The 229225-nt window shown below is 73.5% G+C and carries 198 protein-coding genes, 6 pseudogenes and 1 riboswitch (2 of these 205 only partly in view); of the genes and pseudogenes, 120 read left to right on the forward strand and 84 right to left on the reverse strand.

Annotated features, from left to right (window positions below):
* Nucleotides 1-873: the 5' portion of an ABC transporter substrate-binding protein gene (locus tag CP969_RS30380; RefSeq protein ID WP_016823970.1), read on the reverse strand. Its footprint begins 174 nt before the window's first position; the window shows 873 of its 1047 coding nt (coding positions 1-873); its start codon is at nt 871-873; its stop codon lies beyond the left edge, outside the window.
* 30 nt (nt 874-903) lie between these two features.
* Nucleotides 904-1085: riboswitch (cobalamin riboswitch) on the reverse strand.
* Nucleotides 1086-1232: 147 nt separating this feature from the next.
* On the opposite strand from CP969_RS30380, the gene CP969_RS30385 reads away from it, so the two are divergent.
* Nucleotides 1233-2219: a ferric reductase-like transmembrane domain-containing protein gene (locus CP969_RS30385; RefSeq protein ID WP_004981374.1), complete on the forward strand. Its 987-nt coding sequence runs from the start codon at nt 1233-1235 to the stop codon at nt 2217-2219.
* 131 nt (nt 2220-2350) lie between these two features.
* Here the strand turns inward: CP969_RS30385 and CP969_RS30390 are convergent, their stop codons facing one another.
* The 3 genes and pseudogenes from CP969_RS30390 to CP969_RS30395 all read right to left on the reverse strand — a co-directional run.
* Nucleotides 2351-2632 (reverse strand): hypothetical protein, encoded by a 282-nt coding sequence (locus tag CP969_RS30390; RefSeq protein WP_039830821.1) that lies wholly within the window; start codon nt 2630-2632, stop codon nt 2351-2353.
* 84 nt (nt 2633-2716) lie between these two features.
* Nucleotides 2717-2842, reverse strand: coding sequence for an RING finger protein (locus CP969_RS34320; protein ID WP_263407162.1), 126 nt, complete (start codon nt 2840-2842; stop codon nt 2717-2719).
* Nucleotides 2843-2990: 148 nt separating this feature from the next.
* A pseudogene (locus CP969_RS30395) lies at nt 2991-3173 on the reverse strand (NAD-binding protein); the annotation flags it as partial.
* A gap of 255 nt (nt 3174-3428) precedes the next feature.
* On the opposite strand from CP969_RS30395, the gene murJ reads away from it, so the two are divergent.
* The 3 genes from murJ to CP969_RS30410 all read left to right on the forward strand — a co-directional run bounded on the left by murJ (nt 3429) and on the right by CP969_RS30410 (nt 6631).
* Nucleotides 3429-5111, forward strand: a complete 1683-nt coding sequence (gene murJ, locus CP969_RS30400) for a murein biosynthesis integral membrane protein MurJ (RefSeq protein WP_026084759.1) — start codon at nt 3429-3431, stop codon at nt 5109-5111.
* Nucleotides 5112-5444: 333 nt separating this feature from the next.
* The gene (locus CP969_RS30405; protein WP_016823965.1) at nt 5445-6359 is read left to right on the forward strand and encodes a HipA family kinase; all 915 of its coding nucleotides are present in this window, start codon (nt 5445-5447) and stop codon (nt 6357-6359) included.
* Entirely contained in the window at nt 6356-6631 is a 276-nt protein-coding gene (locus tag CP969_RS30410) for an Rdx family protein (RefSeq protein WP_016823964.1), read from the forward strand. The genes CP969_RS30405 and CP969_RS30410 overlap by 4 nt, the downstream gene beginning before the upstream one ends.
* Nucleotides 6632-6643: 12 nt before the next feature.
* Here the strand turns inward: CP969_RS30410 and aceB are convergent, their stop codons facing one another.
* A complete protein-coding gene (aceB, locus tag CP969_RS30415; RefSeq protein ID WP_016823963.1) occupies nt 6644-8269 on the reverse strand; it encodes a malate synthase A in 1626 nt (541 codons plus the stop codon).
* A 206-nt stretch (nt 8270-8475) separates the two neighbouring features.
* On the reverse strand, nt 8476-9090 hold the full coding sequence (locus tag CP969_RS30420; RefSeq protein WP_016823962.1) for a nucleotidyltransferase family protein: 615 nt from the start codon (nt 9088-9090) through the stop codon (nt 8476-8478).
* Between the two features lie 204 nt (nt 9091-9294).
* Here CP969_RS30420 and CP969_RS30425 point away from each other — a divergent pair, with 204 nt between their 5' ends.
* Complete coding sequence (locus CP969_RS30425; RefSeq protein ID WP_039830671.1) at nt 9295-9609, forward strand: DUF5955 family protein; 315 nt, start codon at nt 9295-9297, stop codon at nt 9607-9609.
* A 103-nt stretch (nt 9610-9712) separates the two neighbouring features.
* Here the strand turns inward: CP969_RS30425 and CP969_RS30430 are convergent, their stop codons facing one another.
* A complete protein-coding gene (locus tag CP969_RS30430) occupies nt 9713-10507 on the reverse strand; it encodes an IclR family transcriptional regulator (protein ID WP_004981355.1) in 795 nt (264 codons plus the stop codon).
* 261 nt (nt 10508-10768) lie between these two features.
* Between CP969_RS30430 and allB the strand changes: the two genes are divergently transcribed.
* Together allB and alc are read left to right on the forward strand one after the other, a co-directional pair.
* Nucleotides 10769-12109 carry an allantoinase AllB gene (gene allB, locus CP969_RS30435; RefSeq protein ID WP_016823960.1) on the forward strand — a complete coding sequence of 447 codons (1341 nt, stop codon included), beginning with the start codon at nt 10769-10771 and terminating at the stop codon, nt 12107-12109.
* A 25-nt stretch (nt 12110-12134) separates the two neighbouring features.
* Nucleotides 12135-13274, forward strand: a complete 1140-nt coding sequence (alc, locus tag CP969_RS30440) for an allantoicase (protein ID WP_016823959.1) — start codon at nt 12135-12137, stop codon at nt 13272-13274.
* 70 nt (nt 13275-13344) lie between these two features.
* Here the strand turns inward: alc and CP969_RS30445 are convergent, their stop codons facing one another.
* On the reverse strand, nt 13345-14127 hold the full coding sequence (locus tag CP969_RS30445) for an SDR family NAD(P)-dependent oxidoreductase (protein WP_026084757.1): 783 nt from the start codon (nt 14125-14127) through the stop codon (nt 13345-13347).
* A gap of 141 nt (nt 14128-14268) precedes the next feature.
* Between CP969_RS30445 and CP969_RS30450 the strand changes: the two genes are divergently transcribed.
* From CP969_RS30450 to CP969_RS30465, 4 genes are all read left to right on the forward strand, one after another.
* On the forward strand, nt 14269-14895 hold the full coding sequence (locus CP969_RS30450; RefSeq protein WP_016823957.1) for a dihydrofolate reductase family protein: 627 nt from the start codon (nt 14269-14271) through the stop codon (nt 14893-14895).
* Nucleotides 14896-15234: 339 nt separating this feature from the next.
* Complete coding sequence (locus CP969_RS30455) at nt 15235-16521, forward strand: sensor histidine kinase (protein ID WP_016823956.1); 1287 nt, start codon at nt 15235-15237, stop codon at nt 16519-16521.
* A 93-nt stretch (nt 16522-16614) separates the two neighbouring features.
* A complete protein-coding gene (locus CP969_RS30460) occupies nt 16615-17289 on the forward strand; it encodes a response regulator (RefSeq protein ID WP_026084756.1) in 675 nt (224 codons plus the stop codon).
* 89 nt (nt 17290-17378) lie between these two features.
* Nucleotides 17379-17807, forward strand: a complete 429-nt coding sequence (locus CP969_RS30465) for a PaaI family thioesterase (RefSeq protein WP_016823954.1) — start codon at nt 17379-17381, stop codon at nt 17805-17807.
* An 81-nt stretch (nt 17808-17888) separates the two neighbouring features.
* On the opposite strand, the gene CP969_RS30470 is transcribed toward CP969_RS30465, so the two are convergent.
* Nucleotides 17889-18911: a Gfo/Idh/MocA family protein gene (locus CP969_RS30470; protein ID WP_016823953.1), complete on the reverse strand. Its 1023-nt coding sequence runs from the start codon at nt 18909-18911 to the stop codon at nt 17889-17891.
* 128 nt (nt 18912-19039) lie between these two features.
* Here CP969_RS30470 and CP969_RS30475 point away from each other — a divergent pair, with 128 nt between their 5' ends.
* The 8 genes from CP969_RS30475 to CP969_RS30510 all read left to right on the forward strand — a co-directional run bounded on the left by CP969_RS30475 (nt 19040) and on the right by CP969_RS30510 (nt 29833).
* On the forward strand, nt 19040-19777 hold the full coding sequence (locus CP969_RS30475) for a GntR family transcriptional regulator (protein ID WP_004981333.1): 738 nt from the start codon (nt 19040-19042) through the stop codon (nt 19775-19777).
* A gap of 201 nt (nt 19778-19978) precedes the next feature.
* Nucleotides 19979-20983, forward strand: coding sequence for a sugar ABC transporter substrate-binding protein (locus CP969_RS30480; RefSeq protein ID WP_026084755.1), 1005 nt, complete (start codon nt 19979-19981; stop codon nt 20981-20983).
* Complete coding sequence (locus CP969_RS30485) at nt 20980-22080, forward strand: ABC transporter permease (RefSeq protein WP_016823950.1); 1101 nt, start codon at nt 20980-20982, stop codon at nt 22078-22080. Before CP969_RS30480 ends, CP969_RS30485 begins: the two co-directional genes overlap by 4 nt.
* The gene (locus CP969_RS30490; RefSeq protein ID WP_004981326.1) at nt 22077-22868 is read left to right on the forward strand and encodes an ATP-binding cassette domain-containing protein; all 792 of its coding nucleotides are present in this window, start codon (nt 22077-22079) and stop codon (nt 22866-22868) included. Before CP969_RS30485 ends, CP969_RS30490 begins: the two co-directional genes overlap by 4 nt.
* A gap of 138 nt (nt 22869-23006) precedes the next feature.
* Complete coding sequence (locus tag CP969_RS30495; protein WP_016823949.1) at nt 23007-24158, forward strand: ROK family glucokinase; 1152 nt, start codon at nt 23007-23009, stop codon at nt 24156-24158.
* Nucleotides 24155-24736 (forward strand): hypothetical protein, encoded by a 582-nt coding sequence (locus CP969_RS30500; protein ID WP_016823948.1) that lies wholly within the window; start codon nt 24155-24157, stop codon nt 24734-24736. Before CP969_RS30495 ends, CP969_RS30500 begins: the two co-directional genes overlap by 4 nt.
* Nucleotides 24737-24866: 130 nt before the next feature.
* Nucleotides 24867-27782: a DEAD/DEAH box helicase gene (locus CP969_RS30505; RefSeq protein ID WP_016823947.1), complete on the forward strand. Its 2916-nt coding sequence runs from the start codon at nt 24867-24869 to the stop codon at nt 27780-27782.
* Nucleotides 27779-29833: an SWIM zinc finger family protein gene (locus CP969_RS30510; protein ID WP_150474987.1), complete on the forward strand. Its 2055-nt coding sequence runs from the start codon at nt 27779-27781 to the stop codon at nt 29831-29833. Before CP969_RS30505 ends, CP969_RS30510 begins: the two co-directional genes overlap by 4 nt.
* A gap of 31 nt (nt 29834-29864) precedes the next feature.
* On the opposite strand, the gene CP969_RS30515 is transcribed toward CP969_RS30510, so the two are convergent.
* The 8 genes from CP969_RS30515 to CP969_RS30550 all read right to left on the reverse strand — a co-directional run bounded on the left by CP969_RS30515 (nt 29865) and on the right by CP969_RS30550 (nt 37031).
* The gene (locus CP969_RS30515; RefSeq protein WP_016823945.1) at nt 29865-30701 is read right to left on the reverse strand and encodes an MBL fold metallo-hydrolase; all 837 of its coding nucleotides are present in this window, start codon (nt 30699-30701) and stop codon (nt 29865-29867) included.
* Nucleotides 30702-30766: 65 nt separating this feature from the next.
* Nucleotides 30767-31822, reverse strand: coding sequence for an urease accessory protein UreD (locus CP969_RS30520; RefSeq protein ID WP_223887128.1), 1056 nt, complete (start codon nt 31820-31822; stop codon nt 30767-30769).
* Nucleotides 31819-32514 (reverse strand): urease accessory protein UreG, encoded by a 696-nt coding sequence (gene ureG, locus CP969_RS30525; RefSeq protein ID WP_004981313.1) that lies wholly within the window; start codon nt 32512-32514, stop codon nt 31819-31821. Before ureG ends, CP969_RS30520 begins: the two co-directional genes overlap by 4 nt.
* Before the next feature lie 26 nt (nt 32515-32540).
* Complete coding sequence (locus CP969_RS30530; protein ID WP_004981309.1) at nt 32541-33215, reverse strand: urease accessory protein UreF; 675 nt, start codon at nt 33213-33215, stop codon at nt 32541-32543.
* 91 nt (nt 33216-33306) lie between these two features.
* Nucleotides 33307-35142, reverse strand: a complete 1836-nt coding sequence (locus CP969_RS30535; RefSeq protein WP_016823941.1) for an urease subunit alpha — start codon at nt 35140-35142, stop codon at nt 33307-33309.
* The gene (locus tag CP969_RS30540; RefSeq protein ID WP_016823940.1) at nt 35129-35785 is read right to left on the reverse strand and encodes an urease subunit gamma; all 657 of its coding nucleotides are present in this window, start codon (nt 35783-35785) and stop codon (nt 35129-35131) included. Before CP969_RS30540 ends, CP969_RS30535 begins: the two co-directional genes overlap by 14 nt.
* A gap of 306 nt (nt 35786-36091) precedes the next feature.
* Nucleotides 36092-36457 carry an ArsR/SmtB family transcription factor gene (locus CP969_RS30545; RefSeq protein ID WP_004981306.1) on the reverse strand — a complete coding sequence of 122 codons (366 nt, stop codon included), beginning with the start codon at nt 36455-36457 and terminating at the stop codon, nt 36092-36094.
* Nucleotides 36458-36656: 199 nt separating this feature from the next.
* On the reverse strand, nt 36657-37031 hold the full coding sequence (locus CP969_RS30550; RefSeq protein ID WP_016823939.1) for a hypothetical protein: 375 nt from the start codon (nt 37029-37031) through the stop codon (nt 36657-36659).
* 663 nt (nt 37032-37694) lie between these two features.
* On the opposite strand from CP969_RS30550, the gene pcaDC reads away from it, so the two are divergent.
* From pcaDC to CP969_RS34325, 5 genes are all read left to right on the forward strand, one after another.
* Nucleotides 37695-38990, forward strand: a complete 1296-nt coding sequence (pcaDC, locus tag CP969_RS30555; RefSeq protein WP_004981300.1) for a bifunctional 3-oxoadipate enol-lactonase/4-carboxymuconolactone decarboxylase PcaDC — start codon at nt 37695-37697, stop codon at nt 38988-38990.
* A 67-nt stretch (nt 38991-39057) separates the two neighbouring features.
* Nucleotides 39058-39690 carry an MBL fold metallo-hydrolase gene (locus tag CP969_RS30560; protein WP_004981299.1) on the forward strand — a complete coding sequence of 211 codons (633 nt, stop codon included), beginning with the start codon at nt 39058-39060 and terminating at the stop codon, nt 39688-39690.
* A 52-nt stretch (nt 39691-39742) separates the two neighbouring features.
* Nucleotides 39743-40522, forward strand: coding sequence for an exodeoxyribonuclease III (locus CP969_RS30565; RefSeq protein WP_004981297.1), 780 nt, complete (start codon nt 39743-39745; stop codon nt 40520-40522).
* Nucleotides 40523-40619: 97 nt separating this feature from the next.
* A complete protein-coding gene (locus CP969_RS30570; protein ID WP_004981295.1) occupies nt 40620-41027 on the forward strand; it encodes a DUF6278 family protein in 408 nt (135 codons plus the stop codon).
* Between the two features lie 139 nt (nt 41028-41166).
* Complete coding sequence (locus CP969_RS34325; protein WP_263407163.1) at nt 41167-41289, forward strand: hypothetical protein; 123 nt, start codon at nt 41167-41169, stop codon at nt 41287-41289.
* Between the two features lie 302 nt (nt 41290-41591).
* On the opposite strand, the gene CP969_RS30580 is transcribed toward CP969_RS34325, so the two are convergent.
* The gene (locus CP969_RS30580) at nt 41592-42350 is read right to left on the reverse strand and encodes a hypothetical protein (protein WP_026084751.1); all 759 of its coding nucleotides are present in this window, start codon (nt 42348-42350) and stop codon (nt 41592-41594) included.
* A gap of 153 nt (nt 42351-42503) precedes the next feature.
* On the opposite strand from CP969_RS30580, the gene ggt reads away from it, so the two are divergent.
* Nucleotides 42504-44315 (forward strand): gamma-glutamyltransferase, encoded by a 1812-nt coding sequence (gene ggt / locus CP969_RS30585; RefSeq protein ID WP_026084750.1) that lies wholly within the window; start codon nt 42504-42506, stop codon nt 44313-44315.
* 84 nt (nt 44316-44399) lie between these two features.
* On the opposite strand, the gene CP969_RS30590 is transcribed toward ggt, so the two are convergent.
* On the reverse strand, nt 44400-46928 hold the full coding sequence (locus tag CP969_RS30590) for an ATP-dependent Clp protease ATP-binding subunit (RefSeq protein ID WP_026084749.1): 2529 nt from the start codon (nt 46926-46928) through the stop codon (nt 44400-44402).
* Between the two features lie 180 nt (nt 46929-47108).
* The gene (gene map / locus CP969_RS30595) at nt 47109-47885 is read right to left on the reverse strand and encodes a type I methionyl aminopeptidase (protein WP_004981285.1); all 777 of its coding nucleotides are present in this window, start codon (nt 47883-47885) and stop codon (nt 47109-47111) included.
* Nucleotides 47886-47918: 33 nt separating this feature from the next.
* On the opposite strand from map, the gene CP969_RS30600 reads away from it, so the two are divergent.
* The 8 genes and pseudogenes from CP969_RS30600 to CP969_RS30630 all read left to right on the forward strand — a co-directional run.
* On the forward strand, nt 47919-48197 hold the full coding sequence (locus CP969_RS30600; RefSeq protein ID WP_026084748.1) for a helix-turn-helix domain-containing protein: 279 nt from the start codon (nt 47919-47921) through the stop codon (nt 48195-48197).
* A gap of 246 nt (nt 48198-48443) precedes the next feature.
* A complete protein-coding gene (locus tag CP969_RS30605) occupies nt 48444-49286 on the forward strand; it encodes a nitrilase-related carbon-nitrogen hydrolase (RefSeq protein ID WP_016823934.1) in 843 nt (280 codons plus the stop codon).
* Complete coding sequence (locus CP969_RS30610) at nt 49283-50569, forward strand: aspartate aminotransferase family protein (RefSeq protein ID WP_016823933.1); 1287 nt, start codon at nt 49283-49285, stop codon at nt 50567-50569. Before CP969_RS30605 ends, CP969_RS30610 begins: the two co-directional genes overlap by 4 nt.
* 33 nt (nt 50570-50602) lie before the next feature.
* Nucleotides 50603-50976 (forward strand): annotated as a pseudogene (locus CP969_RS30615) (acyltransferase); the annotation flags it as partial.
* A 31-nt stretch (nt 50977-51007) separates the two neighbouring features.
* Complete coding sequence (hydA, locus tag CP969_RS30620) at nt 51008-52411, forward strand: dihydropyrimidinase (protein WP_016823931.1); 1404 nt, start codon at nt 51008-51010, stop codon at nt 52409-52411.
* Between the two features lie 11 nt (nt 52412-52422).
* Nucleotides 52423-53424 (forward strand): TIGR03842 family LLM class F420-dependent oxidoreductase, encoded by a 1002-nt coding sequence (locus CP969_RS30625; RefSeq protein ID WP_016823930.1) that lies wholly within the window; start codon nt 52423-52425, stop codon nt 53422-53424.
* 27 nt (nt 53425-53451) lie between these two features.
* On the forward strand, nt 53452-53670 hold the full coding sequence (locus CP969_RS34700) for a hypothetical protein (RefSeq protein WP_026084747.1): 219 nt from the start codon (nt 53452-53454) through the stop codon (nt 53668-53670).
* Nucleotides 53661-54179, forward strand: a pseudogene (locus tag CP969_RS30630) (cytosine permease); the annotation flags it as partial. The gene CP969_RS34700 and the pseudogene CP969_RS30630, both read left to right, overlap by 10 nt.
* 12 nt (nt 54180-54191) lie before the next feature.
* On the opposite strand, the gene CP969_RS30635 reads toward CP969_RS30630, so the two are convergent.
* Nucleotides 54192-55067: a CAP domain-containing protein gene (locus tag CP969_RS30635; protein ID WP_026084745.1), complete on the reverse strand. Its 876-nt coding sequence runs from the start codon at nt 55065-55067 to the stop codon at nt 54192-54194.
* Between the two features lie 479 nt (nt 55068-55546).
* Nucleotides 55547-56215 carry a hypothetical protein gene (locus CP969_RS30640; protein WP_004981264.1) on the reverse strand — a complete coding sequence of 223 codons (669 nt, stop codon included), beginning with the start codon at nt 56213-56215 and terminating at the stop codon, nt 55547-55549.
* A gap of 297 nt (nt 56216-56512) precedes the next feature.
* On the opposite strand from CP969_RS30640, the pseudogene CP969_RS30645 reads away from it, so the two are divergent.
* Nucleotides 56513-57328 (forward strand): annotated as a pseudogene (locus CP969_RS30645) (alpha/beta hydrolase fold domain-containing protein); the annotation flags it as partial.
* A gap of 79 nt (nt 57329-57407) precedes the next feature.
* Here the strand turns inward: CP969_RS30645 and CP969_RS30650 are convergent.
* On the reverse strand, nt 57408-58880 hold the full coding sequence (locus tag CP969_RS30650) for an MFS transporter (RefSeq protein ID WP_016823928.1): 1473 nt from the start codon (nt 58878-58880) through the stop codon (nt 57408-57410).
* 55 nt (nt 58881-58935) lie between these two features.
* Between CP969_RS30650 and CP969_RS30655 the strand changes: the two genes are divergently transcribed.
* On the forward strand, nt 58936-59715 hold the full coding sequence (locus tag CP969_RS30655; protein WP_016823927.1) for a TetR/AcrR family transcriptional regulator: 780 nt from the start codon (nt 58936-58938) through the stop codon (nt 59713-59715).
* Between the two features lie 43 nt (nt 59716-59758).
* Nucleotides 59759-61891, forward strand: coding sequence for an SDR family NAD(P)-dependent oxidoreductase (locus CP969_RS30660; protein ID WP_150474988.1), 2133 nt, complete (start codon nt 59759-59761; stop codon nt 61889-61891).
* A gap of 108 nt (nt 61892-61999) precedes the next feature.
* On the opposite strand, the gene CP969_RS30665 is transcribed toward CP969_RS30660, so the two are convergent.
* The 6 genes from CP969_RS30665 to CP969_RS30690 all read right to left on the reverse strand — a co-directional run bounded on the left by CP969_RS30665 (nt 62000) and on the right by CP969_RS30690 (nt 69226).
* Nucleotides 62000-63064, reverse strand: a complete 1065-nt coding sequence (locus CP969_RS30665; protein ID WP_016823925.1) for a lipoate--protein ligase family protein — start codon at nt 63062-63064, stop codon at nt 62000-62002.
* Between the two features lie 136 nt (nt 63065-63200).
* Nucleotides 63201-63386, reverse strand: coding sequence for a hypothetical protein (locus CP969_RS30670; RefSeq protein ID WP_016823924.1), 186 nt, complete (start codon nt 63384-63386; stop codon nt 63201-63203).
* A 166-nt stretch (nt 63387-63552) separates the two neighbouring features.
* On the reverse strand, nt 63553-64605 hold the full coding sequence (locus tag CP969_RS30675; protein ID WP_016823923.1) for an oligopeptide/dipeptide ABC transporter ATP-binding protein: 1053 nt from the start codon (nt 64603-64605) through the stop codon (nt 63553-63555).
* Nucleotides 64602-66575 carry a dipeptide/oligopeptide/nickel ABC transporter permease/ATP-binding protein gene (locus tag CP969_RS30680; RefSeq protein WP_016823922.1) on the reverse strand — a complete coding sequence of 658 codons (1974 nt, stop codon included), beginning with the start codon at nt 66573-66575 and terminating at the stop codon, nt 64602-64604. Before CP969_RS30680 ends, CP969_RS30675 begins: the two co-directional genes overlap by 4 nt.
* Nucleotides 66575-67525, reverse strand: coding sequence for an ABC transporter permease (locus CP969_RS30685; RefSeq protein WP_016823921.1), 951 nt, complete (start codon nt 67523-67525; stop codon nt 66575-66577). The genes CP969_RS30680 and CP969_RS30685 overlap by 1 nt, the downstream gene beginning before the upstream one ends.
* Nucleotides 67526-67606: 81 nt before the next feature.
* Entirely contained in the window at nt 67607-69226 is a 1620-nt protein-coding gene (locus CP969_RS30690) for an ABC transporter substrate-binding protein (protein WP_050793733.1), read from the reverse strand.
* 118 nt (nt 69227-69344) lie between these two features.
* On the opposite strand from CP969_RS30690, the gene CP969_RS30695 reads away from it, so the two are divergent.
* The 7 genes from CP969_RS30695 to CP969_RS30725 all read left to right on the forward strand — a co-directional run bounded on the left by CP969_RS30695 (nt 69345) and on the right by CP969_RS30725 (nt 76997).
* Nucleotides 69345-70097, forward strand: a complete 753-nt coding sequence (locus CP969_RS30695; RefSeq protein WP_039830666.1) for a FadR/GntR family transcriptional regulator — start codon at nt 69345-69347, stop codon at nt 70095-70097.
* Nucleotides 70098-70357: 260 nt separating this feature from the next.
* A complete protein-coding gene (locus tag CP969_RS30700) occupies nt 70358-71380 on the forward strand; it encodes an acetylxylan esterase (protein WP_016823919.1) in 1023 nt (340 codons plus the stop codon).
* A gap of 25 nt (nt 71381-71405) precedes the next feature.
* The gene (locus tag CP969_RS30705) at nt 71406-72887 is read left to right on the forward strand and encodes an exo-alpha-sialidase (protein ID WP_016823918.1); all 1482 of its coding nucleotides are present in this window, start codon (nt 71406-71408) and stop codon (nt 72885-72887) included.
* Nucleotides 72888-72972: 85 nt separating this feature from the next.
* A complete protein-coding gene (locus CP969_RS30710; RefSeq protein ID WP_016823917.1) occupies nt 72973-73932 on the forward strand; it encodes a dihydrodipicolinate synthase family protein in 960 nt (319 codons plus the stop codon).
* Complete coding sequence (locus tag CP969_RS30715; RefSeq protein ID WP_016823916.1) at nt 73929-74912, forward strand: ROK family protein; 984 nt, start codon at nt 73929-73931, stop codon at nt 74910-74912. The genes CP969_RS30710 and CP969_RS30715 overlap by 4 nt, the downstream gene beginning before the upstream one ends.
* Nucleotides 74909-75583 (forward strand): N-acetylmannosamine-6-phosphate 2-epimerase, encoded by a 675-nt coding sequence (locus CP969_RS30720; RefSeq protein WP_016823915.1) that lies wholly within the window; start codon nt 74909-74911, stop codon nt 75581-75583. Before CP969_RS30715 ends, CP969_RS30720 begins: the two co-directional genes overlap by 4 nt.
* A 133-nt stretch (nt 75584-75716) precedes the next feature.
* On the forward strand, nt 75717-76997 hold the full coding sequence (locus CP969_RS30725; RefSeq protein WP_051044374.1) for an amidohydrolase: 1281 nt from the start codon (nt 75717-75719) through the stop codon (nt 76995-76997).
* Between the two features lie 91 nt (nt 76998-77088).
* On the opposite strand, the gene CP969_RS30730 is transcribed toward CP969_RS30725, so the two are convergent.
* A complete protein-coding gene (locus CP969_RS30730; RefSeq protein ID WP_016823913.1) occupies nt 77089-78525 on the reverse strand; it encodes an MFS transporter in 1437 nt (478 codons plus the stop codon).
* 300 nt (nt 78526-78825) lie between these two features.
* Here CP969_RS30730 and CP969_RS30735 point away from each other — a divergent pair, with 300 nt between their 5' ends.
* The 4 genes from CP969_RS30735 (at nt 78826) to CP969_RS30750 (ending at nt 83593) form a co-directional block, all read left to right on the forward strand.
* Entirely contained in the window at nt 78826-80652 is a 1827-nt protein-coding gene (locus CP969_RS30735) for a gamma-glutamyltransferase family protein (RefSeq protein WP_016823912.1), read from the forward strand.
* A 100-nt stretch (nt 80653-80752) separates the two neighbouring features.
* Nucleotides 80753-81598, forward strand: a complete 846-nt coding sequence (locus CP969_RS30740) for an inositol monophosphatase family protein (RefSeq protein ID WP_016823911.1) — start codon at nt 80753-80755, stop codon at nt 81596-81598.
* Nucleotides 81599-81674: 76 nt separating this feature from the next.
* Nucleotides 81675-83084 (forward strand): phytoene desaturase family protein, encoded by a 1410-nt coding sequence (locus tag CP969_RS30745; RefSeq protein ID WP_026084743.1) that lies wholly within the window; start codon nt 81675-81677, stop codon nt 83082-83084.
* Entirely contained in the window at nt 83081-83593 is a 513-nt protein-coding gene (locus CP969_RS30750; RefSeq protein WP_016823909.1) for an O-acetyl-ADP-ribose deacetylase, read from the forward strand. Before CP969_RS30745 ends, CP969_RS30750 begins: the two co-directional genes overlap by 4 nt.
* A gap of 56 nt (nt 83594-83649) precedes the next feature.
* Here CP969_RS30750 and CP969_RS30755 read toward each other — a convergent pair whose 3' ends face one another.
* The gene (locus tag CP969_RS30755; protein ID WP_026084742.1) at nt 83650-84330 is read right to left on the reverse strand and encodes an HAD family hydrolase; all 681 of its coding nucleotides are present in this window, start codon (nt 84328-84330) and stop codon (nt 83650-83652) included.
* Between the two features lie 567 nt (nt 84331-84897).
* Here CP969_RS30755 and CP969_RS30760 point away from each other — a divergent pair.
* The 3 genes from CP969_RS30760 to CP969_RS30770 all read left to right on the forward strand — a co-directional run bounded on the left by CP969_RS30760 (nt 84898) and on the right by CP969_RS30770 (nt 88192).
* Nucleotides 84898-85557 (forward strand): ScbR family autoregulator-binding transcription factor, encoded by a 660-nt coding sequence (locus CP969_RS30760; protein ID WP_279627242.1) that lies wholly within the window; start codon nt 84898-84900, stop codon nt 85555-85557.
* A 398-nt stretch (nt 85558-85955) separates the two neighbouring features.
* A complete protein-coding gene (locus CP969_RS30765; protein WP_039830664.1) occupies nt 85956-86804 on the forward strand; it encodes an SDR family oxidoreductase in 849 nt (282 codons plus the stop codon).
* A 263-nt stretch (nt 86805-87067) separates the two neighbouring features.
* Nucleotides 87068-88192, forward strand: a complete 1125-nt coding sequence (locus CP969_RS30770; RefSeq protein ID WP_026084741.1) for an SDR family NAD(P)-dependent oxidoreductase — start codon at nt 87068-87070, stop codon at nt 88190-88192.
* A gap of 69 nt (nt 88193-88261) precedes the next feature.
* On the opposite strand, the gene CP969_RS30775 is transcribed toward CP969_RS30770, so the two are convergent.
* From CP969_RS30775 to CP969_RS30785, 3 genes are read right to left on the reverse strand one after another with little or no spacing between them, the layout of a single operon-like run.
* On the reverse strand, nt 88262-89830 hold the full coding sequence (locus CP969_RS30775; RefSeq protein ID WP_016823904.1) for a glycosyltransferase: 1569 nt from the start codon (nt 89828-89830) through the stop codon (nt 88262-88264).
* 19 nt (nt 89831-89849) lie between these two features.
* Complete coding sequence (locus CP969_RS30780) at nt 89850-90665, reverse strand: glycosyltransferase family 2 protein (RefSeq protein ID WP_016823903.1); 816 nt, start codon at nt 90663-90665, stop codon at nt 89850-89852.
* 41 nt (nt 90666-90706) lie between these two features.
* Nucleotides 90707-91915, reverse strand: a complete 1209-nt coding sequence (locus CP969_RS30785; protein ID WP_004981201.1) for a hypothetical protein — start codon at nt 91913-91915, stop codon at nt 90707-90709.
* A gap of 454 nt (nt 91916-92369) precedes the next feature.
* On the opposite strand from CP969_RS30785, the gene CP969_RS30790 reads away from it, so the two are divergent.
* The 4 genes from CP969_RS30790 (at nt 92370) to CP969_RS30805 (ending at nt 95969) form a co-directional block, all read left to right on the forward strand.
* On the forward strand, nt 92370-93041 hold the full coding sequence (locus CP969_RS30790) for an ATP-binding cassette domain-containing protein (RefSeq protein ID WP_016823900.1): 672 nt from the start codon (nt 92370-92372) through the stop codon (nt 93039-93041).
* Nucleotides 93038-93718: a hypothetical protein gene (locus tag CP969_RS30795; protein WP_016823899.1), complete on the forward strand. Its 681-nt coding sequence runs from the start codon at nt 93038-93040 to the stop codon at nt 93716-93718. The genes CP969_RS30790 and CP969_RS30795 overlap by 4 nt, the downstream gene beginning before the upstream one ends.
* Before the next feature lie 578 nt (nt 93719-94296).
* Nucleotides 94297-95142, forward strand: a complete 846-nt coding sequence (locus CP969_RS30800; RefSeq protein WP_016823898.1) for a geranylgeranylglyceryl/heptaprenylglyceryl phosphate synthase — start codon at nt 94297-94299, stop codon at nt 95140-95142.
* Nucleotides 95139-95969 carry a hypothetical protein gene (locus CP969_RS30805; RefSeq protein ID WP_016823897.1) on the forward strand — a complete coding sequence of 277 codons (831 nt, stop codon included), beginning with the start codon at nt 95139-95141 and terminating at the stop codon, nt 95967-95969. Before CP969_RS30800 ends, CP969_RS30805 begins: the two co-directional genes overlap by 4 nt.
* A gap of 52 nt (nt 95970-96021) precedes the next feature.
* Here CP969_RS30805 and CP969_RS30810 read toward each other — a convergent pair whose 3' ends face one another.
* From CP969_RS30810 to CP969_RS30840, 7 genes are all read right to left on the reverse strand, one after another.
* Entirely contained in the window at nt 96022-97614 is a 1593-nt protein-coding gene (locus CP969_RS30810) for a carbamoyltransferase C-terminal domain-containing protein (RefSeq protein WP_004981190.1), read from the reverse strand.
* On the reverse strand, nt 97614-98780 hold the full coding sequence (locus CP969_RS30815; protein ID WP_020476671.1) for a hypothetical protein: 1167 nt from the start codon (nt 98778-98780) through the stop codon (nt 97614-97616). Before CP969_RS30815 ends, CP969_RS30810 begins: the two co-directional genes overlap by 1 nt.
* A gap of 106 nt (nt 98781-98886) precedes the next feature.
* Entirely contained in the window at nt 98887-100401 is a 1515-nt protein-coding gene (locus CP969_RS30820) for a B12-binding domain-containing radical SAM protein (protein ID WP_026084738.1), read from the reverse strand.
* Between the two features lie 69 nt (nt 100402-100470).
* Nucleotides 100471-102012 carry an asparagine synthase-related protein gene (locus CP969_RS30825; protein ID WP_016823893.1) on the reverse strand — a complete coding sequence of 514 codons (1542 nt, stop codon included), beginning with the start codon at nt 102010-102012 and terminating at the stop codon, nt 100471-100473.
* Nucleotides 102009-103217 (reverse strand): glycosyltransferase family protein, encoded by a 1209-nt coding sequence (locus tag CP969_RS30830; protein ID WP_004981182.1) that lies wholly within the window; start codon nt 103215-103217, stop codon nt 102009-102011. The genes CP969_RS30825 and CP969_RS30830 overlap by 4 nt, the downstream gene beginning before the upstream one ends.
* A 7-nt stretch (nt 103218-103224) precedes the next feature.
* Nucleotides 103225-105174: an asparagine synthase (glutamine-hydrolyzing) gene (asnB, locus tag CP969_RS30835; protein WP_016823892.1), complete on the reverse strand. Its 1950-nt coding sequence runs from the start codon at nt 105172-105174 to the stop codon at nt 103225-103227.
* Between the two features lie 5 nt (nt 105175-105179).
* On the reverse strand, nt 105180-106202 hold the full coding sequence (locus CP969_RS30840) for an NAD-dependent epimerase/dehydratase family protein (RefSeq protein ID WP_223887129.1): 1023 nt from the start codon (nt 106200-106202) through the stop codon (nt 105180-105182).
* Nucleotides 106203-106579: 377 nt separating this feature from the next.
* Between CP969_RS30840 and CP969_RS30845 the strand changes: the two genes are divergently transcribed.
* Both CP969_RS30845 and CP969_RS30850 read left to right on the forward strand, forming a co-directional pair.
* Nucleotides 106580-108319 (forward strand): ABC transporter ATP-binding protein, encoded by a 1740-nt coding sequence (locus CP969_RS30845; RefSeq protein ID WP_004981179.1) that lies wholly within the window; start codon nt 106580-106582, stop codon nt 108317-108319.
* A 44-nt stretch (nt 108320-108363) separates the two neighbouring features.
* Nucleotides 108364-110205 (forward strand): ATP-binding cassette domain-containing protein, encoded by a 1842-nt coding sequence (locus CP969_RS30850; protein WP_223887130.1) that lies wholly within the window; start codon nt 108364-108366, stop codon nt 110203-110205.
* A gap of 12 nt (nt 110206-110217) precedes the next feature.
* On the opposite strand, the gene hemA is transcribed toward CP969_RS30850, so the two are convergent.
* On the reverse strand, nt 110218-111414 hold the full coding sequence (gene hemA, locus CP969_RS30855; RefSeq protein WP_026084737.1) for a 5-aminolevulinate synthase: 1197 nt from the start codon (nt 111412-111414) through the stop codon (nt 110218-110220).
* A 384-nt stretch (nt 111415-111798) separates the two neighbouring features.
* Between hemA and CP969_RS34330 the strand changes: the two genes are divergently transcribed.
* A complete protein-coding gene (locus tag CP969_RS34330; RefSeq protein ID WP_016823887.1) occupies nt 111799-112302 on the forward strand; it encodes an AMP-binding enzyme in 504 nt (167 codons plus the stop codon).
* Between the two features lie 111 nt (nt 112303-112413).
* Here CP969_RS34330 and CP969_RS30865 read toward each other — a convergent pair whose 3' ends face one another.
* Nucleotides 112414-113865, reverse strand: coding sequence for a PucR family transcriptional regulator (locus tag CP969_RS30865; RefSeq protein ID WP_016823886.1), 1452 nt, complete (start codon nt 113863-113865; stop codon nt 112414-112416).
* Between the two features lie 105 nt (nt 113866-113970).
* On the opposite strand from CP969_RS30865, the gene CP969_RS30870 reads away from it, so the two are divergent.
* From CP969_RS30870 to CP969_RS30900, 7 genes are all read left to right on the forward strand, one after another.
* Nucleotides 113971-115506: a purine-cytosine permease family protein gene (locus tag CP969_RS30870; RefSeq protein ID WP_004981157.1), complete on the forward strand. Its 1536-nt coding sequence runs from the start codon at nt 113971-113973 to the stop codon at nt 115504-115506.
* A gap of 239 nt (nt 115507-115745) precedes the next feature.
* Nucleotides 115746-116930, forward strand: coding sequence for a 4-oxalomesaconate tautomerase (locus CP969_RS30875; protein ID WP_016823885.1), 1185 nt, complete (start codon nt 115746-115748; stop codon nt 116928-116930).
* Nucleotides 116927-117952 (forward strand): amidohydrolase family protein, encoded by a 1026-nt coding sequence (locus CP969_RS30880; protein WP_016823884.1) that lies wholly within the window; start codon nt 116927-116929, stop codon nt 117950-117952. The genes CP969_RS30875 and CP969_RS30880 overlap by 4 nt, the downstream gene beginning before the upstream one ends.
* Before the next feature lie 59 nt (nt 117953-118011).
* Nucleotides 118012-118695, forward strand: coding sequence for a 4-carboxy-4-hydroxy-2-oxoadipate aldolase/oxaloacetate decarboxylase (gene ligK / locus CP969_RS30885; protein ID WP_004981153.1), 684 nt, complete (start codon nt 118012-118014; stop codon nt 118693-118695).
* Nucleotides 118696-118713: 18 nt separating this feature from the next.
* The gene (locus CP969_RS30890) at nt 118714-119637 is read left to right on the forward strand and encodes an amidohydrolase family protein (protein WP_016823883.1); all 924 of its coding nucleotides are present in this window, start codon (nt 118714-118716) and stop codon (nt 119635-119637) included.
* A 58-nt stretch (nt 119638-119695) separates the two neighbouring features.
* The gene (locus CP969_RS30895) at nt 119696-121078 is read left to right on the forward strand and encodes an MFS transporter (RefSeq protein WP_004981148.1); all 1383 of its coding nucleotides are present in this window, start codon (nt 119696-119698) and stop codon (nt 121076-121078) included.
* A gap of 322 nt (nt 121079-121400) precedes the next feature.
* On the forward strand, nt 121401-125351 hold the full coding sequence (locus CP969_RS30900; RefSeq protein ID WP_016823882.1) for a glycoside hydrolase family 2 TIM barrel-domain containing protein: 3951 nt from the start codon (nt 121401-121403) through the stop codon (nt 125349-125351).
* 33 nt (nt 125352-125384) lie between these two features.
* Here CP969_RS30900 and CP969_RS30905 read toward each other — a convergent pair whose 3' ends face one another.
* Complete coding sequence (locus CP969_RS30905) at nt 125385-125747, reverse strand: ArsR/SmtB family transcription factor (protein WP_004981142.1); 363 nt, start codon at nt 125745-125747, stop codon at nt 125385-125387.
* Between the two features lie 67 nt (nt 125748-125814).
* Between CP969_RS30905 and CP969_RS30910 the strand changes: the two genes are divergently transcribed.
* From CP969_RS30910 to CP969_RS30920, 3 genes are read left to right on the forward strand one after another with little or no spacing between them, the layout of a single operon-like run.
* Nucleotides 125815-127734 (forward strand): heavy metal translocating P-type ATPase, encoded by a 1920-nt coding sequence (locus CP969_RS30910; protein ID WP_016823881.1) that lies wholly within the window; start codon nt 125815-125817, stop codon nt 127732-127734.
* 55 nt (nt 127735-127789) lie between these two features.
* Nucleotides 127790-129304, forward strand: coding sequence for an AlkA N-terminal domain-containing protein (locus CP969_RS30915; protein ID WP_016823880.1), 1515 nt, complete (start codon nt 127790-127792; stop codon nt 129302-129304).
* Between the two features lie 33 nt (nt 129305-129337).
* Nucleotides 129338-129820, forward strand: coding sequence for a methylated-DNA--[protein]-cysteine S-methyltransferase (locus CP969_RS30920; protein WP_016823879.1), 483 nt, complete (start codon nt 129338-129340; stop codon nt 129818-129820).
* A 99-nt stretch (nt 129821-129919) separates the two neighbouring features.
* On the opposite strand, the gene CP969_RS30925 is transcribed toward CP969_RS30920, so the two are convergent.
* From CP969_RS30925 to CP969_RS30935, 3 genes are all read right to left on the reverse strand, one after another.
* Complete coding sequence (locus CP969_RS30925; RefSeq protein ID WP_004981131.1) at nt 129920-130657, reverse strand: SIR2 family NAD-dependent protein deacylase; 738 nt, start codon at nt 130655-130657, stop codon at nt 129920-129922.
* A 72-nt stretch (nt 130658-130729) separates the two neighbouring features.
* Complete coding sequence (locus CP969_RS30930; protein WP_004981128.1) at nt 130730-131233, reverse strand: NUDIX domain-containing protein; 504 nt, start codon at nt 131231-131233, stop codon at nt 130730-130732.
* 125 nt (nt 131234-131358) lie between these two features.
* A complete protein-coding gene (locus CP969_RS30935; RefSeq protein ID WP_004981127.1) occupies nt 131359-132432 on the reverse strand; it encodes an ADP-ribosylglycohydrolase family protein in 1074 nt (357 codons plus the stop codon).
* A 168-nt stretch (nt 132433-132600) separates the two neighbouring features.
* Between CP969_RS30935 and CP969_RS30940 the strand changes: the two genes are divergently transcribed.
* Nucleotides 132601-133770 (forward strand): glycerate kinase, encoded by a 1170-nt coding sequence (locus CP969_RS30940; protein WP_078495322.1) that lies wholly within the window; start codon nt 132601-132603, stop codon nt 133768-133770.
* Nucleotides 133771-133877: 107 nt separating this feature from the next.
* Here CP969_RS30940 and pssA read toward each other — a convergent pair whose 3' ends face one another.
* From pssA to CP969_RS30985, 9 genes are all read right to left on the reverse strand, one after another.
* Nucleotides 133878-134696, reverse strand: coding sequence for a CDP-diacylglycerol--serine O-phosphatidyltransferase (pssA, locus tag CP969_RS30945; protein ID WP_016823876.1), 819 nt, complete (start codon nt 134694-134696; stop codon nt 133878-133880).
* 22 nt (nt 134697-134718) lie between these two features.
* Nucleotides 134719-135375 (reverse strand): phosphatidylserine decarboxylase, encoded by a 657-nt coding sequence (locus CP969_RS30950; RefSeq protein ID WP_004981122.1) that lies wholly within the window; start codon nt 135373-135375, stop codon nt 134719-134721.
* A gap of 171 nt (nt 135376-135546) precedes the next feature.
* The gene (locus CP969_RS30955) at nt 135547-136752 is read right to left on the reverse strand and encodes an acyl-CoA dehydrogenase family protein (protein ID WP_004981121.1); all 1206 of its coding nucleotides are present in this window, start codon (nt 136750-136752) and stop codon (nt 135547-135549) included.
* Nucleotides 136753-136754: 2 nt separating this feature from the next.
* Entirely contained in the window at nt 136755-137267 is a 513-nt protein-coding gene (locus CP969_RS30960; protein WP_026084736.1) for a MaoC family dehydratase, read from the reverse strand.
* Nucleotides 137268-137272: 5 nt separating this feature from the next.
* Complete coding sequence (locus CP969_RS30965) at nt 137273-138235, reverse strand: HpcH/HpaI aldolase/citrate lyase family protein (RefSeq protein ID WP_004981118.1); 963 nt, start codon at nt 138233-138235, stop codon at nt 137273-137275.
* A complete protein-coding gene (locus CP969_RS30970) occupies nt 138232-140259 on the reverse strand; it encodes a protein meaA (protein WP_004981115.1) in 2028 nt (675 codons plus the stop codon). Before CP969_RS30970 ends, CP969_RS30965 begins: the two co-directional genes overlap by 4 nt.
* 18 nt (nt 140260-140277) lie before the next feature.
* Nucleotides 140278-141615: a crotonyl-CoA carboxylase/reductase gene (gene ccrA, locus CP969_RS30975; RefSeq protein WP_004981113.1), complete on the reverse strand. Its 1338-nt coding sequence runs from the start codon at nt 141613-141615 to the stop codon at nt 140278-140280.
* A gap of 444 nt (nt 141616-142059) precedes the next feature.
* Complete coding sequence (locus CP969_RS30980; RefSeq protein ID WP_004981110.1) at nt 142060-142875, reverse strand: TetR family transcriptional regulator; 816 nt, start codon at nt 142873-142875, stop codon at nt 142060-142062.
* Between the two features lie 163 nt (nt 142876-143038).
* Entirely contained in the window at nt 143039-144844 is a 1806-nt protein-coding gene (locus tag CP969_RS30985; protein WP_016823868.1) for a 3-hydroxyacyl-CoA dehydrogenase family protein, read from the reverse strand.
* A 427-nt stretch (nt 144845-145271) separates the two neighbouring features.
* Between CP969_RS30985 and CP969_RS30990 the strand changes: the two genes are divergently transcribed.
* Nucleotides 145272-145877 (forward strand): adenylosuccinate lyase, encoded by a 606-nt coding sequence (locus tag CP969_RS30990; RefSeq protein ID WP_016823867.1) that lies wholly within the window; start codon nt 145272-145274, stop codon nt 145875-145877.
* A gap of 5 nt (nt 145878-145882) precedes the next feature.
* Here the strand turns inward: CP969_RS30990 and CP969_RS30995 are convergent, their stop codons facing one another.
* The 4 genes from CP969_RS30995 to CP969_RS31010 form a co-directional block, all read right to left on the reverse strand.
* The gene (locus CP969_RS30995; RefSeq protein ID WP_026084735.1) at nt 145883-146425 is read right to left on the reverse strand and encodes a GNAT family N-acetyltransferase; all 543 of its coding nucleotides are present in this window, start codon (nt 146423-146425) and stop codon (nt 145883-145885) included.
* 9 nt (nt 146426-146434) lie between these two features.
* Nucleotides 146435-146863 (reverse strand): RidA family protein, encoded by a 429-nt coding sequence (locus CP969_RS31000; protein WP_004981101.1) that lies wholly within the window; start codon nt 146861-146863, stop codon nt 146435-146437.
* 55 nt (nt 146864-146918) lie between these two features.
* Nucleotides 146919-148499 (reverse strand): alpha/beta hydrolase, encoded by a 1581-nt coding sequence (locus tag CP969_RS31005; protein ID WP_026084734.1) that lies wholly within the window; start codon nt 148497-148499, stop codon nt 146919-146921.
* A gap of 135 nt (nt 148500-148634) precedes the next feature.
* Nucleotides 148635-149672: an Rv2578c family radical SAM protein gene (locus CP969_RS31010; RefSeq protein WP_016823864.1), complete on the reverse strand. Its 1038-nt coding sequence runs from the start codon at nt 149670-149672 to the stop codon at nt 148635-148637.
* A 170-nt stretch (nt 149673-149842) separates the two neighbouring features.
* Between CP969_RS31010 and CP969_RS31015 the strand changes: the two genes are divergently transcribed.
* From CP969_RS31015 to CP969_RS31065, 11 genes and pseudogenes are all read left to right on the forward strand, one after another.
* The gene (locus CP969_RS31015) at nt 149843-150286 is read left to right on the forward strand and encodes an SRPBCC family protein (RefSeq protein WP_004981096.1); all 444 of its coding nucleotides are present in this window, start codon (nt 149843-149845) and stop codon (nt 150284-150286) included.
* Nucleotides 150287-150440: 154 nt separating this feature from the next.
* On the forward strand, nt 150441-152861 hold the full coding sequence (locus CP969_RS31020; protein WP_016823863.1) for an MFS transporter: 2421 nt from the start codon (nt 150441-150443) through the stop codon (nt 152859-152861).
* 206 nt (nt 152862-153067) lie between these two features.
* Nucleotides 153068-155531 (forward strand): annotated as a pseudogene (locus CP969_RS31025) (SpoIIE family protein phosphatase).
* Nucleotides 155532-155710: 179 nt separating this feature from the next.
* On the forward strand, nt 155711-156439 hold the full coding sequence (locus tag CP969_RS31030; protein WP_026084733.1) for a methyltransferase domain-containing protein: 729 nt from the start codon (nt 155711-155713) through the stop codon (nt 156437-156439).
* Between the two features lie 116 nt (nt 156440-156555).
* Nucleotides 156556-157389, forward strand: coding sequence for a M55 family metallopeptidase (locus CP969_RS31035; protein WP_016823862.1), 834 nt, complete (start codon nt 156556-156558; stop codon nt 157387-157389).
* Entirely contained in the window at nt 157382-158686 is a 1305-nt protein-coding gene (locus tag CP969_RS31040) for a M20/M25/M40 family metallo-hydrolase (protein ID WP_016823861.1), read from the forward strand. The genes CP969_RS31035 and CP969_RS31040 overlap by 8 nt, the downstream gene beginning before the upstream one ends.
* A 3-nt stretch (nt 158687-158689) precedes the next feature.
* Nucleotides 158690-160654 carry a prolyl oligopeptidase family serine peptidase gene (locus CP969_RS31045; protein ID WP_026084732.1) on the forward strand — a complete coding sequence of 655 codons (1965 nt, stop codon included), beginning with the start codon at nt 158690-158692 and terminating at the stop codon, nt 160652-160654.
* A complete protein-coding gene (locus CP969_RS31050) occupies nt 160651-161586 on the forward strand; it encodes a S66 peptidase family protein (protein ID WP_004981074.1) in 936 nt (311 codons plus the stop codon). Before CP969_RS31045 ends, CP969_RS31050 begins: the two co-directional genes overlap by 4 nt.
* Nucleotides 161587-161747: 161 nt before the next feature.
* Nucleotides 161748-162302, forward strand: a complete 555-nt coding sequence (locus CP969_RS31055) for a GNAT family N-acetyltransferase (RefSeq protein WP_004981071.1) — start codon at nt 161748-161750, stop codon at nt 162300-162302.
* An 88-nt stretch (nt 162303-162390) separates the two neighbouring features.
* Nucleotides 162391-163290, forward strand: a complete 900-nt coding sequence (locus CP969_RS31060) for an arginase family protein (RefSeq protein WP_016823859.1) — start codon at nt 162391-162393, stop codon at nt 163288-163290.
* A gap of 40 nt (nt 163291-163330) precedes the next feature.
* Nucleotides 163331-165298 carry a DUF5107 domain-containing protein gene (locus CP969_RS31065; protein ID WP_016823858.1) on the forward strand — a complete coding sequence of 656 codons (1968 nt, stop codon included), beginning with the start codon at nt 163331-163333 and terminating at the stop codon, nt 165296-165298.
* Nucleotides 165299-165334: 36 nt separating this feature from the next.
* Here CP969_RS31065 and CP969_RS31070 read toward each other — a convergent pair whose 3' ends face one another.
* Nucleotides 165335-165685, reverse strand: a complete 351-nt coding sequence (locus CP969_RS31070) for a VOC family protein (RefSeq protein ID WP_004981064.1) — start codon at nt 165683-165685, stop codon at nt 165335-165337.
* A gap of 110 nt (nt 165686-165795) precedes the next feature.
* Between CP969_RS31070 and CP969_RS31075 the strand changes: the two genes are divergently transcribed.
* The gene (locus tag CP969_RS31075; RefSeq protein WP_150474989.1) at nt 165796-166287 is read left to right on the forward strand and encodes a phage holin family protein; all 492 of its coding nucleotides are present in this window, start codon (nt 165796-165798) and stop codon (nt 166285-166287) included.
* A 120-nt stretch (nt 166288-166407) separates the two neighbouring features.
* On the opposite strand, the gene CP969_RS31080 is transcribed toward CP969_RS31075, so the two are convergent.
* Complete coding sequence (locus CP969_RS31080) at nt 166408-167370, reverse strand: LLM class F420-dependent oxidoreductase (RefSeq protein ID WP_016823857.1); 963 nt, start codon at nt 167368-167370, stop codon at nt 166408-166410.
* Nucleotides 167371-167488: 118 nt separating this feature from the next.
* Between CP969_RS31080 and CP969_RS31085 the strand changes: the two genes are divergently transcribed.
* The 13 genes from CP969_RS31085 (at nt 167489) to CP969_RS31145 (ending at nt 177276) form a co-directional block, all read left to right on the forward strand.
* Nucleotides 167489-169003 (forward strand): NAD(P)/FAD-dependent oxidoreductase, encoded by a 1515-nt coding sequence (locus CP969_RS31085; protein WP_026084731.1) that lies wholly within the window; start codon nt 167489-167491, stop codon nt 169001-169003.
* On the forward strand, nt 169000-170862 hold the full coding sequence (locus CP969_RS31090; RefSeq protein ID WP_016823855.1) for a transketolase: 1863 nt from the start codon (nt 169000-169002) through the stop codon (nt 170860-170862). Before CP969_RS31085 ends, CP969_RS31090 begins: the two co-directional genes overlap by 4 nt.
* Nucleotides 170859-171806, forward strand: a complete 948-nt coding sequence (gene ligD, locus CP969_RS31095) for a non-homologous end-joining DNA ligase (RefSeq protein ID WP_016823854.1) — start codon at nt 170859-170861, stop codon at nt 171804-171806. Before CP969_RS31090 ends, ligD begins: the two co-directional genes overlap by 4 nt.
* A gap of 114 nt (nt 171807-171920) precedes the next feature.
* Nucleotides 171921-172301, forward strand: coding sequence for a gas vesicle protein GvpO (locus CP969_RS31100; RefSeq protein WP_078495337.1), 381 nt, complete (start codon nt 171921-171923; stop codon nt 172299-172301).
* A gap of 52 nt (nt 172302-172353) precedes the next feature.
* Nucleotides 172354-172779: a gas vesicle structural protein GvpA gene (locus CP969_RS31105; RefSeq protein WP_004981046.1), complete on the forward strand. Its 426-nt coding sequence runs from the start codon at nt 172354-172356 to the stop codon at nt 172777-172779.
* The gene (locus CP969_RS31110) at nt 172776-173549 is read left to right on the forward strand and encodes a GvpL/GvpF family gas vesicle protein (RefSeq protein WP_004981044.1); all 774 of its coding nucleotides are present in this window, start codon (nt 172776-172778) and stop codon (nt 173547-173549) included. The genes CP969_RS31105 and CP969_RS31110 overlap by 4 nt, the downstream gene beginning before the upstream one ends.
* 4 nt (nt 173550-173553) lie before the next feature.
* The gene (locus tag CP969_RS31115) at nt 173554-173817 is read left to right on the forward strand and encodes a gas vesicle protein GvpG (RefSeq protein WP_016823852.1); all 264 of its coding nucleotides are present in this window, start codon (nt 173554-173556) and stop codon (nt 173815-173817) included.
* Nucleotides 173814-174428 (forward strand): hypothetical protein, encoded by a 615-nt coding sequence (locus CP969_RS31120; protein ID WP_016823851.1) that lies wholly within the window; start codon nt 173814-173816, stop codon nt 174426-174428. The genes CP969_RS31115 and CP969_RS31120 overlap by 4 nt, the downstream gene beginning before the upstream one ends.
* Nucleotides 174425-175621 (forward strand): SRPBCC family protein, encoded by a 1197-nt coding sequence (locus tag CP969_RS31125; RefSeq protein WP_016823850.1) that lies wholly within the window; start codon nt 174425-174427, stop codon nt 175619-175621. The genes CP969_RS31120 and CP969_RS31125 overlap by 4 nt, the downstream gene beginning before the upstream one ends.
* The gene (locus tag CP969_RS31130; protein WP_004981031.1) at nt 175618-175953 is read left to right on the forward strand and encodes a gas vesicle protein; all 336 of its coding nucleotides are present in this window, start codon (nt 175618-175620) and stop codon (nt 175951-175953) included. Before CP969_RS31125 ends, CP969_RS31130 begins: the two co-directional genes overlap by 4 nt.
* Nucleotides 175950-176726 carry a GvpL/GvpF family gas vesicle protein gene (locus tag CP969_RS31135; RefSeq protein WP_016823849.1) on the forward strand — a complete coding sequence of 259 codons (777 nt, stop codon included), beginning with the start codon at nt 175950-175952 and terminating at the stop codon, nt 176724-176726. Before CP969_RS31130 ends, CP969_RS31135 begins: the two co-directional genes overlap by 4 nt.
* Nucleotides 176723-176911, forward strand: coding sequence for a gas vesicle protein (locus CP969_RS31140; RefSeq protein WP_004981027.1), 189 nt, complete (start codon nt 176723-176725; stop codon nt 176909-176911). Before CP969_RS31135 ends, CP969_RS31140 begins: the two co-directional genes overlap by 4 nt.
* A 107-nt stretch (nt 176912-177018) precedes the next feature.
* Complete coding sequence (locus CP969_RS31145) at nt 177019-177276, forward strand: gas vesicle protein K (protein WP_026084730.1); 258 nt, start codon at nt 177019-177021, stop codon at nt 177274-177276.
* A gap of 46 nt (nt 177277-177322) precedes the next feature.
* Here the strand turns inward: CP969_RS31145 and CP969_RS31150 are convergent, their stop codons facing one another.
* Both CP969_RS31150 and CP969_RS31155 read right to left on the reverse strand, forming a co-directional pair.
* Nucleotides 177323-177493: a hypothetical protein gene (locus CP969_RS31150; RefSeq protein WP_004981024.1), complete on the reverse strand. Its 171-nt coding sequence runs from the start codon at nt 177491-177493 to the stop codon at nt 177323-177325.
* A 42-nt stretch (nt 177494-177535) separates the two neighbouring features.
* Nucleotides 177536-178357: a class I SAM-dependent methyltransferase gene (locus CP969_RS31155; RefSeq protein WP_004981022.1), complete on the reverse strand. Its 822-nt coding sequence runs from the start codon at nt 178355-178357 to the stop codon at nt 177536-177538.
* Nucleotides 178358-178546: 189 nt separating this feature from the next.
* On the opposite strand from CP969_RS31155, the gene CP969_RS31160 reads away from it, so the two are divergent.
* A complete protein-coding gene (locus CP969_RS31160) occupies nt 178547-180166 on the forward strand; it encodes an ABC-F family ATP-binding cassette domain-containing protein (RefSeq protein WP_016823847.1) in 1620 nt (539 codons plus the stop codon).
* Here CP969_RS31160 and CP969_RS31165 read toward each other — a convergent pair.
* Nucleotides 180111-180647: a helix-turn-helix transcriptional regulator gene (locus CP969_RS31165; RefSeq protein ID WP_016823846.1), complete on the reverse strand. Its 537-nt coding sequence runs from the start codon at nt 180645-180647 to the stop codon at nt 180111-180113. The two genes, CP969_RS31160 and CP969_RS31165, sit on opposite strands and share 56 nt — an antisense overlap.
* A gap of 171 nt (nt 180648-180818) precedes the next feature.
* On the opposite strand from CP969_RS31165, the gene CP969_RS31170 reads away from it, so the two are divergent.
* From CP969_RS31170 to CP969_RS31190, 5 genes are all read left to right on the forward strand, one after another.
* Entirely contained in the window at nt 180819-183251 is a 2433-nt protein-coding gene (locus CP969_RS31170) for an ATP-binding cassette domain-containing protein (protein ID WP_004981015.1), read from the forward strand.
* Nucleotides 183252-183394: 143 nt separating this feature from the next.
* On the forward strand, nt 183395-184204 hold the full coding sequence (locus CP969_RS31175; RefSeq protein WP_004981013.1) for a thioesterase family protein: 810 nt from the start codon (nt 183395-183397) through the stop codon (nt 184202-184204).
* 325 nt (nt 184205-184529) lie between these two features.
* The gene (locus CP969_RS31180) at nt 184530-184922 is read left to right on the forward strand and encodes a DUF2795 domain-containing protein (protein WP_004981011.1); all 393 of its coding nucleotides are present in this window, start codon (nt 184530-184532) and stop codon (nt 184920-184922) included.
* Nucleotides 184923-185014: 92 nt separating this feature from the next.
* On the forward strand, nt 185015-185440 hold the full coding sequence (locus CP969_RS31185; RefSeq protein WP_004981009.1) for a CBS domain-containing protein: 426 nt from the start codon (nt 185015-185017) through the stop codon (nt 185438-185440).
* Between the two features lie 19 nt (nt 185441-185459).
* Nucleotides 185460-186002, forward strand: coding sequence for a type 1 glutamine amidotransferase domain-containing protein (locus CP969_RS31190; protein WP_004981005.1), 543 nt, complete (start codon nt 185460-185462; stop codon nt 186000-186002).
* Nucleotides 186003-186194: 192 nt separating this feature from the next.
* Here the strand turns inward: CP969_RS31190 and CP969_RS31195 are convergent, their stop codons facing one another.
* Nucleotides 186195-186482, reverse strand: coding sequence for a DUF6158 family protein (locus tag CP969_RS31195; protein ID WP_004981001.1), 288 nt, complete (start codon nt 186480-186482; stop codon nt 186195-186197).
* Between the two features lie 62 nt (nt 186483-186544).
* Between CP969_RS31195 and CP969_RS31200 the strand changes: the two genes are divergently transcribed.
* From CP969_RS31200 to CP969_RS31220, 5 genes are all read left to right on the forward strand, one after another.
* The gene (locus CP969_RS31200) at nt 186545-187657 is read left to right on the forward strand and encodes a baeRF2 domain-containing protein (protein WP_016823845.1); all 1113 of its coding nucleotides are present in this window, start codon (nt 186545-186547) and stop codon (nt 187655-187657) included.
* A gap of 237 nt (nt 187658-187894) precedes the next feature.
* A complete protein-coding gene (locus CP969_RS31205; protein ID WP_016823844.1) occupies nt 187895-188698 on the forward strand; it encodes an RNA polymerase sigma factor SigF in 804 nt (267 codons plus the stop codon).
* 508 nt (nt 188699-189206) lie between these two features.
* On the forward strand, nt 189207-189611 hold the full coding sequence (locus CP969_RS31210) for a hypothetical protein (protein ID WP_144055232.1): 405 nt from the start codon (nt 189207-189209) through the stop codon (nt 189609-189611).
* 154 nt (nt 189612-189765) lie between these two features.
* Complete coding sequence (locus CP969_RS31215) at nt 189766-191013, forward strand: aminotransferase class I/II-fold pyridoxal phosphate-dependent enzyme (RefSeq protein WP_150474990.1); 1248 nt, start codon at nt 189766-189768, stop codon at nt 191011-191013.
* Nucleotides 191010-192125: an MBL fold metallo-hydrolase gene (locus tag CP969_RS31220; protein ID WP_016823842.1), complete on the forward strand. Its 1116-nt coding sequence runs from the start codon at nt 191010-191012 to the stop codon at nt 192123-192125. Before CP969_RS31215 ends, CP969_RS31220 begins: the two co-directional genes overlap by 4 nt.
* Before the next feature lie 11 nt (nt 192126-192136).
* Here CP969_RS31220 and CP969_RS31225 read toward each other — a convergent pair whose 3' ends face one another.
* Nucleotides 192137-192760, reverse strand: coding sequence for a DedA family protein (locus tag CP969_RS31225; RefSeq protein ID WP_039830808.1), 624 nt, complete (start codon nt 192758-192760; stop codon nt 192137-192139).
* Between the two features lie 47 nt (nt 192761-192807).
* Nucleotides 192808-193581: an MBL fold metallo-hydrolase gene (locus tag CP969_RS31230; RefSeq protein WP_026084727.1), complete on the reverse strand. Its 774-nt coding sequence runs from the start codon at nt 193579-193581 to the stop codon at nt 192808-192810.
* A gap of 83 nt (nt 193582-193664) precedes the next feature.
* Between CP969_RS31230 and CP969_RS31235 the strand changes: the two genes are divergently transcribed.
* The 5 genes from CP969_RS31235 (at nt 193665) to dnaK (ending at nt 199655) form a co-directional block, all read left to right on the forward strand.
* Entirely contained in the window at nt 193665-194066 is a 402-nt protein-coding gene (locus CP969_RS31235; RefSeq protein ID WP_004980989.1) for a hypothetical protein, read from the forward strand.
* Between the two features lie 88 nt (nt 194067-194154).
* On the forward strand, nt 194155-196236 hold the full coding sequence (locus CP969_RS31240; protein ID WP_078495318.1) for a phage holin family protein: 2082 nt from the start codon (nt 194155-194157) through the stop codon (nt 196234-196236).
* A 176-nt stretch (nt 196237-196412) separates the two neighbouring features.
* On the forward strand, nt 196413-196841 hold the full coding sequence (locus CP969_RS31245; RefSeq protein WP_004980986.1) for an OsmC family peroxiredoxin: 429 nt from the start codon (nt 196413-196415) through the stop codon (nt 196839-196841).
* Nucleotides 196842-196919: 78 nt separating this feature from the next.
* Nucleotides 196920-197690, forward strand: coding sequence for a glycerophosphodiester phosphodiesterase family protein (locus tag CP969_RS31250; protein ID WP_004980985.1), 771 nt, complete (start codon nt 196920-196922; stop codon nt 197688-197690).
* A gap of 93 nt (nt 197691-197783) precedes the next feature.
* Entirely contained in the window at nt 197784-199655 is a 1872-nt protein-coding gene (gene dnaK / locus CP969_RS31255) for a molecular chaperone DnaK (RefSeq protein ID WP_004980982.1), read from the forward strand.
* Nucleotides 199656-199718: 63 nt separating this feature from the next.
* Here the strand turns inward: dnaK and CP969_RS31260 are convergent, their stop codons facing one another.
* Nucleotides 199719-200534 carry an SAM-dependent methyltransferase gene (locus CP969_RS31260; RefSeq protein WP_016823838.1) on the reverse strand — a complete coding sequence of 272 codons (816 nt, stop codon included), beginning with the start codon at nt 200532-200534 and terminating at the stop codon, nt 199719-199721.
* 148 nt (nt 200535-200682) lie between these two features.
* Nucleotides 200683-201546, reverse strand: a complete 864-nt coding sequence (locus CP969_RS31265) for a helix-turn-helix domain-containing protein (RefSeq protein WP_004980977.1) — start codon at nt 201544-201546, stop codon at nt 200683-200685.
* Nucleotides 201547-201798: 252 nt separating this feature from the next.
* Here CP969_RS31265 and CP969_RS31270 point away from each other — a divergent pair, with 252 nt between their 5' ends.
* Nucleotides 201799-202224, forward strand: coding sequence for a hypothetical protein (locus CP969_RS31270; protein ID WP_004980976.1), 426 nt, complete (start codon nt 201799-201801; stop codon nt 202222-202224).
* Here the strand turns inward: CP969_RS31270 and CP969_RS31275 are convergent.
* Nucleotides 202206-203027 (reverse strand): helix-turn-helix domain-containing protein, encoded by an 822-nt coding sequence (locus tag CP969_RS31275; RefSeq protein WP_016823837.1) that lies wholly within the window; start codon nt 203025-203027, stop codon nt 202206-202208. The two genes, CP969_RS31270 and CP969_RS31275, sit on opposite strands and share 19 nt — an antisense overlap.
* A gap of 142 nt (nt 203028-203169) precedes the next feature.
* Between CP969_RS31275 and CP969_RS31280 the strand changes: the two genes are divergently transcribed.
* The 3 genes and pseudogenes from CP969_RS31280 to CP969_RS34050 form a co-directional block, all read left to right on the forward strand.
* Nucleotides 203170-203475 carry a 4a-hydroxytetrahydrobiopterin dehydratase gene (locus CP969_RS31280; protein WP_016823836.1) on the forward strand — a complete coding sequence of 102 codons (306 nt, stop codon included), beginning with the start codon at nt 203170-203172 and terminating at the stop codon, nt 203473-203475.
* 5 nt (nt 203476-203480) lie between these two features.
* Complete coding sequence (locus CP969_RS31285; protein ID WP_016823835.1) at nt 203481-204224, forward strand: class I SAM-dependent methyltransferase; 744 nt, start codon at nt 203481-203483, stop codon at nt 204222-204224.
* Nucleotides 204225-204238: 14 nt separating this feature from the next.
* A pseudogene (locus CP969_RS34050) lies at nt 204239-204439 on the forward strand (rhamnogalacturonan lyase family protein); the annotation flags it as partial.
* Here the strand turns inward: CP969_RS34050 and CP969_RS31295 are convergent.
* From CP969_RS31295 to CP969_RS34335, 5 genes are all read right to left on the reverse strand, one after another.
* Nucleotides 204429-205154 (reverse strand): Type 1 glutamine amidotransferase-like domain-containing protein, encoded by a 726-nt coding sequence (locus CP969_RS31295; RefSeq protein ID WP_016823834.1) that lies wholly within the window; start codon nt 205152-205154, stop codon nt 204429-204431. The pseudogene CP969_RS34050 and the gene CP969_RS31295 sit on opposite strands and share 11 nt — an antisense overlap.
* On the reverse strand, nt 205151-205720 hold the full coding sequence (locus CP969_RS31300; RefSeq protein ID WP_016823833.1) for a chloramphenicol phosphotransferase CPT family protein: 570 nt from the start codon (nt 205718-205720) through the stop codon (nt 205151-205153). The genes CP969_RS31295 and CP969_RS31300 overlap by 4 nt, the downstream gene beginning before the upstream one ends.
* 56 nt (nt 205721-205776) lie before the next feature.
* Nucleotides 205777-208458 carry a cellulose binding domain-containing protein gene (locus CP969_RS31305; protein WP_026084725.1) on the reverse strand — a complete coding sequence of 894 codons (2682 nt, stop codon included), beginning with the start codon at nt 208456-208458 and terminating at the stop codon, nt 205777-205779.
* 328 nt (nt 208459-208786) lie between these two features.
* Nucleotides 208787-211705: a glycoside hydrolase family 48 protein gene (locus CP969_RS31310; protein WP_026084724.1), complete on the reverse strand. Its 2919-nt coding sequence runs from the start codon at nt 211703-211705 to the stop codon at nt 208787-208789.
* Nucleotides 211706-211982: 277 nt separating this feature from the next.
* Nucleotides 211983-212117 carry a hypothetical protein gene (locus CP969_RS34335; RefSeq protein ID WP_016823830.1) on the reverse strand — a complete coding sequence of 45 codons (135 nt, stop codon included), beginning with the start codon at nt 212115-212117 and terminating at the stop codon, nt 211983-211985.
* 155 nt (nt 212118-212272) lie between these two features.
* On the opposite strand from CP969_RS34335, the gene CP969_RS31320 reads away from it, so the two are divergent.
* Both CP969_RS31320 and CP969_RS31325 read left to right on the forward strand, forming a co-directional pair.
* Nucleotides 212273-213994: a glycoside hydrolase family 6 protein gene (locus tag CP969_RS31320; protein ID WP_004980963.1), complete on the forward strand. Its 1722-nt coding sequence runs from the start codon at nt 212273-212275 to the stop codon at nt 213992-213994.
* Between the two features lie 186 nt (nt 213995-214180).
* Nucleotides 214181-215083 (forward strand): class I SAM-dependent methyltransferase, encoded by a 903-nt coding sequence (locus tag CP969_RS31325; protein ID WP_004980962.1) that lies wholly within the window; start codon nt 214181-214183, stop codon nt 215081-215083.
* An 87-nt stretch (nt 215084-215170) separates the two neighbouring features.
* Here CP969_RS31325 and CP969_RS31330 read toward each other — a convergent pair whose 3' ends face one another.
* Together CP969_RS31330 and CP969_RS31335 are read right to left on the reverse strand one after the other, a co-directional pair.
* The gene (locus tag CP969_RS31330; RefSeq protein ID WP_050793865.1) at nt 215171-215962 is read right to left on the reverse strand and encodes an aldo/keto reductase; all 792 of its coding nucleotides are present in this window, start codon (nt 215960-215962) and stop codon (nt 215171-215173) included.
* Between the two features lie 208 nt (nt 215963-216170).
* Nucleotides 216171-217052: a LysR substrate-binding domain-containing protein gene (locus CP969_RS31335; RefSeq protein WP_004980960.1), complete on the reverse strand. Its 882-nt coding sequence runs from the start codon at nt 217050-217052 to the stop codon at nt 216171-216173.
* A gap of 203 nt (nt 217053-217255) precedes the next feature.
* On the opposite strand from CP969_RS31335, the gene CP969_RS31340 reads away from it, so the two are divergent.
* Nucleotides 217256-218269 (forward strand): bile acid:sodium symporter family protein, encoded by a 1014-nt coding sequence (locus tag CP969_RS31340; protein WP_004980958.1) that lies wholly within the window; start codon nt 217256-217258, stop codon nt 218267-218269.
* On the opposite strand, the gene CP969_RS31345 is transcribed toward CP969_RS31340, so the two are convergent.
* The 6 genes from CP969_RS31345 to CP969_RS31370 all read right to left on the reverse strand — a co-directional run bounded on the left by CP969_RS31345 (nt 218205) and on the right by CP969_RS31370 (nt 226161).
* Nucleotides 218205-219440 (reverse strand): DUF4185 domain-containing protein, encoded by a 1236-nt coding sequence (locus tag CP969_RS31345; protein ID WP_016823828.1) that lies wholly within the window; start codon nt 219438-219440, stop codon nt 218205-218207. The two genes, CP969_RS31340 and CP969_RS31345, sit on opposite strands and share 65 nt — an antisense overlap.
* Nucleotides 219441-219723: 283 nt before the next feature.
* Nucleotides 219724-220572 carry a formate dehydrogenase accessory sulfurtransferase FdhD gene (gene fdhD, locus CP969_RS31350; protein ID WP_004980953.1) on the reverse strand — a complete coding sequence of 283 codons (849 nt, stop codon included), beginning with the start codon at nt 220570-220572 and terminating at the stop codon, nt 219724-219726.
* A gap of 14 nt (nt 220573-220586) precedes the next feature.
* On the reverse strand, nt 220587-221447 hold the full coding sequence (locus tag CP969_RS31355; protein WP_016823827.1) for a 2Fe-2S iron-sulfur cluster-binding protein: 861 nt from the start codon (nt 221445-221447) through the stop codon (nt 220587-220589).
* Complete coding sequence (locus CP969_RS31360) at nt 221444-223267, reverse strand: NAD(P)H-dependent oxidoreductase subunit E (protein ID WP_016823826.1); 1824 nt, start codon at nt 223265-223267, stop codon at nt 221444-221446. Before CP969_RS31360 ends, CP969_RS31355 begins: the two co-directional genes overlap by 4 nt.
* A gap of 6 nt (nt 223268-223273) precedes the next feature.
* Nucleotides 223274-225193 carry a molybdopterin oxidoreductase family protein gene (locus CP969_RS31365; RefSeq protein WP_016823825.1) on the reverse strand — a complete coding sequence of 640 codons (1920 nt, stop codon included), beginning with the start codon at nt 225191-225193 and terminating at the stop codon, nt 223274-223276.
* Complete coding sequence (locus tag CP969_RS31370) at nt 225190-226161, reverse strand: 2-dehydropantoate 2-reductase (protein WP_016823824.1); 972 nt, start codon at nt 226159-226161, stop codon at nt 225190-225192. Before CP969_RS31370 ends, CP969_RS31365 begins: the two co-directional genes overlap by 4 nt.
* 168 nt (nt 226162-226329) lie before the next feature.
* Between CP969_RS31370 and CP969_RS31375 the strand changes: the two genes are divergently transcribed.
* The 3 genes from CP969_RS31375 to CP969_RS31385 form a co-directional block, all read left to right on the forward strand.
* Nucleotides 226330-227814, forward strand: coding sequence for an OFA family MFS transporter (locus CP969_RS31375; RefSeq protein ID WP_223887132.1), 1485 nt, complete (start codon nt 226330-226332; stop codon nt 227812-227814).
* Nucleotides 227815-227926: 112 nt separating this feature from the next.
* The gene (locus CP969_RS31380) at nt 227927-228865 is read left to right on the forward strand and encodes a beta-ketoacyl-ACP synthase III (protein ID WP_004980938.1); all 939 of its coding nucleotides are present in this window, start codon (nt 227927-227929) and stop codon (nt 228863-228865) included.
* Nucleotides 228866-229086: 221 nt separating this feature from the next.
* Nucleotides 229087-229225, forward strand: the 5' end (the start) of a protein-coding gene (locus CP969_RS31385; RefSeq protein ID WP_004980937.1) for a GntR family transcriptional regulator. The gene runs 539 nt beyond the window's last position; the window shows 139 of its 678 coding nt (coding positions 1-139); the start codon lies at nt 229087-229089; its stop codon lies beyond the right edge, outside the window.

Below are 229225 nucleotides of genomic sequence, written 5' to 3' on the forward strand. Positions count from 1 at the left end.
CCCGGCACCGGCGTAGTCGTAGACGGCGATGACCTCCGGCTTGCGCGCGACGACCTGTTCCCAGGAGACGTCGCCGAAGACGTCGTCGAGGTCGGCGAAGACGTTCCTCCCGCCGGCCAGCCGGATCAGCTCGGTGCCCAGGCTCCTGCCGCCCGCGGTGAAGGCGGTCCTGTCGCCGCTGTCGTACACGAAGACGGACACACCGGGCTCGTCCTCGACGGCCGCGGCGGCCTCGCCGACCCGGCTTTTCAGATCGGCGACCAGTTCGTCCGCCCGGTCCGGTACGCCGAAGATCCGGCCGACGGTGCGGATCTCCTCGTAGGTGTCCTCCATCGTCACCCGCTTCCTGCCGCAGTACTCGCGGTTGAGGTGGGTGTCGATGCCAGCGTCGGCGAACGCCTTGCGGGAGCGGCCCTCCTTCTCGGCGAAGGCGCTGCCGTAGCCGCCGTAGACGAGATCCGGCTCGGCCTCCAGGACCGTCTCGAACGACGGTTCCCTCTTCGCCAGTTCCGGGACGGCCGCGTAGTCCTTCCTCAGCTCCGGCAGGACGGCCGAGTCCGGGAAGGCGGTGCCCACCATGCGGTCCTTCAGGCCCAGGGCGAGCATCAGCTCCGCCGGGTGCTGGTGGATGGTGACCACCCGCGACGGCGGCTTGTCGTACGTCGTCCGCACACCGCAGTTGTCGACGGTGAGGGGGAAGCCCTCGAGCGACGACGCCGCGGGCTCCGCGGACCGGGCGGTGTCCTGCGACGCGCCGCAACCGGCGGTCAGCAGCAGGACCGCCGACAGGGCGGCGGTCACGGCCGCGGCGCGCGGGGACCGGCGCCTGCGGGCAGGGGAGAACAGCGGGGGACGGGACGTGCCGTCGTACACGTGAAGCCTCCTGGGGAGTCCGCGCTCCTCGGAACGGGCCCGCGACAGGCCAGTCTCCTGACTCCCGGATCGACGTTCCCCCCGCCTTCCCGCGGCGCGCGCAGTGGCGTGTCGAGGGGGTGCACTCCCCGGTCACAGTGGCGGGACCGTGCCGGATTCGCACCGGCTTCCTGTCTCCCGTCGCGGTGATGACCAGGCGATAGTACGTTCCCCCGCGTCGTGGACGAAAGGGCGGGCTCCGGCCCGGCCGGCCGCTCTGGCCTGATCGGGACTCGGCAACTCCGATCCTCTCGACCACACTTGGTCCCCGGAACCCCACCCTCACCACATGCGGACGACCACTGCCGGGAGGCCACGGCATGCTTCCAGACGCGACGCCGGACGCGGACGGCACGACCGCCCCGCCCACACGCGAGCGGAGCCCCGTCGAACGCGTCACCCTGCGCGCCGACCTGCGGGCCGCGCTGCCCGACGCGACCGCGGCCGTCGTCCTCACGGCGGCCGTGTTCGTGTTCTTCTGGGCGCGCATGGAGTCGGGTGACTCGGCGACGGTCGCGGTCATGCCGTTCATGGACGACGCCGGCAGGTACTGGATGTACCTGCTCAGCCAGGCGTTCGGCTGGTCGGGGCTGCTGTGGGCCTGGGGCACGGTCATGCTCGGGCTGCTGCTGTCGGGGCCGCGCCCGAGCCGGCTGCCGGTCTCCCGGCACGTACTGGAGCGCTGGCACCGCACCACCAGTCTGACCACGATGGCGCTGATGTTCGCGCACGCGCTGATGTTCGCGGCCGAACTGGTCCGCTACGAGGCACAGTTGGCGTGGGCCGAGCGGCTGTGGGCCGGGTTCGCGGACACCTTCGTGCCCGGCTGGTACGACTCCGGGACCGGCCGGATCGCCATCCCGATCGGCCAGGGCGCCCTGTACCTGGCGATTCCCCTGGGGCTGCTGTTCTACGTCCGGCACCGCATCGGCGCGAACGCCTGGCGCCGGCTGCACCGCTTCGTGATCGTCGTGTACGTGTTGAGCGTGTGGCACACCCTGCTGTACGGCACCAACGTCTGGTACGGCGAGTGGCCGCGCACCGTGCTGTGGCTGCTGCAACTGCCGGTCGCCGTCCTGCTGCTGCTCCGGCTGCTGCGGCCGGCCCGCCGGGCGGAGCGGCTGGGCGCGCCGGGCCGGCGCGAGGGCGGGTCCCTGCCGGGCTGGGTCCTGCGGGCCGCGGGCCGGGTCGCCGCCGCGGCCGTGGTGGTCGGTCTCCTCGCCGTGGTGGCGTCCGGCCACGACGGCGGCCGCGACCGCCCCGCCGAGCCGCCCGCGAGCAGCCCGCACGCTCCCGAGTCGGGGTGAACCGCCCCGGCCGGGCCGGGACTTCCGGATCGCACCCCCGCCCGGCGGGCGACCGGGTCCGGCACTCCCGGCGCTCCCGGCGCACCGGTGGACGGCGACGGGCCCACCGGCCTCGTGGCCGCCTTCCGCGGTCACTCCTCGTCGGGGCGAACGACTTCGGGTAACGGATCCGTGACGGTCCCTGCCCGACGGGCCTCCTCCTCCGCTTCGGCCGCGTCGGCCCACCGGACTCCGTACCGCACGCACCAGACCGCCACCAGCGAACCCAGCATGGCGGGCAGGAACCACATGAGCTTCCACGGGCCGGCGAGCACCGCGGCCACCGCCGCCAGCACGTGCACGAGAAGGGCCAGGAAGTGGACCGCCGCCAGTTCGGCCCTCGTCCGGCCCGCGGCCCTCTGCCGTCTCGCCATCGAAACCGTGTGCTCCCCCCGCCTGTGCACGCGTACCGCGCCGCGCCTCGTGGGCGACCGCGGGCGTGGATCGGTCGCAAGTGATCAGATCACGCGAAGTGATGCCACGGGTGGAAAACATTCCGATCGCCGGCCGAAGGCCCGATGCGGGAGCAGGTTGCGGTGGGCGAGGAACGCCTCGGTCGCCGGGTCGGTGGCGTCGTCGCTCATCTCCCGTCCCTCTCCCGGTCCTTCCCCTCGTCCTTTTCCTCGTCCTTTTCCTCATCCCTTTCCTCGTCCTGCGCGGTCGGCCCCGACGGCCGACCGCGTCCGCGTGCGTCCACCGCAAGATCCTCGCAGCGCGCACCGGTCAGGCGGCCCGGTAGGCGACGACCGCGTCGTCGGACCCGCCCACCAACTGGTGCAGGCGCACCCGGTGGACGAAGTCCGGGCGCGGGTTGATCAGCGTCACGGTCACGTCGTCGCGCGGCCTCAGCCGGTTCGCGGCCATCACGCCCGCGTATCCGCCACCGATCACGACCACATGCGTGTTCCCGGTCATCACGCCTCCTCCGTTTCCAGGGGTTCGGCCTCAAGACACCGCGCCCTCGGCCCCTGTGACGGAATGTGAGCCGGATCACTTGACCGGAGCTCGGCCGGAACTCGGCCGGAGCTGTGACCGCATGGGTGCGCCACGAGGCGCGGGCCGGGGCGAAGCCCGACTCCGCCGTGCGCTCCTTCGGCCGGCTGAAAGCGAAGTCCCTTGATGGCGTGAGCGGATGGCGGCCGTGGAACCCTGAGGGCGTAGGTTGACGGCATGGTGGAGGGGGCGGACTCCGCGGCGCGGACCGTGCCGCAGGAGCAGCGGACAAGAGGGCGGCGCGCCGTCCGGCGGAGGAAGGGCAAGGGCGGGGTGGCCCGTTCGTCCTTGCTGATGGCCGTGGGCACGGTGATCTCCCGGGCGACGGGGCTGATCCGTCAGGTGCTGCAGGCCGCGGCGCTGGGCACGGGCTTGCTGGCCAGTACGTACAACACGGCGAACACGGTGCCGACGAGCCTGTACACACTGCTGATCGGCGGCGCGCTCAACGCCGTGCTGGTACCGCAGTTGGTGCGGGCCAGGACGACGCAGCCCGATGGCGGGCGCGCCTACGAACAGCGTCTGGTCACGCTCGTGGTGTGCGTGCTGGGCGCGGGGACGGCACTGGCGGTGTGGGCAGCGCCGCAGATCGTGGGCCTGTACATGCGGGACACCCCGGACAGCCACGAGGCGTTCGAACTGACGGTGACGTTCGCGCGGTTCCTGCTGCCCCAGATCTTCTTCTACGGGCTGTTCGGCATGTACGGGCAGGTGCTGAACGCACGCGAGAAGTTCGGCGCGATGATGTGGACCCCGGTTCTGAACAATGTCGTGCTGGTCGGCATGTTCGCCGTCTACCTGGGGCTGATGACGGTGCCCGACCGGGTGGAGGACATCACCGCCGACCAGGTGCGGTTGCTGGGGGTCGGGACGACGGCGGGCATCGCCGTGCAGGCTCTGGCGCTGATCCCGTTCGCGCGGGCGGCCGGCTTCCGGTTCCGGCCGCGGTTCGACTGGCGGGGCACCGGTCTGGGCAAGAGCGTCCACGCGGCGAAGTGGACGCTGCTGTTCGTGCTGGCCAACCAGGTCGCCCTGACGGTGGTCACGAACTACGCCAACGCCGCCGACCAGGAACTGCCACAGGCCGGCGCGGGCTACTCGGCCTACACCTACGCGCAGACCATCTGGATGCTCCCGCAGTCGATCGTGACGGTGTCCCTGGTGACGGCGCTGCTGCCGCGCATGAGCCGGGCCGTCGCCGAGGGGCGCATACCGGACCTGCGCGCGGACCTGGCCCGGGCGCTGCGGATCAGCGGTGTGGTCATCGTGCCCGCCGCCTTCCTCTTCCTCGCCCTGGGGCCCCACATCTCGTCGTTGCTGTTCGCCCACGGGGCGGCCGACGCCGCCTCGGCCCGTCCCCTGGGGTACATGCTGCAGGCCTTCGGTCTCGGGCTCGTCCCGTTCTCCGCCCAGTACCTGCTGCTGCGCGGCTTCTACGCCTTCGAGGACACCCGTACCCCGTTCCTCATGGCGGCCTGGATCGCGGGGGTGAACATCGTCCTGGCCACCGCCTGCCATCTGCTGCTGCCCGCCCGCTGGGCGGTGGTCGGCATGGCCGGGGCCTACACCCTCTCCTACCTGGCCGGTCTCGTGCTCACCGCGTACGTGCTGCGCGGAAGGCTCGGGGGCCGCATCGACGACGGGGGCCTGCGCCGCACCTACGGGAAGCTGTTCTGCGCCGCGGGGCCCGCCGCGGCACTGGGCTGGGCCGTAGCGCGTGCGTGCGCCGGACCGGGAAGCGGAACGTGGTCCACCGCCGTGGCGCTGACTGCCGGGGTGCTCACGACCCTCCTGGGGTACCTCCTTCTCGCCCGGCTGATGAGGGTCGACGAGCTGCGTCGCCTGCCGGGGGTGCGGTGAGGCCGGACCCGGCGTCCGGGCGCCGCGAGGACGCCGGCAGGACGGCTCGGGCATCCCCCCTCGGTCGTCACGCTCGGTTACTATGCTCTTTTCATGCCGGAGGCCGGAAGCAAGGGGCGTATCGTCTGGACGACGGGCCGCCGAGAAGACCGAGAAGACCGAGAAGACCGAGAAGACGGGGACACGGGGGCACGGGGAGACGGGCACGCCGGCCGGAACTCCCGGACGCTCCCCGGGGCCGATCCGGGACGTTTCCGGGTCGCACCGCGGCGGAGCCGGTCGTCGGAGCCGGTCGAAGGAAGGTAGGGCAAGCGACTTGTGGGGCCTGGGACGATGCTGAGAGAGGTCACCGCGACCCGCTACCTCACACCCCTGCGGTCCGGCGGGTCCGTGCCCGGGGTGTTCGAGGCCGACGACCTGGGCACCTACGTGGTGAAGTTCACCGGCTCCGCGCAGGGCCGCAAGGCGCTGGTCGCCGAGGTGATCGTCGGCGAGCTGGCCCGCGCCCTGGGCCTGCGCTTCCCCGAACTGGTCCTGGTGCACTTCGACCCGGCGGTCGCCGAGAGCGAGCCGCACCAGGAGGTACGGGAGCTGCACGCCTCCAGCGCCGGGATCAACCTCGGCATGGACTACCTGCCGGGTGCCCGCGACCTCATCCCCGAGGTCGCGCAGGTCTTCCCCGTCGATCCGCTGGAGGCGGGGCGGATCGTCTGGCTCGACGCGCTGACCGTGAACGTGGACCGGACCGTCCACAGCTCCAACCTGATGGTCTGGCCGACCCTGGGCGTCGCGCCCCCGCGCCTGTGGCTCATCGACCACGGGGCCGCGCTCCTCTTCCACCACCGCTGGGACGGCACCGATCCGCACAAGGCGTACGACTTCCGCCACCACGCCCTCGGCGGGTACGGCCCCGACGTCCGCGCCGCCGACGCCGAACTCGCCCCCCGGGTGACCGAGGAGCTGCTGCGGGCGGTCACCGCGGAGGTGCCCGACGCCTGGCTGGCCGAGGAGCCGGGCTTCGCCACGCCCGACGAGGCCCGGGAGGCGTACGTGAGGTACCTCCACGCGCGCGTGCGGGCCTCCGGGGACTGGCTGCCCACCGACTTCCCCAGCGCCGAGGAGCTCGCCGAGGAGAACGCCCGGCGCGCGGCGCGGACCCAGCGGGGCCGCCCGGACTGGCTCAAGCGTGTCCCGGACCTGCACGGCAAGCCCGCAGCGGAACAGGATTGGTCGGTGCACCTGGGATGACGGACGTACGGCGGGTGGAGATCGAGTACTGCACCCAGTGCCGCTGGCTGCCCCGGGCGGCCTGGCTGGCGCAGGAGCTGCTGACGACCTTCGAGGCGGAACTGACGGAACTGGCGCTGCGGCCCGGCACGGGCGGTGTCTTCGTCGTCCGGGTCGGCGACGAGGTCGTGTGGGACCGGCGCGAGCAGGGCTTCCCGGAGCCGACGGCCGTGAAGCGGGCCGTACGCGACCGAGTGGCCCCGGGGAAGTCCCTGGGCCACTCGGAGAAGTAGCGGGGCCGGGCCTCAGCCCTTGAGCTGCTCGTACGCCGGCAGGGTGAGGAAGTCGGCGTAGTCCTCGTCGAGGGCGACCTTCAGCAGCAGGTCGTGCGCCTGCTGCCAGGTGCCGGCCGCGAACGCCTCGTCGCCGATCTCGGCGCGGATGCCCGCCAGCTCCTCGGCGGCGATCGTGCGGACCAGGTCGGCGGTGACCCGCTCGCCGTTGTCGAGGACGACCCCGGCGTTGATCCACTGCCAGATCTGGGAGCGGGAGATCTCGGCGGTGGCCGCGTCCTCCATCAGGTTGAAGATGGCCACCGCGCCGAGCCCGCGCAGCCAGGCCTCGATGTAGCGGATGCCGACCTGGACGGCGTTGACCAGGCCCGCGTACGTCGGCCTGGCGTCGAGGGAGTCGACGGCGAGGAGGTCCTCCGCCTTGACGTCGACGTCCTCGCGCAGCCGGTCCTTCTGGTGGGGCCTGTCGCCGAGCACCCGGTCGAAGGACTCCATGGCGATCGGGACCAGGTCCGGGTGGGCCACCCAGGAGCCGTCGAAGCCGTCGTTCGCCTCGCGGTCCTTGTCGGCGCGGACCTTCTCGAAGGCCGTCCGGTTGACCTCCGGGTCCCGGCGGGAGGGGATGAACGCCGCCATGCCGCCGATCGCGTGCGCGCCGCGCTTGTGGCAGGTGCGCACCAGGAGTTCGGTGTACGCGCGCATGAACGGGGCCGTCATGGTGACCGCGTTGCGGTCGGGGAGGACGAACTTCGCCCCGCCGTCGCGGAAGTTCTTGACGATGGAGAACAGGTAGTCCCAGCGGCCGGCATTCAACCCGGAAGCGTGGTCGCGCAGTTCGTAGAGGATCTCCTCCATCTCGTACGCGGCCGTGATCGTCTCGATGAGGACGGTGGCGCGGACGGTGCCCCGGGGGATGCCCAGGTAGTCCTGCGCGAGGACGAACACCTCGTTCCAGAGGCGGGCCTCCAGGTGGGACTCGATCTTGGGGAGGTAGAAGTACGGGCCCTCGCCGAGGTCCAGCAGCCGCTTGGCGTTGTGGAAGAAGTACAGGCCGAAGTCGACCAGCGCGCCGGGCACCGGGGTGCCGTCCGGGTCGGTGAGGTGACGCTCGTCCAGGTGCCAGCCGCGCGGGCGCACGACGACCGTCGCCAGCTCCTCGGCCGGGCGCAGGGCGTAGGACTTGCCGGTCCCCGGATCGGTGAAGTCGATGTTCCGCGTGTGGGCGTCGATCAGGTTCAGCTGGCCGAGGACCACGTTCTCCCAGGTGGGCGCCGAGGCGTCCTCGAAGTCCGCGAGCCAGACCTTCGCGCCCGAGTTGAGGGCGTTGACGGTCATCCTGCGGTCGGTGGGGCCGGTGATCTCGACGCGGCGGTCGTTCAGGGCGTCGGGGGCCGGGGCCACCCGCCAGGAGTCGTCCGCGCGGACGGCGGCGGTCTCCGGGAGGAAGTCGAGGGTGCCGGTGCGGGCGATCTCGGCGCGGCGCTCCGCGCGGCGGGCCAGGAGCTCGTCACGCCGGGGGGTGAACCGGCGGTGCAGTTCGGCCACGAAGGCGAGTGCCGTGTCGGTGAGGACCTCGTCCTGCCGGGGCAGGGGCTCGGCGTCGACGATGGCCAGCGGGGACGGCGCTGGTGCGGACATCAGCTGTCACTTCCTTGGGCGTACGCGGCACCGGGTGCCGGCGGGTCCGGGACGGCGGTGGGCGCCCGACCGAGGGCCGGGCGTTTCTAACTGGTGGATAGTAGTTTCCTCATGGTGGAAGTTCAATGTTCTGTTGACGTCGGGGCGCTCCGGGGGGCGGGTGGGGTGGCGCTCGGTGCCGCCCCACCCGCGCGCTACCGGCCCGCTCACTCGAGGTGCGTCAGATCCGCCTCGGTGTCGATGTCGTACGCCTCGGCCACGTCCCCGCACTCGACGAGCGCGACGCGCTCCGCGTGCTCCCTCAGATAGGCGCGTGCCCCCCGGTCGCCGGTGGCAGTCGCGGCGATGCCGGCCCAGTGCGCGGAGCCGAACAGGACGGGGTGGCCGCGCACGCCGTCGTAGGCGGCCGCGGCGAGCGATTCCGGGGAGGTGTACGCGCCGAGGACCCGGGCGACGGCCCGTGCCCCGATGCCGGGCTGGTCGACCAGCGAGACCAGCGCGGCGCGCGCGCCGGTCCCGGACAGCGAGTCCAGTCCGGCCCGCAGGGAGGTGCCCATGCCCCGCTCCCACTCCGGGTTGTCGACGAGCACGCAGTCCGGCAGTGCGGCGCGGGCGCGCACCTCGTCCGCCCGCGCGCCGAGGACCACGTGCACACGGGCGCAGCCGCCCGCGCGCAGCGCCCGCACCGCGTGCTCCACGAGGGGTCGCCCCCGGTGGACGAGCAGCGCCTTCGGCCGTCCGCCCAGGCGCCGCCCGCCGCCCGCGGCCAGCAGCAGTCCCGCCACCGCCGGGGCGTCCCGGCCGGGATGGTGTGTCGTCATGCGTCCTGCATACCGCACCGGTCGGCGGGTGTCGGGGCGCCGTGCGGGACGAGCGCCCCGGGCCATGGCGTCACGCTCCGGAGCAAGTCGATGACGCAGCGGACTGGCGCGAGGGTGCCGGGGTGGCGTTTACTGGCCCGCACCGACCGGCGGGGGTGCTGGGCCGGGCGGGCAGGCGCACAACGACGTGCCAGGGGGTGGGCTGTGGTGCGGAGCGTGGAACAGAGGCGGACGCCCGGCGGTCGGGTGGACCCGCGGGTGGCGGAGCTGCGCTCCGCCGTCTCCCGGCTGCGTCGGCAACTCGCCGCGCACCCGGCGGAGTTCCCGGACCGGAGCATCGCGGAGGAGGAGCTGGCCGTGCTGGACTCCCTGGCCGCCGGCGGCAGCCCCGAGGTTCCCCGGCTGCGCCGCTCGCTGCTGCTGGTCGCGGGGGCGATCGGCTCGGTGAGCGCGCTGGGGCGGGGCGTGCGGGAGGTGCGGGACGCGGTGGAGCTGTTCGGGGAGCCACCGCGGGGCTGACGCACGGTCGCGCGGGTGCCCGGGGCGGCGGGGCTCCGGGGTGCCCGGGAGCACCCGGCCGGGGCGGGCCCCGGCTCACCGGAGCCGGGGGCCGCCCCGGCGGTCAGGCGCCCGACGCGGTGAGCGCTTCGGAGAGTTCCGCCGCGACCTGCTGGAGCACCGGCACGATCTTCTCGGTCGCCGCCTCCGTGACCCGCCCCGCGGGACCGGAGATGGAGATCGCCGCCGCCGTGGGGGAGTCCGGCACGGGCACCGCGAGGCAGCGGACGCCGATCTCCTGCTCGTTGTCGTCGACGGCGTAACCCAGGCGGCGCACGTCCTCCAGCGCCGCGAGGAAGTCCTCCGGGGCGGTGATGGTCCTCTCCGTCGCGGCGGGCATGCCGGTGCGGGCCAGCAGCGCCCGGACCTCCTCCGGCGGGAAGCCGGCCAGCAGGGCCTTGCCCACGCCGGTGGAGTGCGGCAGGACGCGCCGGCCGACCTCGGTGAACATCCGCATCGAGTGCTTGGACGGCACCTGCGCCACGTAGACGACCTCGTCCCCGTCGAGCAGCGCCATGTTCGCCGTCTCGCCGGTCTCCTCCACCAGACGGGCCAGGTGCGGGCGCGCCCAGGTGCCCAGCAGCCGGGAGGCGGACTCGCCGAGCCGGATCAGGCGCGGACCGAGCGCGTACCGGCGATTGGCCTGCTGCCGCACGTAACCGCAGGCCACGAGGGTGCGCATCAGGCGGTGGATGGTCGGCAGGGGCAGGCCGCTGCTCGCGGACAGCTCGCTCAGGCCGACCTCGCCGCCCGCGTCCGCCATCCGTTCGAGCAGATCGAAGGCGCGCTCGAGGGACTGCACGCCGCCACTGGCGGTGGACCGGGCGGAGTCGGTGGTGCTGGCGCTGGACGTCGGCACGGCGCGTTCCTTTCGGGGCTGGCGAGAAGGTCAGAAGCCTACCCGGCGGCCGGTCGACCGCCCGCTGGCACACGATTGCGTTCTGCCTTCCAAAACATTGTTTCCGCTTCGTGGAATCAACCAAGGCGTGGTCGGTGGTGCGGCCGTGCGGGGACGGACCCTTGACGGGGTGGGGGCGGGAGTGAAGACTCCTTCAACAGAACGTTGAACACCGCAGGTGGATGTCGAGGCCGGACCGGACGGAAGACCAGGAGGAACCGGGTGTCCGACGCCGAACTGGTACTGCGCTCGACCCGTGTCATCACCCCCGGGGGAACACGCGCCGCGTCCGTCGCGGTCGCCGACGGCACGATCACGGCCGTCCTGCCGTACGACGCGCCCGTCCCCGGAGCCGCCCGCCTGACGGATCTCGGCGACGACGTCCTGCTGCCGGGCCTGGTCGACACCCACGTCCACGTCAACGACCCCGGCCGCACGGAGTGGGAGGGCTTTCGGACCGCCACGCGCGCCGCGGCGGCCGGCGGCATCACCACGCTCGTCGACATGCCGCTCAACTCCCTCCCCCCGACCACCACGGTCGACCACCTGCGCACCAAGCGGCGGGCCGCCGCCGCCGAGGCGCACATCGACGTCGGCTTCTGGGGCGGCGTCCTGCCGGACAACGTCGAGGACCTGCACCCGCTGCACGAGGCCGGCGTCTTCGGCTTCAAGGCGTTCCTGTCGCCCTCCGGCGTGGAGGAGTTCCCGCACCTGGGACAGGAGGAACTGGCCCGCTCCCTCGCGGAGATCGCCGCCTTCGACGGGCTGCTGACCGTGCACGCCGAGGACCCGCACCGCCTCGCCGCCGCCCCGCGGGCCGCCGGCCCGAGGTACGCCGACTTCCTCGCCTCCCGCCCGCGCGAGGCCGAGCACACCGCCATCGCCCTCCTCCTCGAACAGGCGGAGCGGCTGGGCGCGCGGGTGCACGTGCTGCACCTCTCCTCCGGTGACGCACTGCCCCTGATCGCCGCGGCCAGGGCGGACGGCGTGCGCGTCACGGTCGAGACCTGCCCCCACTACCTGACCCTCACCGCGGAGGAGGTCCCGGACGGCGCCAGCGCGTTCAAGTGCTGCCCGCCCATCCGCGAGGCCGCCAACCGGGACCTGCTCTGGCAGGCGCTGGCGGACGGCACCGTCGACTGCGTCGTCACCGACCACTCCCCGTCCACCGCCGACCTCAAGACGGACGACTTCGCGACCGCCTGGGGCGGCATCTCCGGCCTCCAGCTGAGCCTGCCGGCCGTCTGGAGCGAGGCCCGCGGGCGCGGCCACGGCCTGGAGGACGTCGTGCGCTGGATGTCGGCGCGCACGGCCGGGCTCGTCGGACTCGACGCGCGCAAGGGCGCCATCGCACCCGGCCGCGACGCCGACTTCGCCGTCCTCGCCCCCGACGAGACCTTCACCGTCGACCCGGCGGCCCTCCAGCACCGCAACCCCGTGACGGCGTACGCGGGCAGGACCCTGTACGGGGTCGTGAAGTCCACCTGGCTGCGCGGCCGGTGCGTCGTCGCCGACGGCGAGTTCACCGAACCGAAGGGCCGGCTGCTCACCCGCCCCCGCTGACCCCGAAAGGCAGGACCGGATCACCGTGACGGCGCAGCACTCCTCCCCGTCGGCGCGCTTCACCGGCGACGCGGACCCCTACGGCGGCGGTGACCCGTACGCCGACTACCGCACCGCCGACTTCCCCTTCACCCACCTCACCGACCTCGCCGACCGCCGGCTCGGCGCCGGTGTCGTCGCCGCCAACGACGAGTTCTTCGCCCCGCGCGAGAACCTGCTGCTGCCGGAGCGCGCCGCGTTCGACCCCGGGCACTTCGGGCACAAGGGCAAGGTCATGGACGGCTGGGAGACCCGGCGCCGGCGCGGCCCCTCCCCCGAGCGCCCCTGGCCGGCCGCCGAGGACCACGACTGGGCGCTGATCCGGCTCGGCGCGCCCGGGGTCGTCCGCGGCATCGTCGTGGACACCGCCCACTTCCGCGGCAACCACCCGCGGGCCGTGTCCGTCGAGGGCGCCTCGGTGCCCGGCTCCCCGGCGCCGGAGGAACTGCTCTCGGACCGGACGCAGTGGACGACCCTGGTCCCGCCCGCACCGGTCGGCGGCCACGCCGCCAACGGCTTCGCCGTGTCGGTCGAGCGGCGCTTCACCCACCTGCGCCTCAACCAGCACCCCGACGGCGGCATCGCCCGCCTGCGGGTGCACGGCGAGGTCGTCCCGGACCCGGCGTGGCTGGCGGCGCTGGGCACCTTCGACGTCGTCGCCCTGGAGAACGGCGGCCGGGTCGAGGAGGTGTCGGACCTCTTCTACTCACCGGCCGTGAACACCATCCGGCCCGACCGCCCCCGCAGGATGGACGACGGCTGGGAGACCCGGCGCCGCCGCGACCGGGGACACGACTGGATCCGCTACCGGCTGACGGCCCAGGCGCGGATCCGCGCCCTGGAGATCGACACGGCGTACCTGAAGGGCAACAGCGCCGGCTGGGCCTCGGTGTCGGTGAAGGACACCGCCGCCGACGGAGCCGGCGGGTGGCGGGAGATCCTGCCCCCCACCCGCCTCCAGCCCGACACCGATCACCGCTTCGTCCTCCCGGAACCGGCGGTCGGCACCCACGCGCGCGTGGACGTCCTCCCCGACGGCGGCATCTCCCGCCTGCGCCTGTTCGGCACCCTGACCGAGCGGGGCGCGACCGCCCTGGCCGCCCGCCACCGGGACCTGGGCGGCTGACCCGGCGGGGACCCTTCGGGGCCGGGGGGACGGCCCGCGCGGAGCACGGCACCTCGGGAGCGCACCGGCCTCACGCCGCGTGCCCGCCGTCCACGGCGAACTCCGCGCCGGTGACGTACGCCGCCCCCGCCAGGTGGACGACGGTGTCCGCCACCTCGTCGGCCGTGCCGAAGCGGCCCAGCGCGGTCATGGCCGCCTGGCCGGGGGCGTGGGGGCCGTCCGCCGGGTTCAGGTCGGTGTCGATCGGACCCGGATGGACGATGTTCGCCGTGATCCCGCGCCCGCCCAGCTCCCGTGCCAGGGCCTTGGTCAGACCCACCAGGGCCGACTTGCTCATCGCGTAGAGCGTCCCGCCGGGACCGGGCACGCGCTGGGTCATGCAGGTGCCGACGGTGACGATGCTCCCCCCTTCCGGCAGATGGGCGGCGGCCGCCTGCGCGGTCACGAAGGCCCCGCGCACGTTCACCGCGAGGACCCGGTCGACGTCGGCGGGGGAGAGGGTCTCCAGCGGGCCGAGCAGACCGACGCCCGCGTTGTTCACCAGGATGTCGAGCCGGCCCAGCGCCCGCACCGCGGCCGTCACCGCCCCGGCGGCCTCCGCCGCGTCCGCCGCGTCCGCGCGCAGGGCCACCGCGCGGCGCCCCAGCGCCTCGACGGCCCGCACCACGCTCGCGGCCGCCTCCTCGTCGTTCACATAGGTCACGGCCACGTCCGCGCCCTCCCGCGCGAGCCGCAGCGCCGTCGCCGCGCCGATCCCGCGGCCGCCGCCGGTCACCAGGGCCACCCTGCCGCGCAGGGTCCCCGGGGAACACGGAGAGGGCGAAGGGCGTGAAGAGTTCGTCGATGAGTTCATGCCCCCATCCCAGCGCCCCGGCCCCCGGGACACCGGCGGCGAACGGACATCGACCCGGCGCACGACCGATGAGTCGCGGACGCCGCCGGGGTCTGCACCGACGACCGCGCATTTCCCGGCCCCCGAAAGACAGGAACCACCATGGGCAAGCTCGTCGTCACCGCCTTCGTCTCCCTCGACGGCGTCCACCAGGCCCCCGGCGGCCCCCAGGAGGACACCCGGGACGGCTTCACGCAGGGCGGCTGGAGCGTCCCGTACGGGGACGAGGACTTCGGCCGCTTCGTCGACGGGGTCTTCTCCCGCGCGGGCGCCTTCCTCCTCGGCCGCCGCACGTACGACATCTTCGCCGCGTACTGGCCGAAGGTGACCGACCCGGCCGACCCGATCGCCGGCAAGCTGAACGGCCTGCCGAAGTACGTCGTCTCCGGCACCCTCACCGACCCCGGGTGGGCCGGCACCACCGTGATCGGCGGCGACCTCGCCAAGGAGGTCACCGACCTCGAGGAGCGCACCGACGGCGAGCTCCAGGTGCACGGCAGCGCCACCCTCGCGCAGTCCCTGTTCGCGCTCGGTCTCGTGGACACCCTCCACCTGCTGACCTTCCCGGTCGTCCTCGGCGCCGGACGCCGCCTGTTCCCGGAGGGTTCGGCACCGACGGCGTTCCGGCACACCGGCGGGGAGGTCACGGCCGCGGGCGTCTCCGTCCAGTCCTACGACCTGGCGGGCCGCCCCGAGTACGGCACGTACGAGCTTCCAAAGAGCCCCTGACGTCGGCCCGCCGAGGGCCGCCGCCCGCACCGGCCTCGCGGCCGTCGGGGAAGCCGATCCGCTGCACGAACCCCACGCGCCCGTCGGAGAACTCGGTGACCGGGCCCGCCGCGCCCTGCGCCACCGCGATGAGACCCAGGAATCCCGGCAACTGCTCCATGCCGCCGACCCTCGCCCCGCGGACCCCCCGTCCGCATCGGCCGCGGGGCGGGACCGGCCCGACGGAAGAACACGATCCGCGCCGTCCGGTGCGCCGAAAGTCTGCGGTGGTGCGCCTTCGGTGGGCGATCCCGTCCCGGCCGCCGCGGCGGCAACGCCCCGTGCGTAGATTCGTCGACCGTGACTGGCGACAAGGCGGCGCAGGCCGTTCCGGTGTTCACGGGGCGCAGATGGTTCTTCCCGTCCGCCCTCCTCCACGCTCTCGACCCCGACACGACCCGTTCCGGGCGCCGGCCCCGGCGCACCGTGCGCGACTGGATCGTCGATTTCTCCTGCTTCCTGCTGGCCGTCCTCACGGGCCTGGCGGCTGCCGCAACGCTGGCCGACGCCTCCTCCGTCCCGGAACCCCTGGTCGCCGTCGACCAGGTGCTCGGCGTGCTGTCCTGTGCCGCGATCTGGCTGCGCCGGCGCCGGCCGCTCGGCCTGGCCGCGGTCATGGTCCCGGTCAGCTTCGTCTCGGAGACGTCCGGCGGCGTCGCCGTGATCGCCCTGTTCACCCTCGCCGTGCACCGCCCCTTCCGTTACGTGGCGTGGGTGGGCGGCGCCCATCTGGTGATCGTTCCGCTCTACTTCTGGTGGCGTCCCGACCCCGAGCTGCCGTACCTCGCCGCGCTCGTCCTCTTCGTGGTGCTGTTCGCCGCGGTCGTCGGCTGGGGCATGTTCGTGCGTTCCAAGCGCCAGCTCATCCTGAGCCTCAGGGACCGGGCCCGGCGCGCCGAGACGGAGGCACGGCTGCGGGCCGAGCAGGCGCAGCGGCTCGCGCGCGAGGCCATCGCCCGGGAGATGCACGACGTGCTCGCGCACCGGCTGACGCTGCTGAGCGTGCACGCGGGCGCCCTGGAGTTCCGGCCCGACGCGCCCCGCGAGGAGATCGCGCGGGCGGCGGGCGTCATCCGGGAGAGCGCGCACGAGGCGCTGCAGGACCTGCGGGAGATCATCGGCGTGCTGCGGGCCGGCGAGTCCGACGACGCGGGCCGGCCGCAGCCGACGCTCACGGCGCTCGACACGCTGGTCGCCGAGTCCCGGCAGGCCGGCATGGAGGTCGCCCTGGAGCAGCGGGTCACCGACCCGGCCGCCGTCCCCGCCTCCGTCGGCCGCACCGCCTACCGGATCGTCCAGGAGGGCCTGACCAACGCCCGCAAGCACGCCCCCGGCACGGAGGTCACCGTGACGGTCGCCGACGACCCGGAGGAGGGTCTCACCGTGACCGTGCGCAACCCCCCGCCCGAGGGGCGCGTACCGCCCGTGCCCGGCGCCGGGCAGGGCCTGATCGGCCTCACCGAACGGGCCACCCTGGCGGGCGGCACCCTGGACCACGGGCCCACGCCCGACGGCGGATTCGAGGTGCGGGCACGACTGCCCCGGGGACGGGCGGGGGCCGGCACCGGGGCCGGGGAGCGGCGGTGAGTCGCGCGCCGGACGCGCCGGCGGGCCACCTCCCCGCGGAGCCCGGCCGCCCGGCGTGTCCATGCCCCGCCCCACCGTGATTACGTACCTCCCATGACTGCGATCAGAGTGCTCCTCGTCGACGACGACCCCCTGGTGCGGGCCGGGCTGTCCTTCATGATGGGCGGCGCCGAGGACATCGAGATCGTCGGCGAGGCCGCCGACGGCGGCGAGGTCGAGGCACTCGTCGACCGCACCCGCCCGGACGTCGTCCTCATGGACATCCGGATGCCGGCGGTGGACGGGCTCGCCGCCACCGAGACGCTGCGCCGGCGCGCGGACGCCCCGCAGGTGGTGGTGCTCACCACCTTCCACGCCGACGAGCAGGTGCTGCGGGCCCTGCGCGCGGGTGCCGCCGGTTTCGTCCTCAAGGACACACCGCCCGCCGAGATCCTCGCCGCGGTGCGCCGGGTCGCGGCCGGTGACCCCGTCCTGTCGCCCGCCGTCACCCGTCAGCTGATGGCGCACGCGGCCGGCACCGCCGCCGACACGCGGCGCGCGCACGCGCGGCAGCGGATCGCCGCCCTGAACGACCGTGAACGCGAGGTCGCCGTCGCGGTCGGCCGGGGCCTGGCCAACGCCGAGATCGCCGCGCGGCTCTTCATGAGCGTGGCCACGGTCAAGACCCACGTCTCCCGGACCCTGGCCAAGCTCGGCCTCAACAACCGCGTGCAGATCGCCCTGCTCGCCCACGACGCCGGGCTCCTGGAGGACACCGAGGGGCGGTAGCGTCGTGCGGGCGCGCCCCCGGCCGCCTCCCGTCGGCCCCCGCGACCCGTCCGCCGCTCGTCCGCCGCCCGAAGGAGCCCCGGCCTCCCATGACCGCACCTCCCGGACTCGACCTCGCCGCGGCCCGGCAGGTCCTGCACGACCAGCCCTTCAGCCGGCTGCTCGGCGCCCGCCTCACCGCCTTCGGGGACGGCGCGGCCACCCTGGAGATCGACATCCGCGAGGAACTCCACCAGCAGAACGGCTTCCTGCACGGCGGCGTCCTCTCCTACGCGGCCGACAACGCCCTCACCTTCGCCGCCGGCGCCGCGCTCGGCCCGCACGTGCTCACCGGCGGCTTCTCCGTCCAGTACCTCCGTCCGGCCGCGGGCCGGACGCTGCGCGCCCGCGCGGAGGTGGTGCACGCCGGGCGGCGCCGGGCGGTCGTCCGCTGCGACCTGCTCACCCTCGCCGAGGACGGCACGGAGACACTGTGCGCGGTCGCCCAGGGGACGGTCCTGCCGGTCCGGACGCCCTGACCCCGGCCCGGCGCGCCGCCCGAGCCCCCTCCTCGCCGCGCCCGGGCGGGCGCCGTGCGGTGCTTGCCGTGCCCGCCCGCGTCAGTCGAACGCCGCGTCCGCCCCGCGCCCCAGCTCCATCGGCCGGACGGCTCGGCGCTCCCGCCGGGACAGCTCGCACGCCTCGGCGATCCGCAGCGCCCTCAGGGCCTCGCGCCCGTCGCAGGGGTTGGCCCGCTCACCCCGCACCACCTCGACGAACGCGTTCAGCTCCGCCTCGTACGCGGGCCCGAACCGCTCCAGGAACCCGGTCCACGGCTTGTCCGCGGGCGGCGGCCCGGTCGGCTCCGTGGACGCGATCGGCGTGCGGTCGTCCAGGCCGACGGTGATCTGGTCCCGCTCCCCGGCGAGCTCCATGCGCACGTCGTAGCCCGCGCCGTTCAGACGGGTCGCGGTGAGCGTGGCGAGCGTGCCGTCGTCGAGGGTGAGCAGCGCCGCGCCGGTGTCGACGTCGCCCGCCTCCCGGAACGCCGCGGGTCCCGCGTCGGACCCGGCGGCGCAGACGTCCACGACCTCCCGGCCGGTCACCCAGCGCAGGATGTCGAAGTCGTGGATGAGGGTGTCCCGGTACAGTCCGCCGGACTGCGGCAGGTACCCGGTCGGCGGCGGCTCGGAGTCGCCGGTCGTCGCCCGTACGGTGTGCAGCCGCCCGAGCCGGCCCGAGCGCACCGCCTCGCGCGCCCCCGCGTAGCCGGTGTCGAAGCGGCGCTGGAAGCCCATCTGCAGGACGGTCCCGGCGGCCTCCACCTCCATGATCGCCTGTAACGTGCCCGCGAGGTCCAGGGCGATGGGCTTCTCGCAGAACACCGGCAGTCCCGCGCGTGCCGCCCGGCCGATCAGCTCGGCGTGGGCGGGCGTGGCCGTCGTGATCACCACGGCGTCCACGCCCCAGGTGAAGATCTCGTCCACCCCGGGCGCCGCCGTCTCACCGAGCCGGTGCGCGAGCTCCTGGGCCCGCGCGGGTTCCACGTCGGTGAGGATCAGCGATCCCACGTCACGGTGCCTGCTGAGCGTGCGAGCGTGAAGGCTGCCGATGCGGCCCGTACCGATGATCCCGATGCGCATGGAGACAAAGTGGGGCCCGTGCCCCCTCCTGTCAATCCGCATGTCCGGACAACCGAACTACACGACTTCCCGTCAACAGCGCACGGGACTACGCTCGGGCCGTGCCGAAACCAGAAGTGGACCCGACCGTGCAGCTGGAGCTGAGCGTGGACCGCAGCTCCCCCGTGCCGTTGTACTTCCAGCTGTCCCAGCAGCTGGAGGCCGCTATCGAGCAGGGCACGCTGACCCCCGGCAGCCTGCTGGGCAACGAGATCGAGCTCGCCGGGCGGCTCGGTCTGTCCCGGCCGACCGTCCGCCAGGCCATCCAGTCCCTCGTCGACAAGGGCCTCCTCGTGCGCCGCCGCGGCGTCGGCACCCAGGTGGTGCACAGCCGGGTCAAGCGCCCCCTGGAGCTGAGCAGTCTCTACGACGACCTGGAGGCGGCGGGCCAGCGCCCGGCCACGAAGGTCCTGGTCAACACCGTCGTCGCCGCGTCCGCCGAGGTCGCGGCGGCCCTCGGGGTGGCCGAGGGCGGCGAGGTGCACCGGATCGAGCGGCTGCGTCTCGCGCACGGGGAGCCGATGGCGTACCTGTGCAACTACCTGCCGCCCGGCCTGCTCGACCTCGGGACCGGACAGCTCGAGGCCACCGGCCTGTACCGGCTGATGCGGGCGGCCGGCATCACCCTGCACAGCGCCCGCCAGACCATCGGCGCCCGTGCCGCCACCGCGACCGAGGCCGAGCGGCTCGACGAGCAGACCGGCGCCCCGCTGCTCACCATGCAGCGCGTGACCTTCGACGACACCGGCCGCGCGGTGGAGTTCGGCACCCACACCTACCGGCCCTCCCGCTACTCCTTCGAGTTCCAACTGCTCGTCCGGTCCTGACGGCCGCGGGACGGCCGCGGGGCGGTGCGGGACGGCGCACGGTGACGCGCGCCACCCTTCGTCGCAATGTCCGGACAATATGACCGGTGTCCGCTCCCCGGGCGGGAGTGCCTGATGCCCGTGTTCGAGAATGGGGCGTTTGGGTCCGGTGCGGTCATCGGCCCCAGGCACGACAGAACACAGCAAGAAGGGCACGGCCTCGTGGCACGGTTTTGGACCTGGGTGGGCGTCGCGGTGGCGGGGGCGCTGAGCCTCTCGCTCGCCGGATGCAGCAGTACCGGCGGCAAACGGGCGGAGGACGCCCGGGCGGCCGCGGCGACCCAGGGGAGGGCGGCGGTGGACACCCCCCGCTGGACCTTCGCGATGATCACCCACGCGGGGGACGGCGACACCTTCTGGGACATCGTCCAGAACGGCGCGGAGCAGGCCGCGGCGAAGGACAACGTCCGCTTCCTGTACTCCCACGACGACGAGGGCCAGCGGCAGGCGCAGCTCGTGGACGCGGCCGTCGACAAGAAGGTGGACGGGATCATCGTCACCCTCGCCAAGCCGGACGCGATGAAGGCGGCCCTCGCCCGGGCCCGCGAGGCCGGCATCCCGGTGATCACCGTGAACTCCGGTTCGGCCGAGTCCAAGGAGTTCGGCGCGCTCGCCCACATCGGGCAGGACGAGACGATCGCCGGTGAGGCCGTCGGCGAGGAGCTGAACGCGCGGGGCCGGAAGAAGGCCCTCTGCGTCCTGCACGAGCAGGGCAACGTCGGCCACGAGCAGCGCTGCGACGGGGTGGGGGAGACCTTCGACGGCACGCTGGTCCGGCTCCACGTCAACGGCACGAGCATGCCCGACGTCCAGTCGGCGATCGAGGCCCGGCTCCAGTCCGACCCCGGCGTGGACGCCGTCGTCACGCTGGGCGCGCCCTACGCCGACACCGCGGTGAAGGCCAAGGAGGGCGCGGGCAGCGACGCCGAGATCGACACCTTCGACCTCAACGCCAAGGTCGCCGCCGGGCTGAAGGACGGCAGCCTCGGCTTCGCCGTCGACCAGCAGCCCTACCTCCAGGGCTACGAGGCGGTCGACCTGCTGTGGCTGTACCGGTACAACGCCGACGTCCTGGGCGGCGGCCGCCCGGTGCTCACCGGCCCGCAGGTCATCACCGGGGACGACGCGGCGGCGCTCGAGGCGTACACGAAGCGGGGCACCCGATGAGCCGGGCGACCGCGGACACGACGCCGGGCGGGGAGACCTCGGCCGGCGGGGAGAACGCGACCGTAGGGGCGGCAGCCGGTGAAGAAAGGTTTCTGCGGACCGGTTTCCCGCTCCGGCGGCTGCTGAGCCGCCCCGAACTCGGCTCCGTCGTCGGCGCGATCGCCGTCTTCTGCTGCTTCGCCCTCGTCGCCGACGGCTTCCTGCGGGCCTCCAGCCTCGGCACCGTGCTGTACGCGTCCTCCACGATCGGCATCATGGCCGTCCCGGTGGCGCTGCTGATGATCGGCGGCGAGTTCGACCTCTCGGCCGGCGTCCTGGTCACCTCGTCGGCGCTGCTGTCGTCGATGTTCAGCTACCAGATGACCGCCAACGTCTGGGTCGGCGTCGGGGTGTCCCTGCTGGTCACCCTCGCCATCGGCGCCTTCAACGGCATCATGCTGGCCCGTACCCGGCTGCCGAGCTTCATCGTCACGCTCGGCACCTTCCTGATGCTGACCGGCATGAACCTCGGCTTCACCAAGCTCGTCAGCGGCACCGTCTCCACCAGGACGATCGCCGACATGGAGGGCTTCGCCGGGGCACGGGCCCTGTTCGCCTCGACCTTCACCGTCGGCGGCGTCCACCTCAAGGTCACCGTCGTGTGGTGGCTCGCCCTGGTCGCCCTCGGCAGCTGGATCCTGCTGCGCACCCGCGCGGGCAACTGGATCTTCGCGGTCGGCGGCAACGAGCGGGCGGCCCGCGCGGTGGGCGTCCCCGTGGCCAGGACCAAGACCGGCCTCTACATGGGCGTGGCCCTCGGCGCCTGGATCTGCGGTCAGCACCTGCTCTTCAGCTACGACGTCGTCCAGTCCGGCGAGGGCGTCGGCAACGAGCTGATCTACATCATCGCGGCCGTCATCGGCGGCTGCCTGATCACCGGCGGCCACGGCAGCGCCGTCGGCTCGGCGGTCGGCGCGCTGCTGTTCGGCATGACCAGCAAGGGCATCGTCTTCGCCGAGTGGAACCCGGACTGGTTCAAGTTCTTCCTCGGGGCGATGCTGCTCCTCGCGACCCTGCTCAACACCTGGGTGCGCCGCCGCGCGGAGGCCGTGAAATGACCCGGACCACCCGCCGTGCGCCCCTCGTGGAGCTGTCCGGCGTCAGCAAGCACTACGGCAACGTGCGCGCCCTGGAAGGGGTCTCCCTGGAGGTGCACGCCGGTGAGGTCACCTGCGTGCTGGGCGACAACGGCGCCGGCAAGTCCACCCTGATCAAGATCATCGCCGGGGTGCACCGGCACGACGGCGGCACGCTGGCCCTGGACGGCGGGGCCACGCGCCTGTCCTCCCCGCGCGAGGCCCTGGACCGCGGCATCGCCACCGTCCACCAGGACCTGGCCGTCGTCCCGCTCATGCCGGTCTGGCGGAACTTCTTCCTCGGCTCCGAGCCGCGCACGGGCGTCGGCCCCTTCAAGCGGATGGACGTCGGCTTCATGCGCCGCACCGCCCGCGCCGAGCTCCTCCGGATGGGCATCGACCTGCGCGACGTCGACCAGCCGATCGGCACCCTCTCCGGCGGCGAACGGCAGTGCGTGGCGATCGCCCGCGCGGTGTACTTCGGAGCCAAGGTGCTGGTGCTGGACGAGCCGACGGCGGCCCTGGGGGTGAAGCAGTCCGGGGTGGTCCTGAAGTACGTGGCGGCGGCACGGGACCGGGGCCTGGGGGTCGTGCTGATCACCCACAACCCGCACCACGCGTATCTGGTGGGGGACCGGTTCGTGCTGCTGAAGCGGGGGACGACGGTGGGGAACCACCGGCGCGACGACATCACCCTGGACGAGCTGACCCGGCAGATGGCCGGGGGCACGGAGCTGGACGACCTGCGCCACGAACTGCGGCGCGGCTGACGGTTGCGCCGGGGCGGCGGGCGGCTTCGCCGTGCGGGCGCGAACGGCCACGGGCCGCCGGCGACCGGTGGTGGAGCGAGCCCTTTTCCGGCCGTCCCGTTCGGTGCCGGGCGGGGCGGTGCGGCAGAATCGGGCTCGATGAGCACCTACCGCGACTTCACCGCCCCCATCGGCTCCCGCCGGGCCCCGGTCCTCAGAACCGTCGGCACGCGGGAGCGCCGCTCCCACCTGACGGCACCCCGTGTCCCGACGGTGGGCATCGACATCGGCGGCACGAAAGTCATGGCGGGAGTGGTGGACGCCGACGGCAACATCCTGGAGAAGCTCCGCGCGGAGACCCCGGACAAGTCCAAGAGCCCGAAGGTCGTCGAGGACACCATCGTCGAACTGGTGCTGGACCTGTCCGACCGGCACGACGTGCACGCGGTCGGCATCGGCGCGGCCGGCTGGGTCGACGCCGACCGCAACCGCGTGCTGTTCGCCCCCCACCTGTCCTGGCGCAACGAGCCGCTGCGCGACCGCCTCTCCGGGCGGCTGTCCGTGCCCGTGCTGGTCGACAACGACGCCAACACCGCCGCCTGGGCCGAGTGGCGCTTCGGCGCCGGGCGCGGTGAGGACCACCTCGTCATGATCACCCTGGGCACCGGCATCGGCGGCGCGATCCTGGAGGACGGGCAGGTCAAACGCGGCAAGTACGGCGTCGCCGGGGAGTTCGGGCACATGCAGGTCGTCCCCGGCGGCCACCGCTGCCCCTGCGGCAACCGCGGCTGCTGGGAGCAGTACAGCTCCGGCAACGCCCTGGTCCGCGAGGCGCGCGAACTGGCCGCCGCCGACTCACCGGTCGCCTTCGGGATCATCGAGCACGTCAAAGGGAACATCGCCGACATCAGCGGTCCGATGATCACCGAGCTGGCCCGGGACGGCGACGCCATGTGCATCGAACTGCTCCAGGACATCGGGCAGTGGCTCGGCATCGGCATCGCCAACCTCGCCGCCGCCCTCGACCCGTCCTGCTTCGTCATCGGCGGCGGGGTCTCGGCCGCCGACGACCTGCTGATCGGGCCCGCGCGGGACGCCTTCAAGCGCCACCTCACCGGCCGCGGCTACCGCCCCGAGGCCCACATCGTCCGCGCCCAGCTCGGCCCCGAGGCCGGCATGGTCGGCGCCGCCGACCTCGCCCGCCTGGTCGCCCGCCGCTTCCGCCGGGCCAAGCGCCGCCGGGTCGAGCGGTACGAGCGCTACGAGCGGTACTACGCACAGGCCCGCCGCGCCGTCCAGGAGTCGCTGTGACGGGCGAGTTCCCCCGGACGGGCGAGTTTCCCCAGCGGACGGCGGCCCCGGCCGAGGGCCGCCGGCACGCGATCCGCCGCAGGGCGCTCACCCTGCTGATCATCGTGCTGCTCATCGGCGTCCCGGCCGGGTACCTGGTGATCTCCGCGAACCAGAGCCGGGCCAGCGGCAAGGACAAGGAGGCGAAGTACTCCGCGACCGGCCTGACCGAGGGCTGGCCGTCGAAGCTGCAGCGCCGCCTCTACCAGGTGCCCGTCCCGCACCCCGCCTGGTGGGTGGCGTACTACGAGACCAACAACTGGAAGACCAGCCGCCTCTACGTCGAGTTCGAGACCACCGACGCGGGCCTGAGCGCCTTCCTCACCAGCATGGGCCTGCACCCGGACGACCTGAAGCAGGGCGACATCACCATCGGGGAGCGCGACCGCAACGTCACCGGCTGGACCTTCGACGGCCCCGGCACCTGGTCGGGCCTCGCCCACGAGCAGAAGGACCCGGCACCCACCCACGACATCGTCGTCAACCACGACAAGCCGGGCTATCCCTGGGTGTACGTCGTCTCCCGCACCGTGCCCTGACCCCGCGCCGCCCCGGGGCCGGTGTGCGCGGGGCAGGCCGCCGGAACCGATTGTCGGACCCCGCCCGTAGAGTCGGGGACGGACTGGTCCGGCACGCGGGCGGGAGGTGACGAGACACATGGCGGGACACATGGACGGACGGACCGTGACGGCCGGGCGGACCACGACCGGGTCCGGCGCCGCGGGCGGCACGGACGTCCCCGTCCGGCTCGCCGCCGTCTTCCTGCCCGCACCCCTCCCGCGCGACGGACGCATCGCCCTCTACGACCCCGAGGGCGGCCCCGTCGAGGTCCCCGGGCAGGAGCACCCCGGACCGCCCGACGACGCACCCGGCGGGGCCGCACCCGCACGGCGCACCGACCTCACCGTGGTCCGCCCGCACGGCACCGGGGTCCGCCGGCGGGCGACCCCGGCCCTCTCGCTCCCCCTCGACGAGGCGCTGCCGCTGCTGGTCCGCGCCCGTCACGACCCCGCGGCCCACCCGGCCACCGCCTGCTGGGGCGCCGCCGCCCTGCACGCGCTGCGGCTCACGGCGCGCGGCCGGCTGCTGCCCGGCCTGACCGCCACCGGCCACGACGCCTGGCGCGCCGGCCCGCTCGACCCGGACGACGTGGCCCACCTGCGCGCCGTGGCCGCCGCCCTCCCGTACGAGGGCCACGCCGTCCCGCTGCCCGGCCCCGGCCCCCTCCGGCTGCCGCAGCCGGAGGCGCTGGTGCGCGCCTTCCTGGACGCGGTCGCCGACACCCTGCCCCGCACCCCGGCCGCGCCGTACGCCTCCGGAGCGCCGTTCGCCGCCCGGCGGGCCCAGCGGCTGCCCGGCGCCCACGACTGGGCCGCGGAGGTCGCCGCCGGCATGGACGCGGGCGTGCGGATCTCGCTCCGCCTCGACCTGTCCGCGTACGACCTCTTCGACGGCGCCCCCGCGGGCGGCGACGGCACGCGCGCCGCGGGCGCGGCGGTCGTCCAGGTGCACAGCCTCGCCGACCCCACGCTGGTGGCCGACGCGGCCGACCTGTGGGCGGGCGGGGCGGACGGCGCCTTCGGCCCCCGCGCGCGGGTGGACGCCGCCCTCGCGGTCCGCCGCGCGGCCCGCGTCTGGCCGCCGCTGGACCGGCTCGGCGACCAGGACGTGCCCGACGTGCTGGCGCTGTCCGAGGACGAGCTGAACGACCTGCTCGGCGCGGCGGCCGGCCGGCTCGCCGCGGCCGGGGTCGCGGTGCACTGGCCCCGGGACCTCGCCCAGGACCTGACCGCCACGGCGGTCGTCCGCCCGGCCCCCGGCTCGGCGACCGACGGCACCGGCTTCTTCGAGAGCGAGGACCTGCTGCGGTTCGGCTGGCAGCTCGCGCTCGGCGGCGACCCGCTCACCGAGGCCGAGATGGACGCCCTGGCCGAGGCCCACCGCCCGGTCGTCCGGCTGCGCGACCAGTGGGTGCTGGTCGACCCCGCCCTCGTCCGCAAGGCCCGCGGACGGGACCTGGGACTGCTCGACCCGGTCGACGCGCTGTCCGTCGCCCTCACCGGCCGTGCGGAGGTCGACGGCGAGACGGTCGAGGCGGTGCCGGCCGGCGCCCTGGCCGCCCTCCGCGACCGCCTGACCGCCGGCGTGCGGCCCGCCGAGCCGCCGCCCGGCCTGGCCGCCACCCTGCGCGACTACCAGCTGCGGGGCCTGGCCTGGCTCGACCTCATGACCTCCCTCGGCCTCGGCGGCTGCCTCGCCGACGACATGGGACTGGGCAAGACGATCACCCTCATCGCCCTGCACCTGAAGCGGGCCCGCACCGAACCGACCCTGGTGGTCTGCCCGGCCTCGCTGCTCGGCAACTGGCAGCGGGAGATCGCCCGGTTCGCACCCGGCGTCCCCGTCCGCCGCTTCCACGGCCCCGACCGCACCCTGGACGACCTGGACGGCGGCTTCGTCCTCACCACCTACGGCACCATGCGCTCCGCCGCGCCGGCCCTGGCCGCGCGGACGTGGGGCATGGTCGTCGCCGACGAGGCCCAGCACGTCAAGAACCCCCACTCGGCCACGGCGAAGGCGCTGCGCACGATCAAGACCCCGGCGCGGGTGGCGCTGACCGGGACCCCCGTCGAGAACAACCTCTCCGAGCTGTGGGCCCTGCTCGACTGGACGACCCCAGGGCTCCTCGGCCCCCTGAAGTCCTTCCGCGCCCGGCACGCGCGCGCGGTGGAGACCGGCGAGGACGAGGAGGCGGCCGAGCGCCTCGCCCGTCTGGTGCGCCCCTTCCTGCTGCGGCGCAGGAAGTCCGACCCGGGCATCGTCCCCGAACTGCCGCCCAAGACCGAGACGGACCACCCCGTGCCGCTCACCCGCGAACAGGCCGCGCTCTACGAGGCGGTGGTCCGCGAGTCCCTGCTCGCCATCGAGAGCGCACAGGGCATGGGCCGCCGCGGCCTGGTGCTGAAACTGCTGACCTCGCTCAAGCAGATCTGCGACCACCCGGCGCTGTACCTGAAGGAGGAGCACGCACGGGCCGGGGGCGGCCGGCTCGCCGCCCGCTCGGGCAAACTCGCCCTGCTGGACGAACTGCTGGACACCCTGCTCGCCGAGGACGGCTCGGCCCTGGTGTTCACGCAGTACGTCGGGATGGCCCGGCTGATCACCGCGCACCTGGCCGAGCGCGCGGTCCCGGTCGACCTCCTCCACGGCGGTACGCCGGTGCCGGAGCGGGAGCGCATGGTGGACCGCTTCCAGAGCGGGGCGACCCCCGTCCTGGTGCTGTCGCTCAAGGCCGCCGGCACCGGCCTGAACCTCACCCGCGCGGGCCACGTCGTCCACTTCGACCGCTGGTGGAACCCGGCGGTCGAGGAACAGGCCACCGACCGCGCCTACCGCATCGGCCAGACCCAGCCCGTCCAGGTCCACCGCCTCATCACCGAGGGCACCGTCGAGGACCGCATCGCCGAGATGCTCCAGTCCAAGCGCGCCCTCGCCGACGCGATCCTCGGCTCCGGCGAGGCGGCCCTCACGGAACTGTCCGACCGCGACCTGTCCGACCTGGTGTCCCTGCGGAGGCCGGCATGACGCCCCGCCCGTCCGACGAGGCCCGCGAGGCCCTGCGCGCCGCGCGGGAGCGGGCCGCCGTCGGCGCTCCCGACCCGCAGACCGCCTCCGCCGTCCGGCGGCCCGAGCGGCCGGCGGACCGGGAGCACCGCCCGGGTGACGCGGCCCGCGAGGCACTGCGCCGGGCGGTCCGCGCCCGGCGCGGCGCGGAACCGGCGGCCGGTGACCCCGGCGGCCCCGGCGGAGACGACACCGCCGCGCCCGTGGAGCGGGCCGCGGCCGACGGCCCGGCGGCCACCTCCCCGGCGGCCGGCGACACACCGCCCGCCGAGGCGCCCGCCGCGGCCGGACCCGGAGGGGAGGGGGCCGCGAACCGCCCCGCACAGCGCCCCGGGGACATCGCCCGCGAGGCGCTGCGCTCCGCCCGTGAGGGGCGCGCCCGCGCGCAGGCCGAGGACCGGCAGGGACGGACCGAGCCCCGCCGGCGCACACCGTCCCCCGCCCCCCGCGTCCCGCGCACCACCCGCGGCGACCGCGCCGCCGACTCCCGGGCGCACGAGGTACCGGCACACGAGGTACAGGCGCACGAAAGGGGCGCGCACGAGGTACGGACGTACGAAAAAGAGGCGCCCGAGGGAGGGGCGCCGGGAGGGGCGCCCGAGGCAGGTGCGCGCGAGGTGCGGGAGTCGCTCGCCGACGCCCACCGCGTGCCCGCCCCGGCCGACGAGCCGGAACAGGGACCCGGCGCCGCCCCCCGCACCCACCGGAGCTCCCCGGCGTCCCCCGCCCCCCACGCCGTCCCCCGCTCCATGGCCGCCCCCGCGCGCGACGGCGACCTGCGCCGCACCTTCCCCGCCTTCCCGCCCCGCACCCCGGACGGCGAGGGCTTCGCCCGGACCTGGTGGGGCGACGCGTGGGTCACCGCGCTCGAGGAGGGCGCGCTGGACGCCGCACGGCTGGCGCGCGGGCGCGGATACGCCGAGCAGGGCCACGTCGACGCGATCACCGTCACCCCGGGGCTCGTCCTCGCGTACGTACGGGGCAGCCGGCCGCGGCCGTACCGGGTACAGGTGCGGCTGCGGACGTTCCGGGACGCCGAATGGGAGCGGTTCCTGGACGCCGCCGCCGACCGGCCCGGCCACATCGCGGCCCTGCTGGACAAGGAGATGCCCCCGTCCCTCGCCGACTGCGGAGCCCCGCTGCTGCCCGGCCCCGGCGACCTCGACCCGCACTGCAGCTGCCCCGACTCCGGTCACCCCTGCAAGCACGCCGCCGCCCTCTGCTACCAGACCGCCCGGCTGCTCGACGCCGACCCGTTCGTGCTGCTCCTGCTGCGCGGACGCGGCGAGCGCGAGGTGATCGACGCCCTGTCCCGACTGAGCGCGGCCCGGGCCGCCCGCGCCGCCCGGGAGAAGGAACCGGAAGCCCTGCCCGGCGTACGGGCCGCCGAGGCCCTCGCCCCGCGTGACCTCCCCCCGCTCCCGGCCCCGCCGCCCCCGCCCGCGCACCCCGAGCAGCCCCCGGTGTACCCCGCGTCCCCCGGCGGCCCGGACCCGTTCGCGCTCGACCAGCTGGCCACCGACGCCGCCGCCCGCGCCCACGCCCTGCTCACCACCGGCCGCGACCCGGTCGGCGGACTCACCCTGTGGCAGGACGCGGTGCGGCTCGCCGCCGCCCGCCCCGGCTCCGGCCTGACCGCGGCGACCCGCGCGCTGTACTCCTCCCTCGCCACCGCCGCCGGGCGCACCACCGCCGAGCTGGCGCGCGCGGTCGCCGCCTGGCGCCAGGGCGGCCCGACGGGCCTCGCCGTCCTGGAGGAGTCCTGGGACCCGCCGGCCGGCCGCTTCGACCGCGCCCGCCCGCTGCTGCTCGCCGCCGACCTCCCCGCCTTCCGTCCCTGGCGCAACCGCCTCACCCATCCCCGGGGCCACGTCCAGCTCCGCTTCGGCCGCGACCACCTGTGGTACGCCTACGAGTCCGAACCGGGCCGCGACGACTGGTGGCCCCGCGGCACCCCCGACCCCGACCCCGTCGGCGCGCTGACCGGCCTCGACGCACCGGGCGACCTGTGACGGAGGAGGGCTGGGGAGCGGAGGCGCCCCGTCAGAGCGCGGTCCGCGCGCCGACGGTCACCCGTTCGCCCGGAGGACACTGCAGGAGGCGCGCGCCGTGGCCGCGACGCCGGGCCTCGGCGAGGAAGTCCTCCAGCGGGGACTTGAACACCGTGTAGTCGTCGTAGTGGACGGGCATCGCCCTGCGCGGGCGCACCAGGTCGAGCAGGTCGGCGCCCTGCGCGGCGTCCATGGTGACCAGCAGCCCGCCCGGCAGGGTGGTGCCGCCCAGGTGCAGGACCGCCAGGTGGATGTCCGGGTGGCGCCGGGGGATCTCCCGCAGGCCGTCGTACATCAGGGTGTCGCCGGAGAGGTAGAGGACCAGACGGATCTCCCCCGAGCGGTCGCCGAACTCCAGCAGACTGCCCATCACCGGGGGGAGCAGCACCCGCGCCGGCCCGGGGCCGTGACGGCCGGGCAGCGCGGTGATGCGCACGGAGGAGTCCCCGTGCCGCACCGTGCGGCTCTGCCAGGTGCGCAGGCCGGTGGCGTGGCGGAAGCCGTACAGGCCCTTCAGCAGGCGGCCGGCGTGCGGGGTGGTCACGAACGGCAGACCGCGGTCCAGTCCGCGCCGGGCCACCCGGTCGAAGTGGTCGCCGTGCAGATGGGACAGCACCACGGCGTCCAGGTCCTCGTGCGGCAGCTCCGCGACGTCGAGGGCCGGTTCGGTGCGCCGCCGCGACACCAGTCCGTAGCCGAGGTGGGCGAACTGTCCGCGGTGGAGGAAGTTCGGATCGGTCAGGAGCGTCAGCTCCCCGTAGCGGATCAGCAGGGTGGCGTTGCCGATGAACTGGATCTCGGCGGCACCCTCGGGCGGCATGCCTTCCATGACCGGCCCCTTTCCTCACCCGGGTCGTCCCGTCTTCGGTCCCCGGGTGATCCGCGACCGCGGTTTCACACCCCCGGGCACTCGGGGAGGGGGCTCCGACCGTCCCCCGCGGCCGGTGCGGGCCCCGCGGCCGCGTCCGGGGGGTGCCGTGAACCGCCGGAGGCGGGTACCGGTGACGTGTCGGAGGCGTGGGCGAGAGCCGCGTCGAGGAGGCGGCGCAGACGGTCGGGTGTCGGTGCGACGGCGGTGGTCAGCAGCGCCGGGGCGTCGGCGAGCGGGGCCATGACCGCGTACCCCTCCGCCGGGCCGTCGCCGAGGACGAGGGGTTTCCGGCCGGTGTCCAACTCGGGGCCGACGATGAGGAGTTGTCCGGTCGCGCGGTGACCGCCGAGGACGGCGGGGCCGTTCCACGCCGTTGCCGGGTCGCCGTGGACGGTGTGCTGGTCGAGGATCGCCCGCCCGTCGCGCCGCACGGTCAGGCGGGTGGAGAGGAGGCCCGGTGGCTCCGCGGTGCGGCCGAGGACCTGTTCCTCCCGCAGGAGCAGACGGGAGGTGGAGGCGAGGTCCACGTCGAACGTCTGCCGCAGGGTGCTGCCCCGGGTGCTGATCAGCGGCTGGGGCAGCCAGTTCAGGCAGGCGTGCGGGCCGACGGCGAGCCGTACGTCGTAGGTGGCGGGGTCGGCGGTGGAGCCGCGCAGGGCGATGGTGGCGGCCGCCGTGGTCACTTCGAGCCGGGTCCGTGCCTCCGCGGTGATGTCGAGTGCGAGTCTGTCCCCGCCCAGGGGCGCGCTCATCGCGCCGATCACGCCGACCCGTGCCCACGGTCCGCGGGACTGCAGCCGACGCAGGTGGAAGGGGCCGTCGCTGTGCAGGAGCGGGACCATCGTGGTGTGGCCGTTGTGCCTGGTCCGGATCCGGGCGGTGGCGCGGACCCCGGCGGGGTGGGGGCCGGCGGGGGTCTCGGGCGCGGGGCCCTCGACGCGGGGGGCGACGACGGCCGGCCGTTCCTCGCGCCGCGGGCCGGTCCGGGCCGTCCGGTGGCCGTCCGCCGCGTCACCGGCCTTCCCCCGGTCGTCGGCCGGCGCCTGCGCCGCGGTCGGCAGCCGTGCGGCGCGGCTCATCCGGCGGCCCCGGCACGCCACGCGTCCAGGCACCCGGTGACCCAGTCGGCGACGGGGCGGATCCCGTCGGGTGCGGTGAGGCTCGTGAACGCGAACGGCAGGTCCTTGCGCTGCCGCCGCGTGTCGGCCCTCATGGCGTCCAGATCGGCTCCGACGTGCGGCGCGAGGTCGGTCTTGTTGATCACGAGCAGATCGGAGGTGGTGATGCCGGGGCCGCCCTTGCGCGGGATGTCGTCGCCACTGGCCACGTCGATCACGAAGACCTGAGTGTCGACGAGGCCGCGGGAGAAGGTGGCGGTGAGGTTGTCGCCCCCGGACTCGATGAGGATCAGGTCCAGGGGGTGCAGGGTCTGCTCGAGGTGTTCGACCGCTTCGAGGTTGGCGGAGATGTCGTCGCGGATCGCGGTGTGCGGGCACGCGCCGGTCTCCACCGCGGTGATCCGTTCCGGCGGCAGCACGGCCTCGCGGCGCAGGAAGGCGGCGTCCTCCTGGGTGTAGATGTCGTTGGTGACGACGGCGAGGGACAGCCGGTCGCGCAGGGTGCGGCACAGTGCGGCGACGGTCGCGGTCTTGCCCGAGCCGACCGGTCCGCCGAAGCCGATCCGCAGGGCGCGGTGGCCGCCGTCCGGGCGCCGCGGGTCGGCGCTGTGGGTGTGGCGGTGCGGCATGGTCACGGGAGGGTCGAGATGCACGGTGACTCCGGTGGCGCGTAGGGGTTTCAGGAGGCGAAGAGGCGTACGGTCCAGGCCGCGTGCTGTTCGCCGGTGATGTCCAGCAGGGGGGCGGAGGCGGCGGGCAGGACGCCGACGCCGGCCGTCGCGACGCGCGCCGCCGCGTCGGCCGCGGCCCCGGCGACCTCGTCGAGGTCGCCGGTGAGCCGGGCCAGTACCGCGGTGGCGTCGAACGGGTCGAGGCTCAGCAGCCGTACCGCGGCGGCCGCCGGTCCGCCGACGCTCTCGTACACGGCGGCGTGCGCGGCATCGAGGGGGCTGAGCCCGGCGGCGCGGGCCGCGACGCCGAGGACGACCGGTTGGTGGGCTCCCCGCGGCCGGTGGCGGGCGAGGTGGTCGAGGCCGGCGCAGGGCCAGGTGGCGCGGGCGGCGCGCATCATCTGCCGGCCGAGCCGGCGCGCGACGTGCCGCAGCGCCGGCACGGGGGTGCGGATGTCGGCGGCCTCGTCCAGGGCCAGGGCGTCGTGTCCGGTCGCCGCCGCGGCGGCGAGGCCGGCCGCCGTCAGTCCGGCGGTGTGCAGACGTCCGCGGCAGAACGCCTCCAGGCTCGCGGTGTCGTGCACGCCTCCGGACGCGACGGCGGCCTCCACCCCACCGGAATGGGCGTGCCCGCCGGCGGGGAAACGGCCGTCGGCCAGGACGAGCAGGGCGGAGCGGCTCATGGGGGACGGGCCCGCCTTTCGTGTCAGGGGTCCGGCCCGGACGGAAGGGCCGGACGGAAGGGCCGGACGGACGGATCGGACGGACGGGGGATCAGAAGAGGAAGTACCGCTGGGCCAGGGGGAGTTCCGTGGCGTAGTGCCGCCCGACCGGTTGTCCGTCCACCGTGGTGCGCACGTCCGACGTGGTGGCGCCGCCGATGGTGACGTCGAAGGTGTCGGGGTCGATGACGATCTCGGGCAGGCCGTCGTTGTGGATCATGTCGGCCTTGGTCACGTCGCGGGTGGAGGTGATCGCGCGGAGCGGCTTGAGCAGTCCGATCCGGGACAGCTCGCCGTCCACGGCCGGTTCCGACACGAAGTTGAAGGAGTTGCTGCCCGGCGCCCGACCGCTGGCTCCCCACACCGGCCGGGGCAGGAACGGCTGCGGGGTCGGGATCGAGGCGTTCGCGTCACCGATCTGCGCGTAGGCGATCTGACCGCCCTTGAGGACCATGTGCGGTTTCACCCCGAAGAACTTGGGCTCCCACAGCACCAGGTCCGCGAGCTTGCCGGTCTCGACGGAGCCGACCTCGTGGCCGATGCCGTGGGTGAGGGCCGGGTTGATCGTGTACTTGGCGATGTAGCGGCGGGCCCGGAAGTTGTCCGCGTCGGCGTCGTCCTCGCGCAGGTGCCCGTAACGGGTCTTCATGACGTGGGCGGTCTGCCAGGTCCGCATGATCATCTCACCGATGCGGCCCATGGCCTGCGCGTCGGAGGACATCATCGAGATGGCACCCATGTCGTGCAGCAGGTCCTCGGCGGCCATGGTGGAGGGCCGGATGCGCGAGTCGGCGAACGCCATGTCCGCCGCGATCTCCGGGTTGAGGTGGTGGCACACGATCATCATGTCGACGTGCTCCTTGACGGTGTTGACCGTCAGGGGGCGGGTCGGGTTCGTCGAGGCGGGCAGCACGCTGGGCTCGCCGACCAGGCTGATCATGTCGGGCGCGTGACCGCCGCCGGCGCCCTCGACGTGGAAGACGTGCAGACTGCGGTACTTGACGTCCTTGGTCGTGCGGCGCTTCCCGGTCGCGGCGAGCGTGTGGCGCACGAACCCGGACTCGTTCAGCGAGTCGGCGTGCAGGGCGACCTGGACGCCGGTCTCGTCGCAGACCTTCAGCGCCGCGTCGATCACCGCGGGCGTGGCCCCCCAGTCCTCGTGGATCTTGAACCCGAGGGCGCCGGCGGCCACCTGGTCCCGCAGCGCCTTCTCCGACACCGTGCTGCCCTTGGCGAGCAGCCCGATGTTCACCGGATACGCGTCGAGCGCCTCGAACGTCCGCTGGATGTGCCACTTCCCCGGGGTGACGGTGGTGGCCGTGCTGCCCTCCGCCGGTCCGGTGCCGCCACCGATCAGCGTCGTCACGCCCGACGCGAGCGCTTCGTGGATCTGGCCGGGGCACAGGAAGTGCACGTGGGTGTCGACCCCGCCGGCGGTCAGGATCCGCCCGTTGCCGGAGATCACCTCCGTCTCGGGCCCGACGACGAAGTGCGAGGCGCGCGCGTCGTCGTGCGGCCGGGACGACATCGTCTCGGGGTTGTACGCTTTGCCGATCGCCCGGATCCGGCCGTCGCGCAGACCGACGTCGGCCTTCACCACACCCCAGTGGTCCAGGATCAGCGCACCGGTGATCACGGTGTCCACCGGCTCCCGCCGGTCGTCGCGCGGGATGTGCGACTGCCCCATCGACTCGCGGATCACCTTCCCGCCACCGAAGATCATCTCGTCGCCGCTGCGGCCGGGACCGCCGCACCAGTCCGCGTCGATCCGCAGGACGAGGTCGGTGTCGGCGAGCCGCACCCGGTCGCCGGTCGTGGGGCCGTAGAGGTCGGCGTACCGGGACCGCTTCAGCGGGTCCCACGGCCGCTCGGTGTCATCGTGCGTCAAGGCGCTTCTCCCGTTCGGTCTTGCCGGCCTGCAGGCCCTCGACGATGCGGTCGCCCGCGAGGGGGACCAGCCGGACGGTGCGCTCGTCACCGGGCTCGAACCGCTCCGAGGTGCCGGAGGCGATGTGCAGCCGCATGCCGTGCGCCTTCTCGCGGTCGAAGGAGAGCTCCTCGTTGACCTCGGCGAAGTGGAAGTGGGAGCCGACCTGCACCGGGCGGTCCGACGGGTTGCTCACGAGCAGTTTCACGCTCTTGCGGTCCCCGTTGAAGGGAATCCGGTGCTTCTTGTCGTCCGGGAGCAGCTCCTGCTTGCCCGGATGCACGGTCACCTCGCCGTCCGGCTCGTCGAACGGGTCGTGCAGGGTCACCAGCTTCGTCCCGTCGGGGAACGTCGCCTCGACCTGGACGTTGGAGATCATCTCCGGTACGCCGTCCATGACCTCGTCGCGCCGCAGCACGCGGCGTCCGGACTCCATCACCGAGTCGACCGTCGCTCCGGCCCGCGCCTCCTCGTAGACGTGCACCGTCAACAGCGCCATGGCCTCGGGATAGTTCAGCAGCAGCCCGCGCTCACGGCGCCCGCGGGCGACATCCGCCGCCACGTGCACCAACAGACGTTCCTGCTCATGCGGAGTCAGGTGCATCCCGCCCCCCTCCTGTCCCCTGCTCGTCGCTTCGCCTGCGGGGCGCGGGCACACCGGAGCACCCTGGTGCGATGTCTTCGCGGAGCCGCACGCCGTGACTGAATCATCGAGGGCGAAAGGTGCAGGGGCCAGGGAAAACCGCTTCTTGGACCTGATGGGGTGAAACGGGATCACCGGGGGTGCGGGGGCGCGTCCGTCCCGCGCCCGAGCCACCCCGGCCCCCCGTGACGCGCAGGCGGCGCCGCGCTCACGGGGTCATGGGGGGTCTTCCCCGCGGAGCGCGCGGTGCACGGCGCGGAGGCCTCCTCAGCCCCGCCTGCTCCTGGGGACCGACGGCACGGGGGAGTCGGTCTGCCGGAGCTCGGCCAGGAGTTCGCTCTGTCCGGCCAGCAGTTCGGTGAGGATCCGGCGGGCCGCGCGGAGCAGTTCGGCGACGTCGCCGCCGGCGAGGGCGTACCGGACGGTGGAGCCCTCCCGGATCGAGACGACGATGCCGGACCTCCGCAGGACGGCCAGTTGCTGCGAGAGGCTGGACGGCTCGATGTCGATGTCGGCGAGCAGGTCCCGCACCGGGACGGGCCCGTGCTGCAGCAGCTCCAGAACCCTGATGCGCACGGGGTGCCCCAGCATGCGGAAGAACTCCGCCTTGGCCTGGTAGAGGGGGACTTGCATGGGTGCGCGCTCCCTGCCGCATCGGGGACGTTCTCCGGGGTGCGGCGGCGCCCCGGCAGACGCGCCGCCGCACGATGTGCCTGCGGGGCCGATCCTTCTCGCTCGGCGCGGCGCGCACCCACGGATTGGGATGATGTTGATGTGGCGACTTGAAGAAGTCTTCACATCATGGGCGCACGTCGGCCCGGCGTCGGGGCGTTCACACTTCCAGGTTCTCTTCGATCCGCTTGAGCTGGTGGCGGGCCATCGCCAGGTTCGACCGGGACTTGTCGAGCACGAGGTACAGGAACAGGCCGTTGCCGTTCCGGCCGGTGACCAGCCGGATGAGGTGGTACTGGCTGCCGAGCGTGATGAGGATGTCCTCGATCTGGCTCGTCAGGCCCAGCATCTCCATGGTGCGCACCTTGGCCCGGATGACATCCGTGTTGCCGGCCGCCGCGACGGTGAGGTCCAGTTCCTTGCCCCCGCCCAGCGTTCCCAGGGCCATGCCGCTGGAGTAGTCGACGACGGCCGCTCCGAGGGCCCCTTCGACGGCGGTCATGATTTCCTTCAGCGACACTTCCACACTCGCCATGACTGTTTCCCTCTTCGGTCGTTGCGTCGGTTGCACCGGCTCGACGGGGCGGAGGTCCCCCTGGCCCGGTGGTGGCACCGTAGGCGGGCGGCACCGGCGCGAGAGCGTGTGTTTCCGGGGGTGGCCCCTAATGACCGAACACTTGCGCCGGGGAACGACCGTTTGACCGAGGGCGGTTCGGAAAACTTCGATCGGGGCGTCCCGGGACTCCGCCGGTCCGGCACCGGCGGCCCGGCGTCGCGGCCCGGTGGTGTGTCCCGGGAGAAGGAAGGCCCGCCCCTCGGGGCTCCTCCGGGACGGTCGCCGGCCGCCCGCGGGGAATCTCCGCGCAACCGCCACAACCCGATTCGATGCGCGCGGAGTTGTGAAGGAAGGGTGGTCGCGGGCCGGGCGGCCCACGGGAAGGGCGGCCCGCCGAGTCGTGCGGCCGGCAGGGCGGGAACGGCCCCGCAGCCGGGCTGCCGGCGGGCGGGATCCCGCGAGGGCCCGGGCGGGCCACGGCCGGCACGACCCCGCGCACCCGCCGGAGAACGCGCCGGAGCACACGTACCCGCGCCCCCGGGGACCGCGGCGGCACCGGCACCCGGCGTGGCGAGCGGGGCGAGAGCCGCTAGGGTCGTCCCGGCCATGTGAGACCTCGTGAGACATGAGAGGGTCGGACGGGTGAGCGAGACACCACCGAACACCCTGCAATACCGCTTTGACGGGCCCGAAGAAGCCCCAGTCCTGATCCTGGGTCCCTCGCTGGGCACGACATGGCACATGTGGGACCGGCAGATCCCCGAGCTGACCAGGCAGTGGCGGGTCTTCCGGTTCGACCTGCCGGGACACGGCGGTGCCCCCGCGTACCCCGCGAGCTCGGTCGCCGACCTCGCCGCGCGGCTGCTCGCCACCCTCGACGGCCTCGGCGTGCAGCGCTTCGGCTACGCGGGCTGCGCGCTCGGCGGCGCCGTCGGCATCGAGCTGGCCCTGCGCCACCCCGAGCGCCTCGCCTCCCTCGCGCTGATCGCCGCCTCGCCCCGCTTCGGCACGGCGGACGAGTTCCGCCAGCGCGGGGTCGTCGTGCGCACCAACGGGCTCGACCCCATCGCCCGCTCCGCGCCGGACCGGTGGTTCACCGGCGGGTTCGCCGCCGCCCAGCCCGCGATCACCGAGTGGGCCGTGCAGATGGTGCGCACCACCGATCCCGGCTGCTACATCGCCGCCTGCGAGGCGCTGGCCTCCTTCGACGTGCGTCCCGAACTCGGCAGCATCGGCGTGCCGACCCTGGTGCTGGTGGGCTCGGAGGACCAGGTCACCGGCCCCGCCGAGGCGCGCACCCTGGTCGCCGGGGTCCCGGACGCCCGGCTCGCCGTCGTACCGGGCGCCTCCCACCTGGTGCCGGTGGAGCAGCCCGCCGCCGTCACCGACCTGCTGGTGAGGCACTTCTCCACCGCCTGGCAGCCCGGGTTCGAGACCGCCACCGGCCACACCGTCCTGCCCGCGGCGGCCGCACCGGCGCCGGCCGTCGTCCCGCCGCAGCCCGCTCCCGTCGCCGAGATCGCCCCGCCCGCCGCGGCGCCGGAGGCACAGGGCAGACCCGACCCGTACGACACCGGGATCAAGGTCCGCCGGGAGGTGCTGGGCGACGCACACGTCGACGGGGTGCTGGCCCGGGCCGACGCGTTCTCGGGCGAGTACCAGGAGTTCGTCACCCGTTACGCCTGGGGCGAGGTCTGGGACCGGCCCGGGCTCGACCGGCGCACCCGCAGCTGCGTCGCCCTCACCGCCCTGGTCGCCGGCGGCCACCTGGAGGACCTCGCCTCCCACACCCGGGCCGCCCTGCGCAACGGCCTCACCCCGGACGAGATCAAGGAGGTGCTGCTCCAGGCGGCCGTGTACTGCGGCGTGCCGGCGGCGAACAGCGCGTTCCGGGTGGCCCAGCAGGTGGTCCGCGAGGAGACCACGCCCCCGGAGTGATCCCGGAGCGGTTCCCGGGGACCCCCGGCGCCCTGCCCGGCGACGGGCCCCGGGGCAGGATGGGAACATGAAGCTCACGAAGAAGTCGCACTCCTGCGTCCGCCTGGAGAAGGACGGCCGCACCCTCGTCCTCGACCCCGGCGGGTTCAGCGAGGAGGACGCGGCCCTCGGCGCGGACGCCGTCCTGGTCACGCACGAGCACCCCGACCACTTCGACGAGGGCCGGCTGCGCACCGCCCTGGAGGCCGACCCGGCCGCCGAGATCTGGACCCTGAAATCGGTCGCGGAGCGGATCTCGGCGGCGTTCCCCGGCCGGGTGCACACCGTCGGCCACGGCGACACCTTCACCGCCGCGGGCTTCGACGTCCAGGTCCACGGCGAACTGCACGCGGTGATCCACCCGGACATCCCGCGCGTCACCAACGTGGGCTACCTCGTCGACGGGAAGCTCTTCCACCCCGGTGACGCGCTCACCGTCCCCGACCACCCGGTCGAGACGCTGATGCTGCCCGTCATGGCCCCCTGGAACAAGATCTCGGAGGTCATCGACTACGTCCGCGAGGTCCGGCCGCAACGCGCCTACGACGTCCACGACGCCCTGCTCACCGACCTCGCCCGCCCGATCTACGACCGCCAGATCGGCGCCCTCGGCGGCTGTGAGCACCTGCGGCTCGCGCCCGGGGCGTCGGCCCGCCTGTGAGTCCGCGAGCTTCGGTCGAGGGGTGTCACAGGGGCCGGGTAGGTTGTGGGGCATGCGCATCGCGACCTGGAACGTGAACTCGATCACCGCCCGCCTGCCGAGGCTCCTGGCCTGGCTGGAGAGCAGCGGCACGGACGTGCTGTGCCTCCAGGAGGCCAAGGTCGCCGAGGACAGGTTCCCGTTCGAGGAACTGCGCGAGCTGGGCTACGAGTCGGCGGTGAACGCCACCGGCCGGTGGAACGGCGTGGCGCTGCTCTCCCGCGTCGGCCTCGAGGACGTCGTCAAGGGCCTGCCCGGCGACCCCGGCTACGAGGGCTCCGAGGAACCGCGCGCCGTCTCCGCCACCTGCGGCCCGGTCCGCGTCTGGTCGGTCTACGTGCCCAACGGCCGGGAGGTGGACCACCCCCACTACGCGTACAAGCTCCAGTGGTTCGAGGCCCTGAAGGCGGCCGTGGCCGGCGACGCGGCGGGGGAGCGCCCCTTCGCGGTCCTGGGCGACTACAACGTGGCCCCGACCGACGACGACGTCTACGACCGGGCCGCCTTCGAGGGCCTGACCCACGTCACCCCCGCCGAGCGCGCCGCCCTGGCCTCCCTGCGCGAGACCGGCCTGTCCGACATCGTCCCGCGCCCGCTCAAGTACGAGCACCCGTTCACGTACTGGGACTACCGCCAGCTCTGCTTCCCGAAGAACCGCGGCATGCGCATCGACCTGGTGTACGGCAACGCGCCGTTCGCCAAGGCGGTCACGGACTCCTACGTCGACCGCGAGGAGCGCAAGGGCAAGGGCGCCTCGGACCACGCGCCGGTCGTGGTGGACCTGGACCTGTAGCCCTGCGGCCACGCCGCCCGGCCCGGCCCTCCCACCGGCCCGTCCGGCCCCGCGCGCCCTGTGGTGCAGAGGGCGGTACGAATGACAGGCTGGAGGTATGAACATCCCTTTCCTGGGCAACCGGCGGCAGAAGATCGGGTTTCCCGCCTCCGAGGGAATCGCGGACCTCCTCGCGGAGTGCGAACTGCTGCGCTCCCAGGCCTACCGGGCGGGCGTCCGACTGGACGACTCCCCGGCCTCGTTGGAGGCGCTGGACCAACTGGTGCCGGGCTGGCGGGACGACGAGGAGACCCTGACCTGGCTGGGCAACGACGCCGGGCTGTACCTGGGCACCGTCATCGTGCGCACCGTGCCGGGGGCCGCCTGGGAGATCCGGTCCGACGGGCAGCCCGTCGTACGGCTCGCCTCCGGCCGGGAGTTCGACGTCGTGGACTGCGGACACACATGGGCCGCCCACGGCGTGCCCGAGCTGTCGCAGCTGTACGCCGAGGTCGCGGAGGCGTGAGGTCCTCCCGGGGGGTCCCCGGTCAACAGCCCGGCGTAAATACGGCTAATGGCCGGGGAGTGCGTGTCGCGCCGCCCGGGTGATCTTGTACGGATACGGTGCGGCGACCACCGCACCGTCACGACAAGCAGGGGTGGGCATGGCCGTCGATCCGCTGATCGGACCGCGTGACGTCGACAAGCACGCCGGGGACCCGCACGCCCCGCGGGACGCCGGCCCCGCCACGGGCGGGGACTTCCTCCCCGGGCCCCTCCAGCGCTGAGCGGGATGACGCCCGCGGGACCGCCCGTCCGGACCTCGACTAGGATGTTCCCTCCGTCCCGGTGGGGGAGGGGATCTCGCCGCAGGGGCGGGGACGCCACCGCCGGGAGGGGTCCACCGCCCCCCGGCCCGCGGGGAGCGGCGGTTCACATCGGCCAGTCCCGTCCGGCGGCAGCCGGAGATCACTGCTCGCGTGACGGACCCGACCCGCAGGACGGGTCCGTCGCCGGCGAGGAGAAGGTCAGCTGCGCGCCGGACGGGTTGCGCTCGACGCGGGCTCGACACGAGGGCGCACAGCGCCTCTCAGGGCGCCCGGTGCGAGGTGCGCGGAGCGGCGGGGGAGGGCAGTGGGGTCTGGGCCGCCCGGGTCACGTCCGCGACCAGTTCGACCACATCGGGGCCGTACGCCTGCGAGTTGACCACCTTCAGCAGCAGGACGAAGGAGCCGGAACCGTGCTTGCGGGCCAGCCGCTCGTGGTGGCGGGCGAGATAGCGGGTGGCGGCCTGGTTGGTGATCGCGCGCTGGCCGCAGAACAGGAACACCGGCCGGGTGTCGCGCCCCTCACCGGCGGTCAGCCGGGCCAGCAGGACGTACTCGGTGACGCCCGGGTCCATGCGGTAGCGCTCGGTGCCGATCTGGAAGGCGCCCCGGTCCGGTCCCGGCTCCGGGTCGACGTTGACCCGCACTCCCGGCAGCATCGCCGCCATGTGGGCCACCATCCGCCGGTTCGAGCCCGGACCGCCCACGCAGAACTCGGTCCGCTCGCCGAACCCCTGGTGCACCGCGTCCTGCGTCACCATCCGGACGTGCGCCCCGCAGTCCTTGATCAGCGCGGACAGCTCCAGCAGCGCGAACACGTCGAAGCGGTGCACCGCGAGCTCCGCCGTGGCCGGGTCGCGGTTGACGACGAGCAGCGACTCGGAGTTCTCCGGCAGTCCGAAGAACGCCTGCTTGCGCCGGAGCCTGCGCTTCCACAGAGAGGTGCGGGCCAACCAGCCCAACGCGGCGCTGATGCCGGCGGCCACCACGCCCAGAACGATGTTGCGCACGTCATCAGTCATGGGCGCGCATGGTAGCGGGATCGCACAAACTCGTGTTCGACACCCGGTCCGGGAGCGCGGCCGGAGATCCGCGGCGGCACGCCCCGGGCGTTTCCTGACGGGGCCATGCTGACTGGATTAAGCTGCCAGAACGGCCTGACACCGGAGGTGCGGATGCGTCGTCCTGTCGTTCGGAAACTGGTGGTCCCGGCGGTCTGCGCCGCAGTGGTCTCGGTGGGGGCGGCGGCACCCCCCGCCGCCCCGCACGGCGCGCCCGACGACCGCACCCCCAAGGTCCCGGTCGCCGCCGGGTACGGCGGCGCGGTCTCCAGCGTCGACGCCGACGCCTCCGCCGTCGGGATCGAGATCCTGAGGAAGGGCGGCAACGCCGTCGACGCGGCCGTCGCCACCGCCGCCGCGCTCGGCGTCACCGAGCCCTACTCGGCCGGCATCGGCGGAGGCGGCTACTTCGTCTATTACGACGCCCGCTCCCGCACCGTGCACACCCTCGACGGCCGCGAGACCGCCCCGCTGACCGCCGACTCCGGGCTGTTCCTGGAGAACGGCGCGCCGATCCCCTTCGCCGAGGCCGTCAGCAGCGGTCTCGCCGTCGGCACCCCGGGCACGCCCGCCACCTGGCAGCGCGCGCTCGACGCCTGGGGCAGCAGGACACTCGGGACGGTCCTGAAACCCGCCGAGCGGCTCGCCCGCGACGGCTTCACCGTCGACGAGACCTTCCGCGCGCAGACCGCCGCCAACGAGACCCGCTTCCGCCACTTCCCCGACACCGCCGAGCTGTTCCTGCCGGGCGGCGACCTCCCGGCCATCGGCTCCGTCCTCAAGAACCCCGACCTGGCCCGCACCTACGCCGAGCTGCGCCGCAAGGGCGTCGACGCGCTGTACCGGGGCGACATCGGACGGGACATCGTCAACACGGTGAACAAGCCGCCGGTGGACCCCGGCTCCGACTGGAACGCCCGCCCCGGCGACCTGTCCGCCCGCGACCTCGCCGCCTACCGCGCCAAGTTCCAGCCGCCCACGAAGACCTCGTACCGGGGCCTGGACGTCTACTCCATCGCGCCGTCCTCCTCCGGCGGCACCACGGTCGGCGAGGCCCTCAACATCCTGGAGCGGACCGACCTCTCCCGGGCGAGCGACGTCCGGTACCTGCACCGCCTCATCGAGGCGAGCCGCATCGCGTTCGCGGACCGCGGGCGCTGGGTCGGCGACCCCGCCTTCGAGGACGTGCCGACGAAGGAACTGCTCTCGCAGCGGTTCGCCGACTCGCGCGAGTGCCTGATCAAGGACGAAGCCGTCCTCACCAGCCCGCTCGCCCCCGGCGACCCGCGCGACCCGCGGCCCTGCGCGAGGGGCGGCACGGCGGCCCCGACGACGTACGAGGGCGAGAGCACCACGCACCTCACCACCGCCGACCGGTGGGGCAACGTCGTCGCCTACACCCTCACCATCGAGCAGACCGGGGGCAGCGGCATCACCGTGCCCGGCCGCGGGTTCCTGCTCAACAACGAGCTGACCGACTTCTCCTTCGCCCCGGCGAACCCGGCCGTGCACGACCCGAACCTGCCGGGCCCCGGCAAGCGGCCCCGGTCCTCGATCTCCCCGACGATCGTGCTCGACCGGCACGACCGGCCGGTGGTGGCCCTCGGCTCGCCCGGCGGCGCCACCATCGTCACCACCGTGCTGCAGACCCTCACCGGCTTCCTCGACCGCGGACTGCCCCTGGTCGACGCGATCGCCGCGCCGCGCGCCAGCCAGCGCAACACGGCGCAGACGGACCTCGAACCCGGCCTGTACGACAGCGCCCTGCGGCAGCGTCTGGAGGCCGTCGGGCACGCGTTCCGGGAGAACCCGGAGATCGGGGCGACCACGGGCGTCCAGCGCCTGCCGGGCGGCCGGTGGCTCGCGGCGGCGGAGAAGGTCCGCCGGGGCGGCGGCTCGGCGATGGTGGTGCATCCGGCGCGGTAGGCGTCCCCGCGCGCAGCGGCCACCGTCCGTGCACACGGAGCGGCGCCCCGGCGAATTCTCCGGGGCGCCGCTCCGTGTGCCCGTTCACAGCTCGGCGGTCGGCGTCTCCTGGGTGCGGAAGACGAGCCTGCCGTCCTGCGCGTCCACCGTCACCCGGCCGCCCTCCCGGACCCGGCCGTCCAGGAGCAGCCGGGAGAGCTGGTTGTCGACCTCCCGCTGGATGGTGCGGCGCAGCGGCCGGGCGCCGTACTCGGGCTGGTAGCCGCGCTCGGCCAGCCAGTCCACGGCCGCGTCGGTGAACTCGGCCGAGATCCCCTGGCCCTTCAGCCCGCGCCGGGTGCCCTCCAGCAGCAGGTCGGTGATCTGCCGCAGTTCCCGGGCGGTCAGCTGGCGGAAGACCACGATCTCGTCGATCCGGTTGAGGAACTCGGGCCGGAAGTGCTCCCGCAGCGGCCGCATGACCTGTTCGCGCCGCGCCTCCTCGTCCGCGTCCGCGCCGCCGGACGCGAAGCCCAGCGTCGCTCCGCGCCGGGTGATCACCTCGGAGCCGAGGTTGCTGGTCATCACGATGACGGTGTGGGTGAAGTCCACCGTCCGGCCCTGCGCGTCGGTCAGCCGGCCGTCGTCGAGGACCTGGAGCAGGATGTTGAAGACGTCCGGGTGCGCCTTCTCCACCTCGTCGAGCAGGAGCAGCGAGTACGGGTGCCGGCGCACCACCTCGGTCAGCTGCCCGGCCTCCTCGTGCCCCACGTACCCGGGCGGGGCGCCGACCAGCCGGCTGACCGTGTGCCGCTCCTGGTACTCGCTCATGTCCAGGCGCACCATCCGGTCCTCGCTGCCGAACAGCGCCTCGGCGAGCGCCCGGGCCAGCTCCGTCTTGCCGACGCCGGTCGGCCCGAGGAACAGGAAGCTGCCGATCGGCCGGTCGGGGCTGGCCAGGCCCGCGCGGGAGCGCAGCACCGCGTCCGAGACGACGCGCACCGCCTCGTCCTGGCCGACCACCCGCCGGTGCAGGTGCTGCTCCAGGCCCAGCAGCCGGTCCTTCTCCTCCTCGGTGAGGCGGCTGACCGGGATGCCGGTCTGCCGGGACACCACCTCGGCGATCGCCTCGGCGTCCACCCACAGGCTCTGCCCCTCGTCCACCTCGCCGTCCTCGTCGGCCTGGGCGATCCGCTGCTTCAGTTCCACGATGCGGTCCCGCAACTGCGTGGCCTGTTCGTACTGCTCGTCGGCGACCGCCTGGTCCTTGTCGCGGGTCAGCTGCTCGACCTCCTGCTCCATGGCCCGTACGTCGGTGCCCTTGGTGCGGGACCGCAGCCGTACCCGGGCGCCGGCCTGGTCGATGAGGTCGATGGCCTTGTCCGGCAGGCGGCGCTCGCTCAGATGGCGGTCGGACAGCTCCACGGCCGCCACCAGCGCCTCGTCGGTGTAGCGGACCTGGTGGTGGGCCTCGTACCGGTCCACCAGCCCGCGCAGGATCTCGATCGTGTCGGCGGGGGTCGGCTCCGGCACCAGGATCGGCTGGAAGCGGCGGGCCAGCGCCGCGTCCTTCTCGATCCGGCGGTACTCCTCCAGCGTGGTCGCGCCCACGATGTGCAGCTCGCCGCGGGCCAGGGCCGGCTTGAGGATGTTGCCGGCGTCCAGCGAGCCGCTCTCGCCGCCGCCCCCGGCACCGACGACGGTGTGCAGCTCGTCGATGAAGATGATCAACCGGTCGGAGTGGGCGCGGATCTCCTCGACGATGGAGTTCATCCGCTCCTCGAAGTCACCCCGGTAGCGGGTCCCGGCGACCACGCCCGTCAGGTCCAGGGCGACCACCCGCCGTCCGAGGAGCACGTCGGGCACGTCCCCCTCGGCGATCCGCTGGGCCAGTCCCTCCACGACGGCCGTCTTGCCGACGCCCGCGTCACCGATCAGCACCGGGTTGTTCTTGCCGCGCCGGGAGAGCACCTCGACGGTCTGCTCGATCTCCTGCTCCCGTCCGATCACCGGGTCGATGCGGCCCTCGCGGGCCAGCTCGGTGAGGTCGCGGCCGTACTTGTCCAGGGTCGGCGTGCCCGTCGCGGGGCGCGGCCGTTCGACGCGGGGCGGCGCGGCCTCCGGTGCCTCCGGCGGGCCGGAGGGCGTGAACCGGGCCGCGTTGAGGATGTGCCCGGCGGCCGAGTCGGGGTTGGCGGCCAGGGCGCTGAGCACGTGCTCCGGGCCGATGTAGCCGGTGCCGCTGGCCCGGGCCATCTCGTGGGCGTCCAGCAGGGCCCGTTTGACGGCGGGGGTCAGGGACAGCGAGGTCGGCGGCGGGGCGTCACCGGGCCCGTACTGGACCGGTCCCGAGCGGTCGTCGATCTGCGACGCCAGGGAGTCGGGGTCCGCGCCCGCCCGGCTGAGCAGACTCCGGGTCGGCTCGGCGGCGAGGGCGGCGCGCAGCAGGTGCTGGGTGTCCAGGTCCCGGCTGCCGTGCTCGGCGGCGTACTGGGCGGCGCCGCGCACCAGTTCCCGGGCCGGCTGGCTGAGCAGCCTGCCGAGGTCGATCTGGCGAGGGCGAGGTCCGCCGAAGAAGCGCGCGAGGAATTCTGCGAAAGGATCACCCTCCGGGCCGATGAAACCACTCGTCATCGTCATCCGTTCCTTCGCTGGTGGACGTGCCGGGGACGGGTAACCCGGTCCGGGCTCGCTCATGCCACGATGACACGTTCCGTTCCGGCGGGCATGTCCGGGAAGGCCGCGCAACGGCTCCCCCTCGGGCCGCCGCACCGGGATCGGTGCGGCGGCCCGAGGGGGAGCCGACGGGCGCGCTCAGTCGGCTTCGCGCGCGGTGAGGACGCGCGGTCCCGCCCGTGTGATCGCCACGGTGTGTTCCGCGTGGGCCGCGCGGGATCCGTCGTCCGTGCGGAGCGTCCAGCCGTCCGGCGCCGCGTGGAAGCCGTCGGTGCCGCCGCCGATGACCATGGGCTCGATGGCGAGGACCATGCCGTGCCGCAGGGGCATGCCCCGGCCCGGCCGGCCCTCGTTCGGCACGGCCGGGTCCTCGTGCATGCGGCGGCCGATGCCGTGACCCCCGAAGCCGTCCGGGATGCCGTAGCCCGCCGCACGGCACACCGTGCCGACGGCGTGGGCGATGTCGCCGATGCGGTTGCCGACGACGGCCGCCCCGATCCCCGCCGCGAGGGCCCGTTCGACGGTCTCGATCAGCCGTACGTCGGCCGGGCGCGCGGTGCCCACGGTGAAACTGACGGCGGAGTCGCCGACCCAGCCGCCCAGCTCGGCGCCGAAGTCGGCGGAGACCAGGTCCCCGTCGCGCAGCCGGTAGTCGTTCGGGACGCCGTGCACGATCGCGTCGTTGACGGAGACGCAGAGCACGGCGGGGAAGGGCGTCGGCGCGAAGGAGGGCCGGTAGCCCAGGAAGGGCGAGGTCGCGCCCGCCCCGCGCAGCACCTCCCGTGCCACCTCGTCCAGTTCCAGCAGGGAGACGCCCACGTCCGCGGCTTTCCGTACGGCCGTCAGCGCGTTCGCGACGACCCGGCCCGCCGTGTGCATGGCGTCGATCGATGTGTCGGTCTTCAGCTCCACCATGCCAATTACTATACCGGTATTAGAATGGGTGCCATGGTGCGCACCCCCTTGACCCCCGAAGAGCGCGAACGCGGCGAGCGGCTCGGCCGGCTGCTGCGCGAGGCGCGCGGCGACCGCAGCATGACGGAGGTCGCGGCGCGCGCCGGGATCTCCCCGGAGACCCTCCGGAAGATCGAGACCGGGCGGGCCCCGACCCCGGCGTTCTTCACCGTGGCCGCGCTGGTCGGCGTGCTCGGCCTGTCGATGGACGAGCTGGCGGGGCGCTGCGCGCCGAGCGCCCCGGACGTTCCGGGCGCGTCGGCCGCCGCCTAGGGCCCGCCCGGCGGGCCGGGGTGCGGGGCGCCGGCGGCGGGTCCGCCCGCGGCGTCGACGGGGCGCCGCAGGCGTCCCGCCCTCCCCACCGGCACCACGACTCACCCACCGGGGTGTGAAACGAGATCGACTCCGCGGTCTCGACGACGATGGTCTTGGCAAGGCCGCCCGAGAGGCATACGTTCGTCCCTCTACGACCGTTTCTACGGGCGTAGAGGCGCTGACGTCGCGTCGAAGGAGCAGCTCATGGCCAACGTCGTACGTGCCGCTCTGGTCCAGGCCACCTGGACCGGCGACACCGAGTCCATGCTGGCGAAGCACGAGGAGCACGCCCGTGAGGCGGCCCGGCAGGGCGCGAGGATCATCGGTTTCCAGGAAGTCTTCAACTCCCCCTACTTCTGCCAGGTCCAGGACCCCGAGCACTACCGCTGGGCCGAACCCGTGCCCGACGGGCCGACCGTCCGGCGGATGCGGGACCTGGCCCGCGAGACCGGCATGGTGGTCGTCGTGCCGGTGTTCGAGGTCGAGCAGTCGGGCTTCTACTACAACACCGCCGCGGTGATCGACGCCGACGGCACCGTCCTCGGCAAGTACCGCAAGCACCACATCCCGCAGGTCAAGGGCTTCTGGGAGAAGTTCTACTTCCGGCCCGGCAACCTCGGCTGGCCGGTCTTCGACACCGCCGTCGGCAAGGTCGGCGTCTACATCTGCTACGACCGCCACTTCCCCGAGGGATGGCGGCAACTCGGCATCAACGGGGCCCAGTTGGTGTACAACCCGTCCGCCACGCACCGCGGTCTGTCGTCCCACCTGTGGCGGCTGGAGCAGCCGGCGGCGGCCGTCGCCAACGAGTACTTCGTCGCCGCGATCAACCGCGTGGGCCAGGAGGAGTACGGGGACAACGACTTCTACGGGACCTCGTACTTCGTCGATCCGCGCGGGCAGTTCGTCGGTGACGTCGCCAGCGACAGCAAGGAGGAACTCGTGGTCCGGGACCTGGACTTCGACCTCATCGAGGAAGTGCGGCAGCAGTGGGCCTTCTACCGCGACCGCCGCCCCGACGCCTACGAAGGGCTGGTGCAGCCGTGACCGACGACCTGCTGGGCCGCCACCGCTCCGTGCTCCCGGACTGGCTCGCCCTCTACTACGACGAGCCCCTCGAGATCACCCACGGCGAGGGCCGCCACGTCTGGGACTCCGACGGCAACCGCTACCTCGACTTCTTCGGCGGCATCCTCACCACCATGACCGCCCACGCCCTGCCCGAGGTGACCAAGGCGGTCGGCGAGCAGGCCGGGCGGATCCTGCACTCCTCCACCCTCTACCTCAACCGGCCGATGGTGGAACTCGCCGAACGCATCGTCCACTTGAGCGGCATCCCGGACGCCCGGGTGTTCTTCACCACCTCCGGCACCGAGGCCAACGACACCGCCCTGCTGCTCGCCACCACCTACCGGCGCACCAACACGGTCCTGGCGATGCGCAACAGCTACCACGGCCGCTCCTTCAGCGCCGTCGGCATCACCGGCAACCGCGGCTGGTCCCCGACCTCGCTGTCCCCGCTGCAGACCCTGTACGTCCACGGCGGCGTGCGCACCCGCGGCCCGTTCGCCTCCCTCGACGACCACGACTTCGTCGCGGCCTGCGTCGACGACCTGAAGGACCTGCTGGGGCACACGCGCCCGCCCGCCGCGCTGATCGCCGAGCCGATCCAGGGCGTCGGCGGCTTCACCTCGCCGCCCGACGGGCTGTACGCGGCCTTCCGCGAGGTGCTGCACGAACGGGGCGTCCTGTGGATCGCCGACGAGGTGCAGACCGGCTGGGGCCGCACCGGCGAACACTTCTGGGGCTGGCAGGCGCACGGCCGCAACGGCCCGCCCGACATCGTGACCTTCGCCAAGGGCATCGGCAACGGCATGTCCATCGGCGGCGTCATCGCCCGCTCCGAGATCATGAACTGCCTGGACGCCCACAGCATCTCGACGTTCGGCGGCACCCAGATCACCATGGCGGCGGGCCTGGCCAACCTCACCTACCTGCTGGAACACGACCTCCAGGGCAACGCCCGCCGGGTCGGCGGGCTGCTCATCCAGCGGCTGCGGGCCGTCGCCGCCCAGGTCCCGGCGGTACGGGAGGTGCGCGGGCGCGGACTGATGATCGGCATCGAGCTGACGAAGCCCGGCACCGACGAGGCGTACCCCGAGGCGGTGTCCGCCGTCCTCGAGGCGGCCCGCGCGGGCGGTCTGCTCATCGGCAAGGGCGGCGGGCACGACACCAGCGCCCTGCGCATCGCCCCGCCGCTCACCCTCAACGTCGCGGAGGCCGAGGAGGGCGCCGCGATCCTCGAACGCGCTCTGCGGAGCATCCCGTAGCGGTCCACCGACCAGGAGGACGCTGCCATGACCCGCCACTTCCCGGAGGGCCGGCGGGCGCCGGGGCTCGCGGGCGCCGAGACCGCCTCCACCCCGTCGGCGACCTCGCGGGGGCTCTTCGGCCACCTGTGGCGACGGGAGCAGCCCCGGCGGCGGCCGTCGCCGTCGAGTACCTCGTCGGCGCGATCAACCGGGTCGGCGCCGAGGACCTCGGCGGCGACGACTTCTCCGGCACCAGCCACTTCGTCGGCCCCGCGGACCGGTCCGTCGGCGAGGTGGCGAGCGACAAGGAGACCGAACGCGTCGTGCGCGCCCCGGACCCGGCCGAGCCGCGCGAGGTCCGCGACCGCCGACGGTTCCACCGCGCCCGGGCGCCCGGTGCCTACGCGCCGCTGACCGCGCCCTGACAGCACCGACCACGGCAGGAGAGGGAGCAGCATGAGCAGCCGTACCGTCATCCGTGGTGGCCTCGTCGTCACCGCCTCCGACGAGGTCCACGCCGACGTCCTGATCGAGGACGGCCGCATCGCCGCCCTCGCCGCCTCCGGCACCCCGGCCGCCGGGGCCTTCACCGCCGACCGGGCCATCGACGCCACCGGGAAGTACGTCATCCCGGGCGGCGTCGACGTCCACACCCACATGGAGCTGCCCTTCGGGGGCACCTTCGCCTCCGACACCTTCGAGACCGGCACCCGGGCCGCCGCCTGGGGCGGCACCACCACCGTCGTCGACTTCGCCGTGCAGAGCGTCGGCCACTCCCTGCGCGAGGGCCTGGACGCCTGGCACGCCAAGGCCGAGGGCAAGTGCGCCATCGACTACGGCTTCCACATGATCGTCTCGGACGTGAACGCCGAGACGCTGAAGGAAATGGACCTCCTGGTGGAAGAAGGGGTCACGTCCTTCAAGCAGTTCATGGCGTACCCGGGGGTTTTCTACTCCGACGACGGCCAGATCCTGCGCGCCATGCAGCGCTCCGCCGAGAACGGCGGGCTGATCATGATGCACGCCGAGAACGGCATCGCCATCGACGTGCTCGTCGAGCAGGCGCTGGCCCGCGGCGAGACCGACCCGCGCCACCACGGCGAGGTCCGCAAGGCCCTGCTGGAGGCCGAGGCCACCCACCGCGCCATCCGGCTCGCGCAGGTCGCGGGCGCCCCGCTGTACATCGTGCACGTCTCCGCGGGGGAAGCCGTCGCCGAGCTGGCCCGGGCCCGCGACGAGGGCCGACACGTCTTCGGCGAGACCTGCCCGCAGTACCTGTTCCTGTCCGCGGACAACCTCGCCGAGCCGGACTTCGAGGGCGCCAAGTACGTGTGCAGCACGCCGCTGAGGCCGCGTGAACACCAGGCGCACCTGTGGAGGGGCCTGCGCACCAACGACCTGCAGGTGGTCTCCACCGACCACTGCCCCTTCTGCTTCGCCGGGCAGAAGGAGCTCGGCCGGGGCGACTTCTCCAAGATCCCCAACGGTCTGCCGGGCGTCGAGAACCGCATGGACCTGCTGCACCAGGCCGTCCTCGACGGGCACATCTCCCGGCGCCGCTGGATCGAGATCGCCTGCGCCACCCCGGCCCGGATGTTCGGCCTGTACCCGAAGAAGGGCACCCTCGCGCCGGGCGCCGACGCCGACGTCGTGATCTACGACCCGCACGCCGAGCAGGTCATGTCCGCCGGGACCCACCACATGAACGTCGACTACTCGGCCTACGAGGGCAAGCGGGTCACCGGCCGCGTCGAGACCGTCCTCTCGCGCGGCGAACCCGTCATCACCGAGCGGGAGTACACCGGCCGCGCCGGGCACGGCGTCTACACCCCGCGGTCCACCTGTCAGTACCTCGACTAGGAGCGGTGCTCATGGACTTCGGACTCGTTCTGCAGACCGACCCGCCGGCCTCGCGGGTCATCGACCTGATGAAGCGCGCCGAGCGGTGCGGCTTCACCCACGGCTGGACCTTCGACTCCGCCGTACTGTGGCAGGAGCCGTTCGTGATCTACAGCCAGATCCTGGCCAACACCACCGGGTTGAAGGTCGGCCCGATGGTCACCAACCCGGGCACCCGCACCTGGGAGGTCACCGCCTCCACCTTCGCCACCCTCAACGACATGTTCGGCAACCGCACCGTCTGCGGCATCGGCCGCGGCGACTCCGCGATGCGCGTCGCCGGACGCAGACCCGGCACGCTGGCCCGCCTGGGCGAGGCGATCGACGTGATCCGCGACCTCGCCGAGGGGCGCGAGGCCGAGGTCGACGGGCAGCCGCTGCGGATCCCGTGGGTGCGGGACGGGGAACTGCCCGTCTGGATGGCGGCGTACGGGCCGAAGGCGCTCGCCCTCGCCGGACGGAAGGCCGACGGCTTCATCCTCCAGCTCGCCGACCCGTACCTGACCGAGTGGATGGTGAAGGCCGTACGCGCCGCGGCCGCGGAGGCGGGGCGCGACCCCGGCTCCGTCACCGTCTGCGTCGCCGCTCCGGCGTACGTCGGCGACGACCCGGCGCACGCCCGCGAGCAGTGCCGCTGGTTCGGCGGCATGGTCGGCAACCACGTCGCGGACCTGGTCGCCCGCTACGGCGAGCACTCGGACCTGGTCCCCGAGGCGCTGACGTCGTACATCAAGGAACGGCACGGCTACGACTACAGCCACCACGGGCGGGCCGGCAACCCGTCCACGGACTTCGTCCCCGACGAGATCGTCGACCGGTTCTGCCTGCTCGGCCCGGCCGAGGCGCACATCGAGAAGCTGAAGGCGCTGCGCGAGCTGGGGGTGGACCAGTTCGCCGTGTACGCCATGCACGACGCGCAGGAAGCGACGATCGACGCGTACGGCGCGGAGATCATCCCGGCACTCGACCGCTGACCGGTACCCCTGCCGAAGGGCACGCCCGTGACCGCGACCGTCCCGCCCGTGCCACCCGAGGGGCCCGTGCCCGACCCGGCGGGACGCGTCGAGCTCCCGCCGGGCGTCACCCTCATCGACACCCGCTTCGCCAACGACGACCTGCTGCCCGTGCCGCTGACCCGCCGCCGCTGGACGACGTACAGCTTCACGGTCCTGCGGGTGGGGACGATCGCCTTCCGGTCGACCCTGAGCCTTCGACCCTGAGCCTGACCATCCCCGACCTCACCCGCTTCGGCGCGGGCCGGCGCGCCCAGGTCTGGGGGCGGACGCTCGGACTGCCCACCACCATGACCCTGTTCGCGCTGCTGTCCGTGTTCGTCACGTCCGGCTCGCAGGCGGTGTACGGGGCTCCGACACGGGACCCCGTCGAGTTCGCCGCCAGGACCGGCAACGTCTTCGGGCTGCTCCTCGCCCCGGTGACGGTGCTGGTCGCCACCGTCTCGGTGAACACCGCGGCCAACGTGGTCTCCCCGGCCTACGACCCGGCGAACCTGGCGCCGCGCCTCATCGGCTTCCGCACCGGCGCCCTGATCACCGGTGTCGGCGGGGTGCTCGCGGTGGGCGGCTCCCCCTCGGCCCCGGGGAAGGGTCCCTTCCCCGGGGCCGGGCTGGTTCCCCTCCTGAAGCCCCTCGCGGACTACGGCTGGGTGGTGGGGACGGCGGCGTCGCCCGTCGTGTACGTCGCGCTGGTGGCGGGCCGCCGGCGGGCGTGAGCGCGTCCGCGCCTACCGGGCCGTGCCGAAGTTCTGGGTCCAGTAGGAGTTGGGCTGCGCGAGACCGACACCGATCTCCTCGAACGCGCAGTTGAGGATGTTCTCCTTGTGGCCGGGGCTGTCCATCCAGCCGGCCATCACCTGCGCGGGAGTGGAGTAGCCGTAGGCGACGTTCTCGCCGTAGGTGCTCCAGTTGTAGCCGGCGCGGGTGATGCGGTCGGCGGGGGAGGACCCGTCCGAGCCGGTGTGCGACATGGTGCGGCTCGCCGCCATGTCCTCGCTGTGCTTCTGCGCGGCCTCGGTCAGGGTGGCGTTCACCTTCACCGGGGAGCAACCGGCCTTGCTCCGCTCGGCGTTGACGAGTTCCACGACCTCGGCGACGGCTCCGGAGGCCTCGGTGCCGCCCGTCGCGGCGGGGCTCGGAGCGCCGGCGGCGGGCTCGGGCGCGGCGGTGGTGGGCTTCGGGGCCGTGGCGGAGGGCTTCGGCGCGGTGGTGGGCTTCGAGGCCGTGGTGGAGGGCTTCGGCGCCGCGGTGGAGGGCCGGGAGGCGGATGCCTCGACAGCCGTCTTCTTCTTCTTCTGCTTGTGCGACGGCTCGGCGCTGCCGTGCTTCGGTGCGCCGTCCTTCGAAGGGCTCGCGGTGGCGGCCGGCGCGTCCGACGGTGCCGCCGTGGCCCCGCCGTGCTCACTGCTCCACCGGTGGTACCGGTCGGCGCCGGTCCACCTGTCCTCGGCCGAGGACGGGGCGGCGGCGCCCTGGTCCTGCCGCTGCCCGCTGCCGGGCCAGTCGGTACAGGCCATGGCGACCGAGGGTATGCCTATGACGCCCAGGGCGGCTGCTGCGACGACCGTCCGCCGGTACTTCTTCTGCTGGCGATGCTTTCCCATGAGTGACCTCACCCCTGCTGTCCGGAGGCTGGTCATTCTTGGGACGGCCCGGCGCCGGGCGCAAAGGGCCGCACTACTACTGCGCCTCGTAGGAGTGCGGGGACCTTGCGGCGGGCGGGAGAGCATGCCTCCCCGCCCGTGACGAGCACCCCGGTGCTCCTGCTGCCTCGTCAGAAGTCCCCGCATGGTGGGAGGACCGGGGCTCCCGGCTCCCGGCCGGATCGCCCTCCGTCCCGGCCCGTTCCGCGGTCACACCAAGACGGACAAATCCCTTATGTCGCCGGGGCGGGTTCTACTAATCGACCTGCATAGATCGGGGAAGCGGTGTGACGGATGTCATGGAACCAAGGATTCCGGATCGGCGTCGGGGGCCGGGAGCCCGTCCGCGGGGCCCCGGGCGGCGGCCGGAGCGTTCCGGGCCCGGAGCCCGGAACCCGGGCCGGGGCGGGCGGCCCCGGTGGGCCCCGGGGGCGGCCGGGTCAGCCCCGTCCGTCCTCCAGGGCCGCCATCGCCTCCTTGGCGGCCTTGATGGCGCCCTTGTTGATCTCGTCCGTGCCGGGCGCCTTCTTCGACTCGAAGTCGCTGCCGTTGTAGGTCACGATCACCAGCGCGTTGGAGGCCCGGGCCACCACCACGCCCTCCCGGGTCTCCTGCTTGTCCTCGGTGGCCAGGTTCACCACGGAGTACGCGACGTCGCCGAGCCCGGGGACGGCACCCCCGCCGCTCTTGTCCTTCAGGCGGCTCTCGTACGACCGTTCCGCCGCCTCGTCCGACTCCAGCACCTCGAAGGACACGTCGAGCCAGCGGTACTCGTAGCCCTCGAGCGCGTTCCAGGAGCAGGTGCGGCGCAGCTCGGTGTCCGTGGACGGGATCTCCTTGCCGGCCGTCTTGGCGCCCGGCACGAGGGACTTGATGGTCTTCTCCGCCAGCGCGGTGCACGGCGCGGGCGCGGCGGGGTAGGTCTTCGCCGCCTGTGTCGCCGACGGTTCGGAGCTGGACCGGCTCTCCGTCTTCTGCGGGGGCTTCTCGTTCTCGGCGGCCTGCGGTGCGGTCGACGGGCCGGAGGACAGCGCCCAGCCCGCCGCGGCGAGGACGACCACCGGGGACAGGCGTGCGGTCAGGGTGAGCGGCAGGGGCAAGGAACGCACGGCGCACTTCTCGTGGGGGATGGTGCGGAGGGGGTCCGCACAGCGGACGGGAGGCCAGTGTCACACGCATTGTTGTGGTGCGGAAGGGCCAACTCGCTCCGTAGGCGGGCGGTGACGGGGGTGTACCGCCGGGCGGTTTCGTTTGGTGTATTTCGGCGGGACAAGGGGGACTTGGCCGCGAGGGGCGGTCCGCGGGGCGCGCCGGGCGGGGAGGGTTCCGGGCGGGACGGCGATGCGGCAGTGTGGTGGGCGCAAGTGACGCGCGCTCAGATGCCGGAGGACGACGAAAGGCGTTGCATGCCCACCGTGCCCGGTCGGTTCCTGCCGTTGTACCTGCGCCTGATCCGCACCAACCGGCGGTACGTCACCGCCCGGGGAGCGGAACGGCACCTGCGGCAGCGCGTGCTGCGGCCCCCCGCGTACGGCCCGCCGCGGCGACTGCGCGCGGACGTCTCGGTCCGTGTCGAGCGGTGGCGGGGCCGGCCCGTCTACACCCTCGCCCCCGCCGCCGGTCGCGCGAGCGGCGGCACGGTGTACGTGCACGGGGGCGCGTGGGTGAACGAGATCGTGCCCCAGCACTGGCAGTTGGCCGCACGGATCGCCGCACGGGCGCGTACCCGCGTCGTCGTCCCGATCTATCCGCTGGTGCCCCACGGGACCGCCGGACACGTCGTCCCCGCGATGGCCGAACTGGTCCTCGCCGTCCGCGAGCGGTACGGCCGGGTGTGTCTGGCGGGCGACTCGGCGGGCGGTCAGATCGCCCTGTCGGCAGCGGTCCTGCTGCGCGACGGGCACGGGACGGTGCTGCCGCGCACCGTGCTCGTCTCCCCGGCCCTGGACCTGTCCTTCGGCCATCCCGGCATCGACGCCGTCCAGCCGCACGACCCCTGGCTCGCCCGCGAGGGTCTGAGGGTGTTCGCCGACCTCTGGCGCGGCGACCTCGGCCTCACCGACCCGCGGGTCAGCCCGCTCGCCGCCGACCTCCGCGGGCTGGGACCCCTGACCGTCTTCAGCGGGACCCGCGACATCCTCAATCCGGACGCCCGTCTGCTCGTCCGGAAGGCCGTCGCCGCCGGCGTCGAGGTCGAGTACCACGAGCGGCCGGGAGCGGTGCACGTCTTCCCCCTCACCCCCACCCGGGAGGGAGCCGCGGCCCGCGGCGTCGTCGTCGACCGCCTGCGCGCGGGGCACGTCACGCCCGGCCGCACCCGGGGTCCTTCCGACGGCCCTGTGCGGGAGGAGGGCCCGGGGACCGCGCGGCCTGCGCGTCGAGGCGGTAGCGGAGCTGCACCGCGAGGGAACCCGCCATCAGCAGGGCGGGCAGGACCGTGAAGCCCAGGAGGATCGCGGTGTGCGCGCCGGTGGTCTGGGCGACCTCCTCGCCGGCCCGCGCGGCGGCGTACCCGCCGAGGGCGAGGACCGCCGAGTACAGGTAGGGACCGGCCGCCGCGCCCATCGATTCCGCCGCGGTCCACACCCCCGTGTAGGCACCGGTCCGCTCGATCTCGCTCCGGCCCGCCTCGCGGACGGCGTCGGGAACCATCGAGAACGGGAAGAGCTGGAGGCCCGCGAAGCAGACCCCGAGGACGAGGGTGCACAGCACGGGCACCGCGGGACCCGCCGCGTCCCCCGCGCCCAGACCGAGGGCGCCGGCGACGAAGACGGCCTGGGCCAGCAGCAGGCAGCGCTGCTTGCCCCAGCGCCGCGAGACGCGGAACCACAGGGGGGTGGTGAGCAGGGCGGGGGCCACGAACGCCGCCATCAGGACGGTGGTGAAGCCGGGCCGGTGCAGTGCGTGGCGCGTGTAGTACGGCAGACCGGCGAGGACCAGGTGGGTGGTGGTGGAGGCGAGGAGGTAGGCGAGGGTGAGGAGGCGGAACGGCGCGTTGCGGCGCAGGACGTCCCGCACCTCCGCCAGGGTCGCCCCGGGCCCCCGCCGCCCGGTGGGCGCCGCACCCCGCGTGCCCCGCGGGGCCCCGGCGGGCAGCAGGTCGCGCACCCCGCCCACGCCGACGACCTGGAAGACGGCGGTGAAGACGCCGAGGACGAGGGCCATCACCGCGTAGCGGGCGACCGAGTCGCCCTCCCCGGCCAGGAGCGGTGCCAGCGCCCCGCCGACCAGGATGCCGACCGTGAGGACCACCATGCGGAAGGAGAGCACCCGGGTCCTGCCGTGGTAACCGACCGTCATGTCGGTGGGCGTGGCGAGGTAGGGCACCTGGTACGAGGCGAAGAGGGCGTTGGCGACGACGAACCAGCCGGCGACCCAGACGGCGGCGACCCAGGGCCGGTCGGCCACGGGGGCGGGGACCGCGAAGAGCGCGACGAAGGCCGGGGCGAGGGCGCACCCCGCCGCCAGGAGCCGCAGCCTGTTCCCGCGGCGGGCGCGTTCCCGGTCGGAGAGGGAGCCGACGAAGGGGTGGAGGACGATGTCCACGGCCTTCGGCACGAGCAGGGCGAGGCCGGCCAGCCACGGGGCCACCCCGAGGGTGTCGGTGAGGAAGTACAGGAGCAGCAGGCCGGGGACGGTCACGTAGACGCCCATGCCGGCCGAGCCGAGCGCGTACCGCACGAGTGCGGGGCGGGGCACGTCCCCGCCGTCTTCGCCGGCCTCCCGGCCCTGCTGTCCGGGAAGGGGGACCTCGGGGCGAGCAGCGGCGTCCATTTATCCCTCACCTGTTTGATTGCGGGGTCTGCGGATCCTAGCCAGACTGGGCCGGATGAGGAAGAGCACGCAGGCACGGTCACAGGAACAGGCACAGCCGCAGGCGCGGGACGGGCGGCCCGCCCGGCGCGGACCGGGCAGGCCCCGGCGCGCGGAGCGGGAGGGGCCCCCGACCCGTGAACTGATCCTGCGGGAGGCGACGGAGCTGTTCGCGGCACGGGGGCCGGAGGGCACCTCGCTGCGCGACATCGCGGGGCGGGTGGGCATCGACGTGTCGAGCCTGCACCACCACTTCCCCTCGAAGGACGCCCTCTACGACGCGTGCTTCGAGCGGGTGCACGAGGCGGAGCGGGCGGCGCTGGCCCCGCTCGTGGCGGAGCTCGGCCGTGCCGCGCCGCTCGGCGGGGCGCCGCTCGCCGCGGCGCTGCGCGCGCTCGCCGAGGGCTTCGTGGACTTCCTGGAGGAGCACCCGCACACCACCTTCCTGTGGCTGCGCCGATGGCTCGACCCGGTCCGCGGCACGGGCCTGGACGAGGCGTACGCGCTGCCGCTGTACGGCGAGGTCGAGCGGGTCCTGCTGGAGGCGGCCCACGCGGGGACGGTGCGGGAGGCGACCCCGCACGTCACGGTGCGCAGCCTGGTGTGGGCGGCGCACGGCCACGTCACGGCGCTGGCGGCCGCCCCTCCCGCCGGGCGGGAGCGCGAGCGCTACGAGTTCCGCGTCTGGGTGCGCCGGTTCCTGGAGGCCCTCTACGGCGCGCCGCCGGCCGCCGGGGCGGCGGGGTCTGGTGCCCCGGCCGAAGGCGGGGTAATAATCCAGCAACCGTTGGATTAGTTCCGAGGGGATCCGTGAGGGTCCGGAAGAGGGCGCGGACGCGATGGACGCAGGGCGGGGTACGGCGGCGCCGGGGCGGGTGGCCGTCGTCGGGGGAGGGATCGCGGGCATCGCGGCGGTCAAGGCGCTCCTCGAGGCGGGCGTGGAGGTGTACGGCATCGAACGGGCCGGGGAACTGGGCGGGCTGTGGCGGCTCGCCGAGGACACCGCCGCGTACGAGGGGCTGCGGCTCAACACCTCCAAGCCGCGCACCGAGTTCAGGGACCACCCGATGCCCGCCGACTGGCCCGACTACCCCTCGCGCGCCCAACTCCTGTCCTACGTACAGGGGTACGCGGAGCGCTTCGGCGTCGACCGGCACTACCGGCTGAACACCGAACTCCTCGCCGCGCGGCGCACCCCGGAGGGCTGGCTGCTCGAACTGGCCGGCCCGGACGGAACGAGCGAGGAGAGCGTCGCCCACCTCGTGGTCGCGAACGGGCACAACCACACGCCGCGCCTGCCCGAACCGCCCTACCCGGGCCGGTTCGAGGGGACGACCTCGCACGCGCACACCTACCGGGAGCCCGCCGGGTTCGCGGGCCGGCGGGTGCTCGTCGTGGGCACCGGCAACTCCGCGATGGACATCGCGACGGAGCTGGTGGGACACGCGAGCGAGGTCCTGCTGTCCGCCCGGCGCGGGGTGTGGGTGCTGCCCAAGCGGCTGCTGGGCCGGCCCACCGACCAGTGGAACGGGGCCCTGGCCGCGGTCCTCCCGTGGCGGCTGCGCCAGCGGGTCTCCCAGGCGATGCTGCGACTGGCCGGCCTGGGCGGGAACGGGCCGGCGCTGCCCCCGTCCCCGCAGGGGGTGCTCCAGGACCATCCGACGCTGAGCGACACGGTCCCGGCGCTGGTGGCGGCGGGGAGGATCAAGGTCCGCGCGGGCATCGAACGCCTCGAGGGCCACCGGGTGCGCTTCACGGACGGGCGCGAGGACGAGGTGGACCACATCCTGTGGTGCACCGGATACCGGGCGACCGTCCCCTTCCTCGATCCGGCGCTGGTCCCCGACCCCGCCCGACTGCCGCTGTACCGGCACGTGTTCCCGCTCGACGAACCCGCGCTCTCCTTCGTCGGCCTGATGCAGTCGACCGGCTCGGCGCTCCCGGTCGTGGAGGCGCAGGGCAGGCTGCTGGCCGCGTACCTCTCCGGGCGCCGACGCGGGCCGTCGCGGGAGCGGATGCGGGCGGCGGTCGCCGCGGAACTGCGCGCCGCCCGGGCCCGGTGGGGCGAGAAGCGCCCGCACCTGCGCATCGACGTGGACCGCTACCTCCGCGAGGTGGCGCGGGACCTCGCGGACCGGCGGAACGACGCGCCGCCCCTCGCGGGGCGGCGGGTGGTCGTGACGGGCGCCGCGGGCACCTTCGGCCGGGCGATCGGCGAGCGCTTCACCGCACTCGGCGCCCGGGTGGTCGGACTGGACCTGGTGGCGGACGGGACGGGGCGCACGCCCGTCGTGGCCTGCGACCTGACCGACCCCGAGTCCGTCGCCCGGGGGGTCGAGGAAGCGGTGCGGCTGCTCGGCGGAGGAGTGGACGTCCTCGTCAACAACGCGGGCCGGGGCGGTCCCGCGCCCGCGGAACTGCGGCCCTCCGAGGAGGTGCGGGCCCAGTTGGAGCTCAACCTCCTCGCCGCCTGGGAGGTGACGGCCGCCGCGCTGCCGCACCTCGAACGGGCCCGGGGCCGCGTCGTGTTCATCGCCTCGCGCATGGCGGTGCTGCCGCTGCCGCTCGCCGCCGCCTACGGGGTCTCCAAACGGGCGCTCGCCGCGTACGCGGACACCCTGCGGCTGGAGGTCGGCCCGCACGTCGGGGTCACCACCGTGTACCCGAGCATGGTGCGCAGCCCGATCCACGACAGCACCCGCGCGGCTGGACTCTCCCTGGACGGGGTGTCCCGGCCCGAGCCGCTCGAGGGGGTGGTGTCCGCCGTGGTCCGCGCCGTCACGGCCGGGCGGGCGCCCCGCGACGTGGCCACGACGCGCCGCGGGCGGATCGAGATGGCGCTCGCCCGGCACGCCCCGGCCCTCGCCGACCGCGTCGTGCGGCGGACGGTCGCGGCCCGGCTCGCCGCGGGCGCCTTCGACCGGGCCCCGCTCGCCGAAGGACTGCGGCGCAGGGCCGGCCGCACCGGCTGAACCCGGCCCGTACCGAGGGCCCGTCGCGCGGACCGCGCGCGCGAACGGGACGGGGCCGGCCCGGCACGTGCCGGGCCGGCCCCGCGAAGAGGTGGGGCGCGCCCGCCGTCACGGCACGCGGGCGGTCCACTCCGGGGTGGTGAACTTCGTCCGGGCCAGTTCCCGGGCGCGGGCCAGTTCCTCGTCCGTCACCTTGCCGTGGGCGAGCCCGTACCGGGCGCGGAAGGAGTCGATCATGCGGTCGATGACGGTCTCGCGCGGCAGGCCGGTCTGCCGGCGCAGCGGGTCCACCCGCTTCTTCGCGCTCTTGGTGCCCTTGTCGGACATCTTCTCCTTGCCGATGCGGAGCACGTCGAGCATCTTGTCGGCGTCGATGTCGTAGGCCATGGTCACGTGGTGCAGGACGGCGCCGGGGCCGCCGTCCGGTCCCACGATCCGCTTCTGGGCGGCGCCGGCGATCTTGCCCTGGTCGGTGGCGATGTCGTTCAGCGGCTGGTACCAGGCCCTGATCCCCATGTCGCCGAGCGCGCCGAGCACCCAGTCGTCGAGGTAGGCGTAGCTGTCCTGGAAGGACAGCCCCTGCACCAGCGCCTCGGGCACCGACAGGGAGTAGGTGATGGTGTTGCCGGGCTCCACGAACATCGCGCCGCCGCCGGAGATCCGGCGCACGACCTCGATGCCGTGCCGCCGGGCGCCCTCGGGGTCGACCTCGTTGCGCAGGGACTGGAAGCTGCCGATGATCACGGCCGGGGCGCCCCACTCCCACACCCGCAGCGTCGGCGGCCGGCGTCCCGCGGCGACCTCGGCGGTGAGCACCTCGTCCAGCGCCATGTGCAGCGCCGGGGCCTGCGGGCCCTCGTGGATCACCTGCCAGTCGTAGTCGGTCCAGTCGGTGGCGTGCGCGAGCGCGCGGCGCACCGCGATGCCGACGCCCTCCGAGGTCAGCCCGTACATCACGGTCCCCTCGGGGAGGGCCGCGTCGATCCGCGCGGCGAGCCCGGCGGCGTCGGTGTCGGCGGGGGCCCCGTCCAGGGCGCGGTTCACGGCGTCGAGCGCCTCGTCCGGTTCGAGGAAGAAGTCGCCCGCCACGCGCACGCGGCGCAGCACGCCGTCCTCCACGTCCACGTCCACGACGACGAGCTTGCCGCCGGGGACCTTGTACTCACCGTGCACGGCTCCGCCTTTCGTTGTACCGCTGATGGTCAACAGCGGAGGCGGTCGCGGTGTTCCCGGCCGGCGCGGGCCGCGCACGGACGGTCCCGCCCGGGGCGACCGGGCGGGCCGGACCCCGGACGGGTCCGGTGGCGGCTCAGGGCATCAGGAGCGCCAGAAGGATGATCAGCAGGGCGACGAGCCCGATGATGACCCACACCTGCTTCCCCCGACGGGTCCCGCTCCGGGCCGATGCGTCCTCCGGGCCGCCGCCCCTGGGACGGTCCTCCGGGAGCCCCGGGTTCTCCGGGCGGTCACGTGTGTAGAAGTCGTCGTCGGCCATTTCGGACTCCCTCCGTGCTTCCCCCGCCCCCCGGGTCCCCCTCCCACCCCGGTTGAACACCGCCGGGCGCCCGCGATCCGGACGGTCGCCCGCAGGCCCGGGGGAGGAGAGGAGGACGACGGCCACCGCTCCGGGCGGTACGCGGCGGAGCACCGCCCGGTGGCCGTCACGCGCCGTGCCCGGCACGCCCGGACACGGCACCCCCGGGCACGGACACCGCGACGGGCTCCGCCCCCGGCTGCGGGTGCACGCAGTGCCAGCGGTGTCCGTCCGGGCCGCCCGCGGCGGCCGGGAACGCGGTGGCGCACGCGTCGTCCGCCTTCCAGCAGCGGGTCCGGAACGGGCAGCCGGAGGGCGGGTTCGTCGCGGAGGGCACCGGGCCGTGCAGCACGATGCGCTCGGGGCGCTCCAGCAGGCTGGGCGTGGCCGAGAGCAGCGCCTCGGTGTACGGGTGCCGGGAGTCGCCGGTGACCTCGGCCGCCCCGCCCTCCTCGACGACGCGGCCGAGGTACAGCACGGCGATGCGGTCGGACAGGTAGCGCACGGTCTGCACGTCGTGGGAGATGAACACCATGGCGAGGCCGAGCCGGGCGCGCAGGTCCACCAGCAGGTTGAGGATCTGGGCGCGCACCGACACGTCCAGGGCGCTGGTGGGCTCGTCGGCGACGATCAGCTCCGGCTCCAGGGCCAGGGCGCGCGCGATGGCCACGCGCTGGCGCTGGCCGCCGGAGAGCTGGCCGGGCAGCGCCTGGAGGGTGTGGCCGGGCAGTCCGACCAGGTCCAGCAGCTCCTCGACGCGCTGTTCGCGCTCGGTCTTCGTGCCCCGGCCGTGCACGTCCAGCGGGTCGCGCAGGATCCGGCGCACGGGCAGCCGCGGGTTCAGCGCGGTGGAGGGGTCCTGGAAGACCACGCCGACGGAGGCCCCGAAGCGGGTGCGGCGTTCGGCCGCGGGCATCGTCCACAGGTCCCGGCCCTTGAAGTGGACGTGGCCCTCCGTCGGGCGCTGCAGTCCGGTGACCACCCGGGCCAGGGTGGACTTGCCGCAGCCCGACTCGCCGACCAGGCCGAGGATCTCGCCGCGCCGGACCTCCAGGGAGGCGTCGGTCAGCGCGTGCACGGCGTCCCGGCGCAGGAGGCCGCCGCTGCGGGCCTTGTGCCGGACGTGGACGCCGTCCAGCCGGACGAGGGGTTCCATCACGGTGTCCTCCGGGGCGGTCATCGGGCACCTTCCAGCGACTTGGCCGCACCGTGCGCGGGCGCCGGGTGGTGGCAGGCGTACAGGTGGTCCCGCGCGCCGTCGCGGCCGGCGGCGGGCGGCGGGGTGGTGGCGCACAGCTCGGTGGCGGCGGCGCAGCGGGAGGCGAACCGGCAGCCCGTGCCGAACGCCTTCGGCGCGGGCACCACACCGCGGATCTGGTGCAGCCGGTCCGCGCCCGCCTCCAGCGAGACGACGGAACCGAGCAGCCCGCGGCTGTAGTGGTGCGCCGGGTCGGTCAGCAGGGAGCGGGTGTCGCCGGCCTCGGCGACCTGGCCCGCGTACATCACGGCGACCCGGTGCGCGAGGTCGCCCACGAGGGCCAGGTCGTGCGAGACCAGGACCATCGCGAAGCCGAGCTCGTCGCGCAGCTCGACCAGCAGCTCGACGACCTGGGCCTGCACGGTGACGTCCAGCGCGGTCGTCGGCTCGTCGGCGATGAGCAGCCGGGGGCTGCGGGAGAGCGCCATGGCGATCAGCACGCGCTGGCGCTGGCCGCCGGACAGCTCGTGCGGGTAGCTGCGCAGGGTGCGCTCGGGGGACAGGCCGACCAGGTCCAGCAGCTCGGCGGGGGTGCGGGTGCCGCCGCGCGAGGTGAGCCGCTTGAGCTGGGTGCCGATCAGCACCGACGGGTTCAGCGACGACATGGCGTCCTGGTAGACCATGGCGATCTCCGGGCCCATGAGCGCCCGGCGCTCCTTCGGCGACAGCTTCAGCAGGTCGCGGCCGCGGTAGAGGATCTCGCCCTCGGCCTCGGCGTTGCGGGCCAGCAGACCCATGATCGCCAGACTGGTGATCGACTTGCCGCAGCCCGACTCGCCGACCAGGCCCAGGGTCTCGCCCTCGCGGACGGTGAAGGAGATCCCGTCGACGACGCGGATGTCGCCGTAGCGGTCGGGGAAGCGGATCGACAGGTCGCGCACGACGAGCAGGTCGGGGGCGCCCTCGGGCAGCGGCTCGACGGCGGGTTTTGTCGCCTCGATCCGGGCGGCGAGCGCGGCGAGCGCGGCGTCCGCCTCGGCCCGGTCGGCGGCCGGCTCGACGGCGGCGATCTTCTCGACGGTGTCGCCGCCGTCGGCGCGGGCCTTGTCCGGGGACGCGGCGGCGTCCGTCATGCCCTCGGACAGGACGTTCAGCGCGAGCACCGTGATCAGCAGGCACAGACCGGGGAAGAGGGTCGCCCACCAGCCGCCCGAGAGCAGGATCTGCCGGCCGTAGGCCAGGACGCTGCCCCAGCTCGGGTCGGGGTCCTGCACACCGGCGCCGATGAAGGACAGGCTCGCCTCGAAGATGATGGAGTCGGCCACCATGACGGTCGCGAACACCAGGACCGGCGCGGCGCAGTTGACGGCGACGTGCCGGGCGACGATGTAGCCGCGGCGGGCACCGATGACCTGCTCCGCGGCGACGTAGTCCTCGCCGTACTGCTCCAGCACGTTGGCCCGCACGACGCGGGCGAGGGAGGGCGAGTAGACGAAGGCGATGGTGAAGATGATGACCGGGACGCTGGGCCCGAACACCGCGACCAGGACGGCGGCCAGCGCGATCGGCGGGAACGACATCACGACGTCGAGGGTGCGCATCACCGACTCGTCGGCGAGCTTGCGCGAGGTGGCCGCCAGGGCGCCCAGGAAGGAGCCGATGACCAGCGCGAGGAACGTCGCGCCGAGGCCGATGACGAGGGAGTAGCGCGCACCGTGCACGACCCGGGCGAACACGTCGCGGCCGGCCCGGTCGGTGCCGAACCAGTGGTCGGCGCCCGGTGGCTGGGCGGGGGTGCCGGTGGCGAGCGGGTCCTGGGTGAGCAGCGGCGCGAGGACCGCGCCCAGGACGACGACGAGGAGGACCCCGAGCGCGATGCGGGAGGGGACGGGCAGGCGGCGCAGGCGGGTGCCGGGCCGGAGCCGCTCGGCGAGGGAGCGTGGGGCGAACATCACACCGTCCTGATGCGCGGGTTGACGAGCAGGTAGAGCAGGTCGACGACGACGTTGACCACGAGGAAGGCGACCGCGATGGTGAGCACGGTGCCCTGGACCAGGCCGACGTCGCCCCCGGTGACACCCTCGAGGATCAGCTTGCCCATGCCGGGCAGGTCGAAGATCGCCTCGATGACGACGGCGCCGCTGAGCATGTAGCCGACCTTGACGCCGAGCACGGTCAGCGGGGTGATCAGGGAGTTGCGCAGCACCGACCGGATGATCAGGAACGGCGGCAGACCGCTGCCCCGGGCGGTGCGCACGTAGTCGCGGTCGAGTTCGGCGACCATCGAGGTGCGGACCAGGCGGGCCAGCGAGGAGGCGACCGGCAGGGCGAGGGCGACGGCGGGCAGCGCGAGGCTCTCCAGCCAGCCGGAGAAGGAGTCGGCCGGATTGACGTAGCCGCCGGTCGGGAAGACCGGGGTGTTCAGCGCGAACTGCTGGATGAGCAGGACACCGAGCCAGAACGAGGGCAGGGCGATGCCGACCATCGACAGCACCCGGAAGACCTGGTCGGGCCAGCGGTCGCGGTGGACGGCGCTGGTGACGCCGAAGACCAGGGCCAGCACGATGGCCAGCGTGAGGCCGAGCAGCGTCAGCTGCAGGGTCAGCGGGAAAGCGGTGGCGATCCGGTCGGCGACGGGCTGGCTCGGCGGCACGGTGACACCGAGGTCGCCCTGCACCAGATCGCTCAGGAAGGCGAAGTACCGCACCGGCAGCGGGTCGTCGAGACCGTGCTCCTCGGCGAACGCGGCACGCGCCTCGGGGCTCGCGCTGTCACCGAGCGCGTTGTACGCGGGGTCGGCCGGCGAGAACTGCAGCACCACGAACACGAGCAGCGCGATGCCGAGCACCATCACCGGCATCATCGCGACGCGGCGCAGCGCGAGCCGGAGGAATGCAACCATCGTGAGGTTCCTAGGGATTGGGGCCGGCCGCCGCCGCTGCCCGGCAGGCAGTGACGGCGACCCGTGAGCGGGCGTACGGGCTCAGGCGCGGCCGACGTCGATGAACGACAGACCGGTGGTGGGCAGCGGCTTGAAGCCCGGCAGCGTGCCGTCCCGCCAGGCGGTGGGCAGCTTGCGGTGCAGGACCGGGTACAGGGCCGCCTCGTCGGCGACCAGGTCGGTGACCTGGGCCCACAGCTGCCTGCGCTTCTCCGCGTCGGCCTCCGAGGCGGCCTTGTCGAGCAGCGACCTGGTCCTCTTGTAGGCGTCGGAGCCGGTCCAGCCGTACCGCTTCTCCGGCCAGAAGCCGTAGTAGAACCAGCGCAGCAGCAGGTCGGCGTCGTTGCCGAAGACCGACGGGTCGCCCGGCGCGGCCAGCGCCTCGAAGTCGCCCTTGTCGACCTTGGCGTACTGGGCGGGGGACTGGGCGATGTCCAGCTTCGCCTCGATGCCGGCCGCGGCCCAGCTCTCCTTGATCAGCGGCGCGATGTCCTTGACCCAGCCGGTGTCCGTGAGCAGCAGCGTGAAGGAGAGCTTCTCCACGCCCGCCTCCTTCAGCAGCTTCCTGGCCTTGGCCGGGTCGTGGCCGTAGACGGTGGCGGCCTCGTGGTAGTCGGGGTGCGTGGCCGGCACGTATCCGGTGGCGGGCTCGGCGTTGCCCAGCAGGGCGGTGGAGATGATCTTCTCGGTGTCGAGCGCGTAGTGCAGGGCCTGGCGCACCCGCTTGTCCGCGAAGCGCTCGTCCTTGCAGTTGAACATCAGGAAGAGCAGGCCGAAGGACTGGACGGACTCCACCTTGTCCTTGCCCGTGAAGCCCTTGACGTCGATGTAGGGCACGTCCTCGATGGCCTGCACACGGCCGGACTTGAGCGCGCTGACCCGGGCGGAGGGGTCGGACATCAGGTGCCAGACCATCTTCTTGGCCTTGGCCGGGTGCGGCCCGTTGTACTGGTCGTACGCCTCCATGACGATCTTGTCCTCGCGGACCGCCGACACGAAGCGGTACGGGCCCGAGCCGACCGGCTTGGCGTCGAAGGCCTTGGCGTCGGCGCCGGCGATCTTCTCGGGCACGATGCGCACCACGGCTATGCGCGACGGGAAGAGCGCGAAGGGGTGCTTCAGCTTGAACTCGACCGTCGACGCGTCGACCGCCTTCACCCGGTCGATGAAGGGCACGAACTGCGCCATCAGGGAGGCGTTCTTCGGGTCGAGGACGCGCTCGAAGCTGAACACCACGTCGTCCGCGGTGACCGCCGAGCCGTCGTGGAAGGTGGCGCCCTCGCGCAGGGTGGCCCGGTAGGTGGTCGCGTTGATCTTCTGGGGCATCTCGGTGGCCAGGGCCGGCCGGGCGACGAGCGTGGCCGGGTCGAGGTCCACCAGCCCCTCGAAGATGTGCATGTTGGCGGCGAACGGGGTCGCGCCGGAGGTGATCATGGGGTCGAAGCCCGTGGAGAGGGGGTAGGAGAGCCCGGCCTCGATGGTGTCGGTCGCGCCGCCGGAACCGCCGGAGTCGTCTCCGGTGCTGCCGGGACCGCCGCAGGCCGACAGGCCCGCGGTGATCGCGGTCGCCACACCGAGGGCGCTCGTGTATCGCATGAAGGTGCGGCGGTCGACGCCGGCTGAGGTGCGCGCGGACAAGGATTCCTCCTGGCGGGAAGGCATGATGGGCGGTTCGAGGAGAGGCGGGCGCGAAAGTATCTCACTGAGCATGCGTCAGACGTCTGATGTCTGATGCTTGATAGCGTGGGAACGTAGCCCGATGAGGGAGAGGGGTCAAGAGGTGGCGGTGGGACAAGGTGCGATCAAACGGTTGGTGCCGGAGGCCAAGGCGGTTCGGCAGCCCTTGCGGCAGGAGGTCGTCGACGGCATCAAGTCCTACATCCTGCGCAACGAGCTGCGCCCCGGGGACCTGCTGCCGACCGAGCCCGCGCTGTGCGAGGCGCTCGGCGCCAGCCGCTCCAGCGTGCGCGAGGCGATCAGGATCCTCACCGCGCTCGACATCGTCGAGGTGCGGCACGGGCACGGCACCTACGTGGGCAGGCTGAGCCTGTCCGCCCTGGTGGAGAGCCTGGCCTTCCGCGGCCTGCTGAGCCCCGACGACGACTTCCAGGTCATGTCGGACCTCATCGAGGTGCGCGAGCTGTTCGAGCGCGGCATGGCCGAGCGGCTGGTGGGCTCCCTCAGCGACGACCAGATCGCCCGCCTGGACGGACTGGTCGACGAGATGCGCCGGGCCGGCGCCGGGGAGGGGCACGGGTTCGTCGAGGCCGACCGGGCCTTCCACACCCTGCTCCTGGCCCCCCTCGGCAACGACCTCATCGGGCAGCTCTCCTCGGCGTTCTGGGACGTCTACGTCATCGTCGCGCCCCACCTCGACGTGTTCACGCACGAGCACGAGGCGGCGACCATCGCCAACCACCAGCGCATCGTGGACGCCGTCCGCGACCGCGACCCCGCGGAGTTCGCGGCGGCGCTGACCGACCACTACGCGCCGGTGCGCAAGCGCATAGCCGAGGCCCGGGCCCGCCGCTGACCCGGCTCTGAGTCGGCGCAGGCGGCCCCCGTCCGGGGTCGCCTGCGCCGTGCGGCGCCGCTCCGTCCGGGCGCCGCCCGAAGCGGGCGCACCGGCCGGCGGGGCACTTGACGGCCGTCATCCGGATCTCTAAGGTCCCAGGACAGCAGACATCAGACGTCTGCCCTTGAGGCACCTCCCGACCGCCCTCGGGACACCTCCCGATCCGATCCCCCTCCGCGCCGCGCCGCGCGCAGGTCTCACCCGACGGGGCCCTCTCCATGCCACTGACGGACCTCACGCTCGAGCAGTGCCTCGCACTGCGGCCCGAGCTCGACGAACCCGCCGACCTCGACGCGTTCTGGGAGCAGACCCTCCTCGCCGCCCGCGCGGCCGGCGGCACCACCCGCCACACCCGGGTGGACACCGGGCTCACCCAGGTCGTCACCTACGACGTGGCCGTGCCCGGCTTCGCCGGGGAGCCCGTCCGCGGCTGGCTGCACCTGCCCGCCGGGGCCGACGGCCCGCTCGGCTGCGTGGTGGAGTTCCTCGGGTACGGACGTGGCCGCGGCCTGGCCCACGAGCAGGTCCTGTGGGCCAACGCCGGCTACGCGCACTTCATCATGGACACCCGCGGCCAGGGCTGGTCCACGGCCGGCGGCGACACCCCCGACACGGCCACCCTGAACGGCGAGGTCCCCGGCTTCCTCACCCGCGGCCTGGCCGACCCCCACGACCACTACTACCGGCGCGTGTTCACCGACGCCGTGCGCTTCACCGAGGCCGCCCGCGCACACCCGGCCGTCGACCCCGCCCGCGTCGTCGTCACCGGCATCAGCCAGGGCGGCGGCATCTCGCTCGCGGTGGCCGGACTCCTGCCGGGCCTCGCGGGCGTCATGCCCGACGTGCCGTTCCTGTGCGACATCCGGCGCGGCGCGCTGATCGCCGGAGCGCCGCCCTACACCGAGATCGCGGAGTACCTGCGCCTGCACCGCGACCGCACCGGGACCGTCTTCACCACCCTGTCCTACGTCGACGCCGCCCTGCTGGCCGCCCGCGCCACCGCCCCGTCGCTCTTCTCCATCGCCATGATGGACGAGGTCTGCCCGCCCTCCACCTGCTTCGCCGCCTACCACCGCTACGGCGGACCGAAGGACCTGCGCGTCTACGAGTTCAACGGCCACGAGGGCGGCGGCGGCCACCACCGACGAGAACAACTCGCCTGGGTGCAGCGGTTGTTCCACACCCCCCACCTCGCCACCGCACCCGACCTCGCCACCCTGCACGACCTCCGACCCGCCTGATCCTCACCCGAGAAGGGGCACGTTCATGCAGCGTAGAGCCACCCTGGCCGCCACCACCGCGGTCGCCGCCCTGGCCCTGCTCGCGGCCGGCACCCCCACCGCGTACACCGCCGACCGGCAGGTCGCCGCCGCCGGCACCCTCACCTCCCAGGACATCGCCACCGCGGGCACCGGCTCCCCCTACTACCGCATCCCCGCCCTCACCCGCACCACCAAGGGCACCCTGATCGCCGCGTACGACGCCCGGCCCACCCTCGCCGACCTGCCCGGCAACCTCGGTGTCGTCCTGCGGCGCAGCACCGACGGCGGGGCCACCTGGCAGGCGCAGCAGGTCGTGCGCAAGGACGCCGCCCCCCGGGGCTACGGCGACCCCAGCCTCCTCGTCGACCGCGAGACCGGCCGCATCTTCGTCTTCTACGCCGCCTCCGTGAACCAGGGCTTCTTCGGCTCGGCCACCGGCAACGACGAGAACGACCCGAACGTCCTCCAGGCCGACTACAGCTACTCCGACGACGACGGCCTGACCTGGAAGCACGAGCGCATCACCGCCGAGATCAAGGACCCGGCCTGGGCCGGCATGTTCGCCGCCTCCGGCGAGGGCATCCAGCTGCGCCACGGCACCTACAAGGGCCGCCTCGTCCAGCAGTACGCCATCCGCAACAACGGCGCCAACTACGCGGTCAGCGCCTACAGCGACGACCACGGCGCCACCTGGAGGATGGGCACTCCGGTCGGCCCCGGCGGCGACGAGAACAAGACCGTCGAACTCTCCGACGGCCGGATCATGCTCAACAACCGCTCCGCGCCCTACCGCACGGTCGCGTACTCCACCGACGGCGGCGTCACCTACACGCCGTTCCAGCAGGACACCGAACTGCCCGACCCCGCCAACAACGGCTCCGTCATGCGTTTCGCGCCCGACGTGCCCGCTTCGCACCCGCGCGCCTCCTGGCTGATGTTCAGCAACACGGCCACCACCAACAGCCGCAGCAACCTCACCGTCCGGCTCTCCTGCGACAACGGGCAGAACTGGCCGGTGCGCAGGACCGTCGAGTCCGGCTCGGCCGCCTACTCCACGCTCACCCCGCTCAGCGACGGCACCGCGGCCAACCCCCGGGTCGGCCTGCTGTGGGAGCGCGACAACTACCGGCACATCACCTACTCCTCCTTCGACCTGCAGTGGCTCGGCGGCGTCTGCGCGCCCGTCACCCTCACCCCGCCCGCCTCCCTGCCCGCCGGGAGGACCACCGAGGTCACCGTCCGCGTCGTCAGCCAGAACGACAAGGACCTCCCGGCCGGCTCGGTCTCCCTCAAGCTGCCGTCGGGCTGGAGCGCCCCGAGCGTGACCGTGCCCGCGCTCAGGCCCGGCCAGGGCGCCAACATGAAGATCCCCGTCACCGTCCCGGCGACCGCCACCGCGGGCACCGTCTCGACGACCGCGACCTACCTGGTCCGCGGATGGCAGCGGTCCTACGGTGACGGCACGCTCACCGTCACCGCGCCCTAGCCCGTCCCGGGCCGCCCGCGCGACGCCTCGCGCGGGCGGCCCGTCGCCTCTCGTACCAGCACCGCACCACCCAGGAGCCCCTCTCATGTCCTCGTCCCAGCCGCTGCGCGGCGTCGTGCCGCCCGTCTGCACCCCCCTGGACGCAGCGGGCGAGGTCGACACCGCCTCACTCGCCCGGCACGTCGAGCACCTCCTGCGCGGGGGAGTGCACGGCCTGTTCGCCCTCGGCTCCAGCAGCGAGGTCGCCTTCCTCACCGACCGGCAGCGGGAGGTCGTGCTGCGGACCGTCGTCGAGGCCGTCGCCGGCCGCGTCCCCGTGCTCGCCGGCGTCATCGACATGACCACGCCCCGGGTGCTCACCCACGCCGAGGCCGCCCGCGAGGCCGGCGCCGACGCCCTGGTCGCGACCGCGCCCTTCTACGCCCGGACCCACCCCCGCGAGATCGCCCGCCACTTCCGCACCCTCCGCTCCCGCGTCGACCTGCCCCTGTACGCCTACGACCTCCCGGTCTCCGTGCACAGCAAGCTCTCCACCGCCCTGGTGCGCGAACTCGCCGCGGACGGCACGCTCGCCGGCCTCAAGGACAGCAGCGGCGACGAGGGCTCCCTGCGCCGGCTCATCGTCGAACTCGGCGGGCGCCGCGGCCGCGCCGACGGTCCGGCCCCCGCCTTCAGCATCCTCACCGGGTCCGAACTCACCGTGGACGCCGCCCTGCTGGCGGGCGCCGACGGCGTCGTCCCCGGCCTGGGCAACGTGGACCCCGCCGGATACGTGCGCCTCCACGACGCCGTGCGCGGCGGCGACCTCGACCGCGCGGTGAACGAACAGGAGCGGCTCGTCGAGCTGTTCGGCATGGTCGACGCCGGCCCGGAGGACGAGATGGGCCGCAACTCCTCCGCCATCGGCGCCTTCAAGCACGCACTGCGCCTGCTCGGGGTGTTCGCCCACGGCACCACCGCCGCCCCGCAGATCCAGCTGGGCGACGCGTCGATCGCCCGCGTCGAGGAGCGGCTGCGCGGCGCCGGGCTGCTCCCGGTCCGATGACGGCACGGCACCCGCACGCACCGGTGATCGGCCTCGACCTGGGCGGCACGAAGATCGCCGCCGCCCTGGTCGCGGCCGACGGCACCGTCCTGGACCGGCACTCCCTCCCCACCCCGGCGACCGAGGGGGCCGAGGCGGTGCTCGACGCGCTGGCCGAGGCCGCCCGGGCGGTCCGGGCGCCGGGCACCACGGCGCTCGGCGTCGCCGCCGCCGGGGTGATCGACCCCGCCACCGGCACCGTCACCAGCGCGACCGACACGATCCGCGGCTGGGCCGGCACCGCCCTGGCCGCCGGCCTCGCCGCCCGCACCGGCCTTCCGGTGGCCTGCGACAACGACGTGCGCGCCGCCGCCGCCACGGAACTGGCCGCCCCGCACGGGGGAGGGGACGGCCGCGGCGGGGCGCCGCACGGCGAAGGGACGACCCTGATCTACGCGGCCGTCGGCACCGGCGTGGGCGGCGCCGTCGCCGCGGCCGGGCGCATGCTGCACGGGGCGGCCGGCATCGCCGGGCACCTCGGCCACCTGCCGAGCCCCGAGGCCGACGGACTGCCCTGCACCTGCGGCGCCACCGGCCACCTCGAGGCGATCGCGGCGGGACCCGGCATCACCGCCCACTACACCCGGATGAGCGGCGTCCCGGCCGACCGCCTGGAGACGGTGGCCGCCCGCGCCGCCGGGGGCGAACCGCACGCCACCGCGGCCATCGTCCTCGGCGCCGAGGCCGTCGGCCGCGCCCTGGGCGGCCTCGCCAACACGCTGGGGGCCGACCGCGTCGTCGTCGGTGGCGGGGTGCCCCGCATCGGCCCGCTGTACACGAAGGCCCTGGCCGCGGCCTTCGCCGCCGAACTCATGCCCCCGCTGCGGGGGTTGCGTCCCGTCCCGCCGCGCGGCGGCCCCGACGCCGCGGTGCTGGGCGCCGCCGCCCTGCCCCGCACCCTGCCCCTGCACCACCCGCACACCACCGGAGCCCTCCGATGACCCTGTCCCTGGCCGACACCCTGAAGGGCCGGCTGATCGTGTCCTGCCAGGCCCCGCCCGGCGACCCGATGCGCCACACCGACACCCTGGTCCGCATGACCCTCGCGGCGCAGGCCGGCGGCGCCGCGGCCGTACGCGTCAACGAACCGGAGGTCGTCGCGGCCACCGTCGCGGCCACCGACCTCCCGGTGATCGGACTGTGGAAGGACGGCGACACGGGCATCTACATCACCCCGACCGTGCGCCACGCGCTCGCCCTCGTGGAGGCGGGGGCCGCGGTCGTCGCGGCCGACGCCACCGCGCGCCCGCGCCCCGACGGCAGCACCTTCGCGGAACTCGTCGAGGCCGTCCACGCGGCGGGCGCCCGGGTCATGGCCGACGTGTCGACCTTCGACGAGGGCCGCGCGGCCGCGGCGCAGGGCGCCGACTTCGTCGGGACGACCCTGTCCGGATACGTGCCGGGCTCCCCCCGCCAGGACGCCCCGGACCTGGCGCTCGTCGCCGACCTCGCCGCCGCGCTCCCCGTCCCGGTGATCGCCGAGGGCCGGATCGCGACCCCGGAGCAGGCCGCCGAGGCGCTGGCGGCGGGCGCGCTGAGCGTCGTCGTGGGCACCGCCATCACGGCACCGACCGCGCTGACTAGGGCCTTCGTCGCCGGGCTCACCGTCTGACCGGGAGAGGCGGAGTCACCGTCCGACCGGGAGAGGCGGAGGTTGTGCCGCACACCCGGAAAGGCGCGGTGCGTGAGGGGAACACACCATGGTGGTGTGTTCCCGCAGGACGTACCGGAAGGTGGCCGACCCCATGAACAGTGTCACGACCGTCCTCGCCGGCCTGGACGCCGTCCGGCCCGGCGTGGAGGCCCTCTACCGGGACCTCCACGCCCATCCCGAGCTCGGACTGCAGGAGCACCGCACGGCGGGGAAGGCGGCGGACGCCCTGCGCCGGGCCGGCTACGCCGTGACCGAGGGCATCGGCGGCACCGGTGTCCTCGGCGTGCTCACCCGGGGGAGCGGGCCGACCGTGATGCTCCGCGCGGACATGGACGCGCTCCCCGTGCAGGAGGCCACCGGACTCCCGTACGCGTCGGAGGTCACCGCCGTCGACCGCGACGGCGCCGGGACGCCGGTCATGCACGCCTGCGGCCACGACGTCCACGTGGCCGCGATGGTCGGGTTCGCCCAGCTCATGGCCCGGGCGTCCGAGGCCTGGCGGGGCACCCTCGTGGTGCTCTTCCAGCCCTCGGAGGAGAACGGGGACGGAGCCCGGGCCATGATCGACGACGGTCTGCTCGACGTGTCGCCCCGGCCGGACGTGGTCCTGGCGCAGCACGTCCTGTCCTACCCGGCTGGCTACGTCGGGACCCGGGCCGGTTCCTTCCTGTCGGCCGCCGACAGCCTGCGCGTCACCCTGCACGGGCGCGGCGCCCACGGCTCGGCGCCGCAGGCCGCCGTCGACCCGGTGGTCATGGCGGCCCTGTGCGTCGTCCGCCTGCAGACGGTGGTCTCCCGCGAACTGGCGGCCACCACGCCGGCGGTGCTCACCGTCGGCAGCATCCAGGCGGGGTCGGGGCCGAACGTCATCCCCGACCGCGCGGTGCTCCAGCTGAACGTGCGCACCTACGACCCCGCCGTGCGCGAGCAGGTGCTCGCGGCGATCGAGCGGATCGTGCGGGCGGAGGCCCGGGCGTCCGGCGCGCCCCGGGAACCGGAGTTCGAGCACCTGTCCGCGTTCCCGCCCACCGTCAACGACCGGGACGCGACCGACACGGTGACCCGGGCCTTCGCGGCCTGCTTCGAGCAGGGCGTGCACACGGCCGATCTGCAGACGGCCAGCGAGGACATGAGCGAGATCCCCCGCGCGTTCGGCGTCCCGTACACCTACTGGTGCATCGGCGGCACCGATCCGGCCCGGTACGCGGACGCGGTGGAGAAGGGCACCGTCTCCCAGGACGTCCCGGTCAACCACAGTCCCCACTTCGCCCCCGTCCTCCAGCCCACCCTCGACACCGGCGTCACCGCCCTCACCGCGGCCGCGCTCGCCTGGCTGGCCCCGGCCGGCTCCGGCTCGGCCCCGGAGCCGTAGGCGCCGGTTCCGCTCGGGCTCTCCGGACCCCGGGCTCCTCGGGGAACGCCTGTGCGGCGGAGGCGGAGGCCGCTCCGGCCTGCCGTCGGCCTCAAGGGGCTCTGCCCCCGTCGGGCTTCGCCGGCACGCACAGCCACGCGAGGCCCGCGGCGGCCAGGTAGGCGAGCGCGCCGATGGCCATGCTGGTGCGCAGCCCGGTGGTGTAGTGGGTGGCCGTGGCGAGCAGGCTGCCGCCGATCGCCACGCCGGTGGCGCTGCCGATCTGGCGCGCGGTGTTGAACAGGGCGGAGGCGGCCCCCGAGTAGGCCGGGGGCGCGGCCCCCATCACGGTGGCGGTCGAGCCGGTGAGGGCGAAGGAGGTGCCGAACCCCGCCGCCATCATCGGGACCACCAGCAGCGGGTAGGCGGGGTCGGCCCCCGCCGAGGCCCAGCCGGCCAGCCCCAGGGCGGCCAGGAGCATGCCGGAGACCACCAGGGGCCGATCGCCGGTGCGGCGGGCCAGCCGCCCGGACAGGACGGAGGCGAACATGGTCATCGCCACCGCCGGGAACAGCGCCAGCCCGGTGCCGAGGGCGCTGTAGCCGCGCTGGTGCTGGAACTCCAGGCTGGCGGTGAACACCATGCCGTAGAAGCCGAAGTTGAACAGCAGGCCGATGGCGGCTCCGCCGCTCATCGCGCGGGAGCGCAGCAGGCTCAGCGGAAGGACGGGAGCCCGGGCCAGCCGCTCGCGCACCGCGAACGCCGCGGCGGCCAGTGCGGCCAGGCCCACCCCGGCGAGGACGGCCGGATCGGACCAGCCCCGCCGCCCGGCCTCGTTGAGCGCCGCGGTCAGCAGCGCCACGGCCGCCACGACCGCGCACTGCGCCGGCCAGTCCAGGGCCCGTGCGGCGCGCCGGGGCGAGCGGGCCACGTGCCGCAGCGTCAGCAGCAGGCAGGCCAGGCCGGCGGGCAGGTTGATGAGGAACACCCAGCGCCACCCCGCCGTGGAGACGAGCAGTCCGCCCAGCAGCGGCCCGGCGGAGGCCGCGACGCCCGCCATCGAACCCCACAGCCCGAAGGCCCGCGAGCGTGCGGCCGGCGCCGGGTAGGCCTGCTGGAGCAGGGCCAGGGAACCGGGCACGATCAGCGCCGCGCCGAGCCCCTCCACCAGCCGGGCCGCGACCAGGAAGGGGGTGCTCGGCGCGAGCGCGCACGCGGCCGAGGACACGGTGAACACCACCACGCCCGAGCAGAAGACCCGGCGGTTGCCCAGTCGGTCGCCCAGCGCGCCACCGGTCAGCAGGAACCCGGCGAAGACCAGGGTGTACCCATCGGTGATCCACTGGATGCCGGTGAGCGGGGCCGACAGCTCCCGGCCGATCACCGGCACGGCGACGTTGATGATCGTCACGTCCAGGATCACCATGAAGTACCCGGTGCACACCGCCAGCAGCGGCGCCCGGGACCGCCACCCGGACCCGGGGGCCGGCGCGGGGGAGGACAGGGACCCGCCGTCACCGGGCGGCTTCGCGAACGCCACGGCCCCCACTCCGTTCCGTCCGTGAAGATTCCAGGCCGGAAGACACCATAAGGGGACAATGCGGCATGTCGCCGGAATCGGGCCGTCCGCACGGCGCCCTGCCCGTCCTGCCGCGCGGGGACCTCGGACGGAAGGCCGATGCGGCGGGCGCCCGGGCCGGCCGCTCGAGCGGGGGAGGGGCACCGGGCCATCGGTAGCCTGCGGGGGACGCGAAGGGGGCTCCGGCTCGTCCCTCTCCGCGCCCGCCCATGACCGACCCGAGCGCCGACCGGTCCGGCCGACGCGACGAACACCGAGGTGAGAGGCCGTATGTTCACCACCCGACCCACCCTCCAGGGCACCTTCGGCATGGTGTCCTCCACCCACTGGCTGGCCTCGCAGTCGGCGATGGCCGTCCTGGAGGACGGCGGCAACGCCTACGACGCCGCCGTCGCGGGGGCCTTCGTGCTGCACGTCGTCGAGCCGCACCTCAACGGCCCGGCCGGCGAGGTGCCGATCCTGCTCGCGCCGGCCGGGGGCGGGATACGGGTGCTGTGCGGACAGGGCGTCGCGCCGGCCGGGGCGAGCGCCGCCCACTACCGGGCCCTCGGTCTCGAACTCGTGCCCGGGACCGGGCCGCTCGCCGCCGCCGTGCCCGGCGCCTTCGACGCCTGGATGCTCCTGCTGCGCGACCACGGCACCAAGCCCCTCGCCGACGTCCTGAAGTACGCCGTCGGCTACGCCGAGCACGGGCACGCGCCCGTGGAGAACGTCGGCGCGACGGTGGAGACCGTACGGGAGCTGTTCGAGACGGAGTGGACCTCCTCGGCGCAGGTGTACCTGCCCGGCGGCCGGGCGCCGCGCCCCGGCGAGCTCTTCCGCAACCCCGCCCTCGCCGCCACCTGGAAGCGGCTGCTGGCCGAGGTCGCCGGGGCGGGCGACCGGGAGGAGCAGATCGACGCCGCGCGGGAGGTGTGGCGCACCGGGTTCATCGCCGAGGCCCTGGTCCGGCAGGCCGCGCGCCCCACCCTGGACACCAGCGGCGAGCACCGCACCGGCACGCTGACGGCCGCCGACCTCGCCGCCTGGTCGGCGACCTACGAACCCCCGGTGACCCACGACTTCGGCGACTGGACCGTGTGCAAGGCCGGCCCCTGGAGCCAGGGCCCGGTCCTGCTCCAGCAACTCGCCCTGCTCCCGCCGGAACTGCCCCCCTACGGCTCCGCCGACTACGTCCACCTGCTGATCGAGGGCTGCAAGCTCGCCATGGCCGACCGCGAGGCCTGGTACGGCGACGCGGCCGAGGTGCCCCTCGACGACCTGCTGTCGGCCGAGTACAACGCCGAGCGGCGGACCGTGATCGGCCCCCGCGCCTCCCACGACCTGCGGCCCGGCAGCCCCGGCGGGCGCGTCCCGCGCCTGAGCGCCCACGCGCGCAGGGCGGCCGCCGAGGAACCCGGCGCCGGCCCCATGGGCGTCGGCGAGCCGACGGTCGCCAAGCTGCCGACGTCCCCCGTGCCGGGCGAACCCCAGGTCCTGGGCGACGGCTCCACCCGCGGCGACACCTGCCACCTCGACGTCGTGGACCGCTGGGGCAACATGGTCGCGGCCACGCCCAGCGGCGGCTGGCTCCAGTCCAACCCCGTCGTCCCCGAGCTGGGTTTCCCGCTCGGCACCCGGCTCCAGATGACCTGGCTGGACGAAGGGCTGCCCAACACCCTCACCCCGGGCCGCCGCCCCCGCACGACCCTCACGCCGTCCCTCGCGCTGCGCGACGGCGTGCCGGTCATGGCGTTCGGCACGCCGGGCGGGGACCAGCAGGACCAGTGGCAGCTGCACTTCTTCCTCGCGGTCGCGCTGCGCGGGCGGGTGCGCGGCGGCCTCGACCTCCAGGGTGCGATCGACGCGCCCAACTGGCACAACGACAGCTTCCCCGGTTCCTTCTACCCGCGCGGCACGCGCCCCGGCAGCGTCACCGTCGAGTCCCGGACGGACCCCGAGGTGGTGGCGGAACTGCGGCGCCGCGGCCACGACGTGACGGTCGGCGCCGCCTGGTCGGAGGGCCGGCTGTGCGCGGTCGCCCGGGACCCGGAGACGGGCGTCCTCTCGGCGGCGGCGAATCCGCGCGGCATGCAGGGCTACGCGGTGGGCCGCTGAGCCCACCCGCCCGCGGTCCGGCACCCCATATTCATGCCGATTCCCCCCGCAGTGCACCGGGACGGTGGGGAACGTCGGCCGGGCGTGGTCTCATGGAGGCATGATCAAGGACAACGAAACCATCGAAGAGTTTCTCGACCGGCACGCCGTCGACGTGGAGGAAGCCGTCCGCAAGGCCGCCGCGCAGGAGATCATGCCGCGCTGGCGCCGGCTCGCCGAACACGAGGTGGACCTGAAGAGCGGCCCGCACGACCTCGTGACCGACGCCGACCGCAAGGCGGAGCTGTACCTCACGGAGGCGCTCACCGCCCTGCTGCCCGGCTCGGTCGTGGTGGGCGAGGAGGCCGTGCACGCCAACCCGACGTCGTACGAGGCGGTTCGGGGCGAGGCGCCGGTCTGGATAGTCGACCCTGTCGACGGCACCCGGCAGTTCGTGCACGGAGACACCGGTTTCTGCACCCTGGTCGCCCTTGCCCGGCGCGGAGTCCTGTACGCCTCCTGGACCTTCGCCCCGGCCCGCCACCAATTCGCCACGGCCGTACGGGGCAAGGGCGCCCACCTCGACGGCGAACGGCTCCGCGCGGGCTCCCCGGAACCCGGCCGCGACCTGCGCGTGGCCACCTCCCACCCGGACTTCACCACGGACGAACAGAAGCGGTCCCTGCTCGCCCTGCGGACCGAGGGCGTGGCACCCCGTCCCTGCGGCTCGGCCGGCCTGGAGTACCTGGCCGTCGCCCGCGGCGAGTCCGACGCCACCGCCTTCTCCTGGGAAGCCGCCTGGGACCACGCGGCCGGTCTGCTCCTGGTCGAGGAGGCGGGCGGCACCCATCTGACCCGCGCGGGCGAGCCCTTCCGCATCACCGGCGGCAACACCCTCCCCTTCACCGCGGCCCGCGACGCGGCCACGGCACAGCGGGTGGCGGGGCTGCTGTCGGAAGGAGCCTGATCTCCCGGTACCGGCGCCCCGGCATATCCTGATGCCAGTGGCCGTCGGCTGACGAAGGAGTCCGAAGGTGCCGTCGATGCTCGACGCGGTCGTGGTGGGTGCGGGGCCGAACGGGCTGACCGCTGCCGTGGAGCTGGCCCGGCGCGGCTTCTCGGTGGCCCTGTTCGAGGCCAGGGACACCGTGGGCGGCGGCGCCCGCACCGAGGAGCTCACCCTGCCCGGCTTCCGGCACGACCCGTGCTCCGCCGCGCACCCCCTCGGCATCAACTCGCCCGCCTTCCGCGCCCTCCCGCTGGAGCACTACGGGCTGGAGTGGATGCACCCCCGGCTCCCCATGGCGCACCCCTTCCCGGACGGCACCGCGGCCGTGCTGTCCCGGTCGGTCGGCGAGACGGCCGCCTCCTTCGGCCCGCGCGACGCCGGCCCGTACCGACGGCTCGTCGCGCCCTTCCTGTCCAGGTGGGACACCCTGGTCCGCGACTTCATGTCCCTGCCGCTGACCGCGCTGCCCCGCGACCCGATCACCCTGGCCCGCTTCGGCCTGGTCGGCCTGCCCCCCTCGACCTGGCTCATGCGCCGCTTCCGCGACGAGCGGGCCAGGACCCTGTTCGCGGGGCTCGTCGCCCATGTGATGGCCCCCCTCGGGGGTCTCGCCACCGGCGCCGTCGGCCTCGTCTTCGCCCTCGCCGCGCACGCCCGCGGCTGGCCCGTGGCCCGCGGCGGCTCCCAGGCGCTCTCCGACGCCCTCGCCGCGTACCTGAAGGACCTCGGCGGCAGCGTCCACACCGACTACGAGGTCAAGCGCCTCGACGACCTGCCGCCCGCCCGCGCCTACGTCTTCGACACCTCGCCCACCGCCCTGGCCCGCATCGCCGGCTTCGGCGGCACCTACGCGAACTACCGGTACGGCCCCGGCGTCTTCAAGATCGACTACGCGCTGGACGGCCCGGTGCCGTGGACCGCGCCCGAGGCCCGCGTCGCCGGGACCGTGCAGATCGGCGCGGACAGCGGGGAGATCGGCGCCGCCCTGCGCGCCGCCTCCCGGGAGGGCCGGGCCCCCGACGCGCCGTTCCTCATCACCGTGCAGCCCGGCGTCGCCGACCCCACCCGGGCACCGGCGGGCCAGCACGTCTTCTGGGCCTACGGCCACGTCCCGCACGGCTGGACCGGAGACCTCACCGACGCCATCGAGCGCCAGCTGGAGCGCTACGCACCGGGCTTCCGCGACCGCGTCCTGGCCCGCGCCACCGCCGGCCCGCCCGAACTCGCCGCCCGCAACGCCAACTACGTCGGCGGCGACATCGGCACCGGCGCGGCCTCCGGACTCCAGCTCCTGCTGCGCCCCAGACCGTCCCTGTTCCCGTACGCCACCCCGCACCCCGCGGTCTTCATCTGCTCCTCGGCCACCCCGCCCGGCCCCGGGGTGCACGGCATGTCGGGACACAACGCGGCGAAGGCCGTCTGGAGGAGGCTGCGGCAGACATGAGCGCCACCCTCACCCTCGTCCGGGGCGACATCACCCGCCAGAGCGCCGACGCGATCGTCAACGCGGCGAACTCGTCCCTGCTCGGCGGAGGCGGCGTCGACGGCGCGATCCACCGCCGGGGCGGCCCGGCGATCCTGGAGGAGTGCCGCCGCCTGCGCGCTTCTCGGTACGGCGAGGGCCTGCCCACCGGCCGGGCCGTCGCCACCACCGCCGGCGACCTGGACGCCCGCTGGGTGATCCACACCGTCGGCCCGGTGTTCAGCCGCGAGGAGGACCGCTCGGCGCTGCTGGCCTCCTGCTACCGGGAGTCGCTGCGGGTCGCCGACGGACTCGGCGCGCGCACCGTCGCGTTCCCGGCCGTCTCCACCGGTGTCTACGGCTGGCCGATGGAGGACGCCGCGCGCATCGCGGTGGAGACGGTGCGCGACGCCGAAACCGCGGTGGAGGAGATCCGGTTCGTCCTCTTCGACGAGCAGGCGTACGCGGCGTTCGCCGCCCGGCTCCGCTGACGGAACCGCGGTCCGCCCCTCCCGCCCGGGCCCCGTGCGACGGGGCCCCGGGTGTCCTACTCGCCGATCCGGGTGCGGGCCCACGACAGCAGCTCGCCGTCGGCGAGGCTCGCGACCCACAGATCGGCCTTCTCCGCCTCCGGCCCCGGTGGGCACGGTCCGATGCCGATGACGCGAAGGCCCGCCCGGCGGGCCGACTCCATACCGGTGAGCGAGTCCTCCACGGCCAGAGCCTCCTCGGGAGGGACGCCGCAGAGGCGGGCGGCCACCGCGTAGACGTCGGGTTCCGGCTTCGGCCGTACGTCCCCGCCGGCGACCACGACGTGGCCGAAGCAGTCGAGGAGCCCGGCCCGGTAGAGGCATGATTCCACCACCTCCCGGGGGCAGTTGCTCGCCACCGCGAGAGGGCGGTGGCGAGAGGCCAGCCGGACCAGCGAGGCGGCCCCCGGCATGGTGACGGGGTCCTGGTCGACCAGGGTGGTGAAGGTGCCGAGGAGCGTGTCGGTCAACTCCCCGACGAGGCCCGGTTTCCCGGTCTCTTCGGCCATGAGCGCTCCGCACTCGGTGTAGTGCATGCCCTTGGCGCGGTCGGCGAACCCGGCCGGTGGTTTCAGGCCGAACGCCCGGAAGGTGAGGTTCCGGGCCTCCTGCCAGTGTCGTTCCGTGTCCATCAGGGTTCCGTCGCAGTCGAAGACGATGGCGGAGGGGGACCAGGAAAGGATGCGGTGAGCTGTCATGTGACTGCCGTTCTGGGAGGCTGCGTCGACCGGTTCGGTGCACGGGCGCAGGCGGGTGCAGGGATGCGGGTGGTCCACTCGCGGAAATGAGCGGAAACGGGTGATGTCGCACGGCCGTTTGCGGCCACGTGGACACGGCTGAGCGCGCCGTGGGCGCGTCATGGCGGGCGCGGGTCGTCGCTTTCGACCACGCCGAAAAACATCGTGCCCGTTATGTTAATTTCGCTTCTTCGATTTCCACAATCACCGATTCGGGTGTATGTGCATGCCGCGGTCGAAGGCGGCCGACTCCCGCACACGGAACGGGAGGAGGGGCCGCAGCGCCCGGAACGCGGCCAACGGGCCTGGTGGGAGGCTCCTCCGGGGTGCCGCGGCATTGATCGGGGCGGAGTTCCCGCGCCCACCCGAATCGATTCGGCCGGACAGAGGGGCGTGTTGTGTGAAGTCGCCCCTGCGGCGCACACGGCCGAAGAATAATAAGATCTTCGCGCGCTGCGACCCTGCCTCCGGGGGCGCCTGGACTTTTCCGTCGTGGCGTCGGCGTGTGTGAGCGAAGGTGGAGCAGAAGTGCAGGACAGGGCGCGTGCAACCCGCAAAGTGCTGCTGGAAACAGCGGCACATCTGTTCGTTGAACAGGGATATGCCGGAACGAGCGTCAATGACATAAGCGATCACTCGGGAAGAACCAGCGGGGCGATCTATTTCCATTACTCCAGTAAGGAGAAGCTGGCATTGGCCGTGGTCCGCGAGCAGTTCGCCACCTGGCCGCAACTCGCCGCCGCCTACACCACGCCCGGCGTTCCTCCGCTGGAGAAGCTGGTCGGCCTCAGCTTCCGGGTCGCGCAGTCCCTCAGCGAGGACGTCGTGGCACGTGCCGGTGCCCGGCTGTGGGCGGAGCGCCACACCATCGAGGCCGCCGTGCCCACGCCGTTCGACGCCTGGGCGGCGGCTGCCACCCGGCTCCTCGCCGAGGCCCGCGCCGGGGGCGAACTCGCGGAAGGGGTCGAGCCGTCGGCCGCGGCCGTGACGCTCGTCTGCGCGTTCTTCGGACTCTGCACCCTGACCGACGAGATGCCGGGCGGGCTGGACTGGAGGGAGCGGCTGGAGCAGTGGTGGACGCTGGTGCTGCGGTCCCTGCAGGCGGACCCGGACCCGGCCGCCCTGCTCGCCCGTGTGCGGGCGGGGATCCCCGCCCGGCCGGAGAACCCGGCTCCCTGTCGTACCTGACGGGGCGCACCCCGCCGTACCTGACGGGGACGCACCCGCCCGGCCGGGGCGGGCGGGACGGCACGCCGCCCGCCCAGGGACCAGGAGCGGGACGGGCCGTCGCCGCCCCGCCGGTGGCACCGGCTGCGCGCCCCGGGGGAACGCCTCGGACCGCGGGCCCGGCGTCCCGCCGTGCGCAAGGCCGCTCGGGGCCGCCGCCCTCCTGCCCGCGGGAGCCGTTGCGGAGCCTCCCCGGCCGGTTCGGACCGAAGACGGAAAGCACTCACTCTCCCCGCCGCTCGGTGGCCTTCAGTAGCATCGGGCCCACAGGAACCACGGCTCGACACGGCCGCACAGGCCGTCGTCCCCGTACTTCTGGGGCGCGATCGGGGGCGGGCCGGACGTCAGGGGGGCGGTGCGTGAGAGTTCTTGTCGTCGGCGGGAGCGGCTTCCTCGGGTACGAGGTGCTCCGCCGGGCCGTGGCCGCCGGGTGGGACGTGGCCGCGACCTACCGGACCCGCCCCGAGGAACTGCCGCCGGTCACCTGGTACCGGGCCGACCTCCGTGACCCGGGGCGGATGGGAGAGGTGCTGGCCCGGACCCGGCCGGCCGCGGTGATCAACGCGTCGAGCGGACACGCCGACTGGGCGGTCACGGCCGACGGCGCGGCCCGCCTCGCCCTGGAGGCGGCGCGCGCCGGCTGCCGGCTGGTCCACGTCTCCTCCGACGCCGTGTTCTCCGGAGCCGACGTCCACTACCCGGAGGAGGCCCTCCCCGACCCCGTCTCCCCGTACGGCGCGGCCAAGGCCGCGGCGGAGACGGCCGTCAGGGTGGCCGTGCCCGAGGCCGCCGTGGTGCGCACCTCGCTCATCGTGGGGCACAACCGGTCCGCCCACGAGGAGGCGGTGCACGCCCTGGCGGCCGGCCGGCGCGCCGGCGTCCTGTTCACGGACGACGTCCGCTGTCCGGTCCACGTCGACGATCTGGCCTCCGCGCTTTTGGAGATCGCGGCGTCGGACGGGTCCGGGGTGTTCCACGTGGCGGGACCGGACGCGATGAACCGTCACGAGCTGGGTGTCCTCATAGCCCGGCGGGACGGACTGGACCCGGCCCGGCTGCCGGCCGGTCTGCGGAGCGAGGTGGCCCCGCCGGGGAACCTCGACATCCGTCTCGTCACCGATGCCACGCGGGCCCGGCTCCGGACCCGGTTGCGGGGCGCGCGCGAATTCCTCGGCCCCGGCGTTCCGGTGACGCGGGGCGTCCGTTGAGAAAACCCGCCCGCACCGCGCCGCGCCTCGATAAAGTGATTTTCGCGGTCGTCCTGGGGTGTCGGAAGAGGACACGTCCGACGTCGGCGGAGCCGGCGCAGCGGGTGGCGACCCGGCCGCCGGAATGTGATCCCCGTGCGCAGGCACCGGTGGGGGAACGCGGTGGTGCCGGTGAGGAAAGCACCAAGACGATACGTCGGTCCCGTTCGTCGTGTGGGTCGGCACGTCAGTCATGACTCTTGTCAAAAAGGAAGTGTGACTGCATGTTTGGCGATAATTCCGTGGGGTACGACGCGAACTTTCCGACCGGTGGACCTCTCACCTTGGACCTCGAGAGGATTATCGGCCGCCAACGAATAAGGACCGGTCTCGAGAGCAGCGCCGGATTACTGCGCGGCCGACGGATCCTGGTCACCGGAGCCGGCGGCTACATCGGATCGGAACTGTGCCGGCAGCTCAGCCGGTGGGAACCCGAGAGCCTCATGATGCTCGACCGGAACGAGACGGCCCTCCACCTGGCGGCCACCAGCATCGGGAACGTCTCCCCGTCGGTGCGGACCTCCATCCTTCTCGCGGACATCAGGGACTCCAGAGGGCTCGCCCGGCTGTTCCAGCAGTGCCGGCCGGACACCGTCTTCCACGCGGCGGCCCTCAAATGGGTGCCCATCCTGGAGAAGTTCCCCGGGGAAGCCGTCAAGACGAATGTCTTCGGCACCCGAGCGGTGCTCGAGGCGGCCCTGGCCGCGGACGTCGCGTTCCTGGTGAACATCTCGACCGACAAGGCGGTCGATCCGGTCGGGGTGCTCGGATACTCGAAACGCATAGCCGAAGGACTCACCGCGGCGGCCGCGATCCAGGCGGGCAGACCGTACGTGAGCGTGCGCTTCGGCAACGTGCTCGGTTGCCAGGGGTCCTTCCTCGACGTCTTCGCCCGGCAGATCGCGGCCGGCAGACCGGTGACGGTCACCCACCCCGAGGTGACGCGCTATCTGATGACCGTCCAGGAGGCCGTGGAACTGGTCATCCAGTCGGTCGCGCTGGGCAGCGTCGGCCACGCCCTGGTCCTGGACATGGGGGAACAGGTCCGGATCCTCGACATCGCCAGAAGGCTCATCGCGCACGCCGGTGCGGAACTCCCGGTCCGCTACGTCGGGCTGCGGCCGGGGGAGAAGCTCACCGAGGCGCTGGTGGCCCCTTCCGAGTCCCCGGTCCGGCACGTGCATCCGAAGATCATGGAAGTGCCGGTGCCGGCCCTGAAGGCGGGGGACGGCCCGGAACTCGACGCCTGGGGCGAGGACCAGGCCGTCGTCGCCGCCCTGCGCGCCACCTGCCTCGCCATGGCGGGCGACGACCCGGTGGCGCAGGACCCCGGCCACCGGCTGGTCTGAACCCGGGAGCGGCGCGCCGGGCCACCGCGGTGCCGGCCCGGCGTCCCGCGGGCGCCGGACGCCCGCCCCTCACAGGTACCGGACGCCCTGCCGCACACTCCCGGCCAGGAAACCCGCCAGCCGTGCCCCGTAGCGGACCCAGCGCCGCCGCAGGACCGGTGACCGCACCAGGTCCGGAACGTGCAGCAGCAGCCAGCACCAGTTCCTGACGACCACCCGGCCGTCGCGCCGTTCGAACCCGGCGCGCCGGTACGCGGCGTACAACTGGGCGCCGGAACGGCCGTAGTTCCACTTCTGCCGTGCCAGCGCCGGCAGTCCGTCCCGCAACCGGTAGTGCATCCGGGCGTCGTCCGCGTAGCGGACGAGGTAACCGCAGAGCTGGGCGCGCCAGGAGAGGTCCATGTCCTCCCCGCCGCCCCGGTAGCGCTCGTCCCAGCCGCCCAGCGCGGTCAGGACGTCCTTCCAGGCACCGCAGTTCGCCCCCCGGGCGAACGGCAGGAAATCGGTCTGGGCGTCCATCGGCAGGGGCTGCTCGTCGACGCGGCCGGGACTGAGCACGGAGGTCTCCAGTCCGCCTCCCACCAGATCGGCCTCCTTGGCCGCCTGGGCCATCGCGGCCAGCCAGCCGGTGTCGGCGACGTCGTCCGCGTCGCAGAACGCGACGAAGTCGCCGCGCGCCGCGGCGATTCCCCGGTTGCGGGCACAGCTCTCACCGGCGCGGTCGGACGCGTCCACGATCCGCAGGTCCGGCAGCTCGGCGCGGGCCCGTTCGGCGACCTCGCGGGTGGTGTCCGTCGAGCCGTTGTCGACGACCAGCACCTCGTAGGCGACGGCTCCGGTCTGCCGGGCCAGGGCGGTCAGCTGGGCGGCGAGCGTGCGGGCGCCGTTGCGCACCGGGACGACCACCGACACCAGCCGGGGAGTGCTCCCGTTCCGCGGCCTCGCGGCGGGCGGCCGGTACCCGTGCCGGACCAGGCGGGTGCGTCGCGCGACGCGCGTCCCGGGGGCCAGGACCGCGGCCGGGTCCCCGGCGCCGCCGGACCGGCGGCGGACCAGCGGCATGGGCAGGGCGACCCAGGGCGCCGTACCGCCGTCCGCGTCCAGCAGTTCGCGCCGCACCGCGTAGGCGCCCTCGAGGAGGTCCGAGGGGGAGGGCCGGGCCCGCGGGGACGCGGGCGGCAGGGCGAACCCGTCCACCAGGCCGTCGTCCCTCAGCCGCAGGGCGCCGCACTGCACCAGGCCGACCGGCCCGGTGCCGTCCCCGCCGCCGTCCCGGGCCGCCCGCGCCAGGTGCCACAGCCAGTGGGGGAGCGCCTCGTCGTCACCGCGGAGGACGGCCACGTACGGCGCCCCCGCGTTCCTGGCCGCGTCGACGCACACCGGCCCGAGGTCCCCGCGAGCGCACTGGACGACCCGTACGGGCGGCACCGCCGGGTCGTCGAAGGGCACGGCCGGCTCGGGGGACCGGGTGCCGCCGGCCGTCGGGCCGGCCGCCGTCACCAGGGTGATCGAGACGGGACGCACCGTCTGGGCGAGGAGGCCGCGCACGGCGCGCCGCCCGTCGCCGTCCGGATCGACCACCACCACCGCGACCCCGGGCAACGCCTCGTCCGCGGTCCTCGCCGAGGTGCCGTCCACGCCGTTCCCCCTCCGTCGGCTAGTCGAGGTCGACCCGGGTCAGGGTGAAGTCGACGTCGTTGGGCGGGGCGACCAGCAGCGGCAGCAGCTCCTCACGGGTCCGCGCCCGCCGCCGCCGCTCCTCCTGCGCGGTCATCGCCTCGGTGTAGGCCCGGCGCTCCGCGGACCCGAACCCGGTGTCCGGCGCCTGGGTGAGCGACTTGGGCCAGATCCGGTACCGGTAGAGCACCTTGCGCACACTGCGCAGCCGGTACAGGCGGGCGGCCCGCAGGTGGAAGTCGGTGTCGGCCCCCAGGCGCGCGGTGCCGTCGAAGCCGCCGAGCCTCTCGAGCACCGAGCGCCGCACCACCGAGGACGGGTGCAGGAGCACGGTCGTCCGCCCCAGCCGCATCCAGAGGTTGCCGTTGCGGGGCATCCGCCGGTGTCCCGTCGTACGGCCCGCCTCGTCGATGTAGGAGTAGGCGCAGCCGACCAGATCGGCGCCGCCGCTCTCCAGGAGGGCCAGCTGGTGGCGCAGCCGGCCCGGCAGGCTGATGTCGTCGGCGTCCTGGAAGGCCACGTAGGGGGTGTCCACCGATTCCAGGACCTTGTTCTTGATCCGCAGGTGGCCGACGTTGCGGGAGGTGCGGACCACGGTCAGCCGGGGGTCGCCGGCGTACGGGTGGAGTGCGCGGGCCCACTTCTCGTCGGGCGAGCAGTCGTCCACCACCGTCAGGCGCAGGTCCGGGCGGTCCTGGGAGAGCACCGATCCGACGGCCGCACCCAGGTACGCCGCGCAGTCGTAGTGAGGCAGGACGACGGTCACCGCCGCCCCGGCCGGCCCCGCTGTCACCATCGCGTCTCCTTCCGGGCCGCCCCTCGGGGTGACCTCGTGTGTCAGCGCCCGGCGGCCGCTCCCGCGGCGGGCTCCTCGACGGTGGGGCTGCGGAAGTCCCCCTCGTCGCCCCACGCCACCCGGCGAAGGGGCCGTCCCACCGCGCCCCGGACCGCCAGCGAGCCGGCCACCCCGCAGAACCAGGTGAAGTGCAGGCCCTTGACCAGCCAGCGCTGCAGCCCGTGCACCGGCCCCCGGCTGCCGTCCCACGCCGCGAGCGGCCACAGACCGTGGAAGAGGACCCGGGTGAGGTAGACCCGCGCGGTGGGCCAGGGATAGTCGGCGACGCAGGTCACATGGCTGTAGAGGGAGCGGCGCAGGCGCTGGAACGTGTCGTGGGTGCGGCTGACGCGGTAGAAGCTGATCCGGGCCTCGGGCAGCACCTCCAGGTCGTGCAGCGGATCGGGCGCCCCGGCGTCGAGCAGTTCGAACACCACGTACCCGTCGTCGGTCAGGCGCCTGACCGGAATGCCGGTGCCCAGCACGTCCGTCGCGACGACCAGGCAGGCCGCCGCCGGGCAGGCCTTCGGCGGGGCGGTGACCCCGGAGACCCGGTCCATGGCCTGTGAGGTGACCGTCTCCCTGGCCAGCGCGACCGAATGCGCCCCGACCGCGCCCCGCTCCCCCCGCTCCCGGAAACGGGAGACCAGCAGGGCGAGGCAGTGGGGGGCGATCTCGATGTCGTCGTCCGTCCAGAGCCAGCCGGCGTAGCCGAGGTCCTCGGAGAGCCGCAGGACCGTGCTCACCGTGCGGAGCTTGCCCGGCCCGGGCAGGGCCAGGCCGACCACGGTGAGGGCCGGGCCCCCGGGCACCGGGGCGCACAGCCGGCGCAGCCTGCGCAGCGCCTCCTCGTCCTCCCCGGGGCCGTACTGCATGCCCACCCAGACGGTCAGCGGCAGGGACGGGTGCGCTTCCCGCACCTCGGCCAGACGGCGCAGCACATGACGGAACGTCTGCTCGTGCGCCTCGGCGTCGCACCGGCCGACGTAGGTGGGCAGCAGCACCCCGAGCCCGCCGGACGGCAGCGGGAACGCCGCCCCGCCCGGCCGCGCGCCGATCACGCCGTCCGCGCGCACCTCGCCCCGGACGTCCGAGTCCGGTCCCTCGGGTCCCACCAGGACGAACGGGGTGGGCCGCGCCGGCGGTGGCGCGAAACCGCGGGCCACGGCCCGTTGCCACCAGACACGACGGTCCACGGTCCCCCCGCGCATGCACGTCCCCTTCGTCGATTCCGAGCGGATTTCCCTCTTGCCTGAACGGGGTGCGGTCCCGCCCGCTCCCGCCCCGGCGGCGGACTCCGGAAGAAGGGAAAAGCTGGTGCGGGCGACGCACGAGTGAGCGGTGAATTGCGGTCGGTCGGTACGCTAACCAGCCCCGGGCCGGCCTACAAGGGCGCCCCGGGTATCGGCGAGAGATGGCCGAAACGCGGATGCCCGGCTTCAGTCCTTCGCCCGGTCGCCCCGTAGGATCCCCGGAACACCGGCCGGGGGCCCGGACTTTCGGGGAAGTGGGGGCCCGACCGATACGCGCTATGTGGGGCAGGCCGTGTGGCAGGCTGAGCCGTGCGCGTGCGGCCGGGGCGATGAACCCGACCGGATCACGCATCCTGACCATTGAGGCCGACAATGCGTGCCCTTCGTCGCGGTCGGCAGAAAGGTGGCAGTCATGGGCCATTCCGTCGGTGCCCGAGAGGGGTACCACGGCATGTCCGAGCCCGCCGACCGCAAGATTCTCCTGCAGGCGCGCGGCGTCGTGAAACGCTACAAGCGCCGCCGCGTCCTGACCGGGGTCGATCTTGTCGTGCACGCGGGCGAGGTCGCCGCGATCGTCGGCAGCAACGGGACGGGCAAGTCCACCCTGCTCAAGATCTGCGCCGGTCTGCTCTCCCCCGACAAAGGACGGGTCACCGTCTCCGGCCACCTCGGCTACTGCCCGCAGAACGCGGGGGTCATGGGCTTCCTGACCCCCCGGGAGCACTTCACCCTCTTCGGCACCGGCCGGGGCCTGAGCCGCCGGGAGTCCGACCGCCGCGGCCGGAGACTCGCGGGAGAGCTCGACTGGGCCCCCGCGGAGGGCGTCCTTGCCAAGGACCTGTCGGGAGGAACCCGCCAGAAGCTGAACGTCGTCCTGTCGGCCCTGGGAGACCCGGACCTGCTGCTGCTCGACGAGCCCTACCAGGGCTTCGACCACGGCTCCTACGTGGACTTCTGGCAGAGCGTCTGGGAGTGGCGCGAGGCGGGCAAGGCCGTCGTCGTGGTGACGCACATGCTCAACCAGCTCGACCGGGTGGACCAGGTGCTGGACCTCACCCCCGGCAAAGGAAGGGGCAACCGATGACGGCCACCCTGCGGATGGCGGAGATGACCTTCCGCGAACTGCTGCGCCGGCGGGGCGTGCTGGGCCTGCTGCTCCTGGTCCCGCTCGTCTTCTACCTCGGGCGTTACGACCAGACCGGCCAGGCGGTCCGGTTCGCCAGCCTCGGGGTGGGCTTCGCGGTCAGCGCCGCGGCCCTCTTCTCCGCGGTCGGCGGCCGGGAGATCGAACCGCTCCTGGCCCTCTCCGGGTTCCGCCCGCTCCAGCTCTTCCTGGGCCGCCTGCTGGCCCTCCTCACCGCCGGCATGGGCGTGTCCGCCCTCTACGCCGTGATCATCCTGGTCGGGCAGGACGTGGCGCACCCGCGGGCCGTCGCGGTGGAACTGGCGCTGACCACACTGGTGGCGGTGCCGCTGGGACTGCTGCTCGGGGCGGCCGTGCCACGGGACATGGAGGGCGCCCTGCTGCTGATCTCCGTCATCGGCGCCCAGATGGTGATGGATCCGGCCAAGGATTCGGCCAAGGTGCTTCCCTTCTGGTCGACCCGGGAGATCATCACCTACGCGGTCGACGGCGCGGACAGCGGGTCGTTCGACTCCGGGGTGGCCCACGCCGTCGGAGTGACGCTGCTGCTGGTCGCGGTGAGCGGTTGCGTGACGGCGGGCCGATTGCGCCGCCGGCGCCATCTGCAATTCGCGTGAAATACGCCGGACACCGCCGAGAACGCCCCGCACGGCGCGAAACCGTCGGGGCGTGCCTTCTTCCGTCCGGCAGGAATGCATAACCGCCGCACAAAGTCTCCCTACCCCACGGAAACGAACGCGTGTAGTATCGGCAACCGCCCTGCCGCACCCTGTCCTCGAGGCGGCCCGGTGGACCCGCTGTTCGTCTCTCCAGTGGAAGGGGAGTACGTGAACGACGCTTTTCGTCCGTCCGCCGGTGAATCCGCCGGACGGGCCCGCCGAAGGATTTCCGAGCACTTCCGCACTCCCTCGACCGCGGCGTGTGCCGGAACGGTCACGCAGTTCCCCGGGCGGGTCTGAAGGAAACCGCGCGACGGCGCCGGACCACGGCTTTCGCGCCGGCGCGGCACACCGGGAGGAACACTCCCGGCCGGCCGGGAACGGCCTCGGCGACCAGGGCGCCCCGCACCTCCATCCGAACGCGCGACACCTCATCCGGACGCGATCCGCACGTGCGACGCGGCCGGCACCCCGTCGCGTGACCCGACCGGACGACAAGCCGGACGACGAGCCGGACGACAAGGGGGAAGACGCTGGTGAACGCCTCACCGCAACTGGACCACCACACGGAACTCCACGCCGCACCACCGCTCTGGCGGCCGGGACGCGTGCTCGCCCGGCTGCGCGAGCACCAACCGGGCCCCGTCCACATCATCGACCCCTTCAAGGTCCCGGTGACGGAAGCGGTCGAGAAGGCGGCGGAGCTCACGCGGCTGGGCTTCGCCGCCGTCCTTCTGGCCAGCACCGACTACGAGTCGTTCGAGTCGCACATGGAGCCGTACGTGGCGGCGGTGAAGGCGGCCACCCCGTTACCGGTCGTCCTGCACTTCCCGCCCCGCCCGGGGGCCGGCTTCCCGGTGGTCCGCGGCGCGGACGCGCTCCTGCTGCCCGCGCTGCTGGGCTCGGGCGACGACTACTTCGTCTGGAAGAGCTTCCTCGAGACGCTGGCCGCCTTCCCCGGCCGAATACCCCGCGAGGAGTGGCCCGAGCTGCTCCTCACCGTCGCCCTCACCTTCGGCGAGGACCCCCGCACCGGGGACCTGCTCGGCACCGTGCCGGTGAGCACGGCCTCCACCGAGGAGATCGACCGGTACCTCCACGTCGCCCGTGCCTTCGGTTTCCACATGGTGTACCTGTACTCGCGCAACGAGCACGTGCCGCCCGAGGTCGTACGCCACTTCCGCAAGGGGCTCGGCCCCGACCAGGTGCTCTTCGTGAGCGGCAACGTCCGCTCCGGGCGGCAGGTCACCGAGTACCTCGACAGCGGGGCGGACTACGTGGGGTTCGCCGGAGCCCTGGAACAGCCGGACTGGCGGTCCGCCCTCGCCGAGATCGCCGGGAGGCGGCCCGCCGCCCCGGCCCGTCCGGGGAGCGGGCGGTGACGGCCGCCCCGGCCACGGCCCTGCCGGCGGACTACACGGAGACCATGCTCGCCGCCGAGGCCGCCAACCGCGACCATGTCACGCGGTGCGTCGCGCAGACCGGTGGGTCGCCGGACCTGGTGGCGCACACCGCCGCCCTGCGCCTGTACCTGAGGGTGCCCCACTTCCTCACCGAGTGGACGACCGACCCGGACCGGCGGGCCGCGGTGTCCCGCGCGCTGGCCCTCGACATCGTCTCCATGAAGCTCCTCGACGACCTGATGGACGACGACACCGGACTCGACCGGGTCGAACTCGCCTGTGTCTGCCTCCGCCTCCACCTGCGGGCGCTGCACGAACTGGAATCCCTCGCCCGGGACCCCAAGGCGGTGACGGACATCCTGGAGCAGGACGCCGTCCACCTCTGCGGCGGCCAGATACGCACCAAACGCTCTCGGGCGACGAACCTCCGGGAGTGGCGCGCCCATGCGAGCACCTACGGCTCCACCTTCCTGGGCCGCTACGGGGCACTCGCGGCCGCCTGCGGGGGGGAAGGCCAACCGGCGGACTCCGTAAGGGAGTTCGCAGAGGCTTTCGCCATGACCATCACCATGGCGGACGACCTGACCGACTACGACCGCAACGGCGAGCGGGACGGCAACCTCGCCCATCTGATGCGGACCGGGGCCGTGGCCGGCCAGGACGTCGTGGACCTGCTGGAGGAGCTGCGCGGGCGGGCCCTCGCCGCGGTGGCGGCACCGCCCGGCGCGCCCGGTCTGGTGCCGGTCGTCCACCTCTACACGGACGACGTGCTGGTACGGCTGCTTCCCCGGCACCTGGGGGAGTGACCGACGGCCGGCCGGAGCGTCTCCGGCCGGCCGTCCCGCCCCACCCCGGGGGCTACCGCGCGGCGGCGCCCCGCACCATCAGGTCGTCGAACACGAAGAGGTCGACGTCGGTGCGCGCGAAGTCGTCGAGCACGTCCCGGGCGGTGTGCGCGATGGGCTTGCCCGGGCCGTTGAGCGACGTGTTGATCAGCGCCGGCACACCGCTCAGCTCCTCGAACTCGGCGAGCAGACCGTACAGCCGGTCCTCCTCGGGGCCCAGGGTCTGGATCCGGCAGGTGCCGTTGACGTGCCGGGCCTCGGGCGCGATCCCGTCCGGCAGCCGGTACTCGAAGAGCATGTACGGCGACGGCGCCCGCCCCGGGTACAGCCCGGCGAAGCGCTCGTCGCGCATCACGGCGCCCAGCGGCCGGAACCACTCGCGCCGCTTGAGCTTCTCGCTCATCCGCTCGCGCATGCCCGGCACCGCGGGACTGCCCAGCAGCGACCGGTGCCCCAGCGCCCGCGGCCCCAGTTCCGCCGCTCCCTGCGTCAGCGCCACCACCCCGCCCCCGGCCAGCACCCCGGCGACCGCGGACCGGTCGTAGGGAACGGCCCGCAACCCCGCGCCCTCCACCGCCTCCAGGACGGCGGCCCGGGCCTCGCCCCCGCCGTTGCGGTACACGCTGAACGGCTCCGGCTTCACCCCGGCCACCTGCGCGAGGGCGTAGAGGCCGGCGCCCGTCAGGTGACCCGCGTCCCCGCAGGCGGGCGGGATGGCGACGTCCCGCCCGTACTCCTCCCGCAGCGCCGAGTTGGCCACGATGTTCAGGGCGCACCCGCCGCCCAGGGCGATCGGGCCCACCCCGGCGTCCGTGCGCGTCACATGCCGGTCGAGCACCGCCCGGACGGCCTCGGTGAACATCTCCTGGAACGTCGCCACCACCTGCGACGCCGTCTCGAACCCGGGGGCGAACTCGGGCCGGCCGGCCAGGTCCGCGCGCACCCGCTCGGCGAGTTCCCGGTCGTTCATCACCTCCGGATCCACCGACAGCAGCTGTTCGCGGATGCGCGGGTCCGGCTGCCCGTAGCCGCCCATGGCCATCACCTTGCCCGCCACGCTGGGGCTCGGGCCGAAGCCGAGGAGGTACCCGATCGCCGTCCACCCGAAGCCGTTGCCGTACCAGGGCAGCGGGTCCTTGTCGACCCACTCCAGGGCCCCGCCGGTCACCCGGAACAGGGAGCTGCGGGTGAGCTGGCCGCGGCCCTCGTTGACGAGGACGACGGTGCCTTCCTCCCAGTCCGCGTAGTGGGCGGCCAGCGCCGCGTGGGAGACCTCGTGGGTGACCACGACGCACTCCACCCGCCGCCCCAGCATCTCGCAGACGGTCCGGTGGTGGAGGGCGCCCGCCCCGATCCGCTCCATGGCCCGGTCCAGGTCGGGTATGCGCAGCAGCCCGCTGCGGACCGGGGTGCTGACGGCCACCAGGTCGATCCCGTCGGTGTCCACGCACTCCTGCTCGAGCACGTGCCGCAGGGCGACGTCGGAGCGGTGGTCGTGCTTGACCCGGGTGAGCCGTTCGGTCTCGACCGCGAAGACCAGCCGCCCGTCCTCGAAGTAGGCGACGCCGGTGTCGTGGCCGGCGGAGTGGAGCGACAGTACCTTCATCAGCTCTCCTGACGCGTGGGTGAGGACGACGGAGTGAGCCTGCGGATGTCCGAGTAGGGAGCCCACTCGATGCGGCGCAGTGGCCTGCCGGACAGCCCGCGCACGTAGAGTTCGCCCCCGATGCCCGCGAACCAGGCGAAGTAGAGCCACTTGATGAGCGCCTTCTGCACACCGTGGCGGGCACCGCGGGAGGAGTCGAAGCCGGTCAGCGGCCACATGCCGCCGAACAGGACGTGGCGGAAGTAGTGACGGACCACCGGCAGGGGCCAGTCGGCGAGGTCGACGAGGTGGTTGAGCAGCAGCCTGCGGATCCTGCGGCGGGTCTCGCCGGCCGGCCCCGCCACGTAGTAGTGGCACCGGGCGTCCGGAACCAGCCGCAGCCGGGCCAGCGGGTCGGGCAGCGCGGGGTCGAGGAGGCGGAAGCACACGTAGCCGTCGTCGGATACGTAGCGTCCCGGCAGACCGCCGGCCACCACGTCGGTGGCCACCAGGATGCAGCAGCCGTGCGGGTAGTTCGTGGCCGGGGCGGCGATCGCCTTGGCCCGGGACAGCAGCCGGGAGGTGGCGTACTCATGGGTGTGCGCAACCTTGGTCGCGCCCACCGCCCCGCGGCAGCCCGCCGCCAGGAAGTCCCGCACCAGCCGGGACAGGCAGTCCTCCTCCAGGGTCACGTCGTCGTCGGTCCACCCGACGCCCGCACAGCCGAGGAGCTCGGCGACGGCGATCGCCCCGTTGAGGGTGCGGGGTTTGCCCGGCCCGGGCAGCGCGAGACCGCAGACCCGCAGTCCGGGCAGCCGGGTGCGGGCGTCGTCCAGCAGCACACGCAGGCGCCGCAGCGCCTCCCGCTCCTCCTCGGCCGACGACCACTGCATGCCGACGAACAGCACCAGGGGCACCAGGGGGTGGTCCCGCGTCACCGCGGCCGCCTGGTCCAGCAGCGCGTCGAACCACTCCCGCTGCCGCGCCAGGCTCACCCGGGAGACGTAGGTCGGCACGACGAGGGCGATGCCCGGCCGCCCGGCGGGCGTGCGCAGCGCCTGAGCGGCCTCCTCGGCGCGCGGGGTCCCGTCGGCCGGCAGACCGGGCAGGACGTGCCGGACGGGGACCTCCCAGGACTCCGGGGGGCGGAACCCGCGGGCCATGGTGCTCCGCAGGTGGTGCGTCACGAACCCCTCCCCGGCCGGCCGCCGCCTGCGCCGCGCCAGCGGCCGGTTGAGACGGACCGGCGGCCCCGGACGCACCGGCGGGTGCGGGACGGCCGGGGCGGCGGGCTCAGAAGTCACGGTCGGTGTTGGAGGTCGACCGGTACAGGCTGTGCAGGCCGTCCAGCGTGTTGCGCCACTGGCCGGTCACCGCCATGTGCGACAGCAGCGGCTTGACCATGGAGCGGCGCATGAAGAAGGAGCGGTACGCCCACTGGGCGCGCTCCTGCGCGTCCGGCACCAGGTACCCGATCCGCGCGTCGAACTCGCCCCGCACGAAGCGGTCCCAGTAGTCGGGCGGGATCTGGCCGGCGGCCACGGACTCCGTGTGCAGGGGGGTGCCCGGCAGGGGCGTCGCGGTGTAGAAGCTGGCGTAGTCCAGCGGGAGGCGGCAGGCGAGGTCGACGGTCCTGCGGAACTGCTCCCGGGTCTCCCCGAGCCAGCCGACGATGAAGTACCCGAAGCCCTTGATCCCGGCCTCGTGGGCGGAGGTGACGGCCTTCTCGATCTTCTGGATGTCGCTCTCCTTGCGCATCCGCTCGAGGATCTCGCTGTCACCGTGCTCGATGCCGAACCGCAGGCGCACGCACCCGGCCCCGGCCATCGCCTCCAGCAGCGGCTCGGGCACCAGGTCGACGCGGGTGGGCGCCTCCCAGCGGACCTTGAGGCCGGTCTCCCCGATGAGCCCGCAGATCTCCCGCACCCGGCCGCGGTGCAGGGTGAACACGTCGTCGTAGAACATGATCTCCTTCACCCCCCACCGCTCCTTGAGCTCCGTCATCTCACCGACGACGTCCTCGGGACTGCGGTACATGGACTTCTTGTCCACGGCCTGCTTGAAGCAGAAGCTGCACTTGAAGGGGCAGCCGCGGCTGGAGATCATCGTCGCGAACGGCCGCGGAGCCATGATCGAGTAGTAGCGGTCCATCGGGAGCCCGGCGCGTTCGGGCCAGCCGACCTCCTCCAGGTTCACCATCGGCGCGGCACCGCCGTCGTGCTTGCGGGTCACCAGGCCGCGGATGCCCTCCGGCTCCTCGCCCCGCTCCATCGCCTCCGCCAGTTCCGGCATGATCGTGACGCCTTCGCCGACGCCCACGTAGTCGATGGACTCGTGGACCAGGTTCTCGTGCGCGTACACCTCCGTGTGCGGCCCGCCCAGGATCACCTTCGCCCCGGTGCTCTTGGCCGCCTCGCACGCCTCGATGGCGCCGGGCAGACCGGGTGTCGTGGTGCTCACCCCGACCAGGTCCGGCTCGAAGTCCGCGAGCAGCTTGCGCAGCCCCTCGCTGTCGAGGCCCAGGGCGGGGGTGTCGACCTGGATGACGTGGTGGAACCCGGCCGACTTGAGCGCGGTGTGGATGTAACCCAGCCCGAGGTGCGGCAGCACGCCGGCCCGCTTCTGGACCCGCGCTATCTGACGGGTGTTCAGGCACAGGTCGTGATGGCGCACCAGGGCGATCCGCAGTTTGCGCTTGCGCCACAGCGGTATTCCCGACCGGGCCGGGGTCTCGGCCGGGGCGGAGCATCCGCCCGACGTCGCTCCCGCGGCGGGACCTGTGCTGATCACGGGCAATGTCTTCCGCATGCGATGTGCTCCTTCTGGGCCCTGCGGCTGATGTCTCGTGAAGTGGGGGTCTGCGGCGGTCCGGCCCCGCTACGGCCGGCGGCGGGCCCTTCGGACGGCGAGGTCCTCCAACTGCAGCAGGTAGAGCGCCAGGGGCTGCAGCCTGCTGACGCGCTGCGGGGCCCCGGGCCCCCGGCCGGCGGCCAGCAGCCGTTGCAGGAAGCGGTCGGGGCCGCGCCACCAGCCCGGTTCCACGACCGTCGCGTGGGCGAGGAACCGGAGCAGGTACGCCAGTCGGTGCGCGACCAGCACGGGTCCGTGCCGCTGGGGCACCGACGAGGCGAACCCCAGGTCCGCGTGCTCGGGGAAGGCCCGGTGCAGCGCCCGGTCGTGGAACGTCCCGTCGACCAGGAAGCGGTGCGGCACCGAGGCGAGGTGGTCGAAGAGGGCGTGGTCGAGGTAGGGGGTGTGCGTCAGGACCCGTCCGTCCCCCAGGGCGAACGGAGCCGCGGAGATGGAGCGCCGGGTCCGGTTCCAGAAGAAGAAGGAACTGAGCGGGCTGGCGCTGTCGGCGTGCCGGGCCAGCTCGGTGACGAGGCGCCGCCGCGCCGCCTGCCTGCTCCACAGGGCGTTCGTCCGGGGGCTCAGCAGGTGCTCCACGTGGGGGCCGGTCCGGCTCGCGGCCAGCAACCGGTCCGCCAGGCCGGGCAGGTCTGCGGGGTCGTAGGGGTTGGCCCGGATGAACTCCACGCTCGGGTTCTGGACGAGCTCCCCGCCGCCGAGACCGTCGTACGAGATGCGGCTGTGGCGGCGCAGGTGGGCCAGGACCGGCTGGGTCCACGCGCCGTCCAGGGTGGTCATGCCCTGGGCCGGCAGGGCGGCGAGCTCCGCGCGGAACTGCGAACGGGGGCGCGGCACCACCGTGTGCGGCAGACCGAGCCGGCCCGCCAGGGCGGCCGCCACGCGCGCGTCGGCCCCCGGGTCGGGAGGGAACTTGGCGCCGCTGACGCACCGCCGCGGCGGTGCGCCGCGGCGGCACAGCTCGAGCAGGATGTGCCGCGAGTCCCGGCCGCCGCTGAGCGGCAGGTCGTACGGTTCGCCGGGCAGCCGGCGGGCCACCGAGGCGCGGAACAGGTCGACGAAGCCGTCGACCGCCTGCGCCTCGGTCATCGCGGCGGCCCCGGGGCGCGGCGGCCCGTCGGACCGCAGCCGCAGCCCGCCGGTGTCCCAGGTGAGCGTGGCCGCCGGGGGCAGTGCGCGGACCTGTGCGAAGGCCGTGTCCTCGGCGAGGAAGAACCCCGTCCGCAGGAAGACGGCGAGCGCGTCGTGGTCCAGCTCGACGGGCCCGTCCTCCGGCAGCAGGGCGAGCGGGTCGGGGGAGAGCGCGAGTGAGCCGCCGCCGGCCCGGTAGAAGAGGGGGCAGACGCCGTAGCGGTCGTTGCGGGCCACCAGGCGCTCGCCGTCCCACCTCCACCCGGCGAAGACGCCTTCGGCCGGCGGGCCCGGGTCCAGGTGGTCACCGGTGAGGGGGTGCCCGAGGCGCGCCTCCCCGTCGCCCTCCACGCGCACCCCGTCGGGGCCCGCGGTCAGGAGGACGCGGGGGGCGGACGCGGCCGGACGGCGGACCGTCATCGGGCGTCCAGCAGGGGCTGGAGGGCGGCCTTGATCCTGGCCGTCACCGCGTCCTGGTCCAGTACGGAAGCGGCGAAGGAGACCGCGGCCTTCTTGTGCACCTCGATCACCGACGGGCGGGTCAGCCAGTCGTCCGCCGTGCGGAACAGCTCCTCGGGGGTGGCGCAGGCGTGGCCCAGCCCCTCCTCGTGGATCAGTCCCGGCACCCACCGCTCCATGGGCAGCCCCGACTCGAGCATCAGGACCGGTATGCCGAAGTAGGCCGCCTCCAGGGTGGTGTTGGGCCCCGCCTTCGAGACGAGGAGCCCGTACCTGGACCGGGAGGCACGCCGGATGTAGTCGAAGTACTCGCTCTGGCCGAGGACGCTGTGGAACCGCCAGTGGGGCCGCCCGACCGCGGCGGTGCGGCGGGCGAGCTCCGGGTCGCCGTAACCGACGAAGACGAGGTCGATGCCGGGGTGGCGGTCGGCGAGGCGCCGCACCAGCTCGGGGTAGGTGTCCCCGCCGCGGTTGGAGAAGATGATCACCCGTGGCCGGTCCGGGCCCGAGTCGCCGCCCCAGGGCCCCGCCTCGGAGACGGCCGTCTCACTGGTCATGAAGTCCCGCAGGTCGTGCTGGGCGACGAGCGGGCCCACCACCTGGACGCGCTCCGGGTCGCCGCCGGCCGTGGCCAGCAGGTGCTCCTTCGCCCGGGGGAAGCCGACGAGTGTCAGGTCCGGGTACCGGCTGCGGTGCAGCGGCAGCTGCAGCAGCCCGGGGTTGGTCACGTGGCTGACGACCCTGGTGGACGTCCCGGCGAGCCGGACGGCGGCCACGCACAGCCTCGCCACGAACCCCTTCGTGCCGACCACCACGTCGGGGGCGCTCTCCCGCAGGTGCCGGGTGAGCGGTTCCAGGTCCGCCCGCTGGGCGGCGGTGGGGTCCGCCTCGAACCCCTCCGGGAAGCGTGCCTGGAGGCGGTCCATGAGGGCCATGTACCGCTGGTTGCGGACGACGGCGTCGGGGCTCTCCAGGGAGATGGTCCGGATCTGCGCCCCGGCCTCGCCGATCCACGGGAGGATCGGCTCCGCCTCCAGCAGGGTCACTTCCGCGTCGATCACGCTCCGGAGCGCGCGGGAGAAGCGCGTCGCGGCGAGGTAGTTGCCGAACTCGCCCCAGGTCCGGGGGGAGAGCACCTGGACGAGCGGTCGGTCGGGGGCAGCCATGGGTCTCCTAGGAGAGGGCCGGGTACGCGGGGGACTCGAGGGCGCGGGGTCCGGCCGTCAGGCTCTCGAACCAGAGCTGGTAGACCAGCAGCGCCCACAGCTTGCGGGAGGTGTCGCGCCGGCCGCCGAGGTGGTCGTCGATCAGCAGGCGCACCGCCCCGGTGTCGAACAGGCCGCCGCGGCGCAGGGACGACGGGGAGAGGGTGTCCAGGAGCAGGGGCCGCAGCTCGCCGCGGAGCAGGGCCGCCACCGGCGCGCGGAAACCCAGCTTCGTCCGCTGGACGACGGAAGGGGGCAGCCAGCCGGCGGCGACCTGCCGCAGCAGGTACTTGCCGGTGAACCGGTGCAGCTTCAGGCCGGTGGGCAGGGAGTTGCCGTACTCGACCAGGTCCAGGTCGAGAAAGGGGGAACGCAGCTCGAGGGAGCTGCGCATGCCGCCCCGGTCCGTCTTGGTGAGGATCACGTCCCGCAGGAAGTGGGTCACCACGGCGAGCTGGCTGCGCTGGACACCGGTCAGGCCCGGCTGTCCCCGCAGGAGGCGCGACACCTCGGTGAACGGGTCGTGCCCGGTCAGTTCGGCCCCGGCCTCGGGGGTGAGCAGCCGTGGCAGCTCGCCCGGGCCGAAGGGCGCCGTCGAGAGGTAGAACCGGTGCTCCGGGGCCGCGCGCAGGCCCTTGGCCAGCAGACCGAGGGCGTGGGTCACGGGGAGGTTGCCGGAACGGGCCGGCAGCCGGCGCACCAGCAGCCGGACGAGGGCCTCCAGCCGGGGGGCCGGCAGCACGCGCAGCAGCAGCTCGATCGCCCGCTCGGCCTGGAAGTAGCGGTAGCCCAGGAGCAGTTCGTCCGCGCCGTCGCCGGTGAGCACGCCGCGGACGTGCTCGCGCGCCGCCCGGCAGACCAGACGTGTGGGCAGCAGGGAGGGATCGGCCAACGGCTCGTCGGCCACGGCGAGTTCGGACTCCACCACACCGGCGAGGTCGGCCCCGCCGATCCGCACCACATGGTGCTCGGTGCCGAGGTGGCGCGCCACCGCCCGTGCGTGGTCGCTCTCGTCGAAGTCCGGGTCCGCGAACCCCGCGCTGAAGGTGGGCACCGGCCGTCCCGGCAGGAGCTGCTGGGCCACCGCGGCGACCGCGCTGGAGTCCAGGCCGCCGCTGAGCAGTACGCCGAGGCGGCGGTCGGTGCTGGTCATCCGGCGGGCGACCGCGGCGCGGAAGAGCTCCTCGAACCGCCGCGCGGCCTCACGCCGTCCGGGGCCGCGGCCCGCCCTCCGGTCGGGGGTCAGGCGGGGCCGCCAGAACTCGATCTCGTCCAACGCGCCGTGCCGGTGGGTCACGTAGCTGCCGGGGCGCACCTTGCACACCCCCGACACGGCCGAGGCGGGGGCGCAGAACGCCTGGAGCACCAGGTAGTCGGCGAGCGCCCGCACGTCCGGTGTGCGCGGCGCGGCGGGGTGCCGCAGCAGAGCGGTGAGTTCGGACGCGAAGGCGATGCCGTCCGGCACGCAGGTGTAGTAGAGGGGCTTCTTCCCCATCGGGTCGCGGGCCAGCACGGTGGTGCCGGTGCGGGCGTCGTGCAGCGCGAAGGCGAACATGCCCCGCAGCCGGTCGAGCATCCGCATGCCCAGCAACTCGTAGAGTTCCACCAGGACTTCTGTGTCGCTTCCGGTGCGCAGGGCAACGCCCGCCGCCCGCACCTCGGCGCGCAGCACGGCGTGGTTGTAGAGCTCGCCGTTGAACACCACGGCGGTGGCTCCCGACGCGGAGACGAACGGCTGCGCGCCGTGGTCCGGATCGGTGAAGGTCAGGGCGCAGTGCGCGAGGGTGACGCCCCGGTGGTGGCACCAGTCCGAGCCGTCGGGGCCGCGGTGCGCCACGGCGGCGAGCATGCGCTCGGCCGTGACACGGGCGTCCTCCTGCCCGGCGCCGGCGTCACTGAATCCGACGAAGCCGCACATGCCGCCTACAGCCGCGGCACGGACACCGAGGAGCCGCCGACCGGGACGGTGTCCTGCTCGGCGCCGGACAGTGACCGCCGGGTCCACTCGATCTGGGTGGCGAGACCTTCCCGCAGACCCGTCCGGGCCGTGAAGCCCAGGACGCTCTGGGCCTGCCGCACGTCGGCGGTGGTCGAGCGGACGTCGCCGATGCGGGCGGAGCCGTACGCGGTGCACGGGCGCAGACCGGTCAGCTCCGCGGTCATGGAGACCACTTCGTTGACCGAGACGGCGCTCCCGGTGCCGATGTTCAGTACCGCGCTGCCCCGGTCCCGGACCGACGCGGTCAGCATCAGCGCCCGCACCACGTCGGACACATGGGTGAAGTCGCGGAGCTGGGTCCCGTCGCCGTAGATCTCGACGGGTTCGCCCCGGAGCGTCGCCCGGATCAGCCGGGAGATGAACATGTCCGGGCGCTGGCCGGGGCCGTAGACGGTGAAGAACCTCAGGGCGCCGACCGAGAGCTCGGCGTCGCCGCGGGCCGCGAAGGCCAGGGCCAGCCGCTCCGCGGCGAGTTTGGTGACCCCGTAGGGGGAGAGCGGACGGGGCAGGTCGTCCTCGCTCATCACGCCGTCCGCGCCGCCGTAGACGCTGGAGGACGAGGCGACCACCACGCGTTCCACGCCGGCCTGCACACAGGCCTCCATCAGGCGCTGGGTCGCCAGTACATTGCACCGGAGGTACTCGGGGAATTGGGTCCAGGACGGGCGGACTCCGGGTAACGCAGCCAAGTGGAAGACCGTCGAGATGTTTTTCAGGCAGTCCACCAGATTCAATGAGTTGAGGTCACCGCGTATCTCCCGGAGCGAACCGGTAAAGGGCGGGGACGTACTCTCCAAGTCGTCCGGAAGGGGTCTCCGGTCCACCGCCACAACGTTTCTGCCGGAATTCCTCAGTTCCGTCACCAGGTGCGACCCGATGAAGCCGGCCGCACCGGTGACCAAAACGTCGCCGTCCGCTAAGTCCGTTCCGTGTGTATCGCTCGACACGAATCCCCCTTGTTTCGCTCACAACTGGCTGATCAAGGCGGTGCATTGCGGTGCACGTTCGTGTGGCTGCCTCTGGCTCGACCGGGCCGACTCGCGCGACCGCTCGGACGCCGTGGGACTGTGCGGTGCCGAAAGTGCGGTTGACCAGGCTTTCGGCGTTGAGAAACGCATGTCCGGACCAAGAGACGTGGGGAGTCTAACAGCATGCGTCAATCACGAGCAATGGTGTGCTTCGCCCCCTCCCGGAGCGGCGTCCGCTATCGGCATTCCCGCAGAAAGGGCGCGCTCCGGCCGCCGCTGACGAGGCGTCATTCACAAGGAGACGCACAGGACTTTATGCTGGCCGCTCGCCGCCGGGCGAACGGGGGAGGGGCGCGTTGGCAGACAGTCCGTTGCGGCATCTCTCCACGTTTGTCCGCTACCTGCGCGGTGAACGGACCGCCGTGGCGCTGCTCGCCCTCCTGGTCCCCGCGGGGATGGGGCTCCAGCTGGTGGCGCCCTACCTGCTGCGCGGATTCATCGACGGGGCGCTCTCCGGCGACTCCCGGAAGACGCTGCTGGACCTCGCCGCCTGGTCCCTGGCGGCCGCCGTCGGGACGCTCGTGGTCACCGCGGGCACCGAGGCGCTGTCCTCACGGGTCGCCTGGCGCAGCACCAACCGGTTGCGCGCGGACCTGGTCGAGCACTGCCTGAGCCGGCCGCCGGGTTTCTACCGCAAGCATCCGCCCGGCGAACTCGTCGAGCGGATGGACGGCGACGTCACCCGGCTCGCCGCGGTGATGTCGACGCTGCTGCTGGAACTGCTGGCGCAGGCACTGCTGATCGTCGGCATCCTCGTCGCCCTGTTCCGGCTGGAATGGCGGCTGGCCCTGGTGTTCGCCCCGTTCGCGGCAGGCACCCTCCTGCTGCTGCGGACCCTGGTGGGCCGCGCCATGCCCTTCGTCACCGCGCGGCAGCGGGTCGCGGCGGACCTGCAGGGCTTCCTCGAGGAGCGCCTCGCGGCGGCGGAGGACCTCCGCGTCAACGGGGCCTCGCGGTACACCCTGCGGGAACTCGGCGACCGGCAGGACGACCTGTACCGGAAGGCCCGCGACGCGGCGCGGGCCTCGGTCCGCTGGCCCGCCACGGTGCAGGGCCTGTCCGCCGTCAGCGTCGTCCTGGCCCTGGCGGTCAGCGCCTGGCTGCACGCCCGCGGACAGCTCTCCACGGGGACGGCCTTCGCCTCCCTGTCCTACGCGATGCTGCTGCGCCGCCCCCTGCTCGCGGTCACCACCCGCTTCCGCGAACTCGAGGACGCCGCCGCGAGCGCCCAGCGGCTGAGGGACCTGCTGGGCCACGGGACGGCGGCGCCCCGCACGGGACGCGGGACGCTGCCGGCCGGACTGCCCGGAGTCCGCTTCGACGGGGTCTCCTTCGGCTACGAGCCCGACGAGCCGGTGCTGCGGGACGTCTCCTTCACCCTGCGCCCCGGCGAACGCCTCGGCGTCGTGGGACGCACCGGCAGCGGCAAGTCCACCGTGGTCCGGCTGCTGTTCGGGCTCCACCACCCGGGGGCGGGCTCGGTGTCGGCAGGCGGCCTGGACCTGACGGAGATCGACCCCCGGGCGCTGCGCAGCCGGGTCGCGCTGGTCACCCAGGAGGTGCACGTCTTCCACGCCTCGCTGCGGGACAACCTCACCTTCTTCGACCGCTCCGTCCCCGACGACCGGCTGCGCGCCGCTCTCGGCGAGGCCGGGCTCGGCCCCTGGCTGCGCACCCTGCCCGACGGCCTGGACACGCCGCTCGGCGCCGGGGCCCGCGGCATGTCCGCGGGCGAGGAGCAGCAGCTCGCGCTGGCCAGGGTGTTCCTGCGCGATCCGGGGCTGGTCCTGATGGACGAGCCGACGGCCCGGCTGGATCCGTACAGCGAGCGGCTCCTGATGCCCGCGCTGGAGCGGCTGCTCGAGGGCCGCACCGCCGTCGTGGTGGAGCACCGCCCGCACCTGCTCCGGAACGTCGACCGGATCCTGGTGCTGGAGGAGGGGAAGGTCGCCGAGGAGGGGGAGCGGAGGGTCCTCGCCGCCGATCCCGGGTCGCGCTTCCACGCACTCCTCCGCACGGCCGGAGCCACCCGGTGAGGGACGGGGACGAGGACGGGGACGGGGACGGGAGGGGGAGCGGGGTGCCAGGAGCGGAGCGGGCGGACGACGGAGCGGGGCGGCAGTCCGTCCTGGGACGGCTCGCGGACGTGCTGCGCGGCTCGGCCCGCACCTACTGGACCCTCACCGGCCTGTGGGTCCTGCTGCGGGCGGGAACCCTGGTGGTGGGCCTGCTGTTCCAGCGGCTGTTCGACGCGCTGGGCGCGGGCGGGGGCGTGTGGCTGATCATCGCGTTGGTGGCCGCGATCGAGGCGGGACGGCTGTTCCTCCAGTTCGGCGTGATGATCAACAGGCTGGAGCCGCGGGTCCAGTACGGCACCACGGCGCGGCTGCGGCACGCCCTGCTGGGATCGGCCCTGCGCGGGTCGGAGGTGACGGCCCGCACCAGCCCCGGCGAGTCCCTGCGAACGGTGGGCGAGGACGTCGACGAGACGGGGTTCTTCGTCGCCTGGGCGCCGACGAACCTCGCCCACTGGCTGTTCGTCGCCGCGTCGGTCACGGTGATGATGCGGATCGACGCCGTGGTCACCGGCGCCCTCCTCGCCCTCCTCGTCCTGCTGACGCTGGTCACCGCGCTGGCCCACAGCCGGTTCCTGCGGCACCGGCGGGCCACCCGGGCCGCGTCCGGGGAGGTGGCGGGAGCCCTGCGGGAGATGGTGGGCGCGGTGGGCGCGGTGCAGGCCGCCGCCGCCGAGCCGCAGGTCGCCGCGCACGTCGCCGGGCTGAACGGCGCCCGTGCCGAAGCCGCGGTGCGGGAGGAGCTGTACGCCGTCGTCCAGCGCACGGTGATCGGCAACGCGGCCCCGATCGGGGTCGGCGTGGTGCTGCTGCTGGTCGCGGGGCGGATGGACGAGGGGACCTTCAGCGTCGGCGATCTCGCCCTGTTCGCCTTCTACCTGCAGATCCTGACCGAGGCCCTGGGGTCGATCGGCATGCTGTCCGTGCGGTTGCAGCGGGTCTCGGTGGCGCTCGGCCGGGTCACCGACTTCCTCGGCGGCCGGCTGCGGCGGTCCCTGGAGCGGGCCGGTCCGCCGGTCGCGTCCGCCGCGCCGGGAGGGGCCAGCGAGGGGGCCGCCGCCCCGGACGCCGGGCCGGAGCCCGCCCCGCCCCTGCGGGAACTGGCCGTGCGCGGGCTGACGGCCCGCCACCCCGGGGCGGGGCACGGCATAGAGGACGTGGACCTGGTGGTGGAGCGGCACACCGTCACCGTGGTCACCGGCCGGGTCGGTTCCGGCAAGAGCACCCTGGTCCGGGCCGTCCTCGGACTGCTCCCGCACGAGCGGGGCACCGTGCTGTGGAACGGCGAACCGATCGCCGACCCCGCGTCGTTCCTGGTGGCGCCGCGCTGCGGGTACACCCCGCAGGTCCCGTGTCTGTTCAGCGGGACGGTGCGGGAGAACGTCCTGCTGGGCCGGGACGGCGTGGCCTTCGACGAGGCCGTGCGCCTCGCCGTGGCGGAGCCCGACCTGGCGGCGATGCAGGACGGCCCGGACACCGTGGTGGGCCCGCGGGGCCTGCGCCTCTCGGGCGGGCAGATCCAGCGGGTCGCGATCGCCCGCATGCTGGTCGGCGACCCCGAACTCGTGGTGCTGGACGACGTCTCCAGTGCCCTGGACCCGGAGACCGAGCACCTGCTGTGGGAGAGGCTGCTGGACGGGACGCGGACCGTGCTCGCGGTCTCCCACCGGCCCGCTCTGCTGCGCGCGGCCGACCGCGTGGTGGTGCTCGAGGGCGGGCGGGTGGAGGCCTCGGGCACCTTCGAGGAGGTCATGGCGGTCTCCGCCGAGATGGGCCGGATCTGGACGGGTGCGGGTCCGGGGGGCGGGGACGCCGGGCCCGCTCCGCAGAGCCCTCCCGCGGGGTGACACCGCGGGGCGTCAGACGCGCCGGGCGGCCCCCAGTTCGGACCAGATGCCGTCCAGGGCGTCCACGAACCGGTGGATCTCCTCGGTCTCGTGCACCGCCGAGGGCGCGATCCGCAGGATCTCCTCGCCGGCCGGGACGCTGGGCGCGTCGATGGCCTGGACGTACGCGCCGTGCCGCTCCAGCGGCAGGGCCGACATGCGCTTGCACATCCGGTCCTCGCCGACCAGCACCGGGACGATGGGGGACCGGTCCGACAGCACGGGGATGTCCCGCTCGCGGAGCAGGCCGTGCGTCAGCCGCGCGTTCTCCGCCGGCCGCCGCCGCTCCTCGTCCGAGCCGCGCAGGTGCCGCACCGCGGCGAGCGCGCCCGCCGCGACCGCCGGCGGCAGCGCCGTGGTGAAGACGAAGGAACGGGCCCGGGCGCGCACCGCGTCCATGAGCACGGCCGGTCCCGTCACGTAGCCGCCGGTCATGCCGAAGGCCTTGGCGAGGGTCCCCATCACCACCGTGAACTCGCAGTGCACGCCGTCCCGGGCCGCGATGCCCGCTCCGCCCGGGCCGTACATGCCGACCGCGTGCACCTCGTCGAGGAAGGTGACCGCTCCGTACCGCTTGGCCAGGCCGGCGATCTCGGCCAGGGGCGCGATGTCGCCCCGCATCGAATGCACGGACTCCAGGGCGATGAACTTCGGCTTGTCCCGGTCGGCCGCGGCCAGCAACTCCTCCAGATGCCGCCCGTCGTTGTGCCGGAATACGTGCTTGCGGGCGCCGCTGTGCCGTAATCCGTCGATGATGGACGCGTGGTTCGCCGAATCCGAGAAGACCTGGCAGTCGTCGACGGCCCCGGCGAGAACCGACAGGGATCCCTCATTGGCGGAATACCCCGAGGTGAAGAGAACGGCGTCCTCCTTTCCGTGCAGCTCGGCCGGCTCCCGCTCCAGAGCCACATGGAAGTGGTTGGTTCCGCCTGTGTTCCGCGAACCCCCGGATCCTCCGCCGTATTCGTCCAAGGCGCGCTTCATGGTGTCGAGGACGTCCGGGTGCTGCCCCATACCCAGACAGTCGTTGCTGCACCAGATGGAAATCTCGCCATTCGAGGTGCTCGCCGCGGGGAACCGACCCGCCTTGCGGCCGAGTTCGAGAAACTCCCTCTTCCGGTCACCGGTTTCGCGGGCGAGTCGCACGAAGAAGTCCATGTACGAGGAGATGTCCAAGGTCCGCTCCTTTCGCCACCCTTCGGGCCGGGCTCATCCTGGGATCCACCGCGGGTCTTGCACAGAAGACGTTTCATGCTGTCGTCCGGCCGATGGAAGCCGATTACCGGCAAGCGAGGCGGAGTCGCGACGAGCGCGTACGAAAACCCCCGGCAGGGCCGTTCACGACGGATTCCGGAGCCGTCACCGACGGCGGGAACACGTGGGCGGGCCCGGGGGCGACCCTCTCGGCGGCCACGATCCTCTCGGACTCCGCGGGCCGGTGGCCGGAGCGCACCGCGGTGGTCGCGGGCGCCGAGCGGATCACCTCTGGGGCGTGGAGGTCGCGACAGCCCGGTCCGAGGCGGAGGACGCCGTCGGGCCGCTCCCTCCGGCGAGGTGGGCGAGATCGTCGTCCGCGGGCACAACCTGATGGCCGGGTACGTCGACGCCCCCCGCGCCACGGCCGCCGCGTTCGTGGACGGCTGGTTCCGCACCGGCGATCTAGGGCTGCTGGACGAGGAGGGGTACCCCACCGCCGTCGACCGCGAGAAGGACGTGATCCTGCGGGGCGGGTACGACGTCCATCCCCGTGAGGTCGAGGAAGCGCTGCTCCGCCATCCGGCGGTCGCCCGGGTCGCGGTGGTGGGGCTCCCCGACCCGGTGTACGGCCAGGAGGTGTGCGCGGTGGTGGTGCCGCGGGACGGCCCGACACCGGACGGGGCACTGGCGGATTCCGTCGTGGCGTGGGGTGAGCGGCACATCGCGGCGTACCGGCGTCCGCGGCGGGTGGTCCTCCCCGACCGGCTTCCCCTGGGACCCGGCGGCAAGGTCCTCAAGGGGGAGCCGGCCGTCCGGCTCCGGTCGTCCGACGAGGCGGGGGGGGGCCCGGCCGAGGGGTGACGGCCCCGGCCGGTTCCCCGCCGGCGGGGGCGGCCCGGCCCGGACGAACGCCTCGGAGGCGGTGCGCGCCGCCCGGTCCGTGTCCCCGCCCGGGGCCGGTGTCCGGCGCGCTCAGTCGGTGAGCCCCAGCGTCCCGGCCGCCTGGATCGCCAGCCAGACCTCCGCCAGCGCGCCGGTCGAGGACAGGTCGCGCCGGGAGAGGGCGCCGAAGCGGCGCAGCCGGTAGGCGAGCGTGTTGGGGTGGATGTGGAGGGCGGCCGCGGCGGTCTCCGTACGGCGGTCGCGCTCCAGCCAGGTGCGCACGGAGACCAGGAGCTGGGAGCCGTGGGCCAGGTCGTAGCGCAGCACCTCGCCGAGGACGTGCTCGACCAGCGCGCTCAGCACCGCGGGGTCCTCCGGCAGCCAGCGGCCCGTCGCGTCGTCGCCGTAGCGGACCAGGGGGCGGCCCGACTCGACCGCCTTCGAGAGCGCCCACAGGGCCTCGCGCTCGGCGACCTTCAGGGCCGCGCCCGGCGGGAAGGGGCGGCTCATCCCGGCCGCCACCCCGGGCAGTTCGCCGATCGCCGGGGCCAGTTCCGGGGCCCCGAGCACGTACCGGTCGTCGCCCCGGGTGAGCAGCAGGTGGGGGCGGTCCTCCAGGCAGTGCAGCAGTGCCTCGTCGGTGGTGTTCCGGACCACGAGCAGCACGGTCTCGCCCTCGATCGCGTGCCGGGCGAGCCGGCGGCGGGCGGCGTCCGGGTCGAGCACCTCCCGGAGCAGTTCGGCGAGGGTCTCGGCGCCCTCGCGGCGCAGCGTCTCGCGTTCGTTGCGCACCATCGCCAGCCGCAGCGCCGCCACCGTGGCGATGTGCTGGACGACCGCGAGCCCGGCGGGCTGGGCGCCCTGCCTCTCGTACGCCACCAGGAAACCGGCCGGACCGCCCGGTGCCGGCACGGGCAGGACGAAACCGCCGGGGACGGTCGGCGGGGCGTCCACCGAGGCGGGCAGCACGCCCGGGTCGGGGGTGGGCACCCCGGGCAGCAGCGGGCGGCCCTGCGGGGTGCAGAGGAAGACGTTGTACCCGGACAGGCGCTCGAGGCGGCGCAGGAGGGTCGGGGTGTCGAGGTCCTCGGCGACCATCCAGCGCAGCGAGCCGAAGACCTGCAGCTGCGCGCCCAGCCGGTGCCGGGCGTCCTCCTGCACCGCGGCGGCGACCTCCTGGGAGACCGCGATGAACGGAACGGCGAGCGGCACCTCCAGGACGGGGAAGCCCCGTTCCTCGGCCGCCTTGAAGAACGCGTCGTGCAGCGGCGGCATGTGCAGCTGCGCCGACAGGGCCAGCGCGGAGACCCCGGCGTCGTCCAGCCGCTCCAGATAGCGGCGCTGCCCGGTCGCGGTGCGGGGGATCGCGAGCCCCGTCGTCATGATCACCTCGGCCCCCAGCAGCCAGGGGGTCGGATCGGCCAACTCGCTGGTGTGGGCCCAGGAAACGGAGCGTGAGAGTCCACTCTTCCCCGCCCGCAGCGTCAGCTGGAGGGCGGGGAAGGAGAGCAGATCCTCGACGGTCAGTTTGTTGGTGGCCACATAAAGCAGGCTACCTCTCTGTGATTGACACAGTTGTCGCAGGTCAGTGGGGGGATTCAGACTGTGGGGCCATCCCCCGGGGCGTGAACAGAAGGAGGAGATCCCGTGAAGACCGCGGTCACCGACATCGAGACATACGGTGTCGAGCAGATTCCGGACGAGGACCGCACGGCCCGTCCGCTCGATCTGTTCCGCCTCGCCTTCGGCGGCGCCAACACCTTCGCCACCTGTGTGCTGGGCACCTTCCCCATCCTGTTCGGCCTCTCCTTCTGGCAGGGGCTCGCGGCGACGCTGCTCGGCCTGGTCGCGGGCGCGCTGCTGCTCGCGCCCATGGCGCTCTTCGGGCCCACGAACGGCACCAGCAACTCCGTCTCCTCCTCCGCCCACCTGGGGGTGCACGGAAGGGTCGTCGGCTCCTTCCTCGCGCTGCTCACCGCGATCGCCTTCTTCTCGATCTCGGTGTGGTCCTCGGGGGACGCCCTGGTCGGCGGCGCGCACCGGTTGCTGGGAGTCCCCGAGTCGACGGTGACGTACGCCCTGGCCTACGCGGTCTTCGCCGGCCTCGTGCTGGTGGTCTGCATCTACGGCTTCCGCTTCATGCTGCTGGTCAACAAGATCGCCGTGGTGGCGGCCTCGGCCCTGTTCGTGCTGGGCGCCTTCGCCTTCGCCGGCGACTTCGACCCCGGTTACGCGGGCACCTTCGCCTCGACCGCGGACCCGCTCTTCTGGCCGTCCTTCATCGGGTCCGCACTGATCGTGCTCTCCAACCCGGTCTCCTTCGGCGCGTTCCTCGGCGACTGGTCCCGCTACATCCCGGCCGCGACCCCCCGCCGCCGGGTGATGGGCGCGGCGTTCCTGGCCCAGATCGCCACACTGCTGCCGTTCGTCTTCGGCCTGGCCACCGCGTCGATCATCGCCACCCGGGCCGGGGCGTACCTCGACCCCGACGCGCCCAACTACGTCGGCGGCCTGCTCGCGATCGCGCCCGGCTGGTACTTCCTGCCGCTCTGCCTCATCGCCCTGATCGGCGGCCTGTCCACCGGCACGACCGCGCTGTACGGCACCGGACTGGACTTCTGCAGCGTCTTCACCCGCTTCAGCCGCGTCCAGGCGACGATCTTCATCGGCGTGCTGTCCATCGTGTTCATCTTCGCCGGCCGCTTCTGGCTGAACCTCACGCAGTCGATCTCCACCTTCGCCACCCTGATCATCACCTGCACCGCGCCGTGGATGGTCGTGATGATCCTCGGCTACGTCACCCGCCGGGGCTGGTACGACCCGGAGGCGCTCCAGGTCTTCAACCAGCGCCGCACCGGCGGCCGCTACTGGTTCGCCCACGGGTGGAACTGGCGCGGCCTGGCCACCTGGCTGGTCTCCGCCGCCGTGGCCCTGCTCTTCACCAACCTGCCCGGTCAGTTCGTCGGACCGCTCGGCGACCTGGCCGACGGCATGGACGTCTCGCTGCCGGTCGGCCTGGCCCTGGCGGCGGTGCTCTACCTCGTCCTGCTCACCCTGTTCCCGGAGCCGCGCGGGGTGTACGGGCCGGACGGTCCCCGCTTCGTGCGGACCTCGGACGCCGAGGTCCTGCCGATCAGCGGCGGCCCGCGGGAGGCGCCCGCACAGCCGGCCGTCGTCGGCTGACCCGACCCGGCCGACGGAACCCGGCCGACCCGCCCCCACCCGTGCCGCGCCCTTCCGGACAGCCTCCGGAGGGGCGCGGACGTGCGTCCGGGCCCCGGTGCGCGGTCGCCCGACCACGGAGCGGCGGCCCCCGATCCAGTCCGTGAGATCCCGGCGGGCATTTTCGTCGAAAGTATTGTCAACAATCTGGTCAGTGATTTAAGTTCCTTCGCATCCCCCCCGTCAGCGAAGGAGCGACCATGTCCGCCGAAGCCGCACTCCGGACCCGCCCGGTCCGCAGGCACGGCTCCCAGACCGCGATTCCCTGCCTGTTCATGCGGGGCGGCACCTCGCGGGGACCCTTCTTCGACGGTCGGCTGCTGCCCGGGGACACCGGGACCCGGGACGCCGTGCTGCTGGCCGCGATGGGGTCGCCCGACCCGCGGCAGATCGACGGCGTCGGCGGCGGGCACCCGCTCACCAGCAAGATCGGGATCGTCCGCCCGGGTACGGAGCCCGGCGTCGACGTGGAGTGGACCTTCGCCCAGGTGCAGCCCGCCGGGGGCATCGTGGACACCTCGTCCAACTGCGGCAACATGCTCGCCGCCGTGCTGCCCTTCGCCGTCGAGACCGGCATGGTCGTACCCGTCGCCGACCGTACCACCGCCCGTGTGCTCACCCGCAACACCGGAATGGTCGCCGAGATCACCGTCGTCACCCCGGCCGGACCCGACGGCACACGGCACGTCGCCTACGAGGGCACGACCCGGATCGACGGCGTCCCCAACGCCGCCGCCCCGGTCGAGATCGGCTTCCTGGACACCGCCGGCTCCGTCGCCGGCGCCCTGCTCCCCACCGGACGCACCCGCGACACCGTCGAGGTCCCCGGAGTCGGCCCCGTCGACGTCACCCTGATCGACAACGGCCAGCCCCTGGTGATCGTGGCCGCCGAACGCCTCGGCGCCACCGGCCACGAGACGCCGGCCGAGATCGACGCCGACGAGGCGCTCAGGGCCCGGGTGGAGGCGCTGCGCCTGGTCTGCGGCGAGGCCATGGGCCTGGGCGACGTCACGGAGCGGAACTACCCGAAGATGACCCTGGTGGCGCCGCCGCGGCACGGCGGCACCCTCACCACGCGCAGCCTCATCCCGCGGGTGTGCCACCAGTCCATCGGCGTACTGGCCGCCGTCACCGCCGCCACCGCCTGCGTGCTCGACGGCAGCGTCGCCCGCGACGTCGCCGCCGGCGTGTCCGGCACGGAGCCCACCGTCTCCGTCGAGCACCCGTCCGGCGCGTTCGCCGTCACCCTCGGCCTCGACCCGGACGACCCCCGGCGGGTCGTCCGCTCCGCGCTGCTGCGCACCGCCCGCCTGCTCATGGCCGGCGACCTGCTCGTCCCCCGGTCCGTCTGGGACCCCGTCCCCGCTTCCCAGGAGAACGCGTGATCATCGACGTCCACGGCCACTACACCACCGCGCCCGCCCCGCTCGGCCGGTGGCGCGACGCCCAGATCGCCGCGCTCACCGACCCGGCGCAGGCCCCCGACCCGGCCGGCCCCGTCATCGGCGACGACCAGATCCGCGAGTCGATCGAGACCAACCAGCTGCGCCTGATGGACGAGCGCGGCATCGACGTCACCGTGTTCTCGCCGCGGGCCTCCTTCATGGCCCACCACATCGGCGACTTCGCGACCTCCTCCGCCTGGGCCCGCATCTGCAACGACCTGTGCCACCGCGTCTGCGAGCTGTACCCCGAGCGGTTCGCCCCCGGCGCGATGCTCCCGCAGTCGCCCGGCGCCGAACCGGCCACCGTCGTCCCCGAGCTGGAACGCGCCGTACGGGACCTGGGCGCCGTCACCGTCAACATCAACCCCGACCCCTCCGGCGGCCACTGGACCGCGCCGCCGCTCACCGACCGCTCCTGGTACCCGGTGTGGGAGAAGCTCGTCGAGCTGGACGTGCCGGCCATGGTGCACGTCTCCACCAGCTGCAACCCGGCCTTCCACACCACCGGCGCGCACTACCTCAACGCCGACACCACCGCGTTCATGCAACTGCTCACCGGTGACCTGTTCGCCGACTTCCCCGAGCTGCGCCTGGTGATCCCGCACGGCGGCGGCGCCGTCCCCTACCACTGGGGCCGCTTCCGGGGCCTGGCGCAGGCGCTCGGCAAGCCGGAGCCGGAGGAGGCGCTGCTGCGCAACGTCTTCTTCGACACCTGCGTCTACCACCAGCCCGGCATCGACCTGCTGCTGGACGTGATCCCGCACGCCAACGTGCTGTTCGCCTCCGAGATGGTCGGCGCCGTCCGCGGCGTCGACCCGCGCACCGGCCACCACTTCGACGACACCCGCCGCTACGTCGAGAACGCCGGCCTGTCCGCACCGGACCTGGCCGCCGTCGAGGAGCACAACGCCCGGCGCGTCTACCCCCGCCTCGACGCCCGCCTCACCGCCCAGGGCCGCTGAGCCCCGCACCCCGCGCCGCCCGCACCCGGGCGCCCCACGCGAGCACAAGGAGCCGCACCATGCACGAACTCGGAGTCGTCCGCCGCACGATCGAACGCGCCGACCGCGCGGCGGTCGACGCCCTGTCGCCCTTCCCGGTCGCCACCGTCCACGAGGCCATGGGCCGCCTCGGCCTGATGCGCCCCTACATCCGGCCCGTCTACGAGGGCGCCCGGCTCTGCGGCACCGCCGTCACCGTGCTGCTCCAGCCCGGCGACAACTGGATGCTGCACGTGGCCGCCGAGCAGGTGCGCGAGGGCGACGTCGTCGTCGCCGGCTGCACCACCGAGAGCGAGGACGGCTTCTTCGGCGAGCTGCTCGCCACCTCGCTGCGCGCCCGCGGGGCGCAGGGGCTGGTCATCGACGGCGGCTGCCGCGACGTGGACGAGCTGCGGGCGATGGACTTCCCCGTCTTCTCCCGCGCCGTCAACGCCAAGGGCACCGTCAAGGCCACCCTCGGCTCCGTCAACGTCCCCGTCGTCGTCGCCAACGCGCTGGTCAACCCCGGTGACGTGGTCGTCGCCGACGCCGACGGCGTCGTCGTGGTGCCCGCCGCCCGCGCCGCCGAGGTCGCCGCGGCCGCCGCGAAGCGGGAGGCCGCCGAGGAGGGCAAGCGGGAACGGTTCCGGGCCGGCGAGCTCGGCCTGGACCTGTACGGCATGCGCGGCCCCCTGGCCGAGCTCGGCCTGACCTACGTCGACTGACGACCCGGGAGCACCGCGATGACCGACCCGACCTTCACCGTCACCCCCGGCTGGCTCGACTGGTACCGGGGGCCCAGCAGGCCCTCCTTCGTCCTGCCGGACGGAGCCGTGGACGCCCACTGCCACGTCTTCGGCCCCGCCGCCGAGTTCCCCTTCGCGCCCGAGCGCAAGTACACGCCCGTCGACGCCTCCCAGCACGACCTGTTCGCGCTGCGCGACCACCTCGGCGTCTCCCGCAACGTCATCGTGCAGGCCACCTGCCACGGCGCCGACAACAGCGCCCTGGTCGACGCCCTGCACACCGCGGGGAACCGCGCCCGCGGCGTGGTCACCGTCCGCCCCGACGTCACCGACGGCGAACTGCGGCGCCTGCACGACGCCGGGGTGCGCGGGGTGCGCTTCAACTTCGTGCGACGGCTGGTGGACACCGTGCCCACCGAGGCGCTGGAGACCGTCGCCCGCCGGATCGCCCCGCTCGGCTGGCACGCCGTGCTCTACTTCGAGGCCGCAGACCTGGCGGACCTGGAGGGCTTCTTCGCCTCCCTGCCGGTGCCGCTGGTCATCGACCACATGGGCCGCCCCGACGTCACCCGCGACCCCGACGGCCCCGAGTTCGCGCGCTTCCTGCGCTTCGTCGAGGCGAACGACGTCTGGGTCAAGGTCTCCTGCCCCGAACGCCTCACCGTCACCGGCCCGCCCGCCCTGGACGGCGAGCGCCACGCCTACCGCGACGTCGTGCCGTTCGCCCGCAAGGTCGTGGACGAGTTCACCGACCGGGCGCTGTGGGGCACCGACTGGCCCCACCCCAACCTCAAGGACCACATGCCCGACGACGGGCTGCTCGTCGACCACATCCCGCACGTCGCCACGACGCCGGAGAAGCAGCGGGCGCTGCTGGTCGACAACCCCATGCGCCTGTACTGGCCCGAAGAGGCCGTCTGACGCGAGCCGCCGGCCCGGCCCACAGCCGCCGGGTCCGTCCCCATCCCTGGAGCGTGCAGTGCAGCACAGCCACACCACCAACGCGGCCCACCGGCTGGACCGGTTGCCGATCTCGAAGTTCCACAGAACCACTCTCGTCGCGGTGGCGTTCGCCTACTTCTTCGAGTTCGCGGACATCAACACCTTCGCCATCACGGCTCCGGTGATCCGTGAACAATGGGGGGTCGGGGTCAACCACGTCGCCTACGTGACCTCGCTGTCGTTCGTCGGCATGTTCTTCGGGGCCGTCGTCGCCGGGGGCCTGGCCGACCGGTTCGGCCGCAAGCGCACCCTGACCGCCACCACGCTGTGGTTCACCGTCTGGTCCTTCGCGTGCGTCTTCGCCTGGGACATGTGGTCCCTCGGCGTCTTCCGCGTGCTGACCTCGGCGGGCCTGTCCGCGATGACCGTCGTCGCCGTCGTCTACATCAGCGAGCTCTTCCCGAGCGCCAAGCGCGGCAAGTTCCAGGCGTACGCCATCGTCATCGGCATCTGCGGCACCCCCGCCACCAACCTCATCGCCTCCTTCGTGGTGCCGCTGTCGGACTGGTCCTGGCGCCTGGTCTACCTGTGGGGCTCGCTCGGCGTGTTCTTCCTGTTCTTCGTGCGCAGGCTCGTGGAGTCGCCGCAGTGGCTCGAGTCCCGCGGCCGCCACGAGGAGGCCGAGGCGGTGCTGGCCCGCATCGAGGCCGGCGCGCGCGCCGAACACGGCGAACTGCCCGAGCCCCGCGTCCCGCGACCCGAGTCCCCGGTCGTCAAGCCCGGCCTCGGCATGCTCAAGGAGAAGAAGTTCCTCTTCCCGACGCTCGTGCTGTCGGTGCTGTGGATCACCCAGACCATCGGCTTCTTCGGCTACTCCAGCTGGGCCCCGACCCTGCTGGCCGCCGAGGGCGTCAGTGTCGAGGACTCCATCTTCTACGTCGCCCTGACCACCGTCGGCGCGCCGCTCGGCTCCTTCCTCGCCGCGATGGTCACCGACCGGTTCGAACGCAAGTGGTGCCTGGTGGTCTTCGGCCTGGTCATCGCGGCCACCGGTCTGATGTACGGCCTGACGTTCACCCCGGTGCTGATCGTGGTCTTCGGCTTCCTGGTCAACCTCTTCGAGCGCGGCTACACCGCCCTGGCCTACGCGTACTCGCCGGAACTCTTCGACACCCGGGGCCGCTCGCTGGGCACGAGCATCGCCTACGGCCTGGGCCGCCTGTCGAACGCGGTGGGCCCGCTGATGATCGCCGGCATCTACAACGGCATCGGCTACGAGGCGGTCTTCATGTTCATCGCCGGCACCTGGACCCTCGGCGCCGTCGTCCTGGCCGTCTTCGGACCGGCCACGCGCCGCCGGCGCCTGGCGGCCGAGGCCGCCGCGAAGGAGAACCCGGAGGCCGTCCCGGCCGGCTCCTGACCACCACCGGCCACCGCCCGGGGGCCCGTCCCGCTCACCGAGCGGGGCGGGCCCCCCGCCGTGCCCGTCCGGCGTGCCCGGGGGATGCACCCGGCGGCCGTCCGCGGCCGACGGCGAGCGATCAGGACCGAACAGATTCCGATGGGACGATTGCTTCGGATGTGTTCGAGTCCTAGGGTGTGCCTGGCTCAGTAGTTGCTCCGTCACCGGTAGTCGCGACCCGCCCCCCGGCAAGCTCCCCTTCGCGACGGTGCGTCGCGGGCGGGCTCCGACGTTCCCTCAGTCACGCGCAGTGCCCTGTCGAACCGAGGAAGGCCACGGTATGCCGCACCCGCACGTGTCACCCGCCGACCGGCCCGACCGGCCCACCCGCCCCGGCCCGCTCTCCGGCCCCGAGCGGCCGGTCGTCAGCCGCCGCCGTCTGCTGGAGGGCGGGGCCGCCCTCCTCGGCGCCCTCGCCCTCCCCGCCTCCCCGGCGGCGGCGCTGCCCACCGCCCGGCGCGCCGCCGCGGACGGCTCCCCGGAGTGGAACGGCGCCATCTCCGTCTTCCGGGTCGGCACCGAACCGCCGCACACCACCCTCATGCCGTACGCGGACCTGCGGCAGGCGCTGGCCGCCGACCGCACCCGCTCGCCGTACCGGCTCGGCCTCGACGGCCGGTGGAGGTTCGCCCACGTCGACCGCCCCGACGACCGCGACCCCGACTTCCACCGCACCGACCTCGACGACTCCTCCTGGGACACCCTCCCCGTCCCGTCCTGCTGGCAGCTCCACGGGTACGACGCCCCGATCTACGTCAACATCACCTACCCCTGGTGGGGCCCCAACGGACGCGGCGAGGACGCGCGGCCGCCGGCCGCACCGACCCGCCACAACCCCGTAGGCCAGTACCGGCGCACCTTCACCGTGCCCCGCGACTGGACGGGGCGGCGCGTCTTCCTGCACTTCGAGGGCGTCAAGTCCGCCCACTACGTGTGGATCAACGGCACGCTCGTGGGCTACCACGAGGACTCCTACACCCCCGCCGAGTACGACATCACCGAGCGGCTGAGGCCCGGCACCAACCTGATCGCCGTGGAGGTCTACCGCTACTCCGACGGCGACTGGCTGGAGGACCAGGACATGATCCGGCTGAGCGGCATCTTCCGCTCGGTGTACCTGTACTCCACCCCGGCCGTGCACCTGCGCGACTTCAAGCTGGACACCCCGCTGGGCGACGACCACACCTCGGCCGGCCTCGAGGTCACGGCCGCCGTGCGCGACTACTCCGGCGGCGCCGGCGGGCGGTACTCCGTCGAGGTCCAGCTGTACGACGCCCGCGGCCACGCCGTCTGGTCCCGTCCGCTCGAACGGACCGCCGACCTGGACTCCGTACCGGCGGGGCAGGACGTGAGCGTCGAGGCGTCCCGGGCCGTGCCCGAGCCGAGGCTCTGGTCGGCGGAGCACCCGTACCTCTACACCGCCGTGCTCCGGCTGCGCGACCCGTCCGGCAGGGTGACCGAGACCCTCTCCCACCGGGTCGGCCTGCGCGAGTTCGCGCTCCGGGACGGGCTGATGCGCATCAACGGCAGACCCGTCTCCTTCCGCGGCACCAACCGCCACGAGATGCACCCGGACCGCGGCACGGCCCTCACCCGCGCGGACATGGTGAAGGACATCGGCATCATCAAGCGGCTGAACATGAACACCGTCCGCACCTCGCACTACCCCGACAACCCGCTCTGGCTGGAGCTCGCCGACGAGTACGGCCTCTACCTCGTGGACGAGACCAACCTCGAGACCCACGGCATCCGCGACGAGTACCCCGGCGACCACGCCGACTGGACCGAGGCGTGCGTGGCCCGCGCGCAGAACATGGTCCACCGCGACAAGAACCACCCCTCGGTGGTGATCTGGTCGCTGGGCAACGAGGCCGGCGGCGGCAGCACCTTCACCGCCATGCACGACTGGATCCGCTCCTGCGACCCCACCCGCGTCATCCAGTACGAGGGTGACGACCGCCCCGGGATCAGCGACATCCGCTCGAGGATGTACGAGAGCCCCTCCCGCGTCGAGGCGAGGGCGAAGGACACCGCCGACACCCGCCCGTACGTGATGATCGAGTACTCCCACGGGATGGGGAACTCATGCGGCAACTTCAAGAAGTACTGGGACGTCGTACGCCGCCACGACGTGCTCCAGGGCGGCTGGATCTGGGACTTCGCCGACCAGGCCCTGCGGTGGCCCACGCCCGCCCGCACGCTGTTCACCGAGTCCGGCCCCGCCGCCCTGCGCGGCGAGACCGTCAACCCCAGCGGCACCTTCACCCGCGACCGGGGCGTGTCGGGCGGCACCGTCTTCGCCCGCGACCCGCGCCTGGACCTCACCGGGTCGCTGACCCTGGAGGCGTGGATCACCCCGGAGGCGACTGGGTATCACCAGCCGGTCATCGCCAAGGGGGACACCCAGTACGCCCTCAAACAGACCGACGGGAGACTGGAGTTCTTCATCCACGGCGGCGGCCAGTGGATCTCGGCCGCCTGGGAGCTGCCGGGCGACTGGACCGGGCGCGAGCACCACGTCGCCGGTGTCTTCGACGCCGACACGGGCACCCTCACCCTCCACGTGGACGGCGCGGTGCGGGCCACCCGGACCACCACGCGCCGCCCCGACGCCACCACCGCGCCCCTGGCGCTCGCCACCGACGTCGACAACCCGACGCGGGAGTTCAGCGGCACCGTCCGGCGGGCGCGGGTGTACGCGCGTGCGCTCGGCGCCGACGAACTGGCCGCGGCGGACCGCGGTCCGGGCGACGACGGAGTGCGGTTCTGGTTCGACGCGGCCGACGTGGACGTCACCGAGGAGCGGCCCGGGGAGCGGACGTTCCTCGCCTACGGCGGCGACTGGGGCGACAACCCCAACGACGGCGCCTTCTCCGGGGACGGCATCGTCACCGCCGACCGCGGCCACACCGGCAAGGCCGCGGAGGTCAAGCGGATCCACCAGGCCGTCCACGCCGCGCCGCCGTCCGGCGGCCCGCTCACCTCGGGACGCCTCACCCTCACCAACGAGTACCTGTTCACCAACCTCCGTGAGTTCGACGGCCACTGGTCCCTGATCGCCGACGGAAAGGCGGTCCGGCGCGGGAAACTGACCCGCGACCAGATGGACGTGCCCCCCTCGTCCACCAAGAACCTCACCGTCCCCGTGGAACCGCCGCGGAACCCGGCGCCCGGCACCGAGTACTTCCTGCGTCTCTCCTTCACCACCCGCGAGCGCACGCGGTGGGCCGACGCCGGCTTCGAGGTGGCCGCGCAGCAGCTCCCCGTCGACGCGGGCAGCCCGCCGGTGACCCCCGTCCCCCTGGGGGACGTCCCGGCCCTGCGCCACGACGACGGCGAGAAGGCCGTGACCGTGAGGGGCGAGGGCTTCTCCGTCACCATCGACCGGGCCGCCGGCATCCTCACCTCCTACGAGGCGGCCGGCCTGCGCCTGATCACCTCCGGCCCGGTGCCGAACTTCTGGCGGGCGCCCACCGACAACGACCGGGGCAACGGCCACCACACCCGCAACCAGACCTGGCGCGACGCCGGCGCCCGGCGCGAGGTGACGGGCGTCACCGTGCGGCCCCTGGGCGACCGGGCCGTCGAGATCGAGGTCAGCGGCACGCTGCCCACCACGGTGGAGTCGGCGTACACCACCACGTACACGGTGTTCGGCAACGGCGAGATCAGGGTCGACCACACCCTGCGCCCGGGCGCCGCGAACCTGCCGTACATCCCGGAGGTCGGCGCGCTGCTGTTCCTGCCGCGCCGCCTGGACCGGCTGCACTACTACGGCCGGGGTCCCGAGGAGAACCACTGGGACCGCAACAGCGGCACCGACGTCGGCCTGTACTCCGGCACCGTCTCCGGCCAGTGGAGCGGCTACCTGCGCCCGCAGGAGAACGGCAACAGGACCGACGTGCGCTGGGCGGCCCTCACCGACGGCGGCGGGCGCGGCCTGCTCGTCTCCGGCGAACCCCTGCTGGAGGTCAACGCCTCCCGCTTCACCCCCGAGGACCTGTCCTGCGGGGCCCGCCACGACTACCAGCTCACCCCGCGGGACGAGGTCGTGCTGCGGGTGAACCACCGGCAGATGGGCGTGGGCGGCGACAACAGCTGGGGCGCCCACACCCACGACGAGTTCAAGCTGTTCGCCGACCGCGCGTACGCGTACACGTACCGGCTGCGTCCGCTGAGCGACGTCCGCACGGCGACGGAACTCTCCCGGCGGCCCACGGCGAAGGAGTGAGCGAAGCGGTCCGCCGACGGCGCCGCCGGGTCCTCACCCGGCGGCGTCGCTGATCCCCAGCCGCAGGTGCTCCACGTGGTAGACGGCCTGGTCGAGCAGTTCGGCGACGTGGTGGTCGTGGAGCGCGTACACGACGGAGCGGCCCCGGCGTTCGCCCACCACCAGGCCCAGATTGCGCAGCAGGCGCAGCTGGTGCGAGCAGGCCGACTGCTCCATGCCCACCTCCGCCGCCAACTCCGTGGCCGGCAGCGGGCCTTCACGCAGCCGGGCGAGGATCAGCAGGCGTGAGGGCGTGGACAGGGCCTGGAGGGTGGTGGCGACCTTGGCGACGTTGTCCGCGTCCAGGCGCACGCGCTCGGCGTCGTCCTGCGCGGGAATGACGGCTCCATGACCCATGGGGACATCCTACTCATCACATATGAACGAATGAATGAGTCTTCATGTGTTCCTGTAGGGTGACCGGGTGTCCGTGACTCTCACTCCCTCGTCCACGGCGTCCGCCGGTGTTCCCACGGCGCGCCGCCGCACCCGTCTCCTCGCCCTGCCCGAAGCGCGGTGGGCGCTCGTCGCACTCGTGGCCTTCCTGGTCGGACTCGCCGCGGACCTCGGCGGTGCGCCGCTCTGGGCCGGCGCGATCCCGTACGCCGTCGCCTATGCGGCCGGCGGCTGGGAACCGGCCCTCGAGGGACTGCGCGCGCTGCGCGAGAAGACCCTCGACGTCGACCTGCTGATGGTCGTCGCCGCGCTGGGCGCCGCCGCGATCGGGCAGGTGCTCGACGGCGCCCTGCTCATCGTCATCTTCGCGACCTCGGGCGCGCTGGAGGCCCTGGCCACCGCCCGCACCGCCGACTCCGTGCGCGGCCTGCTCGACCTCGCGCCCACCACGGCGACCCGGCTGACCGGCGGCGGCGAGGAGACCGTGCCCGTCGCCGAACTCGCCGTCGGTGACGTCCTGCTGGTCCGCCCGGGCGAGCGCATCGGCGGCGACGGCACCGTCCTGGACGGCGTCAGCGAGGCCGACCAGGCCACCATCACCGGTGAGTCGCTGCCGGTCGTCAAGCGCCCCGGCGACGAGGTCTTCGCCGGCACCCTCAACGGCACCGGTGCCCTGCGCGTCCGGGTCGAGCGCGACCCGGGCGACTCGGTGATCGCCCGCATCGTGACCCTGGTCGAGGAGGCCTCCCGCACCAAGGCGCCGACCCAGCTCTTCATCGAGAGGATCGAGCAGCGGTACGCGGTCGGCGTGGTCGCGGCCACCCTCGCCGTGTTCGGCGTCCCCCTCGCCTTCGGCGAGGACCTCACGGACGCCCTGCTGCGGGCGATGACCTTCATGATCGTCGCCTCGCCGTGCGCGGTCGTCCTCGCCACCATGCCGCCCCTGCTGTCCGCCATCGCCAACGCCGGCCGCCACGGCGTCCTGGTCAAGTCGGCCGTCGCGATGGAGCGCCTCGGGGAGATCGACGCGGCGGCCCTCGACAAGACCGGCACCCTCACCGAGGGCGCCCCCGAGGTGACGGCCGTGCGCCCGCTGCCCGGCTCCGGCCTCGACGAGGACGCCCTGCTCGCCCTGGCCGCCGCGGCCGAGCACCCCAGCGAGCACCCGCTGGCCCGGGCCGTGGTGGCCGCGGCCCACGCCCGCGGCCTGCCCCTCGCCCCGGTCACGGACTTCACCGCCGCGCCCGGCCGCGGCGTCACCGCCGCGGTGGAGGGCGCCGTGGTGACCGTCGGGCGCGCGGAGGCGGCGGAGGCGGCCGACGGCGGGACCGTCGTCCGCGTCACCCGTGACGGCACCCCCGTGGGCACCCTCACCCTGACCGACCGCCTCCGCCACGACGCCCCCGCGGCCGCCTCCGCCCTGGCCTCCCTCACCGGCACCGCGCCCGTCCTCCTCACCGGCGACAACGCGCACACCGCCGCCCGCGTGGCCACCGCGACCGGTCTCACGGACATCCGCTCCGGCCTCCTGCCCGAGGACAAGGTGAACGCCGTACGCGACCTCCAGGCAGCCGGCCGCAAGGTGCTGTTCGTCGGCGACGGCGTCAACGACGCGCCCGCCCTCGCCGCCGCCCACGCCGGCATCGCCATGGGCCGCGCGGGCTCCGACCTGGCCCTGGAGACGGCGGACGCGGTCGTCGTGCGCGACGAGCTCGCGGCCGTGCCCGCGGTCGTACGGCTGTCCCGCACCGCCCGCCGGCTGGTGCTGCAGAACCTCGTCATCGCGGGCACGGCCATCACCGGCCTCGTCCTGTGGGACCTCCTCGGCCACCTCCCGCTCCCGCTCGGTGTCGCCGGCCACGAGGGCTCGACCGTGCTGGTCGGCCTGAACGGACTGCGGCTGCTGCGCGAGTCGGCATGGCGATCCGGGCAGCCGCAGCACAGGTGAGGTCGATGTCGGATTCTCGCCGGACCGGGCGCGGCCCGTGCCCGATCCTTGAGGCATGCAGAAGGGGATGCACACCGACACGGAGCGCTGCGTGCGCGCCGTGCAGTCCAAGGACGCGCGGTTCGACGGCTGGTTCTTCACCGCGGTCCTGACCACCGGCATCTACTGCCGGCCCAGCTGTCCGGTGGTGCCGCCGAAGCCGGAGAACATGGTCTTCCACCCGAGCGCGGCGGCCTGCCAGCAGGCCGGGTTCCGGGCCTGCAAGCGCTGCCGCCCCGACACCAGCCCCGGATCGCCGGAGTGGAACCGGCGCGCCGACCTGGTGGCCCGTGCCATGCGGCTGATCGCCGACGGGGTGGTGGACCGCGAGGGCGTACCCGGCCTCGCCGCCCGGCTCGGCTACAGCACCCGGCAGATCGAACGCCAGCTGCTCGCCGAACTGGGCGCGGGCCCCCTCGCACTCGCCCGCGCCCAGCGCGCCCAGACCGCACGCCTGCTCATCGAGACGACGGCGCTCCCCATGGCGCAGGTCGCCTTCGCGGCCGGCTTCTCCTCCATCCGCACCTTCAACGACACGGTGCGCGAGGTCTTCGCCCTCTCCCCGAGCGAACTGCGCGCCCGGGCGCCGAGGAACGCCGACCGCCCCACCCCCGGCGCGCTGTCGCTGCGGCTGCCGTTCCGCGCCCCGCTCAACCCCGACAACCTCTTCGGCCACCTCGCCGCGACCGCCGTGCCCGGGGTGGAGGAGTGGCTCCCCCACTGCCTGGAGGGCGCGGGCGGTACCCCCGTCGGCGCCTACCGGCGCACGCTGCGGCTGCCGTACGGCCACGGCATCGTCGCCCTCGCCCCGCAGCCCGACCACATCGCCTGCCGCCTCACCCTCGGCGACCTGCGGGACCTCCCCGTCGCCATCAGCCGCTGCCGGCGCCTGCTCGACCTGGACGCCGACCCGGTCGCGGTCGACGACCGGCTGCGCACCGACCCGGTGCTCGCGCCCCTGGTCGACAAGGCACCCGGCCGCCGCGTCCCGCGCACGGTCGACGAGGCGGAGTTCGCCGTACGGGCCGTCCTGGGCCAGCAGGTCTCCACGGCCGCCGCCCGCACCCACGCCGCCCGCCTGGTCACCGCGCACGGCGAACCGGTCGACGACCCCGAGGGCGGTCTCACCCACCTCTTCCCGTCCCCCGAGGCACTGGCCGCCCTGGACCCCGGGACCCTGGCCCTGCCCCGCACCCGCCGCACGACCCTCACCACCCTGGTCCGCCACCTGGCCGAGGGGGAGCTCCCCCTGGGGGCGGAGAGCGACTGGGCGCAGGCCCGCGCGCGGCTCCTCGCCCTGCCCGGCTTCGGCCCCTGGACGGCCGACGTCATCGCCATGCGCGCCCTGGGCGACCCCGACGCCTTCCTCCCCACCGACCTCGGCATCCGCCGCGCCGCCCGGGAACTGGGCCTGCCGTCCACCCCGGCCGCGCTCACCGCCCGCGCCGCGGCCTGGCGGCCCTGGCGGGCCTACGCGGTCCAGTACCTGTGGGCGACGGACAGCCACCCGATCAACTTCCTGCCAGCATGAGGAAACCCGCAGGCAAACGGAGAGTCCCAGCCGATGAAACAGCACACCGTGATCGACAGCCCCTACGGCCCGCTGACGCTCGTCGCCGACGACGGCGTCCTGTGCGGCCTCTACATGACCGACCATCGCCACCGTCCCCCGGAGGAGACCTTCGGCGACCGGGACGCCACCCCCTTCGCCGAGGCACGGGAACAGCTGGCGGCCTACTTCGCGGGCGAGCTGAAGGAGTTCACCCTCGAACTGCGCCTGCACGGCACCCCGTTCCAGCGCCGCGTCTGGGACCTGCTGACCCGCATCCCCTACGGCGAGACCCGCTCCTACGGCCGGCTCGCCGACGACCTCGGCAACCCCCGGGCCTCCCGCGCCGTCGGCCTCGCCAACGGCCGCAACCCGATCAGCATCATCGTCCCCTGTCACCGCGTCATCGGCGCGAGCGGCGGCCTCACCGGCTACGGCGGCGGCCTGGACCGCAAGCAGCGCCTGCTGGACTTCGAACGGGGAGCGGCCCTGTTCTGAGCCCGCGCCCGGGGCGCCGGAGCCGTTCCCCGCCGTGCCCGGACGGTTCATGGCACCCCGCCCGTGGGCCCGGGCGCCGTCGGGTGCGGGCGGGCCGGGTCAGGACGTACTCCCGGCGGCCAGCCGGCGCAGCAGCGCGGGCAGGGCCGTGCCGATCGGCTCGCGGACGACCTCGTCGGCGCGGTCGTCGTACGGCGTCGGCTCGGCGTTGACGATGATCAGCCGGGCGCCGTGGTCGGCGGCGACGCCCGCGAGGCCGGCGGCGGGGTGGACCTGGAGGCTGGTGCCGACGGCGACGAAGACGGTGCAGGCCTTGCTGATCGCCAGCGCCTCGCCGAGCACCACGGGGTCCAGCCGCTCGCCGAACATCACCGTCGCCGACTTCAGGATGCCGCCGCAGTCCCGGCACGGCGGGTCCTCCTCGCCGGCCTCGACGCGGGCGAGGGCGTCCTCCATCGGGCTGCGGGCGTGGCACCGCGTGCACACCACGCTCCGCACCGTGCCGTGCAGCTCGAGCACCTTGCGGGCCGGCATCCCGGCGAGCTGGTGCAGCCCGTCCACGTTCTGGGTGATCACCCGCACCGGCACCCCGGACCGCTCCAGCTCGGCCACGGCACGGTGCGCGGCGTTCGGCTCGGCCGTGAGCGCGCGGTTGCCGCGCCGCATCAGCCAGGAGCGGCGGCGGATCTCCGGGTCGCTCATGTAGTACGCGTACGTCACGAGCTTCTCGGCCTCGGGGTCGCGGCGCCACAGTCCGTTCGGGCCGCGGTAGTCGGGGATGCCGGAGTCGGTGCTGACGCCGGCACCGGAGAGGAGGGCGACGAGGGGCTTGCTCATGCGGCGAGGGTAGGCGGCCGGGCGCCGGCGGGGCGAGCGGATACCACCGGTGGCCGGACGGCCGGGGACGGGTCAGTGCACCCGGTACCCGTCCTCCAGCTCCGCGGTGCCCGAGCCCTCGGCGAGGACGTCCAGCGCCGCCAGCACCCGGCGGCCCAGGGAGCCCGGGAGGTACGCGGTCAGTTCCTCGCGCGGCACCAGCCGCCAGGACAGCAGCTCCGACTCCTGCAGCCGGATCGCCCCGAGCTCGTCCTCGCCGAGCACCCCGCCGTCGTACAGGTACGCCACCAGCGGCGGCTGCCCCGGCCAGCGCACCCAGTCCACCGCCAGCAGCCGGCCCGGCTCCCGGTCCAGCCCGATCTCCTCGGCCGTCTCGCGCCGCGCGCCCTCGCGCGGGCTCTCCCCCTCGTCCGACTCGATCGTGCCGCCGGGCAGTGCCCACCCCTCCCGGTAGTTCGGCTCGACGAGCAGCACCCGTCCCTCTCCGTCCCGGAAGAGCGCGGCGGCCCCCGCGAAGATCCGGGGGAGGGAGGCGAGGTAGGCGGCGAAGTCCTGGGAGTCCTGCGTGGTGGTCATGCGGGAAGGGTAACCGCGGGGTCGGACACCCCCGCGGGGCCGGCCGCCGGCCCCGCGGGGCGCACGGCAGCACGCGCCGGTCCCGTGGCCGACACCGGACGGCGCACACGCCGGGGGCACGGCTTTCAGACGTCCGCCCGCGCCAGCCGCAGGGTGCGTTCCGCCAGCTCGCTGATCCGTACCCCGTCGAAGCCGAAGACCGCGCTGCGCACGGTGTCCTCCAAGGGGGCCTTCCACTGCTCCGGGACGGCCGCGGCACCGCACAGGACGCCCGCCACCGAGCCCGCCGTCGCCCCGTTGGAGTCGGTGTCCAGGCCGCCGCGCACGGTCAGGGCGATGGTGCGGGTGAAGTCGCCGCCGCCGTACAGCAGCCCGGCGGTCAGGACGGCGGCGTTCGGGACCGTGTGGATCCAGCCGAGGCCCGCCGTCTCCTGCGCGAGGGTCGTGAGCGTCTCCTCCCAGGACAGACCGGCCTCGTGCAGGGAGACCGCCCGGCGCACGGTGCGGGCGAGGCGGCTGCTCGCCGGGATCACCGTCAGCGCCTCGTCCACCGCGTGGCGCACCGTGGGCGCCGTGAACGCCGCCGAGACCAGCGCCGCCGCCCACATCGCGCCGTACACGCCGTTCCCCGTGTGCGACAGCACCGCGTCCCTGCGGGCCAGCGAGGCGGCGCGGCGCGGGACGCCCGGGGAGGTCCAGCCGTGGATGTCGGCCCGGATCAGGGCGCCGATCCACTCCTGGTAGGGGTTGTCGTACGTGGCCGTGAGCGGCGGCCTGAGGCCGTTCGCGAGGTTCCGGTACGCCGCCCGCTCCGCCGTGAAGGTCTGCAGGTACGGCAGCCGCAGCAGCCACAGGTCGCCCACCTGCTCGGTGCTGAAGCCGAAGCCGTGGGTCTCCAGCAGGTGCAGGCCGAGGATCGCGTAGTCGATGTCGTCGTCGCGGCAGCTGCCGCGGACGCGGCCCCGCACACAGGCACGCCACTCCGGGCGCAGCGCGAGACCCTCGCTCTCGCTCGGCGGCTCGGGGAGGTAGTCGGTGAGGGGGAGGGCGTTCGCCCGCCGCAGGTAGCGGTCGATGCGCTCGCGGGTCCACACCTCGCCCTGCTCCACCGGCTTGCCGAGCATGTTGCCCGCGATCCGGCCCAGCCAGCCCCCGAGGATGCGGTCGGCCAGCCCTGACTCCGTGCCCACAGCGGTCATGGGAACGGTCTACCCGAATCCCGGCGCCACCGCGCGTCCCCGCACCGCGGTCGCGGCCGTTCCACGGGCCGGGCGGGGCATGGCGGTGACGGCGCCCGCCGGTTAGGGTCGCAGCGGCGCGACTGGCCTTGACATGTGCGCGAGGCCCGGAGAACGAGGGGAAGGCAAGTGGCGGACGCTGCAGGGAGCGGCACTCGTACCACGCGGTCGGCACGGCGGGTGCTCGTCGCCGCGGACAAGTTCAAGGGGTCGCTGACGGCCGTGGAGGTCGCCGAGCGGGTGACGGCCGGTCTGCGCCGGGTCGTGCCGGGCCTGGCGGTCGAGGCGCTGCCCGTGGCCGACGGCGGCGACGGCACCGTGGCCGCGGCGGTCGCGGCCGGGTTCGCCCGGCGGGAGGTACGGGTCGCGGGCCCGCTGGGCGACGAGGTGACGGCGGCGTACGCGCTGCGCGGTGACACCGCCGTCGTGGAGATGGCGGAGGCCAGCGGGCTGCAGCGGCTGCCGGCCGGCGTCTTCGCGCCGCTCACGGCGTCCACGTACGGCTCCGGCGAACTGCTGCGGGCCGCGCTGGACGCGGGGGCGCGCACCCTCGTCTTCGGTGTCGGCGGCAGCGCCACCACCGACGGCGGCGCGGGCATGCTGGCGGCGCTGGGCGCCCGGTTCCTGAAGGCCGACGGCGAGCCGGTGGCGCCGGGCGGCGGCGGGCTCGCCGAGCTGGCCTCGGCCGACCTGTCCGGTCTCGACCCGCGCCTCGGCGAGGTCGAGCTGATCCTCGCCAGCGACGTCGACAACCCGCTGACCGGCCTCCAGGGCGCCCCGGCGGTCTACGGCCCGCAGAAGGGCGCCTCCCCCGAGGAGGTGGAGCGGCTGGACGCGGCCCTCGCGCACTTCGCGAAGGTGCTGGAGGGGTCCGTCGGCCCGCGGGCCACCGCGTACGCCGCCTCGCCGGGAGCGGGCGCGGCGGGCGGCATCGGCTACGGCGCGCTGCTGCTCGGGGCCGCCTTCCGGCCCGGGATCGAGGTCATGCTGGACGTGCTCGGCTTCGCGCCCGCGCTCGAGCGGGCCGATCTCGTCGTCACCGGCGAGGGGTCCCTGGACCGGCAGACCCTGCACGGCAAGGCGCCGGCGGGCGTCGCCGCCGCCGCCCGGGCGGCCGGCAAGGAGGTCGTCGCGGTGTGCGGGCGGCTCGCGCTCTCCCCGGAGACGCTGGACCGGGCGGGGATCCGGCGCGCGTACGCGCTGACCGATCTGGAGCCGGACGTGGCGAAGTGCGTCGCCGAGGCGGGGCCGATCCTGGAGCGCACGGCGGAGCGCATCGCGCGGGACTTCCTGGACTGACGCCCGCCGGTCCGCCGTGCCCGGGGCGTCGGCCCCCTCGGCCCCCCCGGCACGGCGAAGGGCCCCGAACCCAAGCCCGGGTCCGGGGCCCTTTGCCGTGCGGAGCGCTACGGCAGCTGCGCCGCCCGCGCCTCCCGCCGGTTGTCGCGGAAGTTGTTCACCCGCCGCGCCGTCGCGAACAGCGGGATCACCGCGCCCAGCACCAGCTGCAGCGCGCAACCGGTCTGCAGCAGCAGCTGACCGCTCGGGGCGTCGAACGCCCAGGCCGCCAGCATCCCCATGCTCAGCACGATCCAGGCGAGCATCGCCACCGCGAGGCGTCCCCGCGGCTTGGGGTACTCCACCCGGCTCACCATCAGCCAGGCCGTGCCCAGGACCGCCAGCAGCGTCGCCACGAACGGCAGCTCCAGCAGCACGATCGAGACGACGGTCAGCGCGCCGAACGGCGACGGCATGCCCTGGAAGGTGCCGTCCTTCACCGTGACGCAGGAGAATCTCGCCAGCCTCAGCACCACCGCCAGCAGCACCACGATCGCCCCGACCGCGGCCACCCGCTGGTGCGCGTCGTCCGCGACCATGCCGTAGACCAGGACGAAGTACGCCGGCGCGAGGCCGAAGCTGATCAGGTCCGAGAGGTTGTCCAGCTCGGCGCCCATGGGGGAGGAGCGCAGCTTGCGCGCCACCAGGCCGTCGAACAGGTCGAAGACCGCCGCGCACAGCATCAGGATGACGGCGGTGGCCGCGCTGTGGCGGGCCATGCCGGTCTCCTGGCTGCCCGTGAGGTGCGGGATCAGGATGCCGGTGGTGGTGAAGTACACCGCCATGAAGCCGCAGGTGGCGTTGCCGAGGGTGAGGGTGTCGGCTATCGACAGGCGGAGCGAGAGCGGCATCTCCTCCTCGTCGTCCGGCTCGTCGGCCTCCGGCACCCACCCGGTCTGTGTCTCGGGATCAATCACGGTCAATGCGAGTCACCCCAGCCACGGTCTTCTGACCGACCTCGACCGCGACCTCCACGCCCTCGGGCAGGTAGAGGTCGACGCGAGAGCCGAACCGGATCAGACCGATGCGCTCGCCCTGCTCGACCTTGGTGCCCTGCGGCACGTAGGGGACGATGCGGCGGGCCACCGCGCCGGCGATCTGGATCATCTCGATGTCGCCGAGCTCGGTGTCGAAGTGCCACACGACGCGCTCGTTGTTCTCGCTCTCCTTGTTGAAGGCGGGAACGAAGCCACCGGGGACGTGCTCGACCGACGTCACGGTGCCGGACAGCGGGGCCCGGTTCACGTGGACGTTGAGCGGGCTCATGAAGATCGCGACGCGAGTGCGGCCGTCCTTCCAGGGCATGATGCTCTGCACCACGCCGTCGGCGGGCGAGATGACCCGGCCCTGGGCGATCTCGCGCTCGGGGTCGCGGAAGAACCACAGCATCCCCGCCGCCAGGGCGGTGGCGGGGACGGCGACGGCCTTCGCCGCACCCGAGCGGCGGGCGCGCAGAAGGCTGACGGCTGCGGTGGCGACGGTCGGCAGAAGCCACGGCGATGCTCCGCGTGCGAGGCGCACGCCGGCCAGGCTGTCGCGAGATGCAGGGGTTTGGCTGTCGGGCATGGATGACCTTCGTAGCGGATGATGCCGCGCACTGACGGGGGACGGCGGCTTTCCGGCGATCGTAGCGGCTCTCGGCCACAACTGGGTAAGCCGAGCAGCAGAGTCGATGGCTTGAGAGTACCTACGGGGTGTGATCTTCTTCTGCAAGAAAACACCCCGTATCCGGACAAGTCAGCCCTGGAATCGATACTCTTCGAGCAGCCGCCGGCCGATGATCATTTTCTGGATCTCGGCGGTGCCTTCACCGATCAGCAGCATCGGGGCCTCGCGGTAGAGGCGCTCGATCTCGTACTCCTTGGAGAAGCCGTAGCCGCCGTGGATCCGGAAGGAGTCCTCCACGACCTCCTTGCAGTACTCGGAGGCGAGGTACTTCGCCATCCCCGCTTCGAGGTCGTTTCGTTCACCGGAGTCCTTTTTGCGCGCTGCGTTCACCATCATCGCATGCGCGGCCTCCACCTTGGTAGCCATCTCCGCGAGCTTGAACTGGATGGCCTGGTGCTGGGCGATCGGCTTGCCGAACGTGTGACGCTGCTGGGCGTACCGGACGCCCAGCTCGAAGGCGCGCTGGGCGACGCCGCAGCCACGGGCCGCCACATTGACGCGGCCGACCTCCACGCCGTCCATCATGTGGTAGAAACCCCGTCCGGTGACCCCGCCGAGCACCCGGTCGGCCGGGACGCGCAGGCCGTCCATGATGAGCTCGGTGGTGTCGACGCCCTTGTAGCCCATCTTGTCGATCTTGCCCGGGATGGTGAGGCCGGGACGGACCTCGCCGAACCCGGGCTCCTTCTCCACCAGGAAGGTGGTCATCGACTTGTGGGGCGCCGTGCCCTCGGGGTGACCCTCGTCACTGCGGACCAGTACGGCCACCAGCGACGAGGTGCCGCCGTTGGTCAGCCACATCTTCTGGCCGCTCAGGACGTACTCGTCGCCGTCCTTCACCGCCTTCGACGTGATGGCCGACACGTCGGAGCCCAGGCCCGGCTCCGACATCGAGAAGGCGCCGCGGACGTCGCCGGCCGCCATCCTCGGCAGGAAGTGGTCCTTCTGCTCCTGCGTGCCGTGCTGCTTGAGCATGTACGCGACGATGAAGTGGGTGTTGATGATGCCGGACACCGACATCCACCCGCGGGCGATCTCCTCCACGCACAGCGCGTAGGTCAGGAGCGACTCGCCCAGACCCCCGTACTCCTCGGGGATCATCAGACCGAACAGGCCGAGTTCCTTCAGGCCGTCGACGATCGCTTGCGGGTACTCGTCGCGGTGCTCCAGATCGGTCGCGACCGGGATGATCTCCTTGTCCACGAAGTCCCGGACGGTGGAGAGGATCTCCCGCTGGACGTCGGTCAGACCGGCGGTCTGGGCGAGTCGTGCCATGGCTACTTCTCCTGCTCCCTGGGCTCGGGGCGGCCGGGCTGCTCGCCGCCGCGCTCCTTGATGTACGTCTCGGTCGGCACCATCACCTTGCGGCGGAACACGCAGACCAGGGTCCCGTCCTGCTTGTAGCCCCTGGTCTCGACGTGGACGATGCCGCGGTCGTTCTTCGACTTCGACGGCCACTTGTCGAGCACGGTCGTCTGGCCGTAGACGGTGTCGCCGTGGAAGGTCGGCGCCACGTGCTTGAGCGACTCGATCTCCAGGTTGGCGATCGCCTTGCCGGAGACGTCCGGCACCGACATGCCGAGCAGCAGGGAGTAGATGTAGTTCCCGACCACCACGTTCTTGCCGAAGTCCGTCGTCTGCTCGGCGTAGTTCGCGTCCAAGTGGAGCGGGTGGTGGTTCATGGTGAGGAGGCAGAAGAGGTGGTCGTCGTACTCGGTGACCGTCTTGCCCGGCCAGTGCTTGTACACCGCCCCGACCTCGAACTCCTCGTAGGTGCGTCCGAACTGCATGGCCGTCACGCCTCCGGGATCTCGAACTTGCTGGTGCGCCGCATGCCGGCGGCGCGTCCCTTGCCCGAGATGACCAGGGCCATCTTCCGGCTGGCCTCGTCGATCATCTCGTCGCCGAGCATCGCGGAGCCCTTCTTGCCGCCCGCCTCGGACGTGTAGTAGTCGTACGCGTCCAGGATCAGCTCGGCGTGGTCGTAGTCCTCCTGCGAGGGCGAGAAGATCTCGTTGGACGCCTCGACCTGACCCGGGTGCAGCACCCACTTGCCGTCGAAGCCGAGCGCCGCGGCGCGCCGCGCGACCTCGCGGTAGCCCTCGACGTTGCGGATCTGGAGGTAGGGGCCGTCGATCGCCTGGAGGTTGTTGGCGCGGGCGGCCATCAGGATCTTCATCAGGATGTAGTGGTAGGCGTCCGCCGGGTAGCCGGGCGGCTGCTCGCCCACGACCAGCGACTTCATGTTGATGGACGCCATGAAGTCGGCCGGGCCGAAGATGATCGTCTCCACGCGCGGGGAGGCCTGCGCGATCTCGTTGACGTTGTTCAGGCCCTGCGCGTTCTCGATCTGCGCCTCGATGCCGATCCGGCCGACCTCGAAGCCCATGGTCTTCTCGATCTGGGTCAGCAGCAGGTCCAGGGCGACGACCTGCTGGGCCGTCTGGACCTTCGGCAGCATGATGCAGTCGAGGTTCTGGCCGGCGCCCTCGACGACCGTCACGACGTCCCGGTACGTCCACTCGGTCGTCCAGTCGTTGACGCGCACGACGCGGGTCTTGCCGGTCCAGTCGCCCTCGTTGAGGAACTTCACGATGGTGTGCCGCGCCTCGGGCTTGGCGAGCGGCGCGCAGGCGTCCTCCAGGTCGAGGAAGACCTGGTCCGCGGGGAGGCCCTGGGCCTTCTCCAGGAAGCGCGGGTTCGAGCCCGGTACCGCCAGGCAGGAGCGCCGGGGGCGAAGGCGGTTGACCGTGGTCATGCGGGGACCTCCAGGGGGTCGAGCTTGTTCGCGTTGCGGATCTCGTCGACGATGCGGCCGATGATCCCGGTGATGTCGAAGTCCTTCGGGGTGAAGACCGCGGCCACTCCGGCGGCCCGCAGCAGTTCGGCGTCACCGCTGGGGATGATGCCACCGGCGATCACCGGTATATCTGTGGCACCGGCCACACGGAGCCGTTCGAGGACGTCCGGCACCAGCTGGGCGTGCGAGCCGGAGAGGATGGACAGGCCCACCGCGTGCACGTCCTCGGCGAGGGCCGCGTCCACGATCTGCTCCGGGGTGAGCCGGATGCCCTGGTAGACCACCTCGAACCCGGCGTCGCGGGCCCGCACGGCGATCTGCTCGGCACCGTTGGAGTGCCCGTCCAGGCCCGGCTTGCCGACCAGGAAGCGCAGCTTGCCCACGCCCAGCTCCTCGGCCGTCAGGTCCACCTTGCGGCGCACCTCGGCCAGGGCCGAGCCCTTCTCGGCGGCGACCGCCACCGGGGCGGAGGAGACCCCGGTCGGTGCCCGGAACTCGCCGAACACCTCGCGCAGTGCCCCGGCCCACTCGCCGGTCGTGACGCCGGCGCGGGCGCACTCCAGGGTGGCCTCCATGAGGTTGTCGGTGCCGCGCGCGGCCTCCTTCAGCTTCTCCAGCGCCTTGCAGGGGCGCGGGTGGTTGAAGGGCGGCTGGTAGCGGGTGTCGCGCCAGTTCCGCAGCGCGGCGACGACGCGGGCCTCCACCGCCGGGTCGACCGTCTGGATCGCGGTGTCCAGGTCGGCGGTCAGCGGGTTCGGCTCGGTGCCCTCGAAGGCGTTGACACCGATGATCTTCTCCTCGCCGGACTCGATCCGGGCCCGGCGTTCGGCGTGCGAGGAGACCAGCTGCGACTTGAGGTAGCCGGACTCGACGGCCGCCATCGCGCCGCCCATCTCCTGGATCCGCTCGATCTCCGCGAGCGAGTCCGCGACCAGTTGCTCCACCTTCGCCTCGATCACCTTCGATCCCTCGAAGATGTCGTCGTACTCCAGCAGATCGCTCTCGTACGCCAGGACCTGCTGGATGCGCAGCGACCACTGCTGGTCCCAGGGGCGGGGCAGGCCCAGGGCCTCGTTCCAGGCCGGCAGCTGCACGGCACGCGCGCGTGCGTCCTTGGAGAGGGTCACCGCCAGCATCTCCAGGACGATCCGCTGGACGTTGTTCTCCGGCTGCGCCTCGGTCAGCCCGAGGGAGTTCACCTGGACGCCGTAGCGGAAGCGGCGGTGCTTGGGGTTCTCGATGCCGTACCGCTCGCGCGTGATCCGGTCCCAGATGCGGCCGAAGGCGCGCATCTTGCACATCTCCTCGATGAACCGGACTCCGGCGTTCACGAAGAAGGAGATGCGGCCGACCACGTCGCCCATGCGCTCCTGCGGCACCTGGCCGCCGTCGCGCACGGCGTCGAGCACGGCGATCGCGGTGGACATCGCGTACGCGATCTCCTGCACCGGCGTGGCCCCGGCCTCCTGCAGGTGGTAGCTGCAGATGTTGATCGGGTTCCACTTCGGGATGTGGGTGACCGTGTACGCGATCATGTCCGTCGTCAGGCGGAGCGACGGCCCCGGCGGGAACACGTGGGTGCCCCGGGACAGGTACTCCTTGACGATGTCGTTCTGGGTCGTGCCCTGGAGCTTGGTGATGTCCGCGCCCTGCTCCTCGGCGACGACCTGGTAGAGCGCCAGCAGCCACATGGCGGTGGCGTTGATCGTCATCGAGGTGTTCATCTGCTCCAGGGGGATGTCCTGGAACAGCCGGCGCATGTCACCGAGGTGGGCCACCGGCACCCCGACCCGGCCGACCTCGCCGCGGGCGAGGACGTGGTCCGGGTCGTAGCCGGTCTGCGTCGGCAGGTCGAACGCGACCGACAGACCGGTCTGGCCCTTGGCGAGGTTGCGCCGGTACAGCTCGTTGGACGCCTCGGCCGTGGAGTGACCGGCGTAGGTGCGCATGAGCCACGGCCGGTCCTTCTGACGCTCAGTCATCTATGACCTCGGGTGTCCTCAGATGTTCCGGAAGCGGTTGATGGCGTCGATGTGCTTCGCGCGCTTCTCGTGGTCGCGCACGCCCAGGCCCTCCTCGGGCGCCAGGCACAGCACGCCGACCTTGCCCTGGTGCGCGTTGCGGTGCACGTCGTGGGCGGCCTGGCCGGTCTCCTCCAGCGGGTAGACCTTCGACAGCGTGGGGTGGATCTTGCCCTTCGCGATGAGCCGGTTGGCCTCCCAGGCCTCGCGGTAGTTGGCGAAGTGCGACCCGATGATGCGCTTCAGCGACATCCACAGGTAGCGGTTGTCGTACTGGTGCATGTAGCCCGAGGTCGAGGCGCAGGTGGTGATGGTGCCGCCCTTGCGGGTGACGTAGACCGAGGCGCCGAAGGTCTCGCGGCCGGGGTGCTCGAAGACGATGTCGATGTCCTCGCCGCCGGTGAGTTCACGGATGCGCTTGCCGAAGCGCTTCCACTCCTTCGGGTCCTGGGTGTTCTCGTCCTTCCAGAACTTGTAGCCCTCGGCGGTGCGGTCGATGATCGCCTCGGCGCCCATCGACCGGCAGATGGCGGCCTTCTGCTCGCTGGAGACGACACAGATCGGGTTGGCGCCGCCGGCCAGCGCGAACTGGGTGGCGTAGGAGCCGAGTCCGCCGCTCGCGCCCCAGATGAGGACGTTGTCGCCCTGCTTCATGCCGGCGCCGTTGCGGGAGACCAGCTGCCGGTACGCGGTGGAGTTGACCAGACCCGGGGCGGCGGCCTCCTCCCAGGTGAGGTGGTCCGGCTTGGGCATCAGCTGGTTGGACTTCACCAGGGCGATCTCGGCGAGGCCGCCGAAGTTGGTCTCGAAGCCCCAGATGCGCTGCTCGGGGTCGAGCATCGTGTCGTTGTGGCCGTCGCTGGACTCCAGCTCGACGGACAGGCAGTGGGCGACGACCTCGTCACCGGGCCGCCAGGAGTTGACGCCGGGGCCGGTGCGCAGCACGACGCCCGCGAGGTCGGAGCCGATGATGTGGTACGGCAGGTCGTGGCGCTTGGCCAGCTCGCTGGTGCGGCCGTAGCGCTCCAGGAAGCCGAACGTCGACAGCGGCTCGAAGATCGAGGTCCACACCGAGTTGTAGTTGACCGAGGAGGCCATGACGGCCACCAGGGCCTCGCCCGGGCCGAGTTCGGGCAGCGGCACGTCGTCGAGGTGGATCGACTTGCGGGGGTCCTTGTCGCGGGTGGCGAGCCCGGCGAACATCTCCGTCTCGTCCTTGTGCACGGTGATCGCGCGGTACGACTCGGGGAGCGGCAGGGCGGCGAAGTCCTCCGACGTGGAGTCGGGCGACTGGATCGCGTCCAGGATGTCCTTCACGGTCACGGTGTTGCCTCCGGCGTTGAGCGCCCTGAGGGAGGGGCGCTGAGGGTTACGTCGGTGCTGCTGAGGGTTGATCGAGGGGGTGCCGTCGGTTCGGCGGATGGTGCTTCGGCGGCGCTTTGTGGCGCGGGAGGTTGCCTGTGACGCAGGCGTCCGGGCGCGCAGGCCTTCCGGCTTGCTGGGACAGCCGACGCACGAGCTTTCTCTGCGCGCCGGCCGCCCGGACTCCTTCAACGTATGGCACGCCGTGTCATCCGGCAAGGCACTGCGTGCCAGAACTTGCTCTCAAATGAAATCTTTACTCGACAAATGAGCGATGATCGATCGAACCGGTCCCGCAAGGAGGTCGAAAAAGGCCCCTGACATGCCAAAACGGCCACCCTGTGGGGTGGCCGTCGTCACAGCGGCGGAGTGCTCTCGGGCACCTCCTCGAGGGTGCGCTCAGTGCTCCTTCAGCGCCTGCTCGATGGTCCGCATCACCTCGTCCAGCGGGGCGTCGGTGCGGGCGACGGTGACCAGCACCTCGCCGTGCGCCGGCACCGGGGCCGCGGACCGCTGCGGTGCGGCGGCGGTGCGGCGGCCCGCCATGATGCCGCTCCCGAAGGTCTTGCGGACGATCGCGAAGGCGTGGTCGAGCTGGGCCTCCACGTCCCCCTGGCCGCCGGCCCGCAGCCAGCGCCGCAGCACGTGGTTGTGGGCGGTCACCACGGCGGACGCGGCGACCTCCGCCAGCAGCGGGTCGTCGTTGGCGTCGTCGTCGTGCGCGTGCTCGTCGAAGTGGCCGAGCAGGTAGCGGGTGAAGAGGCGCTCGTAGCGCGCCACCGACGCGATCTCCGCCTCGCGCAGGGTGGGCACCTCGCGCGTCAGCTTGTAGCGGGCGACCGAGATCTCCGGCCGCGCCGCGTACATCTTCATGACCTCCTTGATGCCGCGGCACACCGTGTCGAGCGGATGCTCGTGCGCGGGCGCGGCGTTGAGCACCGCCTCCGCGCGGACCAGGGTGTCGTCGTGGTCGGGGAAGATCGCCTCCTCCTTGGACCGGAAGTGGCGGAAGAAGGTGCGGCGGGCGACCCCGGCGGCGGCCGCGATCTCGTCGACGGTGGTCGCCTCGTACCCTTTGGTCGCGAACAGCTCCATCGCGGCGGCCGCCAGTTCCCGGCGCATCTTCAGCCGCTGGGCGGCGGCGCGAGAACCTGCGGCACTCTCCGGCGGCTCGGTCGTGGCGGGTGTACGTACGGACTTGGCGGGCTGGGACATGTCCCGAACGTACTGCATGTGCGCAGCTCGATGCGCATGACCGGGGGTTCCCCCGCCCTCGGCGGACGGGGGAGGCCCGGTACGGGCGGACGGCGGGAGCCGGCCGGGGCCGAGCAGCCCGCCCCACTCGGCGCCGTCCTGGAACCGGTCGCCGGGGCGCCGCTCAGCGCTTGGCATACTCGCGGAAGCCGCGCCCGGTCTTGCGGCCGAGGCAGCCCGCGGCCACCAGGTGCTCCAGCAGCGGCGCCGGGGCGAGGCCCGGGTCGCGGAACTCGCGGTGCAGGACCTTCTCGATGGCGAGCGAGACGTCCAGCCCGACGACGTCCAGCAGCTCGAAGGGGCCCATCGGGTAGCCGCCGCCCAGCTTCATCGCGGCGTCGATGTCGTCCAGGGACGCGTAGTGCTCCTGCACCATCTTGATCGCGTTGTTGAGGTACGGGAACAGCAGCGCGTTGACGATGAACCCGGCCCGGTCGCCGCAGTCCACGGCGTGCTTGCGGATCCTCCCGCAGACCTCGTGCACCGTCGCGTGCACGTCGTCGGCGGTCAGCACGGTGCGCACCACCTCGACCAGCTTCATGGCCGGCGCCGGGTTGAAGAAGTGCATGCCGATCACGTCCTGCGGGCGCGAGGTGGCGCGGGCGCAGGCGACGACCGGGAGGGAGGAGGTGGTGGTGGCGAGCACCGCGCCCGGCTTGCAGACCTTGTCCAGCGTCGCGAACACCTGCTGCTTGACCCGGAGGTCCTCGGCGACCGCCTCGAGGGCGAGGTCGACCTCGGCGAAGTCGTCGTAGGCGCCCGTCGGCCGGATCCGCTCCAGGGCCTGTGCGGCGGCCTCGGCGGTCATCCGGCCCTTGTCGACGGAGCGGGCGAGGGACGTGCCGACACGGGCCCTGGCGGCCTCGGCCTTCTCCTCGCTGCGGGCGGCCAGGACCACCTCGTAGCCGGCCTTGGCGAAGACCTCGGCGATGCCGGAGGCCATGGTGCCGGAACCGGCGACACCCACCGAGCGCACCGTCCGGCCGGCGCCGGCGGCGCCGCCCTCCGGCGGGGTCAGGGCGTCCGGCACGACGGTGCCGCTGTCCGGCGCCGCGTAGGTGTAGAAACCGCGCCCGGCCTTGCGGCCCGTCAGGCCCGCCTGGCTGAGCTGCTTGAGGATCGGGGCGGGGGCGTGCAACCGGTCGTGGGACTCGGCGTACATGGCCTCCAGCACCGTGCGCGCGGTGTCGATGCCGATCAGGTCGAGCAGTGCCAGCGGGCCCATGGGCAGACCGCAGCCGAGCCGCATCGCGGCGTCGATGTCCTCACGGGAGGCGTAGTGGGCCTCGTACATCGCGGCGGCCTGGTTGAGGTAGCCGAACAGCAGCCCGTCGGCGACGAATCCGGGCCGGTCGCCGACCGCGACCGGCTCCTTGCCGAGGTCCAGGGCGAGGTCGGTGACCGCGGTGACGGCCGCCGGGGCGGTCAGCACGCTGGAGACGACCTCGACCAGCTTCATCGCCGGGGCGGGGTTGAAGAAGTGCATGCCCAGCACCCGCTCGGGGCGGGCCGAGTCGGCGGCGAGCCGGGTGACGGACAGGGCGTTGGTGCCGGTCGCCAGGATCGCCTCGGGCCGCACGATCCCGTCGAGTTCGCGGATGATCTGCTGCTTGACCTCGTACGACTCCGGAGCCACCTCGATCACCAGATCGGCGCCGGCCGCCGCGGTGAGGTCGGTGGAGGTGGTCACGCGGGCGAGGACGTCCGCGCGCTCCTGCTCGGTCAGGCGCCCGCGCTCCACGGCGCGGGCGGTCGAGGCCTCCAAGGCGGCGACGCACTTCGCGGCCTGGGCCTCACTGATGTCGATGCCGACGACCTCGCGGCCGGCCTTGGCCAGGACCTCGGCGATGCCGGTGCCCATCGTGCCGAGGCCGACGACGGCGACGGTCCGGAGCGGGGACAGGGGGGTGTCGGACAGGGGAGTGGCCATCGCGGGACTCCAGGAATGAGGGTGACGACGGGAAACGCGCCCCGGTGCGCCGAGGGGCGCACCGGGTGCGTGCAGGGGGTGCGGGTGTTGCCGGGCTGCGAGCGCACACGCCCGGTGCCGTCGACCCGGATCCGCCCGGAAGGCGGGGAGGGCGTGAACACGCCCCGGTGCGACGGCGGTTCCGGCCGGCCCTGTCCCGAGGCCGAGCCGTACTGCGGTACACGGGGTACCGAACCGACTGCGTCCCCACTGCCTCGACGGCGGGGGAGGTGCCCTCATCGGCGGCCGCGTCACCAAACCGCCGTGAGGAGAGTCGCGAGTGGGTGACTCGCTCGTCTGAGCTTAACTCGCGGGTAACGAGCGCGCCAGCCCCCCGTGTGTGTGATGTACGTCCCGAGCGGCCCACCGCACCCCTAATCTCGGGGACATGGACGAAGAGTTGCGATCGATCACGGAACGCTTACGGGCCGAGGCGGGCGGATCGGCGGCGTACGACCGCCTCGTGACGACGGGGGACCCCGACACCCTGGCAACCGTCCTCACCGAACCCGGACAGCCGCTGTGGGCCCGGGAACTGGCCGCGTTCCGGCTGGGACTCGCGGGCGACCGTCGGGCCTTCGAAGCCCTGGTGCTCCTCCTCAACCACCGCGACCCACCGCGCTGTGCCTCCGCCGCGCACGCCCTCGCCCGCCTCGGCGACCCGCGCACCGCCCGGGCGGCCGCCGCCCTCGCCACCAACGAACTGCGCGTCGCCTACGCGCTGCACCCGGTGCGCCTGCTGACCCGGCTCCGCGCCCCCGAGGCGGTGCCCGCCCTGATCACCACGCTGGAGCGGCGCCTGCGCCCGCACGATCCGTACCGGCGGGTGGCCCTCGCCTGCGTGGAGGGCCTGGGCGAACTCGGCGACGCGCGTGCCGAACCCGTCCTGAACGAGGCCCTCGCCCACCCGGCGCTGGCCGAGGCGGCGGTGCGCGCGCTGGCGCGGATCCCCCGCAGGCGACCGCCCGGAGGTCGGATTCCCGGGCCGCGGTAGCGCCGTCAGCCGGGGACCGCGGCGAGGTCCTTCGCGTACCGCACCTCGGGCACGGCCACCCCGCCCACCTCGAAGGGCTCCTCGGCGCCGTCCGCGGCGAACCCCGCCCGCTCGTAGAAGCGGCGGGCACGGGTGTTGCCCTCGAACACCCACAGGTACATGCGGCCGTGGCCGGCGGCGGAGCAGCGGCGGACCGCCTCCGCGAGCAGCGCCCTGCCCACACCGCGCCCGATGGACTCGGGAAGCAGGTACAGGGCGTACAACTCGGCGTCCCCGGTGCGGGTCTCGCCGTCCCGGTACGGGCCGAACGCGGCCCAGCCGGCGAGCCCGCCGCCGTCGGTCTCGGCGACCAGGTTCACCACGCCGCCGTCGTCGCGCAGGAGGCGGGCGCGGTGGCGTTCGGCGTCCGCCGCCACGTCGAGGCCGTCGAGGTACGGCTGCGGGACGAGCCCGCGGTAGGCGTGCTGCCAGCCGCGGACCCGGATCTCCGCCACGCGGTCGCAGTCGTCCGCGGTCATGGCGCGGAGGTCGGGGAAAGCACCGTTCATGACGGGACCCTAGGCGACACCGCTCGCGGACGGCGCGTGATTATCCGGGACGACCGCGAGCGCCTCGACCTCCACCAGGAACTCCGGGCGGACCAGGGCCGCCACCTGGACGGCGGACGCGGCGGGCAGCCGGTCGTCGGGCATGTGCTCGGCGCGGGCCTTCCTGATCGCCGGCATGTGCGCCATGTCCGTGACGAAGTAGGTGAGCTTCACGACGTCGTCGAAGGTCGCACCGGCGGCGGCCAGACAGCGCCTCAGGTTCTCGAACACCTGACGGGCCTGGGTTCCTGCATCGCCCTCGCCGACGAGTTCGCCGTGCTCGTCCAGGGCGAGCTGGCCGGAGACGGCCACCACCCGGCCCGTGCCCGTGACGACGTGGGTGTACTGGGACGCGGGGAACACCCCGTCGGGGGCGGGGATCCTGATCGGTTCGCTCATGACCCCATGGTGGACCACGGGTCCGGCACTCCCGCCCCGACGGTGGGTCAGGTGCTCAGCGGCGGAAGCCGAGCAGGCCGTGCAGCGCCGCGCCGCGGGCAGTCGCCGGCGCCGCCCGCGACGTCGTCGGCCTCGGGTCCGGCAGCGCCGCGCACACCGCGTCGGCCTCGCCGCGGCCCTCGCGCGGTACGCTCCCGTCCTTCAGGTAGGCCGCCAGGTGCTCGTCCAGGCAGTCGTTGCCGCTCAGTGTGATGCCGTGGTTGCCGCCGCCCTGCTCCACCACCAGACGGGAGCCCGCCAGCAGGTGGTGGACCGCGACGGCGCCCCGGTACGGGGTCGCCGCGTCGTGCGTGGCCTGGAACAGCAGCGCCGGCGGCAACGCGTCGTTGACGACGCGCACCGGCCGCAGGGACCCGGTCGGCCAGAACGCGCACGGCGCGTTGTACCAGGCGTTGTTCCAGGTCAGGAACGGCGCCCGCTCGTACACCTCCCAGTGGTCCTTGCGCCACTGCCGCCAGTCGCGCGGCCAGGAGGCGTCCCGGCACTCCACCGCCGTGTAGATGCTGTAGCCGTTGTCGCCGGAGGCGTCGACGGCGCCGAAGTCCTCGTACGCCTCGATCAGCGGCTCGGCGTTCCGGCCGTCGGCGTACGCCGCGAACGCCTCCGCGAGGTAGGGCCAGTAGCCGTTGTAGTAGCCGCCCGGGACGTAGGTGTCCTCCAGTTCGGCGGCGCCCACCGTGCCGCCGGCCGGTTCCTCCTTCAGGGCCGCGCGCATCGCGTACCACTCGGCCTCGACCTTCTCCGGGTCGGTGCCGAGCCGGTACCGCGCGTCGTGCCGCGCCACCCAGGCCAGGAACGCGCGGTGGCGGTCGTTGAAGGCGCGGTCCTGGTGCAGGTTGGCGTCGTACCACACCTCGGTGGGGTCGACCACCGAGTCCAGGACCAGGCGCCGCACCCGCTCCGGGAACAGCTTGGCGTAGACGGCGCCCAGGTAGGTGCCGTAGGAGTAGCCGAGGTAGTTGATCCTCTCCGCGCCCAGGGCCCGCCGGATCACGTCCAGGTCGCGCGCGGCCTCGGTCGTGGTGATGTGCGGCAGCAGGTCCGGGTACTTCCTGCCGCAGTCCTCGGCGAAGGACCGGGCGCGCTCGAGGTTGGCCCGCTCCACCTCGGGCGTGGTCGGCACCGGGTCGGGGCGCACCGGACCGAAGTGGTCCGGCGCGCAGTCCAGCGCGGGCCTGCTCGACCCCGCCCCGCGCGGGTCGAAGCCGATGACGTCGTACTGGGCGGCCACCTCGGCCGGGAGCGAGGCGGCGACGAACCCGGCGAGCGTCAGACCGCTGCCGCCGGGGCCGCCCGGGTTCACCAGCAGGGGGCCCTGGTACTTCTCCGCGGTGTGCGGGACGCGGGACAGCGCGAGCGTGATCCTCCGGCCGCCGGGGTCGGCGTGGTCGAGCGGCACCTCGACGGACGCGCACTGCAGGGTCGGGTGGTGCTCGGTGGCGCACTTGCGCCATACGGGTTCCGCGGCGTCGAAGGTCTCCGCGGCCCGCGGTGCGCCGGCCTCGGCGGGCACGGCCGTGAGGCTCCCGGCCAGGACGGCGGCGGCACCGCACAGCACGGCTGCGCGTCTTCTCATGAGGTGCTCCCGGGGCGGAGGGCTGCGGGCCGTGCGGCTCACGGTCCACGCCGCATCGTTCCGGGAGGGGGCACCGGTCGAACACATCCGGCCGGATCTTGACCCGATTGCGCCGACCGATGCGCTCGAACGCTCCTAGAGCAGCGAGAGTTGGGCCGGCCCGGACACCGGGACGCCGGCCGGGCCGGGCGTCCTGACCCGTCGCGGCATTCCCCCGTCCGCGGGGCCGATGCGGTACTCCCGGGCCAGGTCGTGGACCTGACGGGTGATCCGGCGCTGGTACCACTTCGGGGCGTAGGCGCCCTCCGCGTACAGCCGCTCGTAGCGCCTCACCAGGTACGGATGGTGCCGCTCGAGCCAGGACATGAACCACTCGCGGGCGCCGGGCCGCAGATGCAGCACCAGAGGGGTGACGGAGGTGGCGCCGGCGGCGGCGACCGCCCGTACGGTGGCCCGCAGTTGGTCCGGTCCGTCGCTCAGGAACGGGATCACCGGCGCCATCAGGACCCCGCAGCCGATGCCGTGCGCGGCGAGCGTCCGGACGACCTCCAGCCGGCGCTCCGGCGCGGGCGTGCCCGGCTCGACCGTGCGCCACAGTCGCTCGTCGGTGAAGCCCACGGAGACCGAGACGCCGACGTCGGTCACCTCGGCGGCCTGCCGCAGCAGTTCCAGGTCGCGCAGGATCAGCGTGCCCTTGGTGAGGAGGGAGAAGGGGTTCGCGTGGTCGCGCAGGGCGGCGAGGATGCCCGGCATCAGCCGGTAGCGGCCCTCCGCGCGCTGGTAGCAGTCGACGTTCGTGCCCATCGCTATGTGCTCGCCCTGCCAGCGGTCGGAGGCGAGCCGGCGGCGCACCAGTTCCGGCGCGTTCACCTTGACCACGATCTGGCTGTCGAAGCCGAGTCCGGTGTCGAGGTCCAGGTAGCCGTGCGACTTCCTGGCGAAGCAGTAGACGCACGCGTGCGTGCAGCCCCGGTAGGGGTTGACCGTCCACTCGAACGGCATGCGGGAGGCCCCCGGCACCCGGTTGACGATCGAGCGGGCCCGGATCTCGTGGAAGGTGATCCCGCGGAACTCCGGGGTGTCGAAGGTGCGGGTGGTCACCGCCTCCGCGCCGAACAGCGCGGCGTCGGCCCGGCTGTGTTCGGAGCCCGTGGCGAGGTTCTCCCAGCGCATGACGCCTCCTCGGTAGCACTGGGCCACAGAATAGAACAAGTGTTCCCTTGATCGTGCGAGCGACATCTTCGGTCACCCTTCCGGTCACAAACGGACCCTCGATTTGGGCGGCCGGACGAGGGGTGGTTGGCTTGCCCCGACCCCGGTAGTCCACGTCCTGGAGGAAAGCGATGGCGCAGGTCGAGTCCACTACGGAGCGGATCGTCGCGGCGGACGCGGAAACGGTGTTCGACGCCCTCGCCGACTACAGCGGCACGCGCGGGAGGGTGCTGCCCGAGCAGTACAGCGAGTACGAGGTCCGCGAGGGCGGCGACGGCGAGGGCACCCTCGTCCACTGGAAGCTCCAGGCCACCAGCAAGCGGGTGCGCGACTGCCTGCTGGAGGTCACCGAGCCGAGCGACGGCGAACTGGTCGAGAAGGACCGCAACTCCTCCATGGTCACCACCTGGCGGGTCACCCCGGCCGGCGAGGGCAGGTCCCGGGTCGTCGTGACCACCACCTGGCAGGGCGCCGGCGGCATCGGCGGCTTCTTCGAGAAGACCTTCGCGCCCAAGGGCCTCGCCCGCATCCACGACGCCGTGCTGGCCCGGCTGGCCGCCGAGGTCGAGAAGTAGGGCACGTCAAAACCCAATATTCAGGCGGGAGTTGACGTCTCACCGGTTCGAGTGATCTCTTCCTGACCTTTCCGGGTCCCGTAACTCGTCGCACTTGCTCGTAGTTGTCGCTTTCACGCGGGAATGGTGCACAGTGCGACGAGGGGAGCGGCACGTGGGCGGGATCACTCTGACGCAGGACGAACCGGGCACGGCGGTCACGGCACCGGCGGCCGGGGGACCGCCCCCGCCGCCGGTCCCGGAGCCGGCCGCGGAACCCGGACTGAGCCCGCGCCGCGTGCGGCTGGTCTTCCTCGCGCTGATGCTGGCGCTGCTGCTGGCCGCCCTGGAGCAGATGATCGTCGCCACCGCGCTCCCGAAGATCGTCGGCGAGCTGCACGGACTGGACCGGATGTCCTGGGCGATCACCGCCTACCTGCTCACCGCCACCATCGGCCTGCCCGTCTACGGCAAGCTCGGCGACCTGCTCGGCCGCAAGGGCGTCTTCCAGTTCGCGATCGTCGTCTTCGTCGTCGGCTCCGCGCTGGCCGGCCGCGCCTCGACCATGGACCAGTTGATCGCCTACCGCGCGGTGCAGGGCGTCGGCGCGGGCGGCCTGATGATCGGTGTCCAGGCGATCATCGCGGACATCGTGCCCGCGCGGGAGCGCGCCCGCTTCATGGGACTGATCGGCGCCGCCTTCGGCCTCGCGTCGGTCGCCGGGCCGCTGCTCGGCGGCTACTTCACCGACCACCTCTCCTGGCGCTGGTGCTTCTACGTCAACGTGCCCTTCGGGATCGTCACCCTGGCCGTCGTCGCCGTCGTGCTCAAGCTCCCGAAGCCGGCCGCGCGGCCCCGTCTCGACGTCCTCGGCTGCCTGCTGCTGGCCACCGCCTCCACCTGCCTGGTGCTGCTGACCAGTTGGGGCGGCACCGAGTACGCGTGGGACTCCCGCGTCGTCCTCGGTCTCGGCGCGGGCGCGGCGTCGGCCACCGTCCTCTTCCTGGTCGTCGAGCGCTTCGCCGTCGAACCCCTCATCCCGCTCCGGCTGTTCCGGGACTCCGTCTTCAACGTCACCGGTCTGGTGGGCCTGGTGGTCGGCGTCGCCCTGTTCGGGGCGGCCAGCTACCTGCCGACGTACCTGCAGATGGTCGACGGGGCCACCGCCACCGAGTCGGGGCTGCTGATGCTGCCCATGATGGCCGGCATCGTCGGCGCCTCGATCGTCTCCGGCCAGCTCATCAGCCGCACCGGCCGGTACCGGGCGCACCCCGTCCTCGGTTCCGCCCTCTCCGTCGTCGGCATGTGGCTGCTGTCCCGCCTCGAGCCGGACACGCCGCGGCTGCACTACAGCATCTGGATGGCGGTGCTCGGCACCGGTATCGGCATGGTGATGCCGGTGCTGGTCCTCGCCGTGCAGAACTCCGTGCGCCCCGCCGACCTCGGCACCGCCACCAGCGCCCACAACTACTTCCGGCAGATCGGCGGCAGCGTCGGCGCCGCCGTCTTCGGCACCCTCTTCGCCGACCGGCTCACCGACGCGCTCGGCGAGCACCTGCCCGCGCACGCGGGCGCCGCGCCGCCCGACGCCGAGTCCATCACCCCGCAACTCGTGCACGCACTGCCGCCCGAACTGCGCGACGCCTACATCCGGGCGTACGCCGACGCCATGCCGCGCATCTTCCTCTACCTGGTGCCGGTGCTCGTCCTCGGCCTGCTCATCGCCTTCTTCCTCAAGGAGAAACCACTGGTGTCCCACAACGTCCCCACCGCCGACCCGGCCCAGGAGGCCCCGCACCTCACCGGGCGCGTGCCGCAGGCCCGTCCGCCGTACAACGGCGGCATCCCCGTCTGCGGCACCGTGCAGCATCCCGACGGGACCGCCGTACCGCGCGCGGCGCTCACCCTCATCGACGTCGCCGGGCAGCAGACCGGACGGGGCGCCAGCGGCGAGGACGGGCGGTACGCGCTGGCCACGCCCGGCCCCGGGGCGTACGTCCTGATCGCCGCCGCGGGCGGCCACCAGCCCCAGGCGGTCTCCGTGACCGTCGGCGAGCGGCCCGTGGAGCTGGACGTCGTCCTCGGCGGCGCGGGCCGCCTCGCCGGCAGCGTCCTCACCGCCGACGGCACCCCGGTGCGGGACGCCGCCGTCACGCTCACCAACGTCCACGGGGAGGTCGTCGCCAGCACCCGCAGCGGCCGGGAGGGCGGCTACGTCATCACCGAGCTGGTGGCCGGCGAGTACACCCTCGCCGCGAGCGCGCCCGCCTTCCGCCCGGCCGCCCTGCCCGTCACCGTCCAGGCGGCCCGGGAGACCCGGCAGGACGTCGAGCTCGCCGGCGGCGCGGTGCTGCGCGGCACGGTGCGGGCCGGCGGCGGACGGCCCGTCGAGGAGGCGCGCGTGACCCTGCTGGACGCGGCGGGCAACGTCGTGGACACCCTCACCACCGGACCCGACGGGACCTTCCGGTTCGTCGACCTCTCCTCCGGCGAGTACACCGTCATCGCCGCCGGCTACCCCCCGGTCGCCACCGTGCTCCAGGTCGCCGGCGGGGGGCGTACGGAACGCGACCTCCAGTTGGGGCACGAGGACTGAACCGGCCGCCCGCGCGGGAGCGCACCGGGCGAGTCCGGCACCCCGAACCGCCGGCAGGAGACGGCCGCCCGCGCGCGGGAGCGCACGCACACCCGCCGGCGCGGGCCCCCGCGGGCAATTCACGGGTTGCCGCACATCGCGACCGGCCGCCGCCGTACGGTGGTGACGGCGGTACAGATCTTGCCGGGGGAGAGAGGGCCTGGGCCATGGACCGTGGCACCGAGCAGGACGCACCTCCCGGCCATCGGGCCGGGCGCGGCACGGCGGCCGAACGCACCGACGCCGGCCGTGTCCCGCTGGCCGTCGTCGTGGTGGACCGCGGCGGACTCGTCTCCCACTGGAGCAGGGGCGCGCGGCGCCTGTTCGGGCTCGCCAGGAAGGAGGCGCTCGGCCGCCCGGCCGTCGACCTGCTGCCGGTCCTCGGAGCACTGCCCGAGGAAGGGGACGAGGAGGACGAGGCCGTCCCGTACGGGGCGTACGCGGTCGACGACGGGCCGGGCCCCGACCTCGGGGCCTCCCTCGTCCGGGGGTCCGCCTACCCGGCCGCGGGCCGTGCCCGGCTGGCCGTGCCCGGGCAGGACCGCGCCGACGTGCTGTGGTGGGCCTACCCGCTGGTGGGCCCGGGAGCGGAGCGGCTGCTGGTGCTGGCCGTCGGCGCGGACGGACTGCACACGGACGGCGCCGGCGCGTTCGAGCGCATCGCGCCCGGCTTCGCCCGCCACACCGACTTCCCCGGCTCCGAGGACCTCGCCCGTGGGCTCCCCGAGATCCTGCCCAGCATGAGCGTCGCCGACGGTGCCCGCGTCGTCGCGCAGGTACTCGAACTGGGTTATCCAATCCTGGAGTTCAGCCGGAACGACCGGGTGCCGGTCACTCCCGACTGGGGTGTGCCCCGACGGGTCGAGCGCCGGGAGCGCCGGGAGCGGGCCGCACGGGCGTCGGTGGCGGGCGAGCCGGTGCCCGAGGAGCTCCGGGACGAGGGCGAGGACCTCGAGCACGCCGCCGTCCGGGAGCGTCTGGAGTTCCTCAACGAGGTCAGCTCCCGGATCGGCACCTCCCTCGACCTCGCGCGCACCGTCGTCGAGGTCAGCAAGGCCGTCGTGCCCCGCTTCACCGACGTCGCCGGCACCTATCTGCGCGAACAGGTCGTCGCCGGCGAGGGGTTCGGCGACGGGGTGCCGGACACCACCACCCTGTGGCACCGGGTCGCCGTGGAGCACACCGACGAACCCGGCCGCTGGGACGACGTCGTCCCGGTCGGCGAGGCCATGCCCTTCCCGGCGCACACGCCGTTCTTCCGGTGCATGACCACCGGCGAACCCGTGCTGGTGCCGCGCATCAGCGAGGAGATGGGGCACGCCATCGCCTCGCAGTTCGACAAGCGCGACATCCGGCCGCTGATCACCGGCCGTTCCATGCTGGTGGTCCCGCTGAAGGCGCGCACCGTGGTCCTCGGCTTCATGATCCTGCTGCGCCACCCCGAGCGGCAGGTCTTCAACGACATGGACCGGGTCACCGGTGCCGAACTCGCCGCCCGCGCCGGCCTCGTGCTCGACAACGCGCGCATGTACACGCACCAGGAGAACGTCGCCGAGACGCTCCAGGACAGCATGCTGCCGCACATCCCGCCGCGCATGGCGGGCTGCGACATCGCCACCCGCTACCTGCCGGGCACCCTGCTGGGCCGGGTCGGCGGCGACTGGTTCGACGCGGTGAAGCTGCCCGGCGCCCGCACCGCCCTCGTCGTCGGCGACGTCATGGGGCACGGGCTGAACTCGGCGGCGATGATGGGGCAGTTGCGCACCGCCGTGCAGACCATGGCCGGGCTGGACCTGCCGCCCGCGCAACTGCTGCGCAACCTCGACGACCTCGCCCAGCGGCTCGGCGACACCTATCTGGCGACCTGCCTGTACGCCGTCTACGACCCCGTCGCGGGTGAACTCCACCTCGCCAACGCCGGACACGTACCGCCCGTCCTCGTCCGCGCCGCGGACGGGCGCAGCGAACTGCTCGACCTGCCCACCGGCGCGCCCATCGGCGTCGGCGGGGTGCCCTTCGAGGCGGTGCGGGTGCGGGTGGAGCCCGGCGACCGCCTGGTGATGTGCACCGACGGGCTGGTCGAGGTGCGCGGCGAGGACATCGGTGTCGGGCTCGCCGCGCTGTGCGAGTCCGCCGCCCATCCGGCCGCATCCATGGACGACGCCTGCGACACGATCATCCGCGCCCTGAACACGCGCGGCGGCCGCAAGGACGACGTGGCCCTGCTCATGGCCCGCCTGGGCGGCATCGGACCGGACGACGTCGCCGAGTGGCGGCTCACCCCCGAGCCGTCCGGGGTCCCCCGGGCACGCACGGCGGTCCGCGAGCAGGTGCGCACGTGGGGACTGCCGGAGCTGGCCGGCAACGCGGAGCTGATGGTGAGCGAACTCGTCACCAACGCCGTACGGCACTCCCGCACGGGTCCCGTCGCGGTGCGGCTGGTGCGCGCGGACACGCTGCTGTGCGAGGTGGAGGACGACGACCACGAGCTGCCGACGCTGCTCGACGCCCGCCCGGGGGACGAGTTCGGGCGCGGCCTGCGCGTGGTCAGCACCCTCGCGCGCGTGGGGGACGAGCCGGACGAAGTCCGGCAAGAGCGTGTGGTTCGAGCTGACGCTCCCACGGCGCTGAGCCGGTACCGCACGGAAGACCGGTGCGGCGGAGGGACGCGCGCCGGTGTGCCGGAGAGGGGCATGCGCCGGTGTGTCCGAGGGCGGACGAGCCGTGAAGGAACGCGCCGGGCGCTTGTCCGCGCGCCCGGGGCGCGGTACACCGTACGGACGGGTCGGCGTCGCACCCCGGGGGCGGGCATGAGCGTGACCGGTCGGTACCGGGAGGGCTTCTGGCGCGAGGCGCCGGAGGAACCCGGCGCGGTGTTCCGGGACGCGGAGCCCGCGCTGACGGTGGCCCGCCACCTGGCCCTGTTCGCACCGCACCTGTCCGATCCCGGCCTGCCCCTGGTGGACCTCGGCTGCGGCAACGGCACCCGGACCCGCTTCCTCGCCGACCGCTTCCCGCGCGTCCCCGGCGCCGACCTGTCCGCCGCCGCCCTGGACCGCGCCCGCCGCGCGGATCCGGCCGGCCGGGCCGCGTACCGGCACCTGGACGCCGCCGAGAAGAGCGCGACCCGGGCCCTGCACGGGGAGATCGGCGACGCCAACGTCCATGTGCGGGGCGTCCTGCACCAGTGCGAGCACCAGTGCGAGGCCGACGACCGGCAGCCCCTGGTGGACGGCATCACCACCCTGGTCGGCGAACACGGCCGCGCCTTCCTCGTCGAGCCCTCCCGGGCCGCCGGAGCGGTCCTGAAGGGTCTGGCGGCCGGGCCCGGCGGCCCGCCGCCCAAGCTCGCGCCGGTCCTGCGGCACGGCATCGCTCCCGGTGAGGTGGACGACGCGGCGGTGCCCGAGTTCCCCACCGCGGCCGGGCTGACCGTGACGGCGGGCGGCACCCTGCCGCTGACCACCACGGAGCACGGCCCCGACGGCGTCCGCATCGTGCTGCCGTCCGTCTGGTACGTGGCGGGACGCGCCGCGTAGGGCACGCGTGGCCGACGTGCCGGGTCCCCTGCCGGGCCGGGCCGTTACCGGTCCGGACCAGTGAGAGTTATCCACAGGGTGGCCGGAATTCGGCCGGACCACGTAGCGTGTGCCGAATGAAGATCCTCATCAGCGCCGACATGGAGGGCGCCACCGGTGTCACCTGGCCGGCCGACGTGCTGCCCGGGACTCCCCAGTGGGAGCGGTGCCGGTCGATGTTCACCTCCGACGTCAACGCGGCCGTGCAGGGCTTCTTCGACGGCGGCGCCGACGAGGTGCTGATCAACGAGGCCCACTGGACCATGCGCAACCTGCTGCTGGAGCGGCTGGACGAACGGGCGCAGATGCTCACCGGGCGGCACAAGTCCCTGTCCATGGTCGAAGGCGTGCAGCACGGCGACGTCGACGGCATCGCGTTCATCGGCTACCACGCCGGCGCCGGCATGGAGGGCGTCCTCGCGCACACCTTCCTCGCCAACTCCATCACCGGTGTGTGGGTGAACGACGTACGGGCCAGCGAGGGCCTGCTCAACGCGCACGTGGTCGCCGAGTACGGAGTGCCGGTGGTGCTGGTCACCGGCGACGACCTCGCGTGCGAGGACGCGCTCGGCTACGCGCCCGAGGCGCGGAAGGTCGCCGTCAAGGACCACGTGTCGCGGTACGCCGCGGTCTGCCGCACACCGGCCAGGACGGCCGCCGACATCCGCGCGGCGGCGAAGGACGCGACCGCGCTGGCGGTGCGTCGGGAGCCGGTCGACGGCGGGCCGTTCACCGTGGCGGTGGAGTTCGACGCCGAACACCTGGCGATGGCCGTGACCGTGGTGCCGGGCGTGGCCCGGATCGGCGAGCGGAAGGTCGCGTACACCAGCGCGACCATGTACGAGGGAATCCGCACCTTCAAGGCGGTCACCACGATCGCCTCGAACGCGGTGGAGGAGCAGTATGGCTGACGAGCAGGCCCTGGACGAGGTCGTGACGTTCACGTCCGAACTGATCCGGATCGACACCACCAACCGGGGCGGGGGCGACTGCCGGGAGCGGCCCGCCGCCGAGTACGCCGCCGCGCGGCTCGCCGAGGCGGGACTGGAGCCGGTGCTCCTCGAACGCACCCCGGGTCGGACCAACGTCGTCGCGCGCCTGGAGGGCAGCGACCCGTCGGCCGACGCGCTGCTCGTGCACGGCCACTTGGACGTCGTACCGGCCGAGGCCGCCGACTGGAGCGTGCACCCGTTCTCCGGAGAGGTCCGTGACGGGGTCGTCTGGGGACGCGGCGCGGTCGACATGAAGAACATGGACGCGATGATCCTCGCCGTGGTGCGGGCCTGGGCCCGCCAGGGCGTGCGGCCCCGGCGCGATGTGGTGATCGCCTTCACCGCCGACGAGGAGGACAGCGCCGAGGACGGCTCCGGCTTCCTCGCCGACCGGCACGCCCACCTCTTCGAGGGCTGCACCGAGGGCGTCAGCGAGTCGGGCGCGTTCACCTTCCACGACGGCGACGGGCGGCAGCTGTACCCGATCGCGGCCGGCGAACGCGGCACGGGCTGGCTGAAGCTCACCGCCCGCGGCCGGGCCGGACACGGCTCCAAGGTCAACCGGGACAACGCGGTGACCCGCCTGGCCGCCGCCGTCACCCGCATCGGCGAGCACGAGTGGCCGCTGCGGCTCACCCCGACCGTGCGGGCCGCGCTCACCGAACTCGCCGCCGTGTACGGCATCGAGACGGACCTGACCGACGTGGACGCGCTGCTGGACAAGCTCGGCACCGCCGCGAAGCTCGTCGAGGCCACCGTCCGCAACAGCGCCAACCCGACGATGCTGGACGCCGGTTACAAGGTCAACGTGATCCCCGGGGAGGCCGTGGCGTACGTCGACGGCCGCTTCCTGCCCGGCACCGAGGACGAGTTCCGCGCGACCCTGGACCGGCTCACCGGACCGGACGTGGACTGGGAGTTCCACCACCGCGAGACGGCCCTCCAGTCGCCCGTGGACTCGCCGACGTACCGGCGGATGCGGGCCGCCGTGGAGGAGTTCGCCCCCGAGGGGCAGGTGGTGCCGTACTGCATGTCCGGCGGCACCGACGCCAAGCAGTTCTCGCGGCTGGGCATCACCGGCTACGGGTTCGCGCCGCTGAAGCTGCCGGAGGGCCTCGACTACCAGGCCCTGTTCCACGGGGTCGACGAGCGCGTCCCGGTCGAGGCGCTCCACTTCGGCGTCCGCGTCCTCGACCGGTTCCTGCGGACGGCCTGAGCGGTGGGGGAGACAGTGCAGATCCTGGCGTACGGCGAGTGGCCCTCGCCCATCGACGCGGCCACGGCCGCGGCGCACGACGGCAGCCCGGAGTACGCGGGCTTCGTCGGCGACGAGGTGTGGTGGACCGAGCCCCGGCCCGCCGAGGGCGGCCGGCGCACCCTGGTGCGGCGGCACTCCGACGGCACCGAGGAGTCCGTCCTGCCCGCGCCGTGGAACGTGCGCAGCCGGGTCATCGAGTACGGCGGCCGTCCCTGGGCCGGAACCGCGCGGGACGGCCGACCGCTCGTGGTGTTCGCGCACTTCGCCGACCAGCGCCTGTACCGGTACGAGCCGGGCGGCGAGCCGCGCCCGCTCACCCCGGTGTCCCCGGTCGGGCAGGGGCTGCGCTGGGCCGAGCCGGTGCTGCTGCCGGAGCGCGGCGAGGTGTGGTGCGTCCTGGAGGAGTTCACCGGCGAAGGGCCCAGCGACGTGCGCCGCGTCCTGGCCGCCGTACCGCTGGACGGCTCCGCCGCCGAGGACCGGGGCGCCGTGCGCGAACTGAGCGACGACCGGCACCGGTTCGTCACCGGGCCGCGCCTGACGCCGGACGGGCGGCGCGCCGCCTGGCTCGCCTGGGACCACCCGCGCATGCCGTGGGACGGCACCGAACTGCTCCTCGCCGACGTCACCCCCGACGGCACCCTCCGAGACGTCCGGACGGTCGCCGGCGGACCGGAGGAGTCCGTCGCCCAGGTCGACTGGACCCACGACGGCCGGCTGCTGTACGCGAGCGACCGCACCGGCTGGTGGAACCTCTACCGGGACGGGGAGGCGCTCTGCCCGCGCGAGGAGGAGTTCGGCGGGCCGCTGTGGAAGCTGGGGTCACGCTGGTTCGCCCCGCTGGACAGCGGTCTGATCGCCGTGGTGCACGGCCGGGGCGCCGCCGCCCTCGGCGTACTCGACCCCGAGACCGGCGAGGTCGTCGACGCCGCCGGGCCCTGGACCGAGTTCACGCCCACCCTCGCGGCGCACGGCGAGCGGGTCGTCGCCGTCGGGGCCGGCCCGCGCAGCGCCCACGAGGTGGTGGAGCTGGACACCAGGACGGGCCGGGCCCGGGTGATCGGCTCCGCGCACCAGGACGCCGTGGACCCCGCGTACTACCCCGAGCCGTACAGCCGCACGTTCACCGGGCCGGACGGCCGTGAGATCCACGCCCACGTCCACCCGCCGCACCACCCCGGGTGCGCCGGCCCCGCGGACGAGAAGCCCCCGTACGTGATCTGGGCGCACGGCGGCCCCACCGGCCGCTCGCCGCTGGTGCTCGACCTGGAGATCGCCTACTTCACCTCGCGCGGCATCGGCGTCGCCGAGGTCAACTACGGCGGCTCGACCGGATACGGGCGCGCGTACCGCGACCGGCTGCGCGGGCAGTGGGGCGTGGTCGACGTCGAGGACTGCGCCGCCGTCGCGCTGGCCCTCGCCGACGAGGGCACCGCCGACCGCGAGCGGCTCGCCGTCCGGGGCGGCAGCGCCGGCGGCTGGACCACGGCCGCCTCCCTCACCACGACCGACGTCTACGCCTGCGGCACCATCATCTACCCGGTGCTCGACCTCACCGGCTGGGGCACCGGGGAGACCCACGACTTCGAGTCCCAGTACCTGGAGGGCCTGATCGGCCCGCGCGCCGAGGTCCCCGAACGGTACGAGGAACGCTCGCCCGTCGCCCGCGCCGACCGGCTCACCGCGCCGTTCGTCCTGCTCCAGGGCCTGGACGACGTGATCTGCCCGCCCGTGCAGTGCGAGCGGTTCCTGGCCCGGCTGGCCGGCCGGGGAGTACCGCACGCCTACCTCGCCTTCGAGGGGGAGGGACACGGGTTCCGCCGCGCGGAGACCATGATCCGCGCACTCGAGGCGGAACTCTCCCTGTACGCCCAGGTGTTCGGGCTGAAGGTGCCGGACGTCCCGGTCCTGGAGCTCGCCGGATGAGCCGGGTGGAACCGCTGCGGCGGCCGGCCCGGCTGGCCCCCGGCGCCCGGGTGGCCGTCGTCGCGCCCAGCGGCCCGGTGCCCGAGGAACGGCTCCGGGCCGGGCTCGAGGTGCTGCGCGACTGGGGCCTGGACCCGGTGGTGGCGCCCCATGTCCTGGACCGGCACGGCGCGTTCGGCTACCTGGCGGGCGCCGACGCCGACCGGGCCGCCGACCTGCAGTCCGCGTGGTGCGACCCGGCCGTCGACGCGGTGGTCTGCGCCCGCGGCGGCTACGGCGTGCAGCGCATGGTCGACCTGCTCGACTGGACCGCGATGCGGGCGGCCGGGCCGAAGGTGTTCGTCGGCTTCAGCGACATCACCGCGCTGCACGAGGCGTTCGCGGTCCGGCTCGGCCTGGTCACGCTGCACGGCCCGATGGCCGCGGGCGTCGACTTCACCAAGAACGCGCGGGCGCAGGACCACCTCAGGGCCACCCTCTTCGCCCCCGAGACCGTCCGCACCATCCGCTCCGACGGCACCGCGCTCGTCCCCGGGCGGGCGCGCGGGGTCACGCTCGGGGGCTGCCTCTCGCTGCTCGCCGCCGACCTCGGCACCCCGCACGCCCGCCCCGGTGCGCGCGGCGGGCTGCTGTGCCTGGAGGACGTGGGGGAGGAGACGTACCGGCTGGACCGCTGCCTGACCCAGCTGCTGCGGGCCGGCTGGCTGGACGGGGTCTCGGGGCTGCTGCTCGGGTCCTGGGCGCAGTGCGAGCCGTACGACCGGGTGCGGGCACTGCTCGCCGACCGGCTCGGCGGCCTCGGCGTGCCGGTGGCCGAGCAGTTCGGGTTCGGGCACTGCGACGACGCGCTCACCGTGCCGTTCGGCGTCACGGCCGAACTCGACGCCGACGCGGGGACGCTCACACTGGACGAACCGGCGCTCGGCGACTGAGCACCCGCCCGGCCCGGCACGGGGCGACCGGGTACGGACCGGCCCGGCCCCCGCACGGGCCGGGCCGGTCGCCCGCCGGGAGGGCCCGGTGGCCCGGGGGACCCCGATGGCCCGTGATGTCCTCGTACGGCGGCGTCGGCGGCCTCCCGTAGGGTGACGGGATGCCGCACACCTCGTCCCCGTACCTCGCGGAGGGCCCCCGCGTGGGCATCCGCCGCTTCACCCGCGCGGACGGCACCGAGTTCACCGCCCGCGTCCGGGAGAGCAAGGACCTGCACCACCCCTGGCTGTTCCCGCCGGACGACCTCTCGGCGTACTCCGCGTACGCGGGACGGCTGATCGAGGACCCCACGAAGGCGGGCTTCCTGGTCTGCGAGAAGGAGGCGGACGGCGCCCTCGCCGGGTTCATCAACATCAACAACATCGTCCGGGGCGGCTTTAGGTGCGGCGCGCTGGGCTACGGGGCCTTCGCGCACGCGGCGGGGCGCGGGCTGATGCGCGAGGCGCTGGACCTCGTCGTGCGGTACGCCTTCGGCCCGATGGGGCTGCACCGGCTGGAGATCAACGTGCAGCCCGGCAACGCCGCGTCCATCGCCCTGGCCCGCGCCTGCGGCTTCCGCCTCGAGGGCTTCTCGCCGAAGATGCTCTTCGTCGACGGCGCCTGGCGCGACCACGAACGCTGGGCGATCACCAGCGAGATGACGGCCTCCGGCTGACGGCGCACGACCGGGCCTGTCGTCCGCCGGACCGCGCGAGGTCGTTGAAGTCGTTGAAGGCGTGAGCGCCGTCGGCGAGGATGATCACATGAGGAACATCGTCGTGGTGGACGCCCCCTCCAACCTGGGTCTGCGTCCACCCGCCCCCGGTACCGTGCCCGGCTGCCACAAGCTCGCCGGCGCACTGCGTGAGCAGCGGATCGTGCAGCGGCTGAAGGCCGTGGAGGGCGGGGTGGTGGTGCCGCCGCGCTACGACCGGGGCGACTGGCAGGAGGGCGACGGCGTCTTCAACGCGGCCGCCCTCGCCGCCTACACCCGCAAGCTCGCCGACCGGGTCGAACACCACGTCCGCGCCGGCGACCTGCTCGTCGTCCTCGGCGGTGACTGCTCCGTCCAGCTCGGCGCCTCCCTCGCGCTGCGCCGCCTCGGCCGGTACGGGCTGGTCGCCGTGGACGCCTCCCCGGACTTCCGGCACCCCGGCAACTCCGACCGCGTCGGCGCCGCCGGCGGCGAGGAGGTCGCCCTGGCCACCGGACGCGGACAGGAGGACCTCACCGACCTGGAGGGGCTGCGGCCCTATCTGCGGGACGAGGACGTGCGGTTCTTCGGCATCCGCGACTACTTCGAGGACGAACGCGCCGAACTCGCCGCCCTGAAGATCCCCGTCGTCACCGTCGGCGACCTGCGGGAATGGGGCGCCGACGCCCTCGCCCGCGCCACCGCCCAGTCCTACGCCGCGCCCGGACTCGACGGGTTCTGGGTGCACCTGGACGCCGACGTCCTCGACCCCTCCGTCATGCCCGCCGTCGACAGCCCCGACCCGGGCGGCCTCGAACCCGACGAACTCACCGCCCTGCTGCGCCCGTTGCTCGCCGCACCGCAGTGCGTCGGCCTCACCGTCACCATCTACGACCCCGACCTCGACCCGGACGCGACGGCCGGCGCGCTCCTCGCCGACACCCTGGTGTCCGCCTTTGCGCGATCCTGACCCGTGACGCCCCTGTGCAGGCGGGCCCGCGGCGGCTTCCATGGAGATCGTGACGACGATCCGACGTGAGGTACTGACGCTGCCCGCCGCGCACCTGGGCCCCGACAACCCGCTGCCCCCGCTGCGGCCCCTCGACGAGACGCACCGCGTCGAGGACCGCGACAAGGAGGACCTGCCGCGCGACATGGCCCGGCAGATCGACTACGCACCCCTGCACAGCCTGCTGCCCGTCCGCGTCCGCGACGGCTACGACCGCCGGCGCGAGCCGCGCCCGATCGACACCCTCGTGATCGAGAACGACCGGCTGCGCGTCACCGTGCTGCCCGGCCTCGGGGGCCGGATCGGCTCCCTCGTCCACCGGCCCACCGGCCGCGAACTCCTCTACCGCAACCCGGTGTTCCAGCCCGCCAACTTCGCCCTCAACGGTGCCTGGTTCTCCGGCGGCATCGAGTGGAACATCGGCGCCACCGGCCACACCGCCCTGTCCTGCTCACCCGTGCACGCCGCCCGCGTCCCCGCCCCCGACGGCGGGCGGATGCTGCGCCTGTGGGAATGGGAGCGCCTGCGCGACCTGCCCTTCCAGGTCGACCTGTGGCTCCCGGAGGGCTCGGACTTCCTGTACGTCGGCGTCCGCATCCGCAACCCGCACGAGAAACCGGTGCCGACCTACTGGTGGTCCAACATCGCCGTCCCCGAGGACTGCCGCGTCCTCGCCCCCGCGGAGGAGGCCTGGCAGTTCGGCTACGAGCGCCGGCTGCGCCGGGTCCCCGTCCCGGTGCACGACGGCACCGACCGCACCTACCCGCGCAACAGCACCTACGCCGCCGACTACTTCTACGAGGTGCCCGAGCGGCGCAGGCGCTGGATCGCCGCCCTGGACGCCGACGGCCGCGGCCTCGTGCAGACCTCGACCGACGAACTCGGCGGCCGGAAGCTGTTCGTGTGGGGGAGGGGACCCGGCGGACGGCGCTGGCAGGAGTGGCTCACCGAGCCCGGCACCGGCGGCTACTGCGAGATCCAGGCCGGACTCGCCCGCACCCAGCTGGAACACGTCCGGCTCGAAGCCGGCGGCGAGGTGTCCTGGATGGAGGCGTACGGCCCCTTCGACGCGCGGCCGGACGGCGAGTGGACCGGCGTCCTGCGCGCGGCGGAGGACCGGCTCGAGGCGGTCCTGCCCCGCGCCGACGTCGACGCCGCCCGCACCGCCTGGCAGCCGTACGCCGACACCGAACCCGGCGAGAGGCTCGCCACCGGTTCCGGCTGGGGCGCGCTGGAGGTGCTGCGGGCCGGCTGGAAGCTGCCCGGCACGCCCTTCGACGAGAGCACCCTGGGCGAGGAACAGCAGCCCTGGCTGCACCTGCTGCGCGCCGGGTCCCTGCCCGAGCCGCCGGACAGCCGGCCGCCGGGCGGGACGCTGGTCGCCCGGCACTGGCGGGACCAGTTGGAGACGGCGCCCGCCACCCCGCTCACCGAGTACCACCTCGGCGTCGCCCAGTGGCACGCCGGCGACCGCGCGCAGGCGGTGCGCAGCTGGGAGCGGGGGCTGCGGCACGCCCCGGTGCGGTGGCCGGTGCTGCGCTGCCTCGCGGTCGCCGACCAGGAGGCCCGCCACCCCGAGCGGGCCGCGGAGCGCTACGCGCAGGCCTTCGACGACCTGGGGCGGGTGCGCCGCGAGGCCGGGGACGACGACGGCTCGTGGACCGCCGTCACCGCCGCGCTCGGGCGGGAGGCGGTCGAGGCGCTGCTCGCCGTGGGGCGCACGGGGGACGCGCGGTCGGTGTGGCAGCGGCTGGATCCCGCCACCCGGGAGCGCGGGCGGTTCCGGCTGATCGAGGCGGGGCTGCTGCTGGCCGAGGGACGGCGCGAGGAGGCCCGCGCCGTGTTCGACGCGGGCTTCGAGGTCGCCGACCTGAGGGAGGGGGACGAGGTCATCGGGCGGTTGTGGGGCGCGCTCACCGACGAACCGCTGCCGGAGCACCACGACTTCCGCATGCGGCCCACACCGTGACGGGGCCGTGACGGGCCCACGCCGTGACCGGAGCGGCTAGGAGGGGTGGCGGTCCACGTACTCGTAGACCGCCCCGTCCGGATGACGCACGATCAGGTTGCGGCCCGCCGGGGTGGGCACCGGGCCCGCGATGATGTCGGCGCCCAGCTCGGCCAGCACCCGGTGGGCCTCCTCCACGTCCTTCACCGCGATCGTCGCCGCGACCTTGCGCAGCACCTCCAACTCGGCCGCCGGGCCGCTCATCAGCAGGAAGCAGCCCACCGCGGCGACCTGGACACCGCCCCGCTCGAACCGGAGGGCCCGGCCGCCCGCCAACCGCTCGTAGAAGGGGATGGCGGTCTCGATGTCGTCGACGCAGACGCGCAGTGTGGCACCCAGAATCTCCATGGGAACGAGCCTAGTTGGGCAGGGCCAGGCCCGGGGACCGCTCCCGGACGATCTCCACACCCCGCCCCCGGGGACGTTACGCGCCCCGGGCCGCCGGGTACCCGGCGGCCATGCAGCGCTTGGAGCACTTGGAGCATCTGGACAAGCACCTGGTCGACGAGCTGGCTCAGGTGGCGCGCGAGACCGTACGCGACGAACTGCGCGAACAGACGCGCAAGCAGCGGCGCAAGGCCGCCCTGTACGCCGCGTCCGGCGCCGTGGCCCTGTACGCGGGCGCGGCCGTCGCGCTGGCCGCGGGGCTCGCGCTCGCCCTGGTCCTGCCGGACTGGGCCGCCGCGCTGATCACGGCCGTCGTCCTGGGCGCCCTCGCCCTCGCCCTGCGGAACGCCGCCCGGCCCGCCCCGGACCGGGCCGCCGTTCCCGGGCAGCGGCACATGCCCTCCGGTGGTACCGCGGCATCCGGTGGCGGCGCGGCCCCCGGCGGTACCGCGGTGTCCGGTGGCAGGGCGGTGCCCGTTCCGCCGATGCCGTCCGTCCCGCCCGCCACGGGAGCCGTACCGCCGCGGCGGCCGAACGAGGGCAACGGGCCCGAGGCACGGTAGGACCCTCGCGGGACCGGGCCGGCGGCGGCCCGGTCCTTCGCCGGGCGCGGCGGCCGGGGCGCCTTTCCCCTCGGCCCGCCCGGCCCGCCCGGCCCCCTCAGTCCGCTCGGTCCCCTCGGGTCACTCGGCCTGCTGGAGCTGCGGCAGCACCTTCGTGCGGTAGAAGTCGAAGAAGCCGCGCAGGTCGGGGCCGATCTGGGTGACGTAGATCCGGTCGAAGCCGGCGTCGGCGAACCGCTGGAGCTCGGCGACGTGCTCGTCCGCGTTGTCGCCGCACACCCGGTTCGCGCTCACCATGTCCTCGGTGACCAGGGACTGCGCCTGCTCGAAATGGGCCGGTGAGGGCAGCACCTGGCCCAGCTCGCCCGGCAGCAGCTCGTTCGCCCAGAGGCGGTGCACGGTGCGCACGCACTCCTCCCGGTCGGTGCCGTAGCAGACCTTGGTGCCGCCGCCGACCGGCTTCCCGCCGCCTCCGCCCTTGCGGTACTGCTCCACCATCGAGGCGTCCGGCATCATCGTGATGTAGCCGTCGCCGACCCGGGCCGCGAGCTTGGTCGCCGCCGGGCCGAAGCCGGAGATGTCGATCGGGACGGGCTCGTCCGGCACCGTGTACAGCCGGGCGTTCTCCACCGTGTAGTACGTGCCGTGGTGGTTGACCTCCTCGCCGGTGAACAGCCGGCGCATCACCTGGATGGCCTCCTCCAGCATCTCCAGCCGTATGTGCGCGGGCGGCCAGGCGTCCCCGAGGATGTGCTCGTTCAGCGCCTCGCCCGTGCCCACACCGAGCCGGAACCGGCCCTGCGACATCACCGCGCTCGTGGCCGCCGCCTGGGCGACCACCGCCGGGTGCACGCGCACGGTCGGGCAGGTCACCGCCGTCTCCACCGGCAGGGACACCGCCTCGGACAGCGCGCCGATCACCGACCACACGAAGGGGCTCTGCCCCTGCGCGTCGCTCCACGGATGGTAGTGGTCCGAGATCCACAGACTCCGGAATCCGGCCTGCTCGGCCATCCGTGCCTGCTCGATCAGCTCGTCGGGGCCGTACTGCTCGCACGAGAGGAAATAGCCGTACTCGGGCATGGGGGGTGCCTCCGTGACGTGGGCGATCCGGGTCCGGGGCCGGGTACCCGGGGGCCCGGGCGGCAACCGGCGGACGTTTGGCGGTCCCGGCCGGGGGGACGCGGAAGGCTCCCGAGGTATGCGACAGCGCCGGAGGCGAACCGTGAGTCGACCCCGCATCGTGATCGTCGGTGCCGGCTTCGCCGGGTACCGCACGGCCCGGACCCTGTCCCGGCTGGCCCGGGGCCGCGCCGAGATCGTCCTGCTGAATCCGACCGACTACTTCCTGTACCTCCCCCTGCTGCCCCAGGTGGCCGCCGGCATCCTGGAGCCGCGCCGGGCCACGGTCTCCCTGCCCGACACCCTGCCGCAGGTGCGGCTGGTGCTGGGGGAGGCCGACCGCATCGACCTCGACGGGCGGACCGTGCACTACACCGGCCCCGAGGGCGACGGCGGCACCCTCGCCTACGACCGGCTGGTGCTCGCGGCCGGCAGTGTCAACAAACTGCTGCCCATCCCCGGTGTCGCCGAGCACGCGCACGGCTTCCGGGGCCTGCCCGAGGCGCTGTACCTGCGCGACCACGTGACCCGGCAGGTGGAGCTCGCGACCGCCACCGACGACCCCAGGAGCTGTGCCGCCCGGTGCACCTTCGTGGTGGTCGGCGCCGGCTACACCGGCACCGAAGTCGCCGCGCACGGGCAGCTGTTCACCGACGCGCAGGTGGGCCGGCATCCCATGCGCACCGGTATGCGGCCGCGCTGGCTGCTGCTGGACATCGCCGACCGGGTCCTGCCCGAGCTGGACGAGCGGCTCTCGCGCACCGCCGACAAGGTGCTGCGCGAGCGGGGCGTGGACGTCCGCATGGGCACCTCCGTGAAGGAGGCCACGCACGAGGGAGTGCTGCTGACCGACGGCGAGTTCGTCGACACCCGCACGGTGGTGTGGTGCGTCGGCGTGCGGCCCGACCCGCTCGCCGAGTCGCTCGGGCTGCCCATGGAACGCGGCCGGCTGCTCGTCGACCCGCACCTGCGGGTGCCGGGCCGGCCGGAGGTGTTCGCCTGCGGCGACGCGGCCGCGGTGCCCGATCCGGACCGGCCCGGGAAGTACACCCCGATGACCGCGCAGCACGCCTGGCGGCAGGGCAAGGTCTGCGCGCACAACGTCGCCGCGTCGTTCGGTGACGGCGAGTGGCGCGCCTACCGCCACAAGGACCTGGGGTTCGTGGTGGACCTGGGCGGCGTCAAGGCCGCCGCCAACCCGCTCGGCGTGCCCCTGTCCGGGCCGGTCGCGGGGGCGGTCACCCGCGGCTACCACCTCGCGGCGATGCCGGGCAACCGGGTGCGCGTCGCCGCCGACTGGCTCCTGGACGCCGTACTGCCGCGCCAGGCCGTGCAGTTGGGGCTCGTACGGTCGTGGTCGGTGCCTTTGGACACGGCGTCCCCCGAACTGGCGCGGGTGCCGGCCGGACCGGCGGAGAACCGGCCCGGGACCGAGCCCGCGAAGAGCCGACCGGGCGGTGAGTCCGCGGAGAGTCGGCCCGCGCCCGCGCCGCCCGCCGACCAGCCGCCCCCGGGCTCCGGCGCCGCCCCGGGCCCCGTCAAGCGCGCCGACCTTCCCGCAGACCCCGCAGACCCCGTCGAAGGAGACTCATGAACACCGGCGAACTCGTCGAGCTCGGACAGCAGTTGCGCGTGGACAGTGTCCGTGCCGCGGCCGCCGCGGGCTCCGGGCACCCCACGTCCTCGATGTCGGCGGCGGACCTGGCGGCCGTCCTGTTCGCCCGCCACTTCCGCTACGACTTCGACCGCCCCGACCACCCGGGCAACGACCGCTTCATCCTCTCCAAGGGCCACGCCTCGCCCCTGATGTACGCGCTGTACAAGGCGGTCGGCGCCATCGACGACGAGGAGCTGCTCACCTTCCGCAAGCACGGCAGCCGCCTCGAAGGGCACCCCACGCCCCGGCAGCTGCCCTGGGTCGAGACGGCCACCGGCTCGCTCGGCCAGGGCCTCCCGGTCGGCGTCGGCATCGCGCTGGCCGGGAAGCGGCTGGAGAGCGCCGACCACCGGGTGTGGGTGCTGTGCGGCGACAGCGAGCTGGCCGAGGGCTCGATCTGGGAGGCGGCCGAGCAGGCCGCGTACGAGCACCTGGACAACCTCACGGCGATCGTGGACGTCAACCGGCTCGGCCAGCGCGGCCCCACCCGGCACGGCCACGACCTCGACGCCTACGCCCGCCGCTTCCAGGCCTTCGGCTGGCACACCGTCGAGGTGGACGGCCACGACGTGGACGCCGTCGACCGCGCCTACGGGGAGGCCGTCTCCACCGGGGGCCAGCCCACCGTGATCCTCGCCCGCACCCTCAAGGGCAAGGGCGTCGAGGCCGTCCAGGACCGCGAGGGCCTGCACGGCAAGCCGCTGCCGGAGGCCGAGGACGCGATCGCCGAACTCGGCGGTCCGCGGGACCTGCGGATCCGGGTGCAGGCACCGTCCGGCTCCGGTACCTCCGGAGCGGGGGCGCCGTCCGCCGGGAGCACCGCCGGCCTCGAGCTGCCCCGCTGGGACAAGGGCGAGGAGGTGGCCACCCGGAACGCCTTCGGCGAGGCACTGGCCGCCCTCGGCACCGCGCGCGGCGACGTCGTCGCCCTCGACGGAGAGGTCGGCGACTCCACGCGTGCGGAGTTCTTCGCCAAGGAGCACCCGGAGCGCTACTTCGAGTGCTACATCGCCGAGCAGCAGATGGTCGCCGCGGCGGTCGGCATGGCGGCGCGCGGCTGGACGCCGTACGCCTCCACCTTCGCCGCCTTCCTGACCCGCGCCCACGACTTCGTCCGCATGGCGTCGATCAGCGGCTCCGGCCTGAACCTCGTCGGCTCGCACGCGGGTGTCGCGATCGGCCAGGACGGGCCCAGCCAGATGGGTCTCGAGGACCTGGCGATGATGCGGGCGGTGCACGGCTCGACCGTGCTGTACCCGTGCGACGCCAACCAGACGGCGCGGCTGGTCGCCGCGATGGCCGACCTCGACGGCATCCGCTACCTGCGCACCTCGCGCGGCGGGAGCGCGGTGATCTACGGGCCCGACGAGGAGTTCCCCGTCGGCGGCAGCAAGGTGCTGCGCTCCTCCGACCGCGACCGGCTCACCCTCGTCGCGGCGGGCGTCACCGTGCCCGAGGCACTGGCCGCCGCGGACGCCCTGGCGGGGGAGGGCATCGCCGTCCGGGTGATCGACCTGTACTCGGTCAAGCCCGTCGACCGGGACACCCTGCGCACGGCGGCCGAGGAGACCGGCTGCCTGGTGACCGTGGAGGACCACCACCCCGAGGGCGGCCTCGGCGACGCGGTCCTCGAGGCCTTCGCCGACGGGCGCCCCGTACCGCGCCTGGTGCGGCTCGCCGTGCGCGTCATGCCGGGTTCGGCCTCCCCCGCCGAGCAATTGCACGCCGCCGGCATCGACGCCGAGTCGATCGCTGCGGCCGGCCGGCTGCTGGTGGAGGAGGCGATCGTGCCGTGACCGCCGACGACGGCGTGCGGACGGTGCGGGCCGGCCGCCGCACGGTGGGGATACACCGGCCGGACAAGGTGTTCTTCCCCGGTGGCGGGGACGCCAAGGAGTACACCAAGGGCGACCTCGTCGACTATCACCGGGCCGTCGCCCCGTTCATGCTGCCGCACCTGCGGGGCCGCCCGCTGATGCTGGACCGGCGCCCGGACGGCATCGGCGGCCCCCGGTTCATGCAGAAGAACACCCCGGACGGCTACCCGGAGTGGATCACCCGCGTCGAGGTCGCCAAGGAGGGCGGCACCGTCCGGCACACGGTGTGCGACGACACCGCCACCCTTCTCTACCTGGTCGACCAGGCGAGCATCACCCTGCACCGCTGGCTGTCCCGTGCCGACGGGGCCGACGGTGCGGACGGCGTCGACCGGCCCGACCGGCTGGTGTTCGACCTCGACCCCGCGGGCGATGACTTCGCGACGGTGCGGGAGGCGGCGCGGCTGCTGAGGGAGCTGCTCGACGAGCTGGAGCTGCCCTCGGCGCCGATGACCACCGGCTCCCGCGGCCTGCACGTGGTCGTGCCGCTGAACGGCGACCACGACTTCGACGACGTGCGCGCCTTCGCCCGCGAGGTCGCCGACACGCTCGCCGCCGAGCACCCCGACCGGCTCACCACCGCCGCCCGCAAGAAGGACCGCGGCGACCGGCTGTACCTCGACATCCAGCGCAACGCCTACGCGCAGACCGCCGTCGCCCCCTACACCGTCCGCGCCCTGCTCGGCGCCCCCGTCGCCACTCCCTTCTCCTGGGACCGGCTGGACGACCCGGATCTGCACGCCCGCCGCTGGACCGTCGCGGACGCCGTGGAACACGCCCGCACCGACCCGTGGGCCGGGCTGCCCCGCCGGGGCCGTGCCCTGGGGCCCGCGCGCCGCCGGTTGCGGGCGCTGCGCGGCTGAGCGACCGGGAGCGGTACCGCCGGCCGACCGGAAACGCAGCAGGAGCACGGCAATCGGGTGAGTCCGTGGAGGTTTGGCGAACAGACATGCGGCCACACGGAGGGGGAGGTGGTCATGTCGAACACGAAGAGCACCGAAGAGTCACAGGAACCACAGGAACCACAGGAGTCCCAGGACTCTTCCGAGTCCCGTACGACCGGGAAAAGCACCGGAAAGGCCAAACGGCCGAGCCCGATGGAGGTACTGCGCCAGGCGCGCGGACAGCTCGCGGAGCTCACCGGTATGGAAGCCGAGTCCGTGTCGTCCTTCGAGCAGACGGAGGAGGGCTGGGCGCTGGAGGTCGAAGTGCTCGAACTCGAGCGTGTGCCCGACACGATGAGCCTGATGGCGAGCTACCAGGTGGAGCTGGATCCCGACGGCCAGCTCACCGGTTACCGGCGGGTCCGTCGCTACGAGCGCGGACGGTCCGACGCGCGCAGGTCCGGCGGCCACTAGGCCGCCCGGTCGGACCCACACCCACACCCACAGACAAGGAGGAGCAGCCGGCATGACAGTTGTACCGGCACAGCAGACCGGCGGCGGGGGCGGCAGCAGCGGCCTCTATGACGTGCTCGAGCTCGTTCTGGACAGGGGGCTCGTCATCGACGCGTTCGTGCGCGTCTCCCTGGTCGGCATCGAGATCCTCAAGATCGACGTCCGCGTCGTCGTCGCCAGCGTCGACACCTACCTCCGCTTCGCCGAGGCGTGCAACCGCCTCGACCTGGAGGCCGGGCCCCGCAAGAGCCCGGGCCTGCCCGAGATCGTCGGCGAGGTCACCGAGTCCGGTGCCCGGGGCAAGTCCAAGGGGGCGCTCTCGGGGGCCGCCGAAACCATCTCCGACGCGTTCAAGCAGGCGCGTGAGGAGGGCGAGACCGAATCCCGTCCGCGGGCCCGCAAGAGCACGTCCGCCCGCCGTAAGGAGGAGCAGGAGTGAGCACGTACGTCTACGGCATCACGGCGGCTTCGCACCCGTCGCTCCCCGAGGGCATGGGAGGTGTCGGCGACCCGCCGCGCCCGGTGCGCATCCTGCGGGAGGGTGAGCTGGCGGCCGTCGTCAGCGACGCCCCCGAAGGCCTGCGTCCCAAGCGCAGGGAACTGCTCGCCCACCAGAACGTGCTCAGCGAGATCGGTGCGGCCGGCTGCGTCCTGCCCATGCGCTTCGGCAGCGTCGCCCCGGACGACGACGCCGTCACCGGTGTCCTCGCCGAGCGGGCCGAGCACTACGGGGAGCGGCTGCGGGCGCTGGACGGCCGGGTCGAGTACAACGTCAAGGCCAACCACGTAGAGGAGGCCGTCCTGCACCACGTGATGGCCGGCAACCCGGAGATCCGCGCCCTCGCGGAGGCCAACCGGCAGGCGGGTGGCGGCAGTTACGACGACAAGATCCGGCTCGGCGAGATGGTCGCCGCCGCGGTCAAGGATCGGGAGGCCGAGGACGGCGCCGTACTGGAGCGCGCGCTGGCACCGGCCGCCGACGCCGTGAGCGTGGGCCCCGAGTCCACGGGCTGGCTCGCCAATGTGTCCTACCTGGTCAAGCGGGAGACGGCGGAGGACTTCCTGGCGGCCGTGGAGCAGGTCCGCAAGGACATGCCCCATCTGGAGGTGCGCCTGAACGGTCCGCTGCCGCCGTACAGCTTCGTCGAGCCCGGTCCGGCCGAGCCGGCGGGCGCCGCGACAGGTGGGGCGGACACCGAAGTGGGGTGACGTCATGGGCCTGATCTCGGAGGTGCTGCTGCTGCCGTTCGCCCCGGTGCGCGGCAGCGCCTGGGCCATCCGACAGGCGATCCAGGAGGCGGAGCGCATCTACTACGACCCCGCCACCATCCGTGCCGAACTGGCCCGGCTGGAGGAGCAGCTGGAGGCAGGAGAGATCACGGAGGAGGAGTTCGACCGGCAGGAGGACGCACTCCTCGACCGGTTGGAGACCGCAACGCGCACGGGCGCGGGTACAGGGGATGGGACGCAACAGTGAATCGAACGGGACTGGGCCTCGCGATCGGGGCCGGATACCTCCTCGGACGGACGAAGAAGCTGAAGGCGGCGCTCGCCGTCGGCAGCCTGGTGGCCGGCAAGAAGCTGAACCTCAGCCCGCGGATGGTCGCGGACCTGGTGTCCCAGCAACTGCGGGACAACCCTCAGTTCAAGGAGATCGGAGACCAGCTGCGCGGTGATCTGCGCGGCGTCGGCAAGGCGGCCTCCGGCGCCCTGGTCGAGCGGCAGCTCGGCTCCCTCGCCGACCGTCTGCACGGCCGTACCGCCGATGTGCGGGGGCGGCTGACGGGCGTGGGCGGGCAGAAGGGCGCCAAGGACTCCGAGGGCCCCGAGGACACCGAGGACACCGAGGACACCGAGGACATCGAGGAAGAGGACCGCGCCCCGCGGGAGGAGCCGGACGAGGAGGAGCCGGCGGAGGAGAAGGCCCCGCCGAAGGAGGCCGCCAAGAAGGCGCCGGCCAAGAAGGCGCCCGCGAAGAAGGCTCCTCCGGCGAAGAAGGCCGCCGCCAAGAAGACGGCCGCCGCCAAGAAGACCGCCGTATCCCGGGGCACCCGCTCCCGCACGCAGAAGGGAGGCGGTGAGGGATGACCGAGACACTCCGATCGGCCACCTCCGCCGCGCGTGACAGTGCGCGTGGCAAGGGGAATCCGCTCGCCGACGTGGCCCACAGCGAGGCCGCCGACCGGCTCAAGGCCGAGCTGCAGGACTACCTCGCGGCCCAGGCCACCCGCCTGCTGACCGGCGTCGGGCGCAAGCTCGGCGAGACCACGAACAAGCTCAACGACATCGCCGAGGGCAACAGCCCGGGCTTCGCCAAGCTCGCCCTGGAGGGCGGCCGCAAGATCGCCGAGGGCAAGAGTCCCCTGCGCACCGCCGTCGAGCTGGGGACCTCTCGCGCCAAGGACAACGTGATGGGCGCCCTGAAGGGCTTGGGCGGCGGTGGCGGCAAGAGCAAGCGCAAGCGCTCCGCGGGCAAGAAGCCCACCGTCATCATCGAGAGCATCGATGTCGGGGTCCCGCTGCGCACGGCCTACGACCAGTGGACCCAGTACCAGGACTTCAGCACCTTCGCCAAGGGCGTGAAGAGCGCCAACAAGTCCGACGACACCACCTCGGACTGGCAGGTGAAGGTCTTCTGGTCCAACCGCAGCTGGAAGGCGAAGACCACCGAGCAGGTCCCCGACGACCGCATCGCCTGGTCCTCCGAGGGCGCCAAGGGCACGACGAAGGGCGTCGTCTCCTTCCACCGCCTCGCCGACAACCTCACCCGGATCCTGCTGATCATCGAGTACTACCCCACGGGCTTCTTCGAGAGGACCGGAAACATCTGGCGCGCCCAGGGCCGCCGGGCCCGGCTCGACCTGAAGAACTTCGCCCGCTTCATCACCCTCAAGGGCGAGGTCGAGGACAGCTGGCGCGGCGAGATCCGCGACGGCGAGGTCGTCCGCAGCCACGAGGACGCCATCGCCGAGGAGGGCGAGGGCACGGAGCCCGAGGCCGAGGAGGAAACGGAACCCGAAGCGGAGGAGGACGAGGAGGCGGAGCCCGAAGCCGAGTACGACGAGGAGGCCGAGGAGGCCGAGGAGGACACCGGCGAGGAGCCGGACGAGGACTCCTACGAGGAGGACGAGGAGGAGTACGAGGACGAGGAGGAACCCGCGGCCGAGGAAGAGCCCGAGGGCGAGTACGAGGACGAGGAAGAAGAGCCCGAGGCCGAGGAAGAGCCCGAGGCGGAGTACGAGGACGAGGACGAGTACTCCGAGAGCGGGACCCGCCGATGACAACGCCCAGCCGGCTGCCCGAACCCTATGGCCAGGGCAGCGGCGCCAACCTCGCCGACATCCTGGAACGGGTGCTCGACAAGGGCATTGTCATCGCGGGCGACATCCGCATCAACCTGCTCGACATCGAACTGCTCACCATCAAGCTGCGGCTCGTGGTGGCCTCCGTCGACAAGGCGAAGGAGATGGGGATCGACTGGTGGGAGTCCGACCCCGCACTGTCCTCACGTGCCCGGCGGGACGAACTGGCCAGGGAGAACGCCGAGCTGCGTGAGCGGCTGGCCCGGCTGGAGGAACTGGAGCCCCGCCGCGCACAGGAGGAGAAACCGTGACCGGACTGCGGTACGTCTACGCCGTCTGCCGTCCCTTCGACACGCCGCTCCAGGCGCAGTTGACGGGCGTGGGGGGCAATCCGCCCCGGCTGCTGACCCACCACGGCCTGGTGGCCGTGGTCAGCCACGTGCCGGAGGCGGACTTCGCCGAGGAACCGCTCCGTGCGCATCTGGAGGACCTCGACTGGCTGACCGCGGTCGCCCGCGCCCATCAGGGCGTGATCGACGCGCTGACCACCGTCACCACCCCGCTGCCGCTGCGGCTCGGCACCGTGTTCCGGGACGACAGCGGCCTGCGGGTGATGATGGAGGAGCGCGAGGAGAGCTTCCAGCGGACCCTGGACCGGCTGACGGGGCGGGTGGAGTGGGGCGTCAAGGTCTTCCTCGAGCCGGTGCCGGAGGCCCGCGCCGAGCCGGAGCGGAAGCCGGCGTCCGGCCGGGACTACCTGCGGCAGCGGAGCACCCGGACGAAATCGCACGAGGAGCTGTGGCAGAAGGCCGAGGCCTTCGCGACCCAGCTGCACGAGACGCTTTCCGCGTGTGCGGAGGATTCCCGCCTGCACGCGCCGCAGAATCCCACGCTCTCCGGTGCCTCCGGGCGGAACGTGCTCAATGCCGCCTATCTCGTCCCGCGCTCGGAATCCGAGGAATTCGTGGAAAGGGTGGACCGGACCAAGGACGGGATTCCCGGAATACGCGTCGAACTCACCGGCCCCTGGGCGGCCTATTCGTTCGCCGGTGAGGAGACGACGACCTCGGGGGAGGGGGCGTGACCGTCGTCGAACGCCGGGAGATAGCCCTGGTGGATCTGCTCGACCGCCTGCTGGCCGGCGGCGTCGTCATCACGGGCGACATCACGCTGCGCATCGCGGACGTCGACCTGGTCCGCATCGATCTCAACGCGCTCATCAGCTCGGTGAACGCGCAGGTCCCCTCCCCCTTCGAGGAGTCGCGTTGACGGCCCCCCGGGACGACCGGCACCCCGAGCCGCACGACGGGCCGCACCCCGAGCGGCACGACGGGCCGCACCCCGAGCCGCACGACGGCCGGCGCCGGCGGCTCGACCTGGAGCCGGACACGGTCGAGCGCGACCTGGTCAAGCTGGTGCTCACGGTCGTCGAACTGCTGCGCCAGCTCATGGAGCGCCAGGCGCTGCGCCGGTTCGACGAGGGAGACCTGAGCGAGGAGCAGGAGGAGCGGATCGGGCTCACGCTGATGCTGCTCGAGGAGCGGATGACGGAACTGCGTGAGCGCTACGGACTGCGGCCCGAGGACCTCAACCTGGACCTCGGGCCGCTCGGACCGCTGCTTCCCCGGGACTGAGTCCCGGAGAATTCCCCGGGGCCCGCCCCGGGGAATTTCCGTCACCTCACCACCGGTACCAGCGGCCCCGACCACCGCCCGCCGTGGTGCCGCGCACGAAGAATCCCAGCAGCCACAGAACCAGAACGGCCAGGGCGATCCACCAGAGCACCTTCACCGCGAATCCGGCGCCGAAAAGGATCAGGGCCAGGAGCAGAACGAGCAGAATGGGAACCATAATGTCAACCTCCTGCCTTTCTGATTGCCCGTGAAATGAGATTCAGGCTTCCTTGCGGCAGATGATTTCTCCGTGCAGCACACTGAACCAGCCGTCGTCCTGCGCGCCCCACTCCCGCCAGGCCCCGGCCACCGCCCGCAGGTCCTCGCGGGTGGCGTGACCCCCCTCGACGGCCCGTCCGGCATAGGCCGACGCCACGGTGCGGTCCGCCCACAGCCCGCTCCACCAGGCCCGCTCCTCGGGGGTGGAGAACGTCCAGGTGGCCGAGGACGCGGTGACGTCCGTGAACCCCGCCGCGAGCGCCCAGGACTTCAGCCGGCGGCCGGCGTCCGGCTCGCCCCCGTTGGCCCGGGCCACCCGCCGGTACAGCTCCAGCCAGTCGTCCAGGCCGGGCGACAGGGGGTACCAGGTCATCGCCGCGTAGTCCGAGTCCCGGACGGCGACGATCCCGCCCGGTCTCGTCACCCGCTTCATCTCCCGCAGCGCCCGCACCGGATCGCCGACGTGCTGGAGGACCTGGTGGGCGTGGACCACGCAGAACGTGTCGTCCGGGAAGTCCAGCGCGTGCACGTCGCCCACCGCGAAGTCGACGTTCCCCAGACCCCGTCCGTCGGCCACCGCCCGGGCCCGCTCCAGCACGCCCGGCTCCCGTTCGAGACCGGTGACGTGCCCGTCGGGAACGAGCCCGGCCAGGTCGGCGGTGATGGTGCCGGGTCCGCACCCGACGTCCAGGATCCGCATGTGGGGCTCGAGCGCCCCCAGAAGGTACGCCGCCGAGTTGGCGGCGGTCCGCCAGGTGTGCGACCGCAGCACCGACTCGTGGTGCCCGTGCGTGTAGACGGCGGTCTCCCGGGCCTCGGGCATGGTGAACCACCCCTTCTCTCCTGGTGGGCCTTGTGGTGATGACCGTCACGGTAGGCGATGCGGCCGAATAATGAGACCCGCGTTTCACATACTGGTCGACGGTCGTGCGGGGACGGAGGAGGGGGGAGCCGGGGGGACGGACCGAAAACCGTTTGCCGCCCGTGCCGGCGGCCCGCACAATCGGCTGCCATGGGTCACCTGGAAGCCGCGCACCTGGAGTACCACCTCCCCGACGGGAGGGCGCTCCTGGGCGACGTGTCCTTCCGGGTGGGGGAGGGGGCCGTCATGGCCCTGGTCGGCCCGAACGGCGCGGGCAAGACCACCCTGCTCCGCCTCCTCGCCGGCGAGCTGAAGCCGCACGGCGGGTCCGTCACCGTCACCGGCGGCCTCGGCGTCATGCGCCAGTTCGTCGGCTCCGTACGGGACGAGACGACCGTGCGCGACCTCCTCGTCTCCGTGGCCGTGCCCCGCGTCCGCGAGGCGGCGCGCGCCGTCGACGAGGCCGAGCACGCCCTCATGACGGTCGACGACGAGGCCGCCCAGCTCCGTTACGCGCAGGCCCTCGCCGACTGGGCCGAGGCCCGCGGCTACGAGGCGGAGACGCTGTGGGACATGTGCACCACGGCCGCGCTGGGCGTCCCGTACGAGAAGGCGCAGTGGCGCCAGGTGCGCACCCTCTCCGGCGGCGAGCAGAAACGCCTGGTCCTCGAGGCCCTGCTGCGCGGCACCGACGAGGTCCTCCTCCTCGACGAGCCGGACAACTACCTCGACGTGCCCGGCAAGCGCTGGCTGGAGGAGCGGCTCGCCCAGACCCGCAAGACCGTGCTGTTCGTCTCCCACGACCGCGAACTCCTCGCCCGCGCCGCCCGGCGCATCGTCTCCCTCGAACCCGGCCCCGCCGGCGCCGACGCCTGGGTGCACGGCGGCGGCTTCGCCACGTACCACGACGCCCGCCGCGAACGCTTCGCCCGCTTCGAGGAGTTGCGCAGGCGCTGGGAGGAGAAGCACGCCCAGCTCAAGAAGCTCGTCCTGACCCTGCGGCAGGCCGCCTCGAACAGCGACGACATGGCCTCCCGCTACCGGGCCGCCCAGACCCGGCTGCGCAAGTTCGAGGAGGCGGGTCCCCCGCCGGAGCCGCCGCGCGAGCAGGACATCAGGATGCGCCTGAAGGGCGGCCGCACCGGAGTGCGCGCGGTCACCTGCGAGCGGCTCGAACTCACCGGTCTGATGAAACCCTTCGACCTGGAGGTGTTCTACGGCGAGCGCGTCGCCGTGCTCGGCTCCAACGGCTCCGGCAAGTCGCACTTCCTGCGCCTGCTGGCCGGCGACGACGTGGCCCACACGGGCCGGTGGCGCCTCGGCGCGCGCGTCGTCCCCGGACACTTCGCGCAGACGCACGCGCACCCCGAACTGGAGGGCCGCACGCTCCTGGACATCCTGTGGGAGGAGCACGCCCAGGACCGGGGCGCCGCCATGTCCCGGCTGCGCCGCTACGAGCTGACCGGCCAGGCCGAGCAGACCTTCGAGCGGCTGTCCGGCGGCCAGCAGGCCCGTTTCCAGATCCTGCTGCTGGAGCTCCAGGGCGTCACGGCCCTGCTGCTCGACGAGCCGACGGACAACCTCGACCTGGAGTCCGCGGAGGCGCTGCAGGAGGGCCTGGAGGCGTTCGAGGGCACGGTCCTCGCGGTGACGCACGACCGCTGGTTCGCCCGCTCCTTCGACCGCTTCCTGGTCTTCGGCAGCGACGGCAGGGTCAGGGAGACCCCGGAACCGGTGTGGGACGAGCGCCGGGTGGAACGGGCGCGGTAGGAGGTTCCGGCTCGGCCGTGGCCGGCGAGGGCCGGGTCCTCTCGCGGCCGGATCGGTCCGGGCCGGCGGGGGAGGCCTCCCCGCGCCTGACCGGCCGTGTGTGGATCTTGGCCACACAGGCCGGGAGGGCGGCGCCGTCGTCGTGGTTCCGGGCCCGGTAGGCGCTCGGGCTCTCGCCGACGAGTTCGGTGAAGCGCGAGCTGAACGATCCCAGCGACGTACAGCCGACCGCCATGCAGACCTCGGTCACCGTGAGGTCGCCGCGCCGCAGCAGCGCCTTGGCCCGCTCGATGCGGCGGGTCATCAGGTAGCTGTAGGGCGTCTCGCCGAAGGCGGCGCGGAAGCTGCGGGAGAAGTGGCCCGGCGACATCAGGGCGTCGCGCGCCAGTGCCGGGACGTCCAGCGGCTCGGCGTAGTCACGGTCCATCCGGTCGCGGGCCCGGCGCAGCCGCACCAGGTCGTCGAGGTCCTGCCGTCCCATCCCGACAGTCTCCCACGGCGCCGGCGGCCCGGGAGGCGCGTGAGCGGACCGGGCCGGTCGGGAAGCGGTCAGGAATCGAGAAGCGCGCGCCGACGGACGGCGGCTAGCGTGACCGCAGCCGGACGCCCGACGAAGACGGATCCACCCGTGACAGACACAGATGGGGACACGATGAGCAAGGCCACGAGGACGGACGCACAGCCGCCCGCGCCGCACGCCGCCGACAGCCACGACCTGATCCGCGTGCACGGCGCGCGCGAGAACAACCTCAAGGACGTCAGCATCGAGATCCCGAAGCGCCGGCTGACCGTGTTCACCGGGGTGTCCGGCTCGGGCAAGAGCTCGCTGGTGTTCGACACGATCGCCGCGGAGTCGCAGCGGCTGATCAACGAGACCTACAGCGCCTTCCTGCAGGGCTTCATGCCGACGCCGGCGCGGCCCGAGGTCGACGTGCTCGACGGGCTGACCACCGCGATCACCGTCGACCAGCAGCGGATGGGCTCCGACCCCCGCTCCACGGTCGGCACCGCCACCGACGCCAACGCGATGCTGCGCATCCTCTTCAGCCGGCTCGGCAGGCCGCACATCGGTCCGCCCGCCGCGTACTCCTTCAACGTGGCCTCGGTGAGCGCCAGCGGTGGGTTCACGGTCGACCGCGGTGCCGAGAGGACCAGGACCGAGAAGGTGTCCTTCACCCGCACCGGCGGCATGTGCACGCGCTGCGAGGGCCGCGGCAAGGTCTCCGACATCGACCTCACCCAGCTCTACGACGACTCCAAGTCGCTCTCCGAGGACCCGTTCACCATCCCCACCTACACCGGGGACGGCTGGGTGGTGCGGGTCATCACCGAGTCGGGCTTCTTCGACCCGGACAAGCCGATCCGCGAGTACACCGAGAAGGAGCGGTACGACTTCCTCCACCGCGAGCCGACCAAGGTGAAGGTCAACGGCGTCAACCTCACCTACGAGGGGCTGATCCCGAAGATCCAGAAGTCGTTCCTCGCCAAGGACCGGGAGTCGATGCAGCCGCACATCCGGGCGTTCGTGGACCGGGCGGTGACCTTCACCGACTGCCCCGACTGCGACGGGACCCGGCTCAGCGAGCTCGCCCGGTCCTCGCGCATCGGCGAGGTCAACATCGCCGACGCCTGCGCGATGGAGATCCGCGACCTCGCCGCATGGGTGCGCGGCCTCGGCGAGCCTTCCCCGGGCTCCTCGGGCGGGGGGCACCCCATGGTCGCCCCCCTGCTCACCGCGCTGCAGCACACCCTCGACTCGTTCGTGGAGATCGGCCTCGGCTACCTCTCGCTCGACCGGGCCGCGGGCACGCTCTCCGGTGGCGAGGCGCAGCGCGTGAAGATGATCCGCCACCTCGGCTCCTCGCTCACCGACGTCACCTACGTCTTCGACGAGCCCACCGTCGGCCTGCACCCGCACGACATCCAGCGGATGAACGGCCTGCTGCTGCGGCTGCGGGACAAGGGCAACACGGTGCTCGTGGTGGAGCACAAGCCGGAGACGATCGCCATAGCCGACCACGTCGTCGACCTCGGCCCGGGGGCCGGCACGGCGGGCGGCACCGTCTGCTTCGAGGGCACCGTCGAGGGGCTGCGGGCCAGCGGCACCGTCACCGGCCGCCACCTCGACGACCGGGCCGCGCTCAAGGAGACGGTGCGCAAGCCCACCGGTGCGCTGGAGATCCGCGGTGCGACGGCGAACAACCTGCGCGGCGTCGACGTCGACATCCCGCTCGGCGTGCTCTGCGTCGTCACCGGTGTCGCCGGCTCCGGCAAGAGCTCGCTCCTCCACGGGTCCCTCCCGGCCTCGGAGGGCGTGGTGTCGGTGGACCAGGCACCGATCCGCGGCTCGCGCCGGAGCAACCCGGCGACGTACACCGGACTGCTCGACCCGGTCCGCAAGGCGTTCGCGAAGGCCAACGGCGTGAAGCCGGCGCTGTTCAGCGCCAACTCCGAGGGCGCCTGCCCCGCCTGCAAGGGCGCCGGCGTCGTCTACACCGACCTGGGCATGATGGCCGGCACCGCCATCACCTGCGAGGAGTGCGAGGGGAAGCGGTTCCAGGCGTCCGTGCTGGAGTACACCCTCGGCGGCAAGGACATCAGCGAGGTGCTGGCGATGCCGGTGACCGAGGCCGAGGAGTTCTTCGGCGCCGGCGAGGCGCGCACCCCGGCCGCCCACAGGATCCTCGGCCGGCTCGCCGACGTCGGCCTCGGCTACCTCACCCTCGGCCAGCCGCTCACCACCCTGTCCGGCGGCGAGCGGCAGCGGCTGAAGCTGGCCACCCACCTGGGGGACAAGGGCGGCGACCGGGCCGTCTACGTGTTCGACGAGCCGACCACCGGCCTCCACCTCTCCGACGTCGAGCAGCTCCTCGGCCTGCTCGACCGGCTCGTCGACGCCGGCGGGACGGCCATCGTCATCGAGCACCACCAGGCGGTCATGGCACACGCCGACTGGATCATCGACCTCGGCCCCGGCGCCGGCCACGACGGCGGCCGGATCGTCTTCGAGGGCACCCCCGCCGACCTCGTCGCCGCCCGCTCCACCCTCACCGGCGAGCACCTCGCGGCCTACGTCGGCGCCTGAGGCGGAGCGCTCCGGGCCCCGTGGGCGAGCCGGCCCTCAAGGGGGCCGGGTGTCCGAGGGGCTCGGGCATGATGGCCGGTAGATGCCGTCTACACCGTCCTGTTCGGCATCCCGTGACCCGCGCGCCCGAGGAGAGACGTCCGTTGAACCCCCGCACCCCGGCCACCGGCAGCTACTACGAGCGCATCGACGAGCACCGTTTCAAGCCGACGGCCCACGCGAGCGGCGCCTGGGACCAGGACGAGCAGCACTTCAGCCCGCTCGGCGGACTCGTCGTCCACGCCCTCGACCGCCATCTGGCCGGACGCGCCGACCAGGGCCTGGTCATCTCCCGGATCAGCTACGACATCCTGGGGCGGCTCGCGCTCGACGAGTGCGAGATCCTGGTGGAGACCGTCCGCCCCGGCCGCACCATCGAACTGCTGGAGGCCGTCGTGCGGACGGCCGGCCGCCCGGTGGTCCGGGCCCGCGCCTGGCTGCTCGCCTCCCTCGACACGGCCGCCGTCGCCGGCGGTGCCGGGGAGCGGCTGCCCCACCCCCGGACCCTCACGCCGTGGGCGATGTCCGAGCAGTGGCCCGGCGGCTACATCGCCTCGCTGGACGTCCGCCCGGTCGCGCCGCCCCGGCCCGGCCGGACGACCGCGTGGATCTCCACCCGTCTCGGGCTGGTCGCCGGTGAGGCCAGCAGCCCGCTCGCGTCCTACCTGGCCCTCGTGGACACGGCCAACGGCATCGCGGTGCGCCGGCCACCCACCGAGTGGATGTTCCCCAACGTCGACCTCACCGTCCACCTGCACCGCCGGCCCGGGGGCGACTGGACGGGCCTGGACACCACCGTCGCCTTCGGCCCCACCGGCCAGGGCCTCACCAGCACCGTCCTGCACGACCTCGACGGCCCGGTGGGAACCGCCCAGCAGATCCTCACGGTCCGTCCGCAGCCGGGACGGCGGTGAGCCGGTCCTGATCGGACCGTCGGCGCGCGGCCGGCGGGAGCACCGGCCGCCGGCCGGCGGGGCGGCGGCACCGGGTCCTCGTGGCGGCCCGGCACCGGCAGCACGCCGGGCACGAGCGGGGGAGGGGAGGGGGGAGGCGCACGGCGGGCGCCACCCCGGTCGGACCTCTCCAGGGGGCGCGCGGGGCGGGTGAGCAGGGTCTCCCACCGCCTGCCGCCCGCCGCCCGGCGGCCGAACCGGGGCGGTGCCGATCCGTCGTCCGAACCCGGTGTCGGTGCCCGCTGGCCGGGTACGCGGTGCGGACCCCGAAGGTCTGGAGGGAGACATGCAGCGAGGCAGTGACCGGCTGAGCGTCCACCGCGACGACGAGATGAAGCACGAACTGCAGGGTCTGCTCAGGTCCGGGCACCCCACCCGCACCGAGGAGTGGAACGACCCGGAGCCGTTCGCCGACGACGACCCGGAGGTCGCGTACGGTCCGGTGACGCCGGGGCGCGGACCGACGGCGATGGAGTCGCTCCGACTGGAGCTGGCCAGGATCCTGGGCCGTGGGGCGTTCCCCGCGGGGCCGCGCGAGCTGATGCGCACGCTGGACCGGCACAACGCGCCCGACGCGCTCGTCGAGGCGCTGGAACGACTGCCGCGCCAGGCCCGCTACGCCAACGTGCAGGAGCTGGCCGAGGCGCTGACGCGGTCACGGGAGACGGAGAACGCCTAGCCGGCCCGTCGGGGCACCGCGTCCGGACCGCACTTCGGGCCGGGCCGCCCGCGGTGCCCCCGCGGCCGGGGAGCGGAGGGAAGGCCTCGGTCATGGCCGAGTTGGTCAAGGACGTGATGACTCCGGGCGTGGTCGCCGTACGCCCGGGCGCCTCGCTCGTCGAGGTGGCGCAGTTGATGCGCAGCCAGAACATCGGCGACGTGGTGGTGGCCGACGGGCAACGGGTGGTCGGCCTGCTCACCGACCGTGACATCACGGTCCGGGCGGTCGCCGAGGGCACGGATCCGCTCGCGGTGAGCGCCGGATCGGTGTGCACCCCGGATCCGGTGACCCTCGCCCCGGACGCTCCGGTGTCCACGGCCGTCGCGCTGATGCGGGAGCACGCCGTACGCCGGATCCCGGTCGTCGAGAACGGCCTGCCCGTCGGGTTGGTGAGCCTCGGCGACCTGGCCCGGGCACGGGATCCCGGATCGGCGCTGGCCGACATCAGCCGCGCGAAGCCGGACGAGAACAGCTGAACGAAAGGACGGAAACCCCATGCGCATCGCATTCCTGACCGCGCCCGAGGGCGTCGAGCAGGTCGAGCTGACCGAGCCGTGGCAGGCGGCCGTGGACGCCGGACACGAACCCGTGCTCGTCTCGACGCAGCCGGGCAAGATCCAGGCGTTCGACCACCTCGACAAGGCGGACACCTTCCCCGTGCAGGAGGTCGTCGGCGAGACGTCGGCCGACTCCTTCGGCGGACTGGTGCTGCCGGGCGGGGTGGCCAACCCCGACTTCCTGCGCACGGACGAGAAGGCCGTGGCGTTCGTGCGGGACTTCTTCGAACAGGGCCGGCCGGTCGCCGCGATCTGCCACGCCCCCTGGACCCTCATCGAGGCGGACGTGGTCCGGGACCGGGTGCTGACCAGCTGGCCGAGCCTGCGGACCGACCTCCGCAACGCCGGTGCGACGTGGGTCGACGAGCAGGTGAAGATCTGCGACCACGGGCCCAACAAGCTGGTCACCAGCCGCAAGCCGGACGACCTCAAGGCGTTCTGCGAGACGTACCTGGAGGTGTTCGGGTCGGAAAAGGGCTGAGGAGGCTTTGAGGGAAGCCGGACGAGGAAGTCCGGAACGGGCGGCGGCCGTCCGGCGTGTGCCGGACGGCCGCCGCCCGTTCCGGGGCCCGCCTCCGTGCGGCCCCCTCCCTCCCGCCCGGACGGGCGTGGTGACGCGCCGCGTCCCGGCGCGGCCGGATCACGCGGCGCGCCGTCGCACCTCCGCCCGAGGTCAGGTGCCCGGAGTCGTGGGAGCCGCCGTGTCGGCGCCGGTCCGTTCCCGGGCGCCCTCGCGGGTGCGGCCGGCGGCCACCGGACGGCGCGGGTTGCGGCGCAGGTACTCGCCCTCCAGCTGCGCCATCCGCTCGTTGTGGGCCCGCAGCGCGTCGTTGGAGCCGTACAGCAGGGTGTCGTGACGCGTGCGGTGGATGGTCTCCAGCTCCTTCATGAGCTGCTGGTCGTCCAGACGGGTCGGCTCGACTCCGGTCATCGTGGTGCCCCGCTCGTCGTGTGCGTTCATGCGGCCCGGGTACCCGCCCGGCCGGCACAAGCACTACTTCGAACGGCAACCGGGAGGGAGCCATGGAACTCGCATTCCTGAATCCACTCTACGAACGTCCCGGCCCCTGGGCCTCCGTCTACGTCGACACCTCCCGGCACACGGAGAACACCCCCCACGAACGGCAGCTGACGGCCCGGGCGATGGCCCGGGAACTGGCCGACCAGGGCGCGGACGAGGCGACCTGCGACGCGGTGCGCCGCGCGATCGAGGAACTGCGGCACTCCTCCGAACCGCACGGCCGCGCCCTGTTCGCCCGGGACGGCGAGGTGGTGCTCGACCCGCCGCTGGCCCGGCCCCCGCAGGGCGACTGGGCGCAGTGGGCACCGCTGCCCAGGGTCGCGCCGCTGCTGGAGCTGGCCGGTGAGGACCCCGTGTGCGTGGTGGCCTACGTCGACCGCAAGGGCGCGGACTTCGAGCTGCGCAGCGCACTCGGCCGGGACGACGCCGGCGGCGTCACCGGACGCCAGTGGCCGATCCACCGGACCAGCACCGTCGACTGGTCGGAGCGCCACTTCCAGTTGCGGGTGGAGAACACCTGGGAGCACAACGCCGCGGAGATCGCCGACGCGCTCGCCGTGTGCCAGGAGGAGACCGGGGCCGATCTGCTGATCCTGGTCGGCGACGACCGCGAGCAGCGCGCCGTGCACGAGCGGCTCCCGCAGCGGCTGCACGACCTGGTGGTCGAGGCCCCGCACGGCACCGGCAGCAGGCTGCTCGACGAGGACGTGGAACGGGCCCGCGCGGAGCACGTCCGCGACCGGGCCGCGGCGGAACTGGAGCGGTTCCTGGCCGCCCGCACCCCGGACGACGAGGGCCGCGCGGGTGCGGTGGAGGGAGTTCCGGCGCTGGTGGAGGCGGCGCGCGAACACCGGATCGACGAACTGCTGATCCGGCCGGACGGGCCGGACGCGCACCGCGAGGTGTGGATCGGGGAGGATCCGGACCAGCTGGCGGTGCGGCGCACCGAACTGAAGGTCCTCGGTGAGCAGCAGTCGTGGGCGGCCCGCGCGGACGACGCGCTGATCCGGTCGGCGGTCGCGACGGGTGCCCCCGCCCTGTCGGTGAGCGCGGCCCCGGACGCACGGGACGACGCGCCGGTGGGCGGACTGGGGGCGCTGCTGCGCTGGAAGTGAGCCGCGGCGGCGCCCGGAGAGCAAGCCGGACGGGCCTTTCGGCGGAGACCGCCGGGAGGCCCGTCGTCGCGGGCGGTTTGCGGGCGGAGAGTACGGGCAGGCGCACCCTCAGTGCTTCGGACAGCAGGCACGCCCGTGGGCAGTGGCACCCCGCTCCGCAGACGTCCGTGCCGAACGCAGGTGCGCTCCCACGGTGACCGTCCGTCCCCGAGCACTCCGAGGGAGTTGCGACGCACCATGCCGACCCGAGCGAGCACCAGGCATCACCCGCACGACGACGCCCCCGACACCGCGGACGCCTTCCGCAGGCTGGCCGTACTGCCCCCCGGCGCGGAACGCGACGCGCTCCGCGGCGAGATCGTCGAGGCGTGGCTGCCCATGGCCGACCGCCTCGCCGGACGGTTCCGCAGCCGCGGCGAGAGCTTCGACGACCTGCGCCAGGTGGCCGCGCTCGGCCTGGTCAAGGCCGTCGACCGGTACGACCCCGAACTCGGCAACGCCTTCGAGAGCTACGCCGTGCCGACCATCACCGGAGAGATCAAGCGGCACTTCCGCGACCACATGTGGACCCTGCACGTGCCCCGCCGGGTGCAGGAGCTGCGCAACCGTGTCCGGTCCGCCTCGCAGGACCTGTCCCTGTCCGGCTCCGGCCGCCCGCCGACGGTGGCCGAGATCGCCGAGCACGCCGACCTGAGCGAGGAGGACGTCCGCACGGGGCAGGGGGCGCTGGACAGCTTCACCGCGCTGTCCCTGGACGCCGAACTGACCAGCGGCGACGACGGCTACTCGCTCGGCGACACCCTCGGCGCGCCCGATCCGGCGCTGGACACGGTGGTCGACCGCGAGGCCGTCAGGGAACGCCTCGCCGCCCTGCCGGAACGTGAGCAGGCCATCCTCTACATGCGCTTCTTCGGCGACATGACCCAGAGCAGCATCGCCGCGGAACTGGGCATCTCCCAGATGCACGTCTCCCGTCTGATCAGCCGCTGCTGCGGCCGGGTCCGGGAGCAGGTCATGCGGGACCAGGACGACGGCGCGTAGGGCGCGCCCGAGCGGGCGGCGCGGCCCGCGCGGATCTTCACCCGCTCGGACGTCCTCCTCCCGCCAATGGCGGACGGCCGCGAGCGGTACGGCGGGGGGCGGGCTGTGATGGCCGTGGGGCGCGTCTTCGTGCCCCGCCGACGTGGGCCGCCCACGCGCCCGGAGGCACGGGACACGCGGGAGCGTCCCGCCTCCGTCGGGCGCACGGGGAGAACCCGCGCGGCCGACGGGCGCGATCGCCGTGCCCCGCCGTCGCTCGAAGGAGCCCGCACCATGCGCCGCACCGCCCGTGCCCCGTCCCCCGCCGCCGTCACCGTCCTGTGCGCGCTCGCACCGGTCGCGTCCGCGGCGGCCGGCCCGGCGCGGCGGAGCCCCGGGGGACACCGGTGCGCCGGCGGCCTCCTCCGCGCCGTGCTCCGGACCGGAGGGGCACCGGTGGAAGGACCGCGCGCCACGGGGCTCCGGACCGGACGCCGCCGAGCCGGAGGACACCGCGCCGGACGCCTTCGTGTCCGGGGGCGCGGAGGCGGACGCCTGGGAGCCGGAGGGGGTCCTGCCGGAGGAATCCGGTCCGGAGCAGTCAGACCCGGAGGAATCCGGTCCGGAGAGGACCGCGCCGGGCGCCCCCGGGGCCGCGGACACCGCGTCCAGGCATCCCGAGGCCAAGCGCCCCGAGCCCGGACATCCCGGTCCCGAACGTTCCGATCCCGAGGACGCCGAGCCGGGGAGCGCCGGGGCGAGGGGCGGCCCCCGCGGGGAAGCGGCCGTACCGCGGGGTGTCCACGCCGGCGGGGGCGGGGCCTTCGCCGACTCCGTGCCCGCCCCGGCCGCCGGCGGACTGCTGATCGCGGGCGCGTCCGGTGCCGCCGCGCACCGGCCGTACCGCGACCGGACCGCCCGTACGGACGGCTGAAGCTTCTTCCCCGGCCGCCGCTCCCCACGCCGTGAGCTGCGCGACCCGGTCCGCCGCTCATGTCCGGCGGCGCGCTGGGTACCCACATGCCGAAGGCACGAGCGGGCACGAGCGGACACGGGCACACGGCACCACGGACTGCGCGGAGGTACGGATGCGGCGGACGGACCCGGAGGGACACGGCCCCGTCCGCTTCGGGCCGTCGATCCCCGAGGACGGGCTTCCCGTCCTGCCCGAGCTGTCCGCCGTCCTCGCCGCGGCGGCGTCCCGGCCCGGAGCCGAACCGGTGGGCGGCGGCTCCGCCCTGCTGGAGGCCGCCTGCGGGCACGGCGACCGGCGCGGCCTGCCCGCCGCCCCCGACCGGGTGGCCGTCGCTCCCGGGGCCCCCGCCCTGCTGGTGGCCCTGACCGCCGCCATCGGCGGCGACGTGCTGGTGCCCAGACCCTGTGCCGCCTGGTGGGCCCCCTACGCCCGTCTGCTCGGCAGACCCGCCTTCCACGTGCCGACCCCCGCCGAGAGCGGCGGCGTCCCCGACCCGTACGCCCTGCTGGAGACCGTGCGCCGGGTCCGCGCCGAGGGCGGCGACCCGCGTCTGCTGGTGCTCTCCGTCGCCGACGACCCCACCGCCACCGTCGCCCCGCCCGAGCTGCTGCACGAGACCCTGGAGGCCGCCGTCGGCCAGGGGCTGCACCTGATCAGTGACGAGACCTGGCGGGACACCCTGCACGCCCCGCACGACACCGTGCTGCTCAGTCCCGCCGAGATGCTGCCCGAGCGGGTCACCGCCGTCACCGACCTGGCGGGCTCCCTGCTCCCGCCGGGCTGGCCGGCCGCCGTCGCCCGCTTCCCGGCGGGCGAGGAGGGGAACGCCCTCCACGCCCGCGTGCTGGACGTGCTCACCGCCCTCGACGCGCGCATCGCCGCCCCCGTGGCCGCCGCGGCGGCGTACGCGCTGTCCGAACCGGAACCGGTCGCCGCACGCGTCGCCGCCGCCGTGCGCCTGCACGCGCGCGTGGCCGCCGCCGCACACCACGCCGTCGTCGCCGCCGGGGCCGTGGCCCGGCCCCCGCAGTGCGGACGGCACCTGTACGTCGACCTCACCTCCCTGGCCCCCGCGCTCGCCGCGCACGGCGTCGGCGACGCCCAGGACCTGGAGGACTTCCTCGCCGCCCGGCTCGGCATGCCCGCGCCGGGCGGCCATCGCTTCGGCGACGACCTCGAGGCCCCGCGCGTGCGGCTGTCCACCGCCCCCCTGCTCGGCGACACCGCGGAGCGGCGCGCGGCATGCCTCGACGTCCCCGATCCGTTGGAACTGCCGCACGTGCAGCGTGCGCTGATCCATCTGAAGACGGTCTTCGACGATCTCCGTGACGACGCTCAGCGATGGGAGTCTCCTCGATGACGCAGCAGTCCGAGTCGGCCGCGAGCACGGCCGCGAGAGCGACCACCGGCACGACCGCGACCACGACCGCTCCGGAAGCCGGCGACCGCGGTCCGGCAGGCTTCTCCGCCTCCTCCGAGGTCCCGTACGCCCCGCCGGCCGAGCCCCGCCCGCTCGCCGAACGCCGGGTGTGGCCGCGTACCTTCCACGACCGGCTGACCGCCCCGCTGCCCGGCCTCGGGGCCCTGGCCCGCTTCGCCCGCGAGGGCGCCGTACGGCCGGGGCGCGAGGGCCTCGCCGACATACCCAGGCTGCCGTACGACCCCGGCCCGCTGCCCCGCGTCGACGCCCGCACGGTCGCCGTCACCTGGGCGGGGCACGCCAGCTGGGTCGTACGGATCGGCGGCCTGACCGTGCTCACCGACCCGGTCTGGTCCCGCCGGATCCTCGGCACCCCGGCCCGCGTCACCCCCGTCGGCGTCGCCTGGCAGGCGCTGCCGCGCGTCGACGCGGTCGTCATCAGCCACAACCACTACGACCACCTCGACGCCCCCACCCTGCGCCGGCTCCCGCGCGACACCCCGGTCTTCGTACCGGCCGGGCTCGCCCGCTGGTTCCACCGCCGCAGGTTCACCCGCGTCACCGAGCTGGACTGGTGGGAGGCGGCCGAACTGGACGGAGTCCGCTTCGACTTCGTGCCCGCCCACCACTGGTCCAAGCGCAGCCTCACCGACACCTGCCGGTCGCTGTGGGGCGGCTGGATGCTCACCGACGGCGAGGGGCAGCGCGTCTACTTCGCCGGCGACACCGGCTACGGCCACTGGTTCTCCCGCATCGGCCGCCGCTATCCCGGCATCGACCTCGCCCTGCTGCCCATCGGCGCCTACGACCCCCGCTGGTGGCTCCGCGACGTCCACTGCGACCCCGAGGAGGCGGTGCGCGCCGCGCAGGACCTGGGCGCACTCCACATGGCGCCCATGCACTGGGCGACCTTCGTCCTCTCCGCGGAGCCGGTCCTGGAGCCCCTGACCCGCGTCCGCGCCGCCTGGGAGAAGGCGGGGCTGCCCCGTGAGCGCCTGTGGGACCTCCCGGTGGGCGGCTCCCGGATCCTGGGCCGGCCCGGAGCCCCGTAGGCGGCGGCACGCTACCGCGCGGCCCCCCGCAGCCGCCGCCACACCCCCGGCACCGCGCTGATCAGCACGGTCAGCGCGATCGCCGCGACCACGCCCTCCCACGGCTCCCGGAACAGCGAGCCGCCCAGTATGCCGATCAGCTGGTACGTCGCCGCCCAGGCCAGGCAGGCCGGCAGATTGCCGCGGACGAAGCGGCGCACCGGCCACTGCGCGATCAGGCAGGCCAGCATCACCGGCAGGCGCCCGGCCGGCATCAGCCGGGACAGCACCAGCACCGCCACCCCGTGGTCGGCGAGCTTCGTCCGCGCCTGCTCCAGCCGGTCCTCCGGCGCCCGCGCCCGGATCGCCTCCAGCCAGCGCGAGCCGTTCTTCGACTTCATCCCCCGCCGCCCCAGCCAGTACAGCGCCAGGTCCCCGAGGAACGCCGCCAGCGACGCGGTGACGAACACCAGCGCCAGCGAGAACGGCGCCGCCCGGTGGACGGCCACCACGGCCGCCGAACTGACCAGCGCCCCCGTCGGCACCACCGGCACCAGCGCCCCGATCAGCACCAGCAGGAACAGCGACGGGTACCCGACCGCCTGCTGGGTGGACTCCGGCACCACGGTCACCGGGGCGGCCGCCAGCGCGGCCATCGCGGACAGGGGCGCGCCGACCGTCTGGACCAGGACGGCGGACGGGATCACCACGCGGCCTCCGGGCGCACGCTCTCGCCGTGCCCGAGCCGGTGCACCGCCGCCCCGGGCGCCCGCACGGCGGCCAGCCGCACGAACTCGTCGCCCGGCGCGTGGAACTCGTGCGGGCGCACGGCGTCCATCCCGATCGGCCAGTACGTGCCGTAGTGCACCGGCACCGCGCTGCGCGCCCCCAGCCGGGCCAGCGCCTCGGCCGCACGGTCCGCGTTCAGGTGCCCCTCGCCCAGGTACGGCCCCCAGCCGCCCACCGGGAGCAGCGCCAGGTCGACCGGCCCGACCTCCTTGGCCATCGTGTCGAACAGTCCGGTGTCCCCGGCGAAGTAGGTGCGGGCCTCGCCCTCCAGGACGTAACCGAGGGCGGGGGAGCGGTGCGGCCCGTACGGCAGCCGCCGCCCGTCGTGCCGCGCGGGGACGGCCCGCACGGCCAGGTCGCCGACCGTCGTCACGTCGCCGGGCGCCACCTCGCTCACGTCGAGGTGCGTGAGCCGGCGCAGCCCCGGTACGGCACGTCGTGCGCCCCGGGGCACGAGCAGGCGCGTGCCCGGGGCGAGCAGCGCGAGCGAGGGCACGTGCAGGTGGTCGGCGTGCAGGTGGGAGACCAGGGCCACGTCCGCGTGCCGGGCCTCGGTCGGCGGCACCGCGCCGCGCCGGCGGCGCAGGTGCGCGAGCCGGTGGGCGAACAGGGGGTCGGTGAGCACACGGATGTCCGAGTCCTCGACCGTGCACGTGGCGTGACCCCACCAGGTGACCTCCACCGGCACTCCTCCGCCTCCCTCACGCGACTCCCCGAAGCCTACGTGCAGGAGTAGGGTCGGCGGCGGGGAACCGGAGGTGAGGGGGCGCCATGGGGCCGGTCCGGGTGACGGCGATCGCGAGTCTGACGCCGCTGGAGGAACTGGACACCGATCCCTTCCTGGTGGACGCCCGCGGCCAGCACGCCATGTGCGCCCGCTGGGCCGCCGAGCACGGCTACGTGGTGACCCGGGAACTGCTCGTGCGGGGACTGCGCCCCGACCACGGTGTCCTGTGGGAGGGCGTGCGGCCCGGCGCCGACGTGTTCGTGGCGCCCAGCCGGCGGGTCCTGGAACACGCCCTGTCCTCCGTCGAGGAGTTCACCGTCCAGTGCGCGCGGCGCGGGGTGCGCGTGGAGACGGCGGGCCACGCCGAACCGTCGTACGACGCGGCGATGAAGGCCCGGGTGCACCGCCGGCTGTCCATGCCGACCGCCGGCTACGACGGCCGCTGAGATGCCGGCGGCCCGTGCGACCGGGGACAAAACGCCTCTTCCGGCCGTTGTGGCAGGGTGGGTACGGGCTAGGGCCGGGACGTGAGGTGTGCTGGGCGTGGGTGGCGGGCGTTGGCGACGGATCGCCAGTCAGATCGGGCGGAGCATCACCGTGTGGGTGGTCTCCACGCTCACCATGCTGCTGCTCGCCGGGATCCTGCCGGACTTCCGGCTGCGCTCGGCCGACGGCGACAGCGTCACCGACATCGCGGTCACCGCCGCCTTCGGGGCCGGTGCCTTCGGCCTGCTGTCCGCCCTCGTCTGGCCGCTGCTGGTGCGTCTGCTGCTGCTCGTGCCGGCGCTCGTCCTCGGCCTGCTGGTGTTCTTCCTCAACGGCGCGCTGCTGTGGCTGGCCCTGTACCTGAACCCCGTGGAACGCGGCGCCGCCGCCCCGGAGACCGCGGTCGTGGTGGCCGCCGTGATGTCCGCCGTCGCCTCCGCCACCGGCGCCGCCCTCGCGGTGCGCGACGACGACGCCTACCGCCGCCGCCTCTACCGCCTGGCCGACCGCCGGCGCCGCTCCACCCCTCCTTGCGCGGACACACCCGGCACCGTCTTCCTGCAGCTCGACGGCGTCGGCCACGACATCCTGCTGGACGCCGTCGACAAGGGCCTGATGCCCACCGTCGCCCGCTGGCTCGGCACCGGCACCGGCGGCCGGCCCACCCACCGGCTCACCCCCTGGCGCACCGACTGGTCCAGCCAGACCGGCGCCAGCCAGCTCGGCATCCTGCACGGCAGCAACCACGACGTGCCCGCCTTCCGCTGGTACGAGAAGGCCCGCCGCGAGGTGATGGTCTGCAACCGCCCCACCAGCGCCGCCGAACTCCAGGCCCGCGCCATCGAGTACTCCGGCCACGCCGGCCTGCTCGCCGAGGACGGCGCGAGCCGCGGCAACCTCTTCGGCGGCGGCGCCGACGAGCAGGCCCTGGTGCTGTCCATCGCCACCCGCCGGCGCGGCCCGGGGTCCCGCTCCCGCTCGGGCTACTTCGCGTACTTCTCCGACCCCGCCAACGCGGTGCGCACCGCCCTGTCCTTCGCCGCCGAGGTCGGCCGGGAGATCGGCCAGTCCACCCGGGCCCGGTTCAGGAAACAGCGCCCGCGGGTCTCGCGCGGCGGGCTGTACCCGTTCGTCCGGGCCTTCGCCACGGTCGTCGAACGGGACGTCGTCGTCGCCGCCGTGATGGGCGACCTGCTCGCCGGCCGCACCGCCGTCTACGCCGACCTGGTCGCCTACGACGAGGTCGCCCACCACTCCGGGCCGGCCGGCCCGGACACCGAGAAGGTCCTCCAGCGCCTCGACCGCGCCCTCGCCCTGATCGAGAAGGTCGCCGAGCACGCCCCGCGCCCGTACCGGATCGTCGTCCTGTCCGACCACGGGCAGAGCCCCGGCGAGACCTTCCGCTCCCGTTACGGCCTCACCCTCGGCGACCTGGTGCGGGCCGGCTGCGGGCTGCCCGTGCCGCGCAGGGCCCGCCGCACCCACAGCGGCGCGGAGGCCCGCGCGGCCGTCCGGGCGGCACTGCGCCGGCCGGTCGAGGAGGGGGCCGAGCACTACCGGCCCACCCGCGGCTCGGAACCCGTCGTGCTCGCCTCCGGCAACCTCGGCCTGGTCTCCTTCCCGGACGTGCTGCACCGGATGACCAAGGAGGAGATCGACGCCCGCCATCCCGCGCTGCTGCCGACCCTCGCCAACCACCCCGGCATCGGCTTCCTGCTGGTGCGCAGCGAGGCCCACGGCGGTGTCGTGCTCGGCGCGCACGGAGCGGAGGTCCCGCTGACGGAGCTGGACGACGACCCGGGGCCCCTGGCGGCCTTCGGCCCCGGCGCCGCGGACGTCGTGCGCCGCACCCACACGTTCCCGCACACCGCCGACATCATGGTCAACTCCTTCTACGACCCGGCCGACGGCGAGGTGCACGCCTTCGAGGAGCAGATCGGCTCCCACGGCGGCCTGGGCGGCGCCCAGGCCCGCCCCTTCCTGCTGTCCCCCCTCACGCTGTCCCCGCCGGTCGCCGACGGAGCGGAACTCGCCGGCGCCGAGCAGGTCCACCACGTGCTGCGGCGCTGGCTGAAGGAGGCGGACGAGGCGGGACGGCCGGAGGAACCGGGCCGGCAGCGCGCGGCCTGACCCCTTTGCGGCCCGCCCCTCCGCGACCGGCTCCCGGGATCCGTTCACCGTGCGAGGGCCGGTCTTCCGGGTGCGCCGAGCCGGAGTGTGATCGGATGGAGCCGGGAACCCGGTGGCCGGGTTCCCGTACCGAGCACGGCCGGACACAGGGCCGGACACTTTCGAAAGGATGCGTCATGGCAACCACGCGCTCCGCACACACCGTTTGGGAAGGCAGCCTCTTCAAGGGCAGCGGGGTCGTCTCCTTCGACTCCTCCGGCAGCATCGGCGAGCAGCCGGTCACCTGGGCGTCGCGCGCCGAGGAGGCCAACGGCAGGACCAGCCCGGAGGAGCTGATCGCCGCCGCGCACTCCAGCTGCTTCTCGATGGCCTTCTCCAACATCCTCGACAAGGCCGGCACCCCGCCGACCCGCCTGACGACCTCCGCCGACGTCACCTTCGTGCCCGGCGAGGGCATCACCGGCATCCACCTCACCGTCGAGGGCACCGTCCCCGGCGCGGACGAGGCCGCCTTCCAGGCCGCGGCCGAGGACGCCAAGGTCAACTGCCCGGTCAGCCAGGCCCTGAAGGGCACGGAGATCACCCTGACGGCGAAGCTCGCCTGACCGCTCGCCCCGCCGAGCCCCGCGGGCCGCCCCATCCGGGCGGCCCGCGGCACGTCCCCTGCCGGGAGCCGCCCGACCATGACGCCACGCCCCGCCGTCTCCGCCCACCGGGGAGGCTCCGAACGTGCCGCCCCGGCCACCTGGGAGGCGTACGAGGACGCGCTCGCGTCCGGCGCCGAGTACGTCGAGTTCGACGTCCGGCGCACCGCGGACGGCGTCTTCGTCGTCCACCACGACGCCCGGGTGTGCCGCACCGGGCCCCTGCTGTCCACGCTCACCCACGCCGAGCTGAACGCGCGCGCCGGTCGTCCCGTGCCCGTCGTGGACGACGTGATGGCGCTGGTCGCCGGGAAGCTCATCGGGCACCTGGACCTGAAGGAGACCGGCCACGAGCGGGAGCTGATCGACCGCGCGAGGGCCCTGCTCGGCGAGGACGGCTTCGTGGCCACCACCCTGGAGGACCGCTCCCTGGCGGCCATCACCCGCGCCTTCCCCCGGGTGCGCACCGCGCTGTCCCTCGGCCGGGACGGCAGGGAGGTCGGCCGCGGCCGGCTGGTGCCGACCCGGCTGAGCGAACTGCTGCCGATGCGCCGCGTCCGGGCCTGCGGGGCCCACGGGGTGGCCGTGCACCAGCGCCTGGCCCGGGCCACGGTGCTGCGCGAGGCGGCCCGCAACGGGCTGTTCACCCTGGTGTGGACGGTCAACGAGGACGCGGCGCTGCGCGGCTTCCTCACCGATCCGCGGGTGGACGTGCTGGTCACCGACCGCCCGCGCCGCGCCGTGGAACTGCGCGCCGCCCCTCCCGTCGGGGCCGCCCGCGCCCGCCGCCTCCGCCGCCCGGCCGGTTGACAAGAACCCACTCAACCTATTGACAACAGCCTGCTCAAGTTTTGTGCTGGAAGTCAGGAAAGTGCCCCGGCGGAACGGCGGAAGGGGACAGCGATGGGACGTGCGGTCGGAATCGATCTGGGCACCACGAACTCGGTGGTGGCCGTGCTGGAGGGCGGTGAGCCCACCGTGATCGCCAACGCGGAGGGCGCGCGGACCACCCCCTCGGTCGTGGCCTTCGCCAAGAACGGCGAGGTGCTGGTCGGCGAGGTCGCCAAGCGGCAGGCGGTGACGAACGTCGACCGCACCGCCCGCTCGGTCAAGCGCCACATGGGCGACGCGCAGTGGCGCTTCCCGGAGCACGGCTCGGTGGACGGCACCCGCTACCGGGCGCAGGAGCTGTCCGCCCGGGTGCTGCAGAAGCTGAAGCGGGACGCGGAGTCCTACCTCGGCGAGGACGTCACCGACGCGGTGATCACCGTGCCGGCGTACTTCGACGACACCCAGCGGCAGGCCACCAAGGAGGCCGGGGAGGTCGCCGGCCTGAAGGTCCTCAGGATCATCAACGAGCCCACGGCCGCCGCCCTGGCCTACGGCCTGGACAAGGAGAACGACCAGACCGTCCTCGTCTTCGACCTGGGCGGCGGCACCTTCGACGTGTCGCTGCTGGAGATGGGCGAGGGCGTCATCGAGGTGAAGGCCACCAACGGCGACACCCGCCTCGGCGGCGACGACTGGGACCAGCGCCTCGTCGAGTACCTCGCCAAGCGCTTCAAGGGCGGGCACGGCGTCGACCTGCTGCAGGACAAAATGGCGGTGCAACGGCTGCGGGAGGCCGCCGAGAAGGCCAAGATCGAGCTGTCCTCCTCGTCGGAGACCACGATCAACCTCCCCTACATCACGGCCTCCGCCGAAGGGCCCCTGCACCTGGACGAGAAGCTCACCCGCGCCCAGTTCCAGGAACTCACCGAGGACCTGCTGGAGCGCTGCAAGAAACCCTTCCACCAGGCCGTCAAGGACGCGGGCGTGGAGCTCTCCGCCATCGACCACGTCATCCTCGTCGGCGGCTCCACCCGGATGCCCGCCGTCACCGACCTGGTCCGCGAACTCACCGGCAAGGACCCGCACAAGGGCGTCAACCCCGACGAGGTCGTCGCCGTCGGCGCGGCGCTGCAGGCGGGCGTCCTGCGCGGCGACGTGAAGGACGTCCTGCTGCTCGACGTCACCCCGCTGTCCCTCGGCATCGAGACCAAGGGCGGCATCATGACCAAGCTGATCGAGCGCAACACCACCATCCCCACCCGGCGTTCGGAGATCTTCACCACCGCCGCCGACAACCAGCCCTCGGTCGGCATCCAGGTCTACCAGGGCGAGCGCGAGATCGCCGCCTACAACAAGAAGCTCGGCGTCTTCGACCTCACCGGCCTGCCGCCCGCCCCGCGCGGCATCCCGCAGATCGAGGTGGCCTTCGACATCGACGCCAACGGGATCATGCACGTCTCCGCCAAGGACCTCGCCACCGGCCGCGAGCAGAAGATGACCGTCACCGGCGGCTCGGCGCTGCCCAAGGACGACATCGACCGCATGATGCGCGAGGCCGAGCAGTACGCCGAGGAGGACCACAAGCGCCGCGAGGCCGCCGAGACCCGCAACCAGGCCGAGCAACTCGTCTACCAGACCGAGAAGTTCCTGCGGGAGAACACCGACGTGATCCCCGGCGACACCAGGTCCGAGGTCGAGTCGGCGCTCTCGGAGCTGAAGGGGCTGCTGGAGCAGCAGTCCCCCGAGACGGCCGACCTGCGCGCCGGCGTCGAGAAGCTCGCCGCGGTCAGCCAGAAGATGGGCCAGGCGATGTACGAGCGGAACCGGCAGACCCCCACGGAGGGCACCGAACAGCAGACCTCGCCGCAGGAGGAGGGCGTCGTCGACGCGGAGATCGTCGACGACGACAGGGAGTCCGGGGAGCGCCGGGACGGCGCGGCCTGACGGGCCGTCCTCCGCGCGGCCGCCCCGGGGCGCCCCCGGGCGCTCCCCGGGGCGGCCGCCGGGTCACGGCTTGCGGGCGACGCCCGCGTAGACCGGCACGATCCCCTCCGCCTGGGCCGCCACGTCCTCCGCCTCCGGGCGCCACCCGTGCACCGGGATCACCCCCGGGCCCAGCAGTTCCAGCCCGGTGAAGAAGCGGGAGAACGCGGCCAGCGAGCGCGGGTGGAAGGGCGTGCCGCCGCTCCGGAAGTGGTGCGCCGCCTGCTCGACGGCCGCCGGGTTCAGGTCCGCGGTGACCTGGGAGAGGATCAGGTGGCTGCCCGGCGCGAGGGCGGCGACGTACCGCTCCAGCAGGCCGTACACGTCGTCGCCGTCGGGGTCGTCGTCCAGGTAGTGGGTCAGCGCGACCAGCGACAGCGCCACGGGCCGGTCCAGGTCCAGCGTCTCGCCGGCCCGGCGCAGCAGCGCGTCCACGTCCCGGACGTCGGCGTGCACGTACTCCGTGGCGCCCTCGGCGGTGCCGTGCAGCAGCGCCTCGGCGTGCCGCAGCACGATCGGGTCGTTGTCCGCGTACACCACGCGCGACTCGGGTGCGACGCCCTGGGCCACCTGGTGCAGGTTGGGCGCGGTGGGGATGCCGGTGCCGATGTCCAGGAACTGGCGCGTCCCCGCCTCGGCGACGGTGCGCACGGCCCGGTGCATGAACCGGCGGTTGGCGCGCGCCCCGCGCACCGCCGTGTCGTCCGCCGCGAGGATCTTCCGCGCCAGCTCCTCGTCCACCGGGTAGTTGTCCTTGCCGCCGAGCCACCAGTCGTAGACGCGGGCCGGGTGCGGGCGGCCGGTGTCGACGGGGGCGTGCGCGGCGTCGGGTCCGGTCATGCGCTGTCTTCTCCTCGTGGGGTCGAAGGCTCGCCGTGCTCGGTGGTGCGAAGGCCCGCCGCGCCCGGTGCGGGACGCGCGGTGCCGTGGGGAAGACGCCGCGCCCGGCACCCGGGTTGCCCCGTGCCGCCGCCGCGGTGCCACCCGCTCAGTAGGTCTCCCGCCACTGCCGCAGCAGTTTCTCCGTGCGCCGGGCCGAGGCGGCCCGCGCCGTCATGTGGTCCAGGACCTCCAGGTGCGCCGAGACCTCCTTGCGGGAGTCCAGGTACAGGGCGCCCGTCAGGTACTCGGTGAACACCATGTCCGGCAGTTCCGGCTCGGCGAACCGGAACAGCGAGAACGGCGCGTACGTCCCCGGGTGCGGCCCGTCGGCGAACTCGGCGACCTGGAGCGTGATCCGGTCCCGTGCGGACCACTCCAGGAGCTTGTCGAGCTGGTCGCGCATCACCCGGCCGTCGGTGCTCACCGGGCGCCGCAGCACCGTCTCCTCCATGATCACCCAGAGGTGGGGCGGATCCTCGCGCTCCAGGAGCCGCTGGCGCTCCATGCGCAGCGCCACGTGCCGTTCGACCGCCGCGGGCCCGGCGCCCCCGATCGTCCCGGCCTCCAGGACGGCCCGCGCGTACTCCTCGGTCTGCAGCAGCCCCGGCACGAAGTGCGGCTCGTAGGAGCGGATGATCCGGGCCGCCCCCTCCAGGCTCACGTACAGGCTGAACCACTCCGGCAGCACGTCGTGGTACCGCTGCCACCAGCCCGGCCGGTTCGCCTCCTCGACGAGCTCGACGAACGCCGCCGCCTCGCTCCCGGACACCCCGTACGCGGTCAGTAGGACCTGGACGTACGGGATCTTCAGCGCGACCTCGGCGGTCTCCATCCGCCGGACGGTCGCGGGGGCCACCCGCAGGACCCGGGCGGCCTCCTCCCGTCCGAGGCCCGCCGCCTCCCGCAGCTCCCGCAGCCGTCTTCCCAGCACCACCTGGCCCACGGTGGGTGCGGCCCGCCGCTCACTCAACGCCACGCCTCCCCGACGTGCCCCAGCCTGTGATCAGTCTGTCATGTCCCTCCGACCCTCTCATGCGGGACGGAGGGACGGGCCGCCTTCACCGGCCCGGGCCCGCCCGGTCCGTACGGCATGACCCCGAAGGTAATCGACCCGGCCCCGGTCCCCGGGCGATCGTGGGGGCACCGGGTTCCGGGCCGGCGCACTCCGGCCCGGGACCCGGCACCGGCCGCCGCAACCGATTCCACCGGAGGGTGATCCACCATGTCCGCGACCCAGCTCACCGCGCTCGCCCGGACCGTGGAACCGAACGTCGCGCTGCGCCGGTTCCTGGCCCTCGACGCCGTGGTGACCGGCGCCAACGCGCTCGCCTACCTGGCCCTCTCCGGCCCGCTCGGGCGCCTCCTCGGCGTCGGCTCCGGCCTGCTCCTCGGGATCGGCGCGTTCCTCGCGGCGTACGCGGCCGGCGTCGGCCTGGTGGCCTCCCGGCCGCACCCGCCCACCCTCGGCGCGCGGATCGTCGTCGAGGCCAACCTGGCCTGGACGGTGGTCAGTCTCGCCGCCCTCGCGCTCTGGCTCGCCCCGACCGCGGCGGGCACGGTCTGGACGGTCCTCCAGGCCCTGGTCGTGGCCGGCTTCGCCCTGCTCCAGCACATGTCCCTGAAGGCGCGTCAGCTCAGCCGGGACTGAAGGTACTTGGCCGTCGCCGGGTCCGCCGGGAGCAGCGTCTCCACGGCCAGCTCGGCGACGGTCACGTCCATGGGCGTGTTGAACGTGGAGATCGACGACACGAACGACAGCGTCCGCCCCTCGTGCTCGAGCAGCATCGGCAGCGCGAAGTACGCCACCGGCCCCTGCGGTTCCTCCGCGATCCCCCCGCCGGCCTCCGGCACCGGGAACGCCGCCACCTCCTCGTACAGCGCCCGCAGCGGTGCGGAGCGGCGCAGCGCGATCTGCCGCTCCATCTGCTCCAGCAGGTGTCCGCGCCACTGGCGCAGATTCAGGATGCGCGGCGCGAGCCCCTGCGGGTGCAGCGTGAGCCGCATCGCGTTCAGCGGCGGTTCCAGCAGCGCCGGAGAAATCCCGTCGAACAGCATCGTGACCCCCCGGTTGGCCGCCACGACGTCGTACATCGCGTCCACCACCAGCGCCGGATACGGCTCGAAGCCCCCGATCAGCCGCTCGATGCCGTCCCGCAGCACCTCCAGCGCCGGGTCGTCCAGCGGGGTGTGCGGGAACCGGGGCGCGTAACCCGCCGCCAGCAGCAGCGCGTTGCGCTCCCGCACCGGGACGTCCAGGTGCTCGGCCAGCCGCAGCACCATCTCCTCGCTGGGGCGGGAACGGCCGGTCTCGATGAAGCTGATGTGCCGGGCGGAGGAGTCGGCGCGCAGGGCCAGCTCCAGCTGGCTGATCCGCCGCTGCTCCCGCCAAGCCCGCAGCAGCGGGCCCACGCCTTCGGCGGCGGGAGCGGTACCGGAGGGGGCAGTGGTCATGCCGGGACCGTAGTCGAGAAACGGCCGTTCCGGGGAGCCGCACGCCGTTGACCAGGCCACCGGAGTCCTCCTGTGGCAGCCTGAGAGGCGCGTCCCCGTGCGGGAGCGACCAGGAGACCGAACCGGCGAAGGAGCGCAGCCCATGCCCGTCGAACCGCTGTCGCAGAAGGAGATCGAGGACCGGCTGGCCGAACTGCCGGGCTGGTCGCTCGACGGGGACCGGCTCACCCGCTCCTACCGGCTGGGGTCGCACTTCGCGGCGACGGCGATGGTCGTCCACATCGCCCGGGTGCAGGAGGAGCTCGACCACCACTCCGACCTCACCCTCGGCTACGACACCGTGTCGCTGTCCGTGCACACCCACAGCGCGGGCGGCGCCGTCACCGAGAAGGACGTCGAGCTCGCCCGCAGGGTGGAGGACCTGGCCCCCGGTCACGGTGCACACTGAGGCGCGTGCTGGACTACGACGAGGAAGCGGCACGGTACGACGCCCTGCGCGGCGGTGAGCCACGCGCCGCCGCCGCGGCGGCGGCCGTGCTGAGCCTGGTACCGGAGCAGGCCCGGGACCTGCTGGACGTGGCCTGCGGCACCGGCATAGTGACCCGGCGGTTCGCCGCCGCCCGCGCCGGCCTGCGGGTGACCGGCGTCGACCTCGCCCCGGCGATGACCCGCAGGGCCGCCGCCCGCCTGCCCGGCGCCGTGGTCCGCGCCGACAGCCGCCGGCTGCCGTTCGCGGACGGCCGGTTCGACGCCGTGGTCAGCGTGTGGCTGCTGCACCTCCTGTCCGGTCCCGGGGACGTGCGGGCCGCCGTCGGCGAGTGCGCCCGCGTCCTGCGGCCCGGCGGGGTCTACGTCACCACCGTCGACAAGGGCGCCTCCCACAACGTCGGCAGCGACATCGACGCCGTGCTCGCCGCCCGCCCGCGCAGCCCGGTCCCCGACGCCGCCGCCGATGTCGAGGCCCGCGCCGCCGAGCACGGCCTGGTCCCGGCCGGGCGGGCCCGCTTCCGGGGGCACGGGCAGGGCCGCAGCCCCCGCAGCACCATCGCCGACCTGCGCCGCGGCTGGTTCGTCACCCTGCCCCCCGGGGAACCGATCGCCGAACGCTTCGCCGCCCGTCTGGCACGCCTCCCCGACCAGGAACGGCCCCGCCCCGACCCGGTGTTCACCCTCAGGGCCTTCCGCAAGCCGCTGTAGGCGGCAACCCGGAGCGCACCGGCGACAACAGGGCGCTGCGCATCTACTCCACCCCGCACGACACGGATACCAGGATCACCACCCTGCTGCACGACCCCCTGTACCGCACGTCCCTGGCCTGGCAGAACACCGCCTACAACCAGCCCCCGCACACCGGCTCCTTCCTCGGCGACGGCATGCCGAAGGCACCGCGGCCGGCGGTGTTCACGCCCTGAGCGGACGGCACGTCACCGCCCGTTCGACCGCCTCGCCGCCCAGGCCCGCCCGTACCCGGTACAGGCGGGCCTCCGGCTTCCGGGCCACCGCCTCGGTGAGCCGGCCGTCCGTGAAGAGGGCGCCCACACCGTCCTCCAGTGCCCATCCGGCGGGCAGCGCGCCGCCCGCCACGGCCGTCCGGTAGGAGGCCCGGCGGCCGGGTTCGCTGTCGTAGTGCGGACACACCGATCCCGGCAGCAGCCCCAGTCCGTCCCGCAGGTACGTCAGCGGACCGAAGGAGTCGGTGTGCGAGCCGGCGGCCCAGCAGTTGGCGCCGGCGCTGATCCCGCACAGCAGCGTCCCGCGGTCGTACGCCTCGCGCAGCAGCCGGTCGACGCCGTGGGTGCGCCAGATCGCCAGCAGATTGGCGGTGTTGCCGCCACCGACGTACACGACGTCCTGGGAGAGCAGGAAGGCCCGCAGCGCCTCGTCGTCGAGCTCACGCCGGAACAGCGTCAGCACGGACGGCTCGCAGGCACGCGACCGGAAGGCGTCCAGGAACCGCTCGACGTACGCGGGGGCGTCCCCACTGGCCGTGGGGACGAAGCACACCTTGGGGCGGGGCCCGCGGGCGTGGCCGAGCAGCCAGTCGTCCAGCAGGCCGTCGTCGTCGGTGGAGAAGCCTCCCCCGAGGAGGACCGCACGACGGGCGGGAAGGACGGTGCCCCCGGTCATCGGACGACCGCCCGCAGGTCGGGACGCAGGCGTGCCCTGAGCTTCTCGAACGCGGTGGGCAGCGGCCGCCGCGGCAGGAAGGCGCCGATCCGCCGGGCGCAGTCCTCGGCCGTGGCGGTGGTCGTGTCGCACTCGATGTCGTACAGGCCGTGCGCATGGACCCGGTCGAACTGCCGGGCCGCGAGGCCCGCCGGGCGGTCGCCCCGCGCCCGCTCGCGCCGCTGAGTCTCCTCCGGCGAACACCGCACGCCGACCAGGACGACCTCCCGGGCGTCGAACAGCCCGAGGCAGTCCAGCAGGCGCCACTCCTCGCTCAGCACGTGGTCCACCACCACGTTGTTCCCGGCCTCGGCCATCCCGGCGACCGCCCGGTGGAATCCCCTCCAGGTGCGCCGCAGCACGTCGGGGAGCCGGTCCGCGTCGATCTCCCGGCGCGAGCGCATCGCGTGGAAGGAGTCCACGGGCATGTGGAAGTACGGCTCGTCCAGCACCTGCAGCAGTTCCCTCGCGATGCTGGATTTCCCCGCACTCGACGTGCCGTTCAGGAAGATGATCCGTCCGTACATCGGGGCTCCTTCGCTGTCGCCGGTGGAGGATGATCGTCATTCTCCACCGGCGACGCTCAGCGCACCGCGCAGTCCTGTTCGCCCAGCCTGAAGGCCGGCGGCTCCGTGTTCGTCGCCGAGCGGCTCGCGGTGAAGCCGAAGCCGACCGACGAGCCCGCCGCGACGGTGCCGTTCCAGTCGGTGTTGCGCACCGTCACCGCCGGACCCGACTGGGTGTGGGCCGCGTTCCAGAGCTGGGAGATCCGCTGCCCGTCCGCGAAGGACCAGGTCAGCGTCCAGCCGTTCCAGGCACTCGCGCCCGTGTTGGTCACCCGCACCTCGGCCTGGAAGCCGTCGGTCCACTGGTGGGTGACCGTGTAGGTCACCGCGCAGGCACCCGAGGGCTCCGGGTCCGGATCCGGGTCCGGGTCCGTGCCGCCGCCGTCGTCCCCGCCCCCGGGGTCCGAGGTGTCGCCGTAGACGACGCCGCGTCCGTTGGTCGCCACGTAGACCCGGCCGTACACCCGCGGGTCACCGGTGATCGCCGCACCGGTCCAGCCCCACTGGTGGGCGTCGTCGTTGACGCGGGTCCAGCTCGCGCCGCGGTCCGTCGAGCGGAAGATGCCGCGCACGCCGTCGATCTTCGCGCTGGTGTAGAGGGTCTGGTACGAGGCTCCGGGCGCCGCCTTGCCGAAGCCGACGGTGTCGGCCTCCTCGACGTTGCCCAGCCTGGTGAAGGTCGCCCCGGCGTCCGTGGAGTGCCACAGGCCGTACGCCCCGTCGCTCGACCCGCCCGCCAGCCAGATGTCGCCCCGCGCGCCCGGCAGCGCCTTGAACCGGACGCTGTCGCCGCCGGGCAGACCGGTCGCCGCCGAGGCCCTGAACGTCGCGCCGCCGTCCGTACTGACGTAGAACTTCCCGGACTTGAAGCCGTAGAAGGTCTTCGGGTCCACCCGGTCGGACTCCACGACCGCCCCGTCCGGGATGCCGGACGACGCCGACCAGGACGTGCCGAAACCGCTCGTGTGGTGCACGCCGGCGCCCCGGGGGCTCCACACGAACCGGCTGCCGTCGGCCGCCGCCGCGACCGTGCCGCCGCCGCTGACGCCGGAAGGGTCCGTCCCCGCGAACCAGTGGGCGCCGTTGTCGGTGGAGAACGCGATGTGCGGGCCGGAGTCCAGGTCGCCGACCCGGACCACGGTGTCCGGGTCCGACTCGGCGAAGTCCAGGCTCGTCGTCGACGTGAAGTGGGGCTGGGTGAACATCATCGACGGCACCTCGGTGAGGTCCGTGTGCCGGAAGCCGCCGATGTCGCCGAGCGCGCTGAGCAGCGGCGCGCCCGACGGGGGAGAGGCGAGGTCGTTGACGGCCGTCTCCTCCAGGCCGCGCACCATGGGCGTGATGGTGAACTTCGTGCCGGCGTCCCAGTCCGTGAGGTTCTCGGTGCCGTAGACCGTCGCGCCCGTGCCGTACATCATGCGGTCCGAGTCGAAGGGGTCGATCTCCAGCGCCTCGGTCATCCAGCCGAGCTTCGGGGTCTGTTCGGGCGGGGAGGGGTGGGCGTCCCAGGTGAGCCACGGCACGGACGAGACGTCCATCGTGTAGCGGTTCTCGCGGTTCGGGTACGACGTGTAGTCCCAGGCCCGGGTCCAGGTCGCGCCGCTGTCGGTGGAGCGGAAGATCTGGGTGTCCGGCCACCAGGAGCTGTAGGCGGTGGCCATCACCGTGCCCGGGTCCTGCCGGTCCACCGTCAGGCCGCTGAAGCCGTAGTACGTGTCGGCCTCGGCCACGGGGCTGACGTCGGTCCAGGTGCCGGTCGCGGTGGCGTACCGCCACAGCCGTCCCCTGCCCCCGTCGTACGGGCCGCCCGAGTCGCTGTAGGCGAGGTACAGGTGGCCGTTCCGGGTGTCGAGCACGCCCTTGTGGGCGAGGTACCCCGTCGGCTGCCCGGCCAGCCGTTCCCAGGTCGCGCCCGCGTCGGTGGACCGGTACACGGCGTTCTCCTTGTCGGCGACGCCGACGTAGACCGTCCCCGTCGCACTGCCGGACGTCCCCGTGGACTCGTCGAAGGTGACCCAGACGATCCCCTGGTTGTCACTGGCGTACCCGGAGGTGTCGCTCGGGTCCTGCGCGTAGTTCCCGACGTTGGGGAAGTTCGCCACCCGCGACCAGCTCGCCCCCGAGTCGGTCGACCGCCACAGCCCCTTCCCGCTGGGCGCGCCCAGGTAGAGCACGCTGTTGCGGTTCGGGTCGACGGCCAGGCGTTCCCCCATGCCCCGGCCCGGCATGTTCCCGCCCAGCTTGAACGGCAGGTCGGCCTTGCGCCAGCTCGCGCCCCGGTCGGTGGAGCGCAGCACCGCGCCGTTCTTCGGGTCCCAGTCGTTGGTGTACGTGCCGACCGCCGCGTACACCCGGTCCGGGTCCACCGGGTCGGAGGCGAGGCTCACCACGCCGGTGTGCCCCCAGTCGTCCCAGCCCACCGGGTCCAGCAGCGGGGTCCAGCTCTTCGTCGCCTCCTGCCAGCGGTAGGCGCCGCCGATGTCGGTACGGGCGTAGGCCAGGTTCCGCTCGCTGCGGTTGAAGACGATGCCGGGGACGAAACCGCCGCCGTCGATGCGGGCGTTCTTCCAGGTGTAGGTGTCGGCGGCGAGGGATGCGGCCGGCTCGGGGCCGTCACCGGCCGCGAGGGCGGGCGGGCCGCCCGTGAGCAGACCGGCCGCCAACGCGAGCACGGCCGTGAGGACACGGGTTCTTCGCACGGTGCGTTCCTTCCGCGTGGTGGGGGGAGGTGGGGGAGGGGAGGGCGGGGGAGGAGCGTGCGAGGGCCGGGCGGCCCCCGTGCGTGGGTCCTGTCGTCGCACTCCCTTCGTCCGCCCGGAGGGCGGGCCACGCGGCGTCAGGTGCGTGCTCTCGGTGTGCCGGGCCCTGAGCCTCGTACTGGATGTACTCGGGTCAGGGCCCGGTGCGGCGAGAGTGCGTGCATGACGTTGTGCGGCAGACGGGAGTGCGACGACGGGACCCGGGGGGCCGCCCGGCCGGTGGCCCCGGCGTCAGGTGCCGGAGCCGTACGCGGAGCGCCGGCGGGGACTATTCGAGCAGCTCCGCGTACGAGCCCAGGGCCAGGGCGATGTCGGCCTGGGCCCAGAACCGGTGGTACGTGAAGGTGGGCGCGGCGCCGCCCGCCAGATAGGACTCGATCTTCGACCAGGCCGGGTCGTCCTGGTAGAAGGAGCGGATCGAGTCGAACGTCGACGACGAGTTGATCGCGTCGCCGTTGGGCATGGTGCCGGTCCAGCCGCTGGGGACGTGGACGGGGTCGTCGAAGCGGTTGTAGTCGGTGCGGGTCTCCGGGACGGCGATGCCCAGGTCGTCCTGGTGGTTGTTCCACATGCCGTCGAGGAGCTTCTTCGCGGTGGCCGCGGCCTCGGTGTCACCGGAGCGGTCGGCGTAGTACGTCAGGGTCCTGGCGTACGCGCCCGCCACGCCGACGTCGTTGGTGTAGTCGACGACGGTGACGTGCAGACCGCCGTTGGCACCGGGGTTCGTGGCGTTCCACGTGTCGGGCTTGCCCGACCAGCGGAGCGTCGACGGGATCCGGAAGGTGCCGTCCGGGTTGACCGTGGTCTCGGACAGCGCCCAGTCCACCCACTTGTCGAGGACCGACTTGGCGAGCGCGTTGCCGGTCTGCTGGTACAGCTCGGCGACCCGCTCCATCGACCAGGCCTGGAAGCCGAACCACTGGTTGGACGGCGGGTCGTGGTAGACCGGCTTCTCGTCGTAGTACATGCCGTAGAAGGTCGGCGTGCCGGCCGGCGGTGTGGCGTACCGCCCCGCCCAGCTGTTGGTCGCGCCGCCCGCGATGGCGCCCTCGTCGGACTGCAGCCAGCGGTAGAACTCGAGCTGCCGCTGCATCGACTTGGCCCAGTCGTCCGCGCCCGTCGCCGACTTCGGCTTCAGCGGCGCGTAGGTGCTCAGCGCGTACGCGGCGAACGGGTTCTGGTAGCCGCCGTGCGCGTGGCTGGAGCCGATGCGCCAGGCCCAGCCCGCCGAGGAGTCGGTGGCACCGCCCCACGCGTAGTACCAGGACAGCAGGTAGTGCGAGGAGTCCTTGCCGGTGCCGGCCGGGCAGGACGACGGTCCCACGCAGTTGCCGATCTTCTTGAAGTACTTGTCGAACATGGCGTAGCGCAGGTAGTCGCCCATCTTCGCGGCCTTGGAGACGGTCGCGGAGACCTCGGAGCCCTTGCCCTGCTCCTTGGCCCACTTGTCCGCCCAGTAGGCGGCCTGCACGGCGCGCGCGTCGGCGTCCGGGGCGTTGGTGAACTTCCACTGCTTGGCGTACGAGGCGTCCTTGGTGAACAGGTCCAGGAAGCCGTTCTTCCCGCCGTACTTGAAGGCGTCGCAGGTGGGCTGCGGCACCGTCTCCCACACCGACTCCTGCGGGCCGCGCTGGAAGGTGTTGATGTACGACGGGCCGGTCGCCGTCGGGCCGGCCTCGCACTTGCCCGGCTCGTTGCCGTAGCCGTAGACGTTGTCGACGTCCTGCAGCCAGTGCATGCCGTAGACCTCGTCCGTGCCGTAGGCGGACCTCAGCTCGGCCGCGATCGGGTCGGGGCCGACCGGGACGCCCGTGTCGAGCGCGGACGGGTACTCGTTCGGGGTGTCGTACTCGGGCGCGTAGGTCGCCGGCTTCGAGGCGTTGTAGAAGGAGTTGGTCGGCTGGTCGGCACGGGTCGGGATCATGTACCGCTCCATGATGTCCCAGGCCCCGTTGAACTTCGACCAGTCACCGGTCACCTTGCCGTACATGGCCTGCAGCCACAGCAGGTAGCTGTACGCCTCCGAGGTGGTCTCGTGACCGTGGTCCGGCGCCTCGACGATCAGCGTCTCGACCGAGTGGTACGGGATGCCCTCGGGCGAGAAGTAGCCGTTCGCCGGGTCGGTGACCTTGCCGTACAGCTCCAGGAAGCGCGCGTCGTACGTCTTCGTCGCGCCCAGCTGGGTCACCGTGACCGAGGCCTTGCCGTGCCCCGGCGCGGTGGACTCGAAGACCGCCGAGCCGGTGCCGGAGCCGTTGGCGGCGATGGTCACCTTCTGTGCGGTGTTCCAGTTCGACGGCGTGAAGGTGAGCGAGGCGCCACCGGCGACCGACAGCCCCGAGTTGCCGCTCGCACGGGTCGTCGTGACGGTCGTGTTCGCGCTCGGCTGCTTCGACAGCTTCACCTCGTAGGTGCCCGACTCACCTTGTTTGACGCCCAGTTGGGAGGGGGTGGCCACCACGGTGGGGCCCGAGGCGATCGTGATGCCGACCGGGCTGGAGCTCGCGGAGGCACCCATGCTGTCGTAGGCCTTCGCCACCAGTGAATGACTGCCCACGGTCAAACCAGCGACCGAAAGGGTGAACGGTGCGCTGCTGTCCGTGCCCAGCAGCTCGGTGTCGTCGTAGAACTCCACCTTGGTGATCGTGGCGTCGTCGGCCGCCGCCGCGGTCGCCGCGAGCGGGACGGGCTCCCCCTGAGTGTAGACGGCCCCGGCCTCGGGGCTGGTCAGCACGGTGATCGGCGGCTGGTGGGCGCCGACGCAGGTGGTGCCGTTGATCGCGAAGGACGTGGGCGCGGTGTTGGTGCCGCTGTAGGAGAACTGGGCGCCGGTCGTGACGGCGCTGCCGGCGGCGATCCGGGCGTTGTACCCGGCGTTCTTCACGGTCACGGTCCTCCCGGACTGCGACCAGCTGCCGTTCCAGCCGTTCGCGAGCCTCTGGTTGCCCGTGTAGTCGTACGTCAGCGTCCAGCCGTCGATGGGGTCCGTGCCGCGGTTGGTGAGCGTCAGATCCGCGGTGAAGCCGGAGCCCCAGTCGTTCGTCCGGTAGTCGACACTGCACTGGACGGCCGCCGCCTGAGCGGGGGTCGAGCCTGAAGAGAGCATCGTCAGCGGGAGCGCGAGAGCCGCCGCGGCGGCCGTCCACCATCGCCGGACGCCTCTGCGTCTCCTGGGTGGGGGGTGCATGGTGCTGGTTCCTCCTGCGACTGGGAAAGGTCAAGGCTTGAACCAGTGGGAGCGCTCCCATAGTGGGGACGGGGTCGAGGGCGGTCAAGGCTTGTGAAGAGTCGAAAAGATTCGACGGGGTGGGCGGGGGAAAGTCGGCAACACCCTCTGTTCTTCCTCGTCACTTGGCGCTAGCTTCATGGCACCAGTGGGAGCGGTTCCACCAGTCGGCGCGTCCGTCACGGCGCGTGTGAACTGCAAGGAGTCGCTCATGCGCCATCCCCCGCGTTCAGTACTTTTAGCCCTCCCCGTGCACGGCGGAGCACTCCGCCACGCCCTCCTCCGCGGGCGGCACCGGGACGGCGGCGATCCGGCTCGACGGCACCACCCGCACCCCGGGCGCGGGGCCGGCGCACTTGTCGTGGGACCCCACGCCGTCCGTGCTGCCCGCAAGCACCCCGGGCGGCGCCACGGACCCGTCCCGAACCGGGTCACGACGGCACTCCCACCCCCGTACGGCACCGGGCCGCGCGCTCACCCGCGCACGCCTTCGAAGGACAGCCCCCTACGGATAGGAAACCCGCACTCATGAGTCGCACCAGAACCGCGCTCCTCGCCGCCATGGCGTTGGTCGCCGGCGCCACCGGGACGGCGCTCGCCGCCGTCCCCGGCGACGTCGGCGCGGCCGCCGTCCCCTGCACCGTCGACTACAAGGTGCAGAACCAGTGGGACACCGGCTTCACCGCGTCCGTGACGGTCACCAACCACGGCGCCGCCAAGTCGTCGTGGGCGGTGAAGTGGTCGTACGCCGGCAACCAGAAGATCACCAGCGGCTGGAACGCCAAGCTCACCCAGTCCGGCACCGCCGTCACCGCCGCCAACGAGTCCTACAACGGCACGCTGGCCACCGGGGGGTCGACCAGCTTCGGCTTCCAGGGCACCTACAGCGGCACCAACGCGGTCCCGGCCACCTTCACCCTCGACGGAGTGACCTGCAACGTCGACTCCGGCGGACCCACCGACCCGCCGGACCCGACCGACCCGCCGCCCCAGGGCGCCCGGGTCGACAACCCCTACGTCGGCGCCAAGGTGTACGTGAACCCCGAGTGGTCCGCGAATGCCGCCGCCGAGCCGGGCGGCAGCCGCATCGCGAACCAGCCCACCGGTGTCTGGATGGACCGCACCGCCGCCATCAACGGGGCCAACGGCAAGATGGGTCTGCGGGCCCACCTCGACGAGGCCCTGCGGCAGAAGGGCTCGGGCGAACTCGTCTTCCAGGTGGTCATCTACAACCTGCCTGGCCGCGACTGCGCCGCGCTCGCCTCCAACGGCGAACTCGGCCCCACGGAGATCGACAAGTACAAGACGCAGTACATCGACCCGATCGCCGCGATCCTCTCCGACCCGAAGTACGCCTCGCTGCGGATCGTCACCACGGTCGAGATCGACTCGCTGCCCAACCTCGTCACCAACGTCTCCCCGCGGGCCACCGCCACGCCCAACTGCGACGTGATGAAGGCCAACGGCAACTACGTCAAGGGCGTGGGCTACGCCCTGAACAAGCTCGGTGACGTGCCCAACGTCTACAACTACGTGGACGCGGGCCACCACGGCTGGCTGGGCTGGGACGACAACTTCGGGGCCTCCGCGGAGGTGTTCAAGCAGGCCGCCACCGCCGAGGGCGCGACCGTGGCCGACGTCCACGGCTTCATCGCCAACACCGCCAACTACAGCGCGCTGAAGGAGGACCACTTCTCGGTCGACCAGACCGTGGCCGGCAAGTCGGTGCGCGAGTCCAAGTGGGTCAGCTGGAACCGCTACGTCGACGAACTGTCGTACGCCAAGGCCCTGCGCGAGAAGCTGGTCTCGCTCGGCTTCGACTCGAAGATCGGCATGCTGATCGACACCTCCCGCAACGGCTGGGGCGGCACCGCCCGGCCCACCGGGCCCGGCGCCACGACCAGCGTGGACACCTACGTCGACGGCGGCCGCTACGACCGCCGGTTCAACACGGGCAACTGGTGCAACCAGAAGGGCGCGGGTCTCGGGGAACGGCCGAAGGCCGCACCGGAGCCCGGGATCGACGCCTACGTGTGGATGAAGCCCCCGGGCGAGTCCGACGGGTCGAGCAAGGCCATCGACAACGACGAGGGCAAGGGCTTCGACCGGATGTGCGACCCGACGTACACGGGCAACCCGCGGAACGACAACAACATGTCGGGCGCCCTGCCGGACGCCCCGGTCTCCGGGCACTGGTTCTCCGCCCAGTTCCAGGAGCTGATGAGGAACGCGTACCCGCCGCTGTCCTGACCGGCCGGCCCCGCTGATCCACCGGGGCCGGGCCCGCCCGGTCCGGCCCCGGCGGACCGCACACGCCTCCCGTCGGCAGTGCCGCCGCTCCCGCGAAGAACGGTTTTGCGGGAGCGGCAACACGGGTTGCTCACCCCCGGTGCGTCGGAGCACCCTGGCGGCACCCGAGCGGAGAGGCTGACCACCATGGCGCACCACCACCACGACCAGGGCCACGACCGCGGTCACGGCCACCACCACGACCACACCGACATCGACTGGGCCGAGATGGCCCCCCGGCTCGAGTCCCAGGCGGAGCTCTTCACGCCGCTGTACGAGCGGGCCCTGAACTGGCTGGCGAAGGAGGTCACCGAGCCCGGACTCGTCGTCGACGCCGGCAGCGGGCCCGGCGTCATCTCCTGCCTGTTCGCCGAGACCTTCCCGGGCGCGCGGATCGTGGCCGTCGACGGCTCGAAACCGCTGCTGGAGCGGGCCGCGGACCGGGCCGCCCGCCAGGGCGTCGCCGACCGCTTCGACACCCTCGCCGGTGAACTGCCCGACGTGCTCGGCGAGTTGGACTACCCGGCCGATCTGCTCTGGGCCAGCCGCAGCGTGCACCACCTCGGCGACCAGAGCGCCGCGCTCGCCGCCTGCGCCGCGCGGCTCGCGCCCGGCGGCACGCTGGCGGTGGTGGAGGGCGGCCTGCCCGCCCGGTTCCTGCCCCGCGACATCGGCATCGGCCGGCCCGGACTCCAGGCGCGCATCGACGCGGTGGAGGAGGAGTGGTTCTCCCGGATGCGCGCCGACCTGCCCGGCTCGGTCGCGCACGTCGAGGACTGGCCGGCCCTGCTGACCTCGGCCGGTCTGCACCACACCCGCTCGCGCACCTTCCTCCTCGACCTCCCCGCACCGGTCACGGACCGCGCCCGCGCCTACGTCGTGGACTCCCTCACCCGCACCCGCGAGGTCCTCGCCGAGGACCTGGACGCCGAGGACCGCGCCACCCTCGACCGGCTCCTCGACCCCGCCGACCGGGCGAGCCTGCACCACCGCCCGGACGTCTTCGTCCTGGCGGCCCACACGGTCCACGCGGGCGTGCGGCCCGTGTGACGGCGCCGCTCGGCTTCGAGGACTCTCCCTGCGACGGCCTCCCCGCACCCTGCCGAAGGGTGCGGGGAGGCCGTCGCGCGCGGGGCGTCAGGCCCCGTTGAACTCCGCCGGGTCCGGGCCCAGCCGCCGGTCCTCGTTCAGCGCGCTGATCGCGGCGAGGTCCTCGGCGTCCAGGCTGAACCCGAAGACGTCGATGTTCTCCTCGATCCGGGACGGCGTCACCGACTTCGGGATGACGACGTTGCCCAACTGGATGTGCCAGCGCAGGACGACCTGGGCCGGGGTGCGGCCGTGCTTCTGGGCGATCGCCACGATCGCCGGGATCTCGAGGATGCCCTTGCCGGAGCCGAGCGGCGACCAGGCCTCGGTGGTGATGCCCCGCTCCGCGTGGTACTCACGCGCGGTGTGCTGCTGCAGGTGCGGGTGCAGCTCGATCTGGTTGACGGCCGGGACCACGGACGTCTCGGCGATCAGGTGCTCCAGGTGCTCGGGCAGGAAGTTGGACACGCCGATGGCGCGGATCCGGCCGTCGGCGTGCAGCTTCTCGAACGCCTTGTACGTGTCGACGTACAGGCCGCGCTCCGGCGTCGGCCAGTGGATGAGGTACAGGTCCACGTAGTCCAGGCCGAGCTTCGACACGGAGGCGTCGAAGGCGCGCAGCGTCGCCTCGTACCCCTGGTCGCTGTTCCAGAGCTTGGTGGTGACGAAGAGGTCCTCGCGGGGGACGCCCGACCGTGCGATGGCCCTGCCGGTGCCCTCCTCGTTGCCGTACGCCGCCGCGGTGTCGATGCTGCGGTAGCCGGCCTCCAGCGCCGTCGCGACGGCCGTCTCGGCCTCGTCGTCCGGCACCTGCCAGACGCCGAAACCCAGCTGGGGCATCTCGACGCCGTTGTTCAGGGTGATCGGGGGGACCTTGCTCACGAGCTCTCGATCCTTCGGTTGTGGTCAGGTGATACCCCCATGGTCAACGATCACGGCCAGTGGTGCATTCCTGACCGGAGAATTCACGCGCGGTGGAGCGCCTCCCCCCTCTTCCGCGCAGGGTCTCGTCGCTCGCCCCGGCCCGGCACGGGTGCGGCCGGAACCGTCAGCGCCGGCCGCTGCGGTGCAGCCGGTCGCCGCCCGCCAGGATCGCCGCCGCCAGGGCGTCGGCCGCTCCCTGCGCGGAGGGGCGGTGCCGGCCGTGCGCCACCACGAAGTCCACCTCGCCCGGCTCCGGCAGGCCCGCCCGCTCCGGCATCCGCACCAGCCCCGGCGGGATCAGCCCGCGCGAGTGCACCATCACGCCCAGCCCGGCGCGGGCCGCCGCGAGCAGGCCGTTGAGGCTGCCGCTGGTGCACACGATGCGCCACTGCCTGCCCTGCCGCTCCAGCGCCCGCAGGGCCAGGTCCCGGGTGATGCCCGGCGGCGGGTAGACGATCAGCGGCACCGGACGGTTCGGGTCCGGGCGCAGCCCCTGCGCGCCGATCCACACCAGCTCGTCGCGCCAGACCAGCCGGTGCGGATCGGCGCGCGGATCCTCCGGCCGCCGCTTGGCCAGCACCAGGTCCAGCTTTCCCGCGGCGAGCTGCTCGTGCAGGGTGCCCGACAGCTCGACCGTCAGCTCCAGGTCGACCTCCGGGTGCTCGTGCCGGAACCGCTCGAGGATCTCCGGCAACCGGGTCAGCACGAAGTCCTCCGACGCGCCGAACCGCAGCCGCCCGCGCAGCCGGGTACCGGTGAAGAACTGCGTCGCCTGCTCGTGCACGGCCAGGATGCGCCGCGCGAAGCCGAGCATCGCCTCGCCGTCCTCGGTCAGCTCCACCGAGTGCGTGTCCCGGGTGAACAGCTGCCGCCCGGTCGCGTCCTCCAGCCGCCGCACGTGCTGGCTGACGGTCGACTGGCGCAGCCCGAGCCGCCGCGCCGCCTGGGTGAAGCTCAGCGTCTGCGCCACGGACAGGAACGTCCGCAGATGGGTGGGGTCGTACATTCCGGCAGGCTACCGCGGTCATCGTGGAACGTGATGACAGTGAGAGCGGTATACCGGATTCCCGATCACGGCCGGAGGGAGCAGGATGGAGGGGGGACCCCTCGTCCCCGGGCAGCCGAGGGACGCCGGGCGCGTCCGTGGGCGCACCGCCCGAACGACCGAGCAAGTGGAGCACCGTGAAACGCCTGCGATGGCCGGCCTGGATGCCGGTCGACCCGTACCTCCTGCTCCTGCTCGGGACGGTGGGACTCGCCGCGCTGATCCCGGCCCGCGGCACGGGGGCGGACGTCGCGTCGGGCGCCTCCACGGCCGCGATCGCCTTCCTCTTCTTCCTCTACGGCGCCCGGCTGTCCACCCGTGAGGCCCTGGACGGCCTGAAGCACTGGCGGCTCCACGTCACCGTCCTGGCCTGCACGTTCGTCGTCTTCCCGCTGCTGGGTCTGGCGGCCCGCGGACTGGTCCCGGTGCTCCTGACCGACCCCCTGTACCAGGGCCTGCTCTTCCTCACCCTGGTCCCCTCCACCATCCAGTCGTCGATCGCCTTCACTTCGATCGCCCGCGGCAACGTGCCCGCCGCGATCTGCGCCGGCTCCTTCTCCTCGCTGGTCGGCATCGTCGCCACCCCGCTGCTCGCGGCGGCGCTGCTCGGCAGCGGCGCGGGCGGGTTCTCCGCCGACTCGGTGCTGAAGATCGTGGCGCAGCTACTGGTGCCGTTCGTCGCCGGACAGGTGCTGCGCCGCTGGATCGGGTCCTTCGTCGCCCGCCACCGGAAGGTGCTGGGGCTGGTGGACCGGGGCTCGATCCTGCTCGTCGTCTACACCGCGTTCAGCCAGGGCATGGTCCAGGGCATCTGGCACCGGGTGAGCCCGGCCCGGCTCGGCGCACTGCTCGTCGTGGAGGCCGTGCTGCTCGCCGTGATGCTGCTGCTGACCTGGTACGGGGCCAAGGCACTGAGGTTCGGCCGGGAGGACCGGATCGCGATCCAGTTCGCCGGCTCGAAGAAGTCGCTGGCCGCCGGGCTGCCCATGGCGAGCGTGCTGTTCGGGGCCCAGGCCTCGCTGGCGGTGCTGCCGCTGATGCTCTTCCACCAGATGCAGCTCATGGTGTGCGCGGTGATCGCCAAGCGCCGCTCCCACGACCGGGTCGAGGAGGTCACCGCACCGGAGCGAGCCGGATCGTCACGAACCGGGGTCGGTACAGGGACACGTTCCGGCTGAGCATCACGGCGGCTCCGGACGTCTCCAGCCAGTTCACGTCGTAGCTGAGCACCAGCCGTCCGTCGTCGCTCAGCTCCGGGTGCGTCTGCGGGTTGTAGGCGGCGGTACCGTCCCGCGGCAGCGCCGGATCGAACTCCTCGGCCGGTCCGTGCCACGGCCCGGTCGGGGAGCAGGCCCAGTACGCCGCCACCGTGGTCAGCCCCGCGGCGCCCGCGGCCATCGTGAACAGCACGTACGTCCCGTCCACCCGCACCACGGAGAACGCGCTGCCCACGCCCTTGTGCCGCCCGTCGCCGAGCACCGGGCGCGGACGGACGCGGGTCTGCCACGCCGAGCCGTTCCAGTGCTCCCAGGCGGCCGGGTCCGCCAGCCCGCCCTCCGGGACGCGCGCCACGTAGGCGTGCGAGGCCGGGCGGGAGGCGGGGCGGCCGTCGTCGCCGCCGAAGACGTACGTCCAGCCGTCCTCCGCGACGAGGGTCGTGCCGAACAGCACCCGCCGCGACGGGTCGGGGACCTGCTGCTGGTCGAGCACCGTCACGACCGACTCCAGGCGCAGGTCGGGCAGCGAGAGCGTGGCGACCTCGGTGGCGAGGGGCACGCCGTAGATCCACGGGGACTGCCCGGTGGCACGCACCCACAGCAGGACCCGCACGACCTGCTCGGCGGAGCCGGGGGAGCGCGGCTCGACCCGGGCGGCGACCGGCCAGCGCCACCGGTTCGGGGCGGGGTCGGGGAAGAGCGGGGCGGGGAGGGTGCGCTCCAGGCGGCCGTCGCGCATCAGCACCGCCGAGTTGCGCACCAGCGGGGCGGTGACGTCCCGCCAGGCGGAGGACTCGCCGACCGGGTTGGGCGGGCGGTGCACACGGCCCAGGTAGGTGTCGGAGAACAGCCACAGCAGCCGGCCGTCGGGCAGCCGCACCGAGTGGGTGCCGTCGCCGCCGGTCCAGTCGTCGGTGCGGGTGGCGTCGTCGCCGTAGCGGGCGAACTCGGAGGTGAGGGCGGTGTCGGCGGACCAGGAGGCGACGGTGCGCGGTGTGCAGGCGGTGCCGCCCCGCGGGTGGTCGCCGTCCTCCGGGAGCGCGGTGAGCAGCGCCGCCCCGAGGACCAGGGCCAGCAGCAGGCCGATTCCGGTCCCCGTCCGTCGTCGTGCGCGTGCTGCGTCGTCGGGCACGCTCCGGGACGTTAGTGGCCGACGGGGCTCCGGTCCATGGGGCATGGGCACGCCCCGGGGACCGGTTCTCCGTCGGCCTCACGACTCGGGGGCCGGTCCGTCAGCGGTCTCACGACTCGGGGGCCGGTTCATGACCGGTCTCACGGCTCGGGGGTCGGCCTTTCACCGGCCCGTGAACCGGGGCCGGCTCCCCGCCGGTCTTGCGGTCCTTGAGGCGGAGCCCCGCGGCGCAGGGGGCGCTCCCCGCCGGCAGGGGCCCCGCCGCCGTGTCGCGGGGGACCGGTCAGCCCCGGGCGGCCGCGGCCCGCAGGGCGATGCGGTCCTCACCCGCGTACACGTTCATGGAACTTCCCCGCAGGAAGCCCACCAGCGTCAGCCCCGTCTCCGCCGCCAGGTCCACCGCCAGGGACGACGGGGCCGAGACGGCCGCCAGCACCGGCACGCCGGCCATCACCGCCTTCTGCGCCAGTTCGAAGGAGGCCCGGCCGGAGACCATGAGGACCGTCCGCGACAGCGGCAGCCTCCCGTCCTGCAGGGCACGGCCGACCAGCTTGTCGACCGCGTTGTGCCGGCCCACGTCCTCGCGCACGTCGAGGAGCTCGCCCTCCTCGTCGAACAGGGCCGCCGCGTGCAGACCGCCGGTGCGGTCGAAGACCCGCTGGGCCGCGCGCAGCCGGTCGGGCAGGGCCGCCAGCAGCTCCGGGGTCAGACGCAGCGGGGGAGTGTCGGCGAGGGGGTGGCGGGTCGTGGTGCGCACCGCGTCCAGGCTCGCCTTGCCGCACAGGCCGCAGGACGAGGTGGTGTACACGTTGCGCTCGAGCGTGATGTCCGGGACCACCACGCCGGGCGCGGTCCTCACGTCCACCACGTTGTAGGTGTTCGAGCCGTCGGCCGTCGCCCCGGCGCAGTAGACGATGTTCTGCAGGTCGGACGCGTCGGCCAGGACGCCCTCGCTCACCAGGAACCCGGCCGCCAGCGCGAAGTCGTCCCCCGGGGTGCGCATGGTGATCGCCAGCGGCCGGCCGTTCAGCCGGATCTCCAGGGGTTCCTCGGTGACGAGCGTGTCCGGGCGGCTGGACACCACCCCGTCCCGGATGCGGATCACCTTGCGTCGTTCCGTGACTCGTCCCATGTCCCCAGTCCTGCTCAGTCCCGGTTCTGTACGTGCTGGTAGCCGAAGCGTCCCTTGATGCACAGGTTGCCGCGGGTCACCGGGTTGTCGTGCGGCGAGGTGACCTTCACGATCTCATTGTCCTGCACGTGCAGGGTGACGTTGCAGCCCACGCCGCAGTAGGCGCACACGGTCGTCGTCCGCGTCTGCTTCGACTCGTCCCACGTACCCGCCGCCCGCATGTCGAACTCCGACTTGAACGACAGCGCGCCCGTCGGGCACACCTCGATGCAGTTCCCGCAGTACACGCACGCCGAGTCGGTCAGCGCGGCGTCGTGCTCCACGGCGATCCGGGCGTCGAAGCCGCGCCCCGCGACCGAGATCGCGAAGGTGTTCTGCCACTGCTCGCCGCAGGCGTCCACGCACTTGTAGCAGAGGATGCACTTGTCGTAGTCGCGCACGTACAGGTCGTTGTCGATCCTCGGCTCCTCGCCGAGGCGGGCCGCGTCCGGGCCGAAGCGGTCCGGTTCCGCCTCGTACTCCTCGAGCCACCCGGCGACCCGGGGGGTGGTCGACAGGTCGACCGAGGAGGCGAGCAGTTCGAGGACGACCTTCCGGCTGTGCCGGGCCCGCTCGGTGCCGGTGCGCACCTCCATGCCCGGCTCGGCCCTGCGCGAGCAGGCCGGGACCAGGGTGCGCGAGCCCTCGACCTCCACCACGCAGACCCGGCAGGCGTTCTTCGGCCGGAGCGTGTCGCCCTCGCAGAGGGTCGGGACGTCCTTGCCCGCCGCCCGGCAGGCGTCCAGGATCGTCGTCCCCTCGGGGACCCGGACCGGCTCGCCGTCGAGGGTGAACTCCAGCAGGCGGCGGGGGATCCCCAGCGGTGTCACGGTCATGCGTACGCCCCCAGACGGTCGATGGCGGATTCCACGGCGTTCCACGCGGTCTGTCCCAGACCGCAGATCGAGGCGTCCCGCATCGCGCGGCCGACCTCGCGCAGCAGGGCGATGTCACCGGCGGCGTCGGCGCCGGTGCGTTCGACGATGCGGTGCAGCGCCTCCTCCTGGCGCACGGTCCCCACCCGGCAGGGCACGCACTGCCCGCACGACTCGTCCCGGAAGAACCGGGCGATGCGCAGCAGCAGGCGGGGCAGCGGCACCGTGTCGTCGAAGGCCATCACGACCCCCGAGCCGAGTGTCGTGCCCGCCTCGCGCGTGCCCTCGAAGGTGAGGGGGATGTCCAGCTCGTCGGCGCGGACGAAACCGCCGGCCGCCCCGCCGAGCAGGACCGCCCGCAGCCCCTCGCGCACCCCGGCCGGCTCCAGCAGTGCGCCCAGCGTGGTGCCGAACGGCACCTCGTAGACCCCGGGCCGCTCCACACTGCCCGACACGCAGAACAGCTTGGTGCCGGTGGAGCCCGGGGTGCCGGTCGCCGCGTACGCCGGTGCGCCCCGGGTGAGGATCGGCAGCACGTTGACCAGCGTCTCGACGTTGTTCTCGACCGTCGGCTTGCCGAACAGGCCCTTCTCCACCGGGAACGGGGGCTTGGAGCGGGGCTCGCCCCGGTATCCCTCGATGGAGTTGAACAGCGCGGTCTCCTCGCCGCAGACGTAGGCGCCGGCGCCGCGCCGGATCTCGATGTCGAAGGCGTAGCCCTGGCCCAGGACGTCGTCGCCGAGCAGACCGCGGGCGCGCGCCCGGTCGACGGCGTGGCGCATCCGGTGCAGCGCCCGCGGGTACTCGCCGCGCAGGTAGAGGTAGCCGGTGTGCGCGCCGGTCGCGTAGGCGGCGATCGTCATCGCCTCCACCAGGGCGTACGGGTCGCCCTCCATGATCACCCGGTCCTTGAAGGTGCCGGGCTCGGACTCGTCGGCGTTGCACACGAGGTAGTGCGGGCGGTCCGGCCGGGACGCCGTGGCCTGCCACTTGCGGCCGGTGGGGAAGGCGGCGCCCCCGCGGCCGACCAGACCGGAGTCGGTGACCTCCCGGATCACTCCGGCGGGCCCCAGCGCGAAGGCCCGGCGCAGCGCCGCGTAGCCGCCGTGCGCGCGGTAGTCGTCCAGCGACGCGGGATCGACCACGCCGACCCGGCCCAGCAGGGTCAGCGACGGGTCGCCCGCCTGCGGCACCGCCGCCACCGCCGGCGGCTCCGGGGGCGCCGCGTCCGGTGCGCCCGCCGTGCGCACGGCGGCCTCCACCGTCGCCGGCGCCGACACCGCCGTGCGCACCGGGTCCCCGGACCTGACGGCGAGCGCCGCGGGGGCGCGTTCGCACAGGCCCAGGCAGGGGCTGCGCTCCACGGCCACCCCGCTGCCGGGACCGAGCCGCGCCTCGACCCCGGCGCACAGGTCGCCCGCCCCGGCCGCCGCGCACGCCAGGTCCGTGCACACGTGCAGCACGGTCGCCGGGCGCGGCCGGAGCGAGAACATCGCGTAGAACGTGGCCACCCCGTACGCCTCGGCCGGCGGCACGGTGAGCCGGCGGCACAGGTAGTTCAGGGCGCCCTCGCTGATCCAGCCGACCCGGTCGTTGACGGCGTGCAGCCCCGGCAGCAGCAGGTCGCGCCGGTCGCGGGCCTCGCGTCCGCCGCGGGCCCACCTGAGGTCCGTGTCGCAGCGGTCGGCGCCCTCCCAGGAGGACTCGGGGGGTCCGAGCAGCGCGTCGACGGCCGCCCGTTCCTCGTCGGTGGGCTTGCTGTCGCCGAAGTGCAGGTCCACGGTTGCTCACCTCACGTGTGTCGGAGCCGGGAGCTTCTCGATCCGGATCGCCGACGCCTTGAACTCCGCCGTCCCCGCGATCGGGCAGTTCGCCTCGATCGTCAGCCGGTTGGTGTCCACCTCGTCGGGAAAGTGGAACGTCATGAACGCGAGCCCCGGCCGCAGCGAGGTGTCGATCCACACCGGCGCCAGCACGGACCCGCGCCGCGAGGACACCCGCACCTCCTCGCCGACCACGACGCCGTACCGCTCGGCGTCCTCCGGGCACAGCTCGACGTGCTCGCCGCGGCGCAGCGGAGAGGGGAAACCGCCGCTCTGCACACCGGTGTTGTACGAGTCGAGCCGCCGCCCGGTGGTGAGCCGGATCGGGTACTCCTCGTCGGTGAGGTCGACCGGCGGGTCGTGCCGCACGAGCCCGAACGGCGCGGGCCGGCCCCGCCGCACCGGGTCCCTCTCCCACAACCTGCCGTGCAGGTAGGGCGGTTCGATCGCGTCGGTGCTGGGGCACGGCCACTGGATGCCCTGGTGCTCCTCCAGCCGCTCGTACGTCATGCCGTAGTGGTCCGGGGAGACCGAGCGCAGTTCGTTCCAGACGGCCTCGGCGTCGGCGTACTTCCAGTCGTGGCCGAGGCGGGCGGCGAGGTCGCAGATGATGTCGATGTCCTCGCGCGCCTCGCCGGGCGGGGTGACGGCCCGGCGGACGCGCTGCACCCGCCGCTCGCTGTTGGTGGTGGTGCCCTCGGTCTCCGCCCAGCCGGCGGTCGCGGGCAGGACCACGTCCGCCAGTTCGGCGGTCTTCGTGAGGAAGATGTCCTGCACGACGAGGAAGTCCAGCGACCGCAGCCGCCGTACGGCCTGCCCGGTGTCCGCCTCCGACTGGGCCGGGTTCTCGCCGATGCAGTAGACGGCCCGCAGCGAACCGTCCTCCATCGCCTCGAACATCTCCGTCAGGTTCAGCCCGTAGCGCGGCTGGACGGTGGTGCCCCAGGCGGACTCGAACTTCAGGCGGACGTCCGCGTCGAGGATGTCCTGGAAGCCGGGCAGGCGGTTGGGGATCGCGCCCATGTCGCCGCCGCCCTGCACGTTGTTCTGGCCGCGCAGCGGCTGCAGGCCCGAGCCGTAGCGGCCGACGTGGCCGGTGAGCAGGGAGAGGTTGATCAGGGCGCGGACGTTGTCGGTGCCGTTGTGGTGCTCGGTGATGCCGAGGGTCCAGCACAGCTGGGCGCGCTCGGCGCGGGCGTAGGCGTGCGCCAGCTCCCGTACGGCGGCGGCCGGTACGCCCGTCACCTTCTCGGCGAGGGACGGCGTCCACGGCTCGACCAGTGCCCGGTACTCCTCGAAGCCGGTGGTCGCCCGCCGGACGAACGCCTCGTCGACCAGGCCGGCGTGGATGATCTCGCGGCCGATCGCGTGCGCCATCGGGATGTCGGTGCCGACGTTCAGCCCGAGCCAGCTCTCCGCCCACTCGGCGGTGGACGTCCGGCGCGGGTCGACCGCGTACATCCGGGCCCCGTTGCGGATGCCCCTGAGCACGTGCTGGAAGAAGATCGGATGCGCGAAGCGGGCGTTGGAGCCCCACATCACGATGACGTCGGTGTGCTCGACCTCCTCGTACGACGACGTCCCGCCGCCGGAGCCGAACGCGGCCGACAGGCCGGCGACGGACGGCGCGTGGCAGGTGCGGTTGCACGAGTCGACGTTGTTGGTGCCCATGACGACCCGGGCGAACTTCTGCGCCACGTAGTTCATCTCGTTGGTCGCGCGGGCGCAGGAGAACATCCCGAACGCGCCGCGCGCGGCGCCGAGTCCGCGGGCGGTCCGGTCCAGGGCCTCCTCCCAGGTCGCCCGCCGGAACGGTTCGTCCCGGGAGTCCCTGACCAGGGGATGGGTGAGCCGGGTGTAGGTCTTCGGCTGACGCTTCCTCATGCGGCGCTCCTCAGGGCGAGCAGGTCCGAGATGGCGTGCACGGTGCGCAGGGTGGGCACCTCCACACCGGTGATCCCCGCCAGTTCGACGACCGCGGCGAGCAGGACGTCGAGCTCCAGCGGCTTGCCGCGCTCCAGGTCCTGGAGCGTGGAGGTGCGGTGGTCGCCGACGCGCTCGGCGCCGGCCAGACGGCGCTCGACGGAGACGCCGACCTCGCAGCCGAGGGCCCGGGCCACCGCCAGCGTCTCGGCCATCATCGTCCCGATGACCTGCCGGGTGCCGCCGTGCAGGCACATCTGCCGCATGGTGGCGCGCGCGAGCGCACTGATCGGGTTGAAGGAGATGTTGCCCAGCAGCTTCAGCCAGATGTCGTTGCGCAGGTCCGGCTCGACCGGGCACTTCAGACCGCCCGCCCGCATCGCCTCGCTCAGCGCCAGACAGCGCGCGGAGACGCTGCGGTCGGGCTCGCCGATCGAGAACCGGGTGCCTTCCACATGGCGCACGACACCGGGCCGTTCGAGTTCGGTGGCCGCGTAGACGACGCAGCCGACGGCCCGTTCGGGCGCGAGCACCGCACTGACCGCGCCGCCGGGGTCCACGCTCTCCAGGCGGCGGCCGTCGTACGGTCCGCCGTGCCGGTGGAAGTACCACCAGGGGACGCCGTTCTGGGCGGCCACCACCGCCGTGGTGCCGTGCAGCAGCGGCTCGATCAGCGGCCCGCACGCCGCGTACGCGTGGGCCTTCAGCCCGAGGAAGACGTAGTCGACCGGGCCCACTTCGGCCGGGTCGTCGGTGGCACGGGGGCGGGCGGTGAAATCGCCGCGGGGGCTGCGCACCCGTACTCCGTACTGCCTCATGGCCGCCAGGTGCGGTCCACGGGCGATGAGCTGCACGTCGGCGCCCGCACGGTGGAGCGCGGCACCGACGTAGGCGCCGATCGCCCCGGCGCCGAGGACTGCGACTTTCATGGCGAGGGGAGCTCCGTCCGGTCGAGGGACACCGAGGAACCACTGACTCTGTCGACGAAATATTGTCTACAGTATGGAGGGTGTGCCGACAAGGCTTTGTGCAGCACCCGTGGTTGTCCGCTCAACCGCCTTCTCAACGGCCCCGCCCCTCCCTACGGTTGGGGATCCATGAGTCCCCCCACCGCGCCCCCGGGCTGGAGCCGCTGGCTGGTGCCGCCCGCCGCCCTCTCCGTCCACCTCTCCATCGGCCAGGTCTACGCGTGGAGCGTGTTCAAGCCGCCGCTCGAGTCCGCGCTGGGCCTCAGCGGCACCCAGAGCGCGCTGCCCTTCCAGCTCGGCATCGTCATGCTCGGCCTGTCCGCCGCCTTCGGCGGCACGCTGGTCGAACGCAACGGCCCGCGCTGGGCGATGACGGTCGCCCTGGTCTGCTTCTCCTCCGGTTTCCTGCTCTCCGCCCTCGGCGCGGCCACCGGCCAGTACTGGCTGATCGTCCTCGGCTACGGCTGCGTCGGCGGCATCGGCCTCGGCATCGGGTACATCTCGCCCGTGTCGACGCTCATCAAGTGGTTCCCGGACCGGCCCGGCATGGCCACCGGCATCGCCATCATGGGCTTCGGCGGCGGCGCGCTGATCGCCTCGCCCTGGTCGGCGCGGATGCTCGAGTCCTTCGGCGCCGACCACGCCGGCATCGCGCTCGCCTTCCTCGTGCACGGGCTGACCTACGCGGTGTTCATGCTGCTCGGCGTGGTGCTCGTGCGGGTGCCGCGCACCGGGCGGCCGGCGGCGGGCGGCCCGGCCGTGCCCACCGGGCCGCAGGTCCCGGCCCGCGCCGCGGTGCGCACCCCGCAGTTCTGGCTGCTGTGGATCGTGCTCTGCACGAACGTCACCGCCGGGATCGGCATCCTGGAGAAGGCCGCGCCGATGATCACCGACTTCTTCGCCGACACCGCCGCGCCGGTGTCGGCGACGGCCGCGGCCGGCTTCGTCGCGCTGCTGTCGGCGGCGAACATGGCGGGCCGCATCGGCTGGTCGTCCACCTCCGACCTGATCGGCCGGAAGAACGTCTACCGCCTCTACCTGGGCGCCGGCGCGCTGATGTACGCGCTGATCGCCCTGTTCGGCGACTCCTCCAAGCCGCTGTTCGTGCTGTGCGCGCTGGTGATCCTCTCCTTCTACGGGGGCGGCTTCGCGACGGTCCCGGCGTATCTGAAGGACCTCTTCGGCACCTACCAGGTCGGCGCGATCCACGGGCGGCTGCTCACCGCCTGGTCCACGGCCGGCGTGCTCGGGCCGCTGATCGTGAACCGGGTGGCCGACCGCCAGGAGGAGGCGGGCCGGCACGGCTCGTCGCTGTACGGGCTGTCGTTCCTGATCATGATCGGGCTGCTGGTCGCCGGCTTCGTCGCCAACGAACTGGTCCGGCCCGTCCACCCCCGCCACCACGTCCCGGGCCCCGAGGCCCCGAAGGAGGCCGCCGATGACCGGCGACAGCAGTCAGAGCCCGCCCGGCCCCGGCCGCCGCGGGCTGATCGCCTTCGCCTGGCTGTGGGTGGGGGTGCCGCTCGCCTACGGCCTCCACGAGCTCGTGCGGAAGGCGGCGCAGCTGTTCACCGGGTGACCGCGGGCCCCGGGCGGTCGTGCGCGGGAGCCTGACCGAAGCCGACAAGCCCGACACTCGATTCCTGTCACTTCACCTGCCCCCGTACCCGTGAGTCACTGATCAGACTGGTGCATCCCGCAACCGAACCACGAGGGGGATCCACCCATGATCGGCTCGCGCATCGTCGCCGTCGGCCACTACCAGCCCGCCGGGGTGCTCACCAACGAGGACCTGGCGGGCATGGTCGACACCAGCGACGAGTGGATCACGAGCCGGGTGGGCATCCGCACCCGTCACGTCGCGGGACCCGACGAGCCGGTCGACGAACTGGCCGCGCACGCCGCCGCCAAGGCGCTCGCGGCGGCCGGCCGGACACCCGCCGACATCGACCTGGTGCTGGTCGCCACGTCCACCGCGATCGACCGCTCGCCCAACATGGCCGCCCGGGTCGCCGCACGCCTCGACATGCCCGGGCCGGCCGTGCTGGACGTCAACGTGGTCTGCGCCGGGTTCACCCACGCGCTGGCCACCGCCGACCACGCGGTGCGGGCCGGGGCCGCGAACCGCGCCCTGGTGATCGGCGCCGACAAGATGACCGAGGTGGCCGACTGGACCGACCGCTCCACCTGCGTGCTCGTCGGCGACGGGGCGGGCGCGGCCGTGGTGGAGGCCGGCGGGGAGGGCGGGATCGGCCCGGTGCTGTGGGGCTCGGTGCCCGAGATGGGGCACGCGGTGCGGATCGAGGGGACGCCGCCGCGGTTCGCCCAGGAGGGGCAGAGCGTCTACCGCTGGGCGACCACGCGGCTGCCGACCCTGGCGCGCCAGGCCTGCGAGAAGGCGGGACTGACCCCCGAGGACCTCGCGGCCGTCGTGCTGCACCAGGCCAACCTGCGGATCATCGAACCCCTCGCGCGCAGGATCGGCGCCGTCAACGCCGTCGTCGCCCGCGACGTCACCGAGTCCGGCAACACCTCGGCCGCGAGCATCCCGCTCGCCTTCTCCAAGCTCATCGAGCGGGGCGAGGTGTCGACCGGCGACCCGGTCCTGCTGTTCGGCTTCGGCGGGAACCTGTCCTACGCGGGCCAGGTCGTGCGCTGCCCCTGACCGTCCAGGCGCCCCGATTCCCCCCGCCCCGACGCCCCCGGTCCCTCCCGCCCGGTGCCCCGGGGCCCCCGCGTCCTCCCCGTGCCGGTGCGACGTGGCCGACTCTCCCTCTCCCCGGTGCCGACACGCCGTAGACTGTAGACGAAAGACAATCGCCACCGGCGTGCGGTGACACCGGCCTTGCGGCGGTGCACGGCCGCCCTGCCGAGGAGGGGACCGCGATGTTGTCGACAGGACTGCCCCAGGGGGCGGTGCCCAGGCTCGAACGGCCCGGTCCGCTGCGCGACCGCGTCTACGAGGCGCTGCTCGAACTCATCACCACCCGCGCCCTCCGGCCCGGCCAGCACCTCGTCGAGAGCG

It is taken from the genome of Streptomyces viridosporus T7A (genome assembly GCF_008704515.1).
Taxonomy (GTDB): domain Bacteria; phylum Actinomycetota; class Actinomycetes; order Streptomycetales; family Streptomycetaceae; genus Streptomyces; species Streptomyces viridosporus.

What these genes read in the sequence shown, in the direction of transcription:
- CP969_RS31250 (WP_004980985.1), top strand. Translation starts at nt 196,920, where the DNA reads ATGACGCCACGCCCCGCCGTCTCCGCCCACCGGGGAGGCTCCGAACGT.
- CP969_RS31260 (WP_016823838.1), bottom strand. Translation starts at nt 200,534, where the DNA reads ATGACCGGACCCGACGCCGCGCACGCCCCCGTCGACACCGGCCGCCCG.
- CP969_RS31245 (WP_004980986.1), top strand. Translation starts at nt 196,413, where the DNA reads ATGGCAACCACGCGCTCCGCACACACCGTTTGGGAAGGCAGCCTCTTC.
- ligK (WP_004981153.1), top strand. Translation starts at nt 118,012, where the DNA reads ATGCACGAACTCGGAGTCGTCCGCCGCACGATCGAACGCGCCGACCGC.
- CP969_RS30450 (WP_016823957.1), top strand. Translation starts at nt 14,269, where the DNA reads ATGGGCAAGCTCGTCGTCACCGCCTTCGTCTCCCTCGACGGCGTCCAC.
- CP969_RS31100 (WP_078495337.1), top strand. Translation starts at nt 171,921, where the DNA reads ATGTCGAACACGAAGAGCACCGAAGAGTCACAGGAACCACAGGAACCA.
- CP969_RS31155 (WP_004981022.1), bottom strand. Translation starts at nt 178,357, where the DNA reads ATGCCCGAGGCCCGGGAGACCGCCGTCTACACGCACGGGCACCACGAG.
- CP969_RS31000 (WP_004981101.1), bottom strand. Translation starts at nt 146,863, where the DNA reads ATGAGCGAACCGATCAGGATCCCCGCCCCCGACGGGGTGTTCCCCGCG.
- CP969_RS31295 (WP_016823834.1), bottom strand. Translation starts at nt 205,154, where the DNA reads ATGACCGGGGGCACCGTCCTTCCCGCCCGTCGTGCGGTCCTCCTCGGG.
- CP969_RS30515 (WP_016823945.1), bottom strand. Translation starts at nt 30,701, where the DNA reads ATGGAAGGCATGCCGCCCGAGGGTGCCGCCGAGATCCAGTTCATCGGC.
- CP969_RS31185 (WP_004981009.1), top strand. Translation starts at nt 185,015, where the DNA reads ATGGCCGAGTTGGTCAAGGACGTGATGACTCCGGGCGTGGTCGCCGTA.
- CP969_RS31015 (WP_004981096.1), top strand. Translation starts at nt 149,843, where the DNA reads ATGGCGCAGGTCGAGTCCACTACGGAGCGGATCGTCGCGGCGGACGCG.
- CP969_RS30675 (WP_016823923.1), bottom strand. Translation starts at nt 64,605, where the DNA reads ATGACCGCCCCGGAGGACACCGTGATGGAACCCCTCGTCCGGCTGGAC.
- CP969_RS30655 (WP_016823927.1), top strand. Translation starts at nt 58,936, where the DNA reads ATGAGGAAGAGCACGCAGGCACGGTCACAGGAACAGGCACAGCCGCAG.
- CP969_RS30735 (WP_016823912.1), top strand. Translation starts at nt 78,826, where the DNA reads ATGTTCACCACCCGACCCACCCTCCAGGGCACCTTCGGCATGGTGTCC.
- CP969_RS30820 (WP_026084738.1), bottom strand. Translation starts at nt 100,401, where the DNA reads ATGCGGAAGACATTGCCCGTGATCAGCACAGGTCCCGCCGCGGGAGCG.
- CP969_RS30680 (WP_016823922.1), bottom strand. Translation starts at nt 66,575, where the DNA reads ATGTTCGCCCCACGCTCCCTCGCCGAGCGGCTCCGGCCCGGCACCCGC.
- CP969_RS30660 (WP_150474988.1), top strand. Translation starts at nt 59,759, where the DNA reads ATGGACGCAGGGCGGGGTACGGCGGCGCCGGGGCGGGTGGCCGTCGTC.
- CP969_RS31330 (WP_050793865.1), bottom strand. Translation starts at nt 215,962, where the DNA reads ATGCCCCAGCTGGGTTTCGGCGTCTGGCAGGTGCCGGACGACGAGGCC.
- CP969_RS31180 (WP_004981011.1), top strand. Translation starts at nt 184,530, where the DNA reads ATGCAGCGAGGCAGTGACCGGCTGAGCGTCCACCGCGACGACGAGATG.
- CP969_RS30635 (WP_026084745.1), bottom strand. Translation starts at nt 55,067, where the DNA reads ATGGGAAAGCATCGCCAGCAGAAGAAGTACCGGCGGACGGTCGTCGCA.
- CP969_RS30540 (WP_016823940.1), bottom strand. Translation starts at nt 35,785, where the DNA reads ATGCACCTGACTCCGCATGAGCAGGAACGTCTGTTGGTGCACGTGGCG.
- CP969_RS30605 (WP_016823934.1), top strand. Translation starts at nt 48,444, where the DNA reads ATGGCCAACGTCGTACGTGCCGCTCTGGTCCAGGCCACCTGGACCGGC.
- CP969_RS30720 (WP_016823915.1), top strand. Translation starts at nt 74,909, where the DNA reads ATGACCCTGTCCCTGGCCGACACCCTGAAGGGCCGGCTGATCGTGTCC.
- CP969_RS30405 (WP_016823965.1), top strand. Translation starts at nt 5,445, where the DNA reads ATGCTGAGAGAGGTCACCGCGACCCGCTACCTCACACCCCTGCGGTCC.
- CP969_RS31365 (WP_016823825.1), bottom strand. Translation starts at nt 225,193, where the DNA reads ATGAGGAAGCGTCAGCCGAAGACCTACACCCGGCTCACCCATCCCCTG.
- CP969_RS31070 (WP_004981064.1), bottom strand. Translation starts at nt 165,685, where the DNA reads ATGGAGATTCTGGGTGCCACACTGCGCGTCTGCGTCGACGACATCGAG.
- CP969_RS31325 (WP_004980962.1), top strand. Translation starts at nt 214,181, where the DNA reads ATGGCGCACCACCACCACGACCAGGGCCACGACCGCGGTCACGGCCAC.
- CP969_RS30750 (WP_016823909.1), top strand. Translation starts at nt 83,081, where the DNA reads ATGAGCGCCACCCTCACCCTCGTCCGGGGCGACATCACCCGCCAGAGC.
- CP969_RS30445 (WP_026084757.1), bottom strand. Translation starts at nt 14,127, where the DNA reads ATGAACTCATCGACGAACTCTTCACGCCCTTCGCCCTCTCCGTGTTCC.
- CP969_RS30955 (WP_004981121.1), bottom strand. Translation starts at nt 136,752, where the DNA reads ATGGCACGACTCGCCCAGACCGCCGGTCTGACCGACGTCCAGCGGGAG.
- CP969_RS30590 (WP_026084749.1), bottom strand. Translation starts at nt 46,928, where the DNA reads ATGACGAGTGGTTTCATCGGCCCGGAGGGTGATCCTTTCGCAGAATTC.
- CP969_RS31030 (WP_026084733.1), top strand. Translation starts at nt 155,711, where the DNA reads ATGAGCGTGACCGGTCGGTACCGGGAGGGCTTCTGGCGCGAGGCGCCG.
- CP969_RS30690 (WP_050793733.1), bottom strand. Translation starts at nt 69,226, where the DNA reads ATGCCTTCCCGCCAGGAGGAATCCTTGTCCGCGCGCACCTCAGCCGGC.
- CP969_RS31205 (WP_016823844.1), top strand. Translation starts at nt 187,895, where the DNA reads ATGCCGACCCGAGCGAGCACCAGGCATCACCCGCACGACGACGCCCCC.
- CP969_RS30810 (WP_004981190.1), bottom strand. Translation starts at nt 97,614, where the DNA reads ATGAAGGTACTGTCGCTCCACTCCGCCGGCCACGACACCGGCGTCGCC.
- CP969_RS31280 (WP_016823836.1), top strand. Translation starts at nt 203,170, where the DNA reads ATGCCCGTCGAACCGCTGTCGCAGAAGGAGATCGAGGACCGGCTGGCC.
- CP969_RS31225 (WP_039830808.1), bottom strand. Translation starts at nt 192,760, where the DNA reads ATGGCCGCGCTGGCGGCCGCCCCGGTGACCGTGGTGCCGGAGTCCACC.
- dnaK (WP_004980982.1), top strand. Translation starts at nt 197,784, where the DNA reads ATGGGACGTGCGGTCGGAATCGATCTGGGCACCACGAACTCGGTGGTG.
- CP969_RS30740 (WP_016823911.1), top strand. Translation starts at nt 80,753, where the DNA reads ATGATCAAGGACAACGAAACCATCGAAGAGTTTCTCGACCGGCACGCC.
- CP969_RS31035 (WP_016823862.1), top strand. Translation starts at nt 156,556, where the DNA reads ATGAAGATCCTCATCAGCGCCGACATGGAGGGCGCCACCGGTGTCACC.
- CP969_RS31040 (WP_016823861.1), top strand. Translation starts at nt 157,382, where the DNA reads ATGGCTGACGAGCAGGCCCTGGACGAGGTCGTGACGTTCACGTCCGAA.
- CP969_RS30390 (WP_039830821.1), bottom strand. Translation starts at nt 2,632, where the DNA reads ATGGCGAGACGGCAGAGGGCCGCGGGCCGGACGAGGGCCGAACTGGCG.
- CP969_RS30960 (WP_026084736.1), bottom strand. Translation starts at nt 137,267, where the DNA reads ATGCAGTTCGGACGCACCTACGAGGAGTTCGAGGTCGGGGCGGTGTAC.
- CP969_RS31270 (WP_004980976.1), top strand. Translation starts at nt 201,799, where the DNA reads ATGTCCGCGACCCAGCTCACCGCGCTCGCCCGGACCGTGGAACCGAAC.
- CP969_RS30685 (WP_016823921.1), bottom strand. Translation starts at nt 67,525, where the DNA reads ATGGTTGCATTCCTCCGGCTCGCGCTGCGCCGCGTCGCGATGATGCCG.
- CP969_RS30565 (WP_004981297.1), top strand. Translation starts at nt 39,743, where the DNA reads ATGCGCATCGCGACCTGGAACGTGAACTCGATCACCGCCCGCCTGCCG.
- CP969_RS30875 (WP_016823885.1), top strand. Translation starts at nt 115,746, where the DNA reads ATGTCCGCCGAAGCCGCACTCCGGACCCGCCCGGTCCGCAGGCACGGC.
- CP969_RS30755 (WP_026084742.1), bottom strand. Translation starts at nt 84,330, where the DNA reads ATGACAGCTCACCGCATCCTTTCCTGGTCCCCCTCCGCCATCGTCTTC.
- CP969_RS30530 (WP_004981309.1), bottom strand. Translation starts at nt 33,215, where the DNA reads ATGAGCCGCTCCGCCCTGCTCGTCCTGGCCGACGGCCGTTTCCCCGCC.
- CP969_RS31125 (WP_016823850.1), top strand. Translation starts at nt 174,425, where the DNA reads ATGACCGAGACACTCCGATCGGCCACCTCCGCCGCGCGTGACAGTGCG.
- CP969_RS30465 (WP_016823954.1), top strand. Translation starts at nt 17,379, where the DNA reads ATGACCGCACCTCCCGGACTCGACCTCGCCGCGGCCCGGCAGGTCCTG.
- CP969_RS30460 (WP_026084756.1), top strand. Translation starts at nt 16,615, where the DNA reads ATGACTGCGATCAGAGTGCTCCTCGTCGACGACGACCCCCTGGTGCGG.
- CP969_RS31235 (WP_004980989.1), top strand. Translation starts at nt 193,665, where the DNA reads ATGGGGCCGGTCCGGGTGACGGCGATCGCGAGTCTGACGCCGCTGGAG.
- CP969_RS31215 (WP_150474990.1), top strand. Translation starts at nt 189,766, where the DNA reads ATGCGGCGGACGGACCCGGAGGGACACGGCCCCGTCCGCTTCGGGCCG.
- CP969_RS31055 (WP_004981071.1), top strand. Translation starts at nt 161,748, where the DNA reads ATGCCGCACACCTCGTCCCCGTACCTCGCGGAGGGCCCCCGCGTGGGC.
- ggt (WP_026084750.1), top strand. Translation starts at nt 42,504, where the DNA reads ATGCGTCGTCCTGTCGTTCGGAAACTGGTGGTCCCGGCGGTCTGCGCC.
- CP969_RS31220 (WP_016823842.1), top strand. Translation starts at nt 191,010, where the DNA reads ATGACGCAGCAGTCCGAGTCGGCCGCGAGCACGGCCGCGAGAGCGACC.
- CP969_RS34320 (WP_263407162.1), bottom strand. Translation starts at nt 2,842, where the DNA reads ATGAGCGACGACGCCACCGACCCGGCGACCGAGGCGTTCCTCGCCCAC.
- CP969_RS30785 (WP_004981201.1), bottom strand. Translation starts at nt 91,915, where the DNA reads ATGCGCGGGGGGACCGTGGACCGTCGTGTCTGGTGGCAACGGGCCGTG.
- CP969_RS31080 (WP_016823857.1), bottom strand. Translation starts at nt 167,370, where the DNA reads ATGCCCGAGTACGGCTATTTCCTCTCGTGCGAGCAGTACGGCCCCGAC.
- CP969_RS30470 (WP_016823953.1), bottom strand. Translation starts at nt 18,911, where the DNA reads ATGCGCATCGGGATCATCGGTACGGGCCGCATCGGCAGCCTTCACGCT.
- CP969_RS31115 (WP_016823852.1), top strand. Translation starts at nt 173,554, where the DNA reads ATGGGCCTGATCTCGGAGGTGCTGCTGCTGCCGTTCGCCCCGGTGCGC.
- CP969_RS30495 (WP_016823949.1), top strand. Translation starts at nt 23,007, where the DNA reads ATGAGCACCTACCGCGACTTCACCGCCCCCATCGGCTCCCGCCGGGCC.
- CP969_RS30825 (WP_016823893.1), bottom strand. Translation starts at nt 102,012, where the DNA reads ATGACGGTCCGCCGTCCGGCCGCGTCCGCCCCCCGCGTCCTCCTGACC.
- CP969_RS30900 (WP_016823882.1), top strand. Translation starts at nt 121,401, where the DNA reads ATGCCGCACCCGCACGTGTCACCCGCCGACCGGCCCGACCGGCCCACC.
- CP969_RS30725 (WP_051044374.1), top strand. Translation starts at nt 75,717, where the DNA reads ATGAACAGTGTCACGACCGTCCTCGCCGGCCTGGACGCCGTCCGGCCC.
- CP969_RS30830 (WP_004981182.1), bottom strand. Translation starts at nt 103,217, where the DNA reads ATGGCTGCCCCCGACCGACCGCTCGTCCAGGTGCTCTCCCCCCGGACC.
- CP969_RS31170 (WP_004981015.1), top strand. Translation starts at nt 180,819, where the DNA reads ATGAGCAAGGCCACGAGGACGGACGCACAGCCGCCCGCGCCGCACGCC.
- CP969_RS30670 (WP_016823924.1), bottom strand. Translation starts at nt 63,386, where the DNA reads ATGGCCGACGACGACTTCTACACACGTGACCGCCCGGAGAACCCGGGG.
- CP969_RS30980 (WP_004981110.1), bottom strand. Translation starts at nt 142,875, where the DNA reads ATGTCCCAGCCCGCCAAGTCCGTACGTACACCCGCCACGACCGAGCCG.
- CP969_RS31090 (WP_016823855.1), top strand. Translation starts at nt 169,000, where the DNA reads ATGAACACCGGCGAACTCGTCGAGCTCGGACAGCAGTTGCGCGTGGAC.
- CP969_RS31130 (WP_004981031.1), top strand. Translation starts at nt 175,618, where the DNA reads ATGACAACGCCCAGCCGGCTGCCCGAACCCTATGGCCAGGGCAGCGGC.
- CP969_RS30780 (WP_016823903.1), bottom strand. Translation starts at nt 90,665, where the DNA reads ATGGTGACAGCGGGGCCGGCCGGGGCGGCGGTGACCGTCGTCCTGCCT.
- CP969_RS30965 (WP_004981118.1), bottom strand. Translation starts at nt 138,235, where the DNA reads ATGACCACGGTCAACCGCCTTCGCCCCCGGCGCTCCTGCCTGGCGGTA.
- CP969_RS31075 (WP_150474989.1), top strand. Translation starts at nt 165,796, where the DNA reads ATGCAGCGCTTGGAGCACTTGGAGCATCTGGACAAGCACCTGGTCGAC.
- CP969_RS31355 (WP_016823827.1), bottom strand. Translation starts at nt 221,447, where the DNA reads ATGACCGTGACACCGCTGGGGATCCCCCGCCGCCTGCTGGAGTTCACC.
- CP969_RS30925 (WP_004981131.1), bottom strand. Translation starts at nt 130,657, where the DNA reads ATGAGCAAGCCCCTCGTCGCCCTCCTCTCCGGTGCCGGCGTCAGCACC.
- CP969_RS31380 (WP_004980938.1), top strand. Translation starts at nt 227,927, where the DNA reads ATGATCGGCTCGCGCATCGTCGCCGTCGGCCACTACCAGCCCGCCGGG.
- CP969_RS30385 (WP_004981374.1), top strand. Translation starts at nt 1,233, where the DNA reads ATGCTTCCAGACGCGACGCCGGACGCGGACGGCACGACCGCCCCGCCC.
- murJ (WP_026084759.1), top strand. Translation starts at nt 3,429, where the DNA reads ATGGTGGAGGGGGCGGACTCCGCGGCGCGGACCGTGCCGCAGGAGCAG.
- CP969_RS31150 (WP_004981024.1), bottom strand. Translation starts at nt 177,493, where the DNA reads ATGGTTCCCATTCTGCTCGTTCTGCTCCTGGCCCTGATCCTTTTCGGC.
- CP969_RS30510 (WP_150474987.1), top strand. Translation starts at nt 27,779, where the DNA reads ATGACGCCCCGCCCGTCCGACGAGGCCCGCGAGGCCCTGCGCGCCGCG.
- CP969_RS30545 (WP_004981306.1), bottom strand. Translation starts at nt 36,457, where the DNA reads ATGCAAGTCCCCCTCTACCAGGCCAAGGCGGAGTTCTTCCGCATGCTG.
- CP969_RS31370 (WP_016823824.1), bottom strand. Translation starts at nt 226,161, where the DNA reads ATGAAAGTCGCAGTCCTCGGCGCCGGGGCGATCGGCGCCTACGTCGGT.
- CP969_RS31085 (WP_026084731.1), top strand. Translation starts at nt 167,489, where the DNA reads ATGCGACAGCGCCGGAGGCGAACCGTGAGTCGACCCCGCATCGTGATC.
- CP969_RS30705 (WP_016823918.1), top strand. Translation starts at nt 71,406, where the DNA reads ATGCAGCGTAGAGCCACCCTGGCCGCCACCACCGCGGTCGCCGCCCTG.
- CP969_RS30700 (WP_016823919.1), top strand. Translation starts at nt 70,358, where the DNA reads ATGCCACTGACGGACCTCACGCTCGAGCAGTGCCTCGCACTGCGGCCC.
- CP969_RS34325 (WP_263407163.1), top strand. Translation starts at nt 41,167, where the DNA reads ATGGCCGTCGATCCGCTGATCGGACCGCGTGACGTCGACAAGCACGCC.
- CP969_RS31310 (WP_026084724.1), bottom strand. Translation starts at nt 211,705, where the DNA reads ATGCACCCCCCACCCAGGAGACGCAGAGGCGTCCGGCGATGGTGGACG.
- CP969_RS30650 (WP_016823928.1), bottom strand. Translation starts at nt 58,880, where the DNA reads ATGGACGCCGCTGCTCGCCCCGAGGTCCCCCTTCCCGGACAGCAGGGC.
- hydA (WP_016823931.1), top strand. Translation starts at nt 51,008, where the DNA reads ATGAGCAGCCGTACCGTCATCCGTGGTGGCCTCGTCGTCACCGCCTCC.
- CP969_RS30930 (WP_004981128.1), bottom strand. Translation starts at nt 131,233, where the DNA reads ATGACCACCACGCAGGACTCCCAGGACTTCGCCGCCTACCTCGCCTCC.
- CP969_RS30790 (WP_016823900.1), top strand. Translation starts at nt 92,370, where the DNA reads ATGGGCCATTCCGTCGGTGCCCGAGAGGGGTACCACGGCATGTCCGAG.
- CP969_RS31275 (WP_016823837.1), bottom strand. Translation starts at nt 203,027, where the DNA reads ATGACCACTGCCCCCTCCGGTACCGCTCCCGCCGCCGAAGGCGTGGGC.
- CP969_RS31160 (WP_016823847.1), top strand. Translation starts at nt 178,547, where the DNA reads ATGGGTCACCTGGAAGCCGCGCACCTGGAGTACCACCTCCCCGACGGG.
- CP969_RS31375 (WP_223887132.1), top strand. Translation starts at nt 226,330, where the DNA reads ATGAGTCCCCCCACCGCGCCCCCGGGCTGGAGCCGCTGGCTGGTGCCG.
- CP969_RS30490 (WP_004981326.1), top strand. Translation starts at nt 22,077, where the DNA reads ATGACCCGGACCACCCGCCGTGCGCCCCTCGTGGAGCTGTCCGGCGTC.
- CP969_RS30990 (WP_016823867.1), top strand. Translation starts at nt 145,272, where the DNA reads ATGGACGAAGAGTTGCGATCGATCACGGAACGCTTACGGGCCGAGGCG.
- CP969_RS31300 (WP_016823833.1), bottom strand. Translation starts at nt 205,720, where the DNA reads ATGTACGGACGGATCATCTTCCTGAACGGCACGTCGAGTGCGGGGAAA.
- CP969_RS31200 (WP_016823845.1), top strand. Translation starts at nt 186,545, where the DNA reads ATGGAACTCGCATTCCTGAATCCACTCTACGAACGTCCCGGCCCCTGG.
- map (WP_004981285.1), bottom strand. Translation starts at nt 47,885, where the DNA reads ATGGTGGAGCTGAAGACCGACACATCGATCGACGCCATGCACACGGCG.
- CP969_RS30985 (WP_016823868.1), bottom strand. Translation starts at nt 144,844, where the DNA reads ATGGCCACTCCCCTGTCCGACACCCCCCTGTCCCCGCTCCGGACCGTC.
- CP969_RS31335 (WP_004980960.1), bottom strand. Translation starts at nt 217,052, where the DNA reads ATGTACGACCCCACCCATCTGCGGACGTTCCTGTCCGTGGCGCAGACG.
- asnB (WP_016823892.1), bottom strand. Translation starts at nt 105,174, where the DNA reads ATGTGCGGCTTCGTCGGATTCAGTGACGCCGGCGCCGGGCAGGAGGAC.
- CP969_RS31320 (WP_004980963.1), top strand. Translation starts at nt 212,273, where the DNA reads ATGAGTCGCACCAGAACCGCGCTCCTCGCCGCCATGGCGTTGGTCGCC.
- CP969_RS30890 (WP_016823883.1), top strand. Translation starts at nt 118,714, where the DNA reads ATGACCGACCCGACCTTCACCGTCACCCCCGGCTGGCTCGACTGGTAC.
- aceB (WP_016823963.1), bottom strand. Translation starts at nt 8,269, where the DNA reads ATGTCCGCACCAGCGCCGTCCCCGCTGGCCATCGTCGACGCCGAGCCC.
- CP969_RS30935 (WP_004981127.1), bottom strand. Translation starts at nt 132,432, where the DNA reads ATGACCGCTGTGGGCACGGAGTCAGGGCTGGCCGACCGCATCCTCGGG.
- CP969_RS30715 (WP_016823916.1), top strand. Translation starts at nt 73,929, where the DNA reads ATGACGGCACGGCACCCGCACGCACCGGTGATCGGCCTCGACCTGGGC.
- CP969_RS30915 (WP_016823880.1), top strand. Translation starts at nt 127,790, where the DNA reads ATGCAGAAGGGGATGCACACCGACACGGAGCGCTGCGTGCGCGCCGTG.
- CP969_RS30950 (WP_004981122.1), bottom strand. Translation starts at nt 135,375, where the DNA reads ATGCCCGACAGCCAAACCCCTGCATCTCGCGACAGCCTGGCCGGCGTG.
- CP969_RS30795 (WP_016823899.1), top strand. Translation starts at nt 93,038, where the DNA reads ATGACGGCCACCCTGCGGATGGCGGAGATGACCTTCCGCGAACTGCTG.
- CP969_RS30410 (WP_016823964.1), top strand. Translation starts at nt 6,356, where the DNA reads ATGACGGACGTACGGCGGGTGGAGATCGAGTACTGCACCCAGTGCCGC.
- CP969_RS31190 (WP_004981005.1), top strand. Translation starts at nt 185,460, where the DNA reads ATGCGCATCGCATTCCTGACCGCGCCCGAGGGCGTCGAGCAGGTCGAG.
- CP969_RS30570 (WP_004981295.1), top strand. Translation starts at nt 40,620, where the DNA reads ATGAACATCCCTTTCCTGGGCAACCGGCGGCAGAAGATCGGGTTTCCC.
- CP969_RS31065 (WP_016823858.1), top strand. Translation starts at nt 163,331, where the DNA reads ATGGAGATCGTGACGACGATCCGACGTGAGGTACTGACGCTGCCCGCC.
- CP969_RS30600 (WP_026084748.1), top strand. Translation starts at nt 47,919, where the DNA reads ATGGTGCGCACCCCCTTGACCCCCGAAGAGCGCGAACGCGGCGAGCGG.
- CP969_RS30995 (WP_026084735.1), bottom strand. Translation starts at nt 146,425, where the DNA reads ATGAACGGTGCTTTCCCCGACCTCCGCGCCATGACCGCGGACGACTGC.
- CP969_RS30745 (WP_026084743.1), top strand. Translation starts at nt 81,675, where the DNA reads ATGCTCGACGCGGTCGTGGTGGGTGCGGGGCCGAACGGGCTGACCGCT.
- CP969_RS31340 (WP_004980958.1), top strand. Translation starts at nt 217,256, where the DNA reads ATGCCGGTCGACCCGTACCTCCTGCTCCTGCTCGGGACGGTGGGACTC.
- CP969_RS30920 (WP_016823879.1), top strand. Translation starts at nt 129,338, where the DNA reads ATGAAACAGCACACCGTGATCGACAGCCCCTACGGCCCGCTGACGCTC.
- CP969_RS30710 (WP_016823917.1), top strand. Translation starts at nt 72,973, where the DNA reads ATGTCCTCGTCCCAGCCGCTGCGCGGCGTCGTGCCGCCCGTCTGCACC.
- CP969_RS30905 (WP_004981142.1), bottom strand. Translation starts at nt 125,747, where the DNA reads ATGGGTCATGGAGCCGTCATTCCCGCGCAGGACGACGCCGAGCGCGTG.
- CP969_RS31050 (WP_004981074.1), top strand. Translation starts at nt 160,651, where the DNA reads ATGAGCCGGGTGGAACCGCTGCGGCGGCCGGCCCGGCTGGCCCCCGGC.
- fdhD (WP_004980953.1), bottom strand. Translation starts at nt 220,572, where the DNA reads ATGGGACGAGTCACGGAACGACGCAAGGTGATCCGCATCCGGGACGGG.
- CP969_RS31105 (WP_004981046.1), top strand. Translation starts at nt 172,354, where the DNA reads ATGACAGTTGTACCGGCACAGCAGACCGGCGGCGGGGGCGGCAGCAGC.
- CP969_RS30420 (WP_016823962.1), bottom strand. Translation starts at nt 9,090, where the DNA reads ATGACGACACACCATCCCGGCCGGGACGCCCCGGCGGTGGCGGGACTG.
- CP969_RS30520 (WP_223887128.1), bottom strand. Translation starts at nt 31,822, where the DNA reads ATGAGCCGCGCCGCACGGCTGCCGACCGCGGCGCAGGCGCCGGCCGAC.
- CP969_RS30505 (WP_016823947.1), top strand. Translation starts at nt 24,867, where the DNA reads ATGGACGGACGGACCGTGACGGCCGGGCGGACCACGACCGGGTCCGGC.
- CP969_RS31165 (WP_016823846.1), bottom strand. Translation starts at nt 180,647, where the DNA reads ATGGGACGGCAGGACCTCGACGACCTGGTGCGGCTGCGCCGGGCCCGC.
- CP969_RS31060 (WP_016823859.1), top strand. Translation starts at nt 162,391, where the DNA reads ATGAGGAACATCGTCGTGGTGGACGCCCCCTCCAACCTGGGTCTGCGT.
- CP969_RS30970 (WP_004981115.1), bottom strand. Translation starts at nt 140,259, where the DNA reads ATGACTGAGCGTCAGAAGGACCGGCCGTGGCTCATGCGCACCTACGCC.
- CP969_RS30580 (WP_026084751.1), bottom strand. Translation starts at nt 42,350, where the DNA reads ATGACTGATGACGTGCGCAACATCGTTCTGGGCGTGGTGGCCGCCGGC.
- CP969_RS30625 (WP_016823930.1), top strand. Translation starts at nt 52,423, where the DNA reads ATGGACTTCGGACTCGTTCTGCAGACCGACCCGCCGGCCTCGCGGGTC.
- CP969_RS30560 (WP_004981299.1), top strand. Translation starts at nt 39,058, where the DNA reads ATGAAGCTCACGAAGAAGTCGCACTCCTGCGTCCGCCTGGAGAAGGAC.
- CP969_RS31010 (WP_016823864.1), bottom strand. Translation starts at nt 149,672, where the DNA reads ATGCGCTGGGAGAACCTCGCCACGGGCTCCGAACACAGCCGGGCCGAC.
- CP969_RS30550 (WP_016823939.1), bottom strand. Translation starts at nt 37,031, where the DNA reads ATGGCGAGTGTGGAAGTGTCGCTGAAGGAAATCATGACCGCCGTCGAA.
- CP969_RS31005 (WP_026084734.1), bottom strand. Translation starts at nt 148,499, where the DNA reads ATGAGAAGACGCGCAGCCGTGCTGTGCGGTGCCGCCGCCGTCCTGGCC.
- CP969_RS30770 (WP_026084741.1), top strand. Translation starts at nt 87,068, where the DNA reads ATGTTTGGCGATAATTCCGTGGGGTACGACGCGAACTTTCCGACCGGT.
- CP969_RS31195 (WP_004981001.1), bottom strand. Translation starts at nt 186,482, where the DNA reads ATGAACGCACACGACGAGCGGGGCACCACGATGACCGGAGTCGAGCCG.
- CP969_RS30485 (WP_016823950.1), top strand. Translation starts at nt 20,980, where the DNA reads ATGAGCCGGGCGACCGCGGACACGACGCCGGGCGGGGAGACCTCGGCC.